This is a genomic window from Chitinophaga ginsengisoli (assembly GCF_003014595.1).
Classification (GTDB): Bacteria; Bacteroidota; Bacteroidia; order Chitinophagales; family Chitinophagaceae; genus Chitinophaga; species Chitinophaga ginsengisoli.
Map to the genome: position 1 here is coordinate 57,672 of NZ_PYGK01000008.1, position 230,686 is coordinate 288,357.

The following is a 230,686-nucleotide window of genomic DNA, read 5'->3' on the forward strand; positions in this document are numbered from 1 at the left end:
AGTGGTAATGAAAAGCGCATCGAAACAATACTTGACTTTAGTAAACCCTACCTGCGTAGACGTGATAAAATAGCAGAACAAATTGCCGGATCTGATCGGAATGCTTTCAGTCCTATTAAGGAGATATCCCAAAAGAACAAATTGTCCGAAAGATCTGTACAGACCAACCACAAAAAGCATTTCGGCTATACCTCAAAAGAAATGTATCGTTACAGCCGCTTCCTTAAGGCTATTGAGATCTTACAGGAAATTTCTCTTGAAAATACCAAAATAGATTGGTTTGAAATAATAGATCGGTGCGGATATTATGATCAAAGCCAGCTTATTAAAGATTTTAATCACTATTTACATCTTAGCCCCTCTAAATACCTCAAATTCCAGGAGTCAATCTGTAACCCAAAATACTAATTACGCATTTCTATGCCGTAATATATCACGCTATTATGTAGGTCAGCTCTCTCCTTTCGCAGACCATTAACAGATATATGTTACCGCTTCTATCATCACTCACAGCAAATGCGCGCCAGGTGCCAATTGCATTATCAATGGCCTGTAAACCATGTGCATATCCAGGGTACCGCAATGAATAGCTTTCGTTTTCTTACAATCCTGGGGCTCGCAGCAAACCTACTTTTGTAATATAAAATGCAGTATATGAAGAATAACAATGTATTAATTACAGGAGCAACAGGCACCGTAGGCACACAATTGATTAAGATGCTGGTAAGCAGAAATACTCCTTTTCGGGCGCTTGTCCGCAATAACGATCAGGGTGCTCTGATAAGCAATTTACCACAGGCGGAAGTTGCCATTGGAGATCTTTCTGATGCTTATAGCCTTCAGCAGGCACTACAAGGTATAGAAAAGGCGTTTTTACTGACGAATTCTTTAGAACAATCCGAACAACTTCAGTTAAACTTTGTAAATGCAGCCCACAAAGCCGGGGTGAAACACATCGTAAAGCTATCGCAGCTGGCAGCAGATGAGCATTCACCTGTACGTTTCCTTCGTTATCATGCTGTGGTAGAGAACAGGATCAGGGAACTGGGTATGGACTATACATTCCTTCGGGCCAACCTCTTTATGCAGGGGTTAACGGCCTTTGCACATTATATCAAATATGAAGGACAGTTCTATGGTTCATTGGGAGATGCCGCTGTCAGCGCGGTAGACGTTCGGGATATCGCGGCAGTTGCCGCAACCGCCCTGACAGAACCCGGTCATGAAAATAAAATTTACCCAATAACCGGGCCGGCGGCGATCACCCATTTTCAAATGGCAGAAATACTTTCTGATGTTCTGGGTACTAACATAAGATATGTAGACCTGACACCAGAACAATTGCAAGGTGCACTTACAGTAGCCGGATTTCCGGGGTGGCAGGTTGGTGGCTTGATTGAAGATTATGCACATTATGCCAGAGGAGAAGCCGCCGATGTCTTTAATACCGTCAAGGATATCACTGGGCAACGCGCCATTGATTTCGAGCAATTTGCCCTGGATTACAAACAGTATTTCTGTTAATAAACTATAATCATACTAAAACAACTGAAATGAAAAAACTGATTTATTTCGTACTTACATTAGTTGGGATATCCGCAATGATCATCGCCTATCTGGAGTTAAACAGTTCCTATATTGTCACACCATTTATCAATAAGCATGCACCGGTTATCACCCACCAGGAAATTACTATTAATGCTTCTGCGCAAGAAGTTTACGAGGTGATGAGTGATATAAATCATTGGGCCGCCTGGCATCCGGAGGCCGAAGCCCCAAGGCTAACCGGGCCGTTTGAAAAAGGGAACAGTTTCGACTGGAAAAGTGGAGGCTTGACTATTCACTCTACGCTACATAGCGCCATACCTGGACAAAAAATTGGCTGGTCGGGCAAAGCTTTTGGAGCATTTGCAATCCATAACTGGTCCTTTATAGAGAACAACGGCCAAACGACGGTAAAAGTTGATGAAAGCATGGAAGGCTGGATGGTAACCCTACTGCGTAATAAATTTCAAAAAGGATTAGAACGTTCATTACAAGTATGGCTTAAAGACCTGAAGGTAAAAGCTGAAGAGTAGCGGATGGTATTGGTTGCACGCTACGCAGCAATTGTTGTGGTTGATTTGTGGGTATTAACACGCTATACCTTAATTTTTAAATCAGCCATTAATCTTTTTATTTCCTCCATACTTTTTCCACTGAATTGTAGTTTTATCACCTTACCATTTTCATCGGTAAAACTTATGCTGAGATCATTGGCAGCTCTGTTTGAGAAATATTTCATCAATATCTGTGTGATAATTGAAATTCCACCAGACAGTAGTATGCTAATGAGCTCTGCACCAAGTTGCTGCTGATTTGACTTAGGTGCAAACTTCGCCTGAATGTGAATATCTTCGCCATTCTCTTGTTCATCACGTAAAAACTCCTCAAGGTTTGATAAGCCATTTCCTTCAATTAATATTTCATTTTTCATAAATAACTTTTTTCAAATTTTTAATTTTATTTTGAACGATTACCGCTCTCGTTATGTCTGTATAAATAGTATGTAAACTTCTTCTCTGGTTTAGGTATGGCGATTCCCAATTTATGCTTTCCGCCAGGCTATTGCTGTGCATTTCATACAAATTGAATATCGCTAAAGAAGTTGTGAGAGGATGAAAACTATTATGAGTATATGTAATACCTGCATTTTTTAACTTTAGCATATTCTCAAAATTCTCGCAGGTAATAGCATCAACGATCAAATTCGGATTAAGTGTTCCTGTCGACAGTTTTCGTTTCACAAGAGAAACCAATTCCCTGATATGAATTCCCTCATTAGTAGCAGAGATCAGATAATTATTATGGAAATGAGCTAATATTTGAATTACGTGCCTGCCATCACTGGCTGTAAACGCCTCGTCGATTTCTTTGATGCTATTTAACCTGATACACCGCCCCCCTCGCCTTTTGATCAAGTCAATTGTTTGGTTTAGCCTGCAAACATCATTCTCATTCTCAAGCTGGCTGTTATAGGTTAGATGCTCATCCTCTTCCAGTCCCTCCACCGGGAAGTTTAAACCTATTAATAACTTAATTCCACCGGGAGCAGGAGGAATAATGCTGTTTCGGCCCTTAAAAAAGGAAGCAATAGTTTGACCGCTAACGCCGGTAAAATATAAAGGCTCATTTTGATGAAATTCATTAAATGCGAATGACATCGTATGGATTAAGGAAATATTAAAGTGTAGTTCTCTTTCTTCGACCTTGATATGTTGGCTATAAAAAACTTCCTTGAATGGAAGCCCCTGCCTTAATCCACTAAGTGAACCAATAAAGAGCTCATATAGTTCCTTCCATATTAGTATTGTTGCTAACTCTCCGTGTGTCGACGGATAGTTAGGATCAAATGTTTTTCTATACCCGTTATATAATTCTAACAAATATTGCTTTCCGACTTTTTCACCACTGCTTATTTCAACTTTTCCGATAGTGATCTTCTTCCCATCTCCCAGAATACAGCATAAATTGTCGATTTCAGGGCAATAAATATACTTTAGGACGGCAAACGATACACCGAATCCTTTTTGTTGCATGGTACTCAATACATCGCTTTCCTGATCTATTAACACCTCGCAGCATTTTCTCTCTTCTGGAAGAAGTCTACTTAGTTTCATAACTGCCGGCTAACCGCGTGTCTTTCTGCGGATGTAACGGAATCTCAAATCCAGTACCAGTGTTGTTTGGAATCCTTACATTTAACACTCCATAATCGTCATAACCATATAAGCTAAAGTTTGCCAGATGTTTTTCTGATTGAGGTGCTAAAGTGATTACTCCATAATCAGGAATGTCACGATATGTATTTATATACATATCGAAACCATTTCGAATATCCTGAGCATGATCCGATATAAACGAAAAGTCGGTACCTTCATAACTAATGTCGATGTGTTCGTTTTCTCCTGATACTGAAATATCGATACCATTTTCATTAAAACTCCATTCTGAAATATCTGGAATCTCCCGCAACCTGGCACCATGCATTTTCCACGCTGCCTCATGTATTGCAGCGTATTTTTGATCGGGATCTCTAGTATCACAATATTTCGAGAAAAATTCCTCTGCCGCCTTTTCAAATTCGTCCATCCGATTTGGAGCAGATGTGTTTATATAGCCTAACTCATCTAACCCATTGTATGCCCAAATTTCATCCTGTATTAATCTTCGTTCTGCTAATGTAATTGATTCCCGATCCTTATATTTCCCTAGTAGTTCATCAAGAAATGCCTGGTAATGTGCCGGTATAGCCGTCGTTTCATCTGGCGTTCCGAGATACTTTATACCAGGCAATCTGGCGCCACGAGTATTTACATCATTATATCCTTTTACATCATATAAGTCAGCACTTGCATTGTTTAATTCTTTATAAGTGATATTTTCAGGTGCATCTCTAAATAAATCAATACAGAAACTGGCCAATTGCCCTCCTTCACTAATGCCATCGCCTACTAATTTTATCGGCAACAGGGCAAGACGTTGTGGATCCTTACTCCAACCAGCGAGGGTAAGTAAAATCAACAAAGAAGATAACAGCAATTTTTTCATTGTACAGTACTTTTGGGAAGGTTAATTATATTGTACGATTGGGGCTATTGTAAATGATGGCATTTCTCTGAAAGTCGTACGCCTTGTGGTAGAATTTATCTCTCAGTAAAGGTGGTGAATTGCAATAAAATAAAAAATACCAACTACTTGGTATTTTTTCGTCTCAGGGATGGGTGATTGTGCAAGCACCACTTGCCTTTACGTCGATCAGGAATTGGCTACTAACACACCAGTGTTAACTTCAAAACCACAGGACATTTGCATATTGGAATAGATCCAATCTTTGCTGGGGAAAGCGATACGAGTGATGAAGACAGGCAAAAAAGATTACGGGCGACACCATCGCCTTCTGGGACGATATAAGCAATGAGAACTACTTGCTGTTGATAGAGCAACATGAAAAATCGTTGAAGGAGAACAAACGCAAAAAGAAAAGGAGATAGTGAAAAGCCCCGCACATAAGCCGGGGCCATTTCATTATACACGATGGTTGGGGCGCTATCGAATAATTTTTTTCACACCATATAAACTGTCAAATACAGCCGGGGAAGGAAAAGGGACGGAGTAAAGCGACCCATTTTCCTGATCTGTAAACCACAGTTGTTCCTGGTTAGGGCTTAGCTGGCCCGCAAAAGGCCTAAGTAAAGGTGCGCCGATTGCGATGGCCACCGGACTACCGCCTCCATCCGGGTAAATCCAGACAGACCCATGCCCTTTAGCGTTGTCCAGCGTGAACCGGTCATATATCCTGTTGCCAGTACCAGCTGTCCGTCCAGATACAGCCGAAGATAATCCCCTTTCCCTTGCACCTCCATAATTGTTATCGGCTAACATCATTCCGCGGTCTATATCTTTAGGTAAAGAAAAAAAGTAAGGCGGGAGCAGAACGCAGTGGAATCTGGGTGGTTCCACACGTGTGCCCGGGCCGGGATCTATGATGATGTCCTCCAATTTTACTTCCTTTTTGCTTGGATATCCAGGTCTATACACATTTGAAAAACTGGCTACTGGGAATGTAGCCACATCCGTGGGCCCATCGTCGGTGATGATCTTAGTACCATTGTCGCCATACACACGAACGTTGTCATCGCTTTTAATATATCCCAGATTAATTCCGTCTGATAATCCATCGATGGTCAGTGTTACATCTCCCCGTTCGGTAAAGGTAGTTCTGACCGGCTCTGAAAGTAATGGTTTTTTAGGATCAAGTATCTTCAAAATCCACTGGTCTGAAGTTCTTGGTGGTGAAAAGCCTGGTTTTCTTGGTTCCCCATTATCCGGTACGCCCGAGTCGGTATCGCTAATAGTCAACTCTCCAGGAATCACTGAACAGATCCCGCTAAGGGAAGTAAAGGGCGCACCTTGGCGTAGTAAGATGGGTTGTGCTTTTGCCACCATTTTAATATTTTCTGCGGCAAGAGGTATAGCGAATATCGCTGAGGTTGGAAATGAATAACCAGGATTCATTGGGTCCTGTCTTACCGGGCCAGCACAGGGATCAGTTATATATATATAATCTCCGACTACTGCCACCCCAGTTGGACATTTGAATGGCTTTTGTTCCCATAACACAACCGGTTCGCCGGCAGAGCCATCCGGTAATACCGGCAGAATAAAAACTTTAGCCCCTTCTCCAGTAAAGGTACCTGCTGAATTTGCTTTTCCTTGATCTGTTACTACCAGCACTTTTTGGCCTCCGATTTTTGTTGGGAACACCCATTCGGCACTATACAGAAAACCAGGCTTCGAGTAAAAGAGCTTGGGCTTACCTGGCAATCCGCCACTTAGTGGAACCCTAATAATGCGGGCTTGTTTATTCATAGGATTCACTTCCGACTCACCGGGATCGGCAATCCATAAAGCGTCATTATCCGGATCAAGCAGAATTCCTCTTGGATGGATGAATGGCAGTCCTCGCCACAAAAGGGTGAGCTTAGGTTTGGGCCGAAGTTCATGATAGCTAGGATTAGGTCGCCAGGTACCAGGCATCCTTGGCCCTGATGCTGCGGTAAATATGATACTCTCCCTGCTCGTATCTTTTATGAGCGGCTGCATTGATACACTGAGTAAGGATTTTGCGATTACTGGTATGTCCTGGGGCTTGCAGCCTCCGGCCATAATAATACAGATGATAATCGCCGGGAGAGCGTTTTGGGAATATAGCTTTTTCATGTTATGTTGGGAATTAGTTCTTAATATGCAATACACCTGAAACCGGTATGTTCAGAACGGGAAACAGTACTGGCACACATTCGGGAGGAAACACGATAACCCTTACAAACAGCAGCGTTACATAAAAATGATCCGCCTCTTAGTACCTTTTCCAGAACAGAAGGATCGATTCCGTAAGGATCAAAACTTGTAGACGGCCCCTGTGGATCCCTCATTAAATGATCGGCGCAAGAACGATAATAATTAGCGTCATAATTATCTTTACACCATTCCCATACGTTTCCAGCCATATCATATAACCCGTAAGCGTTAGGTGGAAATGAGCCAACAGGTGCAAGGCCTTTAAAACCATCCCAGCCATTGTTATGACAAGGGAAATTTCCCTGCCAGGTATTTGTCTTGGGCTTGCCTGTCTCTACCGGTTCGTTGCCCCATGTATAAGATTGATTGACCAGTCCACCCCGGGCGGCGAATTCCCATTGAGCTTCTGTAGGCAATTCCTTTCCTGCCCAGCGAGCATAAGCTGAGGCATCATCCCATGACACATTTACGACAGGGTAATTTTCTCTTCCCGTAATAGTGCTTTTAGGGCCTTCCGGATGAAGCCAATCGGCGCCTTCGGTCCAGCCCCACCAAGCCGAATTATCACGCAATGAAACAGGTTGCATTGGCTCGTTGAAAACATAGGAGCCAGACGGGCAGGTGGATTGACCATTTTCGGATTTCTGAGCGGTAGTCACATACCCAGTTGCTTTTACAAATTTCATAAAATCAGCGTTTGTCACTTCAGTTGCGTCTATCCAAAATCCGCTTAACCTGACTTTGTGCAATGGATATTCATCAGCCTTTCCTTCTTTATCCGCTGATCCCATCATGTATTGTCCACCTTTGATCCATACCATGTTCTTATGAGTACCGTCCGTGGCGCTACAGCCATTGCCCAGGAACGCCAATGCAAAAAAGTAAATGCTAGTTCTTAGCATACCATTAGATTTAGTAATGAAGATTCTGGTTGAATAGGACTTGGTGATTACACGTTGATATTGTTGCAGGCTCTCTCGACGTTATAAAATTAGTTTACCTCACCGCCAAAAAGTGGCGGTGAGAAAAATCGGATTGCTAGAACTTTTCGCGCATTTCATAAGTGAAGCGAAATCGATTGTACACAATGGGGTATCCCTGATCACGTAATTGTTGTACCATTCTTTCAATTGTGCGTGGAGAGACACGGAGTTTTTTAGATAAGTTATCTGGCGTTCCAGTACGTTTATGCTCTGCCAGATGTTTTATAATTTCCAGTTTTTCCGCATATTCAGTGAACTTCATTGGCAATAGTTTTTGTGGTTAAATGCTGAAAGGAACAATGCAAAGAGAACCATGACCTGCGGATGCTAATCGTCATTCGTATGTTCTCTTTAGACTTAAGTATATAATTCCGGCAAAAAGTACTGTATGCGTTTATTATCTTTTTTTTGCTTTCCGTGACTTCTGCAGGTGCTTATTCCCAAACGGCTTTGTAGCTAAAAAAGGCTACCATGGCTTAACTAATGGGATAATGGATGATAAAACAGTAAGCAACGCAATCAGTGTTTCATCTTTCCCCGATGTAAAAAATACCAAGTAGTTGGTATTTGTTTTAATAACAGTTATATATAACTTCACTCAAATTTTATTCTGATAGATTGGTTTAGCTGCGACTATCTGATAGTCACTACGTCAGTATATCCGAAGAACGGCATTTCATAGTTTCATGGCGTGTATCTATCTGTGACAGCATAGGCATTTTTTATGCTTAAAAACCTGGATGCCTGAAAAGCATACTTTTTGGCAGATAGCATTTCTGATAGTAAAAAACGGGACCAGCTTCTGCTTGCACGAAAGGATGATCTAACCCATCTTTCTTTGTGATCTGACACAATTACTTTTTCTATTGAAAAAAGTATTAACAGACCTACGACAGGACCCTTAAACTTCTTCGCAGAAATTCATTGGAGCGTTGGACGATTTGCTATATAAGTTGTCCGTCAAATTGCGTGATTATTAATTGGCAATGTCTAACCAAGTATTTATCCAGGCAATAACCCCCTGAAATTAAGTAAGCTAAATCCCCTCTCCCATATTTGAAAATCGAAAATTTCCCTGTTATCTGAGTAAATAGCCCCTTGTGAATATGTACCACCTTTGTTTCACAAAACAAATACTTAAAATCATGGCTACAGAAAAAACTTGGTTTATTACAGGTGCTTCAAAAGGTTTAGGATTAGCACTGGTACAACGCTTACTTAAAGAAGGCTACAAAGTAGCAGCAACTTCAAGAGATGCTGGTATGCTAAGTAAGGAAGTAAACTATACGGGCGAAAACTTTCTGCCCCTTCAGGTTGATCTAAACAGCAACGAGAGCGTTCAGCAGGCAGTGAAGCAAATTATCACCAAACTGGGTGGTATCGATGTTGTTGTTAACAACGCCGGTTATGGCCAACTAGGCACACTGGAAGAATTGACAGATGAAGAAGCTCGTAAAAACTTCGATGTAAATGTCTTCGGTACATTGAACGTGATTCGTAATGTGATGCCACATTACCGTGAGAAGAAGTCCGGAGCGTTTTTCAATATCTCTTCTATTGCCGGTTTTTTGGGCACCTTCCCTGGATGGGGTATCTATAATGCTACGAAGTTTGCAGTAGCGGGATTAACAGAAGCACTGTCTGCCGAAGTTAAATCAATGGGCGTGTCTGCGACCATTGTATATCCGGGCTATTTCAAAACCAATTTCTTACTACAGGGTTCACTCCGCACCGCTGCCTCGCCTATTAGTGAATACAAAGAGGCACGTGACCTGGAAGTAATTCATAACGAGCAGATCATCGGCAATCAGCCAGGGAGCCCCGAAAAAGCAGCGGCAGCTTTTATCCAGATAGCAGCAATGGACACCAAACCGCTGCACCTCTTCCTGGGATCTGATTCTTTCGGTATGGCCAATAGTAAAATTGAAGCCTTACAGGCGGATTTGAAGACATATGAAAGCATCAGCAGGTCTACCGATTTCTAGGAGCTTTACCAATAGCTAATATGCATGACCAGGGCTTTCACAAAACTGGTCATGCATATTTAGAAGAGTAATTTTTGGTAAATTAGTATAGCAGTAATGGCTTCGCCAGTAAGTACATTTTGTTGATTTTCTTAAGTATTTTAGCTTAGTAGTATGGAAAATTCTTCAATACCAAGGAAAGAGCTTGAGACTTTCGCTACAGAAAGTTATAAAATACCATTGTTCGATGTGCAGCATTATCCGGTCGATTCCAGCTATTTTATCATTCAGAATAGAGAAACCTATCCCGTTAAGGATTATATCTCACCACACCGTCGAAAATTCTACAAGATATTTCACATGACCTCTGGAACCGGCATACTTACGGTAGGCCTCCACCGGTATGAAATGGGACGCAATGAAATCGGATTTCTACACCCCGATGAGATTGTATCCTGGCAAACCACATCAAAAGAAACAGGTGGCCACTTTTGCTTAATACACCCTGACTTCTTTGGCCGGGATGCAGAGCATGTGCTCCAGTGGTTGAAGCAGTTTCCTTATTTTTTACCAGACAAAGCAGTTGTACAGCTTCAGGAAGACCAATCAGCCGCTATAAACGGATATTTTGCTACTATGCTGAGAGAAGCCCAAAGCGATAGTGACGACAGCAAACAAGCCATCATGCTTCAGCTTCAACTACTTTTACTGGAAAGTCAGCGAGCAGGAAAAAATCGTATTCAGACGGAAGTGCAGGAAAGTTATGGTCATATATATAAATTCCTGTCATTGCTGGAGTCTTCTTTTCAGGTACGGGACCGTAACGCATTAACCAAACTAAAAACAGCAGCTGAATTTGCAGATGAACTGCATGTGCATCCCAACTACCTAAACTCACTTGTAAAAAAACATACAGGTAAAACCGTTAGAGATCACATTCAGGAACGTTTGCTTCACGAAGCAAAGTCTCTTCTCGTTCATACCGATTGGGGAATAAATGAAATTAGTGATGGCCTTGGATTTTCAGGACAGGCCGCCTTTACTTCTTTTTTTAAGAAAAAGGAGAATATCTCCCCCCTGGCATTTCGAAAAACGATCTCGAATGCAAGGATAAGCTAAATCCGGCCATTACAATGCAGGAAAATATTGAACTTACCGTCAGCTGTTATACAAGAGCACATTTAATTCAGGAACATGTAACTGAGGATGCTTATCAGATCTTTCAGGTAGTATCGGGATCAGGGTTTGTTTTACTGGAAAAACACCTTTCCTTTCTTGCAGCAGGAGACCTCATCTTTCTAAAGCCTGGCAGCAGGGCTGTCTGGAGCTTGTCTGGCGGATCAATTTTGCATTATTGCAAGGTACAGACACTATATTTTGAGCAATCCCCCTATATTATCAAATTGTTCAAGCAAGACCCAATTTTCAACTTCAGGGTAATTATCAGCAACTTACCACGCGGACAAGCGGCCACAATAGGGGTACTTTTTCAAATGATAAAAGATGAAGTACAGGGACCACATGACGATAAAAAAGACGCTATACTGATCCACCTTCAGATGTTGCTTTTATTAGCCCATAGAGTAGGCCATACATCCCTGGAAAACTAACCACTCACTTATTCCTATCCACTATTTATCGATGAGCACCTATAACACCACGCTTATGTCTGATTATAGCATCATGCATACGCCCCAACTTCCTATACCTCAACAAAGCTGCCAGCGACACAACGGCTACAGTTACAAGGGATATGTATATCCAGGCAGGTATCGGCATTGGGTCACCCTTTGCATAAGAATGCAAACCTGACAGATAGTAGTTCACACCAAAGTATGTCATGATCACTGTTGAGAATGATACCACCGACAGGAAATTGAACAGGAATTTACTTTGCATACCTGGTATAAGTCTCAGGTGAAGCACAAATGCATATACTATGACAGATATGAAGGCCCAGGTTTCTTTAGGATCCCAGCTCCAGTAACGACCCCAGCTTTCATTGGCCCACATGCCGCCTAAAAAAGTACCACAGGTAAGCATAAATATACCGATGATCATTGACAGCTCATTGACAATGGTCAATTCCCGTAATGAATTCTCTATAAAACATCTCCTTGCGGGATTATTAACAATATGTAGCAGCAATACAAACAGGCCCAATAATGCGCTCAGGCCCAGAAATCCGTAGCTGGCAGTAATAATAGCCACATGAATCATCAGCCAGTAAGATTTAAGAACTGGCACCAGTGGTGTTATCTGTGGATTCATCTGAGCACCACCATGAGCAAAGCCCATCAAAATAACAGCAATCAATGCGCCCGCAGCCGGAATGTAGGCATTACTATTACGGTATAGAAGCAGACCCGAAACAAGACCGATAAGACTGATAAACATCACCGCTTCATAACCATTACTCCAGGGTGCATGCCCCGAAATATACCATCGTATAACCAGTCCGAACGTCTGCAATAAGGCAGCCAGCACTAATATTGTTATCAGCGTCCGGATAATATATTGCAACACCTTGCTACTGTTAAACATCGCAACAAACGCCATTAACAACAGCAGGGATCCGATGACAGCATATAATAACATCAACTTGAAAAACAGGTTCCAGGAGTTAAACCTGACTTCCCAGTTCAGCTTCGTCTGCGCAGGCATCACAGCCGCCCCTTCTGAACGCTGTAATGATGTAAGCTGTTGTAATAACTGGTCCGGCTTCTGCCATTTACCATTGCTACGCGCATGTTGTACCGCCTGAAAGTAAGCCACTACTAACTCCTCTCCCCTGTTCTGTGGTGCTTGCATCAGGCTTACTGATGTCCAGGTGTTGTTACTATCACCGCGAACGGGCAAAATCCGCAGATACCTTCTATTTAATAGCATTTGAACGACCTGCATTTTATCGTTCAGCTCAATGACTTCCTTATCGTAATTATCCTGCTCGGCGGCCCTTCTGGCGAACGCACTATTATATTCCTGCTCCAGTAAAAAATGTGCATCACCGGCGGTATCCACCGTCAGCAGATGCATAATGGTGGTCAGTCCTTCCGCATTGGCTTTTGTGCGACTTAACAACGCTTTCCCACCCCGGTCATTTACTTTTATCAGGGGCACATTCAACCATTCAGCAGGATCAGTGGTGACGGCCAATAAGAACTGGTTAGCGTCAAATGTATAATAGCTGTCATGACGGTACAGCTTTCTGAGTATCTCCAGCGCGAGGGTGTTCGCTGGTTCGATCCTCCCATCAATGTTCTGGACAGGCATGTATCCAAAGGCGGTAGCATGTTCCTTGTCCGGTACATTTCCTGGTACCTGCTGGGCATAGCCGGACATGCCACATAGCAGACATATCGCCAGTACGGTAATTATTTTTTTCGAAGAAGCTGTATTTAACTGTTGCCGTAAAATCTGAAAGCGTGTACCCTTCCAGAACAGGGTAAAGAACATGCCTGCAAACAACATCACATAGCCGATATAGGTCAGGCTTGTACCAGTCACATCGTGATTGACAGATAATATAGTCCCCTTTTCATCAACATCATAACTGCTCTGAAAAAAACGGAATCCGCCGTAATCAAGGGTATGGTTCATGTAAATATTATAAGGCGTCAGGTTACCGGCATCATTGACCGTCACCTGCGATGAAAACGAAGAAGGCGCATTACTTCCAGGATATTTCCCTAGCCTGAATAGATCCAGATGAAGATGGAACGGCGTATAATAATACCGGGAGCCGTATCCCAGGTCGACCTGCATATCCTTCAACCTAACACTTGTCTGAAAACCGGTGTATCCTCTGCCACCATAAAATGATACCGTGTCCCGACCTCCCCCAGTAGCAATTTCCATTATTGCCAGATCCGGATCAGACGCATTCCTTTTCAGATCTCCCTCATAGTATACAAGCCTTCCCCTCCGTGGCAGCTCGGGTACAACAACTAGCAATCCTGTACTAAAATTATACAGGGCACGTAGTTGAAACGCCTCTTTTCCGTTGACCATGCTGATGGAATCAGTTTGTCCCGTAGCCATTACACGATAGCGTGCAGCCAGCGCAGAACGGACGTATAAACGTCCACTGTCAACACTGATCTCTATACCATCAGGGACTGCCTTTTCAAACCCTACATCCACGCCCTGTAGCGACCTTGTCTCCCCAGTTGGTATATAGATATTCTTACGGCTGCCATCTTCTATCGTGACCAGGTGCAACACCATTGACGCACTGGCGTCCGGTAACAGAGAATCCTGCGCCCTGGGGATGAAATGCAGCATACGCGTCGTAACTTCTTCACCGTAAAAGTTGTAGGTTGCTGTAAAAGGTCGCTGAAACAGTCTGAGAAGGCTCGGTGTGTTAGCGGGAAGAAACGCTGTTTTTTTAAGAGGATATTGCTGTACTTGACTTCCTCTGGATATCTGTACCTTAAAGAAGGTCGCTTCTGAGATGATTTTATTCTCCATCTGCCCCTCCCGGATATGCATCGTACCTTCAAAGCTCAGATACCGGGTAACTGCACCACCCAGAAAAATGAATAAAAAGGCCATGTGAAAAACAAGCAAGGGCCATTTGTTTCTTTTATACAATTTATATCTCACAATATTGCCCAAAAAGTTAGCCACTAACAGGATCATCACCAGCTCAAACCACCAGGAGTTATACACCAGCTCCTTTGCTGCCGGCGTACCGAAATCATTTTCGATGAATGTTGCCCAGCCCATTGCAAAGGCAAATACAATCAGCAACAACCCCATTGTCCTGGTCGAAAAAAAGACTTTCTTTAACATAATCAATCGCTAAAACCTTATTTGGAAAAACCTATAGACACTGTTCAACCCGTCTATTGTCAACTTCCTGGACATATCGTTTCTTCAGGCAGTTGTTAAGCCGGGCGTATCATATTTATTTATCTAAAAAACAACACATCCGCTGAGACTACCTGACGGACTATTTATACAAGCCAGGATCATTGTGGTGAAAGCAGTGGATCTCTCACGAATTGTATATCGTTGAGCGTCTTTAAAAAAGCCATTAGTTTTATTTTATCTTCCTGCGTCATTGTTAGTCCTGGTCTACCCTCGCGTATAAACAAAGAATCAAGCCCCGGCGTTAGCTCCATTAAATCCGTATAATGATTCAATACGGCTGCCACTGTCAGATACCGTCCATCATGCATATAGGGAGCCGTGTATGCCAGGTTACGCAGGCTGGGCACGCTGAAGCTATACCGATCTGAAGGCTTCAGTGTAACGGCATATCTGCCCACATCATTTACAGCAGTAATACTCAAGCCATTATTGCGGAATGAATGGTCAGTGAATAAAGGCTCGGCATGACAGGCTGCACATTTTTGCTGATAAATAAAATAACCTTCCCGCTCTTCAACGCTAAATGTCACGCCCCCTTCACGACGCATAACGCTGTCGTATTTCGAATGACTGCTTATGCACATCAGCATGAATTGTGACAATGCCTTTAAGACACGTGCACTTGTAATATCTTCTGTTCCGAAAGCCCCTTTGAATAACCCTGGATACTGCGGATGACTTTTCAGCTTGCGGATGACATTCTCCATATTGTTATCCATTTCTGCATGATTAGAGATAGGCGCCAAAGGCTGAAGATCAAGATCAGTAATACCACCGTCCCACATGAATGTAGCAGACCAGGCCAGATTCATGATCGGCGGTGAATTCCTTGTGCCCAGGCGATCATCAATTCCATGACTGACATCATGCCCATGTTGCGTAAAACCAGCCGACTGGATATGACAGCTGCCGCAGCTGATAGTGCTGTTCCTGGATAAGCGTGGCTCATAAAACAGCTTTCTTCCCAGTACAAATCCCGCCTGTGTGATGGTGTTATTTTTAAAGCGGTATAAAGGAGGGGGAAAATTCGCTGGTATCGAAAAAGAATGAAATTGCCCCTGCTGATTACCACCATAGCACCCCAACAACAGCATCATTAATAAAGTCGTACACGCACCGGCTACTCTGCACATCACGTCAATTTTCTGTATGATCATGCCTGAACATAGTGGCATAGTTATTCGCTATGTTGATACTATAGTCACTAAACATCACCTGTGAATGATTCATTAACCGCACCTGGGACGGGCCATCAAAGACTTTCGTAACATCTACCATCAGATGGATATTACTATGTGTATCTTCTTTAACGATAGCTGTTCCTGCTGCTGTGAGATCAATGCTGACTATTCTGCTATTATTGATACTCGGCGCAGTATATCCACCAAATCCGCCAATATGAAACCGGAATCGCTGCTTAGCATCAATCGTAGCCGGCACAGCAAAGGAAGTGCCTTCCATCTTAAAAAAGATATAACCACTATTCCAATCCCAGTACATACCTTCCATGCCACCAGCAGGATCAAGCACACCTGTTCTCCTGGCAATATCCATGGTATTGCGCAAACTGTCAACGCCCACCATAAATGCCAATCTGTTATACTCGCCCTCCGGCACTCTCACGTTTGCAAAGCGTGTTTGCGCATCCTGTTCCCTGATTAGAAAATAACTACTATCCTGCGGAACGGTGTAGGTAAACCCATCGGTACGGGTCAGGCTGATGTTACTGATGTAGTACTGAAGAACATCTACCGAGTAGGTCTCTCCTGCGGTATTTTTGTAAACACCTGTCCCTAATTGCAGATTTTGATCCCCGGCTATATTATCAAACTCTATTGATAAAGGCGCCAGTGTATCCTGCCCATTTTTTCTGCTACAGCCTATTATTGAAAAGATCAGTAATGCTGTTGCAGCGATCATCGAAAAACACTTCTTCATAGCTCATATGTTACGCAAAAATTGTTGGCAATAAATATAACTAGTCCACTGTTCTAAATAGAAGATAGCACCAGGCAGGAGAACCTGCCCGGTTGAGGGCTGAGTCATTCAATTTATCTATCAAGCTTAGACCACATATTGACCATGGTGCGACATCACCAGGCTATCATTCTTTACACAAGCTTTACTGCAACAGAAGTAATCAGATAATATATGGCCCAGGCGCTGAAGCTGATGATCAGCACATATATCCAGAAAGGGATACTTTGTGGCGTTTCGCTTCCTGTAATGATAAAAGATTGCTGATCACCTTTGCCATAAGCATTTATCATCAGCGGCACTATACCATCGACGACGGCATTCTCTTTGATTCCCTCTACAGCTACGGCAGGGCCATTGCGTACTTCGAAGGGTATCACCCTTATTCCTTCCTTACCTGCAGGATCTTTACTCACAATCTTCAGGGTATGCATGCCGTCAGTCAGTTTATTGGTATCAAGTTTAAACTGGACAGGCGTCTGTAACTGTGCTGCCGGTGTTTTGTCATCGTCGATAAAGATGTAGACGGTGCTGTGATCCTTCATATGATCAATGATTTATGATGCTTGTTTTAATATGGTCCCGCATAGACTCATCAGGTCGGATCAGCCATTTTACAGATAAAAACAAGGTGATTAATACAAACACCACCGTCACTACAATAATCACATAGTCCCATTGACTATCTGGTCCCGTTCCGTGGGTGATGCCCCGTAAAAATTTCGGTTGTTGTTTTTCGCATGCCGGACAGGCCAGCGCCGCGTAGGCAGGAAGCAACAACAGCATAAGGAGGTAAATTCTTTTCATATCAGTATTATTACTTTTTCACCTTTTCCATGAGCGTTTTTACCTGCTCCTCTGTTACTTTGCGGCTATTATTTCCCCATGAACTTCTTTCATGGTTCATGATGGCCGCTACTTCGCCGGCACTTAATTTATTCAATGTGCCAACGGCAGGCATTTCACCAAAGCCTTCCTGTACCCGTCCACTATAGCCATTCATAATAATATCTACCATTAACTCCGGATCATCATTCAAAACTATTTTGCTCCCTTTTAAGGGCGGGAAAGCCCCCTTCAGTCCTTCACCGTTGGGTTGATGGCAACTCTGACAATTGTTTGCATACAGCTCTGCACCATTGAGTGCTGCAGGCGCACCGCCATTGTCAGCCAGCTTTTCACGTTTATAGAGGAACAGCGGGCTCTTTTCATCCGGCAGCTTCACCTGTTGCAAGGATTGCAGATAGGCGACCAATTGCAAGGCTTCTCTGGAAGCCACTACTTTCTGATGTGGTGAAGCCAGAAATGCTTCCGGCACATTCACCACTACATCGCCTTCCTTCAGGGAGTCTTTGATGTCGAACAACCAGGTATAAGCCGGCATAATCGATTGCTCAACGACCGTTCTCGGATTAAAAAGATGTACAAGCTGCCAGTCGCGCGAAGGCTGACGCTTACCCACATTTGTGAGATCAGGTCCGGTACGCTCAGTCCCCATTAATGTAGCGGTGTTATGAAACAAGTCCGTACGATGATTGTCAGCGTAATCGGCGGCAATACCTGGCCGCTCACCCCATATTTTATCCATTTCCACATTACGCACCTGTTGCGTATGGCATGCCACACATCCGTTGGCAACAAACAAAGCCTTTCCTTTTACAGCGTCCTCGCTAAGCACCGGTGCTTCTGGTAAAGGCGCATTATTCTGTTCATTGGAGATAGCGGGTAATATGGCCACTCCCAGGGTGAGTAATAAAAACAATCCCAATGCTGTGCTGTATAGTGTCTTATGATTATCGAACAGTTCCATAGCGTTTATTAAATCGGAGATGAAATAGAGCCCTTTAAATACTGCTCACTTAATTTTTTCAAAGCGGCATCTTTTATATCGGGCGCTGAATTTGCCACTAGCATTTTATACATGTTGTAGGCGAATACAATGTGCGATGTCCACATGAGGCTACCGCCTATTGCACGCCAGAGCCAGTAGGGCGCCATAAATACCACACTGTCTATAAATGGTTTACCGGATTGCCACATGATTCCCCTGTATGTAGCGCCATACATCAATGGGATGGTATAGAATAACAGTCCTATCAGCGCTAACCAGAAGTGAATACCTATAGTGATCTGCGGAGGTTCTTTACCTGTTAATCTTGGTACAACCGTATAAATAGCCGCCCACAGCAAAAACGTAATGATACCATACATCGTGATGTGCGAATGTGCAACTGTGAAGTCCGTAAAATGCCATATCAGGTTAGTGTAACGGAATGCCTCAGCAGTACCCTGCATGGAGCCGGTGAAGTAAAATACGAGGCCCACCAGGAAGAAAGGAAGCGTATAACTATCAGCCAGTTTATGCCAGCCGTTGCGGAAGGTCATAAAAAAGTTCGTACTCCCTGACGTTACCGGGATCAGCATGCCTGCACTACCAACGATGGCGACCGTCTGCAGCCACCAGGGTATGGAACTGAACACAAAGTGATGGGTACCGATGACTGTATAGAAAACTATCTGAGACCAGAAAGCCAGTATACCCAGGCTATAGGAATAGATGGGGCGATTGAGCTGTTGTGGCAGGAAGTAATAAGTAACACCCAGCATAAAGAGCATAAACCACATCCCGACGCCCTGATGCATATAATAACCCTGAATGATCGTCTCTCCGAGACCATCCTGCCAGAAAGGTAAATAGGCCACCAGTACAATGACGATTGCGAATATGACCGCTGACACAATATACCAGTTGGATATGTAAATCTCTTTGGATGTTCTTCTGGCGATAGTCTGCAGAAAGTTTCCAAGCGTAATACATAACCCAATTGCGAACAGTGCCATCACGGGCCATACGTATTCCCTGTATTCTCCGCCGGCGTTATTGATACCCGCCATCAGGCAGATGGTTCCTAATACTACCGCTGCGTTTACAAGTATGAGCGTATACCACCCTCCTTTCAGACTGGCAATTGACGTATTACTTACTCTGGGAACAATATAGTAACCCAAACCCAGCATCGCCAGGGAGGCCCATCCCCAGAAAACAGCATTGGTATGCACCGGCCGTAATCTGCCAAAACTTAGCCAGCTTACATGATCTACGTCAGGGCTGACGAATTTTATGCCTACATACTCGCCTACCGTTGTTCCAAACAACAGCCAGAAGGTGGCGGTGCCCAGGAACCACAGTACCAGTTTCCCCAGTGCAGGATCAATAGGTGGACGAGCAGGAGATGGCTTTTTGCGTGTTATAAAATTGATGTCATTCTCATTACTGATGTCACTTAACAGCCCCTTCTTATCCGCTGCAGCCTGCGTACCGGCCAGTTCATCATGACCAAGTGAATAATCGAGCGCCGCTTTACGTTGTGATAATTCATTCAGTATCTCCGCATCATTTATATCATCCAGGTAAGATGCCAGCTGCGTGGAGTCCTCCTGATATACTTTACGACGGTAATTACCAATCACTCTTCTTAACTTGAAAATCATCAGGGCAATGCCCACCAGCATCGGAATCAATATTAGTATGATGGTGATGATGATACCTGTCTGGTTCATTAATGGAGTGGGGTTGATATCCTGCGCTTTCGCAGACAGGCTACATCCCAACGCAATCAATACCAGCATTTTCATTTTGGTCTGCTGTTTAACCTGCAGCAATGCAGTCAGCTGGCGATTATTCAACTGGCGGATATGTGCGGTAACGTTTTCAAGCTGCGGCTGCCGACGTCTTACCCGCCGGGATCTGATTATGCTTTGCAAACGATACTTCATATACAAGGCCAATTGCAGTATGACCGCCAGGAGTAATAAACAGCAAGTCCATAAGCCAGCTGTGGAATTCATGGCAAAGAAAGCTTTCCCCTTTGACTGCGCTTGTGCACAATAGATGCCGACCATTAGCACAGCTGCTGTCAACATTATTCGCTTTAACCAATGTGGTTTCATTTATTTACTTTTTGATGCTTCCTTTCTCAGTATGTGTCTGTCAACGTAGAATGTTGCGAAAGGGATGAAACAGGAGATTAAAATCTTAGCAGTTGTTCTTGTGAAACTCCATTGCCGCTCCACCCCAACACTCAGGGTCAGCACAATAAACAGGAGAAACAATATGCCGTGTACCGGCCCGATGATCCTGACTAAAACCGGATCGCCACCCCAATATTTCAGCGGAACAGCGATACCGGTCAATACCAGCAACGAGATCCCCTCCATATAACTAACAAGCCTCAGCCGGCCTAAAGATGTTTTTAATAATGATTCCATAGGTGTTGCTTAAATGTGAAAACTGATATCACTTTTCATATATTGACCGGAAGGATCTTCAAAATAATCGCAGCCAGGGCCTTTGCGCAAGAGGAGAGAATGGCCATGGGATGGCAATCAATATGACAACTAATGCTATAAGAAACCATGTTAGCATCGTCTTATACTTCTCCTGGTCTGCTGTAACTCTCTTTGCCCTGGCTGATCCGATTGTTATTAGAACAATGGCAAGCATCATAAGAGATATATGCACGTATTTGAAGAAAGTATGCTGGTTGAAAGATGCTACACCGGCGACCTTCATATTTACCAGCGGACTCTGAATATAAATTGTCATTCCAACCAACAACTGAATATGGGCAATGGTCGTCGTCCAGTGGCGGATAGCATTCACCTTTCCCGTAAAAAGCAGCCTCTGAGACACGCCCCGGAAAGCGGTGTAAATGGCATAGCAAAGACTTCCCAGCATCAGCCACCTTAGCAGCGAATGCAGCACTAACAAAGCGAAATACATGTATTAAGATTTTATTTTAGAAAAGGCAAATAGCATCCTCCATACACAGGTAGCTGCGCATATCATCACAGGCAGGGCTTGCCGCCTTACATTAGTTGCGTATTAAACAGGATATAGGTCCTGATCTCCAGTGTCTTTAAGTGAAGTACGGAAAGCGCGGCGATAATCTGACGGAGTAATCGCAAGCTGCCGCAGAAATATGCGTCGCATAGTGACCAGGTTGCCAAGTCCGCAATATTCGGCAATCCTTTCGAGTGACATATCTGTATCCTCAAGATATGCGCGGGCCTTCTCCACCCTGAGCTTTTCTATAAATTTCGCAGGAGGCATACCTGTATGCTTTTGCAGTACCCGCGTCAGGTTACGGACGCTCATGTTGAAATGCTCCGCGATCTTACTGAGATCTACCGGTTCATGAAGTCGTCCATCCAGCCAAAGTTTCAGTTTTTGTCCGATGTTGGTGGTGTCATAAACAGGCAACAGGTTGCCAAATTGTGCCTGCACGCCGGACCTTCTCAGGTAAAATACCATTTGTCGCGCCACCCGGACCGCAATCTCCTTTCCATAGTCTTCTTCAACAAGCGCCAGGGAAAGATCGATCCCTGAAGACACCCCTGCAGACGTATACATAGGACCATCCTGAATAAAGAATGCATTGCTGTGTACTTCTATAGACGGATATTGTGCTTTCAATTTTTCTGACATCTCCCAATGTGTGGTCGCTTTGCGTCCGTTCAGCAGACCCACTTTTGCCAGTGCAAAAGCGCCTGCACAGACAGACCCTATACGGCGCGTATTGTGTTCATTTATACCGGATAACCACTCATAAAATGGCACCAGCTCGGCAGCCATGAGCTCCCAATGGTCATCACCCGCAATAATCAGGGTGTCAATTGGCGTTTTTACATCCATTGCACAGTAGCGGCAGTTGAAGTCAATTCCAGCGGAAGTGATTACCTTTCTATCATAGGTGGGTGCTACTACTTTTACGTCATATCCTTCGTTTACACCGGTTCCGTGTAAAAGTCTGTCAGCGTTGGTAAACACATCCGCAGGTCCTGTAAAATCAAGCAGCATCTGCCTGGTCATCGCCACGATCACTACCTGTTTCTTCTGCCCTGCTATATCTCCTTTGTTTTTACTAACATCCATGACACAAAATTAGCTACGGGATCATTTGTCTCAAAGGACATTAATTATACATTTTGGGACATGGGCTAAATATTCACAAAACACGATGATGGTGGGGGTAGATACGGGCAGCCCTGGGATCAGCAGCCTGTATATTAGGGACGACTTTCATACCTACAAGCCCAAATTAGTTTGGAAATTGCACACATAATATACAAACTAGTTGGTATTGCCTAAAACAAGATTGATGCTTAAATTGGGAGTAATGGACTTCTTAGAATAAGCCATGGAATATTTCAGTTTAAAATCCTGCACTTATGACAACACTGGAAAAATCACAATTCCTTGAAAATGTACTTACCTGTTTGGCCATAATGATTGGTGGAGTATGGACATTCTGGCGATTTATCCTAAATGGAGATGGAAAACCTAAGATTCAATTTGATATTGATTTAAGAGTTGTAGGACGCCAGGATTCGAAAATACTAATAGAGGCTATTGCTACTGTCCATAATAAAGGCCAAGTTAGACATATAATAAAAAACTTTCTCTTGGACATTTTAATATTGAAAAAGAATGAACCAATAATAAATGGCGACGATTTTATTAATTATCAGATTTTTCTTAAAAAATTTAATCCCGAGAAAGTTAACCCAGAACCTCCTGAGTCGGAGAATAGAATTGTCTGGGTCCCTCGACGTTGGTATAAAACATTCATTGATGCAGGTATAGCTCAAAAATATACTTACCTTACTTATGTACCGGAGGATACAACTTTTGTATCTTTATATAGCAGATTCTATTTCAATTCATTCTTTTCGTTCAAAAAAGATTTCCAGTCTGTTCAAAAAACTTTCAACGTTACAAAGATGGAAGAAAGTCTATAATACCGTAACACAACTTTCTACTACCTTCAACAAGCCAAATCACAATCAGGTTCTAAGGGCCACCATCAGTAGTTCAAAGAAGGATTACGAAAGTATGAGATTTCCTATCGACAGTCTGAAAAAATAAAGTATTATAAGGACCAACATTGCAATAAAATAAGACTTTGCATCACCAAAGGTTCCTTTACTGGCATGCTTCAATCCTAGAATTAAACTAACAATTAAAACTACAATCAAAGCTCCCCAATTAGCTATAAATGCGTTCAAGGGCAACTCTCAATTTTTGTTGCTTCCGCACTTTCTCCAAGTATCATCCAATATATCAGAGGGATAATTAGAGCAAACATTATTGTACATGTAAGAAAAGCGAGGAGGAAAACCACAAGGAGATGAAAAAACTTAGTTTTCGCTTTAAATATGCGCGTTATCGTTTGCATTTTTGAATAACGTAAAGGTTAAAGATATATTGATTTTATTCGTCGTTTCGGCTGTTACAGGGTAAAATGAACTTTGCCCTGAATCAATACAAAGAGAAATTAAATGGATGGTCCGTTGTAGTGCTGCCATAATCTGGGAAGAAGCATAGGTAATTCTTCTTCTGTCCAGTCAGCCCCTTTTGTAGAAGGAGCGCCATAGTCATAATCCAGCCCCGCGGCATAAGCAATACTCCTGGGGAATGATTCATTTTCTTTCCCGATTCCAGTTTTCTGTTTATAGGCATCTGTAGCAACATACATTAGCGCCTCATGGTCTATGTCATTAGCAATGCTGATATCATAGTTGGCGAGATAATCAGGATTCTCAACTACTTCATTGAATAGCCTTCTGCCCCGTGATATTAACCAGCATCTGAAATAGAGATATGAATCGTCGCTTACTACTCCATCAATGATTTTGAGTGCAGCCATTACTTTATAAGTATCTGCTTCTATGATCAGCTCACGGAATATTTTCTCAAATTCAATTATTATTTCGGGGCTGAATTGCCGTAATAAGTCCGTAAGTATGACTACCTGTTGATGTTTGTCTCCGTGAGACTGTTTATAAGATTCCTCAATCAGGTCCCAGAAGCTGAATTTATTGATTGCTTTGAGGTCAAAAAGATGCTTTTTCCTGATACATGTCTCCCAGAAATAAATGTTCCTTTTTCGGTCTTCTGCAAGAAAATATTCTTTTAAGGGCCCATAGTCTACATGTGGAGGAATATTTATTCTCAGATAATCCGGGCCGAAGAGAACATTTATCTCGCCATGCAGACTGCTTATCATATCATATACCTCTTTACGATTCTGCTTTTGTGCGATATTTAAACGTACTGCACTATAGCCTGATTCTTCAACAACACCGTCAAAAAAATAAGTACCGTTTTCATACACGACATTCACAATATCTCCGACGGCGAGATCATGAGCACTCAAAGGTGTTTCAGGTAATTTATAATGTTCTTTGTGGCGCTTGACTGTCAGGTATTCAGTCTCATGATTAATCCAGCCTTCGTAGTATTCCGTATTGTGAGGTATTGCTAAAAGAATTTCATCCGGATAGTAAAGGAGCATAGGGAATAAGAATAATATGCAATAATAAGATTTTTTTGACACTGCGGAAATACAAGCTATGGTTATCTGCTGATAAAGTAACCGGATATTTGGCCGTATCTGATAAAATAAAATTTGTCTTTATTGATGCAATAAAAAGCCCCTGACTGAATATCGTATGACTGGAGTGCATGCAACGTATCAATGTCCCTGATCAGGGCATTAAAGTGCCCATTTTTAAATACCTGCATACGAATGTCGTGAAAAGTTCTTCCTTTCCACGCGCTGTTTTTAACCGAACGGGATACTTCCATTTTCTTTGACATAACTGAAAAACTATCCGTTTTACATGCATTGAGCAGTAGTGTGAGTAATGGAACAAGTGATAATACTCTCATAACCGAAAAAATAAACTTCTTTCCTATAATACCGACTGCTTAGAAGGGACAATCGCATCGCCACGGGTACGTTAGCAGCTTCGGATTAATATGAAGATCAAGCAACAAATTTATGAGCTCTTCCACAGTATTTAAATAATATCGTCGTTCATTGCACATTATTAAATCTTCATCTCCGATGAATTCAGTCATTTTCTCTTTCTCAAGTTCAAAATCGTGAACATTATAGACGTGTTCTGGTATGTTTATGTTCAAAGACCGGTCTTCCGGCTGGTAAATAACTATCCATCTTCTCAGATGTGCAGCCGTTGGATCCAGCTCCGCGGCAATTGCCTTGCCCATTCTAAATCTGTTATAAATTGCCAGATCAAATATATCTTTCAGATCCTGGATGTTCATTTTTCTATGCCTGGTTATCAAATAAATCAATGCCTTGTTCAGGAACAAGTTTTCCCTGACGGTTTCAACTTCAATCTTATATCTCTTAAAGGCATAATCAATAATCCGTAATCTGGTGCAAGCCTTTATCCCTAAGCTGCTGCAGGATATGAGTTGGCAATTCAGGACTGCTTAAAGGTAAATCAACCGATAGCTTCTCAAAGTCCCCCGCAGGTACGCGGTCAAATATTTCGTTTAATGCTACCGGATCTTCGCTGAAGCTGACACAGGTACTTACAAAATTCATCTGGTTCACACTGAAATCTTTTTGCTTCAGCTTACGGGTAGCATCTTTCACCCGGCCAATAAAATGCCTTTGGCGGATGAAAGTGGTGCTATTCATGATGATGAAAACGTAGTCGGCATAAGCGGTGATCTTGCCGTAGTACATATGATTGTCCTTGCCACTGCGTTCCACCAGGTATTCATCGCCGGATTTATAGATCTCCATGGCGGAACGCCTTACTCTCTCCTCTTTAACACCGGGGCCAGTCAGCGGCAGATTACTGTTATAGCAATACCAGTATCCTGTTAGATGGTCTAACAATGCAGTGTTGACCACTCCTGATGGAATATTGATCTTGAGCTCATGGAAACTGAAAACGGTAGCGACACTCCGGAGGAAATCCATATAGCTGTCATAACCCAGTATTTCGGATATCGTATTCATTTTCCCGAAATTTGGACTGCTGATACCGGCTAACGCTTTTCCCGTCTTTGCAGCTTTCAGCCTTTTGATAATGAGGTGTTCATAGAAGTAATTATCACCCAGGAAGGCAGCTTCTTCCTGCAGCTGCTTTCCCTTCTGCATCAACTTGTTGAATTCGCCTGAAATATAAAGCCATTCCGCTTTTGACACATCTTCCCAGCTGCTCTTCCTGATAAAATGGTGGGCAATGTAATTCATTAGCCGTTCGAGATGCGCCAGTTCGTCTACAGTCATAATACGATTTTAATACGAAAATAAGTCCCCAAAGGATAATTCCAATACGTCCATCTTCCCAAACAGGGGGAGCTTTGTACTAATATAAAAAGAAACAAATGAAACCAACAGTTATGAATCAAACAACAACGCTTACCTGGCAAGAACAGGAGTTACTATGGCAAAGAATCTTATCCTTTCCCTTTGATGCCCCTGATGCCCCGCTTCCCTTTTCACGTAGACTTGCCCGGGAGAACAAATGGGACTATAATTTCGGGTTGAAAGCCATAGAAGAATACCGGAAGTTCATCTTCCTCTGTTGTATCTCGCCACAGGGAGCCTCTCCTTCCAAAGTGATCGATGAGGTATGGCATCTGCACCTGATCTACACACAGAGCTACTGGGAAGAATTTTGCGGAAAAACATTGAATCGCAACATTCACCACCATCCTTCAGCAGGCGGACCGCAGGAAAGGGACAAACACAGAAACTGGCGGGCAGATACACTTGATCTTTATCGCAACACGTTTCACACAGAACCACCACCGGAACACTGGGAAGACAAACATTCCCCTACCAACTTTCTCCCCCGGTTCCTAAAAAGAATATTCCTCCTTCCACTCTTACTCCCACTCCCCTTTCTTACCTCCTGCAACAAGAGCTCTGCCGTGTTTGCTCCCATTATCATAGGTTTTATAATATTCTTCGGATTGATGGCGACCGGTTCAGGAAATACCGGAGAAAAAAGAAAGAACAACGACAGCAGCGGAGGGAGCTGTGGAAGCAGTTGCGGTAGTAGCTGCGGAAGTGGGTGTGGTAGTGGATGCGGTGGTGGATGCGGAGGGTGTGGAAGTTGATTACATCAAAAACAAACTTATGAAACAACAAAATATAGTACCGATAGATAAAACAGGCTACCTGCTGACCACAGCTGGCTATCTCTTATTACCTTGTTTGTATGGCAGCTTATTCCTGACCAGCTGGTTCCCATATCATTTAGCAGGCAAACAGTTTCTTATCTGGTACATTGTTCACATGATAAGTGGCTATCTGCTCCTGTATCTTGCTGGCAGGTATAGTTCAATCAGGGCAAATAAATTGTCTTTCGTCTTCTTATGGCTAACTGTACTGATATCCGTGAGCCGGATGTGCCAGGGCCTGTATCATCATAAACCCATCTTATTTTTATGCTTGCTCACCGCGCTTAATGTCCTGCTGCTGTTTTTACTGTATCCCCCACAGCAGTGTAAGATTACCATTTTCCCTTCGCGGAAAAAAAATTAAATTTAGTAAAACTCATCATCCATGTTTAAGCGCCATTTACCCACCTGTATTGCTGTTTGCATCGCATTACTTTCCTTCGGTTGCAAAAAAGAAAACAAGCTTCCCATTTCTTCTGAAATAAGTGCTATCGTAAAGCCCTTTGGCGTACCTGCTTATTCTTTTAACTGGGAGGTTAGTGACTATATGCCTACTCCTCCCGGCTACTCTATTTTTGTGCCCTGGGCAAATGGTTCGGTGAAAGGTTTCCCTTCGGACATATGGTATGACATGAAAGCGGCTGATGGATGGGAACTCGTATATAATGAATTCAATCCTACTGCATCGTCATTACCTGCTAACCCATTTTTTGTACTTTATAACAAATATAGAGGCGTGCTACGTATCTATGAATATGTGACTACAACAGGCTTTGTTAATTCAAGTTACCTGACTTCAGGGTTAAACCTATCTCCGAATAACATTAATTCCAATATGCTGAACTATATCGGACAGGACCTGATAGATGTTAGTGTGAAACATACGGTTATCACAAAAGTAGAAAGTACACAGATCGCGACAGGAGTGTGGTATGCTGCTCAGTATGAAATCGCCTACGATCCTTCAATAGCCAGCAGCACTTATCAGCAGATCGGATTGAACTGGACATTGAAATGGACAAACATATCCGGCGTATCACTGGGCGGCACTTCCACCGGTACGTTAAATGGTACTATCTCAAATACAACTAACGGCTTCAATGTCGGATCACTTGGAACAGGTGCGCTCGAAGCAGCGGGATTAAGCGTCTTCGACAATAATAAAGGTAATGATGCAAATCATCCAGGTAATGGCAACAAACTTGGTTTGCCTGCTTCCATTTTTGAAGCCGCACAAAAAGGAATGAAAGACGGTTTAACCGGAATCATCACCAACGTATTCAGCGCAATATTCGGAGGCAGCACTACCACTACTCAACAGGTGAACCTTACTATGAATGCCAATATCACCCTCAATGGTACCATCTCTAGTAATGGTGCATTAATCCCAGATCCGGGGCTTGGCCTCGGCGTGCCAGGCACGAGTAATAGTCAAAGTGCTCCAGGCCTTATTCCATTCTATAACAAGCCAATGGGAGTGTTTTATATAACAGGTAAACCGATCGTAGATGTTACCAGAACCGAAGAGGTGCTTGATACATCCTATTTTACGCACAGTTTTAGCCTGGAGCCCGGCTCTTATCAGATTGTATATAATCCTGAAGTCCTGAGTATTGCCAACATTCAAAATGTCAGGACAGAGGTATTATTGATAGATCCCCCTTATCCTGCTACCGCAAATTTTCAAATAGGATCTCATACTGCAGGGTATGCCTGGTCGGTGACTTTCGGCCCGGCAGGATACTTTGACTGGTATTGGCCAATTGCAGTCAGGATCGCATTTGATGTGGTGCCGAAAAATGGAGCGCCAAAGTCAACGATCGTAAAAACATTTTACGCAACCATAAAACACGTATAAACCAATTAATATAAAAAGACGGCTCAGTATTGCATCATACTGAACCGTTATAGTAAAAGAATCTGATTTTGTACTACCTTCGGCAAGCCAAACCAGCAACTTGACTCCTATGCCGAATGACAAAGCAGTTTTTTCTAAAAACGACATACTGACGCAATTAGATGCCTGCGCTAAAGATTTCAATTTTCCCGTACTGGACAATGGATATATTTATCCCGTAACATCAAGATTGTCCGTTTTTGGCGACCTTGAAAGGTGGGTGATAGTCGTAGAAGTAGTGGGTTACCACTATCGCTTCTCCGGACACGGCGGTGTAGAGAACTGCCTCTATATATACGGTAATAGCCTTGGTTTTGAACCTGGCATAAACAATGACAACGTCCTGCTGGTAACAGCCGATAGCGATGAAGGCGCTGTCTTCGTAGGTGATCAATGGGGTACACTTAATCCTGATGTACATTCCATGTTGATCAGAGATCAAAAAATCAGCATACCCAAAGATCCTGCATTCTATGCTGCACGCAATGTTGAGTTGAAAAATCCGCCTTCTATACGAGTGTATGAATTTATGCGCGCAAGCCTCCCCGAATACAAGACGGAATTTCTGGCAGTCGAAGATGAAATATATGATTGTTTTCGCCAGAACCTGCCCAAGATCATGCAGCTGGACGAGTGGTACCATCCCGATATAGCTGGAGAGGAAAGGCCTTCCGAAAATGAGACGTTTCAGATGATTGCAGCAGTACTGGAATCAGGAGACAGCTCTCTTTACAAACCGACCAAAAGTGCAAATAATCATTGGAGCAACTGGCCATATGGAGGCAGTCTCTGATATAGGATGGGATACGTCAAAGAATACCTGCAGGAACTGGGATATCGAATATTTGGGAATCTCATCATAAACAACTAATTTCAAAATAACCTCAATCTGTACCTTTAAATTCATACCCCATATGAAAAAGAAGTTCTTTTTACTGCAGTTATTGTCGGTGATTTCAGGATTCGCATTTAGTCAGCATTTTGCAGTCGCTAAATCCGGCGTTTTTACTCCCCAGCAAAAGAAAGTACTCTTGCTAAAGGATACCGCCCTGAACAAGTCATTAATCCTGTTTAAGACCAACCTCCATGTGAATACAGATGGTACTCCTTTATCTTATCATCCGTTTGATTTGAACGGAGACGAGAAAGCATTGAATAATATCTGCAATGCCGTGGCTGTGCGTAAAGATGGATCAAATAAGAACCTATGTTTGTCCAAAGAGACCTATAAAGAGGCCTTGTCGGTATTTGCGCGATTCCGGGATTCCGGCTTCCTGAAGCTGCCAACAGGATACTCCATCACCTGGGAAAATGTACTGGTGCCGCAGATGGTAGATGGGAAAAAAGTACCCTGCGTGATCAAATCCGGGGAATACGAAGGATATTTTGGCTCAGCCACCTCTTTAAGAAATGGGTTATCATCTGATAAAGGGGAATGTGATTGCAATGACCAGGTAAATCCCTTGAAAATACCAGCCCTGGTGCTGGTCGGGGGGAGTAATAATATTGTCAGGAAATTCGGTGCAAAGCTGGGGGATTTGTTGATCGCTTATAATCCAACGAATAAGCACCTTGTGTATGCCATCATTAATGATTTCGGGCCTCCGAATAATTTAGGTGAAGGTTCTGTATTGCTGAATATGAAATTGCGGGGAGATACTACTTTCCCTAAAAAGAGAAAAGATACTTTCAAGTTGTCCATCAGCTCCGATATTATTATTGCGGTTATTCCTGATTCAAGAACTTTCCAGGTGGAGAAGCCGTTCACTCCTGAAAACATAACGAGCCGGGTGGAGCAATGGCTGAGGGAGTGTGGCTTTCAAACAGGGCAAGCATATATAGATTTCCTTGAAAGCAGTGTCGTTGCAAAGTTGAAATAAACTGTCCGGCACGGAATATGACAAAAACAGCCCTTATGGTTGTCCCAATTGACCATCGTCCAAATCAGATGCAGGTCGTAAGTTTGCTTGTAAACAATTACAATTAATCAATAACCAGCAGCGTATGCGTAAACTCGTTTCATTTTTTCATGTTTCTTTGGATGGATATGTAGCCGGTCTTAACGGCGAAATGGATTGGATAAAAGTTGATGAAGAGATCTTTGACCATGTCGGTGACCGTGTCAACGAAAGTGCTACCGCCATGTATGGCCGCGTAACCTGGCAAATGATGGAAGGCTATTGGCCTACCGCTGCAGACCAACCCAATGCGAGCAAGCACGACATTGAACATGCAGCCTGGTATAAGAAAGCAGAAAAAATTGTGTTGTCTAAGAGCATGCAGGACGAGCAATTTCCTAATACTGTTTTCATTAGTGAAAATGTAGAACACAATGTAAAGGCATTAAAGCAACAGCCTGGTAAGGAGATACTCATATTTGGAAGTCCTTCAGCCACACACTCATTGTTGCAATATGATTTAGTAGATGAATTCTGGCTGTTTGTCAACCCTATTCTACTGGGCGTTGGTATACCTCTTTTCAAAAATGTGTCGGAAAGAACACCGCTCACGTTGGTCAGCTCGAAGACCTTTACCAATGGGGTAATATGTATGCATTATAAGAAGGCTTAATAGGTAACTGGTCCAGTCACCCGATACTTTCAAACACCGGAAGATGGTTGATATATGCTGAAGTAACCAGCACCATACAAAAGGATAAGCCGCCTCAATTACTATCGAGGCGGCTTATCCTTTTTCTATTTTATATAAGAATGGCCACCAACACGGCTATCAATTAAGGCGTGCTTAACAATCTTGTTGCTGGCGTTTTTGTTTTGAAAAACCGGAAAATGATTGATATCTTCGACAGCGTTAACAACAATTCAACCCTTAACCTGGAGTAAATCCCTGTACATGAAAAAAGCATCTATGATGTGCGGCCTGGCTATTGTCGCTGCACTCACCTTTTCCTCCTGCGCTACTATTTTTGGAGGTACCCGGCACACCTTCACAGTAAATTCTTATCCTGGGGATGCCAAATTGGTGATCACCAACAAAAAAGGGCGGGAAGTCTTTAACGGTAATACACCCGCTAACGTACGACTGAAATCCGGTGCTGGTTACTTTTCTCCGGAAGAGTATACCGTAAAGTTTACTAAGCCCGGATTTGAGGAACTTACAGTGCCTATTCATTTTAAATTAAATGGCTGGTACTTTGGAAACATCCTGATTGGCGGAGCTATTGGCATGTTAATCGTGGACCCCTTAACTGGTGGTATGTGGAAAGTTGGCAATGCAGATAAACAGATCTACAAAACATTGAAGCCGCAGGGAGCAACTGCACCGTCACTGACTATTATCGATGTTAAACATGTTGATGAGGGAATGAAGGAGCAGTTAGTGAAGATCAATTAACTGACAGTTTGAAAACACTATTCAAGTGTTAAATCAACAGACATTCTTTTAAAGACACTCAAAAAGAGCCGGCATTAACCGGCTCTTCCTTTTTCTATATTACCTCTCCACAGAGGCGCATTTTGACTTCGTTAAACGTTATTGAATTGGCTCCACTATTATACAGCATTTGACCATTACTCAACTTAGGTATAACCCCGTCATTCATAATTTCTTCAACATTAAGAAAATATTTGCTGCGTCAATCCCCCTTGCCATTACTGTCACCGCCGGCGCTGAGACATTGTCATTTACGAAAGTTGCCTTTCGTAGTCTTAAGATACAATGCCTACGTTGAATTCATAAATGCATTTGAAGCATTCTTTGTGACTTTAACATCAATCTGACAGGCTTGATTCATCAACTGAAAAATGCTTTCCCATATTTGCATTAGTGTGCCCAGACCTGTTTAAATTCCATTTAAAATTGTTTACAATCCATTTAATATTTATTGGCAACTTATTACCTTATTACGTATTATCTTGTTCCCAATTTAATATCAGCCAAAAGGAAATCTGCTAAAAACAGACAGCACGCAACAGACAAAGACGAGGAGCAATTTTTCACTGTAGGGACAATCTTACAGTTAGGTATTTCTATGTTTTTTTTTACAATCATTCAGGCTAATTATTATTATATCAATCAAAAATCAGTGACAACACAATACAGGAACAAGCAGTAGTCAATCCCGTATTAAAACCAATGCCAATAGGGCTTAATCAACCAATTCGTAATAATCCACAAGTACTAAATTTTACTTCATGACTGTTAATTTTACAAAATACAGCTATGGCTGTAGTCACGTGCTATTAACGCTCGTCTTCATCCTTATGTCCTTATTTGCCAGTGCACAAGGCGCAACAGATGCGCGTGTGACTGTCTCCGGGGCGATTAAAGATGGAGGAGACGGCACGTTCCTTCCCGGTGTATCTATCAGTATCTCAGAATCCAAAGCAGGTACAGTTTCAAATGTAGATGGAGCTTTTACTATTAAAGCCAACGTAGGTAGTACGCTGACGTTTTCAATCGTAGGGTATCTGCCTTCTACTTATAAAGTGAAAGGCCCGGATGCCAACGTGGCTATCGTGCTGAGACGCGATAAAACAGACCTTAAAGATGTAGTTGTAATTGGTTACCAGGAAGCCTCACGTAAAAGTGTAACAGCTTCTGTTACTTCTGTAAATCCTAAAAACTTATTGGATGTTCCTACACCCTCTCTGGACGCGCTCTTACAAGGTCGTGCTCCTGGTCTGGATGTTCAGAACTTTTCTGGTGAACCAGGCGTGAGAAGTAACGTGGTAATGCGTGGTAACACCGCAGTGAGCAGAAACATTAACAGTGACTTCACTACTGCTCAGGGTAAAGCAAGCCTTGCCCGTGCATTGAGTGGCCCCTTATATGTAATTGATGGTGTGCCCCAGAGTACAGAAGATATCGCAGCTATCAACTATGGTAGCGGTACAAATACGGACGCATTGGCGGGCATCGCGGTAAATGATATCCAGAGTATTGACATCTTAAAAGATGCCTCTGCTGCGGCCATCTATGGTTCAAGAGGTGCTGGTGGTGTCATTATCATCACTACCAAGCGTGGTATTACCGGTAAACCCAGAATTGATTTCTCTGCCTATCACGGTATCACAGATATGCCCACGCTCGATAAAGTACTGATCGGTGCAGAAGAGCGCAGAGGAAAGATGGCGCTGATCGAGCATTATGGACAATACTTAAACCTGCAGAACATTCCTCAAATCCTGACAGATAGCCTGAACCCTTCATTTAACAACGCAAATGACTATCAGGGTAAGCTCTATCAAACAGGACAGGTTGGTAACTATGATCTCTCTGTAAGCGGAGGTACTAACCTCATCAACTACAGGTACTCCCTTAACTATTATGATGAAGAGGGTATTATCAAGAAATCAGGTTTCCAGAGATATAGCTTCAGCAGCACTACTGGTCTGAATTTATCTCCCAAACTAAATATCAGCACCATTATCCGTTATTCCAGATCGGACAGACCAAGGTCGATCAATGATCTGTCAGGTGGTTATGGTCCTTTTAATGGTGGTTATTATGCTTCTAGCCCATTACCATCATCCACATTATATTTATCACCTGCCAATTCGGCTTTCATTTTTGGTAATACCACTAATCAGACAGACCGTAACTCAGATGATAACCTGTCTATCAGTCCTGTCATTGACTGGAAGATTTCTAAGAAATTCACCTTTAACACAGTAATATCTTACTCAGCGCATTCCGCTCGTTCAGATTCATACACTCCTGGTGCGGTGAGAAGAGATGGAACGGGTGCTGCCTCCAGCTTTGTGGAAAACAGGAACAACTACCTGATGAGTAATGCCCTGCAATACACGACCGGATTTGGTAAGGATCATACCCTGAACCTGTTGTTGGGACAGAACACTGAATACATGGAATACAGGGCTACAATATCAAAGGCGGTAGGTATTCCAAATGACCAGATCCGGACTGTTACTGTACTGGACAAGAACCTGGCTGAAACCAGCACAGACCTCTTACAGAGCGGCATTCAGACGGGTTTCTTCCGCGTGAACTATGGCTTTAAAGGACGTTATTTATTATCTGCCGTAATGAATGCGGATGCTTCTTCCCGTTTTGGTAGAAACAACCGCTGGGGTTATTTCCCATCAGTATCTGCCGGTTGGGTTGTTAGTGATGAGCCATGGCTGAAAAGCGAGAGCAACTGGCTTACCTTATTGAAACTGCGTGCAAGTTATGGTGAAACCGGTCGTCAGCCAGATGGTGGTGATAACTACCTGTCTTATAACACCTACAACATTGGTGCAGGTGGTTTCCCCGGTAGTACCAACCCTTCTACAGGCGCCAACCAGTCATTAACGTATAATGGTGTTCCTGCTATCTCTCTGAATTTTGATAAAGGCCTTTCCAATCCAAATCTCAGCTGGGAAAAAACAAGCCAGTCGAACGTAGGTCTGGATATCACTTTATTGAATGGACGTTTTAGCGTGGTAACGGATGCTTATGTAAAATCCACACATGGCGGAATCTTTACACTGGCAGTGCCTATTACCACTGGTTATTCCACTAACACCGCCAATGCCATTGGCGTCAGGAATACAGGGGTGGAAATGCAGTTCATTGCCAACATCTTTAAACCCAGCAAACCATTCCAGTGGCAGTTCCTGTTAAACATCGCGCATAACGATAACATCATTACCTCATTACCTAATGGTGGTCGTGATATCTATCTCGATAAATACTTATTGAGACAAGGTCAGCCAATTAACACCTACAATACTTTCAAAGCAACCGGTATCTATAAAACCGATGCTGATGTACCTGTGAATCCAGTAACAGGATCAGTACTTAACTTCTATGGTTATCCATTCAGAGGTGGTGACCCGATCTGGCAGGATTCCAACGGCGATGGTGTACTGGATGCAACAGACTATGTTCCTACCGGCAATCCAAATCCTAAATTTACAGGTGGTTTCAGTAACACATTCAACTATAAAAGATTTACGCTGGACATCTTCTGTACGTTCACTTCCGGCCGTCAGATCTACAATGACTACCTGGCGGGAAGATTGTCTCAGCTGGTGCCTACAGATGATGGTGATTCAAATCCCCTGCACTCTATTAGTACACACTCCCTGCCTGACCTGAGTGGTATCAATTACTGGTATAATCCAGGTGATAACGCACAGTATCCTTCTTTGAGTTCTGTAACGGGTACCCGTTATAAATATGCACTGGTGAGTTCACAGTGGGTAGAAAGCGGCGCTTACCTGCGCATCAAGAAAATATCACTGGGTTATAGCTTAAATCCTGCATTACTGGAAAGAGTGCATCTGAAGCGTGTACGCATCTATGGTCTCGTGGATAACCTGAAGATCTTCCAGAAATCAAAGAACGTACCTGATGCAGAAGAGGTGGATGCTTTTGGTGTATATAGCGGCAGTGGTTATCCGCTTCCTAAGAAATTCACGTTTGGATTGGATGTCAGCCTATAATTTTTAAAACACAGGATCATGAACAAACGACTCTTACATAGTTATAACATCTTATTACTGGCTTCCATCATGATAGTATCATCATGCAGTAAAATACTGGACCTGGAGCCACATAATTCTACTTTCACAGAAGCATATTTCTCCAATGAATCTGATGCAAACACTGCCATCGCCGGTGCTTATGCATTGTTGAGGAATATTCTCATCACAGATAATACCTGGCATGTGTATGGCGACGTTCCCGCCAGCGAATTACTGATCAATGGCAACTACGACTCAGGCAACAGCAACGTTGCTTTAGGTCTCTTTACTGGCCTGAACGTCAATGGCGGCAGTTACTGGAACTGGCAGAAGTATTATAAACTGTTGCAGCAGGTAAACCTGATCATTGCCAAAGTACCGGGCATCGATTCCACAAAATTTGTGGATCCGGCCACCAAGTCTCATATCATCGGCGAAGCATACTTCCTCCGCTCTTTCACCTACTTCTTTATGAGCAGGGTTTGGGGCGGCGTGCCTTTGAAACTCACACCCGACTATGATGCGAATGCCGCTTTAAATATCCCAAGAAGTACTGCGGATGCTGTACTGGCACAATGCCTCGCCGATGTAGCCATTGCTGAAAAGAATATGGCCTTTGGTTATACTGATGAAGGACAACGTGCAGTAAGAGCGAACAAGGGAAGTGCCTATGCTTTGGAAGCACATATCAGGGCATGGAAAGGCGACTATGCCGGTTGTGAAGCAGCTGCCAATACCGTGATCACCGAGGGTGGCTACCAGCTGGTAGACTCTGCCAATTACGAATCCGTATTCATCGGTAAATCAGCGGAAGGCATCTTCGAGATCAATATCAATGGAGGACAAAACGAAGGCATCGCTATCAATGGTGGTGGTAACGGTTCTGCTAATACACTGATGCAACCTTTCATTTATGGCAAATCACGCCTGGAATGGCCACTAAGCACTATCTATGTAAACAATATTTATAAAGCAGATAGTACTACAGATATCCGTTACAGAAAATTTTTCTTTCAGCCGCAGTCGTCTAACGGACAGGTGATCAAATATGCTAATATCAGCTATGCTGATGGTTCTACGAAAGGAGATCCAAGATTAAATAATAACCTGAATATCTTCAGACTCGCTGATATCATGCTGTTAAGAGCTGAAGCCCTGAATAAGTTAGGCCGTGATGGAGAAGCAGTCGTATTGTTAAATAAGGTACGTGAAAGAGCGGGTGTTCCGGATTACAATGGCTCCGGTGAAGCCCTGGCTACCGAAATACTGGAAGAACGCCTGAGAGAATTATTCTTTGAAGGACAATCTTATTTTGACCTTGTAAGAAATAATAAGCTGACGCTTTATAATGAGTCTTTCAACCAGGACCAGTACAATAAAGGTGGATGGTTATGGCCGATCGACCCTGCCATGTTCAAAGACGACTACACACTTGCACAGACTCCTTACTGGCAGGGTAAACTCTAATTAAATTCAAACCAGCTGTATGAAAAAGATATTTTCCGGAACACTCATATTAATGACGATAGTTTTCTTCTCCTGTAAGAAAGACTATACGATCGGCGGTAGTATTACAGATCCGCATGTGAATATGACGACTTACGATTATTTAAAAACAAATCCGTTATTCGATACACTGTTATTGTTAATTGACAGAACAGGACTGAAAGATGAAGTGAATGCATCAGGAACTTTCTTCGCTATCACTGATTATTCTATCAAGAATTATATCACAAAAAAGCAGGAAGACCTGAGGGTGAAACTGAACGATGAAAACCTCGTGTATACCTTCGATTCTATTAACTATGCAGTGATGAAAGATTCCCTGAGGGCTTATCTTTTTAAAGATAAGATCACAAGAGATAATACTACGGAAATTGGCCGCTTCTTTAAATCCAATGATGGGGAATTGCGTCTGGTACAGCTGATCCCTACCACTGACTATACAGATGGTACGGTTTTCACCACCAAACCAAAGTACATCTACCTGACCAAATTAATCGCTACTGAACATGGTTATCCTGTTCCAACTGATTCTACTGGTCTGCCAGGCCTGAAGGAAGGACAGGAATTACAAGCACTTTGTCAGACGACGGGTATTCTCACCACAACGGGTGTATTGCATGTGTTGAACAACAATCACACATTCACTTACTTCGCGGATTTAAACAATTAATTATTACTTTATTTCTATTATCATGACTTATAAATTCAAAGCCACCGCCTATACATTGCTTGCAGCCATTGCGCTTTCGCCTGCCTGTAAAAAGGTAGAAAATGGCTATCTGAGTAACCAGATACGGTATGTTGATAATCCAATGGAGATAAAGCGGGGACAGATCGAGCAAACCGTTGCAGTGAGTAATGATGGTTCAAGTGCGCCGGTTGTATACAAATTGCTTGATATCAGGGACAGTACAGGACATCATGCAGATTCACTCTTTGCTTCCTACAGCCGCTATGAATGGATCGGTGAGTTTAACCCGGATACTGACACCACAGTAGAACTCCTGAATAAGAAAAGACAGCTGGTGAACAAGCCTCCTTTCGATTTCAATATCCATACAGGTGCGTTTACTTTTTATAATACTACTACAAAAGTACCGCTGGGTAAGTATGATTTTGATATCCAGGCCAGCAACGAAAATGGTACCAAGACCTTCAAGAACATCGCCTCTTTTACATTGGTGGATGATGCGCCTTTTGTAATCGGCGCAGGTGGAGCGGCCTTGTTCCTGGATGGTACAACTACCAGTTATGACCTCGGAGCGCCTGATGTAAGCATCGTAAGGACTTCTGATGAGGGCACTAATATTATTCTGAAGATCACTGACCAATATGGTAAGGCTTTTAATCCTTCAGCTGGACAGATCATCCGAAGAGGCGACCGTAGTGATTTCGGAACTTATGCGCAGTTTCACCCACTCGTGTATACAGATTCCACAATGACCTGTAATTTCGAGACAACGCCGTTTCCTTTGAAGCAGAGCACTTACGGTTACCTGATTTATTACCGTATTCCAAGTCAGTTTGTGAAAGCTGATCCTGGTTACGCACCAGATAACAGACAGGTGTATAGTGCAAATCCAAGGTTCCAGTTTAATATCTACCAGCAAGGCACTTATCAGGTTACGGTGAGAGTGAAACACGTAACAAAATCCTAACTAACAGATATAATCGTTCAGGGAGGCTGTATCATACTTTGATACAGCCTCTTTTATTTGGGTAATACCTGTCAGCTGGGTTGCAGCTGACTAACATTACTGGTTTGTTTCGCATTCGTAGATGGTGTCAGGAATTTGCCCAACATGATCTCCGCAGTCTGTAAGGCACCTTCTACCCATCCCTGTGCATCGGAGTATGCTTCTCCGCAAATGTATAATGGTGTACCAGCTATCGGGTTGGTGATCTGGTCTCTTACTTCCCAGCTCTTCACACCGATGTTCCAGCTATTCCATCCGCCGCCATATGGATCTTCGCCCCAGTCGCGGAAAGCAGCACTCTTCACGAGCGGCGTATAATCCAGTCCGTGCATCTGTTGTAGCTGACGGGCTACTTCATCCACCATACGACGGGGAGCCTGGTATTCGTCCCATGTCTGGTTCAGCTGACCCTGCGCTGCTGTCACAGCCTTTCCATTTGTCTTTTTATCATCATCTCCGATAAATGGATCAACGATCCTTGCATGCGAGCGGCCTGTCTTCCAGGCTTCAGCACGTTGAGGTCTTAATCCATCCCAGAAGCCTGTGTTATTACCATCATCATAACTGGCCAGCAGCATCGCTCTGCCATTCACAGCGGGTGTACCATCACTGTTTGGCCAGTAGTATGTTTGTCTAAGCGGGAGGTCAGTGACTGAACGGCCTGACTGTACCGGAACGAATTGTCCATCCGGACCGGTATAACCAGCTATTCTCCACCATGGATTCGCATAAGTGGTGAATAGTTTGAACAGCGGTCTTGGTGTGACACTGTTGATCAACGGCCGGATCAGTTGTAACTGAGGACTATTAGGCAGTACCAGATCGAGCGCACGACGAGGCATAGCCAGGATCAGTTTTCCTGCAATAATAGTTTGTCCGTTAGCGAAATTGAGTGTAAACGCGCCGTTTGCATAATCAAAGCCATGGAGCCGATGTTCCAGGCGAACCTCTCCCCCATCTTTTTCAAACAGCTCTGCCAGGGCAATAGGCACCTGCTGAAAACCGTTGGTAAAGCCCTGATATTGGGGAGAAATGCCAAAGTCTGATAAGTACCAGGGAATAGCATCGCAGGCATTCCAGTTTACCAGGGTGGAATCATACCCACCAGCATCCATACTGAACTGGTAACCTTCACTGCTGATCACCCTGTACAGCAGATTCCAGAAACCCCATTGGTATAAAGGTATTCCATCAAAAGAGGTTTCCCGGGTCATTTCACGACGTTGCTCCTCTGTCAGATCAGGATTAGTGATACCTGGTACAATCTGTTCAATGGCATTAACAATGATAGTACCCGGACCATTTCCTTTTTCGAGGAATGACATATTGTAGGGTACTTTATCTGGTCTGGTAACAAAGTCAACCAGGCGCAGGTATTCACCACGCAGATAGGCCAGGTTCTGAGGCTCATCCACAGGAAAATCATAGCGGATGATCTGCTCTGCAGGTGGTAGTTCTGCATTGAGGGCGTCAATCAGGCCTACGATCAGTTTCTGGTTATTTTCCAGGATACGCATACCACCCAGTTCTGCTGTCATGTTAGGGATTTCAGGTGGTTTCACTGATAGTAAACGTCCGCCGATATGGTCGCTGCCTTCGAATACAACGATCTTCTGATCAGGGAATTGCTTTTTCAGTTTCCAGGCGCTATACACCCCGGAAACACCGCCACCTACGATGGCGATATCGATTTGTTCGTTTGCCATAATGACAATGGTTTTTAGAAGATTGAAGGAATGTTGGATGGTATGTGTCCATTACCTGCAGACAACAGTTTTGCTTTTACTGTATCCTGGTGGAAATAATCCAATACTGGTTGTTTGCTGTAATATGCAGTGATGGTATCGGATGTGGAAGGAGCTGTTGGTGTATTGCCAGCTATTCTCATATCCAGTATATAGGAAGTAGTTTGCGTGAGTACATGCTCAATGCCTCGCCTGATCGCCTCCTTCACCGCACCCGGCGTTTCCACTACTTCTCCGTTCTCACCACCAAATGCTTTGGCCAGTGAAACGAAGTCGAGTTTTGGTCGTTCGAGACGCAGATATGGAGGATCCATTGTTTTGGGTTTCCAGCCATAGCCGGGCGCACTGCCGTAAGCACCGACTACCTGTTGTAAGCCCAGTTGCAGGGTATGATACTCCTGGTTGTTGGTAATGATATACAGAATAGGCAGTTGCTCATGTGCTGCTGTCCAGAAAGTCTGCGGATAGAACAGCGAAGAACCATCTCCCACGGCATTGATCACCAGCTTTGTACCTGTACCCTGTGATGAGTCATTTTCCAGTTTAATACCCAGGGAGGCCGGCATTGACCAGCCTAATGAACCTCCGGCTACACAGTAATAGCTTACTGGTTTAGCGCCAGTGGTATTAAATGGCAGGTAATATTGAAAAGGAGCACCATCGGATACTGCTTCATGCACATATACGAAGTTGTTCTCCAGTTTCCTCTCCACAATCTCTTCTTTCAATGCATTGGCGATAACAACAGACCATATATCTTCCTGCTGCATCGCTTCCAGCAGATACGCATCCCAGTCGGCCGCCCTTTTTACAGACAATAGCCGCATTTGTTCATTTCTGGCAGCAGCACCTGCCGGAGGAGTCGGCTTAATATAGCCGTTCAAAATAGGCAGTGTTGCTTTAATATCACCGAAGATTGCTGATTCTCCGTAATAGTTCTTCGCAATATCCCAGGTATTGTTAGTCAGGTATACCTGTTTCAGTTCAGGCGGGAATAGCGGTCCGTCGGAATATTTATATACTGCCAGCTGTGCCTGTGCACCAAATCCGACCAGGAATGCCACATCATGATCTTTGAACACTCCCTGGATACCCGCCTGGCTACCGGGTAGTTCTCCCTGCCAGTGATAGTCGTTATTAGGGAAATTAGCCAGGCTGCTAAAGCATTGCAATACCACTGGTGCGCCCAACAGCTCTGCTAGTTCCTCCAATTCCGTCCAGGCATCTGCGTAACCAACTGCATCGCCGGCTACTATAACAGGATTCTTAGCTGCGGCGAGAATACCCGCTGCCTGTCTGATAGACGCATCATCTCCAGTAAAATGTGGAGATATACGGGTCACTCCTTTGATCTTATCTTCATCTTCAATAGCCACCATGGTAAAGTCCCATGGTATTGATACGAATACAGGACCATTAGGTGGCGCCATGGCATCTTTGAAAGCCCGTTGTAATACTAATGGAATTTCATCGGGTGTACGCACTTCGTGCGCCCATTTAGTGTACTGTTTGGCAAGATCCACCAGGTTAGATGCCAGTAATGGTTCCTGGGTGACCAGTTCATTCTGTTGCTGGCAGCAAAGAATCACCAGGGGTACCTGGGAACGGCAGGCATTGAAAAGATTGCCTATGCTATGGGCAATACCCGGGGTAACGTGTACAACCAGTACACCTGGTTTACCTGTCATCCGGGCAGATCCCATTGCCGCACCAATGGCAATGTTTTCATGAAGACACTCGATATAGCGTACTTCATTCTCCGGATAAGAAGTACCATCAATAATAGGGATTTCGTTGGTGCCTGGTACGCCGAAAATGTAATGGATACCCAGGTCTTTGAGGATATCGAATACATAGTCGCGTGTCCAGCGTGTAGTCTGGTCGAACGCGTGTTCGATCACATCTTCACTGGTCTGGCGTGCAGCCTGAGCCATTTGTTGTGTTGTCATATGATGGAGTTTTGGAGTCTGGTTATTCAGAGGCTTCTTGTTGTGGAAATTTGTTTTGGTATCATGAATATGGTGTCGGTATTTTGACGGTCTGTCAATTCGTTGAAATCAAGGTTGTAAACAAATGTTCGCAGCTGATTGTTCGCGAGTGGTTGAAAAATCGGGGAAATGTTGGGGAGTTAGTGTAGCGTATTTGCCTATATTGCCAGTCTATACATTATCTCTTTTGATCATTTTTCAAAAAACCTATATGCAATGAATAAACTAATTTCTAAATACTGTTTCTATAACACTGGATGTAACTTTCGTCGGGTCTATTCTTGATACTATATTTGGCAGTTGGCCAATCGTCCGTGAATCATTCACAAAGTGTTGAATAAATAATTTCCCCCTAAATCCTTCTTTCTCCAGAAAAACAATCATCTCCTGCAAGTCTTCTTCATTCAGCAGGTCTGTATGAATGGTTGTTCTTATCTCAAAAGGGATGTCACTTTTTAATAACATCCGCAGAGAAGTTTCAATTTTCGGGTACAATAAAGATTGCGTGATGAAGGCAGATTTGCTGGCAGGTGCTTTATAGTCTAATGCAATGTAATCAACTAAACCCGCCGTATGCAAATCACGAATGACGTCGGGATTAGTTCCATTCGTGTCTATCTTTATCATCATGCCTTCCTCTTTAAGCTGTTTACAAAAAGTCAGCAACTGCCTATGTGATGTACATTCACCACCGCTTAATACCACGCCGTCGAGCAATTGCTTACGCGTGCGGATGAACCTAATGGCATCTTCATAACTGTATCTCCCCTTCCCATCAACTATATCCGGATTGTAGCAATACAGGCATCTCATATTACAGCCTGCAAACCAAAGTATGCAGGCTGTAATATCAGGATAATCCAGTAATGTAAAAGGTGTAATATTATAGATTGGATTAGCCACGGTCAGCGGTTTCAATAAAATGAACACGTTGCTTATGCTCGCCCTTTTTACCAATATTGAAACTCTCAACAGGCCGGTGGTATCCCATTACACGTGTATAAACAAGACATTTATCATCACATGTAGGGCAATATTCATGCTCACCTGAAAGATACCCATGTTCAGGACAAATACTAAATACAGGTGTGATAGTGATATAAGGCAACCTGAAATTAGAAAGCACCTTTTTTACCAGGTTACGACAAGCCCCCGGCGTACTTAACTTTTCCCTCATGTAAAGATGCAATACCGTACCTCCGGTATACTTACATTGTAGTTCATCCTGCAGCAGTAAAGCTTCAAATGGATCGTCTGTATGATCGACTGGAATCTGGGAACTGTTTGTGTAGTAAATGTTGGCATCCATACCAGCCTGTATAATATCCGGGAAGCGCTTTTTATCTTCCTTCGCAAAACGATAGGTAGTGCCTTCCGCAGGAGTAGCTTCGAGATTGTATAAATTGCCTGTATCAGTTTGATATTGCGTCATCTTTTTACGGATATGATCCAGTACTTCGGCAGCCATGTTGCGACCAGCATCGGAAATGATATCTTCCTTATCATCGGTGAAGTTTCTGATCATCTCATTGATGCCATTCACACCGATGGTAGAAAAATGGTTACGAAAATGTGTCAGATACCGTTTGGTATAAGGAAACAGTCCTCTATCGTACATCTCCTGAATGAATATTCTCTTCTTTTCCAGGGTTGATTTAGCAAGGTCCAGCAGCTTATCTAACTTAGCGTACAAGGCTGGTTTATCTCCCTTATGCAGGAACCCTAAACGTGCCATGTTAATTGTCACCACACCTATACTACCTGTCATTTCAGCACTGCCAAACAGCCCATTTCCACGTTTCAGTAATTCACGCAGATCAAGTTGCAGACGGCAGCACATACTTCTCACCGCGTTGGGTTTATAAGCATTCGGATTCTCTACGCGGTTGCCATTATCATCATAGATATATTGACTACCGATAAAGTTCTGGAAATAGGAAGATCCGATGCGGGCAGTGTTTTCAAACAACAGATCCGTATTCTCACCATACCAGTCAAAATCCTCCGTTATATTGAATGTTGGAATCGGAAAAGTAAATGGCTGACCATTTGCGTCACCTTCTGTCATCACGGTATAATAGGCTTTGTTGATCATATTCATTTCCTGCTGAAAGTGAATATAGGTTAGTTCAGAAAGCTCATTAATGCCTCTGTCCTTTGCCTTCTGCACAATAACCGGATCAGTAATACCATTGAAGAGATGAATATCCTTCTGGGTAGGAAACTGTAACTTGAGGTCTTCCGGTACAGTCCAGTCTATTGTAATATTAGTGAATGGCGATTGTCCCCAGCGGGCCGGCACATTCAGGTTATATACAAAGCTTCTTACAGCTTTCAGGATATCTTCATAACGAAGGTTGTCTTTGAAAACATAGGGAGCCAGATAGGTATCAAAAGAACTGAATGCCTGCGCACCGGCCCATTCACTTTGCAAAATGCCGAGGAAATTGGCCATCTGCCCTAATGCCTCCCGGAAGTGATTCGGAGGCCGGCTTTCGACGCGTCCCCTTACACCATTGAATCCCTCGTTCAACAATGCCCGGAGGCTCCACCCCGCACAGTATCCTGTCAGGCAGTCAAGGTCATGAATATGCATATCTCCATTACGGTGTGCATATCCCTCTTCCCTCGAATATACCTTGTTCAGCCAATAATTGGCAATGATCTTACCAGCCACATTATTTACCATGCCGGCATTAGAATAAGAAGTATTCGCATTGGCATTGATACGCCAGTCTGTTTGTGATATATACTCTTCTATCGTATGGGTACTATCCACCATGGTTGTATCTTCTGCTACATCATGCAGATGCGCTCGTTGTAATTTACGGGTATGTCTATATAACATAAAGGCCCTCATGACTTCAAAATCTCCGTTCGCAAACAGTTCTTTTTCTATAAGATCCTGAATTTCCTCAACCGACCATACATCCCTTTCCTGCAGTAGTGCAATCACTTTCTGATACACCACATCATCCGACTTTTTATTTACACTTAAATACCCTTTTTCTATTGCGTCTTTTATTTTAAATGGCATAAAGGGTTCGAACGCACCATGTCTTTTGATAACGTAGTTCATTGTTAGCAGTGGTTTTGATATGTTTAATTTTCGCTGTGAAAGTACCTTATCAATTCAGCATGCGTGTCAAAACTTGTTAACAGGGCGTGCGAAAATAAATACTGTCAAAACTGATTCTCCAGCCATCTTTCGCCCGTTTTTCAGCACAAAAAAAATTGCAAAATCTCAATCCCGTCTGACTTTACAAGCAGGCATCTAATAAACAATGACGGCGATCAGCAGGTTTTAATCGATTCATAGTGAGCATTATAAACATGTATGTTTGTAGAGAAGTTCCGGATCGTCGATAATACCACGATTTGGCCAACCTATGCACTATTATTTGGCGGGAAACAACTTTCATTATACTTTAGCAAATATGAGTTATTATATACGCGTCCTCGGGACAGAAAATCCGGATATTCATTTAGACGAAATTTTAGAGGCATTGAACCAGGAAGATCTCAGTGCCAGATTGGGTGCGCTTAAAAATGAGACACCGGAAAAATGGACGCGTATTGAATTAAATAATGAAAATAATAAACTGTTAGCTGTAATTGAGAGGGACGCCGTTACAAACGAAGGAATTGGCAAGGAAGAGCTGGATGAATTCAAGGCCAGCATTCTTGATTTCCAACCGGCTGCTGCCGCTAAATGGCTGAACGACTTCTTTGACCGCGTACAGGTCATTTATGCCTTCAGGCTGTTGCCTATAGGAATGGAAGAGGATAATTACCCTATTATCACGACCACACAATCCTTCATCTGGGAAAAGGTAAAAGGCATTTTACAGGCTGATGAGGAAGGATTTTCCAATGAAGAAGGCTATCATATTTTATGGCAGTTCCCCGATGATGCAGATGGCGACTGGAACTGTGCAGTGTTAAACGCCGATGGAAAATGGGAGAACTTCTCCATGGACTTAGGCAATAAAGATCAGCAAAAAGCTTTTAAAAATGGTTTGGTACCGCCAGGTGCTAAAAGACTTTAATAAAGATCACGTATAAGGTCTGCATAGAAACGTTTACTTGTTTGTCTTCTGACTGCAATAAATCTGCCACTCCAAATGCAATTCCATAGGCATCTGCATTATCAGCGTTAGTTAAAATAATTATTGCTGTCTTATCCTGGAGATAGTCACAATTGGGAGATCACCACTAATTGAAGTTTTAGCCATTTTGGATTAATTTTTACAAGTCGGAGATTGTAAATGACCGCCTATACCCGACAAAATCGCACAGCTGCTGTAACGTTTTCGAACAGAACACCAGTCAGAAAATGTATAAAATACTTATTTTTAAAACATTATGCAGTTGGCACAAATTTTATCCCATTGGTAGCCAGCAGGATGCTGACTTCCAAAATTGATACAACATGCGTAGACTCCTATTATTAATTTTCCTTTTCCCATATTTAGCTTTTGGTCAACTATCCAATACTATAAATGTCAACGCTATTTATCCTGATAGCGACTGGCAATTCACAAATGATGCATCCAAAGAAGGATGGAACAAAGACAACCTTAACAGCCTTAAGCGTTTTATCATAGACAGCACCCATGCCACGGGTATGGTGGTCATACAATCCGGAAAAATCTTATTTGATTATGGTGATACAAAAGAGACCAGCTATTTGGCATCCTGCAGGAAAAGTCTGCTGTCCATGCTGTATGGCCCTTTTGTGGCAAATAAGAAAATAGATCTTTCAGCCACCATGGAGCAGTTACACATTGATGATGTTGGTGGTTTATTGCCGATAGAAAAGAAGGCTACTATCAAAGATTTACTCACTGCACGCTCAGGTGTTTATCATCCGGCAAGTAATGAGGGAGATGCCTCTGCCATGGCTCCCAAAAGAGGTAGCGTTGAACCGGGAAGTTTCTGGTTATACAACAATTGGGATTTCAATGCTGCCGGTTACATCCTGGAACAACAGACGGGGCGAACTATTTATCAGCTGATCGATTCAATACTTGCCAGACCATTGCAAATGCAGGACTGGAATATAAAAGAGCAACGCAAAACCGGTGACACAACAAGGTCAAAATTCCTTGCTTATCATATGTGGTTTTCAACAAGAGATATGGCAAGAATAGGCTATTTAATGCTCAGGAACGGAAAGTGGAAAGGCCAGCAGGTAATTCCCGCTGATTGGGTTAAATTAACTACTTCCGCAATCACATCTTACCAAAAGGCTGTTGAAGCAAAAACAGCCTATTTTCATTTTGGATATGGTTATTTATGGTGGATCTGGGATACGCCTTATAATCAGGGTTTCTATGAAGGGGCTTATTCTGCGACGGGCGCGTATGGGCAATTTATAACTGTTTTGCCTAAGCTTGATGTGGTAGTAGCTTTTAAAACAAAATATGACTACGGCAGACAAACGCCCACTGATGTGTATTTAAATATTCTGGACAAACTAATTGCAGCAAAAAAGTAACCCTGGTGCAGATCAGGCATTCTGTCAAAAATATTTTCACTCTCTTAAAATATCCATCCTCCTCATTCGTCATTAAATACATATGAAGAAATTATTCAGGATAACTATCAAATGCCTGAAAATAGCACTTGCTGTACTAGTGCTATTGATAATCACAGTGTTAATATATATGAGACATCCACTATTCGGAAAAAAACCTTCGGGAAAGAGACTAGAATTGATCAGACAGTCGCCTCACTATAAAGACGGGCAGTTCCAGAACATTCACAATACGCCGCAACTGTCAGAAGGATACAGTATGGGAGGCGTTTTATACGATTTCATGTTCAAGAAACGTTTGCGTTTACGCCCGATAGATTCATTACCCTCTGTAAAAACTAATCTGCTGGCACTTGCGCCAGAACAGGATGTGCTGGTCTGGTTCGGCCACTCCTCTTATTTTATACAGACAGGCGGAAAGCGCTTCCTCACAGATCCCGTGTTTTCCGGCAGCGCCTCACCACTGCCCGGAGGGACTAAGGCATTTAAAGGTGCCGATATTTACACGGTGGACGAATTCCCGGCAATAGATTACCTGTTCATATCACATGACCATTATGATCACCTGGACTATAAGACCATGCTGGCACTAAAGGGAAAGGTTGGCAAAGTGATCTGTGGGCTCGGTGTAGGAGAACACCTGGAAAGATGGGGTTATGCACCGGACCAGATCATAGAGACGGATTGGTGGCAGGATGTAGAGTTGGGAGGAGGATTCGTCGTACATACAGCCCCTACCCGTCATTTTTCAGGCAGGACCTTTTCCCGGAATAACACACTATGGCAGTCTTATGTATTGCAAACGCCGGCCATGAAGATCTATATAGGAGGTGATAGTGGTTATGATACCCACTTTGCTGAAATAGGAAAGAAATTCGGTCCGATAGATTTTGCCATTCTTGAAAATGGCCAGTATGACCTTGCCTGGAGGTATATTCATATGCAGCCGGAAGAGGTGTTACAGGCGGCAAAAGATCTGAAGGCAAAAAGACTGCTGCCGGTGCATTCTTCCAAATTCACACTGGGCAACCATCCCTGGGATGAGCCTTTACAAAGATTAAAGGCCATTGCAGACATGCCGCTGGCGACGCCTATGATAGGTCAGCTGGTGGATCTGCGTAATGATAAGCAGGTATTTAAGGAATGGTGGAAAGGCGTGAATTAAGATTTGCCGTTAAGTAAAAATACCAGGAAGGTGCCTCAACTACTTTGAAGGCACCTTCTTCTTTTAGCAAGATCTTGTAATGGATGATTAAATTCTGTTCAATAAGGGCAAAAAATACAAACTAGTTGGTATTGTTTTATGCATTGGAAAACCTTATTTTTAGTTACCACGTAGTATATACGATCAGTTTAATATAAAAATCATGAAAGAATTATTTTCCCTTAGTGCCGCTTAACAGTGCCATAAGCCCCACTAAGTTCCCCAATTGCCCCGGAAAGTTTAAAGTACTACCATAGCATTATGAAGTCTTTGCGTCCACTACTTGTCACGCTGTTTGCAGGAATCTCAATATCCTCCGCTCAATCCCTGAAACCCAGATTAATTGTTGGTCTTGTGGTAGATCAGATGCGGTGGGAATATCTTTATAAATTCAACAGCCGTTTTGGGCCTGACGGCTTCAAAAGGTTAATGGACAGTGGTTTCAATTGCAACAATACCCACCTGAATTTCTATCCATCTCATGACGGGCCCGGTTATGCATCTATCTTCACAGGAACAGTTCCTTCTATACATGGCATTCCGGCGAATAGTTGGTACGACAAAAATATCCGCAGCGAGGTTTATTGCGTTGAAGATGAAACTGTTCGTAATATTGGCAGCGATCGTTTTGCCGGTTCCTCTCCACGCAGGCTAGAGGTAAATACTATAGGGGACGAGCTACGACTATTCACCAACCATCAAAGCAAGGTATTCGCTATTTCCCTGATGGATCGCGCAGCCGTTTTATCGGCAGGACACTCAGGTAATGCATATTGGCTCGACGGTGGGTCAGGCAACTTTATATCCAGCACATTTTACCTGGCGCGACTTCCTTCATGGGTAGAAGCCTTCAACAGTCGTCAGTATGTCGATTCAATATGCAAAGCCGGCTGGGACCTGTTATACCCAAGGAGTACATACATCTATAGCAATGATGGCGGTTCTTTATATAAAGGAACTCCTTTCGGCAAGACCGCTCTTTCATTTCCCTATGACCTGAGTTCGTTTGCCAGCGTTAGAAGAAATGTATTTAGTTATACGCCCTTCGGTAATACCATTCTGATAGACTTCGCTACAAAACTGATCAGCAATGAAAAGCTCGGATCTGGTGACACCCCGGATCTGCTTACCATCGCATTTTCTTCAACTGACTATATCGGTCATGCGTTTAATCCCAATAGCATCGAACTGGAAGATACCTACCTGCGCCTCGATAAAGAAATCGGCTCCTTTCTCCGCCACCTCGATGAGCTATATGGAAAAGATGGATACCTGGTATTTCTAACCTCTGACCATGGGGTTGCCAACAATTTCGGCTACCTGAAGGATATGAATATTAATAGTGGAGAAGTAAAGATGAATGAAATCATCCTCAACACCGAAAAGTATCTTAAATCCACATTCGGTGACCTGAACTGGATCCGGACATTCAATTATCCCATGATACATCTGAATGACAGCTCTATTATCACCACAGGAATAGATAGAAAAGCAATCACCGAACAGATCAAGAAAAATATTGAACAGTATGATGGTGTACTGAAAGTACTTGATCTGACAAGTATCTCTGACGAACTTCTCGAAGCCAGTCTGAAGACTAAAACAATAAATGGCATCTTCAGCAAATTATCCGGAGACATGATTATAATACTAAAGCCAAACTATTATGAAACGTTCTCCAGAACTGGTACCACCCATGGTTCTCTTTTCTCCTATGACACTCATATTCCGCTCCTATGGTATGGCTGTGGTATAAAATCACAGAAAGATTATTCAGAGATCAACATTACAGATATAGCGCCAACCATATCGGCAATTTTAAATATTCCTGAGCCCAATGGCTCAACCGGACATATTATCAAAGATTTATTGATCAATATAAATAAAAAATAAAATGGCAGAATCTTCAAGATGGACCAAACTGGCACCCTGGTATATTACGATAGTATCTACATTCGCATTGGTGCTTGTTTCATATTACTTATACGTAAACATAGAATGGTTCAAAAAATCGGCTGTTGAAGATAAGGAGTTAATGAAAGATCCCAATTACCTGATCTTTATTTATAGCAGCCATCTCAGTATGTTAAAAAGATCATTGGGGATTATCACCGGGATAGCGATCACTTTCATAGGCCTGGCAGTTTCCTTTCACGCATTAGAAAAAACAACAGAAGTAGATCTGACAGGTTTTGCAAAGCTCACCACCTTTTCTCCCGGTCTCTTCGCTATTCTTTTTGGTTGTTACCTGATATCACAATCTATTGATAGCAAAGACTCCATCGAATTTGCCAAACCGCAAACAGAAGGCGCTCATAACACACAAACTTCTGAATCTGGCAAATAGCACTTTTGAGTACTAGATAAACTGACGTATCATGAAAAGAGTTCTCTTATTTATAATGTTCTTTGTATTGAAGGGTAGCTGTGTTTTTGCGCAAATCCCCTGTTCTGATATAAATCCTAATGATGTTAATGCTGCCTGTAAGACATTAAAAGAATTAATGGACTGCAGTATAAAGAACAAGATGGATAGAAAGGCACTGATCGTATATTTGACGTATACACACATTAATGAAAAGTACTCTCCTCCTCCGGCCGTAAAACAATACTTTGCCAATTTATCGGAACCGTATATTCAACGGCTCTCAAAGCTCAACATTTCGATGTATCAAAATAATCAGCCTCCGGCATCGGGTGCGCCAAGAAGTCCAATGCCTAGTATTGTAAGATCAGAAAACTAGCTGGTAAGGATGAAGGAGAGCAGTACTACAACCTGCTCCCAGCCCAATCCCCAATTGATGCAATATATCCACGAAGCCCACACAAGAAAAATCGCTGTGGCTGCTATCAGGCACATTAATCACATACACAGAAGCAATATTTCACTCATTTTTCTAAGTAGGTAAAAAATATTTTCACCTGCATATGCTGCGATTAAATAGAATATGATAATAACATTATCTCTTGTATACACGCAATCAACTAACTATTCTTCCAGCATGCTCTACCGTTAGAACACCCTCACAACTCACTAATAATGTAACACTTGCATGGTACAATCATTGACATAGAAATTATTTATTTTCATATCCGAACCATATGCTATGCCCCTTAAAACCGAAACAACTTTAGGCAATGTCCTCACATTGGCTATGCTCTGTAGCATGCTCTTACTGAGTAGTGTTACTTATGCACAATTAAAGGCAGATTTCACGCCAGCGAAGACCAGTGATTGCGAAAGTCTGATTACGCAATTTATTGATAAGTCTACAGGGGCGCCCGTTTCCTGGCGGTGGGATCTGGGTAACGGCTATATTTCTACAGAGCAAAGTCCCAGTGCAGCATATACGGCTCCGGGCACTTATAACGTAACGCTGACCGTCAAAGATGCTGCTGGAAGTACCGGTACCATCACAAAAACGGTTACCGTATGGGCAAAGCCTGAACCGGATTTTACTGCCAGCCCTGCCAGCGGTTGTATGCCTCTTGCGGTTACTTTCAAGAATAAATCAAATCCCGTAAGCGGTACCATCACGGCCTACAGCTGGGATTTCGGAGATGGGGTTATCAGCACGGGTAGCAACCCCGTGCATACGTATAATGACGTATTATCACCCACGGTTACCCTTACCGTTACTAATAGCAACGGGTGTACGGCATCAAAACAGATCAGTAAGCTAGTAGAAGTGGCAGGAGCGCTGAAGCCCAATTTTACTGTGTCTGATAAGTTCTTATGTAACGCCCCTTCAGCACTAACCGTCAATAATACCACCACTGGCCCGGGTAATCTGTCCTATCAATGGGATTTTGGTGACGGCAGCACTGCTACAGATGCGAATCCCGGTCCGCATAGTTATGCCAGTAAAGGCGTCTACAAGATCAAGCTCACGGTTACCAGCGACAAAGGATGTACTAATACCAAAACATCCGAAGATATCAATGTCGCTACTTTCAAATCAGATTTCCAGCTACCGGCCAATGTCTGTGAGAACAGCTCCGCTACCATCACCCCGCTCAACACGCCGCAGGCCGACAGAATTACCTGGAGTGTTGATAAAGGCACCATCACCACAGATGGGATTACGGCTACTTACCGGCCTGCAGGTACAGGCACGGTAAAAGTGACCATGATAGCCGAATATGGCAAATGCCAGGAAACAGTGACCAAAGATCTTATAGTGATAGCGGCACCACAGGCCGACTTCACCAGTGATATAAAACCGATATGCGATGCGCCCGTTACCGTGAAACTGATAAACAACTCGCAAGGCGCTAACAACTGGAGCTGGGATTTTGGCAATGGACAATCATCTACTCAACAAAACCCCACCGTTACCTACAGCAGCCTGGGAACCTTCAGTATAAAACTCACCGCCACCAGTACAGCTAGTTGCTCCAGCATAGTAACACATGATGTTAAGCTGGAAAAAACGCGGGTCGACATCAACGCGAACATACCCGAAGGCTGTGTAGGGATCACTACCAGATTCACCAGCTACATCACACCAGGTGATTCGGTGGTGAGTTATGAATGGGATTTCGGCGACGGCAGTCCAAAATCTACAGAGCCTGTTCCGTCACATACGTACAACAAAGACGGCACATACCCTGTAACGCTTAATTATACAACGAAGAATGGCTGTAAGGGAAGAGTAGCGCTCGAATCATCTAATGCTATCCGCGTTTATAAGCAGCCTAAACCCGATTTCTCCTCTCCGGAAGCACCTCAGATCTGTGGCAATAACACGGCACATTTTGAGGCTACGACAGATGTGGGTAACAAATGGACATGGGATTTCGGGGATAGCTCCGGAGATGCAGGCAGTAACAAAAATACCACGCACAGCTATAAGAAGCCAGGCACTTACACAATATCGCTGACCGTTTCAAATTATACCTGTGCCAGCGAAAAGGTTACAAAGATAGGCTATATCACAGCAGTGAATCCTTTCCCGCGCTTTAGCCTGCAGCCCATCGACTGTAATAACAGAACGGAGATGCATTTTAAAGATAACTCGACCGGCACTATTACCAGCTGGACATGGAACTGGGGCGATGGAAAGGAAGACGCCTACACGACCAAAACAAGCATTGTCAAACATAAATACGATAAAACAGGTACATATAAAGTGAAGCTGACTGTCGCAGATGGGTCATGTACGAGTTCAGACTCTTTGAACATCAACGTGTATGCCCCCTCGCCTATTACCGTCACCACAGATAAAACATCGCTGTGTGGCAGTGATACACTTAACGCCAACGTGACAGCCATCAACAAAGATATCTATGGCTTAAATGTCTGGTCCTATTCGTGGACGTCCTCAGACAGCACGCCTGCCCAGGGGAGCAGCAACGATTATCAGCACGCCATTTTCAATAACCTGCGACCTGGTGCAGATACCATCCGCTTTGTGGCGTATAATCTGCAGGGATGCCCAGATACCAGCAATAAGATCGTTGTGAACGTACATGGACCAGTGGCTAAATTCCTTATTCCTGCTACTCCTGAATGCCGGGGTACGGAGCTTACATTTACTGACAAGACGAATACTTCCAAAAGCAAGCCTATCACAACATGGTCATGGAATTTCGGAGATACCAGCGCTGCGCAAGTATTTACATCACCTCCTTTCAAACACACATACAACAAGTCGGGGTATTACTATCCAAAGCTGACCGTTACAGATCAGGATGGCTGTACCAGTACGGCCTCCGGCCCCAGGGTGCAGGTGAATGGTCCTAACGCAGACTTTACACCGAGTGCAACGCTGATACCGCCAGGCAGTACGGTACAATTCTATAATTATACGACTGAAACCGGTGGTACGCCTACCTATCGTTGGGACTTTGGAGATAAGACGACCTCCGCAGAAAAGAGCCCTGATAAAAACTATCCGAATAAAGGTGTATATATGGTGAAGCTGCTCGTAAAAGACAATAATGGCTGTTCAGACAGCGCCCAAAAGGAGATCAAGGTATCCACCGTTAGCGCCAGCTTTACTTTTACGACCTCCTTCGTGAATAATAGTGAATGTCCACCGGTAATTGCCCGGTTCACCAATACCTCCATTCACTATACCAGTTCCTATTGGTCTTTTGGTGATGGCAGCTTTGCCACCATTGATAATCCTTCTCATACCTACACAGCTGCCGGGAAATATAAAGTGAAACTGAAAGCAATAGGCGAAGCCGGCAACCAGGATATATATGAACAGGAAATCGAGGTAAAAGGCCCTTATGGCAAGATCACTACCTCATCCAAGGGAGGTTGCCTCACAAAAGACATTGAATTCAAGGTATCTGCCATCGCCGCTGTTAATTTTGCATGGGACTTTACTGATGGTATTGTTAGCGAAACAACAGATTCTATCATTAAACATACCTTCAAAGAGCCAGGTATTTATCAGCCACGGCTCATACTTTCCGATCAGGCAGGTTGTAAAGGAGCTGCCTTCCTGACTGATCCTATCGTGATAGACAAACTGGAAGTGGAAATGGCATCATCACCGCCATTTATATGTGATGAAGGCTGGGTGGCTTTTACGCCGAAGTTCAATAGTTTCTCTATTGACCAGCTGAAAAAAGAAGCGAAATACAAATGGACCTATGAGCCAGGTACTGTTGCGGAAAATGATACGTCTGCGACTCCTCGCTTCTACCTGAATAAGGTACAGGCATATAATTTCACGCTCACTACTACAACGGCTTATGGCTGTACAGAGTCGGTGAGTAAAACGGTGACTGTTTATCCTAAACCAGGAGTGACTATCAGCGGTCCCTCAGTAGCCTGTCAGGACGCACCGGTAAGCTTTAGCGGAAAAGTGGCTAACGCTCCTGTTACCTGGAACTGGTCCTTTGGCAATGGCAACTCCGCCAACATACCGCAACCTGTTGATCAGACCTACAATAAGACCGGCCCTTCAGATGTAATCCTTATTGCTATCAGCGATAATGGCTGTACTGACACCGCGTATCACAGTATCAATATAGTACCAAAACCTGTGGCCAATGCTACTGCCGCGTCTAATGTCATCTGTCTGGGTACAAGCACTACATTGAGTGCGAGCGGTGGTGTCACTTATCAATGGTCACCGGCCGAAAACCTCAGCAATCCGAAAACGTCGTCTCCTTTGGCATCTCCCACCGTCAATACGACCTACCAGGTAGCTGTGATGGATGCCAACGGTTGCAGTGACACCGGTGATGTAAGCATCCGGGTAGTACAACCCTTCATCATACAAGCTACACCGGATACGACAATATGCACCGGACAGATCGCCCCGTTATGGGTATCTGGTGCAGATCATTATGTTTGGAAGGGACAGGGACTGGATGATGTTAACAGTCCTCATCCCAATGCCACTATCGCAACAGCGGGTAATTATACCTACGAGGTGACCGGCTACGATGCTGAGGGCTGTTTCACACATGACACATCGCTGGTCGTAACAGTAAACCCATCTCCTACTATTGATGCCGGTCCTGACCGGACTGTAACGGCCGGAAAGCCAATGACACTTCGCACAACAGGTAGTCCTGATATTGTGAAATGGACCTGGAGTCCACCGGAATACCTGAATTGCACCACCTGCCAGACACCAGAAGCCCTGCCAAACCTGTCTACGGTTTATAAAGTAGAGGTGGAGAACAATTATGGCTGTAAGGCCAGTGATGAATTCTCCGTAAAGATACTCTGCAACCAGGATGCTATATTCCTTCCTACTGCCTTTTCACCTAACAGAGATGGAAAGAACGAATGGTTCTATCCCAAGGGACGTGGCGTAAAAGAAGTAATATCGATGCGGGTATATGACAGATGGGGCAGCCTGGTGTTTGAGAGACACCATTTCCAGATCAATACTCAAACCTCGGGATGGGATGGAACATGGAAGGATCAGATAGCACCAATCGGGACTTATGTATATGCGATAGAGACTGTCTGTGAAGAAGGAGGAAAGTTTATACTCAGTGGTACAGTAACGATAGTGAGATAGGCATTCGGATATTTTTAGGATTTACAATCGCAGTATGATCTATCCACATACTGCTTGTTGCCATTGCTATTGAGGTAATAACAACCGCCTCTTTTGCCGCGATAAAGTTTATGTCCCTTGTAAGTGCAGTCCAGCAGATCGCAGGACAACATAGTTAGCAGCAGTGCTATGCTGCATAATAATGTTTTCATATAGTTGATAATTAGTCTTTCTTGTTCCATACCACCCTGAAGCCTACATCTTTTAATCGCAGCTCAGGATTTTCTGTTCTTCTATGCGTTACTGCCAGCTCATTAATGGGATTTATGACACTGTTATATCCACCTCCTTTTACCACCCTGGTCGTATGCGTAGTATCCGACCAATCATAACACCATTCCGCTACATTACCTGTCATGTCAAAAATACCCCATGCATTAGGCTTCCTGGAAGCAATCTTCGCTGGTCTGGTCTTGCCATACACAGCCACACTAACGGCAGCAGTACCGCCGCTATAAATAGTACTTTCGCCCGCGAGAGCAGCATACTCCCACTCCATCTCTGTAGGGAGCCGTCCTCCATTTGCTTCGCAATAAGCCCTTGCTTCTTCCCATGTCACATTCCTGACAGGACCATCATCATGAGAATTGGCAGGTTGCTCCGGAAATTCCACATGCTTATCAATGCAATACTTCCTATATGCAGCCACTGTTACCTCTACACTGCTGATATAAAATGTATCGCCAGGAGCGATGACTTCCACTCTTTTTATATAATTTACCGGTCTATGTGTCAATGCCCAGATGAAGCCCGTAATTATCAATGCAGAGAAAAGCGGTGACACCCGCAACCACTTACGCCTGACCACCCGCTTCTTCCGCCTGATCTTCTGATGCAATAGCTTTGCGATTTCTTCAGGATTATTCTGCCAGTCCTTATACACTACCTGTATTGGAATACCTCCCACAGGTGTATCATCTAATCTTAATTGCAGGATACGCCCCTGTTGCCCCCATGTCAGCGCTATCTGCTTTTCTATATCCGACCAGTATTTAGTCACGAAAGTCCGGCTCGTTATCAACAACACATAGCTGGTGTGTTTACCGTATGCATCCATCGTGAGGCGTATGAGGTGTTCTCCCCAGCTGATGTCTTCCTGCGACTCATAATAATAGCACTTCACCCTTAGCTTCTCCAATTCGGCCACAATCGCCCTTGCTACTGCATTGTCTTCTACTGCGACCGAAATGGCAACATCATACCTGGTCATATTCTGCCGGCTTTTACCAATTGCCAGTAATACATCCCTAATGCTGTCAATCTACAGGAACCACTCTTTATTGCCGCCCAATACATATACTCCTCACCTACAGGCTCGACTAACCCCACACCCTGCAAACGCCTCAACACTTTAAATACTCTTATATTCTCCGAATCCGCCCCTTCCACCGTACTCTCATAACTAGGATCTAAAGATTTTTCATATGTTGCCTCCGGAAAATACACTGTCAGCTTTCTGAGGTCACTCAAATCTACCGGAGGCTTTGTCTTTCTCAGACTTACAGATCTTACAATATTTGCCTTAAACACTGGCCTTTGCTGCCACGCTCCCAGTCCCCGGTTTATATAGTTGTAGACACTCCCCGCAGCCACCTCTCCCGCTATATCGGCGGCACCGCCACTCAAGGCCTCCAGTAACAAACTCGTAAATACGCCCTTCCCCCCAATCTCCCTTGATACCTCCGTATCTCTGCTGGCAGCCAGTATCACCACACCAGGCCCTAATAAGGCAGTTCCATTACCAAAAATAGCTGGTGTTCCCATTGCGCCTGCATGACAACAATCCAGTATCACCACCTTCTGCCGTGCATTCGATCCGCCAGCCAAAGTCAATATTTCATCCATTGAGATGCCTTCGTCATGCTTCTGAAAATCTGGCGTTACCATACAGCCACCGATTTCGTTCACATAACCGTGACCGGAAAAATATAGCAATTGTACTTCATCGTCGCCTTTGAACAATTCCTTTATGCGCGACATGATTGTGCCCTTCTTCTTCTCATTTAACATGAGCATGACTTCAAAATTGGGAGAACCATCCTCATTAAAACTTAACATTGGTTCTATGCTGGTTGCATCATTTACAGAACCATTTAATCTGGCGCCGCCCGGATATTCGTCAATACCGACTACCAATGCTCTTCTCATATGTTGCAGGGGTTTGTTGTGACCTAGGGAATCAAAATATCATTACGAAGATTACATTCATTTGCATAGGAAAAAACCTGTAGCTATAGGGGAAAAATCCCTTTTTTCTTATATTAGGGGTAATTCCCTTTATCGATGGAGGATTTTTCCTGTATTTGCGTTACAGTGATTTTTGTAGGCCAGAGAAACAATAGCTTCGCATCCGTAAACAGTTTACAAAACAATTTTTTTCTTTAACACCTAACACCCAAAAATTATCTGTTATGCAACAACATGTGACTGTAAAACCTCTACCTTTCTTTTATGTTGGTCAGGCAACTACTAACAACCGCATTCACCAGTTCAAAACGCAGAAACACAAACTTTTAACCCAGGCGCTGGGTAAACCAGATACCTGTTCCGTATGGTATTCAAAAGAACATTTCGTAAAATTGCTGGAAGAAATCGAATTTGCAGGGGGCGATGGCATCCGGATCAGCTTTGGGATGTACGAAGAAGGACACCAATATGCAGGACAAACCTGCCTGCTCTTCAACACAACCAGGGAAAGTATGGTGGGTAGAATGACCACCCATACCAATGTAATCCTGGAAGAAGAGCCAGACTATCCACAACGCTCCGCCCAGGACAGAGAAACGCTCATCTTTCCAGGCGAAGATCCGATCATCCGGGATTTCAATCTGGGTGTTCCCTGTCCACCATTCTGCCCCGCAGACACCTCAAAAGATCAAGCATAAATGCATATCCCATTACACGAATATTTATACTTTATTCCACTAACGCTTAGCGCCATTTTTTGCCTGAAAACATTCAGACAAAAATGGCCTAAGCCTTACAGCCTGTATGCCGGGATGATCATCATCACACTGTTTACTGAGCTGATTGCTACAGCATGGCCATACGAACTGCATAAGCAATTTGGTGCATCACAGAATAATTTCTGGATCTACAACCTATTTATCATCATCCGTTTTGGTTTGCTGTCCACCATCTTTTACGAGATATTAACCCGACCCATTATTAAAAAAACAATAGCATCAGCCGCCATCGGAATTTTGATAATTGGTGTACTGGACTACACCCTTATTCATGGTCCTCTCCAGTACAATACTTATAGTATGATCATCACCCATGTTTGTATCATCCTATTGTCCCTGCTCTACTTCCAGCAACTATTGCAGGAGAAAGGTATTATCATCATTCATAAGGAACCTATGGTTTGGATGACCTTAGGGATCTTTATGTATCACGCGGTAACATTGCCATTCCTGATTATGTTAGGGATTTTTAATATAAACAACATTCAGTTAGCCATCTTCTTTTTCCCGATTAACGAATTCCTTAACTTTTTCTTGTGCTCCTGTTATCTAATAAGCTTTTTATGGAAACCTCAACACTCGCAACCTCACTGACAATTATCATATCCACTCTTCTGGTCCTAAGCTTGTCTGCCTCGGTCGTATACTTTTTATTCACGTATCAGAAGAAAAAATTCCGACATCAACAGGAAATCATTGAAATGCGGGAGGCTTTCAACCAGGTCCTCCTTCAATCAAGACTCGCCATTCAGGAACAGACACTGGATCATATCAGCAAGGAGTTACATGCAAACTTCAGCCATCTGGTATCCCTGATCAATATTAATCTGCAGGAAATACTCCCCCAGGCACCCAGCGACCAACGGGAAAACATACTGGAAACAAAATCTCTCGCCAAACAGCTCATGAGCGAACTGAAAGCGCTCTCCGCCAGTCTGAATACAGATCACATTATTCACATAGGCTTTGTAAAAGCGCTGGAAAATGAACTGAACCGACTGGCCAAGACCAGGAAGTACGAAGTCATTACAACCAAACACGGTGAAGAATATCGTATTCTGCCAGAGCATGAGATCATTCTCTTCCGTCTCTGCCAGGAAGTGTTGAACAACGTTGTGAAATATGCGCACGCTTCTGCCGTAACCGCTTCACTTAACTTCTCCAAAGAGCAGTTTGTCCTGATCATTACGGACAATGGTACAGGATTTAATTTAGCCAATGCGCTTGACCAAAGCGGCGAAAAACAAAGTACCGGCTTACTTAACATGAATAAACGGGCTTCCCTGATCAATGCAGAACTCCTCATTACCAGCAATGATGGCGCTGGTACGGTCGTTATGATCACCATTCCACATCCACAGATCCTTCAAACGATTCCACGATGAATAAGATACAAATAGCCATAGTTGATGACCACAACCTTTTCCGTAAAGGGCTCATCAGGCTAATCAATATGGGAGACTCCCTCCAACGTTATAATATCCTCTTCGAAGCGGATAATGGTAACCAGATGAAGGAAAAAATGAAACTCTCACCCTTCCCGGACATTATCCTGATGGACATCGACATGCCCGAATTAGACGGGTTTGAGTCGGTCGAGTGGCTACAACGCACACATGGGGATGTGAAGGTATTGGTGATGACAATGCTGGAAAAGGAATCAGCCATACTGCGTATGCTCCGGATGGGCGTAAAAGGATATATCCACAAAGATATTGAGGTAGCCGATCTGCATGCTGCCCTGGAGTCAATTGCAGCTAACGGTATTTATTATTCAGAAGCCGCCACCGAAGTAATGCAGCAAAATCTGAATGGTCTGAACAACACAACTGTACAGCTTTCCGAAAAAGAACGTGAATTCATCAAATTCGCCATTACGGATATGACCTACCAGCAGATTGCTGACCAGATGAACCTGAGTGTAAAAACAATTGATGGATATAGGGAAACCCTGTTCCGCAAGTTACATGTGAAAACAAGGGTTACGCTGGCGATGCACGCTGTAAAACATGGGCTGGTTGAATTGTAACGCCGTTAGCGTCCCCTTGCCTACCGGATAGCTATCCCTAACCATGTTTTTATTAATTTAACACGTAGCGGATATACTTTATCCCACCTTCCCCGCGTTAGTGTTGAATTAACAATTAACCATTAAGCAACATGAAACCATTATTCTTTGTAGCATCTTGCGCTATCGTTCTCACATCCTGTTCGAAAAACCTGGAGCAACTGGAAAACAATTCCAATTTATCCGAAGCGAAAGTTCTCGCAGTACAAGATTATTATGTAAGCCCTACTGGCAGTGACAACAATGACGGTAAATCACCGGAAAAAGCTTTTAAAACTATTCAAAAAGCGGCTAATCTTGCAAAAGCGGGAACGACAGTACATCTGGCTGGCGGCGTTTACCAGCAGCAACTGGCAATCAACGTATCCGGAACTGCCGATCAGCCTATTACGTTCAGAGGTTCTCTGGATGCTCCTGCTTACATCCAGCAGGGCGGTAGCAATAATGCTATCGTAACGATTGAAAACCAGAGCCATATCCGTCTCTATGGCCTGAACGTTGGTAAGGTAACTAAAAAAGATGCCCAGGGCATCCTGATCACGGCTACTTCAACAGGTAGTGTGACAGACATTGAGCTGAATCATGTAAACGTATCTGAAGTTGCATGGACGACTTCACGCACCAAAACTCCCGGCGACAATGATAATGCACAAGGTATTATCGTTTACGGAGAAGGCAAGGCACAGGCGAATGCTGTTAGTAACATCCGTATTGACAGCTGTAAGGTATTTGACAACATCACCGGCTACAGCGAGGCTATTTCTCTCGATGGTAACATCGATGGTTTCCGCATCACTCATTGTGAAGTGTATAACAACACTAACATTGGTATTGCTTTAATTGGTAACTATCGTGTAAGCAGCACGGCGTCTCTTGACCAGGCCCGTAATGGTGTTGTTAGCCAGAATAACTGCTATGACAACGTGGCTGACTATGCTACCAGCGGTGGCATTTATGTAGATGGCGCGCGTGACATCAAAATTGAGAGGAACTGGTGCAAAGGTAATGGCTACGGCATCGAAGTAGGCGCAGAGGAAAATGGATCTGCTTCCAATATCACTGTAGTGGCAAACGTACTACAGGGTAACAGGGAAACGGGGCTGGCGCTCGGCGGTTATAACTCAGGTACCAGCGGCCAGGTACTAAACGCTACCATTATCAACAATACTTTCTATAGGAACAGCACAAACGCCTCCTCCGGAGAGATTGCCATGACCAAAGCATCTAATTGTGTCATCTCGAATAACGTATTCTATACCAATGCGAAATTGCTCTTTTATGTAGAATCTATCAGTCCTCAGCAGAACAACCGTTTTGATTATAACACCTGGTTTACACCTACAGGTACTGTGAGTGTACAATGGGCCGGCAAAAGCTATTCCAGCTTTGCCACCTATCAGTCAGGTGCTAAACAGGATGCACATTCTATTAATAAAGATCCTTTATTGGTAAGTACAAGTGATTTCCATCTGCAAGCCAGCAGTCCGTCCCGTAATATAGCTGATGTTAGTGCAATTAAAGACGCTACACAGCTGGATAAAGACGGTCTGCCACTGGTGAAGAATAATGTGAGCAGTATGGGGGCTTATCAGCAATAAGCATACGCCTTTAGATACGTATATTGGAAAACGCCGGAGACATCATCTCCGGCGTTTTTTGTGTTTTCCATTTTATGACATGGTATACCGCTTTGGTTGTGCCTACATTTCTAATGCCATGTAATTGATTAGATGCCTGGAAAATAACAGACCCAGGTCCTACACGTTTTGTGATGCCGTTCACAGTCGATTCAACCGTTCCTTCCTTTATGATGATGAGCTCCTCGTCAGGATGCTGATGTGGCGGATGAGGCGCTTCCCCGGGATTCAATGTGGTTACATGCAGCTCCAGTTCATCCAGTGTTGGTGTAGGAGCCTGGAGGAACTGGCGTCTTTCTCCTGTTTTCGTAGGTTCCACTTTAATGTCATTCCAGTCGTATATAGTAGACGATAAGGGAGGCTGTTGATTTCTATGTGCAATAATGGCCATTGGGATGCACATGATCAGCACAGTAATACAAACAAGGGTTATTTCACGTTTTGTCATTGTATTGGGTTTAGATAACTGAATTTACAAAAGAATATGCTGATTTTTTATTGCTATTCCCACTGCTTTCCGATCGTGAAACTAGTCATCTTCAGTTTCATGTACGTCCTCATTGGTCATTTTTACCCGCTTTTATGAAACCTCAAACTGAAATATAAATATCACACACCCCAAAAGCTAATACGGAAAACTTTCCTATCACTATATTCTCCATATTTGCCTGATAACCAAACTTAACTCACCTAAATAACCGCAAAATGACTGCAACCCTAAACCTCCCAAAAGGGAATGTAACCTATGCGTTCTTCTGGCTGTTGCTAACTTTTTCTCTGACATTTGTTGCCTGTAAAAAAGAACAGGTACCTGCCACTCCTCCTCCAACACATGTAGCTGCCGATCCGAATGACGTTTACAGGATCGCCTTTTCGAAAACACTGGCTAAAGCAGTAAAGGACGAACCGGCTGTCCGTAGTTTCATCAAAACAGAAGCTACACGTATGTTTGATAATGATTATGATATTCTCTACCAGGCTGCAAAAGACAAAAAACTGGCTAACGGCCGGACTTTACAAGAAACACTGTTTAAATACGCTGATGATGCAGAAGGTTTTCGAACAGCCAGTGAGCAGTTGCCATTGTTGACCATTTACGTACCTGAGCTGCCTAACTTCTCAGCAGAAAAATGGCATGCAGAAACGGAGATCCCACAAGTAGCAATTAAACAGGCTGACAAAGCAGGAACCAGCATTTACGATGCAGCAGGAAAAGAAACTGTCCTGGGAAACAGTGATATCCCTGGATTCCCTCTGCTGGTAGTGAAAAGTAATGAGCGTGTGATCAACACAAATGCTACTTCAGATGCCCGGCAGCTGAAAAATGTCTTTTACGCTAATGCGCGTTATTCCTTCGCCTTTCTGGATGATGCATTTGATGGTTCCAAACCTAAAAAGCCCGCACCGTCTAATGAAAGGCTAGCGCTGAGTATAGATCAGACACTCATAGACGCTTATAACTCGGGCACTGAATGGCAAAGGGATTATATTTACTACGGCATCACACCCACAAATACTGTGGGAAAATTTACCAACCGCTACAGTGAATTTATCACTTCCTTTTCTTTTACTAAGCCGGAACACCTGGGACTGATCTCTACGCATGCAAACGACCCAAAAGCAGTTACCGATAAAGTATTGCAGCGTCCATACTGGATTGACGGGCGGTTTGAGATCAGGATCAGCATATTTCTCAATTCAAAAAATGCAGTGGGCCAGGAACTCAGGAAGTATTTTACTGCAACAGGGCCAGAACTATTCACACTTGAGTATGACAGTACAAAATTAGCAATCGGCAACATCTATTTGTACCACTTCACACAGGCCACCCCACGGGTTTATAATCCAAATATAGAGATCGTGCCGTGGGATCTTGAGCAATACGGCAGCATCTGGAAATTCGTTGTATCTGAATACGATCCGGCTGAAGAAATAACGAGGACAGTTACCAATACGACAACCTATGGATCAAATTTTGAAATAAATGTTAGCACAGGAGAAAAACTCAAGATAGGTGGTAAGTTTGGGGCAAGTGCGACAACCACACACACAGAATCATATCAGTATAAAACTACTACCGGCTCTCAGGACCTGGCCGAAGGTGTGCTTGATTTTCGTTACCCGGTCATCACCAACATCGGGCAGATCTACATTCCTTTCATCGGTATGCGTACTATTTACCTTACGTACAAAGTATCTACAGGAACGGTTACTTTTTCAGTCGAGCCTAAAAAACTTTACTAACATTTAGTCTGCTCTGAGAGGCATTCTTCATTCCCCACATGCACGGGATGGCCTATAATGGCAATGACCAATGATAGCTAACAAAGGGAACGGAAAACATATCCATTTGTTAGCCATCATTGGTCATTTCTCCGCCGTCAGGAATCACCAGACAGCCTATCACCATTTATTTTACTCTGTCTGCGAATGCTTCAAACATATCCAGCAGACCACCTTCAGCATGATCGTCGTCTTTCTTTTTCAGTTTCATATAGACGTCATAACCACTTGCATTGAAATAAACAGTCACTTCCTCGCCTGCCAGCAGCGTAGAATCAATTTTGGCTATCTCTTTACCTGTAGTATCTTGTATATTCCCAGCTAGTTTTCCTTCTTTACTTTCCAGATGCATGAGCATTTTAGAGTCGCCCTGAGGTGTTCCTTTCACCAGCACATTCCATTTACCACTAAAAAAGTCGGCGCCACTTTTGGCTTGTCCCTGAGCACAGGATGAAAATGCGATGGCCAGTAAGCATGCGATAAAAATTGATCTTAGTGTTTTCATAACTTTGGAAATTGGGTTTAAAAAGTATTAATTAGTCTGCCATTTTAAATGTGGTATTCAATACCACCATCAGAGAAGATCCGGGCGCTGCGTCTTTATTTTTGAATACAAGGTATATATCATGATAACCTTCTGTCGCCGTAACAGGTAATTGCACTGGTTTACCGCTGAATATGGAAGCACCCTGTGCATCGCCGATAAACGGTGTTTGTCCCAGCAATTTACCATTCGGATCATCTATGTGAAGTTCAATAATACCACCTGCAGCATTTAACTGTGCTTTGGGCGCCATCGCAATAAATTCTATACCGGTAATACCAGTCAGGTCGGTATGCTTCAGTCCTATGTAGCTGCTGCCCTGCGTTGGAATAATAAAGCTGTTACCGCCATAGCTCATCTTGGTAGCATCCTTTACGATATCATATTTTGTAGGATTAATACTTGGATTACGCAGCGTGATAGAATCTATAGATGTTATACCTGGTAAGCCATTATTGCCTCTGTCGGTATATCTTGCGTTAAAGACGAAAATACCATTACCTTTATCGCCCGCTGGTATCTTTGCCGTGTACGTTCCTTCTGACGCCAATGATTTAACGGCAGGTTTCGGCGTGGATAAGCTCAGAATGTATTTAATCATTTCGGCGGCATCATCTGCTGACAGCTGCGGATGTGCAGGCATTGGCACATCCCCCCAGGCACCCTTTCCTCCGGATATCGTCTTCTTTACCAGCTTTTCAACTATACTACTATTGCCCTGGTATTTCTTAGATACAGCAAAATAAGCCGGACCAATGGACTTTTTATAATCACTGTGGCAGGATCTGCAATCGCTCGCGCTCAGCAACTTCAACCCTTTCGCATTATTGGATGCAGCAGTGGGTGTGTTATGACCTGTTTCAACAATCGCATTCGCCTGGTCTGGCATCACATAATCCATATTTACAATCACATTCACTGGCTTTATCTTACCACCAGATAAAGTACCATCTTCCCTATCCTTTACATCAACTTTGTATTTATAAGATTTACCAGCTACATAAAAACTCCTGTTGATTTTACCAATGTCAAACCTGACATCCGGTGCTTCATTCCCTGCTGTTAATTCCATTGACTGTGTGGATACTCCACCCTTATTATCAGATACAGTCAGGCTGGCCTTATATAGCCCCGGTTTTGAAAAAGTAATAGCGGCATCCATTCCTGCCATTGTCTGCGCAAAGCCATTTTTAGAAGTTATCTTCCAGGTATACTTCAGGGTATCTCCATCCGGGTCCGTTGTTCCATTTGCAGACAATTTGATATTTAATGGCATAGCCCCGCCAGATTTATCCGTCGACATCTGGATCACAGGCTTCCTGTTGCCCGCATTGTATTCAATGCGTACCAGCCTGGCGTCGTCATTTGCAGAGAACCAACCGGAGCCATATTCAAGCATATAGAGATCGCCATTATCCGCGAATTCCATATCCATCGGGTTACTGAATTTATAGCTGGGCATCACCCTTTCCATTGATAGGTAGTTGCCGTCCTTGTCCAGCGTTACCGCCATGATCCATCCACGCATCCATTCATATATCAATAATTTGCCATCATAATATTTAGGGAAAGCGTGTGCCGCATTCTTAAAATCCTCGCTATGAAAAACAGGACCGGCCATCGCGGTTCTTCCACCGCTGCCTAACAGGGGGAATTCTTTCGATGCACCATAAGGATACCATATGAATGCTTTCTGTGCCGGAGGTAACTCATTCAGGCCAGTATTATTGGGAGATGTATTGACAGGCTTTGCGGGATTGAATTTTTCAGCAACAGCATTGGTGACAAAGTTCACTCTTGCGTAAGCTATATTATCCCCTACAAAATAAGGCCAGCCAAAATTGCCTGCTCTTCTCGCCTGATTTACTTCATCGTAACCTGCAGGGCCTTTCAATGAATCAGCGTCATTTGCATCCGGTCCTACTTCACCCCAATATAAAAATCCTGATTTCTTGTCTACAGCTATCCTGAATGGGTTTCTGTCGCCCATAATGTAAATTTCCGGCCGGGTCTTAGGCGTTCCTTTCGGGAAAAGATTGCCTTCCGGTACAGTATAAGAGCCGTCTGCCTGTGGTTTGATACGAATAATCTTGCCCCTTAAATCATTTGTATTAGCGGAAGACTTTTGCGCATCCCAGGGTGATCTCAATTCGCGTTCGTCAATAGGCGCATAGGCAGTCGCCCGAGGACTTGTATTATCTCCGGTAGACAGATACAAGTTCCCCTTGCCATCCCAGCTTATTGAACCGCCCGTATGGCAACATTGCTCACGTTGTGTGGTTACTTCAAGCAGTACCTTTTTAGATTTTAAATCAAGTATATCACCGTTTAATGTATACCTCGTGAGGATATTTTGCGATTTAGCAGGATCGGAGTAATACAGATATATCCAATGGTTCGAAGCAAAATCCGGGTCCTTGTTCAATCCCAATAAACCATCCTCTGCTTCAGACTCCTTACCCTCCCTGTCTTTATACTTTGTACTTACCGGAATCGTAGCAATGGTCTTCAGTTGTTTGGTTTTAAGGTTGTACAGCTTTACAGCGCCATGCCGCTCAATGAACAGGATGCGTCCGTCGTTTAACACCGTAATTTCCATTGGTTCATTCAGTTTCTCAGCCAGTACTACTTTGGAAAACCGGTTTTCTTCGGGCTTTGCTTTTGAATAATCCAACGTAACAGGAGCAGTGGCACTCATGGCATATTGAAGGCCAGCCCATAGGTGATTCAGAAATAATGGTTCTTTAAATGTTTCATCAGTATGCCCCATGTTGGTATAAAACGACCGGCCGCCGTCAAAATCATGATACCAGCTCATAGGATGCTTGTCACCGTTCTTGCCGCCTTTATAACTCTTTTCATCAATCGTTACCAGTATGTGTATGCTGGGATCTATTTGTTTGAAGCTATAGAATTCATCGGTGCGTTCGAATGTTTCGGGCATATCTTTGGTAGCAAAGCTATTTTTCTCTGCTACGTGGAATGTACCTGTCTGAACGTTGTTAGGCATCGGATGATCCAGAAACCATGCACCTGCCAGCCTTCCATACCATGGCCAGTCGTATTCACAATCTGTAGCAGCATGAATACCCACAAAACCACCGCCTGCTTCGACATATCGTTCAAATTCCAGCTGCTGCGCATCATTTAATACATCGCCAGTGGTGCTGAGAAAAACAACTGCATTGTATTGCTTTAAAATCGATGTTCTGAAGAGCGAAGCATCTTCAGTGAAATCAACCGCAAAGTTTTTTTCGGCTGACATTTTTGTGAACGCCGCTTTACCTGCTGCAATTGAAGAGTGTCTGAAACCTTCCGTCTTGGAAAACACAAGTACACGAAGCGATTGGGCATTAGTATAACTCAATCCGAAGGTCAGAATGGCTAATAACAGCACAAAAGCCGATAGATTTTTCCGGGCCATGATGTCAATATTTATGTGGGTAATGGTTAATGACTGTCTTTCTTAACGCCAATGTTTAACATTAAAATAGCTATCGGCCTTCTTTCATATTGCCGTTATCAACAGGGCTAAACACCAGATGCATATGATATTCGTTAATATTGGGACAGGTTTGTCATAGTGGGCGCCCGACTGCACAATCTAATATATTGTGCAATTGCTCTCCATAACGTGTAAATGACGGAATAAATCTAAGAGGAGTTTCTCAATCAACAAAATTTATTTCGTCAAAATGACAGAATATGTAACTTTGGAAACGGCTACCATCATACAATCAATTGTGAATGAATTAAATAAGGAGTAGTTCTGACACTAATAAAGGGTGATATGGATATAAAAGAGTTAGAATCCTCGTATTTCGATGACAAAATCTATGTTAAGAATGTCGCTGTTGATAATGTTATTTTTGGTTACCATGATAAAGAATTGAGAGTATTGCTTCAGCGGCCTACCTCGTTTCCCAAATGGACAGTGACAGGCGGATATGTACGCAAAACTGAGTCAATTGAAGAAGCGGCAGATAATATTGCATGTATGAGGACGGGGTTAAAAAATCTTTTCCTTAAACAATTCAGGTCATTTGGCAATCCTTCAAGAACCAAAGGTGAAAGGGAAATCGTAAAGAAATTCTTTGAAAGCATAGGCATGGAATTGCCTGCTGACTCCTGGATCTTAGATTACAGTGTATCCATCGCTTTTTATACGCTTACTGAATTTTCCCGGGTAACTGTACAAAAGGCCCCTTTTGATGAGGCCATCGATTGGTGGCCGGTATCCCAGTTGCCTCCCATGATGTTTGACCATGCATTAATTATAGCCGAAGCGCTAAAAGCATTACAGCATCATATTTATCATTATCCCATCGGGTATGAACTATTGCCCGAAAAATTCACACTACCTGAAATCCACAGCCTGTATGAGACTATTTTAGACAAGACCCTTGATAACCGGAACTTCACAAGAAAGTTAATGTCAACCGGAATCGTTAAAAAGCTGGACGAAACGAGGAGTATCGGGGCACACCGGTCTCCTTACCTTTATAAGTTTGACAAAAGGAAGTATGACACCGCTTTAAAGAAAGGCATTTTTCTGGCATTTTAGTTTCCATGTGATGCTTCGTTTCAGGAAACTTAGCACGATAGTGCTGATCTCCGGAAAGTGGCTTTCCAGGGCAGCACGCTGTGAAAACGGGCTGCATAGCATCATTCAACTTTGGCTGGATCCATATCCATTTTACGGAAAGGATGCACTAACTTCATGCCAGCCTTCGAATATAAACCTACGTAATTCATAGTACTAATGTTGACTGATCTCATTGCCCAGGACCTACATGTGATTTTCTGTGGTATTAATCCCGGGTTGAAATCTGCTGCGGAAGGTCATCATTTCTCCGGACGAAGCAATCGTTTCTGGAGAGTGCTGCATCTGGCGGGCTTTACTCCTTATGAAATCAAAGCTGTAGACGATACGACAATACTGAATTTAGGTTATGGTCTGACAACAGCTGTAGAAAGAGCGACCGCACGTGCAGATGAGCTTTCAAATGAGGAGTTTCAGCATTCCATTGAAGCTTTCAAAAGCAAAATGATACATTTCCGGCCCAAACACATCGCATTCCTTGGAAAGCCTGCTTATATAGCATTTACAGGGAAAAAGCGTATTTCATGGGGGCTTCAGTCTGAAGATTTCTGTGGAGCAAAAGCGTGGGTGTTACCTAACCCCAGCGGACTAAACCGCGGGTTTTCATTGAACGATCTGGTACATCATTACGGAGAGATGTATTGCAACATACAGTAGCGACGGTAGATCTATATAAGACCAATGTCAGACCTTCTATATCCAAAAAATAACTGCCTCAACGAGGAGGCAGTTAATTCAAGCCATAGGAATGGGTACATACACACAAACATTCTTTTATCTCAAAAATTTTCAATATTCCTTTATACTATCCCGTCAAATTCTCTCAGTTTTCGGTTAAATCCTTCGCTGTCCTTAATAATAGCCAACCTGGCACTTCTCACGAATTCGATCAATCCATAGGGCTGAAGTACGCTTGTCAGTTCATCTGTTTCTCCACGTTGACCCGAAACCTCAAAGACAGTATACTCTTTTCTGATAGCGACGGTTCTGGCACCATAGCGACGCAGCAAGCGTTCAACATCGACGTGTTCTTCAATGACGTTCGTTGCCACCTTGTACATTGCCAGCTCCTGCCAGATGACGTTCTCATTTGTATGGTAATAGACTTTAAGCACCTCTGTCAACTTTTCCAGATGCCGGGCGAGTTTGCTCATTCCCTGCACCGTTTCATAGATCAGAATATTAAAGCGATGAATACCCTCTACTTCAGATGGAGATGCGTTTAAGCTTTCAACATTAATCTGACGACGGGTAAAGATCAGACATATCCTGCTTAGTAAACCAACATTATTTTCTGTATAGATGGTAAGATTATACTCTTTCCTGGGCGAATCCTGTTTAATCATATTTGTGATTTATCTAAGCCTTATTTCACTGATACCCGCTCCCTGAGGAACCATTGGAAATACATTATTCTCTTTTCCGACCATTACTTCCAGCAGATATGGTCCCTTGTTATTGAACATATCTTTTATCGCCCCATCAAGTTCACTCCGCTCGGATACACATCGCCCGCTGATACCGTAAGCAGCAGCTACTGCAACAAAATCGGGGTTCTCCATATCAGAAAATGAATACCGTCTGTCGTTAAACAACTCCTGCCACTGGCGAACCATTCCCAGAAAGCGGTTGTTCAAAATAATAATTTTGACATCGAGGGAATTCTGCATGATAGTTCCCAGCTCCTGTATATTCATCTGAAATCCCCCATCACCTGCTATAACCACCACGGTTCTCTCAGGTGCACCATACTTGGCTCCTATCGCTGCGGGAAGGGCAAATCCCATTGTTCCTAAACCACCACTTGTTACCTTACTCCGGGTATGATTTAATTTCGCATAACGGCTTGCCGTCATCTGATTTTGTCCTACGTCAGACACGATCACTGCATCTCCTTTCGTACACTCATTAAGTATACGGATCACCTCACCCATCGTCACTTCTCCGGACACAGGATTAAGCTCCGGATAGATGACTGTTTCAAATTCCTCTTTGTAAAGTGCATGGAATTGTCTCAGCCACTCTTTATGTTCTCTCTTGTCAATTAAAGATGTAAGCAGTGGTAGTGTTTCCTTACAGTCGCCCCATACAGGTACAGTCGCCTTTACATTCTTATCAATCTCAGCCGGATCGATATCCAGATGGATCACTTTCGCTTGTTTTGCATACCGGTCCAGGCGACCAGTCACCCGGTCATCAAACCGCATCCCGATGGCGATCAGCAGATCACATTCATTCGTCAGCACGTTGGGTGCATAGTTGCCATGCATGCCAAGCATGCCTACATTCAGCGCATGATCTGAAGGAATGGCCCCGGCGCCCAGCAATGTCCACGCTCCGGGAATGCCACTTTTCTCAAGGAAGGTTTTAAATTCATTCTCGGCACCTCCTAATATTACACCCTGTCCCCAAACGATTAGCGGTTTCTTCGCTGTATTTATCAAATCGGCAGCCTGTTGAATATATTGCTCACGAACAATTGGCCTGGGCCTATAGCTCCGGATATGATGACATTTCTCATATCCCCGATAATCAAACTCCTGCAGCTGCGCGTTTTTGGTGATATCAATCAACACAGGTCCGGGACGTCCACTACGTGCGATGTAAAAAGCCTTTGCCAATACTGAAGGAATTTCTTCAGCATTAGTGATCTGATAATTCCACTTTGTTACCGGCATTGACATATTAACAATGTCCGTTTCCTGAAAAGCATCAGACCCTAACAAATGCGCAAATACTTGTCCTGTAATGCAGACAACCGGCGTGCTGTCTATCATCGCGTCGGCGATACCCGTTAAAAGATTCGTAGCACCTGGACCACTGGTGGCGAAGACGACACCTACCTTACCGGAGGTCCGCGCATAACCCTGCGCTGCGTGAATGCCACCCTGTTCATGCCTCACCAGGATATGTTTCAGTTGCTGTTCGTAATCAAACAATGCATCATAAATGGCTAGATTAGCCCCACCCGGCAGACCGAAAATTACGTCTGCTTCTTCGGCAACAAGTGCTTCTATAACTGCCAGTGCACCGGATATCTTTCTCACATTCCTGGTGTCTTCTTTTTCATTTGTCTTTGTATCTGGAATTTCCATACTATAAATCATTTGGCGTGGTATACTGTATGTGTATTTCAATCTGAATATCTTCGTAAAAATAGCACACACAGCATACCTTCTCTTACGATAACACGCCAAAGATTGAACGATTCCGGCCAGGGCTATTTTCCTTCTTCCCTGTTCCTGAGCAGACAAACTACTGGCAAGCCTAACTCATTTATACCTGTCATCGCCGCATTATGCACAAAGCCATAACTTTCCCAAAAAGCTATATCAACATCGTCAGCAAACTCGCTTATCCAGGTGATCTGCTGCGCATGGCAGAGACTGAGACTCCTTTCAAAGAGGTTATTTTTCACCTCCATCTCATTGAATCTTTCCAGCACCCGGAAATCCGCGATCCTTATAACACTTTTTCCCTGCAGTATCTCTGGCCGTTGTCCTTTCGACGTCACCCTGGCATATCCTGCCACTTCTCCATTCACCCAAACGACCAGAAACTGGTTTGCCATACTATTTACCTCGATACGCAAGGCCTGATAACTAAAATTAGTTTGAATATATCCCTCAAGTTGATCCACAGGCACTTTACCTGTATACTTCTCCCTTGCTGTTGCCGCACCGATATGCATCAGTAACTTCAGATTCTGTTCTGTACCAATGCACGAATTGGTAACAATCCTGTTTACCTTAACTAAACCTTTCGATTTAATATCTGTCTGAATATTGTCTATCATAAATTCCTTTTTTATTGTTTCACTATACATACAATACTTAAAAATGGCGTCAACCCAACGCATCAGGGGCGGTAATCTAAGTGCGCAAATTCCGAAGGACGCATTCCGGTAATCTGATAAAATGTATAACTAAAGGATGCCAGGCTTTGATAGCCGGTCAGATATGCAATCTCACTTAATGTGTGTTGCTTTTGCTGAATAAGTTCCAGGGCTCTCACCATTCGCAATAGCTTCAAGTATTGCAGAAACGACATTTTCAATGTGCGCCTGAAAAACCTCGAAAGCGTTCTGTCACTCAAACCGAATCTTTTACCAATACCTTCCAATGTGTGCTTATCCGCCAGGTTTCCTTCCATATATGCCATAATCTCCAGCATGCGCTTATTGTCTGTATACGGCAGCGCAATCGGAAGATAGTTAACACTTATTTGTGGCAGGATATTCCGGATAGATTGCAGAAAAACGAAACGCTCCTCATCCGGTAAAACATGCCCCTGCCATTGCTCCGTGAACCTCATCATTTCAATGAGTAAATCGTTGATCGGATAAATTCCTACCCGGTTGAAGAACTCATGTTTATTCTCCCCTTCGGGCGCAAACAGAATAGACCTTAAATGAGTGCCGCTTTGTGTGATAGTCATACTGTGTGAAACGCCTGCCGGCACCCAACAATAATGTCGCGAGGGTATGACAAGCAACCTGTCAGCAAGCCTGATATAAGCCAATCCACCGTCTACGTAAGACAGCTGTCCCTTGGAATGGATATGGGCAGGAATATGCTTTTCACACCTTTCATGTATCACAAAAATTGACGCGGGGTGCCGTTCTATTTCTCCTAAAGACGCTATAAGACTCATCGTAGTTATTATTCTATTACACGTATTTTCAAGATCTCACATTCGCTGCAGACAGTTCACTTACATACCGTGGCGAACTATTGCGGCATACTTCATATTTGTCACTGCTGCTATTTCACAAGCAATCGCTTTCCCCGATGCCGCAATGTTTCCCTTACTGCAGGAACAACCAGGCATAAAATCATAGCGGCGATCAGAATAATGGCAAAAGTCATAAACACTGCCCTATTGGTCAGTAACTGACTTTGCTGCAACAGGCTTTGCCATATCGCACCATTCGCTAAACCCGCTCCCTGCTCCACCGAAAATCCCCTGGAAGTGTACAATGAACGATATGCATTCAGACGTCCTGTTACATTTGGGTTTTCCAAAGTCACGGAACTAAGAAATCCTTCCTTAAAATATTGGTTGAAGTAAAGCTGCAGATTGTAAAGACCGGCCAGTGAGTTCAATGTCACAAAGAACCTCGTACATGCAGCCAACACGATACCACTAGTACCACTGAAACCCGGGGCTGTCCTTAGTACATAGATCATGATCGGAACAAATAAGATTCCCGAAGCGGCCCCCTGCAGCAATACCGGCAATAACAGGTCTGTAAATGACATATCTGGTGTCAATACAAGCCACATCCAGATATTAAATATCGCCTGTAATGAAAATCCTGTTACCAGAAAAAAGCGGATTGAATATTTTCTGGCAATCGTAGCCCGCGCTGAAAATACAGTCAGGCCAGCCATTGCCGCGAGGTTGCATACACCCAGCAAACCTACCTCCACCGGGCTCCATTTGAGTATACCATACGCATAGTTGTATATCAGGTTAATACTGTCTTTAGTGCCATAATAAACAGCCAGTAAACAGAGCGCCGTCACGAAATGGACGGACTTAAAAACGCCGGGATGAATCAACTTGCGTTTAACTATGTGCTGCCTGTACAGAAACAGTGGGATTGCTATAACAGCTATGGTGGCGCTAAAACGTATCCTTACGTCTGCAAACCAATAGTATTTCGAGCCATATATGAAGGTATATGCGAGCGACAGGGCACTACAGGCCAGCAAAATAAAACCCGCCCAATCAATCTGATACAATGGAAAGCGCCTATGCCCGGCATGTCGTTTCAACATCAGGAGCGTCAGGATTAACATCGACAGCTGTATAGTGATTAAGTAATAATATATTACTTCCCAACTGGCAGATTCCGCGACAAAGCCTGCAAACAGCCCCACTACTGTGATATTACCAAGTATTGTCGGATAGAGTACCGCCGCACCGATCAGCGGTGCGCGGTCAGCAGGTACCCTTGAAAAAATTAAGATCAGCACGGAAACAATGAGGCTGCCCAGCACTAATCCCTGAAGAAACCTTATAAGGAATAACAGTGTAATATCATGGCATAATAGACATAGACAATTGAGCAGTATTGCCAGCATAAGATTACATGCCAGGTAACTCCTCACCTCGAAATACCGTAGGAAACGAAATTGCACCGGCAGGATAGAAATGATGCCCGCATATGTAGACATCAGGCAGAACCAGACATCTTCCGGCTGTGCACCCAGATAGGCAACAATGTAGTGTTGTGTCATTGCGAACAATCCCAGCTGCATCAGGGAAGAGAGCAGTATCAGGAACAATGCGATGCGTACACCCCAGTCCCAATCTTTTATCCAGGGTTTAAAATATGCGGGCTTCATGACTGTGACCTCTTTTTAACTGCAACAGTAACATTCATTCCGGGGATAACATCTCTGCTGTCCTTACTTTCAAACACTATTTTGACAGGTACCCGCTGTATAATTTTGACAAAATTCCCGGTGGAATTATCCGGTGGCAGCAGCGAGAACCGCGCCCCGGTAGATCCCGCAATAGCCACTATTTTCCCTCTGAATACCTTGTCATTAATAGCATCAACCCGTATGTCTACTGACTGACCTATGTACATTCCAGCCACCTGCGTTTCTTTATAATTAGCGGTAATCCATTTTTCCTGCTCATTAATGATGCTCACCAATGGTTGCCCTGGCTGTATTTGCTGTCCTTCGAGGATGTTCTTCCGGCCTAAGCGTCCTGAATAAGGAGCCCTGATAACAGTATAAGAAAGGTTAAGCCTGGCCAGTTCCAGTGCTGCCTCTTTTTTCTTTAAATCTGCTTGTAACAACCCGAAATGCGTCTTCAATTCTGCTATCCGCGCTTCGCTGGTCCTAAGGCCATTCTGCGCCGCACTATAGTCGCTTTCTGCCACATCATAACGCGCTTTCACCAGTTCCAGATCCGCCCCTGTTACCGCTTCTTCTTTTACCAGGTTGGTGTACCGTTTTATATCCTGTTCCTGTTGAATATATCTTGCCCTGGCGCCGTTGATCTGATCATGGTTTACACTGGTACTTATTTCCGCCGCATGAATGTTAGCTGAAAGTACTGTCAACTGTGCCTGTGCATCCTCTACAGCTGCCCCGGCAGCATCAAGCTGTGCACGGTACTCCCTGTCGTCCAGCATCACCAGGGTATCTCCCTGTTTCACCAGCTGATGCTCCTCAAAACAAACACGTTTAATATATCCACCAGCCCTCGCGGAAATCGGATTGATGTAAGATTCTACCTGGGCATCATTTGTTTCCTCGTACTTTAAGCTATATCGCCAGTAGTGAATGAAATAACATGCACCCGCGATTGCCACGATGACTGCAATCACTGTAATGACAATATTGCCCGGATGTGTTCTATGATTGGTTTCTTTCATTATTAAGTATTTAGATTATAGATTTCCACTTGCATAGCGTATATGATAATAGATACTGAGCGCATCCGTCTGCGCTTTAATCAGGTTAAACCTCGATTCCTGGTAGAGATTATCGGCATCTAACAGGTCGGTCAGTAAGGCCAGCTGATTCAAATATTTATTGTTTATAATCCGGTAGTTTACCTCTGCCTGTTCAACAGAATGTTCATTCACCTCAATCCGTCTGAGCGCCTCCACATACTTTACATAATGCGACCTTACGTCCAGTCTCACATTATCGGCATAGGCCTCCCGCTGCATTGCGGCTTCCTTTACACGGATCTTGCCGGCAGCTATCTTACTTTTGTTGTGATAAAGAGAGGAGATGCCATACTGCGCTTTCAAACCGACGAAGCCAACGGAATAAGCCTGGTTCACCGGTGGAAAGAATAAATAATTGGGATAATTCAGACCATATGCCGCATAAAAGCTGACATTGGGCAGGTTGGCACTTCGTATACTCCTGAGCTTTGCAGTTTGTACATCCACGCTTGTAGCCGCTTTTTGTACCGTATAGGACGAAACCTCGGCACTTTGCGTAAGCTGCAGCAGCGAACTGACTTCCGGTTTCGTCATTCCCGCGGAATCTGCCGGTATTATTATCACAGAATCAGGCACATTCAACAAGACGTCAAGGTGCTGATTTGCTATTGCGATATCATTTTCATTCTGTTCGAGCGAAAGCTCCACGTTAGAAAGGTTAACCTCTGCACGTAGCACGTCACTCCTTGTAACCTTCTGGTTCCTGTAAAGCGCGTTGATATTGTTTAGTCTGAACCGGGCCCTGTTAAGCTGGTCTGCCAGGAATTTCTCCAGATCATTCAGCTTTACCAGGTTTAAGTATTGTGTAGCTGTTTGTAAGGCGATATTCCCTGACTGATCCTGTGCATTCAGGCGGGCCAGGTTTACCCGCAGGTGCTGCTCTTCTTCTAAGGCATGTTGTCGCCCACCTCCATAGATGTTAAATAATGCATCAATACCCAAAGCAGCGGAATTAGGTGTTGGCTTTCTCTCTCCGGTAGTTGCATGGCTAAGTCCATCCGTAAAAAGTGTAAGACCGGAAAAGCGCTGATAAGATCCGTTGACATTCACTATTGGCAACTTTGCCCTGATAACATCTTTCCTATCCTCGTCAGCTGCGTTTACCTCCATGTTTGCCGTTTGCACCCATTTATTCTGGCTTTTGGAAAATTCTATTGCCTCGGCTATCGTTAGCCTGTAAACGCTATTATTGCCGGTCTGACCCATTCCCCTGACTGCAATCAGCATAAAAATGCCTACTGCTACAATTGTTCCTGATAAACTCACCTTACCGCGCCTGTAAAAACATTTATCCATAAATGATTCATTAAAATTCTTTCCTTTCTTTTCCTTACTATTCTTTCAATATATCCGTCGCATCGTCATCCGGCCTATTATTCCGGGATCGGTGCAGCAGTAGCCTTATGTTGTTTTAAAACTCTCTGTTTAACAATGCAAATTTCACTTCAGCCAATGGGAGAAATTGGGCCGAATCACCTGAATGTTCGTCGAAATGGCCTAAGCGGGCACAGAAAAAGATGGGGAATTCGTCTAAACACCTCAAGTACCAGAAAATCAAAAGACTTGGACTAATTGAATTTCTTGCGATATTGAATTGGGGACATACCTGTATTTGCCCGGAAGAACTTTCCAAACACAGATTGTTCGGAGAAGTTAAGCATGGCGCTTATCTGCGATACTGTAAGCGTCTTATTCTGCAACAACACTTTTGCTTCCAGCACAATGGTGTCGTCGATCCATTTGCCGGCGGATCTTCCGCTTTGTTTCTTTATAGCTGCCGACAGCGATTTGGGTGTTAAGTGAAGCTGGCTTGCGTAAAAATCGAGTTTATGTTCCTGGAGGTAATGGCGGCTAAGCAGATGCTTGAATTTTGTAAACAAAGGTTCTGACTCCGCCTGTGGAGGAGTATTAACAGCATAATGTCTGTAGTATGCATCTATCTCATATATCAATGCAAAGACATAGCTGCGGATGATCGGTCCCGAATGAAAACTGGTGGTATCCTGGGTTAACTTAAGTAACTCGAATATCTTGTTGAATTTATTGACGAAAGGTTCTTTTAAAGGGAGGACATTACGATCATTATTTTCAAAAAAATCATACCTGGAAAGAAAAAAAACATCCGCATGCTGCTCCAGTAAAAAAGTATCCTTGAAAAAAATAACATCCATTTTCAGGGATTCCATGCGCTTGGTAAAATATCTGATCACCGAAGGTCCCAGGGTTATAATTGATGGCGCATCTACATCCCAGGAGGCAAGCGCTGTATTTAACCTTAGCCCCCCTTCTCGGACAAGGACGATGGCATAGCTTTCTGCCCGGTAGGGCTCATCATAATAAGGCTCTCCCTCATTTACGAACAGGTAATCCTTGTTACTGTCAGGTACAGAGAAAAGCCAGCTATGCCTTGAAAGTGAAAATGTTTTGATATCACTCATCGTCGTGAATTTAATCATGCTGCGTAGCCCATAGGAACACGCATGCCAGCAGATATTACCTCAAAAGTAATCAACTTTCCAAAGGTGGATAGACTATGCTGGCTATTTTTTAAAGAATGGCCGGAATCGTTAAATTGGGATTGCGCAGCAAGCCTTTTGCTTGCCCCCATGTCGGTATACGAGCGACATTGAATCATTAAAAAACTGCAGGATTTCTTTTCATATCTTCGCAAAAAAATGTATTAAATCTATGACAGACGCCCATTCTAAAAACAAATTTAAACACGAGCAGGTACAGTATATCGAGTTCCTGTCAAAAGACGTTAACCGCGCAAAAGAATTTTATACAAAGAGTTTCGACTGGAAGTTTACCGATTACGGGCCGGATTATACTGCGTTTGAAGGAGATTATGTAGATGGAGGATTCACTACCGGAACACCGGTAAAAGGTACGGTTTTAGTCGTCCTCTATTCAGAAGACATCGAATTGACCCAACAAAAAGTTATTGCAGCCGGAGGAACCATAGCAAAAGACATCTTTAGCTTTCCTGGTGGCAGGCGATTCCATTTTACAGATCCTGATGGCTATGAACTGGCGGTCTGGTCTTTATAACAGCGATAATACGGCTTGACAACTACAGTCAGCAAGTATGGTTTTTAACCAATACTGCTGACTGTTTTATTTGGCACCACGCTATACCGCAGCAAAAATTTATAAATTGTCAACAAAACAATTAAAGTTCTACTTTATTCTCCTATTTTTAAGGAAGATTCCTACGGCTATATAAATCTGATAATTCCATGTGTTGTGAAATATATTCTTTATATTTTTTATCTGATGCTATGGTCACAGATAGCTTTTTCGCAGCAAAGTGATCTTAACTTTGTCAATTTCAGCAGTGAAGATGGCCTGTCCTCCAATACTGTTACTACCATACTAAAGGATAAGTGCGGGTATATGTGGTTTGGTACAGACGATGGTCTCAACAAATTTGACGGGGTTAACTTCTCTGTTTACAGGCATAGGCAGAGCGATACTACAAGCATCGGAGCTAACTCAATACTTGCAATGCATGAAGACCGGTCTGGCAATCTTTGGGTGGGAACAAATGCCACACTATCCCTTTACAATCGCAAAAAGGATTGCTTTACTAACTACAGGGTCACTTTAAATAATACTGTACGTACAATCTTCCGCGATCATGCAGGCAAGCTGTGGATTGGAAGTTATGTTGGCTTATTTACATTTGATCCGCAAACCGGGAAAACAACCCGTTATCATGCTGACGCCAGCAAGCCTGGTCAGCTTGTGTCAAATGTCATTACCTGCATAATTGAAGATAGCAGGCACAGGGTATGGATAGGGGGAAATACAGGATTGTACCTCTATCAAAGAAGCACGGACGATTTTAAATATTTTGGGCATAATCCTGCAGACCCGCTGTCGCTCCCCGACAATTCCATTAAGGCAATAACAGAAGATCATAACGGTAATTTATGGATTGGTAGCGACGATGGCGGTTTAAGTATGTTGCTACCTGACGGGAAAGGGTTTCGCACTTACACACATAGCAAAACAGATAAGCAAACACTAAGCAGCAACCGGATCTGGACAATAACGCCAGAGGCTCCCAACAGCTTGTGGGTTGGCACGGAGGAAGGTCTGAACATCTTCGATCTGCAAAAAAAGACATCGCGCAGAGTGGAGCATGATGCCAGAAATAAGTATAGTTTGCACGGCAAGTCAGTCCGGAGCATCTTTATAGATAAGAACGGTATCTACTGGATCGGAATATACCAGGGTGGCATTAGCAAATTCGATAAGAACCTTGCTTTCTTCAATCTCCGGGAGAGCGATCCCTTTGATCCGAGGGGATTGAGCGCTCCGGTTGTAACTTCTTTCTCTGAGGATGGAAATGGAGATATTTATGTCGGAACGGACGGAGGTGGCATCAATTTATATCATAGATGCACCGGTTTATTCGACCATCTGCAATTCTCCGGCGGCGAGAAACCACCGGCAGTACTTGCACTGGAGCATTTAAACGGAGAACTCTGGATCGGGACTTTTATGCAGGGCCTATATGTACTTACTATGAAAACGGGTAATGTACGGCACTATATGAAAGGTAATGGGCCAAATGATCTTTCCGGCAATGATGTTTTCTGCCTGAAAAAAGACAGTAAAGGAAATATTTGGATCGGCACGAACGGGAATGGTGTGAATATTTACGATCCTGTATCGGGACAATTCCGTCGGTTTGATAAGGATCGCGGATATCCGGCTGATATTAATGCGCTTAGCCGGGGCTTTATCAGGACCATAGAGGAGGATGAATCCGGAAATATCTGGATTGGGGCTGTGGGAGCAGGAATAATAATGCTTGATCCATCCCTGAATAAAATAAGGGTATTTAATCGAGACAACAGTAACTTACCAGCCAATGATATACAGACCATTTGTGCCGGCAGGAACGAACGGATCTGGGTCGGTACGCCAGGTGAAGGATTATGTCTGTTTGACGGTAAAACCGGAAAATTTGTTCAGTACGCTGAACAGGAAGGTATATCTAATGCTGTCATCTATAAAATACTGGAAGATGACGCAGGAAAAGTGTGGGTTAGCACCAACAAGGGAATCAGCAGTTTCGATCCGCCAACCAGCAGATTCAAAAACTATTTCCCCTATAACGGTTTACAACGAAGTACATTCTGCCTGGGAGCAGGCCTGAAAACCAGCAAAGGAGAACTGTTCTTTGGCGGATTGGATGGATTTAACTATTTCAACCCTAAGCTATTGAACTTCAACAGGAATGTACCTAAGATCGTGCTCACAGATCTACGGATTTCCAACAGCTCTGTAATACCGGGCAATAAAGCTGCCATCAAAGAACACATTTCAGTGGCTAAGGAAATGAAACTGGACTACAAACAAAACTTTTCCATTGACTTTACAACCCTGAATTATACGGCTCCCCAGGAAAGCCAGTACTCATATATCCTGGAGGGCTTTGATAAGACCTGGAATAATGTGGGTACTTCCCGAACAGCAGTATTTTCCAATTTGCCGCCCGGCGAATATTTATTCCGGGTAAAAGCAAGCAGTGATGACGGTTCATGGATTACAGAACAGGCAGTCATTCACGTATCGGTAAGGCCTCCCTTCTGGCTCACTGTGTATGCCTATATTTTTTATGTGGTCACTGCAGGCCTTATCTTATGGGGGCTGCGACAACGAGCTATCCGTAAACTGAAAAACAAGTTTGCCCTGGAACAGGAGCGTCTTCAGATAAGGCAAACCATGGAATTGGAAAGGAAAGAGGCCGAGCGACAGCGCGAATTTGAGCAGGTCAAAGTCAAATACCTTACGAACTTAAGCCATGAATTCCGGACACCGGTGTCTCTCATTGTCGGCCCTGTTGAAAGGCTGATCCAGGAAGAAGATTGCCAGAACAAACTAAAGCAGCTGAATCTGATAAAACGGAACGCCAGGAAACTTTTAAACATGGTAAATCAGCTGCTGGATTTCCGTAAGCTGGAGGCACAAGAGCTAAAGCTTAATCTGACAGAAGGCGACATCATATCATTTATAGGAGAAGTGGTAGAATTATTTAAGGATATTTCCGATCGCAGGCATATCAATTTCTCTTTTACAAGTACGCTAGGCAGCTTCTACACCAGTTTTGATCGTGATAAAATTGAGCGGATACTGTTTAATCTTTTGTCGAACGCTTTTAAATTCACACCTAAAGGCGGTCAGATATCACTTAATGTTGATCATGACCCCACCCGGGGCCTCGGGATTATGGTTACAGATACCGGTGTTGGTATGGCGCAGGATGTCCGGGAGAAGATTTTTACCCGATTTTTCCAGGGAGACGTTCCCCCCGGTATACTGAATCAGGGTAGCGGCATTGGTCTCTCCATTGCGCTGGAATTTGTGAAAATGCACAGCGGTACGGTAAATGTTGAAAGTATACCTGGGAAAGGCAGCAGCTTCACTGTTCAATTACCACTGGAGCCAATGCAGGCCCCAGGTGATGGTACGGATCAGCCGGTAATAGGTACAGATGGACATATTGACCCGGGCGACGTATCCGTAGCAGATATCCGACCGGCGCAAGATGCGACTGTTCCTGCTACAGAAAGACTGACAGTGTTGCTGATTGAAGACAATGACGATTTCCGCTACTATCTGAAGGATAACTTGAAACCGTTCTATAAAATAATAGAAGCGGCAGACGGTAAAGAGGGATGGCAAAAAGTACTTTCGGCTCATCCTCAGGTAATTGTGAGCGACATCAGTATGCCGTATATGGATGGAATACAGCTATGCCAGAAAATTAAGTCAGACAAAAGGACCAGCCATATCCCGATCATTCTGTTAACGGCGATGACAGGCGACGCTTCCCAGCTAAAAGGCCTGAAAACGGGCGCTAGTGACTACCTGACCAAACCGTTTAATTTTGATATATTAAATGTTAAGATCAGCAACCTGTTATTGCTGAATAAAAGTCTGAAAGACACTTATACCCGCCAGCTAAAGGTAGTTATACCTGCTGCCGAAGTGGAATCGGAAGACGAAAAGTTCCTGGTGAGGGTTACGCAATATATAGAGGACAATATCAACAGCGATACTTTAACAGTGAAAGATTTAAGTAAACATCTTTATATGAGCCGCGCGTCATTGTACAATAAAATAGTACAATTGACAGGTGAAACGCCTGTAGAATTTATCCGCTCCATTAAATTGAATAAGGCAGCGGACCTTTTGGAAAACAGCGATATGAAAATTGCCCAGATCGGCTATGCCGTCGGATTTTCTACACCTAATTATTTTGCCCGGGCTTTCAAAGCGAAATTCAACCTATTACCTTCTGAATACCAGCTTTTGAAAAAACGGCCTGTCAATTAACATACATCCTTCGTTAGCCGTCTCCCCACCCCGCTTTTACAGGAAGTTCCTTCCTACACTGATTATATGGAATTAACGCCTTTCATTTTTCTGGCTCGCCACGAAAAATAAGTCAATACAACTATTGACATGGGACCTATTCCTTATTTATTACGTGCTTTTTTCATATCATTCCTGGCACTTCCTTTCCGAAATGTACCCATTTAAACATTTGTGCTATTCATTTTTACAAATCAACCATGACTCCCGCAACAGTGCGGTTACATTCGCCTGAATGATTTAGGACGTAGCTCCTACGTAGTACTAAAGAAAAAATAAAACCACGATTATGAAATTTTCGGTTACGCACAGCCTACCCGAAGCGTCGACCTTCTTTAAATTCCAATTAGGGAGAATGATGCTCGCTTTTCTATTTATTTTTTTAGCGCTCCCCTATGCCAGCGCACAAAACATCTCTATTACCGGGCGCATTACGGGAGACGATGGGACAGCTATTCCCGGCGCAAGTATTACGGTAAAAGGCGCCAAAACCGGTGTACACAGCGACAATGAAGGTTTCTTCAGACTTACCACCTCTCCTTCCGCCATTCTGGTGATTTCTTCTGTCGGATTCGTACCACGGGAAATGGCCGTTAACCGGCAAACAACTATTAATGTGACACTGAAATCGGCAGTCAGTGACCTGGAACAGGTAGTAGTAATAGGTTATGGCACGGCAAAAAAGAAGGATGTGACAGGTGCTACGGTTTCTGTAAAGGGAGAAACGTTAAGAGAAGTGGGCGCACCTAATATCTATAACCAGTTACAGGGTCGGGCCGCCGGCATTGACATTGTAAACAATGGCTCCAGTATAGGCACCGGCGGTGAGATCAGGATCAGGGGTAATCGTTCCCTTGCATCCAGTTCAGGCGCCAATAACGCCCAGAACGGCCCTTTACTTGTCGTAGATGGCATACCACTTTCAGGCGGCAGCATCAATGACATCAATCCCAATGACATTGCAACCATCGATGTATTGAAAGATGCATCCGCTACCGCCATATATGGGTCACGCGGATCAGGTGGTGTTATTATCATTACCACCAAAAGAGGCAGGCAGGGCAAATCCGTTACCAGTTATGATGGCTACGTCGGTATTTCCCAGGCAATGGGTACCTACGATCTCTTTAACGGGCAGGAATATGCCGCCTTCAAGGAGGCTGCAAAACAGGGACAGCCCAATCCCAATAATCCTCATCCCAACGCGCTTACTCCAATTGAACAGGAAAACCTTGCCAATGGTGTTAATACAAACTGGCAGAAGCTTCTATTGACAACGGCGATCCGGACTGACCATAACATCAGCGTTGCTGGTGGTAATGAAACAACCCTCTACAGTTTCGGGTTCGGCGTCTTTCGCGAAACAGGCATTATACCAGATCAGCGCTTCGACCGCGGTTCATTGCATATCGCCATCGATCATAAGATGACTGAACGCATAAAAGTCGGGCTGACAACTACCAATACGATGAATTGGGCTAATCGTGTTAACACAAATGCCTACGGCGCTGCTACCAGGTTAAGTCCGCTGTATCTTCCTTATAATGCCGACGGAAGCATCAACTTTCAGCCAGCGATACAGCAATCCAATGATGCGCAACAAATAAGTCCACTCACTTCCATCGGCAATAACGACAAGATAAAGGCGCGTACACGCCGGTTCAGAACATTGACGAATGTGTATGGAGAGCTTGAGATCATCAAGGGATTGAAATTCAGGTCCAGCCTCGCGCTTGACTGGATACAGACCATGAACAATAACTACACCGGGCCTGGAACTGTTTTTAATACAAACACTACTACTGCCGGCGCCACCCTGAGTCAGTCGAACGATGAAACATGGAGCTATACCGTAGACAACTCGCTTACCTACGAAAAGACATTTGCCAAAAAACATAAGATACAGGCAATTGCATTGCATGAAGTAGTAAAAAACTTTAACCAGAGCCAGCAGTTTAATGGACAGGGAGTTCCGGCTGACTATATCCAGGACTATAATTTTCAGCTGGCCAATTCACTGACAGCCAATCCATCCGGCTACAGTGACCGCGGATTGTTGTCTTATATGGGTCGTGTCTTTTATTCCTATGATGACAGGTATATGTTAACAGCCACAGTCAGGACGGACGGTGCATCTGTACTGGCTCCCGGCAATCAATGGTTTACTTATCCTGCCTTGTCTATGGGATGGAACCTCAACAACGAAAGTTTCATGCGCAAAGTAAACTGGGTAGATCATCTCAAACTGAGAGTTGGCTGGGGCGTAAGTTCCAATCAAACCATTGCGCCTTATACTACAATTGGAAGCCTCTCTTCCAACTTCTATAATTATGGCCCCGGCACATCTCCCAATGTTAACTTCGTATCTGGTTACCTGCTCAACACACTACCTAACCCTAAACTCACCTGGGAATCTACCAGGGGGTATAATATAGGACTCGATTTTGGGCTCTTTAACAACCGTTTAAGCGGCGCCATCGAATACTACAACGTCAATACCAGGGATATCCTGCTGAGCAAGGAGCTACCACGAAGCAGAGGAGCTAACTCCGTACTTGTTAACCAGGGAAAAACGGCTGGTCATGGTCTGGAAATAACGCTCAGCAGCCTGAATGTAAAAAGCCGCAGCGGCTTTACATGGAATACGGATCTGAATTTTTCAATGGCCAGGGAAAAGATCGTTGCGCTTCAACCCGGGCTGACTCAGGATGTTGGCAATGGCTGGTATGTGGGACAACCGCTGACCGTAATTTATGATGTAAAAAAGATTGGTATATGGCAGCTTGGTGAAAAAGAAAATGCAAGCAAATACGGGGCTGCTCCAGGCGATATCAAGATACAGGACGTTAATGGTAACGGAACAATTGGTGCTGAAGACCGCCAGGTGATCGGCAACTTCCAGCCTGACTTTGTATTTGGATTCAGTAACCGTTTTGCCTATAAAAACTTTGATCTGAATATTGTTACGTTTGGACGTATCGGGCAAACAGTAGTTGTTACTTATCTGACTGCTGATGGCGGTGCTGCCGGTTATCCATTTTTTATGAACAGCCGCGTCAACCAATATAAGGTGAATTACTGGACACCTGATAATCCCACCAACGATTTTCCTCAACCCGATGCCAGCAGGGATGCTTTACAATATACATCTACCCTGTCTTACCGCGACGGCTCATTTATAAAAATAAGATCTATCAACCTCGGGTATAACCTGCCTTCGAAGATCACGAGCAAGATTGGCATTAGTTCCATGAGGGTTTACCTGGCTGCGCAGAATCCATTTATTCTCTGGGCTCCGCTAGTACATGACGGGCTGGGAATTGATCCCGAAGGTAACGGCAATGGCAATGCTGTCGGTTCTACAGCGGGAGGAACACCTGTCACCGGCAGGGCCATCACCGTAGGTATGGGTGTGCCTCCGACAAGGCAGTATATGTTTGGTGTAAACGTTAAATTTTAATCCTGAAACTTCGCTCAATATGAAACTGAATATAAAAATATCGTGGCTGTTGATAACTGCATTGTTGTTAACGGGAGTGTCTTGTAAAAAAGTGCTGGAAGAGCAGCCACGGGCAACGATCGATCCCGCTTATTTCAGAACGCCGGAAGGTCTGGACGGAGGTGTGGCCGGCATATATTCCTCCTTTCGGGGTCACTGGGGCACACAGATCTTTACACAACTGTTCAATGGTGGAACCGATGAAATGATCAGAGGCGGTGCTGCAGATGTTCAGCATAACTTCACCTATTCAACGCTGATGAAGAGCAATACCAATGATTACAGCGGCTTCTGGAATTCCATGTATATAGACATTAACACCGCCAACGGTATTCTTCAATTTGGACCGGATGCTGCTATGGATGCAGGTAAAAAAGCGCATCTGCTTGCACAGGCTAAATTCCTCCGGGCATTTTGTTATTTCTACCTGGTCACAACCTTTGGTGATGTTCCATTGCACCTCACTTTTAATACCGACGCAACGACTGCCGATGCAAGAACCCCCATGGCCGAAGTATACGATGCGATCATAAAGGACCTGCAGGATGCCGCAGCCGTGTTGCCTGATCAACCGGCTCCCGGACTGGGTAAACCCGCATATAAGGCCACAGCCCTTTATCTGCTGGCGAAAACCTATTTGTGGCGGGGATGGTCAGCTGCGGCAAAACCGACTGATTTCACTGACGCCTTTAATACAGCTAAAAGCATTATCGACAATAAAGGTGTATATGGCCTGGATCTATGGCCCGTTTTTGCTCAGGGCTTCCTGGAAGGCAATGAATACGGACGCGAGACACTGATGGTTATTGACCATACCAAAGACCTGAAATTTGGCGAAAACTCTCAGACAGGCACCGGCGCTTCCAACCTGAAAGAAAATAAATCCAACTTCTTTTTCCGGCCGAACTATCCTACCGTAAATGCCAACTATCCAGGCACCGGAGGCGCCTACGTCTGTGTAAGAGATATGCAGAATGGACGCCCCTGGCAAAGGATCAGGCCCAATATGCGGTATGTGCTCAACGTCGCTTTTGCTAACAGAGCTACTGACTCCCGGTATGATGGCACCTTTCAGACTATCTGGCTATCCAACAGTGCGCCAGCTGCCGTGAAAGGCACTCCCGGGGCAGCTACGCCGCGGGGTACACTTGTCAATGGTGTTGACACAGCCATCTGGATGGCAGACAGGGTGGTGACATCCGCTGAAAGAGCCGCATTCAGGGGAATTATTTTCGAACCCGATTATCTGCCAGGTGCAACAGTGCCCTATACCAGTTTACTTTACCCATCTTTGCGTAAATGGGATGACTCCACAAGGGCTGATATGAACGATTATTCTGACAGACCTTATATCCTGTTTCGCTTTTCGGAGGTGTACCTGATCGCAGCGGAAGCAGCACTGAAAGGAGGCGGTACATTACAGCAAGCTGCCGATATGTTAAATGTACTGAGAATAAGAGCCGCGCTAAAACCAGGGCAAACACCGGAACAGTATACCGCAGCGGTGGCCGCCCAGACTATTACGGCAGCCCAGGTAACGCTGGACTTTATTCTCGACGAACGGACAAGAGAACTGTATGGCGAATGCAACAGGTGGTACGACCTTTCACGTACTAAAACACTTGTTGCAAGAGTTAAACAATATAATGATGAAGCAGCGGCCAATATCGTGCAGGAACATATGTTGAGGCCCATACCGCAGCAACAGATAGACCTGGTAACTGAAGGCCCTGCGTTTTCACAGAACCCATGGTATGCAAACTAACCAGGCCGAAACAATAGAAACGACCTGCAACTACCATCAAACCTTATCATGAAAAATAAATTTGTAAATCAATGCCTGACGGCCCTGGCGATGGTGCTCACCACGCCGGGCCTTCAGGCCCAAAAGGCCGGAAATCCTGTTATTTATGCAGATGTGCCGGACATGTCCATCCTGCGCGTAGGAAATACCTACTATATGAGCAGTACAACAATGCATATGAGTCCTGGTGTTCCGGTTATGCAATCAACAGATCTTGTTAACTGGAAGATCATCAGTTATGCATACAATACGCTCGATGATGTTGACGAGTTGAACCTGAAAAATGGGAAGAGCACATACGGAAAGGGCTCTTGGGCCAGCAGCTTCCGTTATCATAACGGCGTCTTTTATGTAAGCACTTTTGCAGGTACCACAGGAAAGACATATATCTATTCTACCAGAGATATTGAAAAAGGGCCATGGAAAGCTATTTCTTTCAAACCCGCCTTACATGATCATTCACTGTTCTTTGATGATGACGGACGGGTATATATGGTTTATGGCAGTGGCAGGATCATGCTGGCCGAGTTGAACGAAGACCTGTCGGGACTCAAACAAAATACAGAAAGTAAGGTGATCATAGAAAATGCAAGCTTACCAGCCGGGCCTGACATCGGGCTGCCGGCAGAAGGCTCACAGTTGTTCAAGGTCAACGGGAAGTATTATCTCTTTAATATTTGCTGGCCAAAAGGAGGAATGCGTACAGTGACAATTCACCGTGCAGATAAAATTACAGGGCCTTATGAAGGCCGGCTGGCCTTGCAGGATAAAGGAGTAGCACAGGGAGGACTGGTCAGTACGCCCGCCGGAAAATGGTATGCTTACCTGTTCCGGGATTTCGGTGCGGTAGGCAGGATACCATATCTCGTTCCTGTTACATGGGAGAACGAATGGCCCGTCCTTGGTATAAATGGCCATGTTTCAGACACATTGGATCTGCCGGCTGGCAAAGGCTATGATCCAGGGATCGTAGCCTCCGATGAATTCTCCCGAAAACCCGGCGCAGCCTCACTTCCCCTTGTATGGCAATGGAATCACAATCCGGACAACAGCAACTGGTCTCTGACACAACGCCCGGGATATCTAAGGCTTACTACCGGCCGTGTGGACACCACTGTGCTGCTTGCCCGTAATATGCTCACACAGCGGACTTTCGGACCGGTATGTTCGGGCGTAACAGCTATTGACGTATCGGGGATGAAAGATGGCGATTGTGCCGGATTAATGCTGTTACAAAAAAAATGGGGATGGGTGGGTGTCAGGATAACAGGAGATATCCGATCAGTTGTGATGGTGAGCGCTGAATCAGGATCGCCTGTGGAACTTGAACGCATTGCCCTCGGGCAAAAGCACGTGTACCTTAAAGTGGATTGTGACTTCCGTAACAGATCTGATAAAGGATATTTTTACTACAGCCTCGACGGAAAATCATGGAAGCAGATAGGCACACTGTTACAGATGTCTTACACGATACCACACTTTATGGGATACCGCTTCGGCTTGTTTAATTATGCAACCAGGCAGGCAGGCGGGTATGCCGATTTTGATTTCTTCCACATTAACAATAAGATTTCCGGCAACCAATAGCCTGCATGCGAATGCTTAGATGGAGACCCACGTTTTGATTTATCACCCTCAAAATAAAAACCATGAAGGAAAACCCTCCGATTTAGCGCTATGCAAAGCTCACATTGCTGATACGACATCATCAGCCGTTTTGTAAAAACCTATTTAATTATTTAACAGATTAACCATGAAAACAACTTTTTTTCTCAGACACCTGGCAATGCCATTTCTTTCCCTCAGTCTAATGATGTCGTCTTGCACCCGGCATCTGGAAGACATCACTCCTGATAGCAAAAAAGCAACTAATGCGGAAAACGCAACCGATGTTAGTATAATGTCAACTGCTACAATTGACGCCAATACCGTACAACAAACCATACAGGGATTTGGAGGCATGAGCGTTCCAATCTGGATAGGTGACTTAACAGCAGACCAGAGAACAAAAGCCTTCTCAACCAGCAGTGGCATTGGCATGAGTATTCTCCGTGTGATGGTTCCTACCTCCAGCAGCCAGTTTGCCGCAGAAAAAACCACGATTGATGTTGCCAAAAGCTATGGTGCGAAAGTAATTGCCACCGCCTGGAACGCACCTTCGGCTATGATGGATGGACTTTATCTGAGAGGCAGTGCATGGGGTGATTATGCTGCGCATCTAAGAGCCTATACGCAGGCAGTAGGTGGTGTATACGCATTATCACCCTGGAATGAACCTAACTACATGGCTTCGGGATGGATGCATGCTTCGGCTGCGGAGATAGCCAATTTCGTAGCTGCCCAGGGAGATAATTGTGGCGCCCCGATTATGTGCCCCGAGCCTTTTAATATGGACCAGACTTTCATCAACACATATCTGAGCAATGCCACGGCAAAGTCTAAAACGCTTTTTGTAAGCGGACATATTTATGGCAAAACACCATATAATCTAGGCAATATCGGTAAGTCAGTATGGATGACTGAGCACTATACCAATTCTTCCATCAGTGGTAATGACTGGCCCAACGCAATGAATGCAGCTAAAGAGATTCATGACTGTATGACAGCAGGTTGGGCTGCTTATGTGTGGTGGTATATCCGTCGTTTCTACGGCCCGATAGATGAGAACAGCAGTATCACAAAAGTAGGTTATGTCATGGCGCACTTTGCCAGATACGTTCGGCCTGGTTATACCAAAATCGCCTGCTCAGCAAATCCGACAACGGGTGTATACACCACGGCTTACAAGAGCGGATCAAAAATCGTGATCGTTGCCATTAACACGAATACTGCCATCACGTATCAGCCTTTTACTATTAGCGGAACAACCGTTAACAGTTTCAATCGTTATGCAACTACCAGTTCTTCCAATCTGGAATCAAGCAGTTTTAGCATTTCAAATAATGCTTTTGGAATCAACCTGCCCGCATCCAGTATCACGACCCTGGTATCTAACTGACGCTATTATTGTATTACAGATCATCAAATAAACAACGCTGAATAGAGAGCTGGAATACTCATCATATCCGGCGTTGTTTATTTCATTGAAAAAAAGTATCCTGTTTTAACTGACAGCAAGCATAGGGCAATAGCCGGCCTGTCCATGGGAGGAGGATTTAGCAGCCATTCCAGCCATTGCAAAAATTACATACAACTAAAAAAGATAAAAAATCGATATTAAATTCCATACCTTAGACTCATCAGCATATTCTGGGGTCAATACCACGTTTTTCTAAATTAATTACCTGGTTAGTGGAAAGTGTCATAAAATCTTTTGATTGGGATCTGATCATGCGCCTGCGTGAGGGGGATGAATCCGCGTTCCGGGTAGTATTTGACCAATACAGCCAAAGGATTTATGGCCTGGCTTACCAGTTTTTCAAAAACAAGGAACAAAGCAAGGAAGTAGTACAGGAAACCCTGTTACGACTGTGGGAGCACCGCTTACAATTGAATGGTGAATATCCGCTGGCCCCCTGGTTATTTACAATAGCGAGAAGAGTGACCTTGAATATGTTACGGCAAACAGCCACCTCAGAGGCTGCCCGTAAGAAACTGTGGCTAACCATGCACCCGGAGCATAATGAGACAGAAGAAGCCATTCTCAATGCTGATCTCGAACGTCTTACTACACAGATTTTGAATAAATTACCGTTGCAACAACAAATGGTTTTCCGGTTAAGCAGATTTGAAGGGCTTACCTATGAGGAAATTGCCGCCCGTATGCAAATCTCCGTCCACACCGTAAAATACCATCTCACAGGCGCATTAAAAACCCTGCGGTCCTGCTTTGACAAGACCGAAGTTCTCCTTCCCGTACTCTTACTTTCTATGTTTTATTAATTTTTTTTAAAACTGACTACCCGAATGGGTAGGCTCGCGTGTATTGCACTATATCACCTTTTTAAGGGCATATTAAATGTAATTCACGTGAATGAAGAACGCATATATCAGCTGCTCGGCTACCTGGTCAACAATAACATCAATGCCGAAGATTATGAAGAACTTATGCAGTACCTCGGGGAGGCAACAGAAAACCCGGCCCTCCAGTCGACAATAGATCGCATCTGGGCGGAATTGACGCCCACACAGCAATTAAACCCTGATGAATCAGATGCACTATATCAGCAGATTACAGACAATCCGCGTTTTGTCCAACAACCTATACATATCAAGCGCCGCTGGTTAAGCTATGCAGCAGTGATCTTATTGCTGCTGGCTACCGGGGCAGGTACCTACCTATGGTTTGCGTCCTCCCGGACCACTTCCCTTGCTTATAAGGAGGTGTCAGTTCCTCCAGGACAGCGTCTCCAACTGAAGCTGGCAGATAGTTCTATCGTATGGCTGAAAGCCGGCAGTACACTTCGTTATCCTGTCAGTTTTACCGGCAACACACGGGAGTTATTCCTCAGCGGTGAGGGATATTTTGATGTAACACACCGCGACAACCAGCCCTTCCTGGTGCATACTGGCGGTGTTACAACTAAGGTGCTGGGTACCGCATTTAATATACAGGCATACGACCAGCAACTGACAGTGGCAGTGGTAAACGGTAAAGTTAGCGTAGCCGAAGGCGATACAAAGCTGGGCGTCATTGTAGCCAATCAGCTCCTGGAATATCATCTGCAAAATAAGCAGGTGGCCCTGAAAGACACCATAGCAGGCAATATGATAGCCTGGACGAAGGGCGAGTTAATACTGGACAATGTGACCATGGAAGAAGCTGCAGTGACCATAGGCAAATGGTACAATGTAGCCATCGTATTCGCTGATCCTGAGTTGAAAAAATCCCGTTTTTCCTTTTCCTTCCTGCATGAAGAAAATATAGGGGAAGTTATGAATATGATCAGCCAACTGAATGGCTTTAGTTACCACATAGAGGGAGATACCATTACTATCAGCAAGAAAAAACCGCTGCGGAGGCAACCACAGCGGTAATAAAGATAATTACAGGTACAGGCAAGTACCTGCAATCAGGTAGATTTTAAACCAGCGTTCAAACCGATTAAAACCAAACAAATCTATGCATTTTTTTGTAAGTCAGGGCTCCACGTTCCCTCCTTATGAACGTTCTGTCCCGCTCAAAACCATCATTTGGATTATGAGATGCTCCACGTTAGTAGTAGCGATATTATTGATCTGCTGTAATATGCTGATAGCAGCTAAAACAAGCGGCCAGGACATCCGCGAGACTACCATTTCACTAGGCCTTTCAGGAAAGAGCCTGGAAACAGCATTAAAGGAGATTGAACAAAAGACCAATTTCCGTTTCGGCTACAGGAAAGCCGAAATAAGCAGGTTTACCCATATTCAGCTGCCGGCATCTATCCGCACAGTAGCTTCCACGCTTGACCTGCTGCTTTCTGGTACTGGCCTCACGTATGAACAGAAAGATCATTACATCTTCATTATTCCCATTCCAGCGCCCGCGCCCACAGGTGAAAAAACACTACAGCAACAGGAATTGGTCGTCACAGGTACCGTAACCTCCGCTAAGGGTGAAAAGCTACCAGGTGTCAGTATCCGGTTAAAAGGTGCTTTAAATGGCACCAATACAGACCAGGAAGGGAAATTCTCTATCCGGGTGACTGATGAACAAAGTATACTGGTTTTCTCTTTTATCGGCTACGTCACCAAAGAAGTACCGGTAGCCGGACGTACGTCAATAAATGTACAACTGGAAGAAAATACGACTGCCCTTGGTGAAATAATAGTCGTTGGTTATGGCACACAGCTGAAAGCCACCAGTATAGCGGCAGTATCTGCTGTGAAAGGAAAGGACTTTGCACAGAAACCAGTCGTGAATCTAACCAATAATCTCGTAGGCCGTATGCCTGGTCTTATTGCAGATCAGGGAAGCGGCGAACCAGGACTGGATGGTTCGAGAATACGGATCAGGGGTACTTCCACCATTGGCAATGCCAATCCGCTGCTGGTAGTAGATGGTATCTACAGGGACTTTTCAAGGCTGGATCCCGCTACCATTGAAAGCGTTACTATATTAAAAGATGCTGCCGCTGTAGCGCCATATGGGCTTGCAGGCGCCAATGGAGTGATCCTGGTCACGACCAAAAAAGGAAAAACCGGTGCTCCTGTACTTTCCTATAATGGCTACGTAGGATTTCAGAATCCTACCAGGATGCCCCGCATGGTAAACTCATACCAGTATGCATTGCTGACCAATGAAGCTAACCGGAATGATAACTTCAATCTCTCTTTCACCGATGCACAAATAGCCGGGTATAAGAAAACAGTGGACGGCGCGGCTGATGCTGACCGCGACAGATATCCCAATAGCCGGGGCTTACGGGATGTGATCCAGCGAAATGCTATACTGACTAACCATAACCTGCAACTTTCCGGAGGTAGTGAAAAGATGAAATATTTTGCGGCATTAGGGTATACCAGTCAGGAAGGACAATTCTCTACGACCAATCTTAAGAAATATAATGCACTGGCCAACCTGGACATTGAGGCGACTAAATACACCCGGGTATCGCTCTCTCTCAGTGGCTGGGTGGAAGACCAGAACTATTCCGGATATTCAGATCCTGGCAGCGGTGACCCCAATAACCGCTATGCTTCTGCAGGTGGAGGCATCATGTACCAGGCGTTCAGAACACCGCCTACATCCGCCATCTATTATTCCAACGGTTTATGGGGTAGCTACATTACCAATTCACTGGTGGGTACCATTGCACACAGCGGGTACTCCCGTAATGAGAATACACAGATTATGACTACGTTCAGCATTGAACAGCAACTGCCATTCATAAAAGGGCTGAGCATAAAAGGTGTGGCCAGTTATGATCCCTATACTACCTATTCCAAAACATGGAAAACACCTATTCTGACTTACAGCGCAGATTTTACAACAACGCCATATACCTTTAATCCCACCTATATCGGGCCTTCCAAACCAACGTTGAACCTGGGTACCAGTCAGAACAAATCGTTCACCTATCAGGGATATCTTAACTATCACAATACCTTTGGTAAACACGATGTTACTTTCCTGGGTGTACTGGAATCACGGACACAGAAATACTGGGACCTTTCCGGTGGCAGGATCAATTATCCTATTAATATTGACGAACTGGATCGCGGCGGTACTGCGCAGGGAGAACTCTCCAATGGAGGATCATCATCTCAGCAAAGACAGATAGGCTATGTATACCGCCTGAGTTATAATTATGACGGTAAATACCTGGCAGAAGTATCCGGCAGGTATGACGGACACTATTACTTTGCTCCCGGTCACAAATACGGTTTCTTCCCTGCTTTTTCACTCGGCTGGAATATAGCACGTGAAAACTTTATGAAAGACAATGTAGCCTGGGTAGATGCACTGAAGATCAGGGCTTCCTACGGAGAATCCGGTAACCTCGCCGGTGGTCCTTTTCAATATCTCACAGGCTACTCCATCTATAACAATGCTGCCGTACTTGATGGCAGGTTAACAGCAGGTATCAGTGAAGTATTGCAGGCTAACACTGCTATTACCTGGGAAAGGGCTAAAAAAACCGATGTGGGTATGGATGCCTCTCTGTGGAAAGGTAAACTCACTGTAACAGCCGATTACTTCTATGAAAAGCGTTCCAACATGCTGGTGCCTCCTACGGTTACTGTCCCTGCAGAATATGGTGTGGGGCTTACGGAGCAGAATGCAGCCATTATGAGTAATCATGGGTTTGAACTGGGCATTGGTACCACACATACTTTTTCCAACGGCTTACGGCTCGACCTGAATGGGAATTTCACCTATGCACAAAATAAACTGCTACAGGTATTTGAAACGGATGCTACCTACAATAATCCTAACCGTCGCCAAACCGGACGTGCAAACGGCACACAATTCGGATTGAAAGCCCTTGGTTATTTTACGCCCGCCGACTTTAACACAGATGGTTCCCTGAAAGCAGGCGTTGCTTCCATTCCTGATGCTCCGGTACATCCCGGCGATCTGAAATATGCAGACCTGAGTGGTCCCTCCGGTAAACCGGATGGCATTATCGACGATAATGACCAGACTGTAATTGGCAGACCGAACGGTACCCCACAGATGATCTTTGGCCTCTCTCCGGCCCTGTCATGGAAAGGGTTTGATCTTAACCTCCTGTTGCAGGCAGCTACCCAGATCAGCCTTCCTATAGGCGGTAACCTGGTATTCCCCTTTGATCAGCAAGGCTCCGCCAGTGAACTGTATTACAAAGATCACTGGACGCCGGCTAATACCAATGCCCTATATCCGCGCGTCAGCACACAACCAAAAGACTATAATACAAGATTTTCTTCCTGGTGGGTAAGAGATGCGTCCTATATCAAACTCAGGAGCGCAGAGCTGGGCTATTCCCTGCCTTCAAAACTGACTAAACGGATAGGCATACAACAGCTACGCGTATATGCTGCCGGACAGAACCTGTGGACATGGACACCACATATGAAAGAGAAGATCGATCCTGAAGCACGCTCTTCAAACGGACAATACTACTTTCAGCAACAAACCACTTCCGTAGGTCTGAATGTTACCTTCTAAACAACTAATCGAAAGAAAAATGATCACCATAAAACATTGCGGCCTTATCGCCCTTCTGGGTATATCGCTAACAGCCTGTAATAAAAACTCCCTGGAAATATCACCAAGAGATCGCGTAGGTGATGATATTGTATGGTCATCTGCGGCCAATGCAGACCTCTTCCTGAATGATGTTTACAATTCGCTTCCGGACATGAATAATGAAACGGAACACCTCGACCAGTATACCGACAACTCTGATGTAGGCGTTACCTGGATGCAGGGATATGCCAATATACGTGTGGGCAACGTAACTCCCTCCAACCTGCCCCGCGGCCCCTGGGACATGTGGTATTGGGGAAAAACAGACAACAATGATGGCAGAACCGGCAACTATGAAAAGATCAGGAAATGTAACCTGTTCATAGAAAAAGTAACGGCTTCCAACCTGCCTGACGACTATAAAACAAAAAGGATTGCTGAAGCACGTTTTCTCCGCGCTATGTTCTATCACTGGCTGTGGATGGCCTATGGTGGTGTACCTGTTATCACAAGAACACTGGACAATATCACACAGGGCGACAGTATTTATGTACCAAGAAGCACTGAAGAAGCAACTTTCCAGTTTGTTACAAATGAGCTGGCCGAAATAGCAACCATCTTGCCGCCTAATCAGTCGGAACCCGGCAGACCTACGAAAGGTGCTGCACTTACGCTGAAAGGATGGTGTGAACTTTATGAAGCCAGTCCCTTACGCAATTCAGGCAACGCGGCTAATCCCGGTGGCGACCTGGAAAAATGGAAAAAAGCAGCTGCCACCAACAAGGCCGTGATGGACCTTGGGGTGTATGACCTGTATCCTGACTTCCGGACTTTATTCCTGAAAACAGCCAACAATAGTCGGGAGTCGATTTTCGCCAGGCAATATATGCCTGGTAAAGGTGGACAACTGGAGGGAAAAGAAGGTCCTACCATTGTTAATGGAACCGAAGTAGCATGGGGCAACTTCCAACCTACACAGGAACTGGTAGATGAATTCTCCATGGCCAACGGAAAAGCCATCGGAGAATCCGGCTCCGGTTATGATCCACAGCACCCATATGTGAACAGGGAAAAACGTTTCTACCAGACGATCCTGTTTAACGGATCTCCATGGCAGGGCGATACCATCCGGACAGTAGTGGGCCTGGGCAGAAGTACAGAAAATGAAATAGATCTGGGTTATAGCAGCGATGTTACGCATACAGGTTATTATGCCTGCAAAAGGCTGGATGAAAGCATTCTGGGAAGCGATAACAGGGCTAACAGCACTTCTTATCAGAATTATATGTTCTTCCGCTATGCAGAAGTACTGCTCAGTTTTGCAGAAGCCGAAAATGAAGTGAATGGCCCTACCGCTGATGTACTGGCCGCCGTGAACAAAGTACGGACCCGTAATAATAACCTTCCTACTGTAGAGGCGACCTATGGTGCCGTGGATAAGGACAAAATGCGGGCGATCATTCGCCGTGAACGCCGTGTAGAACTGGCATTTGAAGACAAACGCTGGTGGGATGTATTGCGTTGGAAGATTGCTGATAAGATGGCTGACGGCACTCCGGGTGTATTAAACCGTCCAGAGCTTGGGATGGTCATAACATCCAATAACGGAACACTCGTTTATACACGCACGAATGTAAGCACCCGTTTATTCCTTCCCAAAATGTACTACATGCCTATTCCGCAGAATGTGCTGGATCGTAATTACAAGATCCGGGCACAAAACGGAGGTAAGGACGCATGGGTAAACGGACAGAATCCAGGGTATTAATCGTACATAAAACCGCAGTCATGAAAACAAAGATCTCCCAACTTCATATATACACATTTCTCTTAGCCCTTGCCTGTATCTGCGCATGCAAAAAAGATGATCATTCCGCTGAAACGGTCTACATGCCGGAAGCAGGAAAAGGTATTGTAAAAAAGGAATTCGCCATTGCAGATACTCCTTTTGTTGTATCCTACAGTGCCGTCATAACTGGAACAGACTATGCTACCGTGTCTGGTATAAACGCCAACAGTGAGATTACAGTACATTTCAAGGCAGACACTTCTCTCGTGGAGAAGTTCAATGAAGAAAACGGCACCAGCTACCCTTTACTACCCGCCGGTAGTTATGAGTTGCAGGCAAGTGCCATCATCGCAAAAGGAGCTGTCAGCACCGGCAACCTGCCCCTTAAAATAATCGCCAAGGACAAAATAAATCCCTTCCAGGATTATATGATTCCCATCAGTATTGAAAGCATTACGGGAGCAGCAGGAAGCGGCTATCAGCAAACTACTTATTTCGTGGTAAATGGTACAGCCGATCTGGCGAGCATGCAGCCCTATGACGAAAGTGGCTGGAGTATTGCCGGTTTCTCCACCGAAGAACCTGCAGAAGGCGGCGGCAACGGCCTTGCTAAAGCAGCTATTGACGGAGATCCTGGTACCTTCTGGAATTCAAAATGGTCTGGCAGTGAACCTGGACCTCCGCATTATATTATCATTGATATGGGGGAACTGAAACCAGTACATGGTATCGGCATTATGGACCGTTATTTTGAAGGCGACTGGCAAACAGAAGGTCATGGGCAACCGCAGGATGTTACGGTGTCTGTAAGTGCTGATAATGTTACATGGAATGATGTGGCCAGTATTAAGGATATTCCTCATGATGCAGGCCAGCCATGGTACAGATACTTTGTGTCTACATTAAAAGAAGCGAGGTATGTGAAGATAACCGTCACAAAAGTATACGCTACATCCAGCACCAATATTGCAGAAATACAAATATTCTAAACCAACAGGCATGAAGAAAAAACTTGTTTGCACGCTGCTGATTGCAGCTGGTATCGGATGTTTGGCCTGCAGTAAAACTGACAATCATTCATCGGCAGTTACCGGTACCCCTGTAGATGCGTCAAAGAACGATACAATAAAAAACACCCAGGTGCTCAGCCAGGGCGTACTGCACCAGAAAGGAACTGCATTGAAGTCCCTTTGTGTGATCAGTGGCAACAACCTTTCTGCTGAGCAGAAAGTACTGGTGGCTACCTTACAGGGACTTGTTGCCAAAACCTCCGCCGATCAGATATACATTGACGAAGGGGGGCCTTCTGCTGTATGGACAAGCTATATGAACAGCAAGTACGGCATTACACTTACTAACTACGCTTCCTGGGCAGATCTTGTAACTCACTTCAAATCAAAAATAAGCGGATATGTGTTGTACAATCGTACGAGCAATCAAAGATCACTGACGGCAGCTACGGCGCTATGTGGCCCAATGAACGCCATTGCTGTGGATGCCAGCCTGGAAACGGCCGTAATTGCGGCAGGCATTTCCACACGCAAAGCGGATGTACGCACACGCGATGAGAAATGGGTGTATAGCAACTATCCAAAGGCTTTTAGCAATGTACTCGCAGCTGAACTGACACCGACTATCAATCATCACCTGCGGGATTACATTACGCTCACCAACGCCTTCACTTTTTATGATGGTGAAACACCCTGGCGCAAAACAGTGTTGAAAGGCCTTGCCCCCGAAGCGTTCTGCTTTGGATACGGACAGGAAGAATTCTCTATGGTATCCAATGCTGCTGAAGCCGGGGTTGTAATGCTTCCGACAGATCTTGCCGCTAACCTTGCTCCGTTAAGCAGCATATACGACAACAGCGCCATCCGGCAGCAAACACCGGCAACACCTGTTCCGGAAAATAATGTGCATTATGTAACATTCCTGGTAAGCGATGGCGATAACATTGCATATGATCTCTGGTCCATGCAGAACTATTTTAGTAACCCGATTCGTGGTTCCTTTAATATGGGATATACTATCAGTCCTTCCCTGGTGGACCTTGCCCCCGCTGCATTACGTTGGTATTATGAAAATGCATCTGCCAAAGACCGCTTCGTAGCCGGGCCCAGTGGAAGTGGTTATACCTTTCCCAGTAAGATGCCGGTTTCCGCACTTGATAAATACCTCAGCAGGTTGAATACATTCATGGGAAAGGCCGATCTCAATATTGTCAACATATTGGACCAGGGTGCCATCGGACGTATGGATATCTGGAATAAATATCTGTCTCAAAGCAATATAGACGGATTGATCTATACAGGGTACGGAGAAGCGCCCAATGGAAGCATTCAGTTTGCAGATAACGGTAAACCTGTGATCGAAGCAAGAGACAATCTCTGGGCAGGACTGGAAGAAGAGGCTACCGCGATCAGCAATATAAACTCCCGGCCTGCCAATCCTTCCAGCGCATCTGGTTATACACTGGTGTTTGTCCACACCTGGACAAAAGATCTGGCCAGTATCAAAAAGGTTGTAGACGGTTTAAATGCCAATGTACGCGTAGTAACGCCGGATGTTTTTGTAAAACTCGTGAAAGCGAATCTGGGAAATAAATAGTTGTTGTTAGAATCTACCACAAGCACGGGGCTTCTGACGAGCCTGATCGTGGAGGTATTCAGTTGTCTCGCAGCAGTCTCGTGTGACTGGTATTTTCAGACAAGATGTCCAAGCAATATTAATTGTAAACATAAAAACAGGAAATGGGTCTCAAAACATTTGGTATTACAGCATGCCTGCTGGCAGCAGGCCATGCCACTATCCATGCGCAAAGTCATGACTGGGAGAATGAACAGGTATTAGGTATCAACAAGGAACCAGCCCGTACCATCTGTATTCCTTACGCCGGCAAAGAACAGGCATTAAAGGATGTGCCATCCACATCCCCCTGGTACGTTACACTAGATGGAACATGGAAATTTCATTGGGTAAAACAACCTTCTGAGAGACCGCTTGATTTCTATAAAGCGGATTTTGATGCCACACAGTGGGCAAACATCCCGGTACCTTCCAATATGGAAATGCAGGGCTATGGTACCCCCATTTATACGAACATTGAATATCCCTTTAAAGTGGATCCTCCCAGGGTAATGGGTGCAGTACCCGCTGACTGGACAACGGCGAAAGAGCCCAATCCCGTAGGGTCTTACCGCAGGTATGTTGAAGTTCCGGCCAACTGGAACGGGAAAGAAATATTTATCCATTTCGACGGCGTTATCAGCGCCATGTATGTGTGGGTAAACGGGCAAAAGGTAGGTTATAGCGAGAGCAGTTTCAACCCGGCAGAGTTTGATGTCACAAAATATATTAAACCAGGAAAGAACCTGGTAGCCGTGGAAGTATACAAATGGAGCGATGGCAGTTACCTGGAAGATCAGGATATGTTCCGCTTCAGCGGTATTCACAGAAGCGTATACCTCTATGCGAAACCTAAGATACATATACAGGACTATTTCCTACAATCAGACCTCTCAGCTGATTTTAAATCAGCTGTCTTTTATGCAAAAACAGATATAAAGAATGATGGTGCCGCCGTTGCAGCAGCCACAGTCAGCGTTGACGTATATGACCCTGCAGGCAAATTATGCACGACTATCAATCAGCCTGTAGCTACGTTGAAAAACTTATCAGCCCAAACATATACATTAAAGTCGGATATCAGGCAGCCTGCATTATGGACAGCTGAGACGCCTAATCTTTACACTGTATTGCTGACATTGAAAGATAAACAAGACCAGGTGCTGGAAACACTTTCATCGAAGTTTGGCTTCAGAAAAGTAGTAATAAAAGACAGCCGCCTCTGGGTGAATGGAGAACCGGTATTGCTGAAAGGCGTGAACCGTCATGAGGTGCATCCGGCTTATGGTAAAGCAGTACCAAGGGCCACCATGATCCGGGATATCACCCTGATGAAACAGTGTAATATCAACACCGTACGTACCTGCCACTATCCAAATGATCCACTGTGGTATCAACTCTGTGATGAATACGGTTTATATGTGGTAGATGAAGCGAACCTGGAAACACATGGTATGGGCGATCAGCTGACGAAAGATCCTGCATGGAAAAAAGCGTATGTTGACAGACAGGTACGCCTCGTAGAACGAGACAAGAACCATCCTTCTGTCATTATCTGGTCTATGGGCAACGAGTCATGGGGTGGTGAGAACTTTGTAGCTGGCAAGGTCGCAATAAGGGCTATAGATAGCTCCCGGCCGATCCATTATGAAGGATATAACGACATCGCAGACATTGAGTCTACCATGTATCCTTCTGTGAACACCCTGATAGCTGAGGGAGAAAAAACATCCGCCAAGCCCTTCTTTATGTGCGAATATGAGCATGTGATGGGCAACTCAGGAGGCAACCTGCAGGAATACTGGGATGCTATTGAATCGCATAAACGTCTTATTGGCGGCTGTATCTGGGAATGGGTGGATCAGGGTGTTAATAAACGGATCCCCGGCGATACAACTGGCAAAACGTTCATTGCTTATGGTGGTGATTTTGGCGATAAACCGAATGATGGTACTTTCAGCATTAAAGGACTCACCACTTCAGACAGGCAGTTCACGCCTAAAATGGAAGATGTCAGAAAAGTATACCAGTATGTAAAGATCAGCATGGCAGACGGACAAGCAGGGCGTGTTGCCATCAGGAATAAATATGATTTTCTCAACCTCGATGCCTTTGACTGTACCTGGAGCTTATCTGAAAATGGCAGCGTGATACAATCCGGCACATTAGCACCCGTACAGCTGGCGCCCAATGATTCTACTGTTGTGACGATCCCCTGGCAAAAGCCGGTGTTGGCACCAGGTGCTGAATACTGGCTGAGAGTGGCCTTCCACCTGCGCGAGGATGCCCTGTGGGCCAAGCAAGGGACCGAGGTAGCGCATGAACAAATGAAAGTCCCTTTTAATACCATTACCAAAGCAGCGATCAACGTGGCGGAGTTGCCTGATGTAGATCTGCAACAGAACGGTACTACAGTGCAGATAAACGGGAAGGATTATGCTATCACGTTTGATAAATCAAACGGCAATATCAGTTCTCTCCAATATGGTGACCATGTTATCATTAACGGCGCACAAAACGGGCCTGTCTTTAACCTGTATCGCGCAAGGCTGGATAATGACCGCACAAAAGAAAGAGGCCCTGCTATTGAATGGATGCAGGCTGGTTATGACAGCCTGCAGTATACCCTGAACAGCTTTGCTGTAAAACCACTTGGCAGTAAATCAGTCGAGGTAACAACTGCGACTACCGCTGCTACACGTTCAGGATTCAAAGTCATTACACAAATGAAGTATACCATATATGGAAACGGTTTAGTTCACGTGAAGGCCGACTTTATACCTGATACCAGCGGTCTGCCCATCCCCCGTCTTGGATTACGCATGGCGTTGAACCCGGGGCTGGAGAATGTTGAATGGTATGGCCGTGGACCTTTTGAAAACTATGCAGATAGAAAGACTGCTGCCGATATAGGACAATATCAACGTACGGTAGACAATATGCTGGAACAATATGAACGTCCGCAGGGAATGGCCAATCGCGAAGATGTGCGCTGGGTAAAACTAACCGATGCAGATGATAAAGGTATTCTCTTTACAGCAGATGATCAGCTGAGTTTTACAGCACTGCATTACACCGACCAGGATCTATGGGCAGCACAGCACCTGTACGAATTGCACAGGAGACCAGAAACCATTCTAAGCCTTGATAAGGCACAAATGGGCCTTGGAAATGCCAGTTGCGGTCCTATTCCATTACCGCAATATTATATTCCTTTTAAACCGGCAACATTGTCATTCAGCATACAACCGTATGCCCCATTACATGGTAAATAAAACGAGATTAACTTAATAGCTTTTAATATGAACTTGAAGCAGATTATATTACAATTAGCCAGGCCCCTGGTTTTTATATCGGCTATAGGTAGCTTTCTCCCCTCTCCCGTGGATGCACAAACAGCACCGTCTCCGGTAGGTCCGGTACCCAACGCCAGGCAGATTGAATGGTACCACCGTGAGATGATAGCCTTTTTTCATTTCGGTATGAATACTTTCACGAATGATAATGAGGGCGACGGAACGGCAAGTCCGCAACTATTCAATCCTACGGCATTAGATTGTAATCAATGGACAGGTGTACTCAAAAGCGCCGGCATCACGAGCGCTATCCTCGTGGCAAAGCATGCGGATGGCTTTTGTAACTGGCCCACTGCCCACACCAACTATTCCGTTAAAAATAGTCCGTGGAAAGATGGAAAAGGAGATGTTGTCAGAGAATTTACTGATGCCTGCAAATCTGCCGGTATTAAAGCCGGGATATATCTTGGACCACATGACAGACATGACTCCAGGTACGGCACAGATGATTACAATAATTATTATGCTGATCAACTATCAGAGCTGTTAAGGAACTACGGTCCGATCTGGGAAATATGGTGGGATGGAGCAGGTGCTGATAAACTCACTACTGCTTATTATACACGATGGGCAGATTCTGTTCGCCGTTTACAACCCAATTGTGTTGTTTTTGGAACAAAAAACTCCAATGCCTTTGCAGACTGCCGCTGGATGGGAAATGAATCAGGGATATCCGGCGATCCATGCTGGTCAACGATTAACTTATCCTCCATAAAAAATGAGTCCGATAACATTTCCGCATTAAACCACGGAGAGATCAATGGAACAGCTTATGTGCCTGCCGAAGTGGATGTATCCATTCGTCCGAGCTGGTTTTACCATTCAGAAGAAGATACACGGGTAAAAAGTCTTGCTACACTATGGGATATTTATTTTAACTCCGTAGGACACAACAGCGTATTGCTTCTAAACTACCCACCCAATAAAGAAGGATTGATCTCTTCGGCTGACGTCAAAAAAAGTGATAGCCTGAGCGCAATGATCCGTGGCACTTTCAAAACCAATCTCGCCAGTGGCGCTACCATTAAGACGCTTCACCCCCGCGGCGAAAATTATAAACCGTCTAACATGGTGGATAATCTTGAGCAGACTTATTATGCTACTACAGATAATGCCAAGACAGATACAATAGTCTTCAATCTTGGAACAGCAAAAACATTTGATGTGCTGATGTTACAGGAAGTTATTGAGCTGGGCCATCGCACTACCGGCTGGTCTGTAGAATATTCAAAGAATGGTAAAAACTGGACACCCATTCCGGAGGCAACGGGAAAACAGTCCATTGGTTATAAATGGCTTGTTAAGTTCAAACCTGTAACAGCTTCTTACGTACGGTTACGGATTACGGAAGGCAAGGCATGTGCAGCGATTCATACCTTTGGTATTTATAAGCAACGGATGCTCGAGCATGATTAATAGTGTGGCAAGTGTGATTTATGTCCTGCATTTTTGAATAGGAATTTTCATCTTATTTATATAGAAAAAGCCTCCGGGATATGCTGCCTGAGGCTTTTTCTATGTAGATTTTTATTCAATTATTCTTTATCGCGAGATTCTTCCTCCAGCCCCCTATTTCGAATGAAGTTTACAGCTACATCGGAGACCAGATGCTAATTTGGAAAACTCCAATTCAGAATTATTACCTATTTTAAGGATATAGCTTTAAATTCTATGCCACACGAAAACAGAGGTGCTGAAACAATACACAACTCTTCTATGGCGGCACCATACAACCACGGCTCTATGGGAATATCCCGGCCGGCTCCACATCCATTTCAAAACACGTCAATAGAAAAGAAAAACCAAACTGATGAGGTCTTTCAGATGTATAATGAATATGCGACTGAAGTAAAGCCATTCTCCCTTCCTTCCTTTAATACCAACGTTCAAACTGAAGCTCAGCACATTGCACCATTTCAATTAAAACCCGGCAATAAGGATTTGCTGCCACAGCAAACATCCCATGTGACTCAGCAGGAGAGTGATCAGCCGGCTATACAGAGTGGAGTTACCAGACCTGTAGTCCAAAGAATGGTGCAGGAAGGATTGAACTGGCATACTAAGGTTAAAGTGAATAGCGGTAGTAATAAAGGTCGGGTTGCCCTGGTACTAATGCCTTACACTAATCCAGGCAACACAAAGGAGAAAGGTTATTTTGTTAGCTTTATAGATGATCTCTTCCAGAGAAGTTTCCTGTATCACGAATTAGATCTGTTTGAAAAAGATGAACAACTTTCCGGCGAAAAAACTCAGACTACAGCTCCGCATTGGACGGATGATTTACAGCGCTTCTCCGGAGATCTTGCCTTAAAGGTTGCTATGTTGCTAAGGGAAAAGTATGGAGGATCAGAAAATGAACACTACAATAACACTTCATTCAATGGGATAGAACTGGCAATTCAGCAGAAAAACGTCAGTGAATATGCAAGCCTGGATGAATTGCTGGAAGCAACAGATCGCCTGACTAATTGGAGTGGAGAAAATGGCGGTGCGTTGGATGATTGGTTTACAAAAAGATTCTCAATAAAAGAGTTATCCTACGATCAGTTAAGAGAGTTGACCAAGGATGTAGCTGAGGTGGGTGCTGAACGCTGGAACCAGCCCATGGCCATGATAAATGAAGGACTATGGACAGACAGTATGAAGCCCTGCATAACGATTGCAATGACAGCAACGCATAATGAAAAGCGCTATAATGCGCTTTTACATAGTTTAGATCCATCTGCTGGCGGGCACACTGCTGTTGATGCAATTACAATGTTATTTAATACTAATTCTCCTCCGTTGGTTCCTTTTAATAAATTGCAAAACATGCAATTCTTTGTAGCGGGGGGCAATAGAAGCTCGGCCGAAAAAGCCGAAAGAATCCTATCGGAGCTTGCAGAGCGTAGATTACCGGTATCAGGTTCTGCCATCAAAATCCGGACGGAAGAAGTTACACTTACGAAGGCCTTGCTTATTACAAGTGAAGGTAAAGTTTTCTATTCCATGTATGACGATAGTGTAACGCACAAATAAGCTAAAACATAAAAAAAATCCTTTCTCAGATACTATCTGGCCCTGTGTCTGTACCCCGCCTTCTTTGCCCCTCAAAACTATTAAATGTTCATACCCCCAATCTTCCGTAACTTTATAACACATATACCCCGAACTATGGCAACAACCAACGCAACCATCCTGATCCCGGATATCAGCGGGTTCACTGAGTTCATGACAACTACTGAACTCAACCATAGCACACTCGCCATTAACATGCTTATTGATGCTATGATTAAAGCTATTGGTGACGAATATGAGGTAGCGGAGATCGAAGGAGATGCCGTTTTGTTGGTCAGGAAAGGATCCGCACCTTCCCGGGAGGAAATATTGAATACCTGCATGAACATCTTCAACGCTTTTCACTACCAGCGCAAATGGATGCAACAACACATGGTTTGCCCTTGCGGAGCCTGCCAGGCAATTACTAATCTTACATTGAAATTCGTAGTACATCATGGACCTGTTGCAGAAATAACAGTCGGACGTTTTGTAAAGCAATCAGGCCCGGAAATGATCATCGCACATCGTTTATTGAAAAATAGCATTGGTAGCAACGAGTACCTGCTGATCACAGAAAAGCTTTTCGAAGAGGAGATCAACAACCCTGTACAGGATGAGCTGGAATGGGTGAGTTCTTCAGAAGAATATCCCTCTATTGGTACAGTTAACTATCGTTTCGCCCTGCTTAACAATGCCCGGGAAAAAGTACCGGAACTCCCCCGCCTGCAAAATGATTATTGCGTTGATAATACCTGCTACGTAGAAAAACCAATACCTGCGAACTTTCGCGATGTGTATATGATTGTAATGAATATTCCAGGCCGGGCAGAATGGGTACCGGGATTGCGTAAAGTAGAGCAGGACATCCCTGCGGTGTTTATTGGCAGTATTCATTACTGTACATTTGAAGACTACCAGGCCGTTGTATCTCCACTACGGATGACACTATCTGACGAGCAGATCTTCTATGCCGAAAGCTGTATCATTCCGAGGCTGGATCTTTCCCTGGTCTATGAATTTGTATTCAATAAACTGGACGAGAAATCGTGCTTCTTTGCCTGCCGTTTCCTGAATAACGGGCAATCTCCAATCCCCGAAGATCTGCATGCTGAATTATCACAAAGCATGCAGGATCTTGCGGAAAAACTGGCAGCATATTGTATCCAAATGGAAGGCTCTCCTTTTGATCCTGCTTTCCAAAAGGAATAATACATCGAAAAGATAACCAGGCATGATAGGGCATTTTGCCATATCATAAAAAGCACGCCTGCTGCATCAGGTCCTTATCTCCCTCCTCATAAACCAGAAATACGCCAATGCAAAACAAACCGCTGTTGCAGCGAGCAACCCGCTTACCTGCGGCCACACGATCAATATACTTTCTCTTACTGACAAAGGAGACGGAATAGCTCCTGCCATCTGTTCCATCGTCAAAGGACCGAGACTCCTGACTGAAGGCATCAGCAAGGTTGTCGTGGCATCTGTGTACAGCTGACTGGGCGCCAGGCGAAGCAGATCGAGTATTACATTGTTATAAAAAACAATGTCCCCCTGTGTCATGAAGTTAGGGTCCGGAAAGACGGATCTTACGATCATGTTCACGACGATCCTGTAAAAAATAGTAAAGAACAACCAGATGCCTATGGCAGTGAGTGCAGAAGTGGTGGCTTGCCTGAATTTTACAGAAAGTAGTATTGCCAGGCTTAACCAAAAGCCAACATACAATACAGTAAGTATAACAAAAGCCAATATCCGGAAGAATTCAGCTCCTTCAATCCTGACGCCAGTGATAATCAGTCCACCACCGATCATCAGCAGGCTAAGTGACAAAAACAGAACAGCAACTATAACGAGGGCGCTTAAGAATTTAGCAAGCAGCAGATTATCCCGGTACACCGGTTGTGCCAGTAGCCTGATCAGCGTACCATTGTTCCGCTCTGCATTAATTGCATCAAATCCCAGGCTGATGCCCAGCAAAGCTCCCAGGAAGCTCATGAAAATATGAAAGGGAGGAAGTGACCCATCTGTCGCGGTCAGCAATTTCAGGTAAAGGAACAGACGATCCGGATCGTTTTCATTCGAAACGGCCGCCTTTAAATTGCTTAGGGAAACATACATCGCTCCCACAAAAGTCAATACTATGAGTATAAGTAATACGATAAACCGCCAGCTGCGAATGTGATCAGCCACTTCTTTACGCACCATTACACCAAAAGGACGCTGGCGTGATGTTATATCCGATACACTTGGGTCTCCTGCTTTTTTAATGCGCGGCCTTCCTGAAAAAAGATCTTTGAAATAAACCACTGGACTTTCCATGAGACACGTTTTCAGTTAGATTATTGTCAAAATACCGTTGATAAATTTCTTCTAATCCATACTCTTTCTGATATACGCCCATAATGTCGAAACCCTTCTCCACAAAGTATCTTACTAACCGGGGCGTAATGTTCTCAGCACAGGATATTTCAATGGTGTTGCCAGATGCCGTCACCTTTCTGACAGCGTCCATTTGCAGCAGCGTTGCTTCCCAGGCTGTAGTATCAGGCAGGGTATCTTTTACTGTGATCGTTACCAGATACAACTCTTCGGCAAACAGATTTTGGGAGAGTTTATGAATATCCCCTTCTGCCAGTAGTTTACCGCCGACAAAAATCCCCACACGGTCACACACCTGTTGCACCTGATGCAGGTGATGAGAAGAAAGTAATACGGTAATACCTTGCTGACGGCTCAATTGCCGGATAAGATGAAGGAATTCCTTTACACCTGTCGGATCAATACCCAGTGTCGGCTCATCCAGGATGATCACTTCCGGTTGCCTGATCAATACATCGGCTAACCCCAGTCGCTGTTTCATGCCCCGGGAATAGGCACTGGTCTTTTTGTGCATGGCAGTGCCCAGCCCCACCAACTCCATCATTTCCTGCACACGATGATGTACTTCATGTGCAGGTATACCATTCAACCTGGCGATATATGACAGGTTCTCAAATGCCGTCATGCCATCATAGAAGCCTACACTATCGGGCATATAACCTACCTTGCGTTTTACGCTAATAGGATCGCTGGTAGCGTTAAAACCACATACCCTTGCTGTGCCGCCGGAAGGTTCTGTAAGTCCTAGCATCATCAGGATAGTAGTGGTCTTGCCTGCACCGTTAGGTCCCAGCAAACCGAATACTTCTCCGGCATTAATCCTCAGATGAAGGTTGTCTACAGCTTTCAGAGAACCATAGAATTTTGTCAATCCTTCCAGTTCAATAATTGCGTTTTCCATATGTAAACACGCTTATCTTCTGCCGTATTTTCGGATCAGGTAATAGATAACGCCAACAGCCAGCAGGATCACCAACACGCCCAACCAGCCTGCCAGCCATGAGGTGGTGACGGTCATGCGAAAAGTGGCGTTGCCGGTTGCATTGGCATTTTTAACAGAGAAATTCGTCACATAATCACCGGCAATCGTCTTGTCCGGCACATGCAGCGTCGCTATAATGTCCACGGATTTGCCAGCCTCCACCCGCTCAATTTTCGCGGGCTCGAAAGTAGCGTCCCATTTGGGTGGCGACTGGGCGGATAACTCCAGCCCATCCAATGGCAGCGAGCCGGTATTTTTTATTGTCAGATGAATAGGTTTACGGCTCCCCTCAGTAATTTCATCGCTCAGACGCCCGTCGGGAGTTGTCAGCTCTACAGTGTATGTCCCCTTGACCACGGCCTCCAGTGCCAGTAGTACCGTATCTCCTTCGGCAATAGCGGTAACCGGAATATTATACTTTCCTGGCTGTACCGCAGGTGAGGGTACGATCTCAATAGACACGTCCTGCGTTCTGTTTGAATCGAGCCTGAAGGAAGTGACCTGCATACCGTCTACCCGGAATGTCGTGTTCCAGCCGGCAGGTATCTGGGCGTTGAATTCAAAGATGGCAGCATGATTCCTTCCATTATACAGGGAGGCATTGTACCTGAATGTCTCCCGGGAGGTTGCTTCCAGGTTGATCAGGCGGGCGGTGAATGTCGAAGTCCGGGCACGCGCCGGGGGACTACCCTTAAATGAAAGTGGAACAAAAGAAAATACCGCAAGAATAAGACTGAAAGGGATGTAAAGGCGGAATCCCCGGCCCTTGTTTCGCCGGGATTGACGAATTAGCGCTAACATAAAACTAACAAATTCTTAAATTCATTAATAAAACAAAAGCGCCTTTAAAAAAGGCGCTCAAATTTAAAATAAAGTGAATATTTTTTCCAAATGAATTTAAAAAAAAATTTAGCCCCTGGCAGGGAAACAGAGCCCCCGGGTACCCGCCGCCGCATCAAATCCAGGTCATGACAAACGCTACATTGTGAATGACACAAACAATAAAAGCTGTCACAGAAACGTATCTGTTACCGTGCTGAATATTGAAGATCCGCAGGAATCGGAATCGGCTGTTTAGCATTCAGTGCACCTGGTGTGAGATAAGACAGCTTCAATTTGAAGTCTTCATTCTTATGTAAATATTCTAAGCGAAAAGGATGGAATCCCTTTTCCAGCGGTAATATATAGGAATACGTCCGGTTACTGTAAGAACCCTCCCATTGTATCAGTAGCCGATTATTAAGGTATAGTTTTGAACCTTTGTCAGCATCCAGCACGAAAATATAATAGCCATCTTCTTTTGCCTCCAGCAGCCCGTCAACTACCAGTGCGTAATTATTCTTCCGGGGCAGTTTATCTATATCGAAATCTGCAGTAGTGATCCCCTCCTGCTGCGGCTTCAGGGTTTTAAAATTAGCAGTGCTATCCCACTCTCCTTCATAATAAGCATAATGAAACCCACCCGCTTGCATATTCTTTTGCTTTGAAACAGGGCTTAACGCTTTTTCAAGGGTAAACTCGCCCGTTTTTATTTTATCATAGCGCGACCGGTTCGAAAACTGTTTCACTGTAACCTTAGTAGCATTATCTATATTGATTTCAGGCTGCACCTTTGCAGATGAAATGGTAGGCTGGCTTCCATCAATTGTGTAATACGCTTTTGCCGTATCCCCAAAGTACCATACTTTAATAGGCTTATCTTTCGACACTATGCCATTCATCGGATGGAATTCGATCTGGCCATTATGCCAGCCATAAGAAAACTTCAGTCCATCATATATGCTTTTCAACCTTACTGAACTATGTGTCTCATCAGGGTAATTAATGTGCTTCCAGGTCAATCCTGCCGGCGCCATTTTATTCAGCACGGTATCCATTGAGGCGATCTTCATAGATTCACCGGCCGGTCCTTCTCTGCCACTAATGAACAGGGTAATATTTAAACCGGCTAACGCAGGTAATTTTGCCGGTGCGAGCTTTTGTATGTAACCATCCTCCCACCAGAGACTGGGATCAACAGCAATGTATGATTTGAAGGTGTTGGGTTCATTTAACATTGAATTGATAACAAACAACCCACCTAATGAATGCCCCCATAATGCATTATCTCCGTTAGATGGATATGTTTTATTAATATAGGGTATCAGTTCATCTTTGATAAAACCAAGGAAATTAGCCGCTCCCCCTGAGGTTTTCCAGTCATTTATGTGGGTGGGTGTAAAATCTTTGATACGATCGATCCCCAGGACACTTACAATTATTGTCGGAGGCATATAGCCCTCCCCTTCCACAAATTGCTGTACCTTGTTTATTAAGCCTGTATTCCAGTTACCACCATCAAGCACATACAGCACATCATACTTATCTGTGCTTCCCGGCTTATAGCCCTGAGGCACGAATACCTGTAAAAAACGCTTCTCCTTTAATATCTCTGAATTTATCGAGTCAAGTCTTCCTATGTCAAACACTCTTCGAACGGTGTCCTGTGCCTTTACGACGTTCTGCTTACTACTGATTATCACTATGAGTATGACGAAAAGGACAAATCTAATTTTCATTGGGATGTATAGTTTGGTTATTAATGGTATCCGGATAACAATATTCACCGTTGTCTTTACCTGGCCTTAAAATCCCCCTCTTACTGTCCTGAAGGCCCTGATACGGTCATTATGCTGTTCTTGCAGGCTGTTACAGCCAGTAGACAGACTAAAACAATGTCAACTCCAAAATAGAGAATTCCAGGCAACAAACCTTACGAATTCTCAGGTCTCTAAAGAAATAATTACTGTTGCTTCTAAGCCCTGTCTCTCCATTCAAAAAAAATATTCTCTTCTGCATTTTTTTTGCCATATCTTAATCGATCACAGGTCTATCAATAATAATGTGTACAACTGACAATCATTGCTTCCTTTTATGAAACAACTGCATGCTTTAAAAGATCCAATTCTGGCAACATTGCTCTTTGCCGCAGCCTGCCTTCCTGCCTGTAAACAGGATTCAGGGCCCGCTGACAAGCGCATCAAACGGATGGATAGCACCCTTACAGCTCATCTGGCAGACTCGATTGGCTCCATAGTGAAGCCTCAACTGGCAGATAGTCTTTCCCTTACACTCTGGGGCATCGATTCACTGGTAATATCTCCTATCGCTATTGATGTGGACGACCAGGGAAGGGTATATTACACCACCACCGACCGGCAGAAGCATTCTGAATTTGACATACGCGGGCACCGGGATTGGGAAATACCATCTATCAGTCTGCAAACGGTAGAAGATCGCCGTGCCTTCCTGCATAAGGAGTTATCTCCTGAAAACAGTAAAAGGAATACCTGGCTGGATGACCTGAACGGCGACAGCTCCCACGACTGGCGTGACCTGACCTTAGAAAAGGAACACGTATATCGCGTGGATGATGTATCCGGAGATGGTGTGGCCGATCAGACGCAATTGGTAGTGGACGACTTCCACGATGAGGTAACGGATGTTGCCGGCGGCGTGCTGGCTGAGGGCGATGACCTCTTCCTAGCGGTAGCACCGGACCTCTGGCGTATACAAGATAAGAACCACGACGGCATAGCAGATGAAAAAACGTCTATATCCCATGGATATGCCGTACACATAGGCTTTAGTGGTCATGGCATGTCAGGCGTAGAAATGGGCCCTGATGGGCGCATCTACTGGCAGATAGGTGATATTGGTTTTAATGGTAAAGGTCCCGACGGGAAACAATGGTCCTTCCCGAACTGCGGGGTACTGGCCCGCTCCAACCCAGATGGCAGCGATTTTGAGATCTATTCCTATGGCATCCGTAATACACATGAATTTGCCTTTGATGAATATGGTAACATTATCAGCGAAGACAATGACGGCGACCATCCCGGTGAAAGCGAGCGACTGGTATATCTGGTGAATGGCGGTGATCAGGGCTGGCGCAGCAACTGGCAATACGGTAAATACCATGATCCGGACAATAATACTTACAAAGTATGGATGGATGAAAAGATGTACACACCGCGTTTTGAAGGTCAGGCGGCTTATATCACTCCGTGTATCAGCAACTTCGTAAATGGACCTGCAGGATTTGTTTACAACCCAGGTACAGCTTTAGGCCCTGCTTATAAGAATACCTTCTTCGTAGCAGAATTTGTGGGCAATCCTTCCAACTCCGGCATACATGCATTTAAACTGAACCCTAAAGGAGCTTCCTTTGTGCTGGGTGAACATAAGAAAGTGCTGGGCGGTATATTGGCCACCGGTATTGACTTCGGACCAGATGGAGCTTTATATGTAGCCGACTGGATTGATGGCTGGGGTACACATAACTACGGCCGCATCTGGAAGCTGGATGATAAAACAGCCGCCGCTACAGCAGAACGAAAAACTACTAAATCTCTACTGGCGGAAGATTTCAGCAAGCGTAAGGAAACAGCACTGGCCGACCTGCTGAAGAATCCGGATATGCGCGTTCGCATGAAAGCCCAGTTTGAACTGGTGAAACGTAAAGAAAAAGGAGCGCCGCTGTTTGAGCAGGCACTAAAACAGACAGACAACCAGTTAGCGAGAGTGCATGCTATATGGGGACTCAGCCAGCTGGCCCGCCAGGATAAACAATACGCCAAAGCGTTGCTGCCCCTGTTAAAGGACAATGATCCCGAAATACGGGCCCAGGCAGCCAAATGGCTGGGCGATATCCGCTATAAGGAAGCCGGAGCAGCCCTGGTGCCAGTATTGAAAGATACCGCCAGCCGTGCACGTTTCTTTGCAGCAGAAGCCCTGGGCAGAATACAATATGCTCCCGCGGTACAACCACTCATCGCCTTCCTCGAAGCGAATAACGACGTAGATGCCTATCAGCGACATGCAGGCACCCTGGCACTATCCCGCATAGGTCAGGCGGAACCATTGATCGCTTTGGCGAACAGCCCTTCCCGTGCACTGCGCATTGCTGCTGTAGTGACCCTGAGAAGAATGAGCCATCCCGGTATTGCAGCATTCCTCAACGATAAAGATGAATTTGTAGTCACTGAGACGGCCCGCGCTATCAACGATGACCTCTCCATTAAAGAGGCATTGCCAGCCCTGGCTAACCTGCTGGGTACTACAACGTTTAAAAATGAAGCCCTGATCCGTCGTGCTATCAATGCCAACCTGCGGGTAGGTACAGATGCCGCTATGCACAACCTGGTAGCCTATTCACAGAAAGCAGGCAGTCCGGCCCCTATGCGGGCGGAAGCGATAGACGCTTTAAGCGTATGGGCTAAACCTTCTGTGCTGGACCGTGTTGACGGTAGATTACGTGGAGAAGTAAAAAGGAACCCAGCACCTGTAGTGAATCTTTCCACAGCACCACTTACTGCCCTGTTAAAGGACAAAGAGTTGCCCGTACGCATCAGCGCTGCGAAAGCCATTGCCAAATTACAGATCAAACAGGCAGGTCCTCAATTGCTGGCTGCTGTGAAGGCAGACCGGGAGGCAGAAATGCGGGCAACTGCCTTGGAAGCATTGGTAGCCTTGCAGGATGCCGGTGTGGAACAAGGGATCACCGCTGCATTGGCTGATAAGGAAAAGTCAGTACGCGTAACTGGTCTTGACCTGCTGGGGAAAATGCACTTATCCGAAAGTGTAATGGTGAACCTCCTCACAGGGGTTATTGCCAACAAGACAATGGAAGAAAAACAGGCAGCCCTGCTGACACTCGGCAAACTGCCAGCACAGTATACAGAAAAGCCGCTGAACGACCTGCTGGATAAAATGGCCGCTGGTAAGCTGGACCCAGACATCTACCTTGAACTGGGCGAGGCGATTGATAGCAGCCGCTCTACACAGCTGGCTACTCGTTATAAAGCGGTGAACGGTAAACTGTCTTCCGACGATGTCATGGCCTCCTACCGCAGCTGCCTGTTGGGTGGAGATCCAAGACGAGGCAGACACATATTCTTCAATAACGAGAATTCCCAGTGTATGCGCTGCCACTCTTACGATGACCGTGGTGGTACCGCTGGCCCACGCTTAAATGGTGTTGCCGGTCGTATTTCCAGGGAACAGATATTACAGGCACTTATCACCCCAAGCGCCCGCCTGGCACCAGGATTTGGTATGGTGACACTGGAACTGAAAGATGGTAAAAAGCTAAGCGGCATTCTGAAAGGTGAAACTAAAGCAGGGTTAACGATCAAAGAAGGAGATACCGAGCGCACCATTGCTGCCGATCAAATAGTGCACAAAGAGTACGCGCAATCCAGTATGCCGAACATGACACAAATCCTCTCCAAGAAAGAGATAAGAGATGTCGTGAGCTTTTTGGCAGAACAGAAAACAGATAATTAATACGCTTATTAGCGATAACATAAAAATGGCTGCATCAGATGTTTTGATGCAGCCATTTTTATCTATTTAATGCCATAATTTAAGTGAATAGAAAAATGAAGTTTTAGACTGGTTTTCGAACCGTTGTACTAAATAATCTGGCACTTCCATTCGTCACCAGAAAATCATGACTTATATTTTGAAACGTCAAGGCCTCGAATTCCTTCCTGCCATCAACTACCAATTCTTTTAGAGCCGGGAATTGATGAATGTCAATTGTACTGATATTGGTACGTGTAATATTGAGCTTCTCTACATTCGGAAAAATAACATCCTTAGGAATTTCAGATATGGGATTATGATCAATCACCAACGTTTTCAACCGGCCCAATTGCGCTATCGATGCCGGCAATTCCTTTAATTGCGATCTTGCAATTTGCAAATACTGCAGGTTCGGCAGTTGGGAAAGCTTTTCAATGGTGTCGCTGATGTCAAGTTTAGACTGTTGACTAAACATGGCGACTGTAATATGTTTCAGCTTACTTATTTTATCGGAAACCCTTTCAGTTTCAACCTGACCGTCACTATATATATTCTCAATTTCATCCCCATATGGTATAGAAAGATAAGCGATCATTCCTGGTTTGGGTTTTACCAGGAAATAATTCCTTCTTATAACCTGGGAAAATACGATGTATTCTGCCGGATCAATGGCAGGATGCTCATATAAAGTCTTATGAAAATAGTCCTGGCTCTTCAGGTATTTGTCTTTCCAATGCTCATTTAACTGCGCTAATAAATCTGCAGGTGCATATTTCTCAAATTGCTTTCTGGCAGCCTTTCTTACCTTAGCGTCCCGGTGAAAATAGGTCAGATTCAGTATGTATGCCAGTACAAAGTTATTGATATCCTTTTCGGTCAGGTTATTAACCGTCGCCAGTACAGACGAATCATCTTCACTTATCAACATATCAAATATCCTCCCGGCGGCAGACAACTCATCCGGATCATTATTAATGGATCTGATGCTGACACCAGGTTGTAAATCAATCTTGACAGTACCGTTCCGGTGATGTTCTTCACTTTTCTTCTCTGCTATATTATTCACCACGGATTTCCGGTCTATTGAAAGCACCTTATATCTGTAGGCCGTTTCTTCCAGACCTATACTCCAGTATGTTTGTCCCAACACTATCTTGAGTTGTTCCCAGACTATTGTGGAAACGTCTTCAGTATTTTCTTCAACAGATAATTTCTCCCCTGCGTCATGCATCCTGTCTCCATTCAATTCCATAAACGATCGTCGTAGTTCACGCCCCTCACAATAGTTTACATTAAATGCCATAGATGTCTCTGACAACGCGAACGTCAGGGTATTACCATTTTCAATGCTCCAGGGATCCGAACACAGATCCATATTTAAAAAAAGCAAGGTGCCTTGCTCACCAAAATAAATATCACAAATCCCTTCTTTCTTCCAGTTTTCTGAAGCACTTTCAAAATTGATTTCCTCTGTAAAACCTAATGTTATTCCCAGCTGTTGCTGGAGCTCGTTTAAATTGTTCTTAAAAGTCTTGTTAATAGCAATCCCTGATATGTTAAAACCCATGTTGGCCCTGTTTGTAGTGGTATAGCGTCTCTTAAAATTACAGCCGGATGAATATGAAGGTTATTCCGTTGCTCAAATATAATTTTTCTGTAATAATATTACAAGTCCGCTATTGTTTTATCTGACACTGCGGCTACTAACAGGACATTCAAGGTATTACTTCATGAAATAGGATCTGATTGGGGAGTGTTTAGTCCTGGTACTCACCGGAATATTCCCTTATAATTGCCCTCACGCAGGCCAGATGATGATCATCATGCTCCGCAGTAAAATACGCCAGGTCAACGACCCGCATCGGCGTTTTCAGTCTTGGGTGCAGGGCCTTTCTTTCCAGCTGTTCATCTGTCAATGTAAGCAGCTTATTCACCAGGGCCTGCCGCTGCTCTCTGAACCGTTGCAGCAGGGTCACTATTTTTGTGTCGTTATGATCAGCATCATGCGTAGCCTGGTTCGTCAGGTCTGCAGGTCTCAGGTCTGTCAACCCGTTTATAAAATCATCTATCCTGCCAGCCCACAGTGGTTCAATGTCACCAAGATGTCCAATCTCTTCTTTAATGCTCCATTTGCCATCAGGCTTGATCGTTAACAGGTCCGGATCCAGCTGACCAATTATCTCTTCTACACGTGCCGGCGTCCCACTGAGACGTTCTATGATGGAAGGCAACAATCCGTTGTCTTCGATTACCGGAAATGTTCTTTTGAACCATTCAGTTCTTTTCATGGGAATAAATAATGGTACGGTATCAAATGTAGGTAAATTTAATTTACATATATCTCAAGTACTCAGCGCAGTACACAAACGCTTATCAAGCGTAATACTCGTTAAAGCAATCAACGCACCGTATTGTATGCATACCAATAATCCAGTAAGAAATGATCCTGCCATTTGTCAACAGTCAGACCGGTCCAATGAAAATCAAATAGGCCGCACCTGGCGGCCTATTTAAATAAACTACTGAGTATTTATCGCTGCGGTTTCCCATCGCAACGTACTTCAACTAATACGCATACCAGCCAATACCTTCATAGGTATAGCCCGGTATAAATGAAAGCTCATTCTGATTCTTCGTGTATAAATGATCATCAAATGATCCATTGTAATACCTGTGAACCGGTACTGCACCATTAATAGCCGATGGATAAGCATAGAAAGCTATTCCTTCAAGGTTACCCGGCGCAATTTCATTTGGATTGGCAGTATAGAAATGATCGCCGGATTGAGGCAGATACCAACGATAAATTGGTACTGAATTAGCCACCTGGTTTTGAAATGCAAAGAAGCCAATGCCTTCAAAAATATAGTCACTGTTCGTACCATTGCCCAGCTCATTGAGACTGGTGGTATAGAAGTGATCCTGCCATGTAGACCGGGCATAATAGCGGAATACAGGCACTGTTCCTGCTACTGGAGGATTGGCGGGATATAGGAACTGTACAGTCAGTATATCAAAATTAGAAAGCGTGGTAGCACCACTACCGCATTGCCCTCCATTCATGATAGAGTTAGGATCCCCGCCGGTAGGCGTACCCAGTATATGCATGGCATCGAAATAAGCACCATTGTCGCTTGCCACACCGGATTGTGGTTCGCCAGACTGCCAGTTGGTATGTCTGAATCCGATACAGTGACCCATTTCATGCGCAATGGTACGTTGGCGCTGGGCAAAAGAATTACCTGCAATCTGGTTAATATTGATCCTTATCAGTCCCCCAGGCTGCCCGTTGATAGGGAAGTAAGCGGCACCGCAAACACCTGATCCCAGATTGGCATTGGTAATGCGGATATGCGCGATGCCAGAGAGGGTGGTGATACCAAATTTAACCCTGCAATTGATCACATTATTCCACATAGCAATAGCGCCGTTAATTTCATTCAGATAAGCATTCATCGATGCATCAACATAAATGAAGATATTGGGTTGTACACTATAACCCACGTAATTCGACGTTCCATATTGCTCGGTTTTGGGTCCATCCAGCAGTGAAGCATCGGGTTCGCTTTTCTTGGCAAACAGGATATCGCCATCAACAAGATATTCGTCGCCGATATCTTTAATTTCACTGTCGCGGTACCCTAACTTTTTAATGTAACTCAAAACAGGATTGCTTTCATGGATACCAGGCTGCTCAGGCGCGATATCAGTTTTCTTACAGGAAAATAACAGAGATGATGCTACCGACAGTACGACAAGGTAGCGAAAGAAAAAAACAGTTTTTTTCATTTCGTGATAGATTTAAATGGTTAACGATAAATGTGAAACTATACTTGGGAAAACATACTTAACAGGGCTCCTATAGTGAATAATAAAGAGACCGCATCCCTAAAAACACGTCAGGATGCTCTTAATGAATATTCATATTGTTAAACAGTTTGAGAATCAGGGTTCACGAATTATAGGACCAACAAGCTGGTTATTTTTATTTTAGTTCGCATTTGCAGAATGAATGTAAGTATTTTTTTGTAGAAAAATAACGGATAGCTGCATTGGACAAATTTGGATACAAGTCCTTATCTGTATTATTTTTACATTCATGTATACACAAGTTCAATTATCTGCGGAGGATCAGCAACTGCTAAAGTCCCTCCGCAGAGCCGCTAACGTCGAGGGCTATATAGGCATTGGTGTTGGCATTGTTCTGACCCTTCTTTCCTGTGGCCTTGCCGGTCTTATGATGTCCGACGGTTATTTCCCCGGCGTAGAGGTATTACTACCTTTTTTCCTGATACTACTCTGTTTAGGAGTATTCCTATTATACAGAGGCTTTCGCATACACCGTAAAACAAAAGCACAATTTGCCCAGATACAGGCCAAAAGGATTGTTACCGGAAGGTTGCAGCAATTAGAGACAATAGACAAAAAAAACCTGCGCTATACGGTCGGAGGCGCTTCTTTCCCGGTATATGTCCCCTTACCGGTATACCTTGCGAAAACAGAATATAAAAGACCGCTTGTCTCAGCGACTGCATTGCTCAACAGAGAAATAGCATTGCACCTGGTACCCATAGAACCCGGTATTGAACTACTGTTGCAGTGCCACTACAATCAATCCGCATACAAAACATCTGTCCCGCCATTGGAAGAAAGCGACAAACAACGACAACTTGACAACTTTAATGCAGAGGTGAAAGTTATCCTCATAGTATTTGCGGTTGTAGGATTTATAATAGCGATGATCGCCGGATTCAGAACAGAGGTCTGGTTCATTCTTGGGCTGATGCTGTTACTTCTTGTTATCATCGTTGCCAGTACATCATTACCGCGGCTCATAAATATTATGAAGGGAACCAACAAAATCTGTATTACAACTACCATCACCGAGAAGATCGAAGCAATGGCCAGGTCTGGCAAAACCATGTCCAAGCACACCTGGTACAGGCTCGGAAACGGAACACTGGAGCAACATCAGATCGCTACATTTTATCCCGGGGATACAGTAATGATCGAGCACCTTGAAAAGAAGAATGGTAATAAAGGCACCCTGCTGGATATAAAAAAGGTATAGTTGGATTGTACATTGGATTCTATTAGCTTTACTTTTCTTTGAAACAGAAAAGGATTGTAACCTGTTCACATCTATTAGCCATTATAAAAATCATTTATGAAGTACAGTAAACTCGGCAACACCGGCCTGGTAGTTTCCAGGCTTTCTTTTGGCGCTATGACCTTTGGTAACGACCCCTCCATTACCGCAGTGTATAAAGTAACCCAGGAAGACGCACAGACAATGGTCGACAAAGCCCTCGATGCAGGCATTAATTTTTTCGATACTGCGGATGGTTATTCCGCTGGTCAGTCGGAAGTCATGTTAGGAAAAGCACTCGCCAAACGTCGCCAGGATGTAGTGATCGCTACAAAAGTGGGCTTCAGAACAGGCGAACCGGTTACACAGGCAGGACTTTCAAGACGGCATATCCTTTATTCCTGCGAACAAAGTCTCAAAAGACTGAACACAGATTACATAGACCTGTATATCGTGCATAAGGAAGACCCATATACCCCACTGGAAGAAACACTGGAAACATTGGATATGCTGGTACGTGCCGGCAAGGTCCGTTATATAGGCTTTTCCAACTGGACGGTATGGAAAGCGGCTATCGCATACCAGATGCAAAAAGAACGTGGCTGGGCTACCTTCTGTAATGGACAGATGTATTATTCTCTGCTAGGCCGGGATGTAGAATATGATATCGTTCCTTTCATGCAGCACGCAGGTATCGGAATGACCATCTGGAGCCCCCTGGCAGGAGGTTTCCTCAGCGGTAAGTATACACGCGAAGGCGCGAAAGATCAGGATAACCGGTTGTCAGGATTTGACATCCTGCCCTTCGACAAGGAAAAAGGGTACGATGTAGTGGACGTACTGAAGGAAATCGCAGCCACACACAATGCTTCTCCTGCACAGGTAGCGCTGTCATGGCTGCTAAGCAAACCGGTGGTGTCCAGCATCCTCGTTGGTGCCAGCAAGCTCCATCAGCTGGAAAATAACCTGAAAGCCGTGGAGATGGAACTAAACGACACCGAAATTAAAACACTGGACGATCTGACACAACCAGGTATCTCATACCCCCATTGGTTTGTGCAAAATCTGGCCGATCCGAAACATAAGGAAATACTGGGAACAAAATAAAAGCAGGCCTCGTGCCTGCTTTTTTCTTTTGATTTTCGTGTCCTTTTTTATTTACTTCACATCTATGAATCAACATATCCTTACGCCATCTCAAGCCAGGAAAATCATTCTCCACGCAGCAGGCCTCGCTAAAAGGGCACAATTTGGAAAGGGACCCGAAGCCGTCTATCAGGTGATCGATCACCTTGGCTTTGTCCAGATCGACACAAACTACGTCGTGGAGCGTGCCCATCACCATACCTTCGCATCGCGTATACCCGATTACAAGCAGGAATGGTTGAATGATCTGCAGGAAGATGGAAGGATCTTTGAATTCTTCATTTCTGATGCAGGCTATATGCCTATGCATGACTTTCGCTTTTCCTTACCTGTAAAGGAAAGCTTTTCAGTGAATGGAAAGCCGCTCACACAGGCCGAAGGCAGTCTCATGAAAAAGATACTGGACAGAATTGAGCGCGATGGCCCACAAACGGTAAAGGACTTTGATAATGACCGGCAGGAAGCCAGTTCCGGCTGGTGGGATTGGCGGCCATCCAAGATTGCGCTGGAACGACTGTACATGGACGGAAGACTGATGTGTACACGAAATAAGGATTTCCACAAACTATATGACCTCCCCATCAACATCATCCCCTCAGACATTGATACCACAATGCCAACACAAGAGGAATTTGCCAGGCATATCATCCGGCGTACATTGCAGGCACTGGGTATCGCGTATGTAAAGGAAATAGCCTGGCGCGCCCGCCGGGTCAAGGATAACCTGGTAAAACAGGAACTGCAAAAGCTCGTGGCTGAAGGTGAAATTATCCAGGTGGCAATCGAAGGACTTAAAAGCGCGCCCCTTTACATGTTATCCGGCTACAAAAACAAAAAGATCCAGCTGTCCGGTGAGGCTTTCATTCTTTCACCATTTGATGTACTGAACGTTTTCAGGCATCGCCTGAGGGATTTCTTTAACTTCGACTACCAGATCGAATGTTTTGTACCTGAACCTAAACGGAAGTACGGATACTTTTCATTACCTATACTAATCGGAGATACATTCGTAGCCCGGATGGACTCAAAAGCTGAGCGGAAACAAAAGACCTTGCTCATTCATAATCTTCACTTCGAACAGGTGGAACTAAACGAAGCAATGCTGGAAAAGCTTACCGATGCCATTAAAGCATTCGCACGATTCAACCAGTGCAGGGAGATCACGATCAAAAAATCGAACAATAAAAAGTATATCAAAGCCATAAAGGATGGCCTCTGATTCTCCTATCCTATTTCGCACCGCATCGTTGAAAGCAGCTTTTTGAAACCTGCTTTCTCATAGGCTTTTACTGCTCCTATATTCTCTTCATACACCTCCAGGCGAACCTCTCTAACGCCCTTCGACAATACCCATTGCTTGAGTGCTGCAATTAACTGCTGGTTTAGTCCCATACCTCTATATTCCGGCATCACATACATAAAGCCAAGATGAGCATATTCCTCGTACGTTAAGTATGACTTTGCTTTTCGGATATGCGCATAACCACATCCTACCAGCGCGCCATCCTTCTCCAATACCAGCAATTCAGCATCATCGCTTTCTATCAGGGCTTTAAGGTCGTAGTAGATAACTATTCCCTCCTTGATGGTTTCATCAAAAGGTCTTTCTGCATTCACCAATTGCTGCAGGAAACCATCGAGTACAGGCAGATCATTCAATGTGGCTCTTCTTGTTATAACATCCATATCAATGCAGGCTTCAGAAACGAATTTAGTTCGCGGTTAATAAAACATCTACCCATTCATGTCAGCATGAATGACATTACCAAAGCTATTAAAATCCGGGGATTGCCTGGCTGTTATTTTTCTTCCTGTAACGCCGTTCAATATGGCCGGATTAATTGCGTAACTTAGTCCCTGTATGGTAGAAATCTTCGACAATATTAGACAGCTTTACAACTTCAGCGCTCCCTGGCGGGAACTGGAGGAGTATATCGAATTCATTTCAGAGTCCTCTTTCGAAGAAACTGCATTACACGCCAATAACAGCCCTTTTACCGTCAAAATGTTCCCAAGCTGGACACCTACTATCTGGATTAACCTGGGCGCTCCTTATCGCCTTATAACAGCCTGGAACAGTTATCATGTCAGCGCTGCTGACGACGTGCTTATTTTAAGGGACTCGATCACAGAGCGTCACAACCTGCCGGCGGACTATATCTTTACGGTAAAGTTTTTCCCCGGCGGACTGGAAGCCGTACTGGGCATTAACCAGGCACAGTTCATCAACAGAATAGTCCCGTTAAAGGATATCCTGCCAGCTATGCTTATTCACCAGGTGAAAACTGCCGGATCCTTCGGAGAAAGAATGGTACTATTGCAGGACTTCTTTTTGTTACAGCTTTCCAGACAACAAAAGAAAGACCACTATATACACCTCGTAAAGGACAGCATTGACCTGTATGTGGCAAACCGGATGCAATATAATACCAGCGAGATAGCAGAGAAGTTGTTTATCACCTCCAAAACCATCAACCGCTACTTTAATAACATCGTTGGCGTTCCTCCTAAAAAGTACTTCTCCATCCTGCGGGCAAGAGCCGCTTTAACGGCTTATGTAAGCGCTAAGGAGACTTTCTCTCCTTGCCACCACGGCTATCATGACATGAGTCATTTCTATAAGGAAGTGATCCGTTTCACGGGTCAGGGCCTGGCAGCACAGCAGTAAAAATGTCCGTTTTTTACCTGGATTAGTTATTCCTGCCATTCTATTTTTGACAAAAAGCCATTCATGAAGAAAACGATTTTATTAACTTTCGCCACTGTCGTTTTCCTGCCTGCTATCGCCCGTTCGCAGGAGAAACATACCTATCAGCCAGTTATAGAGCCATGTGCATGTCCTGTTAAAGTAGACAGCAGTTTTAAAACCCGCTGTGCCAACCTCATAGTGCCTGAGAACAGGAAAAAGAACAACGGTAAGACCATTAAACTGCCTTTTATCGTTGTTGAAAGCAAGAATCCCAATAAAAAGAAAGACCCGGTGCTTTTCACCAGCGGAGGACCTGGTTCCGGCTCCATCGGATGGGCCAGAGGAGCTGCGGCAAGCATGGTGATAAAGGACAGAGACTGCATTGCCTTCGAACAGCGGGGCGCCGGTTATTCCATTCCCGGCCTCGATGGACCTGAACTGGGCGCAGCCATCAAAGAGTCCTATAAGAAGAACCTCAATAAGGACAGCATGGTCATCGAAGGTGTGAAACAGCTCCGGAAAGGACTGGAAGCACGAGGTATCGATCTTTCAGGTTATAATACAGACGAGACCGTGTCCGATATCCATGATCTCCTGTCTGCCCTGCACATCGACTCCGTCAACCTGATGGGCATCTCTTATAGCGGAGGTCTCATGCAAGCCGTTTTACAGCGCGATCCTTCCCGTATCAGAACACTCATACTCGATTCTCCATTGCCAACATTTGTTCCCATCGACGAAGATGAACCGGCCAACTTCAATGAAGCACTGAACATCTTATTTGAGCACTGCGCAAAAGATTCCACCGATAAAGCGCTATATGGTAACCTTAAATCCGAGTTCATCCAATACTTCACGGCCATAGGGCGTACTCCCTTTTACATTTCTTACCTGGAAAAAGGCACCACAGACTCTATCCGTGTACAGTATACCCGGAATGACCTCTTCGAAATCATCCAGAATCATTTTTCTAATCCTTCAGAAACACCTTATGTTATCAAAGAACTGATCAAAGGCAACCATCGTGAATATGTAACACAATTGCTGGACGGAATATTCAGTGGTCGCCGCGGCCCCTCCGGTATGCGGATCTCTGTATACTGTGCAGACCAGGCTGCATATCACGATAAGAATGTACTAAAGCAGCTATATAATGCCTATCCTTATATGGAAGGGTATCATATCAATGATGTCTACAACGCCATGTGTGATTGCTGGGCTTATACGCCTATCAATCCCACGACCAAACAGCCATTCTACTCTCCTAAACCGGCATTACTAGTTGACGGCGAAATGGACAACGCCTGCAGACCATTGTATATCGATAGGATCCATCACTATATGCCCAATAGTCAGCGTTTACTCTTTACACATCGGTCTCATGGTGTGGGAGGAAGAGAATTACAACCTTTCATGGTACACTTTCTTGACCATCCGTATGAAAGGTTGGTGTCTGATAAGAAAGACATCATTGTTTATTAAAGCGCCCGCCAGATAAAGAGAATGGGACTGCCGGTGCGGCCAGTCCCATTTTTAGTAAATATCTTCCATCCCTACACCAGGAAACAGGGGCAACTACTCATGAAAGAAGTGGCTATTTTTCACTCCGAATGGAGGCCATACACATATGCAATCTATTAATCGCAAGCCATTCCAATATTTTTAAATGTCAGTTTCACACTTTTATTATTATTTTAGGGAACGATATCAGGGATAACATCACTAATAATTAATTCCACTATGATAAAGCACTGGTCATTTCTATTAATATCAGGATATCTGGCAGCGCAACCGGCGGCTGCGGCGGCCTATGCCAACAATACTAATACTACCCATGCCTCCCATGCCCCGGACTCCGCCTACCTCTTTTCCTATAGTTCAGACAAGAACAACGACCGCGGCGGACTACAGTTTGCCTGGAGCGAGGACAAACAACAATGGCATGTGATCGGGAACGGTTTCACCTTCCTGAAAAGCGACTATGGTCGTTGGGGATCAGACAAACGCATGCTCAGCCCCTGGCTCATACAAGGCCCCGATGGTATATGGCATTGCATATGGAGCCTGAATGACCGGGACCGCCTTTTTGCTCATGCAGCATCTACAGACCTGGTGAACTGGAAAAGGCAAAGCTACCCATACATCACCGGAGGCAGTAACTTTCTGCAACCGGCCGTACGCTATAATGCCGCAAAACGCAGCTACACCATCACCTATACCGATACAAACGGAAAACAATTCCAAACTACCACGGCCGACTTTAAAACATACAGTCCCGCCACAGCCATCACTACCACCCATTACGCCGATGGCAGCGTAACGATCCCCCTCCCTGAGGGAGCAGTCACCGGACAGGTACACCGCGTACCCTGGGAAGTAGTGGACCGGCTCATCAAAACATGTGAACTGGCACAATACAACTGGCAGCAGCAGGCGGAATCCTCCATTAAAGACAAGGAGCGTTTCTCCATGCTGCAGCAACCATTGCAGGCAAGCGTCACCCTGCATCCTGAAAAAGCAAAACCCATCAGCGACCTTCTCCTCGGTATCTTCTTTGAAGACATTAACTATGCCGCAGATGGAGGACTCTACGCCGAATTAATACAGAACCGCGACTTTGAATACGCATTAAGCGACAAGGAAGGACACGATCCAAACTGGAACAGCTATCATTCCTGGACCTTACACGGCGACAACAGCACCTTTACCATCGATGCGGCCTCGCCTGTTCATCCCAACAATTCACACTACGCCATCCTCGACACAAAAACACCCGGCGCTGCACTCGTAAACAGCGGTTACGACGGCATTCCGGTAAGGAAAGGTAAGAAATATGACCTTTCTCTCTTTACCAGACAGCCAGACGGAAAAAGCGGGAAACTACTGGTACGTCTCGTGAGTCCCAACTCGCCCAACGTACTGGCGCAAACCACTATCACCGTGTCCGGCAATTCCTGGAAGAAAACCCAGGCAGTATTGACCGCCACTGCAGATGCAGACAGCGCCACACTCGAACTGCAACCACTTACCGCAGGTCGCCTTGCCCTTGACATGATCTCCCTCTTTCCGCAGGAAACATTCAAAGGCAGAAAGAACGGCTTACGTGCAGACCTCGCGCAGGTAATCGCCGACATACATCCCCGCTTCGTACGCTTCCCCGGTGGCTGCGTATCTCATGGCGACGGACTTGATAACATCTACCGCTGGAAAAACACCATCGGTCCACTCGAAGCACGCAAACCACAACGCAATCTCTGGGGCTATCACCAATCCGCCGGCCTTGGGTACTTCGAATACTTCCGCTTCTGTGAAGACATTGGCGCCATACCGGTACCGGTTGTCGCCGCAGGCGTTCCCTGCCAGAACTCCGGTCCCACTGTCAAAGGCGCTGGTCAACAAGGCGGTATCCCTATATCTGAAATGGACGAATATGTACAGGACATCCTCGACCTCATAGAATACGCCAACGGCGACATTCACACTACCTGGGGTAAGAAACGCGCTGAAGCCGGTCACCCGGAACCTTTCCACCTGAAATATATCGGCATCGGCAATGAAGACCTGATCACCGACATCTTCGAAGAACGCTTCACCCTGCTCTTCAACGCCGTTAAAAAGCAACATCCGGAAATCACCGTCATAGGTACCGCAGGCCCTTTCTTTGAAGGTACCGACTACGTAGAAGGCTGGGATATCGCCAATAAACTGAAAGTCCCCATGATCGACGAACACTATTACGTATCACCAGGCTGGTTCATTCACAATCAGGACTTCTACGATAAATACGACCGCTCCAAATCAAAGGTATACCTCGGTGAATACGCTGCCCACCTTCCCGGAAGGCCCAGCAACATCGAAACCGCCCTGGCAGAAGCGCTCTATCTCACCGCCCTGGAACGGAACGGCGACATTGTCAGCATGGCATCCTATGCCCCTCTCCTGGCCAAAGACAAGCATACGCAATGGACGCCTGACCTGATCTATTTCAACAATACCACTGTAAAACCTACAGTCAACTACTTCGTTCAACAACTCTACGGTTCCAACGGAGGCGATAAATACCTGCCAGGCACTATCACCATCTCCAACGACATGAACCGCGAAGACGTAAAAGAACGAATCGCTGTTTCTGCCGTACAGGATACTAAATCCAACACCGTTATCATAAAAATGGTGAACCTGCTGCCGAAGGCTGTTCAGTCCAGCATCGACCTCAGCGGCATCGGTATAGCAGATAGTAATGCTGTAAAAACGGTGTTGCAAGGCAGTCCAGATAGTAAAGATGCCAGACCGGTTGTGTCCAGCTATCCGGTTGCTGAGAAGTTTAGTAGTGAATTACCGGCTTATTCATTTACAGTGATACGGATTAAAACAAAGTAACTGTCTTCTTTTTGCGATAAGTAGCTGCGGGGATGTCTCTATGAATATCACGCTAAGTAGCTTCGGTTTCAATGTTGGTGGTGGTCTATGCCTCTCTGAATATTACGCTAAGTAGCTTCGGTTTCAATGTTGATGGTGGTCTATGCCTCTCTGAATATTACGCTAAGTAGCTTCGGTTTCAATGTTGATGGCGGTCTATGTCTCTCTGAATATTACGCTAAGTAGCTTCGGTTTCAATGTTGATGGCGGTCTATGTCTCTCTGAATATTACGCTAAGTAGCTTCGGTTTCAGTATGGGATGGCGGTCGGCGCCTCTCTGGATGTCGATTGAGCTTTGTCAAGCGAATGGGATTTTGAATATGGATCAGGCAGCACCGGTCGTATCACCCGAGAGCCGAAGGCCCGCCATTCCCATCTGAAACCGCTTGCTACTTTCGCTTCTCTATTGAATTTCGGGGTAGCGTGTATGGTGTTGGTATTATTTTCATCCTCCTATTGAATTTCAGGGATAGCGTGTATTAGGGTTGGTATTGTTTCATCCTCCTATTGAATTTCAGGGACAGCATGTATTAGGATTGGTATTATTTTCGTCCTCCTATTAAATTTCAGGGATAGCGTGTGTCAGGGTCAATCATCGGGTAGGGTGTGTATCCAATAAAGCGGGCGATAAGAAATGAACCTCTAAAATGTTTTCTCTTATAATTAAGTAGGAAGCGCAAGTAGCAAGCGGTTTCAGATGGGAATGGCGGGCCTTCGGCTCTCGGGTGATACGACAGATGCTGCTTAATATATCCCCAAGCCCCTATTCGCTTGACAAAGTTCAATCGACATCCAGAGAGGCGCCGACCGCCATCCCATACTGAAACCGAAGCTACTTAGCGTAAGAATACAAAATTAAAATACCCTGTATCCACTTTTAAACGTAGATACAGGGTATTTTCCTTAATGCAGAAAATCTTATTTACACTACTGCTTCAATATCTTCACCTGCTTCTGGCTACCATCCTTACGCTCTATCACAACAACATGCACACCGGCTTGAAGAGATGAAACACTAATTGTACTACCAGGATTTTTCACCCTCATCACTTCACGTCCGCTGATATCATAGACACGCAGTGTGCTCACTTTATCACTACCCCGGATGGAGAGCTGATCTTTCACGGGGTTAGGCGACAGCGTAACTGTAGGCTCCTCCACTGCCAGCTTTTGCTGCACCGCTACTCTTGCGGAAGAAACATTGGTGATGGTCAGGTAATTGAGGTTGAATCCACCGGTTGATGTAGCAATACCGATGTTGTAGCTTCCTGCAGGCAATGATACAGTATGTGATACATCCGTCCAGTTCTGCCAGCCACCGGTATTAGGTATTACAACAGAACCCAGTTGTGTAGCACCCGCATCTTTTTCCAGTCGCAGAGACATATTGGAATTAGGGCTAGCCACGCGATAGCTTACGCGGTAAGTGCCTGTTGCAGGAATATTCACTGCGTAAGACATCCAGTCGTTTGCATCGATCCATCCTACATTTTGTCCACCGCCTGCATCAGTTGTTGTTTCAACATCGACGCCTGACATGTAGTTATAGCTCTCCGCCTGGATGACGATTGAAGTGGAAGTAGTATTGGATTCTACTTTCAGGGAAGACGCTACATCATTCCAGCCATTGTCCACCAGGCATTCATCATCGCCGGTCAGCACCAGTGTTGAACCAATGAAATTATCATCCTGGTAAAGGGTCACTTTATATCCGGCAGCTACTTTGATAGAAGAAATAGCATCATTCGGAATACCCAGTGCAATCAGCTGGCTGAGTGTATACGAACCCGGATTAAGCGCTACAGCGGCACCTGTATAATTACAGTCTCTGTAAGTAACAACCGGACCAGTTGGTGTCTGGCCGGCATAAGCACCGATAGCAACAGTTACGCGCTGTGGTGATGGTGCATTGATAGTGGATGAATTGTTAAATACATCGTCGTAACAGAATGCATACGTCTTGCTATTCAGACTGATGTCGCTGCGGTGCCAGAACTTGCAATACCAGTTGTAGGGCGAAGTCTGATAATACGATGATGCAGTACCAAAATCCTGCGTGGCGCCGGTCGCCAGGTTCAGGTTAATCGCATGACGGTTGATGGCTGCACAGATCTGCGCCTGTACCACCTTATCAAATTGTCCGCCGGAAGCCATTACACCGCTACCTTCCATCACCTCAATGTTGGTAGGCTTATTGGAGATAGTGCCTACCTGTCCATCGGACGATCTTGTAAAGGTGAATACGTTTCCTGACACGCGGCCGCTCCAGGTACCGGCATCGCCTGCATTGAATACCAGGTTGCCGCTGCTGTACTTAGACCAGATGGCATCGATGTAGGAACCGAAGTAGTTCCCTTGTGCGCCGCCTGGCTGGAAAGCCGTTGTTTTTGACGGGAACTTAATGATGCCATTCGTAGCATCGTAGCAACCCGCAAATTCAGCTGGTGCAGTAGCCTGCCATTGTGCAAGGATCTGTGCGTGTGTCATTACCTCGCCTACTTTCTGATAGAAGCCGCCATTACCCCAGGCTTCCAGACCCATTGGGTACTGATAACTATCAACACGGGTGGTGTTTACCCAAAGACCATTGGAGGCATTGGTCAGTTCGATTGTCTCATACCGGATACCCTGGTTAGGGTCTGTCGGATTGGCCAGGTTGGGAGCTGCATAACCACTCGGTGCGCCGGAAGCACCAAAGAAATAGAGATACAGCTGTGAGTTGAAGGAGATTAAAATACGGCATCCTTCAATACCGGGAATGTTGATGATCTTGTTAGGGATCTCGCTCAGCTTCGCAAAGCAATTAGCATATAATCCGTTGTTTCCCGGTCCCTGATTACCGTTGATGACCGGCCCGGGTACTGTGTTATTGGACACGCTCATCAAGTTAACGGCACTGGTTTTCGGATTGATCCATACATGATTGCCGTTGATAATTCCGACAACGGCTACATAGATATTCCCATCGGCATACGATGAGTTGTTTTGTAATGTGAAGGGTACTGTGGCCTGAGCCTGCACTGCGTCTGCAGTTGCAAATGTTAATGTCAGCAGGAGGGTGATGCGTAGACATAACGTCCCGACGAGGGAAAAGAAAGATCTGGTCTTCATAGATTATGGGTTTTATATTAACAGTGTGATATAAAATTAACTTAATTTATCCGGTAAGTTACCGTCTACACAACACTGTACTCATAAAACCCGGCTTATTGCTTCATAAACAGCCAGGTGTCTACTCCACTTCTACGATCATCTCTACCTCTACGGCCATGTTCATAGGCAGCGCATTGGTACCCAATGCAGTACGTGCATGCCTGCCCTGCTCACCAAACACCTGTATCAACAGATCAGAAAAGCCATTTATCACTTTAGGCTGATCTGAAAAGGCGGCAGTACAATTCACATAGCCATTTACCTTCACAATCTGCTTCACCTTATTCAGGCTGCCCAGTTCCTTTTTCAGCACTGCGAGTTGATTCATGGCTGTTAGCTTTGCCGCATCATAGCCTTGTTGCACGCTCAGCTCCTGTCCCAATTTGCCGGTTGTGTATTCACCATTGGCATTGCGAGGACCTTTACCTGATAAATAGAGCAGGTTACCTACCCTCCGGACATCCACATAACTGCCAATAGCAGGTGGCACTTCCGGTAATGTGATCTTTAATGTTGCCAGCTTTTCCTCCGGTGTTTGTGCAAAGACTGCTGAGCTTATTAACAGCGATACGAATAACATCAATACTTTCATGCGGTTTAATTTAAACTTCGATAATATAAGGTGGCTCATATCATGGGCCTTATTGAACAGCACAAAAATAACGTTCTGCGGGAACCGGCAAAATGGCATTTGGACGCATCAAGATGGATATTTTCTCCATATACCTAAAGTACCTTTTCCGCTTCATCAACATTACCCGGCAGATCTGTTGCTGTAATCAGTATATGCGTACCACGTACCGCCGGGTTGACAACACCAGATGTATACTGCCAGTATGAAATACCTCCAGCCGGCACAGCGTCGCCCTGTTCAAGTTCAACACCTTCCGCAGAAAGGATACGGACTTTTACAGCAGCTACACGAACAACATCCCTGACGGCAATCGTAATGATATCGCCCTCTTCTCCTGTGTACTTTTCCGTGTTAATAAGTACGATAGCAGGTGCCTGGGCTGCATCCTGAAAGGCTACATTATACGCAGTCTGCCATTTCTTTGCAGCAGCTGCATACATCAGCTTTGTTACAGCATCAGTCATTGCATATTTTGCATACGCTGTCGCATCCGCGAATTTCTCCCGGGCTGCTACCTGCCGATCCGTCGGCGGCTTTGTGGCAGGCCCACATTTTGCAGTTACAACTGTTTTTCCTTTTCTTACACGAAGCGTCATCTGGCTGATAGATCCAGATACCCCGCTCATGATTATGTTTTGTTTTACATAAGCCATAGTGAATACATTTAAAGATTAATAATTGGAATAGTGGCGGCATTTAGCAATAAAACTTACTGATAGCAACTCCTCTTTTTCGCCATTATTTTTGTCGTTTATATATACGAGAAACAGGCCTTTTCAGATCAAATAAAAGCTACTATCTTTTCCCCTTTTTACGAGGATATAACGCTGTACAAACGATGTTTCACCTATGTCTATCTTACGTTAATCCTACGTTCCAAGACGTAGGATCAACGTAAGATAGACATAGGTGAAACATCGTTAATTCCTGCTTAAATCGGTACTAATTCGGTGTTGTTTCAAGTTCAGATTACGTAAAACCCGCAATGAAAAAAGCGTTAATTTTAAATAAAAAAACTATGGCAAGAACAAACAATCATTTATTGAACGGCTTAAAGACAAGCCGTGGAAAAATAAATAAAGACTTCGTATTGAAAAAACGCGGAGACAAAACATTTATCAGTAAGTATCCTGATATGAGCAATGTTGTTCCATCAACATTACAGCTCGCGTATAAGGATAGATTTATGCATGCGGTGGCATATGCTAAGAGCATTATTAACGACCCCGTGAAGAAGATTGCTTATAAAGTAAGACCTGGTAGTACGGTGTATCATTCTGCGATTAGGGATTATCTGGAGAATAATTAGTACAAACCTGGGGCTGTTTTACTGCTACCAAGCCCTACACATTTTCATACTATTCCATTACAGAAAAACAGCCTAACAATTCGTTATACTATACTGCTTCTTTCCCCGGTCCTAATGCACCATACTCTCCTAATATCGGGCTGCTACCAAGATTAACGATATGCTCAATGAGATTTGATAAAGAATTATAAACAAATTGCTTAAAAAGATAATGGTCAATTTTCATTAACTTTACATGTTGGGTTCCTACACTTACCAGTGTTCCCATGTTGAATTATCAAAATGATTAATGGATAATGAGTAAAATCAGGGTCAAAAACTTCGGGCCGATAAAAGAAGGATATACCGATAATGATGGATGGATAGACATTAAAAAGGTGACGCTCTTTATTGGAAATCAGGGCACAGGCAAAAGTACCCTTGCGAAACTCATTTCCACGTTTACATGGATGGAAAAAGCTTTGAGCCGTGGTGATTATCCATTGGTACATTTTGAACGTATCGCAGTCTTTTATGAACTTCTTAGTTACCACAATATCCATACATATCTGCAGGGGTTCCAAAAAGCACAAGTTGAACTTTTTTCTGACGATGTTATTAAACCGCCAAGTGAGTTAGATTACGTTGGCGAATCGTATCAAATAACCGTTAGGGGAACACGTATCGATGTCGCAAAGTCTAATGGGCAGAATTATCATCTCCCGCAAATTGTTTATATACCTGCAGAACGCAATTTGCTCAATTTCACCTATGAATATAGACGCGCCAGACGAGTACCTGAAACATTAATTGACCTGCAAGTATTATACAGAGAAATTATCAAAGGCATTAACGGGGGAGTAATAAAACTGCCCATTAATGGTCTCGATATTATGTACAATAAAAATCTGGACACTCTAATTATCAGAGGACAGGACTACATGGTAGATCTATTGGCTGCATCGAGCGGTATCCAGTCCGTTGTACCGCTTTTTTTAATATCGTTGTATTTGGCTAATTCTGTTCAATCGTCCTCAGAGTCTCGCCAGCCAATGAACAGCGAAGAGTTGGAAAGATTTAAAACAGATGTAGCGGCAATACACGCAAACGCTGACTTGACAGATGAACAAAAGAAGGCAGCACTTTCTGTTGTTGCTGCGAAGTATAATAAAACTGCCTTTGTAAATATTGTAGAAGAGCCAGAACAAAATTTATTCCCTTCATCACAGTGGAATATCTTAAAAAGCTTGCTTGAGTTCAATAACATGAGCGAGGGAAACAGGTTGATCATGACCTCACATAGCCCGTACGTTATGAATGCTCTGATGTTAGCTGTAAAAGCCCGAAATGTTTACCAAACAATACATAATTGTGGCAAAAGCGAACTATTTAAATCTGTAGAAGAGATAGTACCTTCTAAATCCATTATAAACGCTGACGATTTAATCATATATGAATTGAATGAGTCAGGAGGTTTGTCAAAGTTAGGTGACTATAAAGGTTTACCATCAGATGATAATTACCTCAACAACTTGCTAGATGAATCAAACAACATGTATTCACAATTATTACGTATAGAAGATCAATGCAGGTAAACTTTTTCGATGCACACCACACACAATCGAGCCAGGAAACATTTGGATTGTATGATAAACCATATCCTGAAAGGGCGCCATCATACATCATGGAAGAGGACAAACATGATTGGATAGGAATTGTAAATAATCCAACTAAAATCAATGCGGATTTTTACGGTTTGGATCATTCACTGAAAATACCTGTCCCACCGCCTAACCCCGATAACAAATACATTGAAAGTCTTTGTGATGGGATGCTAAAACATGGAGACAATCTAGCCTTTGTCGAATTAAAAGTTTGGGCAAGCGACGGCAAATGGATTGGCGTATCAACGAAGCAAATACTAAACTCTGTCAAACTTTTTGCGGAAAATCACAGTTTCGTCGGATATAACCGGGTCGAAGGTCGTATCTGTAACAAATTAAAGCCCGCATTGCACAAAAATTGTATGCATTCTCAGGAAAAATTTCACGAAGCTGCTGTTTTATATGGTTTTAAAGGTGAATTGGTTGTAAAGCAAGAAATTGATATCTGATATCGCATGCATAAATTGTAATAGTTCAAATTTGATTTGGCTGTATGGATAATATTTTAGACAGGCGGAGGAATGTACCAACTGAAACAGATATACGCTTCTCTTATTATAAGTCCTCCACAAGATAGCCCCCAAGGCACTTTCTATAATACCATAGCAAGCCGGGAGTCCACAAAAGCAATCCCCCCTCACAACGTTAACTCCCCTCCTCCTCCCAACCTGCCAGACCCTGCAACCGATTTCCCAATATCTGTACTCAAAACGTTTTACTTTTCCCAAGAAGTTATTACATTTGCTTACAGCGATGTAGCAACGCAAGGAGTTAAAGCCCCAGGCCTTCAGTTATCAACCAAATACTCAAGTTCATGTGAAATACAAGCTTTCACGTCCCTTTTCCGGCAACAACACCACCTTATTCACATTAACAAATATCAAGATATACGTGAATGATATGCTATGATGCGAAAACATACAACTGCTTTACCAACAGTACTTCCTGTTATGACAAAGACTGGTACATGTCTCACATTTTTACAACCAAACAAATTTCCTTCATGAAAAACAAACAACGACTAATGCCTGCAAAAGCCGTGTTGCTTTTTGTCCTAGTACCTCTGATGCTTGCCCTGACGCCATTTATTACAAGCTCCGCACAAACACTTGATGTCACCAAAGCACCATCCAAAAAAGCCTATACATTGAAGATCAATAAAGGCGATTACTGGATTGGTGGTGGTCTTGGTCTGAGCGGATCAGTAGCGCCCATGGGGCAATACATCGGTACCGCAGCCCAGTTATCCGCCAAAGGGGGATATCACATTATCGACAAACTGTCTGTCGGCGTGAGCCTGACCGCCGGTATCAGCATCTCTGATAAAAAGAGCAAGGGTATCTATACCCGTGGTATCAGTATGCTGGTGGGCCCGATCGTACAATACATGATCCCGCTTTCAAAAACATTCTTCCTGGCGCCAATAGTAGGTGCCACCTGGGGACCTATCAGCGTAAAATCGATGGTATCCCAGCCAGGTGCACCGGAAGAATATGTGAAAATAAAAGGGCATGCTTTCTGTCAGCTGGCAGGTATCGGCCCCTTCTTTGAGGTGATACCGGAAAAGGCAAGCTTTGGTGCACAGATCCTCGTGTCTTCCCTGCAGCAGACAACAACGCTTCATTCAAACGGCAGCGAGATCCCTGGCACTAAAGTGAAAGATAATAAGTCTGGTCCGGCCTTGAATATCGAATTCAGACTGCATTTTTAATCCCTGTAAAAGGGCATAAAGGGCTATGTCAGCAAGTTCTGATCTGTTTTACTCCAGATTACCGGTCAATCGTATTCCTCTCAGTGAGCTGCTGACGGAAGAACATTTATTCTACCAGGTACCTGACAGCTGGCATGTTATTGTAACAGATATTAAAGGCTCCACGGCTGTCGTACAAAAAGGATTGCACGAGACCGTCAACCTGGTTGCCACCGGGAGCATTGTTGCAGTACTAAACATCTGTTTTAAAGCAAATATCACCGTCCCTTTCTTCTTCGGAGGGGACGGTGCTTCTTTTATAGTCCCTCCTGCCGTGAAAGACGCCGCTATGGCAGCACTTTTACTTTACAGGAATAATACCCGGGAAAACTTCAATATCGAGCTACGCACAGGCGTGGTGGACGTAAAGGAGATCTACGCCCGGGGACATGCACTGAGGATCTGTAAATTCACCAGCTCCGGCAATTTCACCATTCCGATCCTGCTGGGAAACGGTCTCAGTTATGCAGAAAAACTGATCAAAGGAGATGATTACCGCTTCCCCGGTCAGGCTCCCGGCGGGAATGAATTAGACCTGAGTGGCATGCAATGCCGCTGGGACAAGATCAAACCTCCGGAAAATCATTATGAAGTAGTCAGCCTGATTGTCCTTTCAACTGATGACGCAAAGCAATCACAGACCTTCCAGCAAGTCATTTCCTACATTGATGAGATCTATGGCACGCCCGAGAAAAGGCAGCCTATTTCTATATCAAAGCTCCGGCTCAAAGCCTCCTTCACCAAACTGGGATCAGAAATACGCGCCCGGTTTGGCAGCATGAAGATCTTTTCACTTATACAGGCCTGGCTCACCACCACCCTGGGTTACATCTATTTCCAGACCAAAACCGGCAGGACCTATCTCACACGACTGGTGGAAATGTCCGACACACTCGTAATAGATGGTAAGATCAATACCGTTATTACAGGCACCCCACAACAGCGGCAACTCCTGGAAGAAAAACTGAACAGGCTGGAACAGGCCGGGGAGATCTTCTATGCCATCTATGTCAGCAAAGAATCTGTGATGTCCTGCTACGTCCGCGATATGAAAGACGACCATATTCACTTTGTGGATGGCGCCGGAGGCGGATATACCCATGCTGCCGGCGTGCTGAAACTGAAATGCAGAAAGGTATAGGTCCGCCGTATTTTGAAGGACGGAAACGTCCACTTCCCAACTTAATCTGTCCAGTTCCCCCTCCTCATCCTGTTCCCGCAATCAGCATCGTCATAATTTTGGCCAACGGCCCTACCCTGCTATCAACCATAAAAGTGTCAACAGAAACACGGTTGAGTACATCAATGGGCCCATAATTTATAATCAAGCGGAAAGAATTAACTATATCTTTGGCCAAATGGCCATGGTATTTCCATAAAGCACAAACTGTGATGAACAAGAAAACATTTAAAGTATCTCCCTGGATCATTTGGTGCAGTTCACTGTTCCTCGGCATCATTGCCTCCATTCCCAAGATTGCGGAGCGGCCATTTAATTTACCGGAAGCCCTGGTCAATTCCGGTATCACATTCGCCTTTTCCGTTATCGTATGGTATTACAATATTTACACCCTGCCCACCTATTCCAGGCGGGATATTAACCGGGGCATGTCAATATCCCGCCTGTTCACCAGTCTTGTATTCGGGATAGGCGTCATGCTGTTGCTGGCCTATTGCCAGCAGTGGTTACTTTCACACCTGAATTTTGGCCCGGTAATGCTGATGGTGGAGGTGAGAGGTATCATGATCAATCTCGGATTTTATATGATCCTGCATCTGCTGTATCAGAACTATCAGAACCAGCAGGTAAGCATAGAACTGGAACGCTCCAAATCAGACAATCTCGGCGCCCAGTATGAACTGCTCAAACAACAGATCAATCCTCACTTCCTGTTCAACAGTCTCAATACACTGAAAACGATGATAGAAACCGACGATAAACAATCTGTCGATTTCGTACTGAAGCTTTCCGAGTTTTATCGCTTTACATTGGAGAGTCGCAAGCTGGACCTGATCCATCTGTCGGAAGAGCTGAATATTCTGAATGCATACATGTTCCTGCTGAAGGCACGGTTTGAAGATGGTATTCAACTGACCAACAAGATTGATCCTGCCTATCTTCAGTCGCTGGTCCCCCCGTTCACCTTACAACTACTGATCGAGAATTGTATCAAACATAACATTGTATCGCTGGAGCAGCCATTGGAGATCAGGCTTTATGCTGAAAAAGATTTTATTATTGTGGAGAATAATGTGCAGCTTAAAATGGACCAGGGTATTTCGCTGAAGGTAGGACTAAACAATATCAGTGAAAGATATAATCACCTCCTGGAAAAGGAAATCATCATTGAATCAGACGAAAAAATATTTAAGGTAAAACTTCCTGTGATACATGAACATACTCATTATTGAAGACGAGATCAAAGCAGCAGCGTCCCTGGCCACTATGATAACGAAGATCAGACCAGAAGCTAAAATAGTGTCGCAGCTGCAAAGCGTCTCCTCCAGCATTAAGTATCTTTCCGAAAATGAACAGCCGGACCTGATCTTTATGGATATCCAGCTTTCAGACGGGCTCTGTTTTAATATCTTTAAATCAGTAAAGATATCATGCCCGGTAGTTTTCTGTACTGCGTTCGAGGACTATACATTGGATGCATTTAAAGCGAATGGCGTTGACTATGTATTGAAACCATTTTCCAAAGATGATATCGTCAACGCACTCAAAAAAGTAGATGAACTAAAGAACTTCTTCCAGCAACATACATTGCCGCAACTGAATGATCTGCTGGCAAAAGTATCGCCGCCGGCTGGTAAGAAGAACTTCCTGGTGTTCAAAAACAACAAGTATATCAACATCTCCACAGATGCTATTGCGTTCTTCTACATCAAACATGAAGCAACTATTATCAAGACCTTCGACCAGGAGGAATATTCGATCAATCAGTCGCTTGACCAGATCTATGCCATGCTATCGCAGGATCAGTTCTTTCGTCTGAACAGGCAATACCTGGTTAATTTTAAGGCAATAAAAGATGTGGAACACTATTTTGCCAGGAAGCTGCTCGTCAACCTGATCATTCCCGCTCCTGAAAAATTATTGATCAATAAAGAAAAAGTACAGATCTTCCTGTCCTGGTTAGAGAACAGGTAAGCTTACTGCATATGACAACAACACCCGCTTTTGAGATTAAGAACCCGGTTGACGGCAGCATGGGTTTCAGAATGGTCCATTTTGAAGATAACTCACCGTTTAAGGACCTACAACGCGTAGGTCACTTTTCCATTATATGGCTCTACGAAGGAGAAGGGCTCCTGAAAGCAGATTTCACTGAATATACTATTTCTAAAGGAACGATGCTTTTCTTTGCCCCGGGGCATCCTTTTATGATCACGGGAGAACATGTAAAAGGCGTGATGCTGAATTTTCACCATGACTTCTTCTGTGTTATCAAACATCACAAGGAAGTAGCCTGCGACGGCATTCTCTTCAACAATATCAGCCAGACACCACTGGTCAATATTCCTGACAATGAAGCGCCTACGATCCGGATGCTGATCTCGCAGGTGGAAAATGAACTGCAGGTAGCAGGGCTGGCCCAGCATGACCTGCTGATCTCCTACCTGAAGATCCTGCTGATCAATGTAACGAGGATAAAGGTATCGCAGGACGTTGTTAAACCAGCGCCTACGGAACAAACAGTTGAATCGGAGGCATTGCAGCAATTCAAAGCCTATATTGATAAATATTTCCGCGAGAAACATAGTGCAGGTGAGTATGCTGATCTGTTAAATATGACGGTTAAAAACCTGGGAAGAATTGTCAGGGACTATTATGGCAGAACACCTACTGATATGATCACGGAGAGGATCATTGTAGAAGCTAAACGGGAGTTGTACCTGACCTCCAAACCTATTAAAGAGATCGCCTATGATCTGGGCTTTAAAGATGAATATCATTTCAGCAGATATTTCAAAAACGCTATCAATACGCCGCCACAGGCTTACAGGAATTCGCTGAAAAAAGCATGGAGCTAAATGTAAAAAAGAACAGGGCCAGTTAAGGCCCTGTTTTGTTGTTGTCCACTCTAATAGTTATCATCGGTCTGGTCTTCCAAAACTATTTACCTTCAGCCGCAGCAATGATCACTTTCGCAACAGCTTCCGGTTGTGAAATAAACACGGCGTGACTGCCCTTTACTTCTGTTATTTTATCACCACCGCGTTTATACATGTTGCGCTGAATGTCGGGAACGATGGCCTTATCTTCAGTAGCGACAACAGCATAGGCAGGTTTTGTTTTCCATGCAGCATCAGCTACAGGTGTGGTAAAACTTGCACCAAAGATGGGCGCCTGTGATGCCGCCATAAAGTCTGATTCTGCTTTGCTCAGATCTGCTGCAAAACCAGCATGGAACTTCGCTAAGTCATAGTACAAAAATCCTTTTTCATCCGGAGGCAGTATACCGGCTTCAGGAGCACCAGGCAATGATGTAGCCCATTGAAGTGTATTCTCACCTTTGTCAGGCTGGAAAGCGGCTACATATACCAGGGAGGCTACATTAGGATGGGCACCAGCTTCTGTGATGATCGTACCACCCCAGGAATGTCCTACCAGTACTGTGGGGCCATCCTGCCTGTCAAGAATACGTTTGGTAGCTGCCACGTCATCTGCCAGGGATGTGAGCGGGTACTGCACGATAGTCACCTTATATCCCTTCTTTACCAGTATATCATGCACTTTTCTCCAGCCGGAACCATCTACGAAAGCACCATGAACAAGCACAATATTTTTAGCGGTCTTATTCTGTGCAAAGGAGGATACGGAAAAGAGGCTCAGGAGTAATACAAATGCTGTAAACAAAGCGCTCTTTAATTGCCATTTTGAAGTGGATGTCGTTCTCATTGTGTGTATATTTTGTGTTTTGTTTTTGTGTTGTTTTGTGATACAAAGATGACTCAAAACAGCACCGTGGAGAATGACAGTATTTCCCAACCTCATGGATAATTTTCCGGCACCCATAAAAAAAGCCGGCATACGCTGCCGGCTATATATATAATTACTTCGGATGATTTCCGCACTACATCTGGGGATACCAGTTGCGCAGGCGTACTTCTATATTCTTGTTGCCTGCATTTACTTTCTCTTTAAATGCTTTGACATCACTTAAACCCTTGGCGCCACGGTAATGGTACGGATATACGATCCTGGGTTTAAACGCCAGTACGGCGTCTGCTGCTTCCGGCACGTCCATGGTATAAGGCAGATTCATACAAACGAAGGCCACGTTGATATTTCTGAGTGAGCGCATTTCCGGAATACCCTGGGTATCACCGGATATATAGATACGTACACCGCCAACAGATATTATATATCCGTTCCCTCTGCCCTTTGGATGTTTGGAATCGGGTGTTTCCGGGAGGTTATACATGGGAATAGCATTAATAGTAATACCATTTTCAGTAGTCACCCCAAAGTTCTTTAATACGGTCACCATGGGTTTATACGAAGCCGGCAATTTATCGGCCACTGCCGGTGGTACGATCAGACGGGTCTTGCTGGTCTTTAGCGCCGCAATAGCCGCTGAATCGAAATGGTCGCCATGAATATCTGTGATGAGAATAATATCCGGTGCTGCCAGGCCTTTAAACTTGTCCGTTTTACCTGCAGGATCTGTGTAAATAACTGTACCGGCAGCAGAGAGTACCAGGCTGGCATGTTCCACCGGCTGTATCGCCAGGGGGCCTTTTGAAGTTCTTATTGTGTCTGGCGCGCTGATCTGGGCGTTTACGCTCCCGGTAAGAGCGGCAAAGCATAATGACAATATTCCTAGTCTCATAGTCATAATATTGGATTAATAATAAGATAGCTTTCGAATGATAAATTTAGTCTTTATCAACACCTTAGCAAAACAAGAGCCTACTCATAATATAAAACAGTGTCGCGAAATTGCATGTCAGCTAATCCAGACTTAAATAAATTTGCTTATTTATATTGTACTTATTCTTATTTTAGCAATCGTTTGCATAAACCATAGAAACACGACTCAAAATAACCTGTAGCAGGAAAAACCGCACCCTTAAAATTGACCGTATATGACTAAATTCTCTTCATTACTGGTAACCAGCACCTTGTGTGTTACCAGCCTCCTTGTGCAGGCGCAGAACAAGCCTTTCCCACAAGCAGTCACCTATCCAAACTGTATCAAACCGAACAACGTTACACAGGCAGCTATGAATAGCAGTGTAGCCAGCTACTATGATTACTGGAAATCAAAGTACCTGAAAAACAATCTCGCATCCTTACCGGGAGGCTATTATGTAAAAGGTGAGATCAGTGGAGATGCTGAAGGTTTTGTACCATTAGGCACCTCTGAAGGACATGGTTATGGCATGGTGATCACGGCATTGATGGCTGGTTATGATCCTAATGCACATGCTATTTATGACGGATTGTACAAAACTGCCCGGGCATTCCACAGCAGTATCAACACCAACCTGATGGGATGGGTGGTGGCTGATGCTTCAGGCGCCCAGGGACATTTTGACTCCGCTACAGACGGCGATATTGATATTGCCTATTCACTGATCCTTGCGCATTATCAGTGGGGGTCCAATGGCACTATCAACTATCTCGCCGAAGCCAAGAAGATGATCACCAATGGCTTAAAAGCAGCCAACGTGACTTCTACCAACCGCCTGAACCTGGGCGACTGGGACGCTAAAAGCGCACTGAATACCCGCCCTTCCGACTGGATGCTGAGCCATCTCCGCGCCTTCTACCAGGAGACCGGCGATGCTACCTGGTTGAACCTCATCAACAACCTGTATGCGGTATACAATCAGTTCAGCACTACCTATTCTCCTTCTACAGGTCTGATCTCTGACTTCGTAGTGAAGAATCCTCCGGAGCCGGCACCGAAAAACTTTATTGATGAAGGTCCGCAGACAAACGAATATAACTATAATGCCTGCCGCGTGCCTTTACGTGTGGTAATGGACTATGCCCTGTATGGCAACACAACTGCACAGAGCATCTCCAATAAGATCGCTACCTGGATCATTGGCAAAACAGGTGGTAATCCTGCGAATGTGAAAGATGGTTACAAGCTGAATGGCAGTGTTTCCGGTACTGATCCTGAAGCAGTATTCGTAGCGCCATTTATTGCAGCAGCTGTGGTGAACAGCAATAACCAGGCATTTGTAAACAACGGCTGGAACTTCCTCAAAACAGCTAAATCAGGCTATTATAGCGACACTTACAGCCTCTTATGTCAGCTGTTCATCTCCGGTAACTGGTGGAAACCGGAAGCGGGTACTACTCCGCCACCACCCACCTGCGAACCTGCAACTGCCAGCAGCGATGATGGTAACGTAGCGGCCAATGTACTGGACAATAACCTCAACACCCGTTGGTCAGCCAGTGGCGATGGTCAGTATATAACGCTTTGCCTTGGTTCCGCAGCTAACGTAAGTGGTGTGGATATTGCTTTCTATAGCGGCAATACAAGAAGCGCCATATTTGACATCCTGACCAGCACTGACGGCAGTACGTTTACATCTGCAGCTACGGGTCTACGTAGCAGTGGTACTACTACTGCACTGGAAACCTTTACCTTCACAGCCCGCTCTGCTAAATATGTAAGGATTGTGGGACATGGTAACACCGTGAATGCCTGGAACAGCATTACAGAAATAAAGGTAAGGACCAGTCAATCTGCAGCGAAAATAGCGGCTGTGGCTCCTGAAAAGGCATCTAATTCGCAATTTAGTATCTACCCTGCACCATTCTCCACCAATGCCAATGTTGCATTTACATTGAAAGATGCAGGTGTAACTGCACTGGCGATATACGATATCAATGGCAAACAGGTAGCGACAATATTCAGAGAAAACCTCTCTGCGGGTAGTTACAACAGGTCATTCTCTGCAAGCCATCTGCCTGCGGGAATGTATGTTGTTAAACTGATCCATAATGGAATTATAACGACGAAAAAGGTTATCAAAAACTAAGCATTGCTCAACAATGAAGAAAGCCGGCTCAGTAAATGGAGCCGGCTTCTTTATGAATTGAATAGTTTATTTAAATACCAGGGACTATTTAGTTTTCTCAGGAAGATCTTTCATCGTCTCATCCAGGAATTCTACTTTTCCTGTATGAATATCATAAACAGCACCTACAATCAGGATCTCTCCTTTTACATATTTTTTATGCAAAATGGGGTCTAAATCCCTGAGTGCATTTACCTGGTCAATTACATTCTGTCTTACAGCATTATTAACAGGATCGCCGGGCATATTGGCTACTTTGGCTACAGCTGGCTTAATGTCATTAATTAACGTAACAATATGACCAGGTACATCTTCTGGCCTTTCTACAGCCGCAGCCACAGCGCCGCATTCTGTATGCCCTAAAACAACTATTAATCTGCTATACAATTTCAACACCGCGTACTCCATGCTTCCATAAGATGCAGCCGATGATACCTGTCCGGCCGTTCTGATAATAAACAAATCTCCCAGACCCTGATCAAAGATCAATTCATTAGGCACCCTGGAATCGGAACAGCTGACGATTGTTGCAAAAGGCTTTTGACCAAACCCTAATTTCTTAATGGTTTGTGCATCCTGCCGTGGCCGGATAGATTTGTTCTCAACGAATCTTTTATTACCCCCCATCAGTTTCTTAATAGCAAGCCGGGGGTCTTTAAAGGCGGTATCTCTGTCTACGATATAATGGTCGGCTTTCCATTTTACGGAATCAATGGTTACCTTTTTTACTGAAGTCTTGGTTTGAGCAGTAGCAATACTTTGTACGCAAAGTATCACCATCATTGATGCGATTAAATTTTTCACTGTTCTTGTTTTATGTTAATATGAAATTGACGCTCTCGGGTACACAAGTGGGTTAAACTGTTCACATTCCAATATCTGCCTCCTTATAACAGGCAATCAGTAGTAAATATAATAATTTTACCAACTCCATTTTATCTTAAAGGAAATTTAACTTTGGAGCAGGACACCTTACGCTAGTTAAATATGATTATATGAACCAGCTTCTTTAAAAATGGACTGCTGCTAAAGCCCATGCCCAAATAAGACCAAAAGCAAAGACTATCACTATCATCTCTATCAGCCAGATGTATAGCGCTTTCTTTTTCACATTCGCCTTCTTCAGGCAAAACCTGATACCGAAATCTATTAATAACGAAATAATTAAGGCAGGCACCATGAGCAGAATTGCATAAACCATATATGCTCTTGCCTCACCACGTTCCCCCCGTTCCATGGCATAAATGCATGCAATAACCCCAAAAAAAATTGCTAGGATGACGCAAGGTGAAAAAATATATGCCCAGTTCTTTTTAGCGGGAGTGTCAGTGTTCACAGGTATTGATTTAAACTAAATATAAAAAAGATTAACAACACTCACTATGCTCGCAGGAAAGCCCTGATGCCTATCACCATCGCCACTATTTCTATCACCCAGATATAAATCACTTTATACTTTATATCCTTTAGAAACAATATCCGTAGAAAGACATCTAATAACAACGCACAAATTGCGATAGGAAACAACAGCAAAAGTACATACAATTGATTCCCTGCGTCATCATCTACTGCTGCCAGGATAAGCAGACAAATAAGCATCATTACAGCGATGATGGCCAGGATTCTGCTGGGGGTGAAAGTAAGCGCCTGCTTTTCCAAAGCAGTAAGATCTAATTTCATAGGTTTTAAATTATATACTTCTCTAATGATACAAAAATATTAACGCTATAGCCATCAATATTAGTTCAGTTGTCCAGATATACATCACTTTCTCTTTCGCATCTTTCAGCTTTTGCTTTTTAATTCACTGATACTAGCGGCTATTCTTTCCAGCGTGTCTTCATGCCATCCTTCTCCATTAAAAACAGCTACGATCAGCTGTTTCTCATGGAAGAGTCGCAACACTTTCCTTTTCATGCCTTTCATGCTCAATTCATCCTTGTACGATGCACGGAGATCGGAGACAGGAATTGTGATACGTTTATGAAGACGCCCCCATTTATTTAGAACAAGTACACATTCTCCGCTAACCGTGTCAAGGACAACAGATGTTAAAGTTTTCTTTGCTAATCCCGGAAGAATCACAACAAGTAACACTGGCAAAACCAGCATCCCAAAATGGAATTTATTTCCCATTGCCCAAACCCCAAGTGCAAATATCAATATCGTTACAGCTATTGTTAATGGATTTAAGAATAGTCCACTTCTTTTCTCGAAGGCTATTAAATTTTCATTTTCCATCAGGTATCTAGTTCTTTTATAAAATCTGTAATCACTTTTGCGTTTACCTGGATACATTTCGCGGCTCTGCCTGCGTATTTGCCGCTGGTTTCCTGCTCCCTTTTTTGAGGTGGTAACTTTGAAGCTGTTGTCTGGTTTTAGTGATCGTAATCCCATCCACAGGTTTCAGATTAATTTCAAGATACTACAATCAACAACATATCACATATTTTTTATTCAAAATATCGTAACTTCCCATACCCAAATTATTCACCTATAATCCTACACCCATGGCAACTAAAGAATCCTTCTCTCTCAATGGCGAACATCTGCTGAAAAAAGTAAAAGAACTCATTGCAGAGGGTAATGTAAGAAAGATCACTATTACGGATAAATCAGGCAAGGAACTGATGTCATTCCCATTGACGATAGGCTTGGTGGGCGTATTGTTAGCACCAGTACTGGCTGCTGTTGGCGCATTGGCAGCGTTGGTGGGGGAATGTACAATTACAGTAGAAAGAGAAGAGGAAGAAACGCCAAAACAGGAGTGATCACTCACTCTCCAGCATCTTCCGGATCATCTGTTGTGCTTTCTTTCGTGCCTGTCTGCGTATTTCAGATTTATGCTGTGCTGCAAATCTGTTCTTATCCGATCCGAAATAGATTTCCCCTTCGGAGATGTAAGACCCTTGCTTTATCATCACACCATTTTTATGACAGGTATCATAACCACAGGAATGTTTGGAATAAACCCCAAAGTTCCTGTGTCCGAAACGCTTTTCCGTAATTGTTTTTTGTTGATATCTGCGGATATCCTCCCAAAGTTTCTTTGTCTCTACCCTGGTCAGCTCCTGCCCCAGTGTCGATACCTCCACATACGTCTGCGGATCTTTTATCTGTAGAAAATCAAATGATTTCTTAAAGGTCTGATGAGCATAGTCCCTCACTGCGAGCTTGTCTTCTATCGTCAATTTTTCATTCTCTACAATTGATCTGTATAGTCCCAGTGTGTTGAAATCAGTATATTTCTTATGATTATCAATGAAGAAAAGATATTCTTTCAGGGTTAGGGTCTTAAACTGTCTTCCAATTTTCATATCACAAATATATCACAATAAAACATCCGGCAGTCTCTCGACTGCCGGATTATATTCAGAGTTTCAGGTTTACCTTATTACCTGTCTTCGCCGCCTGATAGATGGCATCCATGACCTTCAGGTCTTTCACCGCTTCCTCACCATTCACAGGCACCACAGGTTGTTTGCCATTGAGAATAATATCAGACATCTCCTCCATCTGTAACGTCTGATGCACCACAACAGGTTGATTCAGATCCCCCTTATGCGTACGCCCTTTGATAGGCCCGTAACCGGTAGACGGCTGCATCTCTGCAAATCCTTTCTCACCATTTAAGAAGAATTTATCCAGGTTATTCATGCTGTAGGTAGACAGGCAGGATGCAGTAACACCGCTGGGGAAGCCCAGCTGGAACTGGATAGTTTCATCTACGCCCGGTTTGAACTTCTCATGATCGGTCTTGGTTTCCTGTGCGGTCACCCAGACAGGATCCTCTCCCACCATATAACGTGCCCCGTTCACCGCATAAATACCGATATCCATCAGGGAGCCACCACCGGCCAGTTGTTTGTTCAACCGCCACTGTGTAGGATCACCTATCTTAAAGCCACACAATCCCTGGAAGAAAAGCACCTTTCCAAACTCACCCGCATTCCGCATACGGATCACTTCCAGCGTATGTGGCTCGAAGTGCATACGATAACCTACCAGCAGTTTCACCTTTGCATTACGACAGGCATCCACCATTTCCTGCCCTTCTTTTGCATTGACAGCCATGGGCTTCTCGCAGATCACATGTTTACCTGCCTTAGCCACCCGGATCACCTGGTCATGATGCAGGGCATTCGGCGTGATCACATATACCGCATCAATGTCAGGGTTGTCTTTGATCTTATCAAAGTTCTCGTAGTTGTAACAGTTCTTCTCCGGAATATTATATTTCCCCTGCCAGTCTTTGATCTTGGAAGGCGTACCACTGATAACACCCACCAACTTAGCTTTCTTACAGGACTGCATGGCTTCTGCCACCCGGGTGCCATAGCCGCCCAGGCCCATAATAGCTACCCGTAATACAGGACCATCATAAGGCTGTTCGTAGAGGTCAGATTTAGCAGCTATACCCAGACGGGGCAAAACGGTCAGTGCTAATGCGGAGACAGTAAAATTTTGTAAAAAGTGTCTTCTGGAATTCTTCATAACAAGGGTTTTATACAACAATTAGAGCGTACTGGTAAGATATTCATAAAAACGGGCTTCTGCAACCCGTTCGTGTAAAAGTGACACCACAACTTTCATACCTTGTCCGCCGGCTAAAAGCGAACACCACTATATCAAAACCGGACACTTTAAAAAAATATAGCCCTTTAAGTCACTCATTACCAATAGAATTCAAATTGGCATTCTCTTGGCGCCGGCACTGTCGTATATTTCCGTATTGCCACCAACCTAAATACAATGTAATGTTCAGGTATTATTACAAGATCGCTATACGTAACCTTTGGAGGAATAAAGGCTTTTCTGCCATTACGATCTTTGGTTTAGCCATCGGACTGGCCACCTGTTTATTAATCACCTTATTTGTAACGGATGAGTTGAGGTATGAGTACTTCAACAATAAGGCCGACCGCATTTACCGTATCAATGCGGACTTCCTTGTGAATGGCAGCGCATTTAAGGAAAGGAACACACCTGCCATGTTTGGGCCTATGTTGCAGCAGGACTATCCGCAGATTGAAAAATATGTACGCTTTCTTCAGCAGGACCATATACTGGTAAAAAAGGGAGAAGAAACCCTGTTGGAGAGCAATGTCTGCTTTGCTGATTCCACTGTCTTCGACATCTTTAGCCTGCACATGATCGCCGGCAATCCGGCAACCGCCTTGCGTAATCCTTTCTCAATGGTCATTTCCGAAAGGATGGCGAAGAAATACTTCAACAGTATAGACGTTGTCGGCAAAACATTACACACCGATAATATCAACCAATATACCGTGACCGGAGTGATCAGGGATGTACCATCACAATCCCACCTGCACTTTGATTTCGTCAGGGCGATGTCACAAATGGAAATGAGCAGGGAAACACAATGGATGGCCGACAATTTCGTAACATATGTGCAGTTACGCCCCGGTACCACACAGGCACAACTGGACGGATACCTGCAGCAGGCCACTAAAAAATACGTGGAGAATGACCTACGGAAAATGACAGGGAGTGACCTTGCAGACCTCGAAAAAAAGGGAGGGCATTTCAGGTATCAATCCATCCCGCTGAAAAAGATCCATCTCTACTCCGATCTGACCAATGAAGCGGAGCCTTCGGGGAACATACAATACATCTACATTTTCATCATTACCGCCATTATCATTCTGCTGATTGCCTGTGTGAACTTTATGAACCTGTCTACCGCCCGCTCCGCAGGGAGGGCCAAGGAAGTAGGGTTACGTAAGGTAATGGGATCGCAAAAAAGCAGCCTGATAATACAGTTCCTGGCTGAATCTGTCCTCACCAGCTGCTGTGCCATGATCATTGCCATCGTCCTGACGGCACTAATGCTGCCTTATCTGAATGACCTTTCAGGAAAATCGCTCAGCATTACTGTTGCATCACTTACCTGGATACTTCCTTTATTATTGCTGATAGTGGTCATCGTCGGACTGATGGCTGGCAGTTACCCTGCCTTCTTCCTTTCTTCCTTTGAACCGGTGAAGGTGCTGAAAGGTAAACTCTCCAGCGGTTTTAAAGGCAGCTGGCTCAGGAACAGCCTGGTTATTTTCCAGTTTGCTGCCGCTATCCTGCTTGTCGTAGGAACACTGGTTATCTACAATCAGCTGAAATATATACACAATAAACAATTGGGATATAACCGGCAACAGGTGCTGGTCGTAGAAAATACACAGGCGCTCTGGATATTTGCCAAAGGGTTCAAAGAGGACGTATTAAAGATCCCGGGAGTAACGGCAGGTACGATGACAAATACATTGCCTACCGAGATTAACATGGACACAAATATCTATTCCAAAGATGCTGCCCGAAGTCCCGGACAGGTGGTGGGTATCCCCGAATGGTATGTGGACGCCGACTATATTCCCGCATTGGGCATGCAGATGGCGAAGGGTAGGAATTTCTCTCCTGATATGCCTACTGATACCGGTTCAGCGCTTATCATCAATGAAACAGCCGCACGGCTGCTGGGATTTACGGATATCACAGACAAATATCTCTACCGCGGCGAGCAGAAAATGAAGATCATCGGAATAGTAAAAGATTTTAATTCAGGTTCTTTACGCACCAAGATTGCGCCAGCTGTATTTACCTTAGGAGACTATACTGGCAAAATGGCTTTCCGTATTAATACAAAAAATATCCAGCAGATCATCAATAAGATCGGTGAGTTATATCATGCAAGGCCCGCCATGCAGGGACAACCCTTCAGGTATGCCTTCATGGACGATAGTTTTAACAAATTGTACCAGGCAGAAGAACGTACGGGTAAGATCTTTATCTCCTTCGCCGTATTGGCGATCCTGATCGCATCCCTGGGTGTATTTGGCCTTATTACCTATGCGGCAGAACAGCGTACCAAAGAGATCGGCATCCGCAAGGTATTAGGCGCATCCGTATCAGGTATTGTTGCTATGTTATCGGCCAATTTCCTGAAGCTGATCGCACTGGCAGCAGTGATTGCCACTCCGCTGGCCTGGCTGCTCATGAATAAGTGGCTGCAAAACTTCGCCTATCGTATCAATATCAGCTGGACATTATTTGCAGTATCCATTATCCTGATGGGGATCATTACCATGGTAACCGTCAGTTTCAAAGCCATTAAGGCGGCTTTGGTCAATCCTGTAAAAAGTCTAAGATCTGAATGATCATTAAAAAAGGGCCGTCCGTCATAGTAGACGGACAGCCCTTATCCTCATATAATCAGTGCTCAATTCTGTAAGGTCCACTGACTGCTTTCAAAGTAAGCCGGTACGTTTGTACACTGTGCTGATCCGCTCTGATTTTCCAGGTTCAGATAAGTACTCTGCCATTCATTCTTCAAACGGGTATAACCGTTATAGCTTTCCAATACCCAGTAACTGCTGTAAAAAGTATTGGGCACGTCTGTACTTTCCACGTAGCTATACAGGTGCTCAATGTTCAGGTAATGCCCTGTTGCAACGTTTTTAAACCGGATATGTCCGTTCACCTGCTCCTGTACCCACCTGTATTGATTACCGCTGTTATTGCCATTATATTTCACCTGTCCGTTCTCTTCGTACAGGTAAGTATTTAACCACTTGTTTTTGATCAATACACCAGTACCTGTAGGAGGATTAGTGCCACCACCGATGCTGTTTAACAGGCTTTCCGCATTGGCCACCTGCAGGTTGGCGAGGTAAGAGAACACCTGGTTCAGCTGCTGCTGTATGGTCCCGTTACCTGCATACTGTTTTCTGAATCCATATAAACGGGCAATCAGTTCCAACTCATGCTGTCCATAGGGAACGCCTAATTTCTGCTGCATAGTGGTCAGGAAGGAGTAACCAAATTCCTCGGTCGGCTCGATGATCGTGCCTTCACCATAGTCATTCCAGGTAGCGAACTGAATGATCTTTACGCTGGAGTTCAGTGCTTTATCCAGCATAGTAGAAAAAGTAGCAGTGCCATTAAATGGAATCTCCCAGGTAGGACCATCAGCGCCACCAGCTGCATAGAAAGATTTGAAACCAGGATAAACCACACCTATAGACAACGGGAAATTAGCCGCCTGTGTATAGTAGCGATCTACCACGCCCGGATGCTCCTGGTATATCCATGGGAATTCACCACCGGCATTGTTGGTGCCTACTTCATTGGTAAAGCCAAACAGCGGAATGATTTTCGGACGCGGATTAATACCATTCAGGATGGTATTCCACTCAGAAGGCTGATGGAAAGTGATAGGACCAAAGTTCAGCACAACAGGCTCGTTAGCAGCATTCCGCAGATAGTTTCCCTGGTTGAAGTAGTTGTTCTGCATATATACAAAATCGCCGTTGGCGCTGGAAGCCATCCCAGGGTCCCAGTTGCGGTCTTCATGTACAATAGAGAATTGTAGTCCTACCGCATTCAACTTGTTGATCAATGCATTGGAATTGCTTAGATTATCAGGATAATCATACCGCTGCCTGGTGCCTGGCCAGTCAATAAACACGCCATCTGCACCAGCATACTTCATCAACAGCAGTTGATACTCGATGATATCCGGATCACCGGAAGCGTAAGGTCCTGTTTTAGGATAGAAATAGGCAGCGATCTGTCTCTTACCATTCACGATGATGTCCGGGTTCTGGGTATTCATTTTCCAGTGATAGCCCCAGGCGCCCCTGGATGCCGGTGTCTCGAACCAGGGCATCCAATGGATAAAGATCTTTTTACTGGTGGATTTACTAACCGCTACCGCAGCCCTGGTATTCAGATCAGCAGATAAATGTTCTTGCGGCTCGAGCGACGATTTGTTACACGCAAACAGGAAGAGGGCACAACAGGCCCATAATAGAGTTCTCATTTTGAGGGAGATTTGATGAATAATAAATGATTAAATGAATAAACGGTTCTTTTGAGAATGACGATATGGCTTTTCCGCGCCGAAAATAGTCACACACAGTTAACCGGCATAATAATATACCGGAAATATAGAAGAAACAGGAAACATCAGGACACAAACACCATGACAATCAAACCATTCGTATAAGGTTACTATTCTAAAAAATATAGACGTTCTGCTATAAAAATGAGAGGGAACTACCCGTTGGTATATGTGTAGTTTTGATAGATGGGAATTTTGTCTGCAACCATTTCGCCATAAATTCAGATCCCGGCTCCTCACTTACGATATGTCCCAGTACGATCAACGACAATTGTTTACCAGCCGACCGGGCATCACGTACATATTCAGCGGTCTCCCATTCCGATATCTCACCACATACCAATACGTCAGGTTGCGTATTACTGATACTTTGTATCTGGTTCTTACCGCCATAAGCACCGGGCAACAGCAGCACTTTCTTACATTGTTGCTCCGGATCACCCACATAACGTACAGCCTCAATATTCAGTTTCTGTTTCAGATCGCCGATCAGCGCCTTTAAGGTCATGGGCGTTGCCAGATTATAAATAACGTGACTACTATCCTCATACTGCTGCCATCCCAGTTGGTCCACCAGGCCCTTACGCACACCATCAGGTCTTACACCATGTATGTAGTCATGGTTACGCCATACAACAATATTATGTTTCTTCAGCAGATCGGCCTTATAACGGTATACATCATCTTTCTCCAACCAGCCTGTTTCATCCGTATGATTATAGAACGTAGGCTCATGCGCGATAATAAAATTGGCATTCAGTGCAATCGCCTTCCTGATCACCTCCACAGTAGCAAACATAGTGGTTACAATGCCGGTTACCACAACATCTCTACTCCCCGACTTCAGGGTATCAACAGTATTAGGAAAAGGAGCCCCTGGCGCCTCTTTAATGAACATATCCATGATCTGTCCCACAGTAACCCCAGTATCCACAGCCCCCACAGCCCCCACAGCCCCCACAGTACCCCACTCCTGCATCGGTATAAAACCTGCGGCAAAACCGCCCAGGGGAGATGCAAGCGCCACAGCAGATCCTGCAGCTGTAGTTATCTGTGCAATAAATTTCCTTCTATTGATGGAGATGTTGTTATAGTTCTGACGTGGCATAATGACTGATTAACAGGGCTGATTATAAGATTGATTACATGACTGATTAACGCAATAAATATACTGTTTTTCAGGAAGATCTTTTTACATCAGCACCAATTAAAGTAGCGCTCCAACAGTAGCAGCGAAAGCGAAAGTAGCAAGCGGTTTCAGATGGGAATGGCGGGCCTTCGGCTCTCCGGTGGCACGACCGGTGCTGCCCAATAGATATCCAACCGCGCTATTCGATTGACAACGTTCAATCGACATCCAGAGAGGCGCCGACCGCCATCCCATACTGAAACCGAAGCTACTTAGCGTATACAAGAGGTCAAAAGATTACACCATCAATATCTCAATGATAGCACCCGCGTCGCAATATCCCCACCCGTCTGCGCCCCTATCTGGCTATCAAACTGATAATGAATACCACCATAAATCCTCGAAATAGACGCCTCATCCACCATCTGCTGAAAACCATTGAAAGACCGCGGCGCAAATCCTTCCGCCACTTTCTGATTATCAGTAAACGCAAACCCGTTACCAAAATAATCCGCCAGGATACTACCTGCCGCACCTGTAAACGTAGCATGCCCTGAAGTATAAGAAGGGAACGGAGGCGTACCGATCAGCGAAGTCCAGCCAGCAGCGATATACGTCTGTATATAGGTGACAGGTCGCAACAGATTGTATTTGTACTTATACTTCCAGCACACAATAGCCGCATCATTCTCGCCAATGCCAACTTGTGCGAAAAGCTTCGCCGCCTCTGTCAAACTAAGCCCGTTGTCAGCAATCAACTGGGAAGTGATCGCCAGCATATGTCCCGGTGGCGTGAAAGTACCGCCACCATCAGCCCAATAACGGGCAATAAGGTTCTCTTCAGGTGTCAGGGTATTCACCTTGTTATACACGAAATAAGCGGCCTTATAGAACGCAGAAGCCGTATCCGTGGAGAAAGCAGGATGGGCAATCCCTGCAGTCTCTGGTTGACGTGGCCGCACCATCAGGCGGTTATTGCCCCAATAAGGCAGCATGGCACGCTGGAAGGCAGGCGGCGTAGGCACCCAGAAAGCAGGACCTACCGGCGGTACGTAATCGGTAGGGAAGTTATTCAGATAACCGTCTTTGCCACCATCGGTAGTGGACCAGCTATAAATAGCCGCCGCCACCTGTTTACCAAAATTAACAGAGCGGCTGATTTCATCGGCGCCACAGCTACCAGATGCTGACGCCTTATTGGTACTGTCAAGCGTAGCGATCAGCGCAAGATTGGCAGCGCTGGCGTTAGGATACAGACTTTTGATGATGTCTGCCATGGCGCTGTTGGCAACCAGCTGCCAGTTATATCTTTTTCCCCATTCAGGGCGGGGTACATTGCTCAGTCCATCGAGCTGACCGCTGAGGGAATGACCATATCTGTCACTCCATATCACGGCTTCATGCAGCGCAACGCCTGTATAGGCAAGCGCCCTGGCAGCCACCGGCGGACTGAATCCCGGTGTCTCCTTAATGAGTTTAAATTCAAGCGCATACCATGAAACAGGTATGGCAGCAGCTGCATTACTTTGGGGAGTTAACTCGGCAGCAGCAATTGTGGGTTTGGGGGGTGCCTGGTCTTCCTTGCTACAAGCGGCTATAACAAGGATCATAAAGAGATAGATGCACCACGAACGTACGGAGTAAATGGTCATAATATTGAGTTTAAGAGGAAGTAATATAAACATGACCGGTAGCAATACTTCCGCAGTCAATTTACATGAAAAGTTGCCAAAATATCCCCCATTTTGTATAGGTCTTTCAGGAAAAGCATGTATCTTCGGTACCATTGTTTTTTACCTCAATCACCCCGAAATACGCATGTTAAAGCATCTCAATAAACCCACAACTCCAAATTGTTTAACCAAATCACCCTTCCAACATTTATGGAACTTAAACTCATCAGGATCAACAGCCAGGGTCCTCTCGTAACAAGCTGGCAATTCTTTTTAATCGGTCAGCATTTGTACGCCGGCGTTGCTGATGGCATTTTCTCAAGAGATGTGCTGAATGCAACTATTGAATTCCAGCGCAGGAATAATCTCCAGCCCGATGGTATTGTAGGCAACAAAACATATGGTGTTGCCATGCAATTCGGATTTGATGGCACCATTGACGACCGGACCGATAAATCGGGCGCAGATTATCCCAAACCACCCTCCTTTCAGCCATTGGTTTCGAACGAAGAAAGGGCGAAAGTATTCGGCAAGTTCTCGTATGTATCCCAACCTGTTGCCGGCAACCCGGAAAATATCAGGGTGACTGATAACTGGGTAGGCGAAAATATTGTAACAGCTACTGTTCCACAGCTGGTCAACATCAAAGGATCTGACAGAGTACAGTTCCATAAAATAGCGGCCAGCCAGCTTGTTAAACTGTGGGCTGACTGGGAAAAAGCAGGCTTGTTACCATTGGTGCTGACCTGGGGCGGATCTTATGTACCGAGGTTTATCAGAGGTAGTCGCACTACCTTAAGTAATCATTCATTTGGTTCCGCATTCGACATCAATGTAGCATGGAATCCGCTTGGTGCAATACCTGCATTGGTAGGTCAGAAAGGATCGGTGAGAGAGCTTGTGCAGATCGCCAATCTGAATGGTTTTTACTGGGGAGGACATTTCTCCCGTAAAGATGGAATGCACTTTGAAGTAGCACAGATAAAATAGCGTAAACATGCCGGGCCGTTTCCTTGAATGGTCCGGCATTTATACCATGCTATGGCAAATTTCAGTTATCCCCTATAGACAAATTCTATTATAGAGATTTTCGATTTATCCGGCCCGCAGATTGTAGTTACTTTTATACCAAAAGTAAACAGATGGCACCAGAGGTATATCAGTCAAAGTTCAACCGCAGACAGGAGATCGTAAATGGAATTATTCATGGTGCAGGCATATTGTTTGGCATCAGTGCACTGCCGATGCTGACAGGTATCGCAGCAACACATAACAATACTGCGGGCATTGTAGGTGCCGCTATCTACAGCTTTTGTTTCCTGCTGTTATTTACCTGCTCGACAATATATCACATCTCTCTCGAACCAGCTATCAAGCGATTATTTCTGATACTCGATCACATCAGTATTTACTTCCTGATAGCAGGAACATATACCCCTTTCCTGTTGGTATATATGAACAATGCTTTTGGTATCACACTGCTGTCAGTATTGTGGGGACTGACAATAGTAGGCATCCTTTTCAAAACATGGTTCGCGGGAAGATATGATATCATATCCACTATCATTTATCTACTGATGGGCTGGATACTGGTGGTGGGCGGACGCAGGTTCTTTACTGAATTACCCTTATCTGTACTGATACTGCTTTGTATTGGAGGCGTCCTGTATACCTTCGGCGTTTATTTTTATATCAGGGACAGGCGCACCTTTGCACATGCAGTATGGCACTCCTGTGTACTTGCCGCAGCTATCTGTCACTTCGTAGCCATCCTGTTATCGATGTAGCTCATCCGTATCCTGCTGCAAACTGATTTTGTCCGCAAATGAGGGTTAGTATTTCCGTAAATGAGGTGGTAGTTTACTGTCCTCATACGAAATTAGATACTAATAAAATTTATGCCTCAAACTTTTGCTCCCCCCGATGCGAACACATAATCATTAAGTACTATGCAGATGGAATACAACAGGATCGCAGACATCAAGCGGTTACAATTTATCGTAGACAGTTTGACAAAACACCTCCCTACCGGCTCCGTTGTACTTGACGTGGGTTGTGGTAATGGTATTATTGCCCGTCATCTCGGTGGCGAAGGGTTCAATGTGTATGGCATTGACGTCAGCGCCAAAGCAATAGAAAAAGCAAGAGCACTTACAGATATGCCTAATGTCAATTTTGATGTGATCAGTGCGGAACAACTCGTAGCTGATGGCAGGAAGTATCATGCTATCATTTGCAGTGAGGTACTGGAACATCTTAATCAACCAGAAAAGCTGCTGAATGTATTGTATCAGTCGCTTGCTGATGATGGTGTACTGATCGTTACTGTACCTAATGGCATGGGGCCCAGGGAAGTACTGATCACAAAGCCTGTCATTGCCCTGCAAAAGAAAGATAACTGGGTATGGCGCACCGTACTGAAAATAAAATCCATGCTTGGTTATAAAGGCACTACTGTTCAATCAGATGCAGATGATCTGACACATGTACAGTTCTTCAGCAAGCATTCGCTTGAAAGATTAGCCAGCAAAACACGGTTTAAGATCATCCGTTTCGGAAAAACGAACTTTATTGACGATGTTTTTCCATTTTCTTTCTTCACTAAAAAGATCAAGATTCTGCAGAAGTGGGATGGCGCAATTGCAGAAGTCCTTCCTTATCAACTGACTGGAAGTTTTGTAACAGTATGGGAAAAGAACCCATAAAAAAAATAGGTTATTTTATTGCTGAAAAACCCCGATTTATGGCCTGATCAAGCTGTATTGTCATGGTATTTACGTAGCTTTGTATTACCTATAGCCGTAATATAATCTATGAAAACCTTCAGTGTACTATTCAACATACTGAAAACCACGACCGTATCCTTATTGATCATGCTCCCAATCACAGCCAGGTCACAAACGATACCTATTTATCTCGAAAATCCATCCTTTGAAGGACAGCCAACAATGAATGGAATTCCTGCCCCATGGTACCAGCGATCGGTCAATCTGATCGCATATACTTTACCACTTGGCAGCACGAACGAGATTCCTCCATCAGATGGAAAAACATATGCAGCCTTACTCGCTGCATCTGAAAACAATACATCTGCAGGACATGCCGTGTGGACATCCATCGGACAAAAGTTATCAAACCAGATCGAAGCAGGAAAGGCATACCTGATCTCTTTTGATATGGCCTTGATGCCGGAAGAAGACCGCAGTGATAATACCGCTGCTACATCTACTGCATTAACCATCCTGGGAAGCACTTCCGAAACAGATATAGGAGAAAGGATCTGGTACTCGGATATCTATTACGAAAGAAAATGGAACCGGTTCACAGCAGTGTTAAAACCTAAGAAGAATTACACCCACCTTCGTTTTGAACCCTACGTTACAGACTACGATGATACTTGTTATGTAGTCACCTTTCTCGACAATATTTCGATGATCGAAGAAACGCTCAACTTTGATGTGAGTGCAGAAAATACATGCTATGGTGAAAATGATGGTAAGGTAACTGTTACCATGCATAGCCTGGATAAAGATACCTACAGCTTCCGCTGGGAACCGGGTGGTTATACAACGCCTGAAGTAGCTCATCTTCCTGCAGGCAAATACACGGTTACCGTAACAAGCAACAATAAGGGTAATTCACGATCGGAAAGCATCCAGGTAAAACAATGGGATATCAAGATCGATCCCACAGTAACAGGCATCAGTTGTTCTGGTGAATCAGATGCCAGCATCTATGTAAATGCGAGCGGAAGTTTAAGTCCCTATAAATATGCACTCGTAAACCAGTCGCCCGACCAGGATACACCCGGCTTCTATGAACTTGCAGCCAACTATTATACGCTGAAGGTAACAGACAGCATGGGCTGTTACAAAATGCAGGGGATCAACATCGTCAATCCGGGTCTTCTACAGATGAAAGATGCGATAGCCAAACCAGTATCCTGCAGCAGTGTAAGAGACGGTCAGCTTGTCTTCACACCTGCCGGAGGCACACCGCCTTATCAGTACAGGCTTGCAGATACTTTCCAGCTGGAGAACAGGTTCCGTCACCTGGATGCAGGCAACTATCACTACACTGTCGTAGATAGTCATAACTGCTCATTGGAAGGAAATGCAACGATAGAAAAAGAGTGGAGGGATTGTGCCGTATATATGCCTACTGCATTCAGTCCTAACGGAGACGGCAAAAACGACGTTTTTAAGGCGAAGCTGCAGGATGATATCACTGACTTCAGATTGTCTGTTTACGGCCGCTGGGGACAGCTTATTTTTGAAACTACAGACCCTGAGACAGGATGGGATGGAAAGCAGAAAGGTCTGGATCTGCCACCAGGTACCTATATATGGGTAGCCATCTATACCGACAGTAAAAAACAGGCGATGCGGCAGCAGGGTACCATTACCATGTTCAGATAAAATAAACCGATAATGCTCCGGATTGCAGTGAAATAGCGTAACTTGATAAGAGTTAATCTCTTAGCAATGGAACTGGTAGTATTCGCAGCACTTCATTTTGAGCTAAATGCCCCGTCTGCCGGAGAGTCGGCGGCGGGTAGCCCCCCTTTACAGATATTGCTTGACCTCATCAGATCCCAACAGGGTATAGGGCTGCAACCCTTACAGATCCACGCAGGTAGTTCTTCTCCCCCACAAATGCCAAAGATAGCCATCACCCCCAGTATGATGCGCTATCTCGATCACCTTTCAGGTACGATGCATGAAAACGGCACAAACGGCTATGAGCTGGGTAATATCAGGGTAGAACTGCTAACGGAATACCAGGAAAAGCAGACGCTCCAGGAACCTACAGACACCGCCCTGTCAACGACCATGATGCTCATCCGGAACGAAGTCATGCTCAACCCCAATATTCACGAACATAGCCTGCGGGTACTTGCTAAAAAACACTTCATTAACGAAAAAACGCTGAGCAGGGCATTTACAAAAGCATTCGGGGTAAAGATCAGTGATTTTATATTGGAACAGGTGATGCAGCGGGCCAGGTACCTGCTGGAAAATACACAAAAGACTGTAGCAGATATAGCAGAAGAATTAGGATATAGTAACGATTATAATTTCTCACGTACGTTCAAAAATATGTACGGTATTTACCCCACAGAACTCCGGAAAAAAGATACCACCCCGAAAAGGTCTACATACTAAACTCCTCGTAGAAAGCCTGTTTGGTAACAGGATCGTACCACAGGAACTGCCAGAATTCATCTTCCTCTCCCGCGCTGTAAGGGATGAGTCGATCTATGATGTCCTGTTTCCACCAGCCAAATTTTCCGGGGAAGGAAATAGCATGCATACTGTCTTCTGTTGACAATTGCAGCCCGTTCTTTTCAATGATTTTGTCGATCGTCGACTGATCACAACTAAAAGACATCAGTACCGAATAATCAATCGCCATGAAGTCTCCGTAGGTATAAAGATCTTTCACATCACTTGTCAGTTCGATCTGCAGATGTTCCTTAAAACGGTTCTGATTATCCTTTGTATCAGCTATGTCAGCATTATACTTGGGGAACACTCTTTCTGTCGGATCTGTTACTACTTCCTTAGATTTGCCGAATACTCTATGTCCTTTACCTCTGATCTTTCCGCAGGAAAGAACGGTCATTGAGAATGACAAAAAGAATAACGTCAACAATAACCTTCCTGAATGCTGTTTCATATGACAATTTGAAAGGGATATACAAATATCGTTGCAGCTGCTGCAACCCGCCTGCTTCATTCGTTGGCACAAACACTATCATAGGCATCTCTCAAGAGATAAAATCCCCCGCTTTAACAGTACAAATATACATATGAAAATTTAGAATATCATCAATATCCCTATAGTTTACAAGATTTTAACCTGGCGCTGATGGCTTCCGGGCTAAGATCTGGTACTCAGTTATTAAATTATGGTATCATATTTGTACTTTTACCACCACAAAGCATTATTTCATGTTCGTAAGACCGATACTCATACTGTCGCTGCTATTTTCCTCTTTCATTTGCTGTACTATAAGTGGGTGTACTTATCGTGTTGCACCACCACCTCCTCACGGAAATCCTCATGGTTTACCACCAGGACAAGCGAAAAAGCTAACAGGATCCAAATCGGCCAGGCCTTATGCACCAGGTCAACAAAAGAAACAAAACTGGTAAGTTATTTTTTCCTGGTGATCATATCATAAACAAGTCCTGCAGCAACCGCATAAACTGCATGGTGTAGTATATCAATGCCATCCGCCCACACATGCGTCTGCCTTAATTACGAGTGCTGGTATAATCCGAACACATTACCCGCAGGGTCACTGAACTTTGCTGTTATCTCTCTGGCTTCATCATTCATATTTTCTACGATCTTTCCCCCGTTTGCAGTGATCAGTTGCAGCGTAGCGCGCATATCAGATACCATCAGGTGAATGCTAAGACCTTTATCGCTATGTGGTTCACGTCCGCTTACAAAAGTACCGCTCACTTCTTCCACCGCATCATCAAACGCATTTGAACCGTCTCCACGTGTCCTGATCTTCCAGCCAAATATTTTTTCGTAGAAAGCTGCTGATGCTTTCACATCTCTCGCAGGAATTTCGAGATAACATATCTTGCCGTTTCCGTAAGTAGGATGTTCCATATTTTTGTGGATTTATTAGTTGCAGATGGGGTATATCCTTTCACTAAAGTAGCATTGTTTCAAATCATTTTCTTAATTTATCGCCTATGGAACAACATAAAGATCATGAGCATGCGCACGATCATGGAGGTATTTTCGGTCACAATACGGAGCTGATCTTTAGCATTATATGCGGTATTTGCCTGGGCATAGGCTTCGGGCTTCAGTTTATAAAGACGCTACCATCGGGTATACCCCTGGTGTTTTATATAGGGTCCTATTTCTTCGGAGGTTTTTTTACTGCTAAAGAAGCAGTTACAGCGATCAGTAAGGGTGAATTTGAAATTGACTTCCTGATGCTCGTAGCGGCTGCCGGAGCGGCCATACTCGGCGACTGGGCAGAGGGCGCCTTACTATTATCCTTGTTCAGTCTTGGGCATGCACTGGAACATTATGCCATGGGCAAGGCAAAAAAATCTATTGCCGCACTGGCGGAATTAACGCCTAAAACGGCGCTGTTAAAGTCGGGCGAAGAAGTGGATGTGGAAACCCTGAAAACAGGCGATATCATCGTTATAAAACCTGATACGAAGATTCCTGCGGATGGTATCATCGTAGCAGGTAGCAGCAGCGTCAATCAGGCGCCAATTACGGGAGAAAGTATACCTGCAGAGAAACAGGCGGTCGCCGATTCCGAGGTTAACATTGACAAGGCCGATCAACTGGAAGCGAAATACAGGGTCTTCGCGGGTACCATCAATGGTAATGGTTCGCTGGAAGTAAAGGTTTCCCGCTTATCTTCCGGTTCTACTATCGCCCGGCTGATAAAACTGGTGAATGAAGCGCAGTCGGGAAAGTCTCCCTCCCAACGGTTTACAGACAAGGTACAACGATATTATGTACCAGCAGTATTGATCCTGGTGACTTCATTATGCTTTGCCTTTCTCGTAATAGACGAGCCTTTCAGTAAGAGCTTTTACCGTGCAATGTCAGTACTGGTAGCAGCCAGCCCCTGTGCGTTGGCGATAGCAACTCCCAGCGCTGTATTAAGCGGTGTAGCCAGGGCAGCCAGATCTGGTGTGTTGATCAAAGGAGGAAGACCCTTGGAAGATCTGGGTACGCTGACGGCATTAGCCTTCGATAAAACAGGCACACTCACAGAAGGCAAACCGAAACTCACCAATATCATTTCCCTGAACGGCACCAGTGAAGAAGAGCTGCTGCAACTAACGGTGGCGGTAGAATCCCTGAGTGATCATCCCCTGGGTAAAGCGATCGTAAAAGACGGGAAAACAAAACTGGGAAATGCCTCACTTCCGCCTGTCAGCGACCTCAAATCCGTGGCAGGAAAGGGTATCAGCGCCCGGACTGGCAATGACACCATCGTGATCGGCAATCCCGCCTTATTTGAAAAAGAGCAACTACCACAGGAGTTGTCAGAAAAAGTAGCTGCACAGCAAGAAAGCGGGAACACCACGATGATCGTCAAAAAGAACAATGACTACATCGGCCTTATCTCAGTGATGGACCCCCCAAGGGAAGAAGCGAGACAGGTATTGCAGGAACTTCGTAGTGCGGGCATCCGGAGAATGATCATGCTGACCGGTGATAACCAGCGGGTGGCTGATGCGGTGGCGCGGCAGACGGGACTGACAGAAGCCTGGGGCGACCTGTTACCTGAAGAGAAAGTGGATGCCATCAAAAAGTTAAAACAGGACGAAAATAAGGTGGCCATGATAGGCGATGGGGTCAACGATGCCCCAGCCATGGCAAACAGCACCGTTGGCATTGCAATGGGCGCTGCGGGCAGTGATGTAGCCCTTGAAACAGCCGATATCGCATTGATGGGAGACAAGCTGTCCCTCCTGCCTTTTGCTATCCGCTTAAGCAGGCAGGCGAAAAACATCATCCGCCAGAACCTTGTATTCAGTATGGGGATGGTGGTGATACTGATCCCGCTTACCATATCGGGCATCGCTTCTATCGGTCCGGCAATTATTGCACATGAGGGATCTACACTATTGGTAGTATTTAATGCATTGAGGTTGCTGGTATATAAGGATCACAACGGAAAATAAAAATCCCAGGTATAACCAAGTTATACCCGGGATCGTTTATAAGTATCGTAAAACGGTCACAAACTACATTAGCGGCTTTCCAACAGTACCCAGGGACTGCTATCTTCGGAAAGCAGATCGCAATGAGCGCCGTACAGTTCATCCAGTTGTTCAAGATCACCGCTCCACATAGCGAATCCCATCAGGTAATTTTCGCCCAGGTTAGTCCAGGTGGTATAATTGTGTAGCAACTCCTTACCGTATTTCCGGATATGTCCGATGGCCTCGTCCCTTGACAGGAAGCCTGCATCATATCCCCAGCGACAAAGATTAATAGCACGGCCAAGGTCCCAGGTGAGGGCGTCCAGTTTACACTTTTTACCTTCAAAACAGCCCGCTTCCTCACGTAGATGTTTGTAACCTTCGGAAATATTGGAAGCATACAGATCTACAGATATTTCGTCGCCTTTCGCGGTAAATTCCTGTTGCAGTTTTTCCAGTTCTGCAGCCCTTTCCCTTACAGGCAGGGTGGTCAGTATATTCCAGATGGGTTTGAAGTATACCCGATGGCCGTGGTTCACCAGCCAGTCGATGTTATTCAGTAGTTTGTCCCTGGTATTGATGTGCCATTCCCTTTTCAGTATGCCCCTGATCTCCTCCTGGTCGCTATCTGTTTCCAGGGTATCCATACGGTCGCCATGCAGATAGGCCAGGTTGGCGCCACAGGCAATATATTGTCTGTCATGCAGGGACAGCGTGCCATCTTCATGCAGGTCCGTCGTATCTTCTTCCTCTGCAGGTTGCATGGCGCGGTCCTGTGTTGCTCTGAGCGCAATCTCTTTCGCCCTGCGATTCAGTTTGATCAATTTGACAATAACAAATAGAATGTAAAGGGCAGTTACGCCGACGATAATGATGATCGTTTTCATGTGGAATCTTTAAATATCGCATACTGGAAGATGAAAATCCGGCATGCGCGCTCGGTTACTGACTCAGTTTAAAAGCTGTTTTTCTTCTCTCTGGCTTTAGAATATTATGCTCCGTGTCTGTGTTTAATAGTGTTCCTGACCGTTAGGGATCATTGTTTTTCTCCTTATGCAATATCGCATTTTTAAAGGGAATATTCTATTAAAAAGAAAAATCTATCTTTGTGATCTCTACCATTTATCAATGTAATACAATCTATTATGAAACAAGGCTTTTTTGCATGTATTTTAGCCGCACTCCTATTGACGAGCACTGGTTGTGAAACTTCGCAACAGATCCTGAATAACCTTCCAACTTCAGGTGGTCTGAGTTCCGCACAGATCGCTGCGGCGCTGAAGGAAGCACTCACTATCGGTACCCAGAACAGTGCAAATAAGCTTTCCGCTGCCAACGGTTTCTTCGCTAATGCCGCACTTAAAATACTGATGCCTCCTGAGGCTCAGAAGGTGGAAAATACCCTACGTAATGTAGGTTTGGGCAGTGTTGTGGATAAGGCCATCCTGTCCATGAACAGAGGCGCAGAAGAAGCTGCTAAATCTGCCGCTCCTATCTTCGTAAACGCCATCAAACAAATGACCATTACTGATGCCCTGGGCATCCTGAAAGGAGGTAACTCTGCCGCTACCAACTACTTCAAGGATAAGACCACCGCTGCGTTGACCACTGCTTTCAAACCGGCTATCAGCGACGCCCTGAAGAAAGTAGATGCAACCAAATACTGGACAGATGTGTTTAATGTATACAATAAATTCTCTTCCACCCCGGTAAATACCGACCTTACCGCTTATGTAACCGAAAAAGCGATTGCCGGTATCTTCCAGGAAGTAGCAGTCGAAGAGCAGAAGATCAGGCAGGACCCTGCAGCCCGTGTAACCGACCTGCTGAAAACAGTATTCGGAAGCGCGCAGGCACAGCAACAAACAAAATAACAATGATCGTTCTGCAATGATCATTACAATAAAAAGGGCTGACCCACGAATGCATCTTTCGCCTCGTTGGTCAGCCCATCTAATATGATCTTCTCCTCCTTATATTTGGATCAAGTCCACCTCAAGTCCAACTCAAGTCCATATCAAAAGCATGTTTAAAGCATGTATACTACTGGCAAAAGGCAGGTTTCCCTCCTGTAAAACACACCCTTATACTCCCAAGATAAAATAGTATCACTTTGAGGATGCCCCCTTACGGTACTGCTTTAACCCTTCCGGAATGTACCCTGATCCACACCCTTTATAAACGCGATAAGCCCTGGAAAATAGTGCTTCTGATCATCCCAGCAGCTGAAATGACTGCCTTCCGGACAATATACATTACTTCCATTCTGCACCTGTGTGCTCATCCACTTCATATGCTCCGGGTCCATTGTATCAAACTTCGCACCGATAGTCAATGTGGGTACCTTGATTTTAGGAAGGTCGCCGCTACGGTCCCAGTTAATGAGACGGCCACCGGGCTTGAATTCACTGGGCCCCTGCATCGTAACATAAACAGCGCCATTCAGGTGTTTGAAGGTTCTGTTGACAGCCTCGGGCCATTCAGGTAATACACAGATATGCTTCCTGTAATATTCGTTCATCACAAGTGCCTGATAGGTGCTGTCTCCGTATTGGTTATTGTTTTCATATGTTTCCAATGAATCGACCAGCGACTTTCTCATTTGTGCCCTCAGCACTTTATTGTACGCAGCATAACTGGTTATGCTGGACATCATATCAGATATAATGAGCCCTTTTATATGCTGCTGGTATTTCAAGGCATAATCTATCGCAAGCATACCACCCCAGCTGTGTCCCAGCAGGTAGAAGTTTGTACTGTCAAGTTGTAATGCCTGACGTACCTGCTCTACTTCTTCCACATAATGCTCCATCGTCCAAAGGCTGCTGTCGTTGGGCTGTTCACTGTAATAAGATTCCAGCTGGTCGTATTCGATCAGTTCAATACCTTCCTGAGGCATAACGCTTTCGAAGCATTCAAAGAATTCATGTGTTGCACCGGGGCCTCCATGCAGGAGCAACAGTTTCATCTTAGGGTTGTTGCCGATCCGTTTTGTCCATACATGAAATTTACCTTTCGGTGTTATTATTTCTACCATTTTAACACCGCCAGTCTGAACACCGGAATCGTGTGGCAGAAAATACTGTTGATAGTTAACACCCTGGGGGTGTTGATTACATGCCGCAAAGAGTACTATCAGCAGAATAATAAAATTTCTCATTTGATGCTGTTTAGGTTTAGGTTGAGCGTTGTGTATTTAAGAGAGCACGAAAGTAAACTGAAATACACTGGGGCTATATCCCCAAATCAGGGGACGGCCACTACCCATTTTCCCTATACCTTTCCAACAAAGAATTACATCAAAAGGTTACATTACATTCAAAGGTTACACAAGCAAAAACGCTATAAAACAGCAGGATGAAGCCCTGTATCAATTCAACGGTGTCGAATTGTAGTCAGGAGCGCATTTATCTTCCTTTCAGGAGTGCCTGTTTCACCAGCTTCTGGTCAAGGTATTGTATCAGCAGCAGGAGGATGGTACCCAGGATAAATATGGTCCCATAGCGGGAAATGAAACCAAAGATCACCTCTCCTCCGCCAAAATGTATGATTGCTGCGATGGAACTTCCACCGAAGAACAGGCAGCAGAAGACAACGATCCCGTTAAACCGCGTTTCCGCCATACGCTGCTTTCGTGACCTTAATTTAGCAGTCACCTTTACGGCAAAATCATGGGGCAGATCCGGGACAGGCTCATTGCCCAGCGCCTCAAATAACATGCTGTATACCTCCAGTTCTTCTGCCTCCTCCGACGATAACCCAGCCTTTTGACCAGCCAGTCCCTTCTCCAGTAATTCCTGCAGTTTTTTGTCATCCATCTCCTTCATGACAGCTCATTTTTAAGATAAACACTTAATTTCTCCTTCAATAGCTTCCTTCCGCGGAACAGGTAACTTTTCACCGTTCCCTCCGGCATGCCCGTTATTTCGGCTATCTCCTGGTACGAGAACTCGTTTAAATGGAATAATGTCAACACCGTCCTGTATTGCTCCGGCATCTGTGCAATCAGCCTGTTAATATACTCCGTTACGTCCTTTTTATCCAGCAGCTTTCCCGGGTTTTCTTCTGTAAAACTATAATTCTCAATATCGGCGGGATGCGCAACAATATTATCGCTGCTGTACTTTTTACAATAATTGATAGCCGTTACATAGGCAATACGGGCAATCCAGGTAGATAATTTCGACTTATACTCAAACCGGTGCAGGTGCTGGTGCACCTTCATAAAGACCTCCTGGCAGATATCCTCCTTGTCCTCCTTTGTATTGATGATCCTGTTCACTACATGGAACACCAATCCCTGGTATTGTTTTACCAATACCTCAAAGGCTTTCAGGTCTCCATGCAGGATACGCGGGAGCAGTTCCTTTTCATCAATCATGTCAGATTAGACAACGGTTTGGGAATAAATGTTGCAAAAATTATGAGAGATTTGCAACATTTCCGGAATTCGTCTTGTCTACTGATAAAAACCGCTAATTATGTTTGCTATTGTCGAAACACTCGGAAGTTTTATCATGATCATCTCCGTTTTTGCTATTATGGCCGCTGTCATCACCGCTATTCTCAATTACCGGCTGAAAAAGCGCATTCTTGACAACGGTCCGGTAGACGAAAACGCACTGAAACTGGTACCGGCCTTTCCCCGACTGAACACAGAAATGCTGAAATGGGGTGTTATTCTCCTTTTTGCCGGCCTGGGTCTGATCGTCCTGGAGTTTATTCCCTACAACGTAGAACACTCTACACTTCCTTATGGTATTGAAACCGTATTCATTGCCATCGGGTTCCTTGTATATTTCTACATTGTGAAGAACAAACAGCACCAGGACTAATCTCTCCCCCCTCTTCGCCGGAGCCAACCACTTGCCTATACCTTCCCGGCTATTATCATTCACATATTGCAATCCCTGCTTTTAAAGCCTGTAATGCTTTAAGGGGAATTGCTATGCCTAAAAAATAGTTACCATGAAAAAACAACTACGATCAATATACACAGCCCTCCTGCTTGCAGGCAGTCTGACAGTAGTAGCGCAGACACCCGATTCAGCTCATATAAAAGGGCTGAAAACAGTGACTGTCACCGCGCAAAAGCCGATCATCCGCCGGGAAATCGACCGCCTTATTTACGACTTCCAGGCCGATCCTGACAGTAAAGGCAGTAATGTCCTCGAAATCATGCGTAAAGTCCCCTACCTGTCTGTGGATGCGGCCGGCAATATTCTTCTCAAGGGCAATACCAGCTTCCGCATTTTGGTCAATGGTAAGCCCTCTGCCCTGCTGGAAAAAGATCCTTCCCAATTACTCCGTACCATTCCCGCATCCACCATCCAGCAAATAGAAGTGATCACCACACCGCCATCCAAATATGATGGTGAAGGGTTGAGTGGTATCATCAACATTATCACTATTAAAAGGAAAACAGATGGCTATAACGGCACTATTAATGTCAGTGAAAGGTTTCCTGCCAACGGACCGGGCACCGGTGCCTCCTTCGCCCTTAAAAGCGGGAAACTGGGCATATCTGCTTTCGGTGGCGCCAGCAAGTCTGACAGGCCACATACTATAAATGACATGCAGCGCCATTCAGGAGGAGAATCGCCCGCCTACCTGGAACAGGATGGCGACAAGCGTTCAGGCCGCAAATCGGCCTACCTGGGCACTGAGATTAGTTATGAGGCCGATAGCCTGCACCTGCTCGCCGCACAGCTCAACATCAGCAGAGATAATTCCGATGGTAAAGGGTATTTGCTTTCTGACCTTAGTACCAACCATACCACCCTGCAGCATTATTATCTTAACAATACTGAAGATGGTAAAGGTAACAGTATGGACGCCGGTATCAATTACCAGATCACCTCCAGGAAGAATAAGAATAATCTCCTCACCTTTTCCTATCGTTACGCCACCAACGGCAAGGACCTGAACTATCAGCAAACCTTTACTGATACCATCAACTACTTCAATCCCGGCTACCGGCAGTATAACAACGAGACCTTCGGCGAACACGCTGCGCAGATAGACTATGTCCGTACCTTCAAAAAGTTCAGCATGGAAGCCGGCGTTAAAGGAATATGGCGCAATAATACCAGCGACTACAGCTATGAATATTATCAGTCTTCTTCCGGGAAGTTTGAACGGGATCCTTCTTCCGACCGCTTTAATGGTAGTCAGGACGTTTTCAGTGCATATAATTCATATACTTTCTCCACTAAAAAATGGGACGTAAAAGCAGGCGTACGCGTTGAGCAAACATTCATGAGCGCTGCCTATCAGAGTGATTCAGCACACCTGCATAAGCAGTTCCTTAATTTACTCCCTTCCCTCATCATCAACCGGAAACTGAATAATAACAGCTCACTGAACCTGGGCATTAGCCAACGACTGAAACGGCCTAATATCTACCGCCTCAATCCATTCACAGACCGGTCAAATCCGTCCAGCGAATCATCAGGCAATCCCGCACTGCGGCCTACCTCGATCACCGATTTCCAGCTCAGTTACAGCTGGTCTGGAAAGATGTCTGTCAATGCAGGTATCAGCTATTCTTATAACAACAACATGTTCATGGAAATAGCAGCCTTTGATACAACCCGTTATATCACCCGCACCACCATTCAAAACAATGTAAAGGGAGGCGGTCTTGCATTGAATTACAGTATCAACTATCCTCTCCTGCGCTGGCTGAACCTTAACATTAACGGCAATACCGTCTACATCTCTGTTAAGGGAGAGGAGAATGAAACAGCTGTCAGATTAAATACATGGATAAATATGGTGAACACCGCTCTTGCGGCACGTTTAAACAAAGGGTGGAAACTGAATGCATCGCTGAATGTCATCGGCCGCAACCAGGTGTCATTACAAGCCTATGCCAACGCTATAATCAGTACCTCTTTCGGGTTTAACAAGGAACTAATAAAAGACAGGCTGTCCTGTTCCGGGACCATCAATAATCCGTTTACACAATACCGTAATAACCGAATAACAATGAACGGCATCCTCTTCACACAAGATAACCGTACACAGGAATATTTCCGCACCGTGAATATGAGTGTCAATTATAATTTCGGCAAGCTCAGACAGGGCATTCAAAAGAATAAACGCGGCATCAAAAATGATGACGGCAACTAGTCAGGGAAAGATTCCTTGGGACTGTTCTGCACATTACTTCGTATCTTTAGCAATCGAGTAAACAGCAACACTTTAACCCAAACGACGGTCTCATGAAATTCAGGAAACTAGGTAACACAGACGTCCTATTATCTGCAATAGGGCTGGGATGCATGGGGATGAACCATGCTTATGGCGAAGCAAACGATGTTGAATCCATCGCTACCTTAGAAAGGGCGATTGAACTGGGCATCAATTTCTGGGATACAGCGGATATTTATGCCAACGGTAAAAATGAAGAACTGGTAGCCAAAGTATTAAAGCCCAACAGGTCGAAAATATTCATCGCTACCAAATTCGGCTTTACCTTCACTGATGGACAGCCTTCAGGCTTCGATGGGTCACCGGCTTATATGAAAAAGGCGGTGACAGACAGCCTCAGAAGATTACAGACAGATGTGATCGACCTTTACTACGTACACCGTGTTGATCAGAAGGTGCCCATTGAAGAAACTGTGGGAGCGATGGCCGACCTGGTAAAAGAAGGGAAGGTGCGCTACCTGGGATTATCTGAAGCAGGTGTAAATTCTATCCGTAAGGCACATGCGGTACATCCTATTTCAGCCTTGCAAAGTGAGTACTCTCTGCTGACAAGAGACGTAGAAGATCAGATCATTCCCGTTTGCCAGGAGTTGAAGATCTCTTTCGTGCCATTCAGTCCGCTGGCGCGTGGCCTTGTCACCAATACGCTGGATGTAAATACACTAAAAGAAGATGATTTCAGAAAAACTTTGCCACGGTACCAGGGAGCGTATGCCGAGAACAACAGGAACCTGGCGGAAGCATTTGCCGAACTGGCGGCCGGCAAACAATGTACTGCTGCGCAACTGGCACTGGCCTGGGTACTGAACCAGGGAGAGGACATCATCCCGATCCCCGGCACCAAACGAAGGAAATACCTGGAGGAAAATGCGGCGGCGGTGGATATTACCCTTTCACCCGCTGATAAACAAGCGATCGAAGACCTGCTGGCGAAATATCCTAATGTAGGCGACAGGTACAACGAATCACATAAGAAACTCCTGGATAAAAATTAAACAAAAGCGCCGCTGCTTATAACTGGTCAAACAGATAATCCAGCGGCGCTTCTTCCAATACTATCCTGTTGATCTTCTTCCCCTCCTGCTCCCATTTCACAAGACGGATAAACCCTTCGGCGATCTCTATGCCCGTAATATCGCCATCACCGAAACAACAACAGCCGGTATTAAAATAACTGGGGCTTACCATTGTCTTCACAAACTGCTTTCCTGCATATTCAGCCTTCCGCTTTTCCAAAGCATCCTGTAATGCCTTTATGCGTTCTTCATCATGTTTCTCCCTTGCCTTTATGAGCTGTTTGGTGAGCCGGTCTATGTGGTCCATAGACGCAAATACCGGCTTATGTGTATGTCCTGATATCAGTAGCGTCTTCCTATACTGCTGGCTCCATTCATACATGATGATGTTATGTTCATCTACCAGGTCAAAATTATCAGACAATGTATCCAGCCTGACGTCAAACCAACGCTGTACAGGTGTCCAGACAGCCGCTACAAACCATTTACTGAAGGCATTCCCGTCGCTTCTCAGATCTCCCTGATGACCATGCGCCAGGAAGATCGTTTCATCAGCTTCCTTATATTTCATCTTCAGGACGAGTCCTTCATAAATTTTAAATCCCTTCCCGAACAAAGGTTTCAGGTACTGATCTCTTGGCACCTGGTAGTTCCATTCCAGGTCATGGTTGCCCACTATCCTGTAATAGCGTTGCTGTTGCAGGAAGCGGGCCTCCTCGAGCAGGGATTCCCTGTTCCTTTCTATTACTACAGAGGGCTTATTCTCCCACAGCTCCTCACAATCGCCCAGGTTTACCAAAGTAAAACCCTTTTCGTAGTAGTGACGCAGCGCGGTAAGATAAGACGCTTCAGCCAGCATAAAATCATCTGATCCATCCTTTCCGCCCTTATGCTGATCGGAAAAAATGATAATAGAAGTTTTTTCATAATCACATGTCAATACCAATCCCCGGTCCTTCTTTCCATCGCATATCTGTTTATATAACTGCGATAATGAATCGAATACCAATTGTTTATCCGGTTTGGAAGATACCGAGTTTGACAGCCGTACTATAACGTTCCTTATAAATTTCTTCATACTAATAGCTAAGATTCCTTACCGTTCTGGCATAGTTTTTCAGGCAACTAAATAAAACATAAAACGATGAACCGCAAAACATTTTATATCCCCTATAACGGGGAGGACACCCGGGTAGACGTTGATGATACCAATGGGCAGCGAACATTCCTTGTATATGTAAGCGGTGAAGACGGACATCTGAATGTCAGTATTAAGACGGATGAGAATGGCAATGAGAACTGGTACGAAGGGGAACAGCTCACGCCCCGGGCAAAGGAGATCGGAGAATTAATCGAGCTGCAAACCATGTGATCAGATCCGCTGGAAGTCAGCTGCTCCTACCAGGTACCATTCTCCTTCAAATTCCAATACATCTCCCGGCGCCACAGACCGGGTGCCCTCTGCAACAGCAGCATCGGGTGTCACCTCACTTCTGCCCGTCCAGGGCTGGTCGGTATTCTGGCAAAGCTCAAATGCCTCACGCAGATCGTTTACGTCTACGTCAGCGATATGCTGCAGATTTTCAATCTTCACGTCGTCATCCGTCCATGGAGAACCCAACGTGTAATCAGGATTAAAGTATACTCTCACCATATTAGTCTTTTCCTGTTTTGGCTTATATAACTTATGAGGTTGGGTAAATTTATCACAAAAAGGATTCCAATTCACCCCTTCACTTTAACATTTCTTTTACGGGTTACCTTTTGCCTGTTTGCAGTATAAAATGTAAACACCATTTATGCGTATTCCCCTATATTTAATGGCACCAGTGCTGCTGGCTGCCGCATGCTCCAGCGCGCCCTCAGGTCTTTCAAAAGAGGAGGAGTCTTTTGTAGCTACAGCCGATTCCACGAATCTATCAAAAGACATTGCTGCGCTTAATTCTCCCTCCCGCAAAAGGGTGCGGACTGCCGACGTACGATGTCGTGTCAGCAATGTATTCAATTCATTGTCAGTGCTGGAACACACTGTCATCGGTGTAGAAGGAATGATCGCAGAAAGCACGATGCATAATGATGTGGCGATGACGCAGGACGTACCTTATTCTGCAGATTCATTAAAGCGTATACAACTGTACACGCCCGTGGCGAATCTCACCTTACGTGTACCTGTAGCCAGTCTTGATTCTATCGTACATACATTGACGTCTATGGCCACCTTCATTGATTATCGCACCTTGAAAGAGGAGGACAAAACGCTGCTTTATCTTTCCAATTCCTTAAAGAACGATGCGCCTGCACCAGCCGCTTTGAAACCCACGCCTAAAGGCACAGCGCTGGATGTAGCCACTTACCAGGACCAACGTTACGATGAAGGCACGGACCGCAGAATTGCTAACCTGGCTATCCTCGACGATGTACATTATGCTACTTTCTCGGTGCAATTGTTTCAGCCGCAACAGGCAGATATCCAGGTGATCGTCAACCCTGACAAAGTTACCCGTGCGGGCTTTGGTACAAGAATAGTAACCGCTTTGCTATCAGGTACGGAAACGCTGAGTAATCTTTTTGTATTCCTGCTATCCTGCTGGCCATTTCTAGTAGTGTTGGTTGCAGGATGGTTTGGTTATCGGAGAATGATTGTAAAGAGTTAAAGATGTTTTTAATGATTGTAAGTGTCCTGTAAAGAACAGGGCACTTTTTCGTGTATAATTTGTAAAGATGACTTTCATCATATTCTGATCTCTGGTACGATCCTACATTTATGTCATGTAAACTATTACCATGAACAATTTATTCCGTACCTGTGCCTTGCTGCTCCTATTAGCAAGTTGTAATTCATTACCATCTATGCCACCTTTGCCGGCGATGCTTAATCCCTCCAAACTGCCATCACAGTTATTTGATATTAATACAGAAAGGGACACTGTATTGGCACTTAATGGGGGCACTATCGTCACTATTCCTGCACATGCATTAAAGACAGAAGATGGTAAAACAGCCCGGCTGGAAGTAAAAGAAGCAATTACCATAGAGCAGATGCTCCTGGCCGGCCTGCGTACCCAGAGTAATGGGAGTCCATTACAGAGTGGTGGCATGATCTATATTAATGCTGCCAGAGATACAAAGGTGAGCATACTTAAACCCCTGCAGATACAGATACCTACTAATAAAACAGTAGATGCCATGCAACTTTATAAAGGAGAAACGGAAGCGAATGGTATTAACTGGGTTGATCCGCAACCTTTGCCTGCAAAGGCGGACACGCCGGATCCAGCCGCCGCTCCGCAAGGAACTCCCATAGATGCTGCTTCGGAGGCCTACGACCCCCATCATGGCAAAGTACTATTTCAGCAAAATTGTGCCTCCTGCCATAATATATATAAACAAGTTACCGGTCCTGCATTACGTGATGTGATGCAGCGCTGGAATTATGATACAGCCAAACTGTTTCGCTTTATTCGCAATAGTGGTGAGTTAATTGCCAGTGGGCATAAGTATTCTATAGACTTGTTTCGCCAGTTTAATAAACAGGCAATGCCTGCATTCCCTAGCCTGACTAACCAGGACATCTGTGATATTTTTTCATACCTGGAAGAAGATATTTCTCCTCATTCACTATGTGACACTCCCCGAAATGCCTCCGTCCTGTTGGATAGCTGTCAGTATTATAATACAATATCTGGTCTGGCCAACGAGGTTACAAATGATGATTACTTTATCAAAGTAACAGGTACAATACTAAATGCCGGCAATCAGCTTTTAACCGGGGATGTTATAATAGATACTACATCAGTCACAGTGTTCAAAAACCTGGTAACGCCGAAATACAACAAATCATTTTACTACACTGTAGACATCAATACTTTCGGATGGTATAATATAGACATGGCATTGAAAAATGCCGATAATGTGAGCCAAAGCAAACTGACAGTCAGCATCGCTGAAAAAGAAGATCAGAGCATCTCCGTCTTTCTGGTAATTCCCTCCAATAAAATACTGACAGAAGGAGGATACCTGAAAAACAGTGATCTCTACGGATTTTATGAAGAAGACGGTGGCACTCCTCTTCCTCAAGGTGTCAAGGCATACATTATCGCTATCGGAGAGAATAAAAACAACCCACAGCTATACTATGGCGCTACAAGTTTTATTACATCAAAGAGCCAGGCAATCAGTCTAATACTCGACGCTGTATCTGAAAAGGATATTCAGAAACAGATTGCAGGGCTGCAATTGCCAGACTTTTTAACCAGGGTTAATAAGAAAGCAATAAATTCCCAAAAACAGGCGCTAACGCAAGAGGCATTACGGGTACAAGCAATGAAGGGGTATTGCGACTGCATGGCCCACGTAAATAAATAACTAATACCCGGCTGAAAGACAATATACCTTTCAGCCGGTTCCCCCTCCTCCCCCCAAATTAGCCCCATAATAACCCGCCCTTTATATTTTTTTTCTCATTTTATGGAATCTTGTTAACCGCTGCATCATACAGCCGGAACATGGACCACCGGAATCACTATATTTATATCACCTAAAAACTGATACCTTGAAATTAACTTTACTCCTTCTTTTACTTCCCACCCTCGCAGCCGCACAGGTAAGCAGTAGTGTGGATCCCATTATCTCGGGGGACTATATGGAGCAGGTAAGAAAGCTGAGAGGTAGCATCGACCCCATAGATTCTGTCAGTAACAGCAGAAATACACACCTGAAGCTGAAAGGTCAGTTCTACCCTGACTTTACCATCAGGCGTATAAAAATATCGGGCAATAGTATCCAGGTATCTCCACAGTATACCCGATACCTGACCCTTTCCACTACCTATAACGGAAGTATTGAGATCAAAACGCATAACCGGCTGCCAGCACTACAACAGGATTATGTGCAAGGCCGCGCTGTGAATGGAGCGCTTACCTGGAGAGGGCCTGAAACAGGGGAAATGTTTAGTTATGGCCCCAATATCCACGCACTTGAATTTGATGGTAGTAATTATCCTTATGACCAGAATGGAAGACTGGCCCCATCGGGTACAGGAAATGGGAAATCTGCCATAGCATATGACAACAGTATCTTCAGGACCGCCGTGGCCCATTCCCATCAACTGAAAGTACTGGGAGAGCTGTTCCGGTATAGTAAACGCAAATGGAACTTCGGACTGAAACTGGGACAGCGTGATGAGAATACCATTATCAAAAAGAACAAAAGTATTTCACAGACACTGGGAGTAGATGTAGGGACCAGCCTGAAATGGCTATCCGTTAAAGGTTCCTACCTCTATAATCATAATAAACTAACTAACGGCAACAGAACCGGTTTTCTAAACAGGGCCTATCAAAATGCGCTGCTTACACCGGCATCCTTTAGCAACATACAAGGTACGACGATCGGAGATGCACAACGCAGTTATAGTAATATGGCTGACAATCCATGGTTCTTGCTAAAAGACAATGATAACCACTACCATTTTACTGAACAGAATGCCTCTCTCATATTAGATCTGGTCACCTCCCGGTTGAATATAAAAGTTACACAGTCGCTACAGCAGGTACAGGAGAACACATTAGAAAGCTATAAACCAGGCACTGTGGAATGGGCCAATGGTATGTATACCGACAGGAATAAAAAAGATCTTAATTATCTCTTACAAACACAGGGCGCCTATGACATACAATACAACAATAACTACTTTAAGACCAAACTGAGACTGTTCTATACCTACGGTAATGCAAATACCCGCATACGATATAATCCGGATGCAAAATTGTATAACTATCAGCGATCATCACATGATGCCCTCTTTACAATCAATGGTGAATACGAGAAAAGGAATATCGCAGTAAAAATAAATGCAGGCAATAAGTTCTATCTATCCAATACTGCTTCGAAGAATAATTTCATCCTTCCCGCTGTTGATGTAGCACTGGGCGTACGGGACATACTTTCCGGGTTTAACCTGAGTATATCATCCTCTTATCATGAAATAAACAGCGAATTATTCATTGATAAATCAATGGCATATACCAATCTGTTGCAATATTCCACTGACGGGGTATTTCGTTATCGCCCCACCACAGAAGTAAGCAGCTATAAAGGGATTACGCCTGTCAATCACAGGGAATGGGACGGACGACTGGCGCTGAGCTACCAATGGATATTTGAACTAAGTGCCAGTGCTTATGTTAAGAACATACGTAATGACGTATTCCCTGTTTATCAGGACGGAGCACTCCACCTGAAGAACATGGCAGACCTCCACAACAAGGGTATTGAGCTCGAATTACAGGTCTACGACCGGCGCCTTGCAAGAGACATGGGCATTTCAGGTATGCTATCCTTCTTTACATATAGCAGTACGGTAACCCGGGTAAATGAAGGTGATAATTTTACGCCTATTGCAGGCTTCAGCAATGTTCACAAGGCCTTGGTACAAGGACAACCGCTTGGTGTAATTGTTGGCAATGCTTACTTAAAAGACGCTTCGGGCAATATAGTGATCGGTAATGACGGTTTTCCTCTGGTAGATCCGAAACCGCAGATCATTGGCAATCCGATCCCGGATTTCACAATGAAACTCAATAACACCCTCAGGTGGCGAAACTTCATACTGGATGCAAACTGGGAATGGAAGAAAGGAGGTGAGACATGGAATGGCACACAGGCAGTGCTGGATTACTATGGCAGATCTGCTACTTCCGGAGCACAAAGAAATGTCACCAACTATGTATTCAATGGCGTAAAGCAGGACGGTCACGTGAATGATATACCTGTTAGCTTTTACGATGCCTCTCAACCTGTAACAAGCAATCGTTGGACAAGGTATGGCCTGACAGGCGTAGCAGAAGAATATGTACAAAAAGCTGATTACCTCAGGTTGAACAGCGTCTCGCTGAGTTACAAGTTTGGCTTGAACCACAAGAAACAGCAACTAACGCTATCTACCCATGTAGACAATATCCTGTTATGGTCAGCCTACAAAGGAGCAGATCCTGGTCAGCTGCTGTTCGATCAGCCTAACACCACAGGCCTTGACTTTTTCAACCTGCCTGCCGTAAAGACCTATGGATTTAATGTCTCACTCCAATTCTAAGACCATGAAGAACTATATAAAAGCTTATTTCCTGCTGATAGTATGCATGCTTGCTATCGCCGGCAAAGGCACTGCACAGCTGGCAGCGTATAATGATAATAAAGAGAAGATCTACATACACACCAATCATGTATTTTTCAAACCTGGAGAAGACCTCTTCTTCAAATTGTACCTCGTCAATGCCAAGAACCAGCAGATCTCTGCCATCAGCAATGTGGTATTTGTGGAGATATTGGGTCCTTCAGGCAGTGTGCTCGAGAAAATGAGCTACAGGGCGGATGAAGGATATGCAGAAGGGTATTACCAATTTGGCAAGGAAGCTACCGGCGGTTTATATAAGATCAGGGCCTACACTACCTGGATGAGGAATGAAAAGGAATCTGCCTGGTTCACCAGGGAATTGACAGTGCAAAAGGTGATCACCCCCAGGGTAATGATGAAACTGGATTTCCCTAAAAAAGGTTATGGTCCGGGAGATGAAGTAGTGGCCGCCTATTCCATCCGTAGTCTATCGAATAAAGCCATTAAAAACTATGAAATAAAATATACTGTCTCTCTCGGCGGGAAAAGCGTTAATACCGGAAAGGCCCTGACGGATGCAGATGGCAAGACAAATATCAGCTTCAAATTACCCCCTGATTTGAATACAAACGACGGTGTGCTGAATATCACCGTCAACTATGACGCCTATACAGAAGCAATCTCCAGAAGCATTCCCATTGCGCTGAATAAGATCGACCTGCAATTTATGCCGGAAGGAGGTACACTGGTGGAAAGCATTCCAACCAACATTGCATTCAAGGCTGTCAACGAGTATGGTAAACCTGCTGACGTCAGTGGTGAAGTGCTTGACAACCAGGGAAACGTGGTGACTACCTTTACCAGTTATCATGATGGTATGGGGCGATTCTCTTTCACACCTGAAAAGGGAAAGATCTATAGTACAAGGATTATTTCGCCTTCGGGAATAAAACAAGCCTTTGACCTTCCTGCCGCTGCCTCAAAAGGCATCGTGATGAACATTAGCAGAAAGGATAACCTGCTGCAGTTTAAAATAAGCAGCACGCAGGATATGAAAATAAGACTGACTGGTCAAAGTAAAAACGATGTTTATTACAACAAAGAGATTGCGCTTAAAAAGGGTGAACAACTGATTGACCTGGACCCTGCAAACTTTCCTGCCGGCATTGCACGATTTACGGTTACTACCACACAACGCGTCCCGCTTGCAGAAAGGCTTGTATTCCTGCATCCCAACAGGATCTTACAGGTGAAATTGACAGCAGATAAAAGCAAATATCAACCCCGGGAAAAGGTAACCCTGCATCTTAAAACACTGGATGAAAACGGGAAGCCTATCCCCTCCAATTTCTCACTGTCAGTAATAGATGACAAGTTATGGTCGCTTGCTGATGATAAACAAGACCACATTCTCTCCTGGTTATTGATGAGTTCTGAATTACATGGTAAAATAGAAGAACCTCAGTTCTATTTCAAACAGGAAGAAAAAGCCGCTATCCCTTCGCTCGACCTGGTGATGCTGACACATGGCTACCGCTACTTTGATTACATTGATTATATCGAGAAAACAGGTAAGCCCAAATATAATCCTGACCTGAATAACATCCTGAGTGGGAGGATCACAGATAAGAATGGTAACCCTGTAAAATCAGCGGTATATCTCATCGGCAGCACAGATAAGCGTATCTATACCAATGGGAATGCGGTACAGCAGACTACCGGCGACGATGGTCTTTTCTTCTTTACAGATATTAGTCCGGCGCTGAACTATTACCTCATCGCCCGCTCAACACGTAAAAAGGAGCCTGTCACCATCACGATACTGGAGCAGGGCACCGGCAACGCGCCGATGCCGGCCAGGACGACAAGAGATCCTTTTGATGATGACGACCGTCTGCCTCCTCCAATACTGGCATTAAACGAAGCACCTAAAAAACGGGATATTGCTCCGGAAGGAGCACTTAAGGAAAATGAAATTGAAAAATTGAAAGGGTTCCTCGACGGTGATGTGAAAGGGCTCGAGGAAGTGGTAGTAGTAAGCTATGGTGCAACAACAAAAAGAATGCTGACAGGCGCCGTCACCGCTGTGAAAACAAACGATATTGCGACCACTCCCCCCTTAGCTGCGCTGCAGGGTAGAGTTGCGGGATTGGAGATCACGGCAGCAACAGGAGCAGCGGGAAATGCCCCTCATGTGCAGATCAGAGGTATGAAGTCTGTTTCAGGACTGGATCAGCCGCTGATCGTCCTGAATGGCATTCCTGTCAGCGATCTTGAGCAGGCCCTTAATCCGGCTGATGTTGAAAGCATTACTGTACTCAAAGATGCCGCCGCCACCGCTATATACGGCAGCCGGGGGTCAAATGGTGTCATCATCATTACAACTAAAAATGCAATCCGATATCCCAGGACTGTTATTAACCTTGAACGCACTTACTATTATGCGTCAAAATCGGTACAATTGAAGAATGACGCCTATACTGTAGCAAGACGCTTCTACGCTCCTAAATACCATTCCCCGGAAACGAAAGAAAGAGACGACTTTCGGGAAACCATCTACTGGAACCCTGTAGTACAAACTGACAAAAACGGGGATGCGAAGATAGAGTTCTATAACTCCGACGCCACTACTACTTTCCGTGCCATTGCCGAGGGTATTGGCTATAATGGTAAACTCGGCAGAACGGAAATGACCTATGCCGTACAACCGCCTATGAGTATAGATGCCAAGATACCACCCTATATGACCATTGGTGATGATGCGCTCATTCCGCTTGTTATCAGGAACAGCAGTAGCAAAGCCATGGCTGCCAATATCAGTGCAGAGCTCCCGGACAATATGGTTGCCGGTAACTATGACAATACCGTAAACATCGGACCCGACAGCGCCACACAGGTACTCATTCCTGTAAAGGCCAACGCTGCCGTTAAGGGTGATATCAAATTTGTTGTGTCCACAGAGGCAGCCACTGAAAAGATATCACTGCCAATTACGGTCAACAGTAATGGCTTCCCGGTCATCACAACCATTTCAGGTAATAAGGCAACTGCTACCAACTTTACTATAGGTAATATGATGGCCGGTAGTCTGGCAACGGAACTGAAAGTGTTCAATAACCTGGAAGGACAATTGCTGAATGATATAGAATCCATGCTTAGAGAACCTTACGGTTGCTTTGAGCAGACATCCTCCAGCACCTATCCTAACATCTACATCCTGAAATATCTTCGTTCAACCAACAAGAGCAATCTGGCTGTTGAAAAAAAGGCATTGACATATATAAGGGATGGTTATCAGCGACTGATCGGATTTGAGACAGCCGAAAATGGTTTTGAATGGTTCGGTAAGACACCTGCACATGAAGCGCTTACAGCCTACGGCCTGCTGGAATTTACAGACATGAAGGAGTTCGTTAACGTTGATGATCGCATGCTGGCCCGTACTAAAAAATTCCTGTTGGATCGCAGGGATGGCAAAGGCACATTCAATATTGTTAAAAACGGGTATGATGCCTTTGCATCTGTACCTAATAAGATCGCTAACATCTATATCGTATATGCGCTTACCCAGGCTGGTGTGGGCAGTGAAATACAACTGGAATATGAAACTGCCGTTAAACAGGCACTAAACAGCAAAGATGCATATCAGCTAGCGATGATGGCCATTGCTGCCAGCAACATGAAGAATGAGAGGGATTACACTCAGCTGATGGAAGCGCTGCAGCAAACCAAAATGCAATCAGAAACAAGTGTAACAAACTCCAGGGCACAATCGCTTAAAGTAGAAACAATGGCGCTGTATGCCATTGCATTGACAAGAGCAAAATCTCCGGACCTGGCAGCTGTCGCCAATGTAATATCTCTTATACTTGGTGAAAAGACCTACTACGGATACGGCTCTACACAAGCTACAATACTTGCATTGCAGGCCATTGTTGAATACAGGAAACTGGCAGGTGAAATGGCCGCTGCATCAAAAATGGAAATAAAAGTAAACAATGAGCCTACACTTGCAGGAAAGAACATCATTAGCAATATCAAAGAAGGAAACAATACTTTCTCTGTAAAATATACCAGTGAAAAAGATGGTATTCCCTATCAGCTGGAACTGGCCTATTATACCTTATTGCCGCCCGATAATCCGGAAGCAGAGTTAAAATTGTCAACTCATCTCTCCACGAATACTACAAAAGTAGGTGAGACGGTGCGATTGCAGGTAGAAGTGAAGAACATCAAAAACTATTTACAACCAATGAGCATCGCGAAGATCGGGATACCGGCCGGGTTAACCGTACAGCCATGGCAATTAAAAGAGATCATGGAGAAGAACCAGGTTGCCTACTACGAGATCTTCGACAACTACCTGGTGTTATATTGGATGGGATTTGCAGCAGGAGAAACTAAGCAGGTCAATCTTGACCTGAAGGCGGAAATCGCCGGGAAGTACAGAGGAAAAGCCGGTACTACCTACCTGTACTATATGCCGGAATACAAACACTGGAACGCAGGTACTGAAATAACAATAACGCAATAACCGATCTGTTGTGATTGATGGCAAGAGGCTGTTCTGCTCCGGCAGACAGCCTCTCTTATTTATATCAGCCAGGATATTTTTTACAACATGATGACTCCATTAGCACATCGGCTTGCTAATCGCATATGCCAGGAACAATTAAGGCCACCTCATCGGATAATACCTGTTGTAAAGCTGAGACTCACGGGGATGTGTACTCATTTTACAGGCTTTCTACACCTCTTACATATATACATATATTTATATAAATCTGCAGTTAAACGTCATGGACAAATGTTAATATTTTGTTATGAGCACTTTTTTTTTCAGAAGAAATCGGTAAACGGTTTTAGCATTTTTCCATTAATATTATTTTACTAAAAACTAATACAAAACTATTCCTTTCTGCAGGCGGTATCCATACCTTTAGAACAGTCAAAACTCAAAACACCATGAAAACCCTTTCCCCAAGACTGCTTTGGATCGCAGTCATTTCTTTCACTATTGCTTCCTGTACAAAAGACGAGATCACACCACAACCTGCGCCCGCTGTAAAAGCCGAGGTAAGCGAGGTAAGTGTAGCAGCTGTTTCTCTGACGGAAGATTTTGAATCAGGCACTAAAGCCGCCTACGCAGCTGCGAACGTTACACTTGGCAGTGGCAGCTGGTATTTCGATGAGGCACTTATCGGCAATCTGTCAACAGACGCGAAGACGGGCCTGGCCTCTGCCCGCATCCGGAATACAGGATCTATTACTATGAACTTCAATGCCACCGGTGCGAATACCATTACTATCTCGCATGGCGTATTCGGCTCTGACGGAAGTAGTACCTGGCAACTTTGGATCTCCACCGATGGTGGCAGTACTTACACGCAGACCGGCAGTACGGTTACCACTTCTTCCACAACCCTGCAAACAGCCACCTTCACCGTCAATGTAACGGGGAACATCCGCTTGTCTATCCGGAAGGTATCCGGTGGTAGTAACCGTATCAACATTGATAACATTAGCATCAGCACCGGCACTTCAGGCGGAGGTGGTACACCGGGAGACAATAGCCATTTGCTGCTGGGCAATCCGAGTGGCGCAGTAGCCAGCACCTCCTACCCTACCAATTACCTAATGGATCAGACGTATTACGTGCTGTCCTACAATAATGTCAGAGGAACACCCAATTGGGTAAGCTGGCATATCAGCAGTTCCGACCTTGGAAGCGCAGCACGTCAGGATGATTTCAGGGCCAATACCAGCCTGCCTTCAGGATGGTACCAGGTAGGCGCCACCAGTTATTCCGGCAGCGGTTTTGACCGCGGACATAACTGTCCTTCTGCAGATAGAACGTCAACTGTTACAGCTAATTCTTCTACCTTCCTGATGACGAACATGATTCCTCAAGCGCCGCAGAACAATCAGCAGACATGGAATAACCTGGAAATGTATACACGCTCGCTCGTTACAGCAGGCAATGAAGTATATATAATAATGGGGAATTATGGTACCGGAGGCACCGGAAGTAACGGAGGCACTACAACCACGATAGACAATGGTCATGTTACGGTACCATCCAACGTATGGAAAGTAATTGTTGTTATCTCTAATGGTAATAATGATCTTAGCCGCATTACCTCGTCTACACGGGTGATTGCGGTAAATACACCAAACATCAATAGTATAGGAACTGACTGGAAAAACTACCGTACCAGTGTAGATGCGATAGAAGCCGCAACCGGCTATGATCTCTTATCTAACGTACCTGCCGGCATTCAGCAAGTTGTGGAAGCCCAGGTAGATAATCAGTAATAAAACTAAAAGTTAAGGATTAGCATCATGAATTGCATATGCCGTGATTCAGGCAGTATTTCAATCATGATGCTAATCCTTACTCATTACGCTCTTAGAACAATTTCACATACCCTAATGTGTAACCACCTGTAAGCGTCTTATTAGTGATCTGGTAATAGTTGGTAGCAGTTGTACCGGAAAGCGCTACTGTAGCGAACTTGTAGTTTGCCAGTGAGCCTGTACCTTCAGACACTACTGCACCATTCTCGAGATAGATATAATACTTGGAATAGATCGTACCAACACCTTTCAGTGGAGCAATGAACACGTTCCCCCTTACAATGTTCGTACCTGTCTGACCAGTATAGCCGTTAATACGCAGGGTGTTTCCTCCTGTATTGGCCACTGTGTTATTCAGGAACTGTACAGCAGCACCAGCAGCACCTCTCATGCTCACGCCATCGCCCACATTATCGCAGAACAGGTTGTTCTTGATAATGTGATTGGTACCTGAACCATAGAACTGGCACAGTTCTCCCCAGCCATTACGAACGATATTGTCGTGTGTATTGGTGCCCATTGTACGTCCACCGATCAGGATACCACCATTGTGAGCGGAATTCTTCTGTGTAGCCCAGTTGGTCACGGTGTTGGAATAGATTTCCACGTTATCCATCGCAGCTGTCTGAATACCATCCAGACCACTGTTAGATACGATATTGCTGTAAATCTTCACACCATTCCATTTGATTGGTTGTACATATTGGTGACCTGCAGTCATACCAGCTGTAGTACCATAATAAGGAACACCCGCGGTGAGATCCCAATAGGTAGCAGTATGACCTAAGTACATCGCTTCGTTCCTGGTATTGTTGATGGAAATACCATGGATGCTCAGGTTATACATGGTCGAGTTAGGATATGCAGTAGTTGCATCGCCTTTAACTGGTTCTGTCTTCGCTACGATACCTGTACCACCATTGTTGATGCTCAGGTTGTAGATCTCGAAGTTGTCAGTGTGGTTGCCCAGGTGAATGTTGAAATAGGCTTCTCTTGCAGTCGTGGTAGAACCATTGATCACAAAATAAGCTTTACCATTCGGGCTACCCAGTTTAATGTAATGGCAATTAGAAAAATCAAGAGCGCATGGATAGCCTCCTCCTGCCCATGTAGGATCCCCAAAATAGGAAATGGAACCTGATGGATTCTGGAAAGTGATAGGAGCTGTAGCTGTTCCGCTCATGTTAGAAATGAAAACCGCCTTAAAGGTTCCCTTCAAATTGATTACGTCACCTGGTTTATAAGTTCCGGCCGAATTATTTATGATCAATCTTCCGTATGCATCCGGTACTAATGTAAATGTCCTTCCTGTTGTGGTGGTGACACTTGTCGCTGAATTCCCGATCGTCTTATCGATACTTTCGTCTGCCTCTTTCTTACATCCTACAATAAACGAAAGGAGTGTGGCCGCGGCTATAAGCGCATGCCTGCGGTAGTCATGTCTGATTTTCATGGTTTTTCTATAATGTTATGGTTCATGCAGGCCGCCATCTTGCATTTTTCCCCCTGCAAGCGGCCAAGCGATATGGTTTAAATATTAAAAACTTCCCTAATGTTGTTTTACTCTGATTTTTCTCTAAAAATTGGCAATATTTCTCTGCAATGCATTTAACTTATAACAATACCCCCTTTTTTTTTAAAAGTTTTCAAAAAACAAGCAAAAGTACTTTTTCCAAAACGAGAGCGAAGTTAAAATATTATGCGTGGAATAAAACTTTTTTTTCGCTCCAAAAGCCAGACTATCAATATCTAATATACAAAATAAATATACATAAATTTTCTTAATGTGTTAATTATTTCTAAAATAAAATCAGCGGGATGAGTAAAGACCAGTCGGTCTATAACGGAAAAGTATATATTAAAAATAAGCACTTTTCTAACGGCTAAGTATGTATTTCACCATGCTTTCTTCTAACGGTCAGGAATATACAATAGAAATATATAATACATAATTATACTTTAGATTTCATTCGGTTTCTTATAGGCAAACCTCCGTTATTTTAGCCTCAGCAACAGCTTTGAACAATAACATACATCTGGTTGTAATCAGAAAGAAAACATGCCTTGTTGTAGTTTTTCCCGATAATAATTGCTCGACTGTCTGAACCAACCACTAAAAATGTTTACGCCAAAATTGTGCACTCATCAGCCCGGCCATTGCCAAAAACAAATCAACATACCATTTAAAACAAAGCATAAAACACTGATAATAAACAAATAACATATCTGGAACCGTTTTTGCAAGCCCCACAATATAACCGGCGCGCAAGCTATTTTTTGAAACACCTTTATTGGCAAAACACCTAATATGAAGACGAAAGCACAATATGTTGTTGCAGTTTGGCTGGCAAATTTTAACCATGAGAAGGAACTGCGTAATTACCTGGAAGTAACGTATGATGAAGATGGCAACAGCCAGTCCGGCTTCGGCGATGCTGTAGGCCTGGAACATTTTGACAGCGACTTTCTGGAACACGCCTCTTTCAACAATACAATGGACCCTGAAGAGATTATCAATGGCGTTTCCTTTAGTGAATACTTTAAACATCATCTTACACCATTGATCAATAATGATTCATTATCTGCACACAATACCATTATATTCCTGTACGGCAAACAGGATGTATATGGCGCTATCAACGAGCATATATTCTCCATGGCCAACGAGCCCCGGCAGCAGTTGCCCTTCAGTTTTATTGGTACTATAAAATTTGAGATCGAAAACCAGTAACCTGGTAGTAAAAGACGGTAATAACAACGAAGGCCTCACAATACGTGAGACCTTCGTTTTATGTAAGGCTGAAGACTAATGCCATTGTCCTTTATTCTTCTGGAAACTATATATCAGGTAAAACAAGGCAGGCAGGATAAAAATGCTGCCTAATAATAAGGCGACTGCCAGTGACCAGATTGTTTTCTCCTGCCCGGCATGTTCCATCAGGGAAAGATACTGCCCACCCTTCAGGATCACTATATTAGGGTAATGCCGCAAAGTAATGGCCAACAGGATCATCGTTACCTGGAACCCCGCCAGCACACGGATGATATATACCTTTCCTTTCTTTAACAGCAGGTACCACAACAATACCAGTGAAAGCAATGCCGCTATCAGTGCAATCACCCCCACCGCGTTGCCAAACAACCATTCGTCGAGCGGAATATCTTCCGAATGCGCCGCCCAGAATACCAGCGCGCCGAACACCACGGCTGCTAAATTCATCTGTTTGGCCTTACGTATAAAACGGATACGACTGTTATTATCCTTTGTCTCACCGATAATAAAGATAGCCGCCAGGTAACCACAGATCGCTACTGTAAAAAAGCCGACTGTTATCGAAAACCAGTTTAGCCAGCTGAAGATATATGCGGAAAGAAAATCCCCCGCTCCGGTATCTATCCTGCCGGAAACAGCGCTTGCTGCAATCACCCCCAGGAAGAAGGGTGTCACGAAACTGGAATACACAAAGATCTTATTGTAAACCTTTTGCATATTGTCTACCACTGCATCATAATGCCGGAAGGTAAAGGCCGTTCCCCGGGCGATAATACCAAATAACATGATCACCAGCGGAATATGCAGATGTGTGGATATCGTCGTATAGATCTCGGGAAAACCTACAAACAATACCACAATTGCAATGATCAGCCACATATGATTGGCTTCCCATACCGGGCCTATTGCCTGGTACATGGTGGTACGCGTATATTGTTTGTTCTTACTGGATGTAAATAGCTCTATGATACCTGCCCCGAAATCTGCACCACCCAACAATATGTATAATAAAATGGCAGCCCATAAATATGCGATCACTACGTAAATCATGCTATTGAAATTTTAAAAAGAGGGTGAAACATCATATAACTTATCCACCATTTTTATCTGCCGGTACAGCAGGAACGTTACTATCAGCGACAGAGAAATATATACCGCTGTGAAAATATAGAAGGAATACACGATCCCCGGCATTGGTGTAACTGCATCTGCAGTGCGCATGATCCCGTTAATGATCCATGGCTGGCGTCCTACTTCCGTGACCGTCCATCCTGCTTCCACAGCAATAAAACCCATCGGCGTTGCCAGTACAAACAAGCGTAACAGCCAGTTATTCTGCAACCAGCTTCGCTTCTTCCAGATCGCAACAAAATAACACAGAGAAATTGCCAGCATCAGCATACCTAAACCCACCATCACCTGGAATGCATAGTGGGTGATGGCCACCGGCGGCTGATCCTGTTCTGGTATTTTATCTAATCCCGTTACAGGTGTATGGAAGTCGCTATGCACCATGAAGCTCAACATACCAGGCAATTTAAGCGCATATTTTACTTCTTTAGCCTTACTATCCGGTATACCGCCTACTATCAACGGTGCCGCTGCTTCGGTATGAAAATGAGCTTCCATAGCTGCCAGTTTTGCCGGTTGTCTTTTAGCTACATCCTTCGCAGAAATATCTCCGCTTAACGGTTGCAGCAAGGCTGCTACACAGGCAAAGACCGCTGCTATCCTGAATGACTGCATATGAAAACGCACATTCTTTTTCTTAAGGATCATCAGCGCATGAATACCTGCCACTGCAAATCCTGTTGCGGCAAAAGCTGCAATACACATGTGCAGCGCCTGTGAGAACCAGGCATCGTTAAACATGGCATGTATAGGGTCTATATTCAGGTATTGCCCGTTTACATAGTCAAATCCCGCCGGACTGTTCATCCATGCGTTAGCGGCCACGACCAGTATACCGGATACCAGTCCGCTTACGCCTACCACCACGCCGGTGAACCAGTGAAACCATTTATTAAACCGCCCCCATCCATACAGGAAGAATCCTAACGCAATCGCCTCTATGAAAAATGCGGTACCCTCCAATGAAAAGGGCATACCGAATATCGGCCCTGCATGCTTCATGAACTCAGGCCATAAAAGTCCCAGTTCAAAGGAAAGCACCGTTCCTGATACCGCTCCTGTGGCAAAAAAGATCGCCACTCCCTTACTCCATGCTTTGGTGATATTCCTGTATACAACATCATTGGTCCTAAGCCAGTAAAAGTGCGCAACAGCCATAAAAAAGGGCATCACCATACCTATACAGGAAAATACAATATGAAACCCCAATGACAGCGCCATCTGCGATCTGGCAGCTATAAAATCATTCATCGTAAATTCAATTTACACCTCAAAACTACTAAATACAGAACAGGCGACTATGACAAATATCATTTCGGCATAAACAGACATAAAAAAGGCGCTATTTGTATTAGCGCCTTCATATTAATAATCGTTAAACTGCGACTTCATTACCTTTTCTTCTTCCCTTATCCGGGTAATCAGCGGGATGAGATAAATGGCCATCCCGACTACCAGCGTTATCCATGCATGAAAGAACAATGCAAATCCTACCAGTTCCGGCAGTACACTCAAATAGTAATTAGGATGTCTAACCAGCCTGAATAAGGCTGATTTGTTGATCGTATGGTATTCAGCCGGCGCAATGATCAGTTTTAACGTCCAGATATGCCGTAAAGAATAGATCACATAATACAAGATGGCGACTGATGCTGCAAAGATCGTCAATCCTATATAACTGATATTGTCATAAAAGAATGCGCCTTTCATCGTACCTTCCGTAATACAGGCCAGGTAGAACAGTACATGGGCAACTATCAGCAACAGGGAATTCCGCTTGCCAAACTCCACAGCACCCATCTTCCTGAGCCTACGCTCGTTGATACCGGAAATAACACTGCTGATAAGACGTAAAAGCACAATTAGAAAAAACACAATCAGGATAATGGTCTTCATGAGTAATTATTATATTGTTAGAAAAGCTTATTCCTCGTACATAAACCATTCATATCCGTCGATGTTGCGATATTCTTTAGGAACAGCATTCAGCACTTCACCATTTCGCGATGAAGGCTCACCACTATCTTCTCCACGCATCCTGATAAACTGCTTGTCATTTTCCGGATCTCTGTAGATACGCTCTATAGTTTCCAAAACGGTATCATTCCACTTGAATTTATACAATTCTACTTCGCCGGGATGGCCATACCCCACACCACGAACTACTTTTTCCTCCGGGAAAAAGTCAGGATTGTAGAAATTATACAGATGGCTAAATCCGCCTGTTGATGCATTATAAGTATATACATTATATACATATCGCAGGCAACATCCCGAAGAAGAATAGGTTACAACCATATAATCCCTGAGTTTATCCCCGTTTACATCCCCAATACTATCTGATGTAAACTCCAGATATGCGATCGTATCGGTTGAGATTAATTTAAAGTGATTGTTTTCCAGTAAATAAACATTATCAAGTACGTTCCCTGTTTCAGCACTGCTTCTGATATGCAAATGAGATTTCCCTGTTTCAAACAGATGTCCGAAAGCCATAGCCGTTTTAATAGAATACATACCAGGAAAGAGCTCGAATTCATACTGATAATCGCCATCCTGTAAATGCTTACCTGCATAACTTAACGCTTCTGTAGAAACGATATCCATCAGACTGTCCGTATTCGGCTCCCAGGCATCCGCAGGGGCATCTTTCAGTCCCTTAGGGTCTTCATACAATGTATCCGCGACAATGCCGGTTGCTGATGAATCTTTCCGTTGCTCCGTCTGCACTCCCGCATGACAGGCGGCTAATGTTGTACAAAGGATAAATAATAAGGACCTCACTGTGTATTGTTTACATCACAAAATTATATAATTCCTTTATAAGCCTGCACTTATTAAATACATTCTTTACCTTGCCTGCAGTAAACAACCAACCATGGAGACCAGGGCATATCTCGACAAATATTTTCCTCACTTTGAAGAAGGCCTAAAAGAACAGATCGCGGCTAACAGTGTTATTAAATCCATTGCTGCCGGTGATTCCTTAATCCAGACCGGCCAGTATTTCCGCTCTACCATGCTGGTAGTGGAAGGGCGCCTGAAATTGTACCGGGAAGGCGAAGAAGGTCATGAATTCTTTATGTATTACCTGCTTCCCGGCGATGCCTGTGCCCTATCCATGGTGTGCGCTACCAGACCACATCAAACCAGCGAGATCATGGCCAAAGCTATAGAAGACAGCATTGCTATTATGGTGCCCCTGGAAATGATGGAAAACCTGATGCAGGAGTTTAAAAGCTGGTATAGCTTTGTCGTGGAAACCTACCGCAGCCGCTTTGAAGAACTACTTAACATAGTAGACCAGGTCATGTTCAAAGGCATGGATGAAAGACTGGTCGTTTACCTTGCGAACCAGCAAAAGACACTGAAAACCAGTAAGCTATTCATCACACACCAGGAGATTGCTACCGATCTGAATTCCTCCCGGGAAGTGATATCGCGCCTGCTCAAGAAGATGGAGCAGCAAAACAAACTGCAATTGCATAGAAATTATATAGAAATGTTACCTATGTGACCTTAGTCACCGAAATCATCTTACTGATCCCTGAGCTTTGCATTATAAATATATAATGTTGCTCATGACAATCATTGAATACATTCGCCAACCATGGCCCTGGTATGTTTCCGGTACCGCCATTGCCGCTATTATGGTAGTGCTGATCTTTTTCGGGAGATCGTTCGGGGTTTCGTCCAACCTCCGCACTATATGCAGCCTGGCCGGAGCAGGTAAAAAGGTGCCATTCTTTCAATTCGACTATAAAGCCCAGTATTGGAACCTGCTCTTCCTCGCAGGTACTGTTGCGGGCGGATTCATTGCCAGTCACTGGCTATCCTCTCCGGGAGCATTACAGCTTTCTGCAGCCACTGTCCGGGACCTGCAAGCCTTACACATCCAATTTGACGGGTTGACCGCTCCCTCACAGTTGTTTGGATCAGCTGCCCTGCTGTCAGCCAAAGGCTGGATCATCCTTGGCATAGGCGGATTTCTGGTGGGATTTGGCTCCCGTTATGCCGGTGGCTGTACTTCCGGTCATGCCATCAGTGGATTATCCAACCTGCAGCTACCCTCGCTGATAGCCGTTGCCGGTTTCTTCATCGGAGGACTGATCATGACACACCTTCTTTACCCGTTAATATTCGTAAGATGATAAAAGGTATTAAGTATATTCTCACAGGCATACTGTTTGGTATTATTATGAGCAAATCGGAGGCGGTTTCCTGGTACCGCATCCAGGAAATGTTCCGATTCCAGTCATTTCACATGTACGGTCTTATCGGTTCAGCAGTTGCTATCGGGATCCTTATCACGCTATTGATCAAACGTTACCAGTTAAAAGACATCAAGGGAGCAACAATAACTTTTTCCGATAAAGCCTGGGGATGGAAACGCTATCTCACCGGTGGCATCATCTTTGGATTAGGCTGGGCACTTACCGGTGCCTGTCCCGGACCAATATTTGTACTGCTGGGGCAGGGTTTTCCTGTTATGCTACTCGTCATCGCAGGTGCATTATTGGGTACGTATACATATGGCGTTATAAAAGATCGCCTTCCTCATTAAAGGGTTTCTAAAAACAACAACATGAAGATTACACAATTTGAAGATAAAGCACTCTCACAGTATTCATATGCCATTCTCGACGAAGACCAATCAGCCGTTATACTGATTGATCCGGCGAGGGATATCCGCCCTTATTTAGAATATGCCAGCGCTAATAACGCGAAGATCACTGCAGTGATAGAAACACATCCACATGCTGATTTTGTCAGCGGTCACCTGGAGTTACATGAACTGACCGGCGCTACTATTTATTGCGCTGTACAAACAGGCGCTGCCTATCCACATCAGCCTTTTGATGACGGAAAAACCATTACTTCTGGAGCACTCTCTTTTACAGCGATCAATACGCCTGGCCACTCGCCCGACAGCATTTCCATTCTGCTTACATATAATGGGAAGGACCATGCTGTATTCACCGGCGACACACTCTTTATCGGCGACTGCGGCAGACCTGACCTGCGGGAAAATGCGGGCAGCCAAAAGGCGCTCCGTAAAGAACTGGCCAGACAGATGTACTATTCTCTCCGCGAAAAACTGATGGTACTGGCAGATGATGTGATTGTTTATCCCGGACACGGTGCAGGCACCTTATGCGGCAAAGACCTCCGCGATGCCAATCAGTCTACCATCGGCGAAGAAAAGAAAAACAACTGGTCAGTACAGGAAATAGCGGTAGACCAGTTTGTTAGCATCTTGCTGGAAGATCAACCATTTATTCCACAGTATTTCCCTTATGATGTGGAGATAAACAGACAGGGGGCACCCGCTTTGAAAACCGCTTTATCCGGTATCCGTATTACAAAGCCAGCTGTAAACTTTATTCCCGGAGAGATCGTGATAGATATAAGGCCTGCCGCAAACTTTAAAGAAGGCCATCTGCCCGGCTCCTTTAACCTGATGCTGGACGGAAAATTTGAGACCTGGCTAGGCGCCATACTCCCGCCCCGGGAACCCTTCTATCTGCTGGCTGCCGATACCCGTTCTTTACAACAGGCAATGGAACGCACTGCCAGGATCGGTTATGAACCATTTATCAAAGCAGGACTTATTATGCAGACCGGCTCTGAAAAACAGACGCCATTTGATGCAGAATACTTTGACCAGCACACCGACGAATATACGATCGTTGATGTCCGTAATACTGATGAAGTAAAAAAGAAGCCGATCTTCCGTCATGCGATCAGCATTCCCCTGTCAGAACTGCGCATGCGACTGAAGGAAATACCGCTGGACAAACCGATCGCCGTTCACTGTGCAGGAGGATACCGTAGCGCTGCTGCCAGCAGCATTCTCGAAGCAGCCCTGCCAGATAATCTGGCCATCACTGACATCGGTGAACATATCAAATCCTTCTAAGCCATCCATCATTTTGAAGGGCTACAGCATGAATATCTTTTAAGGAAATGATGTTACGATTTCACTACTAGTGCAACCACGGAATATTTTCCAACCGGCTGATATAACTCCTGCACTGCGACAGTATTGCTGCACGGTCAGTTATATTGCCAGACTTAAACCACCTGCACTTTATAATGAAACGTTTTGCAAAAACCCTTTTGTTGTCAGGCCTCTCCTGCTTACTTTATGCCGACAGCCATAGCCAGTCCTCCTGGAAGATGCAGCCTGTAGCCATACAAACCCGCTGGGCGAAACAGGTCAACCCTGCCAAAGTGTTGCCTGAATATCCGCGTCCTCAAATGATGCGTGCGCAATGGGTCAATCTAAACGGATTATGGCAATATGCCATCACTGACAAAGCCGCAGAACAGCCCTCTTCCTTTGATGGAGAGATCCTTGTTCCCTATCCGGTAGAGTCAGCCTTATCGGGCGTTAAAAAGCCCGTTTTGCCCACCCAACGGCTCTGGTATAAACGCAGCTTTGACCGTCCGGATACAAAGGAAGGCGAAAGGGTATTGTTACACTTCGGCGCCGTAGACTGGCAAACGAAGGTATATGTGAATGGTAAAGAAGCAGGTCAGCATACAGGCGGATATCAAAACTTCTCTTTTGATATTACCTCCCTCCTGCGCAATGGCAGCAATGAACTGGTGGTCGATGTCTATGATCCTACAGATCAGGGGCCTAATCCACACGGGAAACAGGTGCTTGCTCCCAAAGGGATCCGCTACACCGCTACCACCGGTATCTGGCAGACGGTATGGCTGGAAACCGTACCCGCTATCGCCATTAGGGACCTGGTGGTCACACCCGAAGTAGATGAAGATTATCTGTCTTTAACTGTTCATACCTCAGACAATACAGATTATACCATTGAGGCTATCGCCAGCACTGACGGCAAAATGGCTGGCTCTGTAAAAGGACCTGCCAATCAACCATTGAAACTTCCCTTGCGGAATGCCCATCTCTGGAGCCCGGAAGATCCTTTTCTTTACGACCTCTCTGTGAAACTGGTAAAAAATGGTGCCGTAAAGGATAAAGTAACCTCCTATTTCGGTATGCGCAAAATAGAGATCAGGAAGGACGACGAGGGACAGGAACGTATATTCCTCAATAACAAATACACCTATAATCTGGGGGTACTTGACCAGGGGTTTTGGCCGGACGGAATTTATACTGCTCCCACCGATGAAGCCCTCCGGTTTGACATTGCGGCTATCAAAGGAATGGGATTCAATACCATCCGTAAGCATATCAAAATAGAACCGGCCCGCTGGTATTATCATGCAGATAAACTGGGCATGCTGGTATGGCAGGACATGGTAACCTGTGCCAGCCTGGAACCAGCTGCCAAAGCAGCTTTTGAGGCTGAAAATGAAGCAAATGTTGACCAACTGTACAATCATCCTTCTATTATCTGCTGGGTGTTGTTCAACGAAGGATGGTATACCTACGATCAGCCCCGCCTCACACAGTGGTTACAGGAAAGGGATCATACGCGGCTGATCAATGGCCATACCGGTGAAAACTATGGCAAGGATGGGCCGCAGGACCTTGCAGGCAAATGGGCCAACAGTGATCTTGCTGACATACACGACTATCCCGGCCCGGGAATTGCGCCTGCCTTGCCTGGCAAGGCCAGGGTACTGGGAGAATGGGGAGGCGTAGGCGTTCCGGTAAAAGGACATCAGTGGAATGCTGCTGCAGGATGGGGATATGTCAAGATCACGCCCTCGGAGATGATCGATAAATACGCCTCTATGGTGAAACGTCTGAAGACATATGAAACCGCCGGACAATCAGGTTCAATCTACACCGAACCATTTGATGTGGAAATAGAAGAAAACGGCCTGATCACCTATGACAGGGAAGTCGTAAAAGTACCGTTGGAGACATTGCGTCGGATCCATGCACCATTCACTGCCCAGGAACGTAGTAAAATGCTGGTACCAACCCTCGCATTAAAAAATGCAGATACTACCTCCATCCCCGATCCTCATCGCCGACAATTCCTGGCATTGCTGGAAATGGATGCGGACGTAAAGAAGACCGGGAACTATAAAACATTGACTGATACCCTGACAGATTACCTTCACAATGGCGGTACCAGCTTCTCTCCGGCCAAGATCAGCAGCATTTCAAAGAAGGTTTTTGAAGGAACTAATGATACGACCTTACTGCATCAGGCTTTAAAATGGATGGAAAAAGCGGTAGACATGGAAAGGAATTCCTTTACAATGAGCACTTATGCCAATCTGTTATATAAACTGGGAAATAAAGTTGAGGCCTTGAAATGGATGGACAAAGCAGTTGTATTGGCTCCGGAAAGCGAGCAACCTGACTACCAGGTAGTGATGGATAAAATGCAGAGAGGCGAAAACACCTGGCCATAGCATACACCAGCTCACAATAAAAAGGCGTTCGCTAATGCGCAACGCCTTTTCCTTTATCTTTTTCTTTTAGGTTTCGCCCCTCTTGTTTTGGGCTTACCATACTTTTTCTTCATTTTATCGGCGTGAGAGATCTTCACATTTACCTTTTTATTCTTCGCCGATTTCTCATGGAATGCCGGTCCGGCCTCTTCTCTGGAAGGCAATTTTATGAGGAAGTTCTTCATCTTCACTTCCGGCTTCTCATCATCTGTCAATACATCTGAGATCACCAGGTCTTCCGGTAGGGGTGTTATAGGGATCTGGTAATTCATCAGCTCCTCTATCTTTTCCTGACGATCTCTTTCCCTGTCTGCAATAAAGATGATGGAGTTTCCATCTTTATCGGCACGACCTGTTCTACCTATACGATGCAGATAGTTTTCCGGTACTTCAGGCGTATCAAAGTTGATCACGTGTGATACTTCCGCGATATCAAGCCCCCTCGCGATGATATCTGTGGCTATGATAAACCTGTAGGTACCATCTTTGAACCTTTTCACTGTATTAAAGCGATGATTCTGTTCTTTGTTCGAGTGGATCACACCTGCCTTTTCAGGATATTTAGCTTCCAGCTGTTCATACAACTCGTTGGCCATTTCTTTGGTAGCTACGAATATCAGGACTTTCGTCATGGAGCTGTCCCTTTCCAGCAACAGTTCCAGCAGATTCACTTTTGTATAAAAATTAGGGAGGTGGTATCCTGTCTGGCTGATATTTTTCAGCGGTGTTCCTACAGGAGCTGCTTCCACAGTCACCGGGAAGTTAAAATGTGTCTCTATCAGCTGCTCCACTTCTTCGGTAATGGTAGCTGAGAAGAGCAGATTCTGCCGCTTTGCCGGCAGCAGGTCAAGAATATGTTGGATCTGCGGACGGAAGCCCAGGTTCAGCATCTCATCCATTTCATCTATCACGACCCTTTTAATAGCCTTTAGTTTCAGTGTGCCACTCAACACAATATCTACCAGGCGGCCTGGGGTAGCTACCACCACATCCAGCTTACCTGCGGCAATGTCCATCTGCGGATTCATATTCACACCTCCGTAAAAGCCGGCAACTTCCACACTCATATAGGGCGTTAGCTGTTTTACGGCGTCCACCACCTGCACGACCAGTTCGCGGGTAGGTACTACGACCAGGAGTTGCGGAAAACGTTCTTTGGAAAATTTAAACTGTCGCAGACAGGGCAACAAGTAGGCAAAAGTCTTTCCTGTACCGGTCTGGGCTATTCCGCATACATCCTTTCCCGACATCACTACTGAGAATACCTTCTCCTGGATGACAGTGGGCGTCGTATATCCCAGATCACTCAATGCATTCAGTAAAGGTCTGCTCAGGTTTAATTCTTCAAAAGTCATAATTCAGATAAAAATGAACGGCAAAGGTACTGCTAATCCTGCACATTCATTGTTGGGCGGGCATTATCTGTCAAAACGGAGCCACGAAGGGAGATAAGCCTCCAGGAAAGCCTCACCGGCCTTTGCCCTGAGTATCGGGCTTAATATCTGCAAAACCAGCAGGATTCCAATCGTCATGGCCAGGGTAACACCACAGAATATCCAGGCAGGGATCTCCCTGGCATACAGGTACATATTCCATTCCTGGGTATTCATCAGTAAAAATACCACCGCGCCTGCTACATAGGCAAAGATCACTGTCAGCAAGGATTTTATAATCCGCCACCAGTAACGGTCTTCTTTAGAGGATAACAGCTCCACAAGATTCAGTAGCAGCAATACCAGGCTGAGGCCATAAGTAAAAATGTGCTCCTGGTAAATAGTCTTCCTGTCTGCCTCCAGCAGACTGCTCTTGAAACCAAGGTATAAGATATTGTTGGGTATCATCATTGTTAGCCAGTAGATTACGCCAAAACACACAACAATGCCGATATAAGGAAGAAACCCACGGAATGCCATTAAAAAAATATTTAATGACAAATATATAAACTTAAAGATATATATATTACTCCAACCCCTCCTTTAGTTATACAGAACTTATCCCGATTGCCTATTGGGGAGCTGTCAGTTGCACCTAAACACCATATTGCGAATGAAAATCAATCATTTAGTCAACTTACCTACACCAAAAAAGGGGCTTATCAAGCCCCTTTTCAGTTTATTTCTTCTGATAATTTCTTATTTCTCCTGATAGCTTCCTGCTACTTTTACCAATCTGTCAGGATAGTCCGTAATGATCCCGTCCACATGGAGGGACATCATCTTTTCCATATCACTTACTTCATTCACCGTCCACGGTAAAACCTGCACTTTTTTATCATGTGCCTCCTTTACCAGCTCCGGTGTCGCCATTAAATAGTAAGGACTGTAAATAGCGGGTGCGAAGCCGAGGGTCTTCAGGTTATCTGTAAAACTCTCCTTATTCATGATCAGCAGCGCCAATATTTGCTTAGGATCCGTTTTGTGGATCACCTGCAACGTACGTACGTCGAAAGACTGTATTGTTACCCTTTCAGCGATCTTCTTTCTCTTTATCACATCCATGACCATCTTAGCAAATACGTCCGGTTTTGGATGATATTTATCGTCCCCGTCAGGAGAACATTTTGTTTCGATGTTGTAATATACCTGCTTCAGATGATGTTTTTTCACATAGGCTTCTACGCTATCGATCAGATCCGCCAGCAGGGGCTTGTATGCTTTCATCTTCACCTGCTCCGGAAACTGCGGATGAGGTTTCGTACCCACGTCAAATTTACGGATACTGTCGTAGGTCATTGTGTACAGTGCATACTGTTTTTCCTCTTCTTTTGTAATGTCTGAACCATCAGGTTTCCGGACAAATACTGAGGACATATATACATCATGGGACACCACCACCTTGTTGTCAGAAGAGATCACACAGTCCAGTTCCAGTGTTCTTACACCAAGATCAACGGCATGTAACATGGCTGGGATTGTATTCTCCGGCATCAGCCCTCTTCCTCCCCGATGTGCCTGTACATCTGTTTTCTGCTGGGCGGAAGCATATGCGGTTGCTGCAATCATTGCTACTAAAAGAAAAGTACGTTTCATTATATTCCTGTTATGCAAGGCAAGTTGGTATTTAAAAGGAGAAAACTAAAATTATATAAATGTTAAGAGAATTTTCAGATAGTTTTCTGCGGATTCATTTTGGTATACAAAATATGCTTATTTTCGAGGTAGCTGTTTGTTAGCATGCACTTACTCTTGAATTCCCCTACATGATTATTTATTGACTTGTTAACTATTAACTATGGGGAATAAATCATTTTATGATCTTGATTATATTATTGAGATCAACGAACAAAGGTTGGAGCAGTATATAAATGCTCAACAGAAGAACACAGAGCGATTCACCACGCTATTTGTGATCTACTCGGCATTATGTATTTTTCTGGTACCAATTATTCAAACATTGTTTCTTACAAAAGAACAATGCCATTGGTCGTATTATTGTTCATTTTATACGTTTTGTATTCTTTTCATTATTTCTATTGTTAATTCCGTATTGCTTCTGTCGCCAGAAATACGCGAAATACTGCTGGCACCCGATGTTTATTACAAAAACATCAAACAGTTTTACGAAACAGAAGGCTTTCCACCTGCTCAGGCAGATACTATAATTAAGGGCTCATATATAGTAGAACTTGAAGGAGCAGTCTCTAAAAACCGGCTTCAAGTACATCGAAAAATATCATTTTATAAACGTGCTTTTCATTTTGCAATTATATCCTGCATCCCTTACCTACACTGCATTTGGATGCAGATAAGCATTGAAAAAAAAGTCATACTAAAGAAGGATTCATTCAACAATTTAAGTAGTTTTACTAAAACCAATCATATATGTGGAAGAGAAAACCAAAATTCAAAGAGATCGACGATAACCTGGTCAAAACGCTGAAGTACGGTCTTCCGGGAGTGCATGCAAAAGACCTCATGCCTGTTAATTCGATTAGGGGCAAACAATACTTCTGGGGTTTTGTACCAGATAAATACCAACCCAGGCAAATAGTCGATATTCTATTAGAGCAACAGGAAGAACGAAAAAGGAATAACCGTATCTAAGACTTCCTAAAAAGGAACATTAAAACTTTAAGTGGTATTTACTAAAACCAATCATATATGTGGTGGAAAAAACCAAAATTCAAAGAGATCGACGATAACCTGGTCGAAAAACTAAAATATGGTTTGCCGGGAGGCGTACACGTGAGAGATATGATACCCGTAGAGGGTATACGAGGAAAAATGTATCTATGGGGTTTTGTACCAGACAAATTTCAACCCAAACCTATAATCGATATTTTACTCGAACAACAGGAAGAACGAAGAAGAAATAACCGTACCTAAACGGTTATTTCTTCTTTCTACTCTGTACAATCGGACCAAACGGCCCATACTTATGCTGCATAACAGAGAACGTATCAGGGAAAGGCCCTGTCGCCACATCCACCGGTTTGGTGGATAACACAGGCCAATCTCCCTCAAATATCTTAACAGGTCTTGCCTGAGAATTAACAAACGCCGCTACATCCCACGCATCTTCTTCACTAAGATATGCATTACCGAAAGGCATATTCGCTTTTACAAACCCCGCTAACCTCGTCAATCTGAAAATACCAGCACCTGTATTATAACTGTGCATACCCCACAAAGGAGGATACAAATAACTGATCCCCGATGAATCATATTTCCCACTTCCATCATGACCATGACATTGCACACATTCACGTTCAAAGACCATTCTGCCCTTTAGCGTGTCTGCCGCTCTTTCCAGGTAAGGCAATTCCTTAATGCCACTGCCGGGAGGTTTACGCCCTTTGGTAACATCCTTTCCCAGCCAATTTATATAGGCTATCATTGCCCTCATTTCCCGGCTGTTGCTATCCAGCGGACTACCATTCAGACTTCTGATGAGGCAATCATTAATCTTTTTTTCCAGCGACTCTATAGTACCACTACGCGCCCTGAAGCGGGGGAAGTTTGCTGCCGTAGCAGCATAATTATTTCCCATGAATTTCGTGCCTGCTTCCAGGTGACAATTCTGGCAATTCATACCATTGCTGATATTGGCTACCTTTCCTGCTGGCCCGAGGTAAACAGCTGTATGCGCTATCAGTTCCCGGCCATATAAGATCAGGTCACCAGCCGCGGTAGCCGGAATATCAGCGGTATCAGGGGGGATCCAATATGCCTTATCTTTCCCACAGGCTACAGGCATGACAATCACAATTACTGTCCAGCACACGAACAGCATCATCATAACAAGTCGCATAAGCGGTGATTAACGGATCAACCGGCAAAACAATAAGCGCAGTTCTTCTCCTGTGCACGGCTGACAGCCCATATGCCGGATGGAACTACCTGTATACCAGGTAACAATCCTGCGACCCATTCCTTTTTAACATCCTCTGCCTGTCCTCCCATCTGCTGGGCTACAATAGCGCTATAAACCGTCAACGCCATATTGCAGACGCAGAACATGACGCCACTGTCCTGCAGCTCATTGATGCCAATGGCCACATTCCCTATACCCGGAACACTAAAATCGCCCGCTTTAGGCTGCCAGAAGGGGTTTCTTGTTGCAGGGGCCTTGGTAAGAGGATCTGGCGCCTTGAATACTTCGCCAAACTTATACTTCGCCCATAGTTCATCTTTCATGGCGTAAGGGATGGCATTATGCCGCAATACAACCACCACGCCACAGTCTTTTTCAGGCACCCCTGTTGCTTCATTTGTCAACAGGAATACTTTTGCCCATGCAAATGGGAATATTTCATGTGGCTCAGGCACATCCAATACGAGGCGATGTTTTCCTTTGATCTTGTTGATCCAGGCCTCAGGATCATCACTAACTGAAGTAACGGAGGCCACTGGCGTTGCGGCATACAGCGGCAACGATCCTAATGAGGGTAGACTCAATGCGGTTGCACCCAGCATCATCTTACCCAGAAAGTCACGACGGTTCGTGAACAGCTCTTTGTCTGTATTTTCCATGTCAGCAGCATTTAGATAACTCTGTTGCGGCGTAACGACAACATAGCTGCTTTGGGGAACAGGCTACATTGCTTTTCTGAAATACGGTCGGTTACATGTGAAGCTAGGATAGATGTGAATGTGAGACAAAAATAGGGAACTTTGATTAAACTAAAAATATTTTAGTATCAGGAGCCAGGCTGCCATAAACAACAGGTCATCACTCACTTATGCGGCCGTCTACTGTTTAAATTTAGTGTTCAATATACCATTATACAGCATCAACAGAAGAGGCTGATCAGCATCAAAATATTATAACGTATATACTATACTGATAGTATCATAAAAATTCCCGCAGGATGGTATAGCTGCCTATATCGTCCTGCGGGAATACGTAATTGCTACTTCGCACCATCAATGGTGCTCTGTTTATAACTGGCTGTCACCGGCTTGTATTTGACATTTTCGATCTTTATCACCACCGGGTTAGGCCATTTCCTGTCGGTATAAAAACGCTGTCCGTTCACAGCACTGATCAGTAATCCCACCGGCGTCGATTGCGAATAGATACCTGCATCAAAACCTTCCTTATATTCCACCAGTTCGCTGGCATAACCCAGGATAGATACTTTGGTCTGCGGGGTACCTTCCAGGGTACGGATCACCAGGTCTTTTCTCTCCCCATATTTCCAGTCCTTTCCACCGGGCACGAATGCGTATACCGTACTGGTATCTTTCCCGCGGGTGAACCATATATTTCCTTCCCTTGCGATATGCCAGGGCCTTACACCCTGTACGGACTCTCCGTTTGCCAGGTTCCAAAGCGCCAGTTCGCGTAACAGGGCCTCCTGCTCTATCTGGATCTCTCCGTCTGGTTTAGGACCGACATTCAGCAAAAGATTGCCTCCTTTGGCACGGGTCTCTATCAGCATATTGATCATCTCTGTTCCTGATTTCTGCGGGTCATTGGTGGGCTTGTACTGCCAGTCGGTGCCCATTGTAAAACAGGCCTCCCAGGGACCGGGCATGATGGCATCCGGCAGCTCCTGCTCAGGCGTGTTCATTTGTCCGCGGGTCACCACAATATCCGGCTGCAGCTCCCAGGCATATTCTTTCAGTCCTTCGGCGGGCCCGTCAAAGAAGATAAAATCGATCTTACCATAGTTTGTCAGCAGTTCTTTCAGCTGCGATTTATCATAAGCCATCAGACCGGGATTCTTTTCCGGGAAATGCTGTGGCAGCTGCATTCTGCCAATAGGCACTTTATGTTTATAGAGGTAGTAGAAGTCTTCGGGAGAATAATAGACACCAATAGCGATCCCCTGTTTACGGAAAGCATCAAAGATGGCGCGGGTAGCATCTTTTTTGAAAGGGGTATTCATGATGTTGAACGGCGTCGTTTTGGTATCCCACATACAGAAGCCCGAATGATGTTTAGCCGTGAAGACGATATACTTCATACCTGCCAGCTTGGCCAACACTGCCCAATCGTCCGGGTTGAACTTATGCGGATTGAATGTTTTAGGCAATTCCGTCGTAAAACGTTCCAGGTAATCGTCAGAAGCGCCCGCCATGGAATGGCTGATGACAGCGCCGACCTGTACGTCCACACTCCAGTGAATGAACATGCCCAGTCCGAGGTCCATAAACCATTTTTCTTTCGCAGGATCATTGGCTGTTTTTTGTGCGCTGGTACTGATACACATGACAAGGCAGGAAACTGCCAGTAAAATTCGTCTCAACATATTTGGTTCACATTTGCATGAGCAATAATAATACAGAGAAATGCCAGCAAATACAAGCAAAATCCGGGGAGCGGATAGGGGTTAGGACAGGATTATCCGTCAATGATACAATTGAAACTCAGTTTCGATACAATTGAAACAGATTTCTACTGCATATACAACTAAAATGCATTGTTTTATATTAATTTTTAATTTGTATTTTTGAACCAATGCTGACTTATTACTTCGTATTACCGTTTATCTATCTTATATCCCTGTTACCGTTCCCGTTATTTTACGGCGTCTGTGATGTGATGTTCCTTTTACTGTACTATGTAATTGGTTATCGCAAAAAGGTAGTACTTCAAAACCTGCAAAACGCTTTTCCTGATAAATCCGCGAAGGAGATCGAACAGATCCGCCGTCGTTTCTATCGCTATTTCTGTGATCTGCTGTTGGAAACGTTCAAAACACTGACCATTTCCCGCGCTGCGGCCGTTAGGCGCTGCAAGCTCACACCGGAAGCACAGACCCTGTTTGACCGTTATGCGGCCGAAAACAGAAGTATCATGATCGTCATGGGGCATTACGGCAATTGGGAATGGGCAGGTAATACTTTCAGTCTGCAGGGGAAACATCATCTTTATGTAGTATATCATCCACTCAGCAATAAATACTTCAATGGACTGATGTACCGTATGCGTACCCGTTTTGGTACAGGTCTTATCAGCATGAAAGATACCTTCCGTGACATGGTAGCGCATAAAAGCGAGCTGGATGCTACTGCTTTCATTGCCGACCAGACACCTGCACCGAACAACGCTTACTGGACAACCTTCCTGAACCAGGATACCCCTGTATTCCAGGGAACGGAGAAAATCGCCCGCAAAATGAACTATCCGGTAGTATATGTGCAGGTACAACGTGTAAAACGCGGCTATTACGAGATTTCCGCCCGTACACTCTTTGATGAACCGGCAGCCACTAAAGATGGGGAGATCACCACGGCTCATACCCTGGCGCTGGAACAGGACATCTGCGCTCATCCTGAATTCTGGCTCTGGAGCCACAGAAGATGGAAACATAAACGGCCGGAAGCTGCCAAACAGCCAGCTGACCGACAGGTAGCCGCCGTCTGATCAACAATAACTATCCTATACCTAATTAAAATTACACCTACATACATTATTACTTACAGAACCAATGCTAACAGGAAAACAACTGATCCTTGCCACAAAGCCATATGCAAAAGAGACCCGTTGGAAAAGCTGGTATTATACCCTTTCCACCGCGGTGATACTGGCTGGACTTTTTGCAGGCACTGCTCTCCTTCCCTGGCTGCTTTTACGCATTCTTTGCAGTATACTTTCGGGGTTAGTGATTGTCCGGATGTTTGTAATCTATCATGATTATCAGCATCATACCATTCTTTACCAATCCAAAGCGGCTAAAGTGCTGTTCAGCGCCTTTGGCGTATTTATACTGGCACCGGCCAGCATCTGGAAACGCTCGCACGATTATCATCATGCGCACAATTCCAAGCTGTTCACAGCCAGCATTGGCTCTTTTCCCATCATGACACAGCAGAAATTCCTGGAATCTACGCCTGCGGAAAGGCGTTCTTACCTGGCTGCCCGTCACCCGGTGACCATCCTCTTCGGTTATATCAGCATGTTTATGGTGGGGATGAGCTTCCGTTCATTTACCAGCAGCCCTTCCCGGCACATGGACTCCCTGCTGGCGCTGGTGTTACATTTCGCAGCTGGCACGCTACTTTTTGTTTTTATGGGCTGGCTTAGTCTGCTACTACTGATGATCATACCATTTTTCATCGCCTGTGGTATCGGCGCTTACCTGTTCTACGCACAACATAATTTCCCCGGTGTGACCTTCAGGGATAAAGAAGGCTGGTGTCACGACAATGCAGCCATGGCATCTTCGAGTTATATGCTGATGAACCCCTTCTGGAAATGGGTAACCGGCAATATCGGCTATCATCATATTCACCACCTGAACTCCCGTATACCTTTTTATCGTCTGCCTGAGGCAATGGCGGCTATTCCAGAATTACAACAGGCAAAAACCACTTCCCTGTCTCCAAGGGCTATTATGGCCTGCCTGAAACTGAAGATCTGGAGCCCGGAGGTCAATAAAATGATCACTATCAGACAGTTGAAAACTCAGCCTGCACCTGTACGCGCAATGGCAGTCTGATCTTATTCTTTATCTCATTATCTGCCTGGATGAGGGCTATTCTGTCCCTATGACCAGGATCAAAGTTGCATATGACCAGGATATTCCTCCGTTCTTCCTCCGTTAAAAACGGAGGAAGAACGGAGGAATATCCTGGTCATATGCAACTTTGAAGTAACCCAGATCCGGGACGATCCCGGTGGCTGGTACATCTTCGATAAGGCAGGCGAAGAGACAAATATGGGACTGACCGTAGTAGGTCTGACGATACACCACAAAACAGCAAACATCAGGTCGCCGCTCTATTGCCGGGCGGTCGGCCCTTAATAATCGCCGGACGCACCACCTCCACCACCTGAACCACCACCCAATTCAAACTGATCTGGCCGTGGAGTAGCAGCATGGCTCATGGTTTGTGCAATTACCAACGATTCTATCTGTAAGGACTCCATGGCATGCTTTTCATCTGAAGACGCTTCCGTAAAACCGTGACGCGGCGTTTTAAGATAGCGGATCAGTGCATAGGCAACACCCACCATCATCAGGCCGCCCAGGGTCATGGCCACTTCAAGCGGGGCCACACTGTGATAATAGCGGATTGTGTACACAATGCCTGCAATCAGGAACAGCCCTGTACAGATCAGTATCCGGTCTTTCTTCCGGATGCCGGTATAAATGTATATCAACGGTAATGTTACTGTCAGTATCCAGAAGAACCATCCGCCAGGAATATCCTGACCGGGTTGCAGATCCAGGCGGAACATTTCGTTACCTACTTCCCTTACCACGAAATAGTTGCCAGCCAGGTAAAGCGTGATCAGCGCACAGACCTGCAACATCTGCAGACATTTCTTGTAATGCCGGTATGTATGTACGGCTATTAGTTTTACCGAAAGAAAATATATACCTGCTGATGCCAGCATCACAGCAAATGGGACGACCAGCTTCGCAATAGCGCCCAGTTTCTCACATCCTGAAAAGATCAGCCCCAGAAAAGACAAATGCGCTACAACGCTCATACTGACATCCGCGAAGCGCATTACAAAAAAGACGGATAATAGCAAGGCCACAAAACTCCATACCCATACAGGTGCATCACCATTGGTAGCAATACCTAATGCTGACAGTAAAAAGATGCCGGCGCCCCATATCAAAGCAGCATCGGCGCCTGATTTATAGTGTCTCTTTTCACGTACCATGTACTCAGCCAATCCATACGAGCCTCCCCCGAAAAGGAAACACAGGAAGGTAAAGGCCCCCTCTCCCCCAGACATTGACAACAGGCAAAAAAAGCCGAAAGAAAACATCAGGATAACGACGGTCAATATAAAAATGCCGATACGCATGTAAGGGTTTGGCGTGTAGAGATCCACCGGATGTGCCGTAATCACGGCATTATATTCTTCTGCCGTAATGCAATCTGCCCCCTTTGCCATTTCTATTTGTTCCTGTATATACAGGTTATCTAACGACTGACTGTTATATGCGATCATGCTGTTTTCAGTTTTTTATTAACGTTAATCAACAATAGAATAGCGCCTATGCCAGACATAATGAAATACAATAGTCCGGCGTAAATACCGCCCTCACTTCCCGCGTTCATTAACAATCTGACTACGATAAAACTCAGTCCGATGTAAGCATATAATGTAATAATCAACACAAAATAAAAGGAATGCTGCTTCATTGCCTGGCTGTAAAAGAAAATGGTTGCTACAACCAATAACAGGAACCATAAGCCATATGGGCCATCATATGCGGCAAACATTCCTGCGAGGTTCGCGATAAGAAAAACATGCGTACCGAAGTTGCTGTAGGTAAATGAAAAATGGGCTTTGAACTGTAGGCGGTGACTCAGCAAAGCTGTTATTATCAGCAAGGCGCCCAATACCAATCCGGTATATATAAGTGTATAACTGGAAAAATCATTGTTGGTCAACAGCTGCAGCGGCGTTACCGTTACGCCCATCCAGGCCGCCAGATTGGTAATAGCCATACTCAGTATTCCAAGATGATCAAAGTAATAAGCTGAGAAAAATAATACCAGCATCGGGATAAAGGTAGCGGCGCCATATCTGGTACCAAACACATTATACTGTACCTGCAGGTAAGTGATAAAGGTCACCAGCAGCAAACACCCGAGCAACAGGATATAGTCGAAAAAGCTGTTGGGGGCAGGTACTTTCGTCCTGGAAAAAGGTAGCTTATGGCGGAAACTATAATAAAAGCAACCGCCACAAGCTAATGCTATCGCCAGTAGAATGACCTGATGACCTATGGTATCAATGTTCTTATATATCAGTATCCCTAAGCCCCCGCTTAACAATAAAACGCCCAGGTACAGGATGGTTTTAAGCTCCCAGTGTACAGAGAAAAGCCTGCTTGCTGTGATGGTGCGTACTTTTTCTGCAGATGCAGCGGAGATAGTCCCCTCTTTTTGAAGTTGTTCAAACAAATCGATATCCATAACATTTGAAATGATGCGAAAAAGTATAACAATAACTTCACATCAACAAGCAATAAATATCAAAATGGCTGTTTTCAGCTACTTCCTGCATGTCACGGAGCAATAATGACGCTTTTGACTGTATTGTTCAATATTGTTTTTGTTCTTAGCATTTTGGGAGAGAGTTCCTCTTCAGGAAGCTCGTTGTACCACTTATAGATATCATCAAATACATCGGCAAAATCCTGCGTCACTTCTGCCCGGGTTCTGCCAACGCCAATGATAGACAACATGTCATTCTCAATCATGTAATGACCATTTTCTCTTTTCATAACAGAAAGTAAGGGAAAATTAAATACATACTGTCTGTCTTTTCCATTTATCACCTTGGGTGAGAAAAGATAAGCTTTAGTACGTTTACGTGCTTTTGGTTTCTTTTTCAAGGATATATTTTCCATATGTATAGTTTTTATTTCCACATTCACGAACGACCAACGCAGCTAAAGATCACTACAGGCGCTGTTCAGATAATTATGATAAATGATGTAAGAAGAAATACGGGCACAATGGTTAAGCAGTTTTTCATCTTACAAACAATGGTATTACTATGCATCAGTACGATGTAATTGTACACAAGTTTAAAAAACAATTTACAGGATTTAGTTAATTGGAGGTTAATAAGTATTTATTTTTTTCATCTTCATGCACATGATTTATATAGCGTGTTTACTATAGATTTTATGTGCGCTACCACATATTTATACAATGAATAAATTTTATTCTGTTGCAATCGTTAGCATATTAAAATTTATTTTTAAAACTTCTGACAATCATATAGATTTGTCCTCGCAAGCATGGAAGTATTCCACTTTATTACGTAAAAAAGCACCTCAAGAACCTTATTTTCTTTCTCTATCGGGACCATCAGACTGGCAGCTCATTTAATGTATCTTTTGTGAAGATGATGATGTAACAACATCAACAGTAAATCCTGCACGTGCATTTCTCCGGCACTTTTACTTACTTCTAAATTCAGCATTGAATTTCGGATCGTTATTCTGTTCACTCCAAAACTAATACCATTCAAATGTCTAAGATCAAGATCTCAGAATTGGTAGCCGACCTTCAGAAGGCCGATACCCAGTGGCAGGCAAGAGAAACAACAGTTTCCCAACTGCCCGATCCACAGCAAAAAGCTTTATTGGGTGTCATTGTAAACACTGAGGAACTTGCCTCCGTTATGAACAAGAAGGCTGCTGCTGCTCCAGTGGCCAATTTTGCACAGGAGGTGGACTGGCGCAACCGTAATGGTAACCATATCACTCCTGTGAAAGATCAGGGTGGATGCGGTTCCTGCGTTTCATTTTGCACAACGTCAGTTACCGAAGCAATGGCGTCTATTGAAAAAGGACAATTGCTCAATCTCTCTGAAGCAGATCTTCACTTCTGTTCTTCGCATGGTGCTAATTGCGGAGGATGGTGGCCTACTGATGCTTTCAGCCAGATCAAATCAAGAGGTATTCCGGATGAAGCATGCTTCCCTTACGAAACAGCTTTTCCTGAGAACAATATCTGGAAACAACCTCCTACATGCAAAGTCGGTCCTGACCGGGATGCAAGAGCAGTAAAGATCACTAACTCTACTACCATTGCAAATATCACTGAAAGGAAAAATTATCTTTCCAACAACGGGCCCTGCTCCGCTGTTTTGCATGTGTATGAAGACTTTTTCTCTTATGCAGATGGCGTGTATAAACACGTCAGCGGCGCAGACTACGGTCTACACTGTGTAACAGTTATTGGTTATTCAGAAACAGAACATTGCTGGATCTGTAAGAACTCCTGGGGCACCGGATGGGGTAAAGGCGGATTCTTTAAAATCGCTTACGGACAAGCTGGTATAGATACAGAATTCCCATTCTGGACTGCCAGTGGTATTAAACTTCCTACACCGCAACATGGATGGCATGGATATGAAAACCTCGGCGGTTTATTATCATCCAGACCAAATGCAGTATCATGGGGACCAAACCGCATTGACGTTGTCGTACGCGGTATGGATTCCGCTGTTTATCACAAATGGTGGAATGGTACTTCCTGGAACGGCTGGGAATCTCTCGGCGGACAAATCCAGGGAGCTCCTGCTATCTGCTCATGGGCATCCGGACGACTGGACATCTTCGCACTGGGCCTCAACCATCATCTGTATCATAAATGGTATCAGGGCGGATGGAGCGGATGGGAAGATCTCGGAGGTTTGTTATCATCCGAACCAGCCTGCGTAAGCTGGGGACCAAACCGCATTGACATCTTCGCCAGAGGTATGAACTCCTCTATGTGGCATCTCTGGTGGAACGGTGCATGGCATGGATGGGAAGATCTCGGAGGCGTTATCAATTCAGCACCTGCGGTATCTTCATGGGCACCAGGCAGACTGGATTGTTTTGCACGCGGCCTGAACAATCATCTGTGGCACAAATGGTTTGACAACCAATGGAGCGGATGGGAAGACCTGCAGTCCAATATGTTCGGCAGTCCTGCTGCTGTGTCATGGGGGGCTAACAGGATAGATGTATTCTTCCCTGGACAAACCTACAACATGATGCATAAATGGTGGGATGGCGCCCATTGGAGTGGAGACGAAAACCTCGGAGGCATTCTCTCTTCCGACGTAGGCGTATCTTCATGGGCATCCGGACGACTCGACTGCTTCGTGCAAGGCACCGATTCCGCTATGTATCATAAATGGTACGTATAAATAGCACTCATACTTGCGAATTACGGTTAACTATCTATTCTTCTGGCCCGATGATTGCCGGATGTATGGTGTAGTAACTGTAATTCGCATTTTGTTTAAAAACCTGAAACTATGGAAAGCGAGGCTAAAGAAATAAAAGCAGGGACATCCCTAACTGTTGTACTGCCTGGTCTTGGAACTGCAGGATTCCAATGGTTCTACCAGAGCACCAATACTAATTGTGTTGAAGTAAGACCCTACGACCATGCAGTGGATACCTTCCGGCAGGACGTAGGTACCAGCAATGAAGAGGCCTTTGTCATTAACGGAAAGGCCCCCGGTCATGCAAGCGTTACCTTTGAACAAAGGCGCATTTGGGAAAAAGAAGGTCAGCCCATTAATGCCAGGCGACTGGAAATAACTGTTACCTGATTATTTTCAAAATCCTACTCCATAAAAAATGCCCCTCTTTAGAACCCGGTAGCTGTAAAAACAGCCTATCCCTTACCTATTTTAATTATTGAAATAAAAAATATATATCCCTGTAACCACCCTTTTTTCTTCTCCATAAGTATTTACTGGTGAAAGTTAACTGTTGCTGGCGGAAGCTTCCTTCAGGAGCCTCCGGCATTGTGCATGGCTATAAGCCTATACCCTGCCAATTCATTGAGCTTAGTAAAATCTATAAAAGACCGAAATCTATAATGACCGTTCATGAAGCGCATCTTTACAACTACCCTATTTTTCATCCATACCGGCATACAGTTATTGTCTGCACAAACCTACACACCCGTACCTGTTACGGGGTTCAATGCTGACATTGTAGCTGAAGCGGGCACCAACGCAGTCGCTGTTACCTCCACTGTTATAGATGGCAGTAATCATATTTTGCACTCACAGGCTTTTGCAGCAGCGAATGGGATCGGCGGAGGCATTATCAATTCCGGTACCTTCGTCAGCGGTACCCGTACCTACCAGATGAATCCATATACCGGCCTGAATGCCTTGTATCTTTCTGCCGCTGGAAACGTTGCCAACTCCCTGCCTGCAGGCACCCTTACCCTGGCCACACCTGCCAGTTTCAGTAAATTGAGCATTCTGGCATTTGGTACAGAAAATAATAGTACCGTCACCGTGACATTGAATTATACCGATGGTACATCTGCGAATGCGGGCACCCTGCAGATCAAAGACTGGTTCTTCGGAACACCGTTTATTTTCAGTGGCATGGGCAGGCTGACACGTACTACCACTTTCCCTACGGTAGATGGTCTTCCTTCTAATCCACGGATGTACGCATTTGACTTTAATATTCCCTGCGCTGATCAGTCAAAACTTATCAGGTCTGTTTCTTTTCTCTATGTACAAGGCCCCAATATCAGTTCCAGGGCATTGATCATGGCGCTTTCCGGTGTACAGTCTGTACCACTTACCTATACACACAATGTTACCGATGCCATCTGTGGAGGCGCGAACGGCAGCATTGCAGTGACTGTAAGCGGCGGTACAGCACCACTGACCTACGCCTGGAATACGGTTCCTGTACAGACCACGCCTACTGCCACAGGACTGGCAGCTGGCTTTTATACCTTATCCATCAGAGATGGCAACAATTGTATCACTACTGTTACCGATACCGTAGAAAAGTTATCACTGGTGACACTTACAGCAGCAGCCAGCCCGGCAAAGATCTGCGCAGGAGAAACATCCGTACTTTCTGTTACAGCCACTGGCGGTACTGCCAGTAATTATTCATGGACACCAGGACCTGCTGCCGGCAATACTATCTCCGTTAACCCAATAGATACTACCTCTTATATTGTTACTGCACAAGACGCATTCGGCTGTCTGCTGAAAGATACCGTGGAGGTTACTGTTAAACCTACACCTGTTGCCGACTTCTCAGTACTACCGGATGTAGTATGCCTGGGTACAAACCATACATTGACATTTACAGGTACGGCAGGAACGGCGGCCACCTACGACTGGCATAATTTCTCAGGCGCCACCATACAAACCGGCACTGGCGCAGGGCCGTATGATATACGTTTCAATACAGCAGGTGTTTATCCTGTACAATTACAGGTGACGGAAGATGGTTGTATTTCCAATATGGCTACACATAACATCACCGTGTCACAGCCACCAACGGCCAGCTTCTCTGTCAGTAAAACACCTGTATGTGCAGGAGAAACCACTACCATCAATTTTACAGGCACCTCTGCCGGCAACGTTACTCCTGTCTGGAACTGGGGTGGTGGCGTAGTGCAAAGCGGTAGCGGTTTCGGGCCTTATACTGTTAGCTATCAGCGCAGCGGCACCATCAGCCTGATTGTACAGGATAATATCTGTGCAGATACGGCCACTCCCGTCACGGTAACCGCTATTCCCATGCCGGTAGCTGATTTCAAGACAGATCTTACCATAGGTTGTGCACCAACAGAGATCAGTTTTGATAATCTTTCACAACTTGCAGATACATATCAATGGTCGCTCGGAGACGGCTACCAGACAGGTACTACTGATCCGGTATACAGTTACAACACACCGGGCACATACACCGTTACATTAAAGGCGATCGCACAGGGCCAGTGTTCAACAACTGTTACCAAAACGGCTTTGATCAAGATACTGTCCCCTCCTGTCGCTGCATTCAGTGCTGCGCCGGGGCCAAATACGCCGGTAGAATTCAAGAACGGCACTTTCACTTTTAACAACACTTCACAGGCTGCAGTAGCATATAACTGGGATTTCGGAGATGGTACAATCTCTGAGATCGAAGATCCGCAGCATAAATATGAGTTGCCCGGCAGCTACAAAGTAATACTGTATGCTAAGAATGAAATCGGCTGTACGGACAGTATCAGTCATGCATGGTACATCATTGTACCAGACCTGGTGTTAGAAATCCCCAATGCTTTCAGTCCGAATGGAGATGGCATCAATGACCGCTGGAGCATAGACGGATTGAAAGCAAGACCTGCCGCTACGACAGAGATCTATAACCGCTGGGGACAAATAGTGTTCACAGGTATCGGTTATACCCCCTGGGATGGCACCCGCGGAGGCAGGCTGTTGCCCACAGGTACTTATTATTATGTCATTAAAACGGCGGCAGATGAAAAGCCCTACACAGGATGGGTAGCACTGCTACGGTAATAAAATTTAGTATCAACCAAAAATACAATTGAATGAAACGTGTTCTTATTGTTGCCTCCATGCTGGTAATATGCGCCTGCAGGTTATACGCTCAAACCTATACGCCCATTGCCGTAACAGGTTTCAACAATGACGGAGTAGCTGAAACAGGCGTCAATGCCCAGGCTGTGACCACCACCGGACTTGACATCCAGCAGAAAATACTCTACACATTTGATTTTGCTGCCGCGAATGGCTTGCAGGCAGGTATACCGAATGATGGTCTTTTTACCACAGGGCTGCGTACCTATCAGATGAATGATTATACCGCCAACAATGTGCTTTATATGTCTAAACTGGGAAACGTGGGCGTGGCCAATACCGTAAGTACCGGCACACTGACATTTACCACACCGGGTGCATACAGTAAGATCAGCCTGTTGTGCTTCTCTACGGAACAGGGCAGTACATTAGGCATTACTTTTAATTATACAGACGGTACAACATCGGCGCAGATTGTGGCCAGCATCCTTGACTGGTTTGGAGGTATCAATCCTGTGTTCGACAGTTATGGCCGTATTCAAAGGATGCCAGCAGGTCCATACAACGTGGAAGGGCTTAGCAGCAACGATCCGCGTATCTATAGCATTGATATTGCTCCTGCCTGCGAAAACCAGTCAAAAGAAATAGCATCCATCACTATAGAATACCTGACAAGCGGCACATTCAACAACGTGTCAAGAGCTGTTTTCCTGGCAGTATCAGGACAGGCTTATGTACCTGTTACTGTAACTTCTGACGTAACGAAGGCCACCTGCGGCAACAGTGACGGAAGTATCAGTATCACTGCTACCGGTGGCGCATTTCCGCTCACCTATTCCTGGAATACTACCCCGGTACAAACCACTGAAACCGCTACCGACCTGCCGGCTGGTAGTTATACCTGTACCGTTACAGATGCCAATGGTTGTCCTTCAGATTTTGCTGCAGACATCAGTGAGGAATCTATGATACTCCTGAAAGCGCTGGCTAAACCGGATAATATCTGTTCGGGTACAACGACCAAGCTATATGCCATTCCTACCGGTGGCAGCATGAGGAGCTATACCTGGGAACCAGGCAACGTCACTGACTCCAGTTTCACCGTTACGCCAGATACTACCACCACTTTCAAACTGACCGCCGAAGATCAGAACGGCTGCCATGTAATAGATAGCATCAAAATAACGGTGACCAAAAAGCCGGCCGCACCGCTTGTATCTGCACAGAGCATCTGCCCGGACAGTACCGCTGTATTAAAAATAGACAACGCCACCACACCATTCACTTATAAGTGGTACACTTACCCTTCCGGGGGTGATGTGGAAGGCCAGGGAGCCATTTATACCACACCTGCGGTAAGCACTGAAAGCACCTGGTACGTGGAGGCCGTAAATGGCCCCTGCAGCAGTGATAGAACCGCGGTGACTGTTACGCCTTTTGAGCGGGCCATTACGCCGGTGGTAAAGGCAGGAAATATTACTGCCAGTGGAGTCACCTTCACCTGGGACCCTGTACCCGGAGCTACCGGTTACATCGTTTCTGTGGATGGAGGCGCCTATATCACACCGAGTTCCGGAAATACAGGCACTTCACACGTGGTGACCGGTATTACCAACCAGGAATCCATATCCATCAAAGTGATTGCTCTCGGTCCAATAAGCTGTCAGAACAGTTTACCCGGCCTTGCTGCGGCCAAACCTAAACCGGGTGAAATATTCATCCCGAATGCATTTACACCTAACGGTGACGGTAAGAATGACTATTTCAAACCGGAAGGCACTACTATCTCTGCTATTGACATGAAAGTGTTTAACCAGTGGGGAGAATTGATTTACCAGACCAACCAGCTGACAGGCTGGAATGGCACCTATAATGGTAAGTTGCAGCCAACGGGTGTATATACTTATACTGTGAGGATTACATTGAACAATAAGACCGAACTGACAAGAAAAGGGGCCATCAATCTACTGCGATAAACCTCCCATAGATCCGTTTTATCCGGGCATCCTTAAAGTAATACTGCTTTAAGGATGCCCTTTCTTTTATATACCCATTTATTACTACTAAAAAAGATAGTACTTTTCACAGGAAAAATTTAACACAGCAAATATTTAACTACGGAGTAAACGTTTTTCTGCCCATCTTTGCTCCGTCAGATTCAATCCTGATACCAGATAGGGGACATCGCAACAAATAAGGAGGGGCACAAGGGACATTTTGAAGAGTTATGACACCGTCTCCATCATCTATCAAATTTAAAAAACCATTAAAAACGCACATAATTAAACAATCAAAGTTTCGAATCTGATTCAACAATGAAAAAAGTAATTCTCGTAACCGGTGCCTCAACAGGCCTGGGCTTAGCTACCGCAAAGGCACTTACCGCAGAAGGTCACACTGTCTATGGCACCAGCCGGAATATAACACGTCTCCAGGACGTTCCCTTCAAACCACTGCAAATGGATATTACTGACGACACCTCAGTAAATAGTGCCATAGCAGAGATCATTAAAAATGAAGGGCATATCGACGTTGTTGTCAATAATGCAGGTAATGGCATTGTGGGACCACTTTATGCCGTGCCTGTGGAGCAAGCCAAAAGACAATTCGAAGTGAATTTCTTTGGTATGGTGCGGGTGAACAGCGCTGTTCTCCCAGGAATGATCGAACGCAAGAGCGGTCTGATCCTGCAGGTAAGTTCATTGGGTGGCCTGTTTGGACTGCCTTATCAGGGTATGTATTGTGCTTCCAAATTTGCAGTAGAAGGCTATTCACAGAGCCTCCGTATGGAATTACTGTACACTGGTGTAAAGGTGGCTGTTGTAAACCCGGGCGACTTCAAGACGGCATTTACCGACAACCGCGAAAAATTACCGTTCCCGATCGTGAACGAGAAACTGAACAAAGACTTTGATACCGCCGTTACCAACATGGGAAGGGACGAGCAGAACGGCAGTCATCCGGATGTTGTAGCTCAGAAGATCGCTAAGATCATCTCCAAGTCCAGCCCTGCTCACAACTACCTGGTAGGTGCCCTGGGACAGACCATCGTGCCGACGCTGAAAGCTATCCTGCCCGGCAGGCTGTTCACAAAACTGATGAATGACCACTACGGTATAAAATAAAAGGAGGCCATCGCGCCACTAAAGAACTGCCATATTTTGTATAGGGCTGATTAATAGACACTTGTGCTATTATTCAGCCCTTTTTAATATTTGTGACCCGGGCGGCCACGGCTATAAAAAACTTTGAATTTTACAACTATTCATTTGAATGAAACAATAAAACGAGCCGGATTCTTTTCACCTTTACATTCGAATTTGAAGGTACTCAACGGACAAAAGACAGTAAAAAAAGAACCACGTATGACGAGTGGTTCTTTTTTTATAAACGATCATAAAAAGTCTTTGCTTCAAGATTCCTTCAAACTTTAAAACGAATTATGCAGTTGATATGAAAGTACTGCTCGTTGAAGATAATATGGAGTTGGCCGGCAGCATTAGTAATTTTCTGGAAAAGGAAGGTTATCTGTGCGAAGTGAGTTATACCAGTAATGAGGCACATGATAAATTGATATCCTTTCAATATGACTGTGTGCTGCTGGACATTACACTGCCCGATGGCAATGGACTGGAACTGCTTCAGTTCATTCACCTGGAGAAGATCGATAGTTGTATACTGATCATTTCCGCCAGAAATTCATTGGACGATAAGATAACAGGACTGGAAGGTGGCGCGGACGATTATCTGACAAAGCCATTCCATCTTACAGAGTTACATGCACGACTGAGAGCCATATACAGAAGAAAGAAGTTACAGGGAAGCAACATAATTACATTCAATGAGATCACGCTGAATACAGACACTTTAGAAGCTATCGTAAATGATATTAAACTGGATGTAACACCAAAAGAATTTGACCTCTTGCTTTATTTCCTGGTCAACAAGAACAGGGTGTTATCGCGTCAGTCGATTGCTGCACATCTGTGGGGCGACTATACTGACAACCTGGCCAATTTCGATTTCGTGTACCAGCATGTGAAGAATCTCCGTAAGAAGATACATGCAGCAGAAGGTGGCGATTATATCAGTACAGTATATGGATTAGGGTACAAATTTAATACTGCCGTATCATGAAACTGATCAACAAATTTACTTTATGGTATCTCTGCATCACGCTGGCAGCAATGCTTGTGGGAGTTGCCATCGCTTATAACAAAGTAAAGTCGGGCATTGACGAGGCCGAGATCAACAGGTTGAAAGTATATAATGATCAGATGGCACGGCAGATGCAGCGTGGCGTATCCCCTGACACCTATATGCGTGGCAGACCGGCGGAGATCAAATTATTGCTGAATGAGGTACCGGCAAAAAAATATGAAGTGTTGGAACATTCCTTCTACAACACGATGCTGCAACACAAAGAGTGCCGGCTGACCGTTACTTCTTTTTATAAGATAAACGGACAGTATTACAGCATATCCTCATATAATTATATCACCAAGGCAAAGGAGATCCTGAAGGGATTAATGAGCTCCTTCATCTGGATCTTTATCATCCTGCTGGTGCTGACAGTATTGTCTGCCCGCTTTGTATCACGGCTGATACTGGCGCCTTTTCATCATACATTAAAAAAGGTGCGTTCGTTCAACCTGAAGGATAAGAAGTCATTACAGCTGCCTACAGCAAATGCAGCAGAGCTAAAGACATTGAACAGCTTTTTGAATGGCATGACAGATAAGGCATTGGACGACTATCGCTCGCTGAAAGAGTTCACTGAAAATGCCTCTCATGAGTTACAGACACCGGTGGCCATATTACGCAACAAGCTGGAACTGCTGACTGAATCTTATCTGCACGGCAAAGACCCGGATACTGTTACAGGGCTCATAGCTGACATGCAGAATGCCATTGACAAACTATCCAGGATCAATAGTTCCCTGACCTTACTGGCCAGGCTGGAAAACAATGAATTTGGCAATAAGCAGTCCATTTCATTCAGCCAGCTGACGACAGAAGCATTGCAAAGTTTTTCCGAACTGATGGACATGAAGGCCATCACACTCGATACGAAGATCGCTGCAGGTGTATCAGTACAGTTACATCCCGCACTGACAGATATCCTGCTGGGTAACCTGTTCAGCAATGCGATCCGGCACAATATACACGGCGGCCAGATCAGCGTACGCTTGTCAAAATCAAGGCTGGTTATCGGCAACACGGGCAATCCGCCGGAAGTGCCCACCACAGAGCTGTTCAAACGTTTCAAGAAAGGCCGGAAGAACAGCGATTCAATAGGGATAGGTCTGGCTATAGTAAAACAGATCTGTGACGTCAACCATTTTAAAATTCAATATGACTATGCCGGAGGATGGCATATCATGCAGATAATTTTCGAGGAATCAACAGGTAGCACAATGTTACAGAAGGAAGACGCCAACGCATTATTTCCTGAAAGACAACATTAGTGCTTATGGTCTAATGTTCAAGTTTAATCATGCAAACAAAAAGAATCAGCGTGATCCTGTTCCTGCTGTTATGGCACGGATCAATGGAAGTATTACACGCACAGCAGGTACTGACGCTAAAAGAAGCCGTACAGACAGCACTCGCCAACTATGGATCAATCAAGGCCAAGGCTAACTACCTGAATGCCTCTAAATCCACCGCCACACAAGCGAAGCGGGATTATCTCCCGAATCTGAACCTTTCTGCGCAGCAGGACTATGGTACTATAAACGGGCAATTCGGGCCTTCCTATGGTCTGAATGGCCTTGCGGTATCCTCATCGGGTCCTACCCTGCCCTCACAGAACTGGAACGCTGCATTTGGCGGATTGTATCTGGCCAACATCAACTGGGATTTCTTCGCTTTCGGCCGCGCCAAAGAGAAGATCAAGACCGCACAGGCAGCAGTAGCCAGGGATCAGGCAGACTGGGAACAGGAGCAATTCCAGCAATCAGTAAGGGTTGCCGGAGCATACCTTAACCTGCTGGCGGCGCAACGCCTCACCAGGTCATGGCAGAACAACCTGGAACGCGCAGATACCCTCCGTT

182 protein-coding genes (2 of these 182 only partly in view) are annotated in these 230,686 nt (G+C 44.6%); 101 read left to right on the forward strand and 81 right to left on the reverse strand.

Annotated elements, in window-relative coordinates:
* From CLV42_RS19455 to CLV42_RS19465, 3 genes are all read left to right on the forward strand, one after another.
* Nucleotides 1–408, forward strand: the end of a protein-coding gene (locus CLV42_RS19455; RefSeq protein WP_106603608.1) for a helix-turn-helix domain-containing protein. The gene continues 408 nt to the left of window position 1, outside the view; the window shows 408 of its 816 coding nt (coding positions 409–816); its start codon lies beyond the left edge, outside the window; its stop codon occupies nucleotides 406–408.
* Between the two features lie 246 nt (nucleotides 409–654).
* Nucleotides 655–1,524, forward strand: a complete 870-nt coding sequence (locus tag CLV42_RS19460; RefSeq protein WP_106603818.1) for an SDR family oxidoreductase — start codon at nucleotides 655–657, stop codon at nucleotides 1,522–1,524.
* Between the two features lie 29 nt (nucleotides 1,525–1,553).
* Nucleotides 1,554–2,078, forward strand: a complete 525-nt coding sequence (locus CLV42_RS19465) for an SRPBCC family protein (RefSeq protein WP_106603609.1) — start codon at nucleotides 1,554–1,556, stop codon at nucleotides 2,076–2,078.
* 62 nt (nucleotides 2,079–2,140) lie between these two features.
* On the opposite strand, the gene CLV42_RS19470 is transcribed toward CLV42_RS19465, so the two are convergent.
* The 6 genes from CLV42_RS19470 to CLV42_RS19495 all read right to left on the reverse strand — a co-directional run bounded on the left by CLV42_RS19470 (nucleotide 2,141) and on the right by CLV42_RS19495 (nucleotide 8,088).
* A complete protein-coding gene (locus tag CLV42_RS19470) occupies nucleotides 2,141–2,476 on the reverse strand; it encodes an effector-associated constant component EACC1 (RefSeq protein ID WP_106603610.1) in 336 nt (111 codons plus the stop codon).
* Entirely contained in the window at nucleotides 2,466–3,659 is a 1,194-nt protein-coding gene (locus CLV42_RS19475; protein WP_146154431.1) for a hypothetical protein, read from the reverse strand. The genes CLV42_RS19470 and CLV42_RS19475 overlap by 11 nt, the downstream gene beginning before the upstream one ends.
* Nucleotides 3,646–4,590: a hypothetical protein gene (locus tag CLV42_RS19480; RefSeq protein ID WP_106603612.1), complete on the reverse strand. Its 945-nt coding sequence runs from the start codon at nucleotides 4,588–4,590 to the stop codon at nucleotides 3,646–3,648. The genes CLV42_RS19475 and CLV42_RS19480 overlap by 14 nt, the downstream gene beginning before the upstream one ends.
* A gap of 498 nt (nucleotides 4,591–5,088) precedes the next feature.
* A complete protein-coding gene (locus CLV42_RS19485; RefSeq protein WP_146154432.1) occupies nucleotides 5,089–6,762 on the reverse strand; it encodes an SMP-30/gluconolactonase/LRE family protein in 1,674 nt (557 codons plus the stop codon).
* Nucleotides 6,763–6,782: 20 nt separating this feature from the next.
* Nucleotides 6,783–7,664 (reverse strand): formylglycine-generating enzyme family protein, encoded by an 882-nt coding sequence (locus CLV42_RS19490; protein ID WP_245901694.1) that lies wholly within the window; start codon nucleotides 7,662–7,664, stop codon nucleotides 6,783–6,785.
* A gap of 217 nt (nucleotides 7,665–7,881) precedes the next feature.
* Nucleotides 7,882–8,088: an HTH domain-containing protein gene (locus CLV42_RS19495; RefSeq protein WP_106603615.1), complete on the reverse strand. Its 207-nt coding sequence runs from the start codon at nucleotides 8,086–8,088 to the stop codon at nucleotides 7,882–7,884.
* A gap of 883 nt (nucleotides 8,089–8,971) precedes the next feature.
* Between CLV42_RS19495 and CLV42_RS19500 the strand changes: the two genes are divergently transcribed.
* The 3 genes from CLV42_RS19500 to CLV42_RS19510 all read left to right on the forward strand — a co-directional run bounded on the left by CLV42_RS19500 (nucleotide 8,972) and on the right by CLV42_RS19510 (nucleotide 11,400).
* Nucleotides 8,972–9,811, forward strand: coding sequence for an SDR family NAD(P)-dependent oxidoreductase (locus CLV42_RS19500; protein WP_106603616.1), 840 nt, complete (start codon nucleotides 8,972–8,974; stop codon nucleotides 9,809–9,811).
* Nucleotides 9,812–9,964: 153 nt separating this feature from the next.
* Nucleotides 9,965–10,909, forward strand: coding sequence for a helix-turn-helix domain-containing protein (locus CLV42_RS19505; protein WP_106603617.1), 945 nt, complete (start codon nucleotides 9,965–9,967; stop codon nucleotides 10,907–10,909).
* Nucleotides 10,910–10,923: 14 nt separating this feature from the next.
* Nucleotides 10,924–11,400: a hypothetical protein gene (locus tag CLV42_RS19510; protein ID WP_106603618.1), complete on the forward strand. Its 477-nt coding sequence runs from the start codon at nucleotides 10,924–10,926 to the stop codon at nucleotides 11,398–11,400.
* 25 nt (nucleotides 11,401–11,425) lie between these two features.
* Here the strand turns inward: CLV42_RS19510 and ccsA are convergent, their stop codons facing one another.
* From ccsA to CLV42_RS19560, 10 genes are all read right to left on the reverse strand, one after another.
* Nucleotides 11,426–14,584, reverse strand: a complete 3,159-nt coding sequence (gene ccsA, locus CLV42_RS19515) for a cytochrome c biogenesis protein CcsA (RefSeq protein WP_106603619.1) — start codon at nucleotides 14,582–14,584, stop codon at nucleotides 11,426–11,428.
* 179 nt (nucleotides 14,585–14,763) lie between these two features.
* Nucleotides 14,764–15,822, reverse strand: coding sequence for a cytochrome-c peroxidase (locus CLV42_RS19520; protein ID WP_245901695.1), 1,059 nt, complete (start codon nucleotides 15,820–15,822; stop codon nucleotides 14,764–14,766).
* Nucleotides 15,803–16,603, reverse strand: a complete 801-nt coding sequence (locus CLV42_RS19525) for an MbnP family protein (RefSeq protein ID WP_106603620.1) — start codon at nucleotides 16,601–16,603, stop codon at nucleotides 15,803–15,805. The genes CLV42_RS19520 and CLV42_RS19525 overlap by 20 nt, the downstream gene beginning before the upstream one ends.
* A 173-nt stretch (nucleotides 16,604–16,776) precedes the next feature.
* Nucleotides 16,777–17,187: a cytochrome C gene (locus CLV42_RS19530; RefSeq protein WP_106603621.1), complete on the reverse strand. Its 411-nt coding sequence runs from the start codon at nucleotides 17,185–17,187 to the stop codon at nucleotides 16,777–16,779.
* A gap of 4 nt (nucleotides 17,188–17,191) precedes the next feature.
* Complete coding sequence (locus CLV42_RS19535) at nucleotides 17,192–17,449, reverse strand: hypothetical protein (RefSeq protein WP_106603622.1); 258 nt, start codon at nucleotides 17,447–17,449, stop codon at nucleotides 17,192–17,194.
* Between the two features lie 10 nt (nucleotides 17,450–17,459).
* The gene (locus CLV42_RS19540) at nucleotides 17,460–18,452 is read right to left on the reverse strand and encodes a cytochrome c (RefSeq protein WP_106603623.1); all 993 of its coding nucleotides are present in this window, start codon (nucleotides 18,450–18,452) and stop codon (nucleotides 17,460–17,462) included.
* Between the two features lie 8 nt (nucleotides 18,453–18,460).
* Nucleotides 18,461–20,566, reverse strand: a complete 2,106-nt coding sequence (locus tag CLV42_RS19545; protein ID WP_245901696.1) for a cbb3-type cytochrome c oxidase subunit I — start codon at nucleotides 20,564–20,566, stop codon at nucleotides 18,461–18,463.
* Between the two features lie 27 nt (nucleotides 20,567–20,593).
* On the reverse strand, nucleotides 20,594–20,911 hold the full coding sequence (locus CLV42_RS19550) for a DUF3817 domain-containing protein (protein ID WP_106603625.1): 318 nt from the start codon (nucleotides 20,909–20,911) through the stop codon (nucleotides 20,594–20,596).
* Nucleotides 20,912–20,969: 58 nt separating this feature from the next.
* Nucleotides 20,970–21,425: a hypothetical protein gene (locus tag CLV42_RS19555; protein WP_106603626.1), complete on the reverse strand. Its 456-nt coding sequence runs from the start codon at nucleotides 21,423–21,425 to the stop codon at nucleotides 20,970–20,972.
* 102 nt (nucleotides 21,426–21,527) lie between these two features.
* Nucleotides 21,528–22,577, reverse strand: coding sequence for a GlxA family transcriptional regulator (locus CLV42_RS19560; RefSeq protein ID WP_106603627.1), 1,050 nt, complete (start codon nucleotides 22,575–22,577; stop codon nucleotides 21,528–21,530).
* A 296-nt stretch (nucleotides 22,578–22,873) separates the two neighbouring features.
* On the opposite strand from CLV42_RS19560, the gene CLV42_RS19565 reads away from it, so the two are divergent.
* Nucleotides 22,874–23,443: a hypothetical protein gene (locus CLV42_RS19565; protein ID WP_106603628.1), complete on the forward strand. Its 570-nt coding sequence runs from the start codon at nucleotides 22,874–22,876 to the stop codon at nucleotides 23,441–23,443.
* A gap of 536 nt (nucleotides 23,444–23,979) precedes the next feature.
* Here CLV42_RS19565 and CLV42_RS19575 read toward each other — a convergent pair.
* From CLV42_RS19575 to CLV42_RS19590, 3 genes are all read right to left on the reverse strand, one after another.
* Nucleotides 23,980–24,999, reverse strand: coding sequence for a DUF4240 domain-containing protein (locus CLV42_RS19575; RefSeq protein WP_106603630.1), 1,020 nt, complete (start codon nucleotides 24,997–24,999; stop codon nucleotides 23,980–23,982).
* A gap of 416 nt (nucleotides 25,000–25,415) precedes the next feature.
* The gene (locus CLV42_RS19585; protein ID WP_106603632.1) at nucleotides 25,416–25,775 is read right to left on the reverse strand and encodes a hypothetical protein; all 360 of its coding nucleotides are present in this window, start codon (nucleotides 25,773–25,775) and stop codon (nucleotides 25,416–25,418) included.
* 97 nt (nucleotides 25,776–25,872) lie between these two features.
* Entirely contained in the window at nucleotides 25,873–26,757 is an 885-nt protein-coding gene (locus CLV42_RS19590) for a hypothetical protein (protein ID WP_106603633.1), read from the reverse strand.
* Between the two features lie 113 nt (nucleotides 26,758–26,870).
* Here CLV42_RS19590 and CLV42_RS19595 point away from each other — a divergent pair, with 113 nt between their 5' ends.
* The 11 genes from CLV42_RS19595 (at nucleotide 26,871) to CLV42_RS19650 (ending at nucleotide 40,150) form a co-directional block, all read left to right on the forward strand.
* Nucleotides 26,871–27,593, forward strand: a complete 723-nt coding sequence (locus CLV42_RS19595) for a glycine-rich domain-containing protein (RefSeq protein WP_106603820.1) — start codon at nucleotides 26,871–26,873, stop codon at nucleotides 27,591–27,593.
* 19 nt (nucleotides 27,594–27,612) lie between these two features.
* Nucleotides 27,613–28,020, forward strand: coding sequence for a hypothetical protein (locus tag CLV42_RS19600; RefSeq protein WP_106603634.1), 408 nt, complete (start codon nucleotides 27,613–27,615; stop codon nucleotides 28,018–28,020).
* Nucleotides 28,021–28,041: 21 nt separating this feature from the next.
* Nucleotides 28,042–29,514 (forward strand): hypothetical protein, encoded by a 1,473-nt coding sequence (locus CLV42_RS19605; RefSeq protein ID WP_106603635.1) that lies wholly within the window; start codon nucleotides 28,042–28,044, stop codon nucleotides 29,512–29,514.
* Nucleotides 29,515–29,623: 109 nt separating this feature from the next.
* On the forward strand, nucleotides 29,624–30,346 hold the full coding sequence (locus CLV42_RS19610; protein WP_106603636.1) for a DUF7003 family protein: 723 nt from the start codon (nucleotides 29,624–29,626) through the stop codon (nucleotides 30,344–30,346).
* A gap of 121 nt (nucleotides 30,347–30,467) precedes the next feature.
* Entirely contained in the window at nucleotides 30,468–31,433 is a 966-nt protein-coding gene (locus tag CLV42_RS19615; protein ID WP_106603637.1) for a hypothetical protein, read from the forward strand.
* A gap of 124 nt (nucleotides 31,434–31,557) precedes the next feature.
* Nucleotides 31,558–32,124: a dihydrofolate reductase family protein gene (locus CLV42_RS19620; RefSeq protein ID WP_106603638.1), complete on the forward strand. Its 567-nt coding sequence runs from the start codon at nucleotides 31,558–31,560 to the stop codon at nucleotides 32,122–32,124.
* Nucleotides 32,125–32,406: 282 nt separating this feature from the next.
* Complete coding sequence (locus tag CLV42_RS19625) at nucleotides 32,407–32,907, forward strand: hypothetical protein (protein WP_106603639.1); 501 nt, start codon at nucleotides 32,407–32,409, stop codon at nucleotides 32,905–32,907.
* Nucleotides 32,908–33,707: 800 nt separating this feature from the next.
* Nucleotides 33,708–36,965: a SusC/RagA family TonB-linked outer membrane protein gene (locus CLV42_RS19635; RefSeq protein WP_106603641.1), complete on the forward strand. Its 3,258-nt coding sequence runs from the start codon at nucleotides 33,708–33,710 to the stop codon at nucleotides 36,963–36,965.
* 18 nt (nucleotides 36,966–36,983) lie between these two features.
* Nucleotides 36,984–38,453 carry a RagB/SusD family nutrient uptake outer membrane protein gene (locus tag CLV42_RS19640; protein WP_106603642.1) on the forward strand — a complete coding sequence of 490 codons (1,470 nt, stop codon included), beginning with the start codon at nucleotides 36,984–36,986 and terminating at the stop codon, nucleotides 38,451–38,453.
* A 19-nt stretch (nucleotides 38,454–38,472) separates the two neighbouring features.
* Nucleotides 38,473–39,162: a hypothetical protein gene (locus CLV42_RS19645; RefSeq protein WP_106603643.1), complete on the forward strand. Its 690-nt coding sequence runs from the start codon at nucleotides 38,473–38,475 to the stop codon at nucleotides 39,160–39,162.
* A 22-nt stretch (nucleotides 39,163–39,184) separates the two neighbouring features.
* The gene (locus CLV42_RS19650) at nucleotides 39,185–40,150 is read left to right on the forward strand and encodes a DUF5007 domain-containing protein (RefSeq protein ID WP_106603644.1); all 966 of its coding nucleotides are present in this window, start codon (nucleotides 39,185–39,187) and stop codon (nucleotides 40,148–40,150) included.
* Nucleotides 40,151–40,221: 71 nt separating this feature from the next.
* Here CLV42_RS19650 and CLV42_RS19655 read toward each other — a convergent pair whose 3' ends face one another.
* The 4 genes from CLV42_RS19655 to CLV42_RS19670 form a co-directional block, all read right to left on the reverse strand.
* A complete protein-coding gene (locus CLV42_RS19655; RefSeq protein ID WP_106603645.1) occupies nucleotides 40,222–41,895 on the reverse strand; it encodes a flavin monoamine oxidase family protein in 1,674 nt (557 codons plus the stop codon).
* Nucleotides 41,896–41,909: 14 nt separating this feature from the next.
* Nucleotides 41,910–43,883 carry a thiamine pyrophosphate-binding protein gene (locus CLV42_RS19660; RefSeq protein WP_106603646.1) on the reverse strand — a complete coding sequence of 658 codons (1,974 nt, stop codon included), beginning with the start codon at nucleotides 43,881–43,883 and terminating at the stop codon, nucleotides 41,910–41,912.
* A gap of 264 nt (nucleotides 43,884–44,147) precedes the next feature.
* Nucleotides 44,148–44,825 carry an anaerobic ribonucleoside-triphosphate reductase activating protein gene (locus tag CLV42_RS19665; RefSeq protein WP_211303492.1) on the reverse strand — a complete coding sequence of 226 codons (678 nt, stop codon included), beginning with the start codon at nucleotides 44,823–44,825 and terminating at the stop codon, nucleotides 44,148–44,150.
* A complete protein-coding gene (locus tag CLV42_RS19670) occupies nucleotides 44,818–47,001 on the reverse strand; it encodes a ribonucleoside triphosphate reductase (RefSeq protein WP_106603647.1) in 2,184 nt (727 codons plus the stop codon). The genes CLV42_RS19665 and CLV42_RS19670 overlap by 8 nt, the downstream gene beginning before the upstream one ends.
* Nucleotides 47,002–47,359: 358 nt before the next feature.
* Between CLV42_RS19670 and CLV42_RS19675 the strand changes: the two genes are divergently transcribed.
* The 7 genes from CLV42_RS19675 to CLV42_RS19705 all read left to right on the forward strand — a co-directional run bounded on the left by CLV42_RS19675 (nucleotide 47,360) and on the right by CLV42_RS19705 (nucleotide 58,662).
* Nucleotides 47,360–47,971, forward strand: a complete 612-nt coding sequence (locus tag CLV42_RS19675) for a hypothetical protein (protein WP_106603648.1) — start codon at nucleotides 47,360–47,362, stop codon at nucleotides 47,969–47,971.
* A 383-nt stretch (nucleotides 47,972–48,354) separates the two neighbouring features.
* Nucleotides 48,355–49,422 carry a serine hydrolase domain-containing protein gene (locus CLV42_RS19680; RefSeq protein WP_106603649.1) on the forward strand — a complete coding sequence of 356 codons (1,068 nt, stop codon included), beginning with the start codon at nucleotides 48,355–48,357 and terminating at the stop codon, nucleotides 49,420–49,422.
* A 169-nt stretch (nucleotides 49,423–49,591) separates the two neighbouring features.
* The gene (locus CLV42_RS19685; protein ID WP_245901697.1) at nucleotides 49,592–50,626 is read left to right on the forward strand and encodes an MBL fold metallo-hydrolase; all 1,035 of its coding nucleotides are present in this window, start codon (nucleotides 49,592–49,594) and stop codon (nucleotides 50,624–50,626) included.
* A 300-nt stretch (nucleotides 50,627–50,926) separates the two neighbouring features.
* On the forward strand, nucleotides 50,927–52,558 hold the full coding sequence (locus tag CLV42_RS19690) for an alkaline phosphatase family protein (RefSeq protein WP_106603651.1): 1,632 nt from the start codon (nucleotides 50,927–50,929) through the stop codon (nucleotides 52,556–52,558).
* A 1-nt stretch (nucleotide 52,559) separates the two neighbouring features.
* Nucleotides 52,560–53,012: a hypothetical protein gene (locus tag CLV42_RS19695; RefSeq protein WP_106603652.1), complete on the forward strand. Its 453-nt coding sequence runs from the start codon at nucleotides 52,560–52,562 to the stop codon at nucleotides 53,010–53,012.
* A 31-nt stretch (nucleotides 53,013–53,043) separates the two neighbouring features.
* Entirely contained in the window at nucleotides 53,044–53,409 is a 366-nt protein-coding gene (locus tag CLV42_RS19700; RefSeq protein WP_106603653.1) for a hypothetical protein, read from the forward strand.
* Between the two features lie 363 nt (nucleotides 53,410–53,772).
* Nucleotides 53,773–58,662, forward strand: a complete 4,890-nt coding sequence (locus CLV42_RS19705; RefSeq protein ID WP_245901698.1) for a PKD domain-containing protein — start codon at nucleotides 53,773–53,775, stop codon at nucleotides 58,660–58,662.
* 14 nt (nucleotides 58,663–58,676) lie between these two features.
* On the opposite strand, the gene CLV42_RS33975 is transcribed toward CLV42_RS19705, so the two are convergent.
* Genes CLV42_RS33975 through CLV42_RS19720 form a run of 3 tightly spaced genes read right to left on the reverse strand, consistent with a single transcriptional unit; the run spans nucleotide 58,677 to nucleotide 60,849 of the window.
* The gene (locus CLV42_RS33975; protein ID WP_170117579.1) at nucleotides 58,677–58,853 is read right to left on the reverse strand and encodes a hypothetical protein; all 177 of its coding nucleotides are present in this window, start codon (nucleotides 58,851–58,853) and stop codon (nucleotides 58,677–58,679) included.
* Nucleotides 58,854–58,864: 11 nt separating this feature from the next.
* The gene (locus CLV42_RS19715) at nucleotides 58,865–59,911 is read right to left on the reverse strand and encodes an SUMF1/EgtB/PvdO family nonheme iron enzyme (protein ID WP_106603655.1); all 1,047 of its coding nucleotides are present in this window, start codon (nucleotides 59,909–59,911) and stop codon (nucleotides 58,865–58,867) included.
* Nucleotides 59,908–60,849 carry a caspase family protein gene (locus CLV42_RS19720; RefSeq protein WP_106603656.1) on the reverse strand — a complete coding sequence of 314 codons (942 nt, stop codon included), beginning with the start codon at nucleotides 60,847–60,849 and terminating at the stop codon, nucleotides 59,908–59,910. The genes CLV42_RS19715 and CLV42_RS19720 overlap by 4 nt, the downstream gene beginning before the upstream one ends.
* Nucleotides 60,850–61,112: 263 nt before the next feature.
* Here CLV42_RS19720 and CLV42_RS19725 point away from each other — a divergent pair, with 263 nt between their 5' ends.
* The 5 genes from CLV42_RS19725 (at nucleotide 61,113) to CLV42_RS19745 (ending at nucleotide 65,333) form a co-directional block, all read left to right on the forward strand.
* Complete coding sequence (locus tag CLV42_RS19725; RefSeq protein WP_106603657.1) at nucleotides 61,113–61,586, forward strand: hypothetical protein; 474 nt, start codon at nucleotides 61,113–61,115, stop codon at nucleotides 61,584–61,586.
* Nucleotides 61,587–62,261, forward strand: coding sequence for a hypothetical protein (locus CLV42_RS19730; RefSeq protein WP_106603658.1), 675 nt, complete (start codon nucleotides 61,587–61,589; stop codon nucleotides 62,259–62,261).
* Nucleotides 62,231–63,052: a sensor histidine kinase gene (locus tag CLV42_RS19735; RefSeq protein ID WP_106603659.1), complete on the forward strand. Its 822-nt coding sequence runs from the start codon at nucleotides 62,231–62,233 to the stop codon at nucleotides 63,050–63,052. Before CLV42_RS19730 ends, CLV42_RS19735 begins: the two co-directional genes overlap by 31 nt.
* Nucleotides 63,049–63,696, forward strand: coding sequence for a response regulator (locus tag CLV42_RS19740; RefSeq protein ID WP_106603660.1), 648 nt, complete (start codon nucleotides 63,049–63,051; stop codon nucleotides 63,694–63,696). Before CLV42_RS19735 ends, CLV42_RS19740 begins: the two co-directional genes overlap by 4 nt.
* A 131-nt stretch (nucleotides 63,697–63,827) precedes the next feature.
* Nucleotides 63,828–65,333 carry a DUF1565 domain-containing protein gene (locus tag CLV42_RS19745; protein ID WP_106603661.1) on the forward strand — a complete coding sequence of 502 codons (1,506 nt, stop codon included), beginning with the start codon at nucleotides 63,828–63,830 and terminating at the stop codon, nucleotides 65,331–65,333.
* Between the two features lie 10 nt (nucleotides 65,334–65,343).
* Here the strand turns inward: CLV42_RS19745 and CLV42_RS19750 are convergent, their stop codons facing one another.
* Entirely contained in the window at nucleotides 65,344–65,820 is a 477-nt protein-coding gene (locus CLV42_RS19750) for a cupin domain-containing protein (protein WP_106603662.1), read from the reverse strand.
* 257 nt (nucleotides 65,821–66,077) lie between these two features.
* Between CLV42_RS19750 and CLV42_RS19755 the strand changes: the two genes are divergently transcribed.
* Entirely contained in the window at nucleotides 66,078–67,616 is a 1,539-nt protein-coding gene (locus CLV42_RS19755) for a hypothetical protein (RefSeq protein ID WP_106603663.1), read from the forward strand.
* Between the two features lie 166 nt (nucleotides 67,617–67,782).
* On the opposite strand, the gene CLV42_RS19760 is transcribed toward CLV42_RS19755, so the two are convergent.
* Nucleotides 67,783–68,160 (reverse strand): hypothetical protein, encoded by a 378-nt coding sequence (locus tag CLV42_RS19760; RefSeq protein ID WP_106603664.1) that lies wholly within the window; start codon nucleotides 68,158–68,160, stop codon nucleotides 67,783–67,785.
* 31 nt (nucleotides 68,161–68,191) lie between these two features.
* Entirely contained in the window at nucleotides 68,192–71,623 is a 3,432-nt protein-coding gene (locus CLV42_RS19765) for a ThuA domain-containing protein (RefSeq protein ID WP_106603665.1), read from the reverse strand.
* A 366-nt stretch (nucleotides 71,624–71,989) separates the two neighbouring features.
* Here CLV42_RS19765 and CLV42_RS19770 point away from each other — a divergent pair, with 366 nt between their 5' ends.
* Together CLV42_RS19770 and mug are read left to right on the forward strand one after the other, a co-directional pair.
* On the forward strand, nucleotides 71,990–72,763 hold the full coding sequence (locus CLV42_RS19770; protein WP_106603666.1) for an NUDIX hydrolase: 774 nt from the start codon (nucleotides 71,990–71,992) through the stop codon (nucleotides 72,761–72,763).
* 198 nt (nucleotides 72,764–72,961) lie between these two features.
* Nucleotides 72,962–73,459, forward strand: a complete 498-nt coding sequence (gene mug / locus CLV42_RS19775; RefSeq protein WP_106603667.1) for a G/U mismatch-specific DNA glycosylase — start codon at nucleotides 72,962–72,964, stop codon at nucleotides 73,457–73,459.
* A 143-nt stretch (nucleotides 73,460–73,602) separates the two neighbouring features.
* Here the strand turns inward: mug and ilvN are convergent, their stop codons facing one another.
* The 8 genes from ilvN to CLV42_RS19815 all read right to left on the reverse strand — a co-directional run bounded on the left by ilvN (nucleotide 73,603) and on the right by CLV42_RS19815 (nucleotide 82,720).
* The gene (gene ilvN, locus CLV42_RS19780) at nucleotides 73,603–74,148 is read right to left on the reverse strand and encodes an acetolactate synthase small subunit (RefSeq protein ID WP_106603668.1); all 546 of its coding nucleotides are present in this window, start codon (nucleotides 74,146–74,148) and stop codon (nucleotides 73,603–73,605) included.
* Between the two features lie 9 nt (nucleotides 74,149–74,157).
* Nucleotides 74,158–75,897, reverse strand: a complete 1,740-nt coding sequence (ilvB, locus tag CLV42_RS19785) for a biosynthetic-type acetolactate synthase large subunit (protein WP_211303493.1) — start codon at nucleotides 75,895–75,897, stop codon at nucleotides 74,158–74,160.
* Between the two features lie 125 nt (nucleotides 75,898–76,022).
* The gene (locus CLV42_RS19790; protein ID WP_106603670.1) at nucleotides 76,023–76,598 is read right to left on the reverse strand and encodes an N-acetyltransferase; all 576 of its coding nucleotides are present in this window, start codon (nucleotides 76,596–76,598) and stop codon (nucleotides 76,023–76,025) included.
* Between the two features lie 62 nt (nucleotides 76,599–76,660).
* Nucleotides 76,661–77,455 (reverse strand): AraC family transcriptional regulator, encoded by a 795-nt coding sequence (locus tag CLV42_RS19795; protein WP_106603671.1) that lies wholly within the window; start codon nucleotides 77,453–77,455, stop codon nucleotides 76,661–76,663.
* Nucleotides 77,456–77,565: 110 nt separating this feature from the next.
* Nucleotides 77,566–79,155 carry an MFS transporter gene (locus CLV42_RS19800; RefSeq protein ID WP_106603672.1) on the reverse strand — a complete coding sequence of 530 codons (1,590 nt, stop codon included), beginning with the start codon at nucleotides 79,153–79,155 and terminating at the stop codon, nucleotides 77,566–77,568.
* Entirely contained in the window at nucleotides 79,152–80,201 is a 1,050-nt protein-coding gene (locus CLV42_RS19805) for an HlyD family secretion protein (protein ID WP_106603673.1), read from the reverse strand. The genes CLV42_RS19800 and CLV42_RS19805 overlap by 4 nt, the downstream gene beginning before the upstream one ends.
* A 15-nt stretch (nucleotides 80,202–80,216) precedes the next feature.
* Entirely contained in the window at nucleotides 80,217–81,578 is a 1,362-nt protein-coding gene (locus tag CLV42_RS19810; protein WP_106603674.1) for a TolC family protein, read from the reverse strand.
* A gap of 272 nt (nucleotides 81,579–81,850) precedes the next feature.
* Nucleotides 81,851–82,720, reverse strand: a complete 870-nt coding sequence (locus tag CLV42_RS19815) for a helix-turn-helix domain-containing protein (protein ID WP_106603675.1) — start codon at nucleotides 82,718–82,720, stop codon at nucleotides 81,851–81,853.
* Nucleotides 82,721–82,970: 250 nt separating this feature from the next.
* Between CLV42_RS19815 and CLV42_RS19820 the strand changes: the two genes are divergently transcribed.
* The 16 genes from CLV42_RS19820 to CLV42_RS19895 all read left to right on the forward strand — a co-directional run bounded on the left by CLV42_RS19820 (nucleotide 82,971) and on the right by CLV42_RS19895 (nucleotide 113,591).
* Nucleotides 82,971–83,333 carry a VOC family protein gene (locus CLV42_RS19820; protein WP_106603676.1) on the forward strand — a complete coding sequence of 121 codons (363 nt, stop codon included), beginning with the start codon at nucleotides 82,971–82,973 and terminating at the stop codon, nucleotides 83,331–83,333.
* A 195-nt stretch (nucleotides 83,334–83,528) separates the two neighbouring features.
* The gene (locus tag CLV42_RS19825) at nucleotides 83,529–87,635 is read left to right on the forward strand and encodes a hybrid sensor histidine kinase/response regulator transcription factor (RefSeq protein WP_146154433.1); all 4,107 of its coding nucleotides are present in this window, start codon (nucleotides 83,529–83,531) and stop codon (nucleotides 87,633–87,635) included.
* Nucleotides 87,636–87,963: 328 nt separating this feature from the next.
* Nucleotides 87,964–91,134: a SusC/RagA family TonB-linked outer membrane protein gene (locus tag CLV42_RS19830; protein WP_106603678.1), complete on the forward strand. Its 3,171-nt coding sequence runs from the start codon at nucleotides 87,964–87,966 to the stop codon at nucleotides 91,132–91,134.
* Between the two features lie 19 nt (nucleotides 91,135–91,153).
* A complete protein-coding gene (locus CLV42_RS19835) occupies nucleotides 91,154–92,938 on the forward strand; it encodes a RagB/SusD family nutrient uptake outer membrane protein (protein ID WP_106603679.1) in 1,785 nt (594 codons plus the stop codon).
* A 48-nt stretch (nucleotides 92,939–92,986) separates the two neighbouring features.
* Entirely contained in the window at nucleotides 92,987–94,564 is a 1,578-nt protein-coding gene (locus CLV42_RS19840; protein WP_106603680.1) for a glycoside hydrolase family 43 protein, read from the forward strand.
* A 166-nt stretch (nucleotides 94,565–94,730) separates the two neighbouring features.
* On the forward strand, nucleotides 94,731–95,975 hold the full coding sequence (locus CLV42_RS19845) for a glycoside hydrolase (RefSeq protein WP_146154434.1): 1,245 nt from the start codon (nucleotides 94,731–94,733) through the stop codon (nucleotides 95,973–95,975).
* 293 nt (nucleotides 95,976–96,268) lie between these two features.
* A complete protein-coding gene (locus CLV42_RS19850; protein WP_211303494.1) occupies nucleotides 96,269–96,859 on the forward strand; it encodes an RNA polymerase sigma factor in 591 nt (196 codons plus the stop codon).
* Between the two features lie 87 nt (nucleotides 96,860–96,946).
* Nucleotides 96,947–97,954 (forward strand): FecR family protein, encoded by a 1,008-nt coding sequence (locus CLV42_RS19855; RefSeq protein ID WP_170117580.1) that lies wholly within the window; start codon nucleotides 96,947–96,949, stop codon nucleotides 97,952–97,954.
* A gap of 163 nt (nucleotides 97,955–98,117) precedes the next feature.
* Nucleotides 98,118–101,552, forward strand: coding sequence for a SusC/RagA family TonB-linked outer membrane protein (locus tag CLV42_RS19860; RefSeq protein ID WP_170117581.1), 3,435 nt, complete (start codon nucleotides 98,118–98,120; stop codon nucleotides 101,550–101,552).
* Nucleotides 101,553–101,571: 19 nt separating this feature from the next.
* A complete protein-coding gene (locus CLV42_RS19865; RefSeq protein WP_106603823.1) occupies nucleotides 101,572–103,341 on the forward strand; it encodes a RagB/SusD family nutrient uptake outer membrane protein in 1,770 nt (589 codons plus the stop codon).
* Nucleotides 103,342–103,361: 20 nt separating this feature from the next.
* Entirely contained in the window at nucleotides 103,362–104,351 is a 990-nt protein-coding gene (locus CLV42_RS19870) for a BT_3987 domain-containing protein (RefSeq protein ID WP_170117582.1), read from the forward strand.
* 10 nt (nucleotides 104,352–104,361) lie between these two features.
* Nucleotides 104,362–105,969, forward strand: a complete 1,608-nt coding sequence (locus tag CLV42_RS19875; protein ID WP_146154435.1) for a GxGYxYP domain-containing protein — start codon at nucleotides 104,362–104,364, stop codon at nucleotides 105,967–105,969.
* Nucleotides 105,970–106,112: 143 nt separating this feature from the next.
* Nucleotides 106,113–109,262: a glycoside hydrolase family 2 TIM barrel-domain containing protein gene (locus CLV42_RS19880; protein ID WP_106603687.1), complete on the forward strand. Its 3,150-nt coding sequence runs from the start codon at nucleotides 106,113–106,115 to the stop codon at nucleotides 109,260–109,262.
* A gap of 27 nt (nucleotides 109,263–109,289) precedes the next feature.
* Nucleotides 109,290–110,759 (forward strand): alpha-L-fucosidase, encoded by a 1,470-nt coding sequence (locus tag CLV42_RS19885; RefSeq protein WP_106603688.1) that lies wholly within the window; start codon nucleotides 109,290–109,292, stop codon nucleotides 110,757–110,759.
* Between the two features lie 255 nt (nucleotides 110,760–111,014).
* The gene (locus CLV42_RS19890) at nucleotides 111,015–112,361 is read left to right on the forward strand and encodes a hypothetical protein (RefSeq protein ID WP_106603689.1); all 1,347 of its coding nucleotides are present in this window, start codon (nucleotides 111,015–111,017) and stop codon (nucleotides 112,359–112,361) included.
* 135 nt (nucleotides 112,362–112,496) lie between these two features.
* A complete protein-coding gene (locus CLV42_RS19895) occupies nucleotides 112,497–113,591 on the forward strand; it encodes a DUF2652 domain-containing protein (RefSeq protein WP_170117583.1) in 1,095 nt (364 codons plus the stop codon).
* 66 nt (nucleotides 113,592–113,657) lie between these two features.
* On the opposite strand, the gene CLV42_RS19900 is transcribed toward CLV42_RS19895, so the two are convergent.
* The 4 genes from CLV42_RS19900 to CLV42_RS19915 all read right to left on the reverse strand — a co-directional run bounded on the left by CLV42_RS19900 (nucleotide 113,658) and on the right by CLV42_RS19915 (nucleotide 118,301).
* Nucleotides 113,658–114,701, reverse strand: a complete 1,044-nt coding sequence (locus CLV42_RS19900) for an ABC transporter permease (protein ID WP_106603691.1) — start codon at nucleotides 114,699–114,701, stop codon at nucleotides 113,658–113,660.
* On the reverse strand, nucleotides 114,646–115,662 hold the full coding sequence (locus tag CLV42_RS19905; protein ID WP_106603692.1) for an ABC transporter ATP-binding protein: 1,017 nt from the start codon (nucleotides 115,660–115,662) through the stop codon (nucleotides 114,646–114,648). Before CLV42_RS19905 ends, CLV42_RS19900 begins: the two co-directional genes overlap by 56 nt.
* 12 nt (nucleotides 115,663–115,674) lie before the next feature.
* The gene (locus CLV42_RS19910; RefSeq protein ID WP_106603693.1) at nucleotides 115,675–116,544 is read right to left on the reverse strand and encodes a COG1470 family protein; all 870 of its coding nucleotides are present in this window, start codon (nucleotides 116,542–116,544) and stop codon (nucleotides 115,675–115,677) included.
* A 227-nt stretch (nucleotides 116,545–116,771) separates the two neighbouring features.
* The gene (locus CLV42_RS19915; protein WP_106603694.1) at nucleotides 116,772–118,301 is read right to left on the reverse strand and encodes an alpha/beta hydrolase-fold protein; all 1,530 of its coding nucleotides are present in this window, start codon (nucleotides 118,299–118,301) and stop codon (nucleotides 116,772–116,774) included.
* A gap of 355 nt (nucleotides 118,302–118,656) precedes the next feature.
* Between CLV42_RS19915 and CLV42_RS19920 the strand changes: the two genes are divergently transcribed.
* Complete coding sequence (locus tag CLV42_RS19920; RefSeq protein WP_106603695.1) at nucleotides 118,657–122,070, forward strand: HEAT repeat domain-containing protein; 3,414 nt, start codon at nucleotides 118,657–118,659, stop codon at nucleotides 122,068–122,070.
* Between the two features lie 103 nt (nucleotides 122,071–122,173).
* Here CLV42_RS19920 and CLV42_RS19925 read toward each other — a convergent pair whose 3' ends face one another.
* From CLV42_RS19925 to CLV42_RS19935, 3 genes are all read right to left on the reverse strand, one after another.
* Nucleotides 122,174–123,658, reverse strand: a complete 1,485-nt coding sequence (locus CLV42_RS19925) for a leucine-rich repeat domain-containing protein (protein WP_106603696.1) — start codon at nucleotides 123,656–123,658, stop codon at nucleotides 122,174–122,176.
* 190 nt (nucleotides 123,659–123,848) lie between these two features.
* Nucleotides 123,849–124,379 carry a DinB family protein gene (locus tag CLV42_RS19930; RefSeq protein ID WP_106603697.1) on the reverse strand — a complete coding sequence of 177 codons (531 nt, stop codon included), beginning with the start codon at nucleotides 124,377–124,379 and terminating at the stop codon, nucleotides 123,849–123,851.
* A gap of 277 nt (nucleotides 124,380–124,656) precedes the next feature.
* Nucleotides 124,657–125,880: a M57 family metalloprotease gene (locus CLV42_RS19935; RefSeq protein WP_106603698.1), complete on the reverse strand. Its 1,224-nt coding sequence runs from the start codon at nucleotides 125,878–125,880 to the stop codon at nucleotides 124,657–124,659.
* Between the two features lie 310 nt (nucleotides 125,881–126,190).
* Between CLV42_RS19935 and CLV42_RS19940 the strand changes: the two genes are divergently transcribed.
* From CLV42_RS19940 to CLV42_RS19950, 3 genes are all read left to right on the forward strand, one after another.
* The gene (locus tag CLV42_RS19940; RefSeq protein ID WP_106603699.1) at nucleotides 126,191–127,162 is read left to right on the forward strand and encodes a hypothetical protein; all 972 of its coding nucleotides are present in this window, start codon (nucleotides 126,191–126,193) and stop codon (nucleotides 127,160–127,162) included.
* Between the two features lie 96 nt (nucleotides 127,163–127,258).
* Entirely contained in the window at nucleotides 127,259–128,287 is a 1,029-nt protein-coding gene (locus tag CLV42_RS19945; RefSeq protein ID WP_106603700.1) for an aldo/keto reductase, read from the forward strand.
* A gap of 64 nt (nucleotides 128,288–128,351) precedes the next feature.
* A complete protein-coding gene (locus CLV42_RS19950) occupies nucleotides 128,352–129,545 on the forward strand; it encodes a winged helix-turn-helix domain-containing protein (RefSeq protein ID WP_106603701.1) in 1,194 nt (397 codons plus the stop codon).
* A 5-nt stretch (nucleotides 129,546–129,550) separates the two neighbouring features.
* Here the strand turns inward: CLV42_RS19950 and CLV42_RS19955 are convergent, their stop codons facing one another.
* Nucleotides 129,551–130,012, reverse strand: a complete 462-nt coding sequence (locus CLV42_RS19955) for a GNAT family N-acetyltransferase (RefSeq protein WP_106603702.1) — start codon at nucleotides 130,010–130,012, stop codon at nucleotides 129,551–129,553.
* A 175-nt stretch (nucleotides 130,013–130,187) separates the two neighbouring features.
* On the opposite strand from CLV42_RS19955, the gene CLV42_RS19960 reads away from it, so the two are divergent.
* From CLV42_RS19960 to CLV42_RS19970, 3 genes are all read left to right on the forward strand, one after another.
* The gene (locus tag CLV42_RS19960; RefSeq protein ID WP_106603703.1) at nucleotides 130,188–130,994 is read left to right on the forward strand and encodes an AraC family transcriptional regulator; all 807 of its coding nucleotides are present in this window, start codon (nucleotides 130,188–130,190) and stop codon (nucleotides 130,992–130,994) included.
* Between the two features lie 63 nt (nucleotides 130,995–131,057).
* Complete coding sequence (locus tag CLV42_RS19965; RefSeq protein ID WP_106603704.1) at nucleotides 131,058–132,497, forward strand: alpha/beta fold hydrolase; 1,440 nt, start codon at nucleotides 131,058–131,060, stop codon at nucleotides 132,495–132,497.
* A gap of 258 nt (nucleotides 132,498–132,755) precedes the next feature.
* Entirely contained in the window at nucleotides 132,756–135,395 is a 2,640-nt protein-coding gene (locus CLV42_RS19970) for an alpha-L-arabinofuranosidase C-terminal domain-containing protein (protein WP_106603705.1), read from the forward strand.
* Nucleotides 135,396–136,361: 966 nt separating this feature from the next.
* Here the strand turns inward: CLV42_RS19970 and CLV42_RS19975 are convergent.
* The 3 genes from CLV42_RS19975 to CLV42_RS19985 all read right to left on the reverse strand — a co-directional run bounded on the left by CLV42_RS19975 (nucleotide 136,362) and on the right by CLV42_RS19985 (nucleotide 139,847).
* Nucleotides 136,362–138,545: a beta-1,3-glucanase family protein gene (locus CLV42_RS19975; protein WP_106603706.1), complete on the reverse strand. Its 2,184-nt coding sequence runs from the start codon at nucleotides 138,543–138,545 to the stop codon at nucleotides 136,362–136,364.
* Nucleotides 138,546–138,666: 121 nt separating this feature from the next.
* Nucleotides 138,667–139,179, reverse strand: a complete 513-nt coding sequence (locus CLV42_RS19980) for a RidA family protein (RefSeq protein WP_106603824.1) — start codon at nucleotides 139,177–139,179, stop codon at nucleotides 138,667–138,669.
* A gap of 134 nt (nucleotides 139,180–139,313) precedes the next feature.
* On the reverse strand, nucleotides 139,314–139,847 hold the full coding sequence (locus CLV42_RS19985; RefSeq protein ID WP_245901699.1) for a hypothetical protein: 534 nt from the start codon (nucleotides 139,845–139,847) through the stop codon (nucleotides 139,314–139,316).
* A gap of 392 nt (nucleotides 139,848–140,239) precedes the next feature.
* On the opposite strand from CLV42_RS19985, the gene CLV42_RS19990 reads away from it, so the two are divergent.
* The 8 genes from CLV42_RS19990 (at nucleotide 140,240) to CLV42_RS20035 (ending at nucleotide 147,961) form a co-directional block, all read left to right on the forward strand.
* Nucleotides 140,240–140,530: a hypothetical protein gene (locus tag CLV42_RS19990; RefSeq protein WP_106603825.1), complete on the forward strand. Its 291-nt coding sequence runs from the start codon at nucleotides 140,240–140,242 to the stop codon at nucleotides 140,528–140,530.
* A 296-nt stretch (nucleotides 140,531–140,826) separates the two neighbouring features.
* Entirely contained in the window at nucleotides 140,827–142,104 is a 1,278-nt protein-coding gene (locus CLV42_RS20000; RefSeq protein WP_106603709.1) for an AAA family ATPase, read from the forward strand.
* An 89-nt stretch (nucleotides 142,105–142,193) separates the two neighbouring features.
* Nucleotides 142,194–142,622 carry a hypothetical protein gene (locus CLV42_RS20005; protein WP_211303495.1) on the forward strand — a complete coding sequence of 143 codons (429 nt, stop codon included), beginning with the start codon at nucleotides 142,194–142,196 and terminating at the stop codon, nucleotides 142,620–142,622.
* Between the two features lie 554 nt (nucleotides 142,623–143,176).
* Nucleotides 143,177–143,884, forward strand: coding sequence for a hypothetical protein (locus tag CLV42_RS20015; protein ID WP_146154436.1), 708 nt, complete (start codon nucleotides 143,177–143,179; stop codon nucleotides 143,882–143,884).
* 25 nt (nucleotides 143,885–143,909) lie between these two features.
* Nucleotides 143,910–145,064, forward strand: a complete 1,155-nt coding sequence (locus CLV42_RS20020) for a DUF3095 domain-containing protein (RefSeq protein WP_106603713.1) — start codon at nucleotides 143,910–143,912, stop codon at nucleotides 145,062–145,064.
* Between the two features lie 251 nt (nucleotides 145,065–145,315).
* Nucleotides 145,316–146,335 (forward strand): sensor histidine kinase, encoded by a 1,020-nt coding sequence (locus CLV42_RS20025; RefSeq protein WP_106603826.1) that lies wholly within the window; start codon nucleotides 145,316–145,318, stop codon nucleotides 146,333–146,335.
* Nucleotides 146,316–147,077, forward strand: a complete 762-nt coding sequence (locus tag CLV42_RS20030; protein WP_106603714.1) for a LytR/AlgR family response regulator transcription factor — start codon at nucleotides 146,316–146,318, stop codon at nucleotides 147,075–147,077. The genes CLV42_RS20025 and CLV42_RS20030 overlap by 20 nt, the downstream gene beginning before the upstream one ends.
* An 11-nt stretch (nucleotides 147,078–147,088) precedes the next feature.
* Nucleotides 147,089–147,961 carry a helix-turn-helix domain-containing protein gene (locus CLV42_RS20035; RefSeq protein ID WP_106603715.1) on the forward strand — a complete coding sequence of 291 codons (873 nt, stop codon included), beginning with the start codon at nucleotides 147,089–147,091 and terminating at the stop codon, nucleotides 147,959–147,961.
* An 82-nt stretch (nucleotides 147,962–148,043) separates the two neighbouring features.
* Here the strand turns inward: CLV42_RS20035 and CLV42_RS20040 are convergent, their stop codons facing one another.
* Nucleotides 148,044–148,829: an alpha/beta hydrolase gene (locus tag CLV42_RS20040; RefSeq protein ID WP_106603716.1), complete on the reverse strand. Its 786-nt coding sequence runs from the start codon at nucleotides 148,827–148,829 to the stop codon at nucleotides 148,044–148,046.
* Between the two features lie 175 nt (nucleotides 148,830–149,004).
* Nucleotides 149,005–149,769: an MBL fold metallo-hydrolase gene (locus CLV42_RS20045; RefSeq protein ID WP_245901700.1), complete on the reverse strand. Its 765-nt coding sequence runs from the start codon at nucleotides 149,767–149,769 to the stop codon at nucleotides 149,005–149,007.
* 250 nt (nucleotides 149,770–150,019) lie between these two features.
* Here CLV42_RS20045 and CLV42_RS20050 point away from each other — a divergent pair, with 250 nt between their 5' ends.
* Nucleotides 150,020–151,936, forward strand: a complete 1,917-nt coding sequence (locus tag CLV42_RS20050; protein ID WP_106603718.1) for a glycosyl hydrolase family 8 — start codon at nucleotides 150,020–150,022, stop codon at nucleotides 151,934–151,936.
* An 84-nt stretch (nucleotides 151,937–152,020) separates the two neighbouring features.
* Here CLV42_RS20050 and CLV42_RS20055 read toward each other — a convergent pair whose 3' ends face one another.
* The 4 genes from CLV42_RS20055 to CLV42_RS20070 form a co-directional block, all read right to left on the reverse strand.
* Nucleotides 152,021–152,779: a carbonic anhydrase gene (locus CLV42_RS20055; RefSeq protein ID WP_211303496.1), complete on the reverse strand. Its 759-nt coding sequence runs from the start codon at nucleotides 152,777–152,779 to the stop codon at nucleotides 152,021–152,023.
* Nucleotides 152,780–152,984: 205 nt separating this feature from the next.
* Entirely contained in the window at nucleotides 152,985–153,311 is a 327-nt protein-coding gene (locus CLV42_RS20060) for a hypothetical protein (protein WP_106603719.1), read from the reverse strand.
* A gap of 44 nt (nucleotides 153,312–153,355) precedes the next feature.
* Entirely contained in the window at nucleotides 153,356–153,655 is a 300-nt protein-coding gene (locus CLV42_RS20065; protein ID WP_106603720.1) for a hypothetical protein, read from the reverse strand.
* 105 nt (nucleotides 153,656–153,760) lie between these two features.
* Nucleotides 153,761–154,372: a hypothetical protein gene (locus CLV42_RS20070; protein ID WP_106603721.1), complete on the reverse strand. Its 612-nt coding sequence runs from the start codon at nucleotides 154,370–154,372 to the stop codon at nucleotides 153,761–153,763.
* Nucleotides 154,373–154,485: 113 nt separating this feature from the next.
* Here CLV42_RS20070 and CLV42_RS20075 point away from each other — a divergent pair, with 113 nt between their 5' ends.
* Nucleotides 154,486–154,746, forward strand: a complete 261-nt coding sequence (locus CLV42_RS20075; protein ID WP_106603722.1) for a DUF4342 domain-containing protein — start codon at nucleotides 154,486–154,488, stop codon at nucleotides 154,744–154,746.
* Here CLV42_RS20075 and CLV42_RS20080 read toward each other — a convergent pair whose 3' ends face one another.
* Both CLV42_RS20080 and CLV42_RS20085 read right to left on the reverse strand, forming a co-directional pair.
* Nucleotides 154,747–155,292 (reverse strand): hypothetical protein, encoded by a 546-nt coding sequence (locus tag CLV42_RS20080; protein ID WP_106603723.1) that lies wholly within the window; start codon nucleotides 155,290–155,292, stop codon nucleotides 154,747–154,749.
* A 55-nt stretch (nucleotides 155,293–155,347) separates the two neighbouring features.
* Complete coding sequence (locus CLV42_RS20085; protein ID WP_106603724.1) at nucleotides 155,348–156,469, reverse strand: Gfo/Idh/MocA family protein; 1,122 nt, start codon at nucleotides 156,467–156,469, stop codon at nucleotides 155,348–155,350.
* Between the two features lie 263 nt (nucleotides 156,470–156,732).
* Here CLV42_RS20085 and CLV42_RS20090 point away from each other — a divergent pair, with 263 nt between their 5' ends.
* Nucleotides 156,733–159,144 (forward strand): ABC transporter permease, encoded by a 2,412-nt coding sequence (locus tag CLV42_RS20090; RefSeq protein WP_106603725.1) that lies wholly within the window; start codon nucleotides 156,733–156,735, stop codon nucleotides 159,142–159,144.
* A 62-nt stretch (nucleotides 159,145–159,206) separates the two neighbouring features.
* On the opposite strand, the gene CLV42_RS20095 is transcribed toward CLV42_RS20090, so the two are convergent.
* From CLV42_RS20095 to CLV42_RS20105, 3 genes are all read right to left on the reverse strand, one after another.
* Nucleotides 159,207–160,808 carry a glycoside hydrolase family 71/99-like protein gene (locus CLV42_RS20095; protein ID WP_106603726.1) on the reverse strand — a complete coding sequence of 534 codons (1,602 nt, stop codon included), beginning with the start codon at nucleotides 160,806–160,808 and terminating at the stop codon, nucleotides 159,207–159,209.
* A gap of 217 nt (nucleotides 160,809–161,025) precedes the next feature.
* The gene (locus CLV42_RS20100; protein ID WP_106603727.1) at nucleotides 161,026–161,997 is read right to left on the reverse strand and encodes a Nif3-like dinuclear metal center hexameric protein; all 972 of its coding nucleotides are present in this window, start codon (nucleotides 161,995–161,997) and stop codon (nucleotides 161,026–161,028) included.
* 326 nt (nucleotides 161,998–162,323) lie between these two features.
* A complete protein-coding gene (locus CLV42_RS20105; RefSeq protein WP_106603828.1) occupies nucleotides 162,324–163,670 on the reverse strand; it encodes a vanadium-dependent haloperoxidase in 1,347 nt (448 codons plus the stop codon).
* 231 nt (nucleotides 163,671–163,901) lie between these two features.
* Here CLV42_RS20105 and CLV42_RS20110 point away from each other — a divergent pair, with 231 nt between their 5' ends.
* From CLV42_RS20110 to CLV42_RS20130, 5 genes are all read left to right on the forward strand, one after another.
* Nucleotides 163,902–164,681, forward strand: coding sequence for a M15 family metallopeptidase (locus CLV42_RS20110; protein WP_106603728.1), 780 nt, complete (start codon nucleotides 163,902–163,904; stop codon nucleotides 164,679–164,681).
* A gap of 152 nt (nucleotides 164,682–164,833) precedes the next feature.
* Nucleotides 164,834–165,478 carry a PAQR family membrane homeostasis protein TrhA gene (gene trhA / locus CLV42_RS20115; protein WP_106603729.1) on the forward strand — a complete coding sequence of 215 codons (645 nt, stop codon included), beginning with the start codon at nucleotides 164,834–164,836 and terminating at the stop codon, nucleotides 165,476–165,478.
* A 162-nt stretch (nucleotides 165,479–165,640) separates the two neighbouring features.
* On the forward strand, nucleotides 165,641–166,396 hold the full coding sequence (locus tag CLV42_RS20120; protein ID WP_106603730.1) for a class I SAM-dependent methyltransferase: 756 nt from the start codon (nucleotides 165,641–165,643) through the stop codon (nucleotides 166,394–166,396).
* Between the two features lie 108 nt (nucleotides 166,397–166,504).
* Nucleotides 166,505–168,109 (forward strand): T9SS type B sorting domain-containing protein, encoded by a 1,605-nt coding sequence (locus tag CLV42_RS20125; protein WP_106603731.1) that lies wholly within the window; start codon nucleotides 166,505–166,507, stop codon nucleotides 168,107–168,109.
* A 66-nt stretch (nucleotides 168,110–168,175) separates the two neighbouring features.
* Complete coding sequence (locus CLV42_RS20130; RefSeq protein WP_106603732.1) at nucleotides 168,176–168,856, forward strand: helix-turn-helix domain-containing protein; 681 nt, start codon at nucleotides 168,176–168,178, stop codon at nucleotides 168,854–168,856.
* Here the strand turns inward: CLV42_RS20130 and CLV42_RS20135 are convergent.
* Together CLV42_RS20135 and CLV42_RS20145 are read right to left on the reverse strand one after the other, a co-directional pair.
* Entirely contained in the window at nucleotides 168,846–169,370 is a 525-nt protein-coding gene (locus CLV42_RS20135) for a hypothetical protein (RefSeq protein ID WP_146154437.1), read from the reverse strand. The two genes, CLV42_RS20130 and CLV42_RS20135, sit on opposite strands and share 11 nt — an antisense overlap.
* A 585-nt stretch (nucleotides 169,371–169,955) precedes the next feature.
* A complete protein-coding gene (locus tag CLV42_RS20145) occupies nucleotides 169,956–170,321 on the reverse strand; it encodes a VOC family protein (RefSeq protein ID WP_106603735.1) in 366 nt (121 codons plus the stop codon).
* An 86-nt stretch (nucleotides 170,322–170,407) separates the two neighbouring features.
* Between CLV42_RS20145 and CLV42_RS20150 the strand changes: the two genes are divergently transcribed.
* Complete coding sequence (locus tag CLV42_RS20150; RefSeq protein WP_106603736.1) at nucleotides 170,408–172,378, forward strand: heavy metal translocating P-type ATPase; 1,971 nt, start codon at nucleotides 170,408–170,410, stop codon at nucleotides 172,376–172,378.
* 68 nt (nucleotides 172,379–172,446) lie between these two features.
* On the opposite strand, the gene CLV42_RS20155 is transcribed toward CLV42_RS20150, so the two are convergent.
* Nucleotides 172,447–173,286 carry a DUF1266 domain-containing protein gene (locus tag CLV42_RS20155; protein WP_106603737.1) on the reverse strand — a complete coding sequence of 280 codons (840 nt, stop codon included), beginning with the start codon at nucleotides 173,284–173,286 and terminating at the stop codon, nucleotides 172,447–172,449.
* A gap of 258 nt (nucleotides 173,287–173,544) precedes the next feature.
* On the opposite strand from CLV42_RS20155, the gene CLV42_RS20160 reads away from it, so the two are divergent.
* Nucleotides 173,545–174,273, forward strand: a complete 729-nt coding sequence (locus CLV42_RS20160; protein ID WP_106603738.1) for a DUF4197 domain-containing protein — start codon at nucleotides 173,545–173,547, stop codon at nucleotides 174,271–174,273.
* Nucleotides 174,274–174,539: 266 nt separating this feature from the next.
* Here CLV42_RS20160 and CLV42_RS20165 read toward each other — a convergent pair whose 3' ends face one another.
* The 3 genes from CLV42_RS20165 to CLV42_RS20175 form a co-directional block, all read right to left on the reverse strand.
* On the reverse strand, nucleotides 174,540–175,559 hold the full coding sequence (locus CLV42_RS20165; RefSeq protein ID WP_106603739.1) for a proline iminopeptidase-family hydrolase: 1,020 nt from the start codon (nucleotides 175,557–175,559) through the stop codon (nucleotides 174,540–174,542).
* Nucleotides 175,560–175,806: 247 nt separating this feature from the next.
* On the reverse strand, nucleotides 175,807–176,226 hold the full coding sequence (locus CLV42_RS20170; protein ID WP_106603740.1) for a hypothetical protein: 420 nt from the start codon (nucleotides 176,224–176,226) through the stop codon (nucleotides 175,807–175,809).
* A complete protein-coding gene (locus CLV42_RS20175) occupies nucleotides 176,223–176,780 on the reverse strand; it encodes an RNA polymerase sigma factor (RefSeq protein WP_106603741.1) in 558 nt (185 codons plus the stop codon). Before CLV42_RS20175 ends, CLV42_RS20170 begins: the two co-directional genes overlap by 4 nt.
* Before the next feature lie 100 nt (nucleotides 176,781–176,880).
* Here CLV42_RS20175 and CLV42_RS20180 point away from each other — a divergent pair, with 100 nt between their 5' ends.
* The 3 genes from CLV42_RS20180 to CLV42_RS20190 all read left to right on the forward strand — a co-directional run bounded on the left by CLV42_RS20180 (nucleotide 176,881) and on the right by CLV42_RS20190 (nucleotide 180,609).
* Nucleotides 176,881–177,234: a hypothetical protein gene (locus CLV42_RS20180; RefSeq protein ID WP_106603742.1), complete on the forward strand. Its 354-nt coding sequence runs from the start codon at nucleotides 176,881–176,883 to the stop codon at nucleotides 177,232–177,234.
* A gap of 133 nt (nucleotides 177,235–177,367) precedes the next feature.
* Nucleotides 177,368–179,533, forward strand: coding sequence for an outer membrane beta-barrel protein (locus CLV42_RS20185; RefSeq protein WP_106603743.1), 2,166 nt, complete (start codon nucleotides 177,368–177,370; stop codon nucleotides 179,531–179,533).
* Between the two features lie 92 nt (nucleotides 179,534–179,625).
* Nucleotides 179,626–180,609, forward strand: a complete 984-nt coding sequence (locus CLV42_RS20190; protein ID WP_106603744.1) for an aldo/keto reductase — start codon at nucleotides 179,626–179,628, stop codon at nucleotides 180,607–180,609.
* Between the two features lie 16 nt (nucleotides 180,610–180,625).
* Here CLV42_RS20190 and CLV42_RS20195 read toward each other — a convergent pair whose 3' ends face one another.
* Nucleotides 180,626–181,708, reverse strand: a complete 1,083-nt coding sequence (locus CLV42_RS20195) for a metallophosphoesterase (RefSeq protein WP_106603745.1) — start codon at nucleotides 181,706–181,708, stop codon at nucleotides 180,626–180,628.
* Nucleotides 181,709–181,774: 66 nt separating this feature from the next.
* Between CLV42_RS20195 and CLV42_RS20200 the strand changes: the two genes are divergently transcribed.
* Nucleotides 181,775–182,002 carry a hypothetical protein gene (locus CLV42_RS20200; protein ID WP_106603746.1) on the forward strand — a complete coding sequence of 76 codons (228 nt, stop codon included), beginning with the start codon at nucleotides 181,775–181,777 and terminating at the stop codon, nucleotides 182,000–182,002.
* Here the strand turns inward: CLV42_RS20200 and CLV42_RS20205 are convergent, their stop codons facing one another.
* Complete coding sequence (locus tag CLV42_RS20205; protein ID WP_106603747.1) at nucleotides 182,003–182,284, reverse strand: hypothetical protein; 282 nt, start codon at nucleotides 182,282–182,284, stop codon at nucleotides 182,003–182,005.
* A gap of 145 nt (nucleotides 182,285–182,429) precedes the next feature.
* Here CLV42_RS20205 and CLV42_RS20210 point away from each other — a divergent pair, with 145 nt between their 5' ends.
* The 5 genes from CLV42_RS20210 (at nucleotide 182,430) to CLV42_RS20230 (ending at nucleotide 194,059) form a co-directional block, all read left to right on the forward strand.
* Nucleotides 182,430–183,284, forward strand: coding sequence for a DUF4349 domain-containing protein (locus CLV42_RS20210; RefSeq protein WP_106603748.1), 855 nt, complete (start codon nucleotides 182,430–182,432; stop codon nucleotides 183,282–183,284).
* Between the two features lie 130 nt (nucleotides 183,285–183,414).
* Complete coding sequence (locus tag CLV42_RS20215; protein ID WP_106603749.1) at nucleotides 183,415–184,995, forward strand: c-type cytochrome; 1,581 nt, start codon at nucleotides 183,415–183,417, stop codon at nucleotides 184,993–184,995.
* A 187-nt stretch (nucleotides 184,996–185,182) separates the two neighbouring features.
* Nucleotides 185,183–187,723, forward strand: coding sequence for a SusC/RagA family TonB-linked outer membrane protein (locus CLV42_RS20220; protein ID WP_106603750.1), 2,541 nt, complete (start codon nucleotides 185,183–185,185; stop codon nucleotides 187,721–187,723).
* Between the two features lie 4 nt (nucleotides 187,724–187,727).
* The gene (locus CLV42_RS20225; RefSeq protein ID WP_170117584.1) at nucleotides 187,728–192,278 is read left to right on the forward strand and encodes a TonB-dependent receptor plug domain-containing protein; all 4,551 of its coding nucleotides are present in this window, start codon (nucleotides 187,728–187,730) and stop codon (nucleotides 192,276–192,278) included.
* A 431-nt stretch (nucleotides 192,279–192,709) separates the two neighbouring features.
* A complete protein-coding gene (locus CLV42_RS20230; protein WP_106603752.1) occupies nucleotides 192,710–194,059 on the forward strand; it encodes a DNA/RNA non-specific endonuclease in 1,350 nt (449 codons plus the stop codon).
* Between the two features lie 94 nt (nucleotides 194,060–194,153).
* Here CLV42_RS20230 and CLV42_RS20235 read toward each other — a convergent pair whose 3' ends face one another.
* Nucleotides 194,154–195,554: a right-handed parallel beta-helix repeat-containing protein gene (locus CLV42_RS20235; RefSeq protein WP_106603753.1), complete on the reverse strand. Its 1,401-nt coding sequence runs from the start codon at nucleotides 195,552–195,554 to the stop codon at nucleotides 194,154–194,156.
* Nucleotides 195,555–196,409: 855 nt separating this feature from the next.
* Here CLV42_RS20235 and CLV42_RS20240 point away from each other — a divergent pair.
* Nucleotides 196,410–196,832 carry an immunity 22 family protein gene (locus CLV42_RS20240; protein ID WP_106603754.1) on the forward strand — a complete coding sequence of 141 codons (423 nt, stop codon included), beginning with the start codon at nucleotides 196,410–196,412 and terminating at the stop codon, nucleotides 196,830–196,832.
* A 75-nt stretch (nucleotides 196,833–196,907) separates the two neighbouring features.
* Here the strand turns inward: CLV42_RS20240 and CLV42_RS20245 are convergent, their stop codons facing one another.
* The 4 genes from CLV42_RS20245 to CLV42_RS20260 form a co-directional block, all read right to left on the reverse strand.
* Nucleotides 196,908–197,924, reverse strand: coding sequence for a cytochrome d ubiquinol oxidase subunit II (locus CLV42_RS20245; protein ID WP_106603755.1), 1,017 nt, complete (start codon nucleotides 197,922–197,924; stop codon nucleotides 196,908–196,910).
* Between the two features lie 12 nt (nucleotides 197,925–197,936).
* Nucleotides 197,937–199,256, reverse strand: coding sequence for a cytochrome ubiquinol oxidase subunit I (locus CLV42_RS20250; protein WP_106603756.1), 1,320 nt, complete (start codon nucleotides 199,254–199,256; stop codon nucleotides 197,937–197,939).
* A gap of 114 nt (nucleotides 199,257–199,370) precedes the next feature.
* A complete protein-coding gene (locus tag CLV42_RS20255; protein ID WP_106603757.1) occupies nucleotides 199,371–199,901 on the reverse strand; it encodes an isoprenylcysteine carboxyl methyltransferase family protein in 531 nt (176 codons plus the stop codon).
* 27 nt (nucleotides 199,902–199,928) lie between these two features.
* Nucleotides 199,929–200,789: a hypothetical protein gene (locus CLV42_RS20260; protein WP_106603758.1), complete on the reverse strand. Its 861-nt coding sequence runs from the start codon at nucleotides 200,787–200,789 to the stop codon at nucleotides 199,929–199,931.
* Between the two features lie 94 nt (nucleotides 200,790–200,883).
* Here CLV42_RS20260 and CLV42_RS20265 point away from each other — a divergent pair, with 94 nt between their 5' ends.
* The 5 genes from CLV42_RS20265 (at nucleotide 200,884) to CLV42_RS20285 (ending at nucleotide 206,360) form a co-directional block, all read left to right on the forward strand.
* On the forward strand, nucleotides 200,884–201,522 hold the full coding sequence (locus tag CLV42_RS20265) for a Crp/Fnr family transcriptional regulator (protein ID WP_106603759.1): 639 nt from the start codon (nucleotides 200,884–200,886) through the stop codon (nucleotides 201,520–201,522).
* Nucleotides 201,523–201,586: 64 nt separating this feature from the next.
* Complete coding sequence (locus tag CLV42_RS20270; RefSeq protein ID WP_106603829.1) at nucleotides 201,587–202,156, forward strand: YeeE/YedE family protein; 570 nt, start codon at nucleotides 201,587–201,589, stop codon at nucleotides 202,154–202,156.
* A complete protein-coding gene (locus tag CLV42_RS20275; RefSeq protein ID WP_106603760.1) occupies nucleotides 202,153–202,569 on the forward strand; it encodes a DUF6691 family protein in 417 nt (138 codons plus the stop codon). Before CLV42_RS20270 ends, CLV42_RS20275 begins: the two co-directional genes overlap by 4 nt.
* 21 nt (nucleotides 202,570–202,590) lie before the next feature.
* On the forward strand, nucleotides 202,591–203,925 hold the full coding sequence (locus CLV42_RS20280; protein WP_106603761.1) for an MBL fold metallo-hydrolase: 1,335 nt from the start codon (nucleotides 202,591–202,593) through the stop codon (nucleotides 203,923–203,925).
* A gap of 176 nt (nucleotides 203,926–204,101) precedes the next feature.
* Nucleotides 204,102–206,360: a glycoside hydrolase family 2 protein gene (locus tag CLV42_RS20285; RefSeq protein ID WP_106603762.1), complete on the forward strand. Its 2,259-nt coding sequence runs from the start codon at nucleotides 204,102–204,104 to the stop codon at nucleotides 206,358–206,360.
* A gap of 53 nt (nucleotides 206,361–206,413) precedes the next feature.
* On the opposite strand, the gene CLV42_RS20290 is transcribed toward CLV42_RS20285, so the two are convergent.
* The 3 genes from CLV42_RS20290 to CLV42_RS20300 all read right to left on the reverse strand — a co-directional run bounded on the left by CLV42_RS20290 (nucleotide 206,414) and on the right by CLV42_RS20300 (nucleotide 209,428).
* Complete coding sequence (locus tag CLV42_RS20290) at nucleotides 206,414–207,754, reverse strand: DEAD/DEAH box helicase (RefSeq protein WP_106603763.1); 1,341 nt, start codon at nucleotides 207,752–207,754, stop codon at nucleotides 206,414–206,416.
* A gap of 63 nt (nucleotides 207,755–207,817) precedes the next feature.
* Complete coding sequence (locus CLV42_RS20295) at nucleotides 207,818–208,243, reverse strand: hypothetical protein (protein WP_146154438.1); 426 nt, start codon at nucleotides 208,241–208,243, stop codon at nucleotides 207,818–207,820.
* Between the two features lie 288 nt (nucleotides 208,244–208,531).
* Entirely contained in the window at nucleotides 208,532–209,428 is an 897-nt protein-coding gene (locus tag CLV42_RS20300; RefSeq protein WP_106603765.1) for a glycerophosphodiester phosphodiesterase family protein, read from the reverse strand.
* Nucleotides 209,429–210,220: 792 nt separating this feature from the next.
* On the opposite strand from CLV42_RS20300, the gene CLV42_RS20305 reads away from it, so the two are divergent.
* Both CLV42_RS20305 and CLV42_RS20310 read left to right on the forward strand, forming a co-directional pair.
* Entirely contained in the window at nucleotides 210,221–210,442 is a 222-nt protein-coding gene (locus tag CLV42_RS20305) for a hypothetical protein (RefSeq protein WP_106603766.1), read from the forward strand.
* A gap of 57 nt (nucleotides 210,443–210,499) precedes the next feature.
* Entirely contained in the window at nucleotides 210,500–210,724 is a 225-nt protein-coding gene (locus tag CLV42_RS20310) for a hypothetical protein (RefSeq protein ID WP_106603767.1), read from the forward strand.
* A 4-nt stretch (nucleotides 210,725–210,728) separates the two neighbouring features.
* On the opposite strand, the gene CLV42_RS20315 is transcribed toward CLV42_RS20310, so the two are convergent.
* The 3 genes from CLV42_RS20315 to CLV42_RS20325 form a co-directional block, all read right to left on the reverse strand.
* Nucleotides 210,729–211,649, reverse strand: a complete 921-nt coding sequence (locus CLV42_RS20315) for a c-type cytochrome (protein ID WP_106603768.1) — start codon at nucleotides 211,647–211,649, stop codon at nucleotides 210,729–210,731.
* A 17-nt stretch (nucleotides 211,650–211,666) separates the two neighbouring features.
* Entirely contained in the window at nucleotides 211,667–212,371 is a 705-nt protein-coding gene (locus CLV42_RS20320; protein WP_106603769.1) for a hypothetical protein, read from the reverse strand.
* A 380-nt stretch (nucleotides 212,372–212,751) separates the two neighbouring features.
* Nucleotides 212,752–214,095, reverse strand: a complete 1,344-nt coding sequence (locus CLV42_RS20325; RefSeq protein ID WP_106603770.1) for an alpha-L-fucosidase — start codon at nucleotides 214,093–214,095, stop codon at nucleotides 212,752–212,754.
* A 209-nt stretch (nucleotides 214,096–214,304) separates the two neighbouring features.
* Between CLV42_RS20325 and CLV42_RS20330 the strand changes: the two genes are divergently transcribed.
* Nucleotides 214,305–215,213, forward strand: coding sequence for a lysophospholipid acyltransferase family protein (locus CLV42_RS20330; RefSeq protein ID WP_106603771.1), 909 nt, complete (start codon nucleotides 214,305–214,307; stop codon nucleotides 215,211–215,213).
* A 64-nt stretch (nucleotides 215,214–215,277) separates the two neighbouring features.
* Complete coding sequence (locus CLV42_RS20335) at nucleotides 215,278–216,288, forward strand: fatty acid desaturase family protein (RefSeq protein WP_106603772.1); 1,011 nt, start codon at nucleotides 215,278–215,280, stop codon at nucleotides 216,286–216,288.
* A 302-nt stretch (nucleotides 216,289–216,590) separates the two neighbouring features.
* Here CLV42_RS20335 and CLV42_RS20340 read toward each other — a convergent pair whose 3' ends face one another.
* The 3 genes from CLV42_RS20340 to CLV42_RS20350 form a co-directional block, all read right to left on the reverse strand.
* A complete protein-coding gene (locus CLV42_RS20340; RefSeq protein WP_106603773.1) occupies nucleotides 216,591–217,760 on the reverse strand; it encodes a hypothetical protein in 1,170 nt (389 codons plus the stop codon).
* On the reverse strand, nucleotides 217,757–218,734 hold the full coding sequence (locus tag CLV42_RS20345) for a DUF2157 domain-containing protein (RefSeq protein WP_106603774.1): 978 nt from the start codon (nucleotides 218,732–218,734) through the stop codon (nucleotides 217,757–217,759). Before CLV42_RS20345 ends, CLV42_RS20340 begins: the two co-directional genes overlap by 4 nt.
* 92 nt (nucleotides 218,735–218,826) lie before the next feature.
* A complete protein-coding gene (locus CLV42_RS20350) occupies nucleotides 218,827–219,171 on the reverse strand; it encodes a hypothetical protein (protein ID WP_106603775.1) in 345 nt (114 codons plus the stop codon).
* Between the two features lie 629 nt (nucleotides 219,172–219,800).
* Between CLV42_RS20350 and CLV42_RS20355 the strand changes: the two genes are divergently transcribed.
* The 8 genes from CLV42_RS20355 to CLV42_RS20390 form a co-directional block, all read left to right on the forward strand.
* Nucleotides 219,801–221,471 carry a C1 family peptidase gene (locus CLV42_RS20355; protein ID WP_106603776.1) on the forward strand — a complete coding sequence of 557 codons (1,671 nt, stop codon included), beginning with the start codon at nucleotides 219,801–219,803 and terminating at the stop codon, nucleotides 221,469–221,471.
* A gap of 111 nt (nucleotides 221,472–221,582) precedes the next feature.
* Entirely contained in the window at nucleotides 221,583–221,882 is a 300-nt protein-coding gene (locus CLV42_RS20360; protein WP_106603777.1) for a protease inhibitor I42 family protein, read from the forward strand.
* A gap of 282 nt (nucleotides 221,883–222,164) precedes the next feature.
* A complete protein-coding gene (locus CLV42_RS20365; protein WP_106603778.1) occupies nucleotides 222,165–224,609 on the forward strand; it encodes a PKD domain-containing protein in 2,445 nt (814 codons plus the stop codon).
* A 32-nt stretch (nucleotides 224,610–224,641) separates the two neighbouring features.
* Nucleotides 224,642–226,606: an Ig-like domain-containing protein gene (locus tag CLV42_RS20370; protein ID WP_106603779.1), complete on the forward strand. Its 1,965-nt coding sequence runs from the start codon at nucleotides 224,642–224,644 to the stop codon at nucleotides 226,604–226,606.
* Between the two features lie 339 nt (nucleotides 226,607–226,945).
* Nucleotides 226,946–227,755, forward strand: a complete 810-nt coding sequence (locus tag CLV42_RS20375) for an SDR family oxidoreductase (RefSeq protein ID WP_106603780.1) — start codon at nucleotides 226,946–226,948, stop codon at nucleotides 227,753–227,755.
* A gap of 328 nt (nucleotides 227,756–228,083) precedes the next feature.
* Entirely contained in the window at nucleotides 228,084–228,767 is a 684-nt protein-coding gene (locus CLV42_RS20380; RefSeq protein WP_106603781.1) for a response regulator transcription factor, read from the forward strand.
* The gene (locus tag CLV42_RS20385) at nucleotides 228,764–230,098 is read left to right on the forward strand and encodes a sensor histidine kinase (RefSeq protein WP_106603782.1); all 1,335 of its coding nucleotides are present in this window, start codon (nucleotides 228,764–228,766) and stop codon (nucleotides 230,096–230,098) included. Before CLV42_RS20380 ends, CLV42_RS20385 begins: the two co-directional genes overlap by 4 nt.
* A gap of 29 nt (nucleotides 230,099–230,127) precedes the next feature.
* A protein-coding gene (locus CLV42_RS20390; protein ID WP_106603783.1) for a TolC family protein crosses the window boundary here: on the forward strand, nucleotides 230,128–230,686 show its 5' portion. 842 nt of this gene lie beyond the right edge of the window; the window shows 559 of its 1,401 coding nt (coding positions 1–559); the start codon lies at nucleotides 230,128–230,130; the stop codon falls past the right edge of the window.

What these genes read in the sequence shown, in the direction of transcription:
- CLV42_RS19840 (WP_106603680.1), top strand. Translation starts at nt 92,987, where the DNA reads ATGAAAAATAAATTTGTAAATCAATGCCTGACGGCCCTGGCGATGGTG.
- CLV42_RS19890 (WP_106603689.1), top strand. Translation starts at nt 111,015, where the DNA reads ATGCCACACGAAAACAGAGGTGCTGAAACAATACACAACTCTTCTATG.
- CLV42_RS19745 (WP_106603661.1), top strand. Translation starts at nt 63,828, where the DNA reads ATGAAACCATTATTCTTTGTAGCATCTTGCGCTATCGTTCTCACATCC.
- CLV42_RS19610 (WP_106603636.1), top strand. Translation starts at nt 29,624, where the DNA reads ATGCCGAATGACAAAGCAGTTTTTTCTAAAAACGACATACTGACGCAA.
- ilvN (WP_106603668.1), bottom strand. Translation starts at nt 74,148, where the DNA reads ATGATTAAACAGGATTCGCCCAGGAAAGAGTATAATCTTACCATCTAT.
- CLV42_RS19915 (WP_106603694.1), bottom strand. Translation starts at nt 118,301, where the DNA reads ATGAAAATTAGATTTGTCCTTTTCGTCATACTCATAGTGATAATCAGT.
- CLV42_RS20300 (WP_106603765.1), bottom strand. Translation starts at nt 209,428, where the DNA reads ATGAAACGTACTTTTCTTTTAGTAGCAATGATTGCAGCAACCGCATAT.
- CLV42_RS19505 (WP_106603617.1), top strand. Translation starts at nt 9,965, where the DNA reads ATGGAAAATTCTTCAATACCAAGGAAAGAGCTTGAGACTTTCGCTACA.
- CLV42_RS20365 (WP_106603778.1), top strand. Translation starts at nt 222,165, where the DNA reads ATGAAGCGCATCTTTACAACTACCCTATTTTTCATCCATACCGGCATA.
- CLV42_RS19815 (WP_106603675.1), bottom strand. Translation starts at nt 82,720, where the DNA reads ATGAGTGATATCAAAACATTTTCACTTTCAAGGCATAGCTGGCTTTTC.
- ccsA (WP_106603619.1), bottom strand. Translation starts at nt 14,584, where the DNA reads ATGTTAAAGAAAGTCTTTTTTTCGACCAGGACAATGGGGTTGTTGCTG.
- CLV42_RS19990 (WP_106603825.1), top strand. Translation starts at nt 140,240, where the DNA reads ATGGCAAGAACAAACAATCATTTATTGAACGGCTTAAAGACAAGCCGT.
- CLV42_RS20345 (WP_106603774.1), bottom strand. Translation starts at nt 218,734, where the DNA reads ATGGATATCGATTTGTTTGAACAACTTCAAAAAGAGGGGACTATCTCC.
- CLV42_RS19735 (WP_106603659.1), top strand. Translation starts at nt 62,231, where the DNA reads ATGGAAACCTCAACACTCGCAACCTCACTGACAATTATCATATCCACT.
- CLV42_RS19985 (WP_245901699.1), bottom strand. Translation starts at nt 139,847, where the DNA reads ATGAGCGGGGTATCTGGATCTATCAGCCAGATGACGCTTCGTGTAAGA.
- CLV42_RS19535 (WP_106603622.1), bottom strand. Translation starts at nt 17,449, where the DNA reads ATGAAAAGAATTTACCTCCTTATGCTGTTGTTGCTTCCTGCCTACGCG.
- CLV42_RS19560 (WP_106603627.1), bottom strand. Translation starts at nt 22,577, where the DNA reads ATGGATGTTAGTAAAAACAAAGGAGATATAGCAGGGCAGAAGAAACAG.
- CLV42_RS19500 (WP_106603616.1), top strand. Translation starts at nt 8,972, where the DNA reads ATGGCTACAGAAAAAACTTGGTTTATTACAGGTGCTTCAAAAGGTTTA.
- CLV42_RS20200 (WP_106603746.1), top strand. Translation starts at nt 181,775, where the DNA reads ATGAACCGCAAAACATTTTATATCCCCTATAACGGGGAGGACACCCGG.
- CLV42_RS20095 (WP_106603726.1), bottom strand. Translation starts at nt 160,808, where the DNA reads ATGAGAACTCTATTATGGGCCTGTTGTGCCCTCTTCCTGTTTGCGTGT.
- CLV42_RS20070 (WP_106603721.1), bottom strand. Translation starts at nt 154,372, where the DNA reads ATGGGATTACGATCACTAAAACCAGACAACAGCTTCAAAGTTACCACC.
- CLV42_RS20120 (WP_106603730.1), top strand. Translation starts at nt 165,641, where the DNA reads ATGCAGATGGAATACAACAGGATCGCAGACATCAAGCGGTTACAATTT.
- CLV42_RS19485 (WP_146154432.1), bottom strand. Translation starts at nt 6,762, where the DNA reads ATGAAAAAGCTATATTCCCAAAACGCTCTCCCGGCGATTATCATCTGT.
- CLV42_RS20065 (WP_106603720.1), bottom strand. Translation starts at nt 153,655, where the DNA reads ATGAAATTAGATCTTACTGCTTTGGAAAAGCAGGCGCTTACTTTCACC.
- CLV42_RS19940 (WP_106603699.1), top strand. Translation starts at nt 126,191, where the DNA reads ATGTATACACAAGTTCAATTATCTGCGGAGGATCAGCAACTGCTAAAG.
- CLV42_RS19480 (WP_106603612.1), bottom strand. Translation starts at nt 4,590, where the DNA reads ATGAAAAAATTGCTGTTATCTTCTTTGTTGATTTTACTTACCCTCGCT.
- CLV42_RS20015 (WP_146154436.1), top strand. Translation starts at nt 143,177, where the DNA reads ATGAAAAACAAACAACGACTAATGCCTGCAAAAGCCGTGTTGCTTTTT.
- CLV42_RS20105 (WP_106603828.1), bottom strand. Translation starts at nt 163,670, where the DNA reads ATGACCATTTACTCCGTACGTTCGTGGTGCATCTATCTCTTTATGATC.
- CLV42_RS19585 (WP_106603632.1), bottom strand. Translation starts at nt 25,775, where the DNA reads ATGAACATCCAGGATCTGAAAGATATATTTGATCTGGCAATTTATAAC.
- CLV42_RS19555 (WP_106603626.1), bottom strand. Translation starts at nt 21,425, where the DNA reads ATGTATTTCGCTTTGTTAGTGCTGCATTCGCTGCTAAGGTGGCTGATG.
- CLV42_RS20195 (WP_106603745.1), bottom strand. Translation starts at nt 181,708, where the DNA reads ATGAAGAAATTTATAAGGAACGTTATAGTACGGCTGTCAAACTCGGTA.
- CLV42_RS20385 (WP_106603782.1), top strand. Translation starts at nt 228,764, where the DNA reads ATGAAACTGATCAACAAATTTACTTTATGGTATCTCTGCATCACGCTG.
- CLV42_RS19705 (WP_245901698.1), top strand. Translation starts at nt 53,773, where the DNA reads ATGCCCCTTAAAACCGAAACAACTTTAGGCAATGTCCTCACATTGGCT.
- CLV42_RS20205 (WP_106603747.1), bottom strand. Translation starts at nt 182,284, where the DNA reads ATGGTGAGAGTATACTTTAATCCTGATTACACGTTGGGTTCTCCATGG.
- CLV42_RS20040 (WP_106603716.1), bottom strand. Translation starts at nt 148,829, where the DNA reads ATGAGAACGACATCCACTTCAAAATGGCAATTAAAGAGCGCTTTGTTT.
- CLV42_RS20185 (WP_106603743.1), top strand. Translation starts at nt 177,368, where the DNA reads ATGAAAAAACAACTACGATCAATATACACAGCCCTCCTGCTTGCAGGC.
- CLV42_RS20330 (WP_106603771.1), top strand. Translation starts at nt 214,305, where the DNA reads ATGCTGACTTATTACTTCGTATTACCGTTTATCTATCTTATATCCCTG.
- CLV42_RS19905 (WP_106603692.1), bottom strand. Translation starts at nt 115,662, where the DNA reads ATGGAAAACGCAATTATTGAACTGGAAGGATTGACAAAATTCTATGGT.
- CLV42_RS19880 (WP_106603687.1), top strand. Translation starts at nt 106,113, where the DNA reads ATGGGTCTCAAAACATTTGGTATTACAGCATGCCTGCTGGCAGCAGGC.
- CLV42_RS19595 (WP_106603820.1), top strand. Translation starts at nt 26,871, where the DNA reads ATGAATCAAACAACAACGCTTACCTGGCAAGAACAGGAGTTACTATGG.
- CLV42_RS19970 (WP_106603705.1), top strand. Translation starts at nt 132,756, where the DNA reads ATGATAAAGCACTGGTCATTTCTATTAATATCAGGATATCTGGCAGCG.
- CLV42_RS19900 (WP_106603691.1), bottom strand. Translation starts at nt 114,701, where the DNA reads ATGGAAAGTCCAGTGGTTTATTTCAAAGATCTTTTTTCAGGAAGGCCG.
- CLV42_RS20280 (WP_106603761.1), top strand. Translation starts at nt 202,591, where the DNA reads ATGAAGATTACACAATTTGAAGATAAAGCACTCTCACAGTATTCATAT.
- CLV42_RS19770 (WP_106603666.1), top strand. Translation starts at nt 71,990, where the DNA reads ATGGATATAAAAGAGTTAGAATCCTCGTATTTCGATGACAAAATCTAT.
- CLV42_RS19725 (WP_106603657.1), top strand. Translation starts at nt 61,113, where the DNA reads ATGCAACAACATGTGACTGTAAAACCTCTACCTTTCTTTTATGTTGGT.
- CLV42_RS19830 (WP_106603678.1), top strand. Translation starts at nt 87,964, where the DNA reads ATGAAATTTTCGGTTACGCACAGCCTACCCGAAGCGTCGACCTTCTTT.
- CLV42_RS20090 (WP_106603725.1), top strand. Translation starts at nt 156,733, where the DNA reads ATGTTCAGGTATTATTACAAGATCGCTATACGTAACCTTTGGAGGAAT.
- CLV42_RS19930 (WP_106603697.1), bottom strand. Translation starts at nt 124,379, where the DNA reads ATGAAAAGAACTGAATGGTTCAAAAGAACATTTCCGGTAATCGAAGAC.
- CLV42_RS19740 (WP_106603660.1), top strand. Translation starts at nt 63,049, where the DNA reads ATGAATAAGATACAAATAGCCATAGTTGATGACCACAACCTTTTCCGT.
- CLV42_RS20350 (WP_106603775.1), bottom strand. Translation starts at nt 219,171, where the DNA reads ATGGAAAATATATCCTTGAAAAAGAAACCAAAAGCACGTAAACGTACT.
- CLV42_RS20075 (WP_106603722.1), top strand. Translation starts at nt 154,486, where the DNA reads ATGGCAACTAAAGAATCCTTCTCTCTCAATGGCGAACATCTGCTGAAA.
- trhA (WP_106603729.1), top strand. Translation starts at nt 164,834, where the DNA reads ATGGCACCAGAGGTATATCAGTCAAAGTTCAACCGCAGACAGGAGATC.
- CLV42_RS19685 (WP_245901697.1), top strand. Translation starts at nt 49,592, where the DNA reads ATGAGACATCCACTATTCGGAAAAAAACCTTCGGGAAAGAGACTAGAA.
- CLV42_RS19960 (WP_106603703.1), top strand. Translation starts at nt 130,188, where the DNA reads ATGGTAGAAATCTTCGACAATATTAGACAGCTTTACAACTTCAGCGCT.
- CLV42_RS19720 (WP_106603656.1), bottom strand. Translation starts at nt 60,849, where the DNA reads ATGAGAAGAGCATTGGTAGTCGGTATTGACGAATATCCGGGCGGCGCC.
- CLV42_RS20370 (WP_106603779.1), top strand. Translation starts at nt 224,642, where the DNA reads ATGAAACGTGTTCTTATTGTTGCCTCCATGCTGGTAATATGCGCCTGC.
- CLV42_RS20230 (WP_106603752.1), top strand. Translation starts at nt 192,710, where the DNA reads ATGAAAACCCTTTCCCCAAGACTGCTTTGGATCGCAGTCATTTCTTTC.
- CLV42_RS20050 (WP_106603718.1), top strand. Translation starts at nt 150,020, where the DNA reads ATGACTAAATTCTCTTCATTACTGGTAACCAGCACCTTGTGTGTTACC.
- CLV42_RS19950 (WP_106603701.1), top strand. Translation starts at nt 128,352, where the DNA reads ATGAATCAACATATCCTTACGCCATCTCAAGCCAGGAAAATCATTCTC.
- CLV42_RS20315 (WP_106603768.1), bottom strand. Translation starts at nt 211,649, where the DNA reads ATGCGACTTGTTATGATGATGCTGTTCGTGTGCTGGACAGTAATTGTG.
- CLV42_RS20325 (WP_106603770.1), bottom strand. Translation starts at nt 214,095, where the DNA reads ATGTTGAGACGAATTTTACTGGCAGTTTCCTGCCTTGTCATGTGTATC.
- CLV42_RS19590 (WP_106603633.1), bottom strand. Translation starts at nt 26,757, where the DNA reads ATGACTGTAGACGAACTGGCGCATCTCGAACGGCTAATGAATTACATT.
- CLV42_RS20100 (WP_106603727.1), bottom strand. Translation starts at nt 161,997, where the DNA reads ATGCCACGTCAGAACTATAACAACATCTCCATCAATAGAAGGAAATTT.
- CLV42_RS20160 (WP_106603738.1), top strand. Translation starts at nt 173,545, where the DNA reads ATGAAACAAGGCTTTTTTGCATGTATTTTAGCCGCACTCCTATTGACG.
- CLV42_RS20035 (WP_106603715.1), top strand. Translation starts at nt 147,089, where the DNA reads ATGACAACAACACCCGCTTTTGAGATTAAGAACCCGGTTGACGGCAGC.
- CLV42_RS20240 (WP_106603754.1), top strand. Translation starts at nt 196,410, where the DNA reads ATGAAGACGAAAGCACAATATGTTGTTGCAGTTTGGCTGGCAAATTTT.
- CLV42_RS19490 (WP_245901694.1), bottom strand. Translation starts at nt 7,664, where the DNA reads ATGGTATGGATCAAAGGTGGACAATACATGATGGGATCAGCGGATAAA.
- CLV42_RS20000 (WP_106603709.1), top strand. Translation starts at nt 140,827, where the DNA reads ATGAGTAAAATCAGGGTCAAAAACTTCGGGCCGATAAAAGAAGGATAT.
- CLV42_RS20110 (WP_106603728.1), top strand. Translation starts at nt 163,902, where the DNA reads ATGGAACTTAAACTCATCAGGATCAACAGCCAGGGTCCTCTCGTAACA.
- CLV42_RS19860 (WP_170117581.1), top strand. Translation starts at nt 98,118, where the DNA reads ATGAGATGCTCCACGTTAGTAGTAGCGATATTATTGATCTGCTGTAAT.
- CLV42_RS19530 (WP_106603621.1), bottom strand. Translation starts at nt 17,187, where the DNA reads ATGAAGGATCACAGCACCGTCTACATCTTTATCGACGATGACAAAACA.
- CLV42_RS20025 (WP_106603826.1), top strand. Translation starts at nt 145,316, where the DNA reads ATGAACAAGAAAACATTTAAAGTATCTCCCTGGATCATTTGGTGCAGT.
- CLV42_RS19870 (WP_170117582.1), top strand. Translation starts at nt 103,362, where the DNA reads ATGAAAACAAAGATCTCCCAACTTCATATATACACATTTCTCTTAGCC.
- CLV42_RS19925 (WP_106603696.1), bottom strand. Translation starts at nt 123,658, where the DNA reads ATGGGTTTTAACATATCAGGGATTGCTATTAACAAGACTTTTAAGAAC.
- CLV42_RS19635 (WP_106603641.1), top strand. Translation starts at nt 33,708, where the DNA reads ATGACTGTTAATTTTACAAAATACAGCTATGGCTGTAGTCACGTGCTA.
- CLV42_RS19980 (WP_106603824.1), bottom strand. Translation starts at nt 139,179, where the DNA reads ATGAAAGTATTGATGTTATTCGTATCGCTGTTAATAAGCTCAGCAGTC.
- CLV42_RS20130 (WP_106603732.1), top strand. Translation starts at nt 168,176, where the DNA reads ATGGAACTGGTAGTATTCGCAGCACTTCATTTTGAGCTAAATGCCCCG.
- CLV42_RS19620 (WP_106603638.1), top strand. Translation starts at nt 31,558, where the DNA reads ATGCGTAAACTCGTTTCATTTTTTCATGTTTCTTTGGATGGATATGTA.
- CLV42_RS19690 (WP_106603651.1), top strand. Translation starts at nt 50,927, where the DNA reads ATGAAGTCTTTGCGTCCACTACTTGTCACGCTGTTTGCAGGAATCTCA.
- CLV42_RS20305 (WP_106603766.1), top strand. Translation starts at nt 210,221, where the DNA reads ATGTGGAAGAGAAAACCAAAATTCAAAGAGATCGACGATAACCTGGTC.
- mug (WP_106603667.1), top strand. Translation starts at nt 72,962, where the DNA reads ATGTTGACTGATCTCATTGCCCAGGACCTACATGTGATTTTCTGTGGT.
- CLV42_RS20210 (WP_106603748.1), top strand. Translation starts at nt 182,430, where the DNA reads ATGCGTATTCCCCTATATTTAATGGCACCAGTGCTGCTGGCTGCCGCA.
- CLV42_RS20265 (WP_106603759.1), top strand. Translation starts at nt 200,884, where the DNA reads ATGGAGACCAGGGCATATCTCGACAAATATTTTCCTCACTTTGAAGAA.
- CLV42_RS19615 (WP_106603637.1), top strand. Translation starts at nt 30,468, where the DNA reads ATGAAAAAGAAGTTCTTTTTACTGCAGTTATTGTCGGTGATTTCAGGA.
- CLV42_RS19460 (WP_106603818.1), top strand. Translation starts at nt 655, where the DNA reads ATGAAGAATAACAATGTATTAATTACAGGAGCAACAGGCACCGTAGGC.
- CLV42_RS20290 (WP_106603763.1), bottom strand. Translation starts at nt 207,754, where the DNA reads ATGACTTTTGAAGAATTAAACCTGAGCAGACCTTTACTGAATGCATTG.
- CLV42_RS19645 (WP_106603643.1), top strand. Translation starts at nt 38,473, where the DNA reads ATGAAAAAGATATTTTCCGGAACACTCATATTAATGACGATAGTTTTC.
- CLV42_RS19935 (WP_106603698.1), bottom strand. Translation starts at nt 125,880, where the DNA reads ATGAAAAAAACTGTTTTTTTCTTTCGCTACCTTGTCGTACTGTCGGTA.
- CLV42_RS19885 (WP_106603688.1), top strand. Translation starts at nt 109,290, where the DNA reads ATGAACTTGAAGCAGATTATATTACAATTAGCCAGGCCCCTGGTTTTT.
- CLV42_RS19680 (WP_106603649.1), top strand. Translation starts at nt 48,355, where the DNA reads ATGCGTAGACTCCTATTATTAATTTTCCTTTTCCCATATTTAGCTTTT.
- CLV42_RS19750 (WP_106603662.1), bottom strand. Translation starts at nt 65,820, where the DNA reads ATGACAAAACGTGAAATAACCCTTGTTTGTATTACTGTGCTGATCATG.
- CLV42_RS20270 (WP_106603829.1), top strand. Translation starts at nt 201,587, where the DNA reads ATGACAATCATTGAATACATTCGCCAACCATGGCCCTGGTATGTTTCC.
- CLV42_RS19495 (WP_106603615.1), bottom strand. Translation starts at nt 8,088, where the DNA reads ATGAAGTTCACTGAATATGCGGAAAAACTGGAAATTATAAAACATCTG.
- CLV42_RS19795 (WP_106603671.1), bottom strand. Translation starts at nt 77,455, where the DNA reads ATGAGTCTTATAGCGTCTTTAGGAGAAATAGAACGGCACCCCGCGTCA.
- CLV42_RS20030 (WP_106603714.1), top strand. Translation starts at nt 146,316, where the DNA reads ATGAACATACTCATTATTGAAGACGAGATCAAAGCAGCAGCGTCCCTG.
- CLV42_RS20360 (WP_106603777.1), top strand. Translation starts at nt 221,583, where the DNA reads ATGGAAAGCGAGGCTAAAGAAATAAAAGCAGGGACATCCCTAACTGTT.
- CLV42_RS20005 (WP_211303495.1), top strand. Translation starts at nt 142,194, where the DNA reads ATGGAAGAGGACAAACATGATTGGATAGGAATTGTAAATAATCCAACT.
- CLV42_RS20285 (WP_106603762.1), top strand. Translation starts at nt 204,102, where the DNA reads ATGAAACGTTTTGCAAAAACCCTTTTGTTGTCAGGCCTCTCCTGCTTA.
- CLV42_RS19800 (WP_106603672.1), bottom strand. Translation starts at nt 79,155, where the DNA reads ATGAAGCCCGCATATTTTAAACCCTGGATAAAAGATTGGGACTGGGGT.
- CLV42_RS19475 (WP_146154431.1), bottom strand. Translation starts at nt 3,659, where the DNA reads ATGAAACTAAGTAGACTTCTTCCAGAAGAGAGAAAATGCTGCGAGGTG.
- CLV42_RS19565 (WP_106603628.1), top strand. Translation starts at nt 22,874, where the DNA reads ATGACAACACTGGAAAAATCACAATTCCTTGAAAATGTACTTACCTGT.
- CLV42_RS20145 (WP_106603735.1), bottom strand. Translation starts at nt 170,321, where the DNA reads ATGGAACATCCTACTTACGGAAACGGCAAGATATGTTATCTCGAAATT.
- CLV42_RS20320 (WP_106603769.1), bottom strand. Translation starts at nt 212,371, where the DNA reads ATGGAAAATACAGACAAAGAGCTGTTCACGAACCGTCGTGACTTTCTG.
- CLV42_RS19605 (WP_106603635.1), top strand. Translation starts at nt 28,042, where the DNA reads ATGTTTAAGCGCCATTTACCCACCTGTATTGCTGTTTGCATCGCATTA.
- CLV42_RS20275 (WP_106603760.1), top strand. Translation starts at nt 202,153, where the DNA reads ATGATAAAAGGTATTAAGTATATTCTCACAGGCATACTGTTTGGTATT.
- CLV42_RS20335 (WP_106603772.1), top strand. Translation starts at nt 215,278, where the DNA reads ATGCTAACAGGAAAACAACTGATCCTTGCCACAAAGCCATATGCAAAA.
- CLV42_RS20295 (WP_146154438.1), bottom strand. Translation starts at nt 208,243, where the DNA reads ATGATGATACCCAACAATATCTTATACCTTGGTTTCAAGAGCAGTCTG.
- CLV42_RS19910 (WP_106603693.1), bottom strand. Translation starts at nt 116,544, where the DNA reads ATGTTAGCGCTAATTCGTCAATCCCGGCGAAACAAGGGCCGGGGATTC.
- CLV42_RS19790 (WP_106603670.1), bottom strand. Translation starts at nt 76,598, where the DNA reads ATGATAGACAATATTCAGACAGATATTAAATCGAAAGGTTTAGTTAAG.
- CLV42_RS20310 (WP_106603767.1), top strand. Translation starts at nt 210,500, where the DNA reads ATGTGGTGGAAAAAACCAAAATTCAAAGAGATCGACGATAACCTGGTC.
- CLV42_RS19865 (WP_106603823.1), top strand. Translation starts at nt 101,572, where the DNA reads ATGATCACCATAAAACATTGCGGCCTTATCGCCCTTCTGGGTATATCG.
- CLV42_RS20340 (WP_106603773.1), bottom strand. Translation starts at nt 217,760, where the DNA reads ATGATCGCATATAACAGTCAGTCGTTAGATAACCTGTATATACAGGAA.
- CLV42_RS20165 (WP_106603739.1), bottom strand. Translation starts at nt 175,559, where the DNA reads ATGAGAAATTTTATTATTCTGCTGATAGTACTCTTTGCGGCATGTAAT.
- CLV42_RS19765 (WP_106603665.1), bottom strand. Translation starts at nt 71,623, where the DNA reads ATGGCCCGGAAAAATCTATCGGCTTTTGTGCTGTTATTAGCCATTCTG.
- CLV42_RS20085 (WP_106603724.1), bottom strand. Translation starts at nt 156,469, where the DNA reads ATGAAGAATTCCAGAAGACACTTTTTACAAAATTTTACTGTCTCCGCA.
- CLV42_RS19920 (WP_106603695.1), top strand. Translation starts at nt 118,657, where the DNA reads ATGAAACAACTGCATGCTTTAAAAGATCCAATTCTGGCAACATTGCTC.
- CLV42_RS20215 (WP_106603749.1), top strand. Translation starts at nt 183,415, where the DNA reads ATGAACAATTTATTCCGTACCTGTGCCTTGCTGCTCCTATTAGCAAGT.
- CLV42_RS20170 (WP_106603740.1), bottom strand. Translation starts at nt 176,226, where the DNA reads ATGAAGGAGATGGATGACAAAAAACTGCAGGAATTACTGGAGAAGGGA.
- CLV42_RS19835 (WP_106603679.1), top strand. Translation starts at nt 91,154, where the DNA reads ATGAAACTGAATATAAAAATATCGTGGCTGTTGATAACTGCATTGTTG.
- CLV42_RS20150 (WP_106603736.1), top strand. Translation starts at nt 170,408, where the DNA reads ATGGAACAACATAAAGATCATGAGCATGCGCACGATCATGGAGGTATT.
- CLV42_RS33975 (WP_170117579.1), bottom strand. Translation starts at nt 58,853, where the DNA reads ATGAAAACATTATTATGCAGCATAGCACTGCTGCTAACTATGTTGTCC.
- CLV42_RS20375 (WP_106603780.1), top strand. Translation starts at nt 226,946, where the DNA reads ATGAAAAAAGTAATTCTCGTAACCGGTGCCTCAACAGGCCTGGGCTTA.
- CLV42_RS19875 (WP_146154435.1), top strand. Translation starts at nt 104,362, where the DNA reads ATGAAGAAAAAACTTGTTTGCACGCTGCTGATTGCAGCTGGTATCGGA.
- CLV42_RS20045 (WP_245901700.1), bottom strand. Translation starts at nt 149,769, where the DNA reads ATGACTATGAGACTAGGAATATTGTCATTATGCTTTGCCGCTCTTACC.
- CLV42_RS19755 (WP_106603663.1), top strand. Translation starts at nt 66,078, where the DNA reads ATGACTGCAACCCTAAACCTCCCAAAAGGGAATGTAACCTATGCGTTC.
- CLV42_RS19550 (WP_106603625.1), bottom strand. Translation starts at nt 20,911, where the DNA reads ATGGAATCATTATTAAAAACATCTTTAGGCCGGCTGAGGCTTGTTAGT.
- CLV42_RS20175 (WP_106603741.1), bottom strand. Translation starts at nt 176,780, where the DNA reads ATGATTGATGAAAAGGAACTGCTCCCGCGTATCCTGCATGGAGACCTG.
- CLV42_RS19670 (WP_106603647.1), bottom strand. Translation starts at nt 47,001, where the DNA reads ATGAACTACGTTATCAAAAGACATGGTGCGTTCGAACCCTTTATGCCA.
- CLV42_RS19695 (WP_106603652.1), top strand. Translation starts at nt 52,560, where the DNA reads ATGGCAGAATCTTCAAGATGGACCAAACTGGCACCCTGGTATATTACG.
- CLV42_RS19465 (WP_106603609.1), top strand. Translation starts at nt 1,554, where the DNA reads ATGAAAAAACTGATTTATTTCGTACTTACATTAGTTGGGATATCCGCA.
- CLV42_RS20155 (WP_106603737.1), bottom strand. Translation starts at nt 173,286, where the DNA reads ATGAAAACGATCATCATTATCGTCGGCGTAACTGCCCTTTACATTCTA.
- CLV42_RS20020 (WP_106603713.1), top strand. Translation starts at nt 143,910, where the DNA reads ATGTCAGCAAGTTCTGATCTGTTTTACTCCAGATTACCGGTCAATCGT.
- CLV42_RS20250 (WP_106603756.1), bottom strand. Translation starts at nt 199,256, where the DNA reads ATGAATGATTTTATAGCTGCCAGATCGCAGATGGCGCTGTCATTGGGG.
- CLV42_RS19470 (WP_106603610.1), bottom strand. Translation starts at nt 2,476, where the DNA reads ATGAAAAATGAAATATTAATTGAAGGAAATGGCTTATCAAACCTTGAG.
- CLV42_RS20235 (WP_106603753.1), bottom strand. Translation starts at nt 195,554, where the DNA reads ATGAAAATCAGACATGACTACCGCAGGCATGCGCTTATAGCCGCGGCC.
- CLV42_RS19700 (WP_106603653.1), top strand. Translation starts at nt 53,044, where the DNA reads ATGAAAAGAGTTCTCTTATTTATAATGTTCTTTGTATTGAAGGGTAGC.
- CLV42_RS20255 (WP_106603757.1), bottom strand. Translation starts at nt 199,901, where the DNA reads ATGAAGACCATTATCCTGATTGTGTTTTTTCTAATTGTGCTTTTACGT.
- CLV42_RS19625 (WP_106603639.1), top strand. Translation starts at nt 32,407, where the DNA reads ATGAAAAAAGCATCTATGATGTGCGGCCTGGCTATTGTCGCTGCACTC.
- CLV42_RS19820 (WP_106603676.1), top strand. Translation starts at nt 82,971, where the DNA reads ATGACAGACGCCCATTCTAAAAACAAATTTAAACACGAGCAGGTACAG.
- CLV42_RS19545 (WP_245901696.1), bottom strand. Translation starts at nt 20,566, where the DNA reads ATGTTGACAGCAGCTGTGCTAATGGTCGGCATCTATTGTGCACAAGCG.
- CLV42_RS20135 (WP_146154437.1), bottom strand. Translation starts at nt 169,370, where the DNA reads ATGAAACAGCATTCAGGAAGGTTATTGTTGACGTTATTCTTTTTGTCA.
- CLV42_RS19510 (WP_106603618.1), top strand. Translation starts at nt 10,924, where the DNA reads ATGCAGGAAAATATTGAACTTACCGTCAGCTGTTATACAAGAGCACAT.
- ilvB (WP_211303493.1), bottom strand. Translation starts at nt 75,897, where the DNA reads ATGGAAATTCCAGATACAAAGACAAATGAAAAAGAAGACACCAGGAAT.
- CLV42_RS20245 (WP_106603755.1), bottom strand. Translation starts at nt 197,924, where the DNA reads ATGATTTACGTAGTGATCGCATATTTATGGGCTGCCATTTTATTATAC.
- CLV42_RS20190 (WP_106603744.1), top strand. Translation starts at nt 179,626, where the DNA reads ATGAAATTCAGGAAACTAGGTAACACAGACGTCCTATTATCTGCAATA.
- CLV42_RS19845 (WP_146154434.1), top strand. Translation starts at nt 94,731, where the DNA reads ATGAAAACAACTTTTTTTCTCAGACACCTGGCAATGCCATTTCTTTCC.
- CLV42_RS20380 (WP_106603781.1), top strand. Translation starts at nt 228,084, where the DNA reads ATGAAAGTACTGCTCGTTGAAGATAATATGGAGTTGGCCGGCAGCATT.
- CLV42_RS19955 (WP_106603702.1), bottom strand. Translation starts at nt 130,012, where the DNA reads ATGGATGTTATAACAAGAAGAGCCACATTGAATGATCTGCCTGTACTC.
- CLV42_RS19810 (WP_106603674.1), bottom strand. Translation starts at nt 81,578, where the DNA reads ATGGATAAATGTTTTTACAGGCGCGGTAAGGTGAGTTTATCAGGAACA.
- CLV42_RS20225 (WP_170117584.1), top strand. Translation starts at nt 187,728, where the DNA reads ATGAAGAACTATATAAAAGCTTATTTCCTGCTGATAGTATGCATGCTT.
- CLV42_RS19805 (WP_106603673.1), bottom strand. Translation starts at nt 80,201, where the DNA reads ATGAAAGAAACCAATCATAGAACACATCCGGGCAATATTGTCATTACA.
- CLV42_RS19650 (WP_106603644.1), top strand. Translation starts at nt 39,185, where the DNA reads ATGACTTATAAATTCAAAGCCACCGCCTATACATTGCTTGCAGCCATT.
- CLV42_RS19760 (WP_106603664.1), bottom strand. Translation starts at nt 68,160, where the DNA reads ATGAAAACACTAAGATCAATTTTTATCGCATGCTTACTGGCCATCGCA.
- CLV42_RS20355 (WP_106603776.1), top strand. Translation starts at nt 219,801, where the DNA reads ATGTCTAAGATCAAGATCTCAGAATTGGTAGCCGACCTTCAGAAGGCC.
- CLV42_RS20180 (WP_106603742.1), top strand. Translation starts at nt 176,881, where the DNA reads ATGTTTGCTATTGTCGAAACACTCGGAAGTTTTATCATGATCATCTCC.
- CLV42_RS19640 (WP_106603642.1), top strand. Translation starts at nt 36,984, where the DNA reads ATGAACAAACGACTCTTACATAGTTATAACATCTTATTACTGGCTTCC.
- CLV42_RS20080 (WP_106603723.1), bottom strand. Translation starts at nt 155,292, where the DNA reads ATGAAAATTGGAAGACAGTTTAAGACCCTAACCCTGAAAGAATATCTT.
- CLV42_RS19945 (WP_106603700.1), top strand. Translation starts at nt 127,259, where the DNA reads ATGAAGTACAGTAAACTCGGCAACACCGGCCTGGTAGTTTCCAGGCTT.
- CLV42_RS19965 (WP_106603704.1), top strand. Translation starts at nt 131,058, where the DNA reads ATGAAGAAAACGATTTTATTAACTTTCGCCACTGTCGTTTTCCTGCCT.
- CLV42_RS19675 (WP_106603648.1), top strand. Translation starts at nt 47,360, where the DNA reads ATGAGTTATTATATACGCGTCCTCGGGACAGAAAATCCGGATATTCAT.
- CLV42_RS19600 (WP_106603634.1), top strand. Translation starts at nt 27,613, where the DNA reads ATGAAACAACAAAATATAGTACCGATAGATAAAACAGGCTACCTGCTG.
- CLV42_RS19525 (WP_106603620.1), bottom strand. Translation starts at nt 16,603, where the DNA reads ATGAAGAAGTGTTTTTCGATGATCGCTGCAACAGCATTACTGATCTTT.
- CLV42_RS19655 (WP_106603645.1), bottom strand. Translation starts at nt 41,895, where the DNA reads ATGGCAAACGAACAAATCGATATCGCCATCGTAGGTGGCGGTGTTTCC.
- CLV42_RS19895 (WP_170117583.1), top strand. Translation starts at nt 112,497, where the DNA reads ATGGCAACAACCAACGCAACCATCCTGATCCCGGATATCAGCGGGTTC.
- CLV42_RS19540 (WP_106603623.1), bottom strand. Translation starts at nt 18,452, where the DNA reads ATGGAACTGTTCGATAATCATAAGACACTATACAGCACAGCATTGGGA.
- CLV42_RS19660 (WP_106603646.1), bottom strand. Translation starts at nt 43,883, where the DNA reads ATGACAACACAACAAATGGCTCAGGCTGCACGCCAGACCAGTGAAGAT.
- CLV42_RS19575 (WP_106603630.1), bottom strand. Translation starts at nt 24,999, where the DNA reads ATGCTCCTTTACTATCCGGATGAAATTCTTTTAGCAATACCTCACAAT.
- CLV42_RS19520 (WP_245901695.1), bottom strand. Translation starts at nt 15,822, where the DNA reads ATGATCATACAGAAAATTGACGTGATGTGCAGAGTAGCCGGTGCGTGT.
- CLV42_RS19975 (WP_106603706.1), bottom strand. Translation starts at nt 138,545, where the DNA reads ATGAAGACCAGATCTTTCTTTTCCCTCGTCGGGACGTTATGTCTACGC.
- CLV42_RS20125 (WP_106603731.1), top strand. Translation starts at nt 166,505, where the DNA reads ATGAAAACCTTCAGTGTACTATTCAACATACTGAAAACCACGACCGTA.
- CLV42_RS19715 (WP_106603655.1), bottom strand. Translation starts at nt 59,911, where the DNA reads ATGACCAGGTATGATGTTGCCATTTCGGTCGCAGTAGAAGACAATGCA.
- CLV42_RS19730 (WP_106603658.1), top strand. Translation starts at nt 61,587, where the DNA reads ATGCATATCCCATTACACGAATATTTATACTTTATTCCACTAACGCTT.